This is a genomic window from Truepera radiovictrix DSM 17093, from assembly GCF_000092425.1.
Lineage (GTDB): Bacteria > Deinococcota > Deinococci > Deinococcales > Trueperaceae > Truepera > Truepera radiovictrix.
In genome coordinates, this window is sequence record NC_014221.1 from 681,065 (window position 1) to 904,002 (window position 222,938).

Below are 222,938 nucleotides of genomic sequence, written 5' to 3' on the forward strand. Positions count from 1 at the left end.
AGCTCGGCCCAGGTTTCGGGGGGGCCGTCGAAGCCGTACTCTTCCAGCAGGTCCGAGCGGTAGTACAGGAGCCCCGCGTCGGTAAAGGCGGGCATGCCCACCAAACGGCCATCGACGGTGTTGTTCTCGATGATCGCCGGGAAGTGCTCTTCGGCAGCCTCACGCGCGCCCTCGTACTCGTAGAGGTCGACGAGGTGCTCGGCGAGGTCGCCGGGCCAGATGACGTCGATCTCCAAAACGTCTGCCTCGCCCGACTGCGCCTGGAAGAACTGCAGGTACAAAGCGTAGCGGTCGGTCGCCGACTCGGGCCCCTGGATGATCTCGACGGTGACGTTGTACTCCTCGCCGCCGATGGTGTGCGGGTTGGCGTCCATGTAGCGCTGGGCTACCTCGTTGGCAAACTGCACCGACTGCGCGGTGTTCCCGGTCATCCAGCGGATGGTCGCGTTCTGTTGCGCGAAGGCGCTCGCGCTCAGGCTCGCGCACAGCCCCAAACCCACAACTGGCAGAAGTCGTTTCATCTCTCACCTTTCCCTAACGTGTCACAAACTTGTCAAAGCGACCGCTCGGACGAGCGTCTACCGCAACCATGGTTGAGCGTCCTTCTTCGTAGCGGGCCCGCCGTGTAGACCCTGCGCCTTGCCGTCGTTTGATACGGGATTCTAGCAACCCCACGCGTCTCATGCAAGCTATGCACCTCCCATTTGGGCGCTTCAGCACGGCACGTCAAACGTGTGACCGAAACGGTGCGTAAAGGGGACGGGTGAGGAGCGCCCCGGCGAGATGTGTCGCGTGAAGGTACAACGGTTTATGGCGAGCTACCCAGCACGGGCTCGACCCCGTCTCGCCGCCCGCCACGGGGTGGGCCGCACCGAAAAACCCCGCCCGGAGAAGCCGAGCGGGGTAAGGGTGAAGGGCGAGGTTGGGCCGTGGAGCGCTAGTCGGCGCTCTCGGCGACGTCCTCTGCGAGGGGCGCGTCTTCACCCGCGCCGAAGAGGCTGGGTTGAGGCGGCGGGGTGTAGGGGTAGCCCAGGTGGGCGTACGCGCGCTCGGTCGCGACGCGCCCGCGCGGCGTGCGGCTGAGGAGGCCGTTTTGGATCAAAAACGGCTCGTAGACCTCCTCGAGCGTGTTGCCGTCCTCGCCGACGGCGGTCGCTAGGGTGTTCAGACCCGTCGGGCCGCCCGCGAACTTGGTGATGAGCGTCTCCAGAATGACGCGGTCGCGGGCCTCGAGCCCCAGTTCGTCGATGCCGAGGTCGTTGAGAGCGCTCTGGGCGCGCGCCAAGCTCACCTGCTGTTCGCCGGCGACCTCGGCGAAGTCGCGCACGCGGCGCAGGAGGCGTTTGGCGATGCGCATGGTGCCGCGCGCGCGCCGGCCGATCTCTAGCGCCGCGTCGTGATCGATGCGAAAACCCAAGAGTTGGGCGTCGCGCGTGACGCCGGCGGCGAGCTCCGCGGCGGTGTAGTACTCGAGGTGCTCGATGATGCCGAAGCGGCTGCGCATGGGGCCGGTAATGAGTCCCGAGCGCGTCGTCGCGCCGATCAGGGTAAAGCGCGGCAGGTCGAGTCGGATGGTGCGCGCCGCGGGGCCCTGGCCGAGGATGATGTCGACCTTGAAGTCCTCCATCGCCGGGTAGAGGTGCTCCTCGGCGACGCGGCCCAAGCGGTGGATCTCGTCGATGAAAAGGACGTCGCCCTCGTCTAACGAGTTGGTCAAGATCGCGGCCAAGTCGCCCGGTTTTTCAATCGCGGGGCCGCTGGTGACCCGGATATTGACGCCGAGCTCGTAGGCGACGATGTGCGCCAGGGTCGTTTTGCCGAGCCCCGGCGGGCCGTAGAGGAGCACGTGGTCGAGAGCCTCGCCGCGGCTCTTGGCCGCCTCCAAATAGACCGCCAGCTTCTCTTTGAGTTTGGTCTGCCCGACGTAGTCCGCAAGAGCACGCGGGCGCAGGGCGCCGTCTAAGTCCACCCGGTTAGCGTAGCACGTAAGGGGTTACTGGAGCGGCTGCCGGCCGACACGTCAGCGAACGCTGCAAGATACAAAAAGGCCCTTCTGGACGCGCTTAATCGTGCGCGTAGGCTGCCGCTTTGGGGCGTTTGGGCGCCGCCGCGCTGGACGGGTGCGGGAGGTGTTCGCGCCCCTCGGCGACCTCGAAGGTGCCCTCGCGAAACCGCACAAAGGCTGCTCCGCGCCCCTCGGGGAGGGTGTAGCGTACGCCCGCCTCCTCGACCGCTTCGCTCGCGCCGAGGCAGGCCATGAGCGGCGTGCGCACCTCCTGCAAAAAGCGCCGCTGCACCCTCTCGGAAAGCCCACCCAAGTGCCGCCGGTAGAGGGCGGTCTTGCGCAGCGCCACCCCCTGCCAACGCGTACCGCGCCAGCGCAGCGCCACCCAGAGCGCCTGGATGGTGGTGCCGACGCAGAGCGCCCACCACACGCCGACGACGCCGAAGTCTAGGGTCAGGGCCAAGAGGTGCGCGAGCGGCACCACGATGAGGCAGCGGCCGATCACCGTACCGACCAGGCCGGGCCGCGTGTCGCCGGCACCGCGCAGCGTCCCGTTGGTGACCATGGCGACCGCTAGGAGGGGGAGAAACAGGGCGTTGATGCGCAGGTACGACGTCCCCGCCGCGATGACCGTCGGGTGCGCGCTCGGGTCGAAGAGGTGCAGGATCTGGGGCGCTAGGGCGAAGATGGGTACGGCGGCGAGCGACATCACCAAGACCCCTAAGACGATGGCGGTGTCCCCGCGTCGCCGGGCCTCCTCCGGATCCCAGCTGCCGAGCGCCTGACCGACGAGGCTGGTCGCTGCGACGCTGATGGCGAGCCCCGGCATAAAGGCGAGCGATTCGATCTGCAACCCGATCGCGAGCGCTGCTGCGCCGTAGGTGCCCGCCGCCGTCGAGGTGACGATGCCGAGCAGGAACACCTGCGCGCCGTTACGCGCGACCCCCTGAAGCCCCGAGGGCACGCCGATCGCCAGGATGTCGCGGAACATCCCCCAGTCGGGGCGGTAGCTGCCGGGCAGGATATGGACGGGGTTGCGGCCGGAGTAGAGGATCACGAGGCCGATGACGGAGGCGATAAAGCGGGCGATGAGCGTGCCGACCGCCGCTCCCGCGACGCCAAGGGCGGGCAGCGGCCCGGGGCCGAACATAAAGAGGTAGTTGAAGAGGATGTTAAGGACGTTCGCCCCCGCCGTGATGTATAGGGGCGTCACGGTGTCCCCCGCGCCCTGCATAAGGCTGTTGATCACCAGGTTGAGGGCCAAGAGGACGGTGCCGAGGAAGAGGATGCGGAGGTACGCCGCGCCCAAAGCCGCCGCCTGCGGGTCGCCGCCGCTGTTGAGGATGCGCAGCAGGGGTTCGGCGAGGAGCCAGCCGACGACGCTCAAAAGGAGCGCGAGCAAGACGGTGAGCGAGAGCGACTGCCGCGCGACGTGCGAGAGCGCCCGCGCGTCGCGCGCCCCGTACGCCTGCGCCGCCAGCGCGATCGAGCCCGCCGTGACCGACATGATGCCGATGAGCACGAGCATCCGCACGCTCGTCGCCATCCCGACGGCGGCGATCTCCAAAGGCCCCAGGCGGCCGACCATAAAGATATCGACGACGTTGACGAGGCTGATGAGCAGGTTCGACACGATGACGGGCAGCGAAAGGCGCCAGACCGTACCGAGGAGCGGGAGGCGCGCGCGGAGACGGGGCAGCATAGTCCGACTCTACTGCGAAGCGCCCCGGGGCGTTTGTATCCTGTTTGGACAAACTTGCGCGCCGCTAGGCTGACGGCGCCGCTAGCGCCCGCACCCCCTCGAGCAAGCCCTCTAGCTCCCGTAGCACCTCGCGGCTCACGTCCTGCAGCGGGGCCCTCGGGTAGCCCGCCGGGAGCCCCTGGAGCCGCAGCGCCGCTTTAAGACCTGCGACGCCGAAGCGCACCGTCACGGCGAGCGCCAGGGGGTCGAGTGCGAGCTGCAGCGCCCGCGCGCCCTCTAGGTCGCCCGCTTTAAAGCGCCGCAGGAGCGCCGCGTAGAGCGCCGGTGCGACGTTGGCGACGGCTAAAATGCCGCCCCAAGCTCCCAAGCTCAGGGCGGGCAAAAGCGTCGGGGCGTTGCCGGTGAGGACCGCGAACTCCGGGCCGACGCGGCGCAGGGTCTCGCCGAGGGCGACGAGGTTACCCGACGAGTCCTTGAGCCCGACGACGTTGCCGTGCCCCGCGAGCTCGCCCACGAGGTTAGGGGAGAGCGACAGGGTGGTGTTGGCGGGCACGTTGTAGAGCAGCACGGGGAGCGGGCTCTCGTCCGCTAGCGTCCGGTAGTGCGCCCGCAAGGCGACCTCGTTCATGGCACCTAGGTAGTAGTGCGGCGGCAGCACGAGGACCGCGTCCGCGCCGACCTCGGCCGCGACACAGTTGCGCTTTAACACGGTGCAGGTCGCCTCGCCGCCCGTACCGGCGAGCATGGGCTTGGTAGTGGGGATCGCCGCGCGCGCCGCCTCCAAAACCAGCCGCCGTTCCGCCTCGGTTAGATAGACGGCCTCGCCGTTGCTGCCCAGCACGAGAAAACCGTCTACAAGGGGCTCGAGCGCGGCGATCAGGCCTTGGAGCCCGTCGAGGTCGAGCTCGCCCGCGGCGGTAAAGGGGGTGGGGAGGGGGGGGAAGATGCCTTGGAGGGTCATGGTCGCAGTGTACGCCACCCCCTAACCCCACCCGCTAGGCCCCAGCCGCCTGGCGCCCGTCGTCCGCGCAGGGGGTATCGTTAGGGGAGCATGACCGACGCCAACACCGCTAGGCTCCTGATCTCCTGCCCCGACCGCCCCGGCATCGTCGCCGCCGTCTCGCAGTTTCTCTACGCGCACGGGGCGAACATCTTAGACGCGCAGCAGCACTCGACCGACCCCAAAGGCGGCGAGTTCTTTATGCGGATGGTTTTCCACCTAGAGGACCTCGACGTGACCCGAGCGCAGTTCGAGCGCGCGTTCGCGGAGGTCGTCGCGCGCCCTTTTGGGATGAGCTGGCGCGTCGCCTACGCGGACCAGCGCAAACGCATGGCGGTTTTGGTCTCCAAGACCGACCACTGCCTATTGGAGCTCCTCTGGCGGGTGCGGAGCGGCGAGTTCGACGTCGACATCCCGCTGGTGATCTCCAACCACGACCTGTTGCGGGAGACGACCGAGGCCTTCGGCATCCCCTTTTACCACCTGCCGGTGACGCCGGAGACCAAGGCGGAGCAGGAGGCGCAGCTCTTGGCGCTCCTCGAGGGCCGGGTGGATCTGGTCGTGCTGGCGCGCTACATGCAGATCCTCTCGCCGGAGGTCGTGAGCCGCTACAGGGGCCGCATCATCAACATTCACCACTCGTTTTTGCCGGCGTTCGTCGGCGCCAACCCCTACAAGCAGGCCTACGAGCGCGGCGTGAAGCTTATCGGTGCGACCGCTCACTACGTCACCGATGAGCTCGACGAAGGGCCCATCATCGCCCAGGACGTCGCCCGCGTCTCGCACCGCGAGAGCGTGGCTGACCTCGTGGGGGTCGGGCGCGAGCTCGAGCGCACCGTCTTGGCCCGCGCCGTGGCCGCGCACCTAGAGGACCGCGTGCTCATCTTCGGCAACAAAACGGTGGTGTTTTGAGTCCCAGACGTCAGGGGCCAAAAACCAGGGGGGTGCCGCTACTGTATTCTGACTACTGGCTACTGACTGCTGACCGCTACCCACCCGCTCCCCAGGAGGCTCTACCATGACCTACACCATCCGCATCGGTACGCAAACGCGCGAGCTGCCCGTGATCAGCGTCGGCGACGTTTCAGTCGCGCTCCTGAACCTCTTGGGGGACACCGCGCTCACCGAAGCGGCCGCCGAGGAGCTCGCCAAACGCGCTCCCGAGGTTGACGTGTTCGTCACCCCGGAGGTCAAGGCGGTCCCTTTAGCGCACGCGCTCTCGGTGCGCACGGGCGTGCCCTACATCGTCGCGCGCAAGACCCAAAAACCCTACATGGTCGACGCCGTGCAGAAGACGGTGCTGTCGATCACCACGGGCAAACCGCAGGACCTCTTCCTCGACGGCTCGGACGTCCCCAAACTTCGGGGCAAGCGGGTCGCGGTCGTCGACGACGTGGTTAGCACCGGCGGCACGCTGCGCGCGCTCTCGGAGCTTCTAGGCGACGTGGGCGCCCAGGTCGTCGCGACGCTCGCGGTGTTTACCGAGGGCGAGGAGCGCGACGACGTGATCTCGCTCGGGCACCTGCCGCTCTTTGACAACGTCGGGGAGCCCGAGGTCCTCTAGGTTTCTCATAAAATGTGCGTCTAGCACGCCGTTCGTGAGCTACCCGCAACCTGTGCGCGAGCCACGTTTGGGGGCTCACGGCGTGCTAGACTGTGAGCCTTATAGCGCGGCGTTCTCTCTTGGCCGAGTAGCAGCTCGAGCCCGTCCCCGCGTCGCTCTCCCCACAGACCGCCGCTTTCACCCGCGCGCCCCGAGGAGCCCGTGCCTGACGACGCCAAAGAACGCATCCGCGAACGCCTCGACCTCGCCGAGGTCGTCGGTGAGGTCGTGGCGCTGCAGAGCGCGGGGCGGGGGCGGCTCAAGGGGCTCTGCCCGTTTCACAGCGAGAAGACGCCGTCGTTTCACGTGCTGCAGGACCGCGGCTTCTACTACTGTTTCGGCTGCCAGGCCAAGGGTGACGTGTTCGATTTCGTCATGCGCACCCAAAACGTGGACTTTTACGAGGCGCTGCAGCTGCTCGGGCGGCGCGTCGGGATCGAGGTCACGCCCAGCACCCCGCAGGGGACCAAAAAGCGCGACCTCTATGAGATCAACAAGCTGGCCTTGGCCTTTTTCAAGGCGCACCTGCCGGGACCCGCGCGAGACTACCTCTTGGGGCGCAAGCTGACACCGGAGAGCCTCGAGGCCTTCGACCTCGGCTACGCCCCCGACAGCTGGGACGCGCTCCTCAAGCACGCGCTCAACAAGGGCTTTTCCGACGACGACCTCCTGCGCGCGGGGCTCATCGCCGAGTCCGATTCGGGGCGGCGCTACGACCGCTTCCGCCACCGCGTGATGTTCCCCATCAAAGACGCGCTCGGGCGCGTGGTGGGGTTTTCGGGGCGCGTCCTCGACGACGCGCTGCCCAAGTACCTGAACACCCCCGAGACCGAGGTGTTTAAAAAGGCCGAGCTGCTCTACGGGCTCGACGTCGCCAAGGGGGCGATCCGCGAGGCGGGCGAGTGCATCGTCGTCGAGGGCTACATGGACGTCATTGCGCTCCACCAGTGTGGCTTTAAAAACGCCGTGGCGGCTCTTGGTGCGACCCTCACCGCCGAACAGGCGGCGCAGCTCGCGCGCCAGGGGGTGGAGCGGCTGCTCCTCGCTTTCGACGCCGACGAGGCGGGGCAGCGGGCGGTCTTGAGCGGGCTCGAGCAGTCGGTGGGGCGCAACTTCTTGGTGCGGGCGGTGAGGGTGCCTTTCGGCAAAGACCCCGCCGACGCGGTTTTGGCGGGGCACGTCGGCGCCTTTCGCGAGGCGCTGCGGGGCGGGCTCTCCGAGGTCGCGTTTCGCTTCGAGCGCGTGTTGGCGAGGTTCGACGTGAGCACCCTGGAGGGCAAAAAGGGCGCGCTGCAGGAGCTTCTGCCCGCGCTCACCCCCCGCGACGTGTTCGACCCCGTGGCGAGCGAGATGCGGCGGCTGGTGATCGATCACCTAGGGATCGACGGCGCGCGCCTCGACGAGTGGGTGCGCGCGCGCACGCGGCGCAAGCTCGACACCACGCAGCTCAAGGGTATGCAGCGCGGCGAGGGGGCGTCGCAGCGGGCGATTATCGAGCTCGAGGTGATCGCGCTGCTGCTGCTCGAGCCGCACCGCTTGGCCGAGCGCCTCGAGGTCCTCGAGGCGGCTCTGCCCGAGGCGGGCGAGGACGCGCTGCTGCGCGAGTTCTGCGCGGTGTGCCGCGCCTGCGCTTTTGACGACCGCGCGATCTTGCGCCACTACCAGGCGCGGGAGGAGGGGCGCATCGTCTTCGAGCGCCTGCTCACCCAGGAGGCGCAGCAAGAGCGCCGCATCGACGTCGACGGGCACCTGCACAAGTCGCTCTCGCGCCTGCGCGAGCTCTATTTGAGCGACGAAAAGGAGGCGCAGCGCAAACGCCTGTTGGAGCGGATGCAGGAGGTCTCGGGCTACTTGACCGACCCGAACTTGCCGACCGACCAGCTGCAGCACTACTACGCCGAACTGAGGGAGATCAACGCCATGCTCGCCGCCCGCGACGCCGAGCGGCGGCTGCGCGTGCCGACGGGCTACGCCAACCGCAAGCGGCGCTAGGGCCCCGAGGCGCCGCTCGGGCTGCCGCGCGCTCAGCGTAGAAGGAGATGGCGGCGAGAGGCGGCAAGGTCTCCCGGTTAGGCGCGAGCCCGTGTGCAACCAGGCGTTCGGTGTGAGGTCGGAAGTGCCGCCCCTAGACGTCGGCTTGACGGGTATGGGGTTAGCGCTGGTGGACGCTGCCACCTAGGCGGCTTAGAGCGAGATCACCTGAACCGAGGGGCTTGTAGCGAGCGCGCCGTAGAGGTCGGGAAAGCAGCCGACTGCTACCCCCGCGACCACGCCCGTGGGGGTGGCGCTGCGCGGCGCGCCCACCGCGAGCCCCCGCTGCAGCGCGCACTGATCGCACATCATGAGCAAGATGCCCTGCTCCCTGGCGACGCGGCCCAAGCGTTCGCCGATGGGGTCGCCCTGGCGCAGCACAAAGGTGTTGTCGTCGAAGAAAAACATCCCGAGCACCTTGGCGCCGTGGTCGCCGCGCTCGAGCTGCGGCAAGATCATCCCACCCAGCTTGTATGTAGCGGCGTTCGGGGTGTTAAAGACGTAGGCGACGTTCATGGGTGCCTCCAACGGAGCCAGCGGGCCTCGAGCCTACCCGCGACGTAAAAGAGCAGCAGCACGAAAAGGCCGATGAGGAGCACCAGCGCGACGACCTGCGCGGTGTTGTAGGTGCTGAGTGCGAAGGTCATCAGGTAACCCAGGCCGCGGCTCGCCGCGACGAACTCGCCGACGACGGCGCCGGTAAAGGCGAACCCTAGCGCCACCTTGAGGTTGCTCATCACCCACGAGGCGACCGACGGCCCGTAGACCTCGCGCAGGAGCACCCCGCGCCCGCCACCCAAGGTGGTCACGCGTTCGACCAGGCGCCGGTCGACCTCGCGAAAGCCGTTGTAGACCGCGAAAAAGATGAGCACCGCGACCAGCACGAGCGACAGGGCGACCTTCGAGCCGACCCCGATACCGAACCAGATGATAAAGAGCGGCGCCAGGACAACGCGCGGGATAGCGTTTAAAAAGAGCATGACGGGCTCTAGCAGCTCGCGGAGGAAGGGGACGAGCGCGGCGGCAAACCCCAAAGCCGCCCCCACGACGAGCCCGAAGACGAGCCCCAAGAGCGCCGCGGAAAAGGTGGCTTGCAGGTGTGGCCAGATCGTGCCGCTCGCGAAGAGGGTGTAGAGCGTCTCGGCGACCGCGCTCGGGGTGGTGGCGTAGAGGTCGGCGAGCAGCCCAGCGCGCCCGACGAGCTCCCAGACGCCCAGGAGCGCGAGCCAGACGAGCGGGACGCGCAGGCGCGAGGCGCGCTTCACCGCGTGGCCCCCTCGAGCGGCGCCGTCGGGGAGGGGGCTGCGAAGGCACCCTCGAGGTCGCTCCACAGCCGCTTGAGGAGCGGCGCGAAACCCGGTAGCGTGCGCGTCACGATGGGGTCGCGCGGGCGCGGCAGGGGCACCTCGTAGCGCTCTTTGACGCGCGCGCGCGGGCCGTTTGAAAGCAGATAGATGGTGTCTGACAGGCTGATCGCCTCCTCTAGGTCGTGGGTGACCAGGAGCACGGTGAGGCGCTCGCGCTCCGTCCAGCGCAGCACGTCCTGGGTGATGCGGTGCCGGACGATGGCGTCGAGCGACGCGAAGGGTTCGTCCATCAGTAGCAGGCGCGGCCCCAGCGCCAGCACCTGGGCGAGCGCCACCCGCTTGCGCTGCCCCCCCGAGAGGCGGCGCGGAAAGCGGTCCTCGAAACCCGTGAGCCCGAGCCGGCCGAGCCAGGTGTGCGCGCGCGCCAGGGCCTCGGTTTTGGCGACCCCCCGGATGGTGAGGCCCAACGCGACGTTCTGCGCCGCCGTGCGCCACGGCAAGAGGGCGTCGTCCTGAAAGAGGAAGCCGACCTCCTCGCGCGGCACGCCGAGCGACACCGCGCCGCCCTCTGGCGCTTGCAGCCCCATGACCGCCCGCAGGATGCTGCTCTTACCCGAACCCGACGGCCCGACGAGCGAGACGAAGCGCCCCGCGGGGACCTCGAGGTTCACCCCCGCCAGCACCGGTTCGGCCCCGCCGTAGGCCAGCGTGAGGTCCCGAACCGCGAGCATCACGCGGCCCGGAGCCCGCTCGGCGCGTCCGCCCCTAGCGCGGCGGTGTCGAGGAGCGCGTCTAGGTCCACGGGCGCCGCCAGCACCCCGGCGCTCAGGTTGGCCTCCTGGACGCGCGCGCTCGAGGCGGGGTCGATGCTGACGGTTTCGGGGTAGAGCGACAGGCGGTAGCGCTCCAAGATGTCGGCGAGCCTTCCGGGGTCGCCGCCGGTGACCAGCTCCGGCGGCAGCGCCGCGATGAGGTCGCCGGGGGAGGCGGTGCGCAGCGCCCTGAGCCCGCGCTCTAGCGCCCGCGCCAGCCGCCGCATCTCGTCGAGGCGCTCGTCTCGCTCCGCGGCGCGCACCGCGACGCCCATGAACTCGTAGGTGCCGCCCAAAAAGCGCTCGGCGTCGGTTAAGTCCATCCCGTTAAAGAGCACCCGTCCGCCGGCCTCCTGCACGAGCGAGAGCGCGGGCTCCTGCACCATCCCGGCGTCTACCTGGCCCGCGTTGAGCGCTTCGTAGAGGTTGGTCCCGATGGTGGCGTACTCGAGGCTGCCCGTGTCCACCCCCGAGCGTTGGAGCAGGTAAAGGAGCAGCGCGTGGTCGGCGTTGCCGAGCCCCGAGATGCCGACGGTAGCGCCCGCGAGCCCCTCAAGGGAAGCGATGGGGCTCCCCGGTGCGGTCGCTAGGGCGAAGAGCGGCAGTTGACCGGTGGTGGCGAAGCGCCGGATCGCGGCGCCGCTCGCGGCCGCCTGCAGCGCCACGTCGAGGCTGGTGGCGGCGTAGTCGACCGCGCCGCCGACGAGCGCCTGCATGGCGGCGTTGCCGCCGCGCGCGTAGATGTACTCGACCTCGAGCCCTTCGTCCTCGAAAAAGCCTTCGGCGCGGGTGAACTCGTAGGGCACCACGCACAGCAGCTGGCTGCAAAAGGCCAACCGAACGCGCTGCGCGCGCGGGTTGCAGGCGACGAGGCTAGGGGCGAGTGTGACGCCCACGAAGGTCCCGAAAAGACCCTTGAGGACGCTTCGGCGCTCGACGCCGCCGAGCGTACTGGGGTCTCCCTTCCAGGCGCTAAGTAGGTCGGTTGGGGGGCTCCGGCGCGCCTTGTAGCGCGGCGGGCTCTTGATGGCGAGTTCGTCACAGCATCCCATGAGGTCTCCTCGATCGGCTTCCGGTATCAGTTGACAACTTTGGTCAACCATCGTCCACGTCCGAGTATCCGTGAGCGTCGCGGCGCTGTCAATGCGTCAGCTTGCAAAACGGGGTCAGCGCAAGTGTTCGGCGCTCATAGGTCGCCTCTCTACCCTGGCACACACTGCCCTCGGGGCACCTCCGGTCAGAATAAAGGTAGGCAGGAGCACAAAGCGCGTCGCAAGGTGAGACGCAGCTTGTGGGGGGCGCTGCGGGTTTGGGTCCGCGCCTCTACCGAAACGCTACCGAGCCACCAGAGGGGGTTACATGAACCGTGCATCGCTACCCGTCGCTTCGGTGCAGGACACGCTAAGCGTCTTGTCAGACATCGTCATCCCGACCGTCGCCAAGGGCCCGATCATCCGCCGCCCGAAGATCGTCGCGCTTACCGAGGCGCTCGACCTTGACACCAGAGCCGTGCGCCGGATGCAGCGGCTTAGGGACACCTACGGGCCGGGGCCTCTCATGCTGCGCGTCCCGGGCCAGCCCAGAGCGCTCATCTTGGACCCGGAACACGTCCACCGCGTGCTAGCGGGTTCGCCTGAGCCCTTCACCACGGCCAGCTTCGAAAAGCGCGCCGCGCTGTCGCACTTCGAGCCCAAGGGGGCGCTCATCACCCGCGGCCCCGCGCGCCCCGACCGCCGCCGCTTTAATGAGGAGGTCTTGGACCACGAGAGCCCCATGCACAGGCTCTCGGCGCAGCTTCTGGCGGTCGTCGCCGAGGAGGCCGACGAACTCCTCAAAACGGTCCGCCGGCGCCGCTACGCGCTCGAGTGGGACACCTTCTTCGCCGCCTGGTTCCGCCTCGTGCGGCGGGTCGTCTTCGGCGACGGTGCCAGGGACGACACGAAGCTCACCGACATGATCTTTAAGCTCCGCGCGGACGGCAACTGGGCCTTTTTAAAGCCCAAGAACAAGGGGCTGCGCAAGCGCTTTTTCAGGCGGATGCACCGCTACTTAGAGCGCGCCGAACCGGGGAGCTTGGCGCACGTCATGGCGCACACCTACGCCACCAAACAGACCGCCCCCGACCACCAGGTGCCGCAGTGGCTCTTCGCCTTTGACCCCGCCGGTATGACGACGTTTCGCTCGCTCGCGCTGCTGGCCTCGTTCCCCGAGCAGGCGGAGCGGGCGCGCCAGGAGGTTCGGGAGAGCCCACCCCTGCCGGTGCTCCCCTTTTTGCGGGCGACGGTGCTCGAGTCGCTGCGCCTGTGGCCCACGACGCCGATGGTGCTGCGCCAGAGCACCCGCGAGACGCAGTGGGAGGAGGGGGTCATGCCCGCCGAGACCGGCGTGCTGATCTACGCGCCCTTTTTCCACCGCGACGAGACGCGCCTGCCCTACGCGCACCGCTTCGCGCCGGAGGTGTGGCTCGAGCACGGTTTTTCGCAGCCGTGGCCGCTCATCCCCTTTTCGCAGGGGCCCGCCATCTGCCCGGGGCGACACCTCGTCTTGCTGCTCACCAGCAACATGCTCGCGCACCTCATCACGGGCCGCGAGGTGTGGCTACGCCCCCTCAACCGCCTCGGGGTGCCGGGGCCGCTGCCGGGGACGCTCAACAACTACGACCTGCGCTTCGAGCTGAGCCGGTAAGCAAAAGTCGGTAGCGAGGGGCCAGTAGCGATCACTCGTGGCTCGTTGCTCATGGCTCATTGCTCGGTAACCGGAAGCTCTTCACCACACACCATCCTGTAGACTGCGCTAGAAAGGGGTGCCGGATGAACATCACCGTCTTGACCAACGAGTACCCGCCGCACATCTACGGGGGGGCGGGGGTGCACGTCGAGTACCTGACCCGCGAACTCGCGCGCCTGGATGGGGGCGCGCACCGCCTCGAGGTCTTCTCGTTCGGTGACCAGCGCGTCGAAAAGGGCAACCTGCGGGTCGAGGGCGTCACCCCGGAGGTCGCGCTCAGCGCCCAGGACCCGCGCCACGCCAAGCTGCTTGACACCTTGCAGCGCGACCTGATGATGGCAAGCAAGGCGGGGCCGAGCGACATCGTGCACTGCCACACCTGGTACACGCACTTCGCGGGCTGTTTGGTGAAGCAGCTCCAGGGGGCCAAGCTCGTCTTGACCACGCACTCGTTGGAGCCGCACCGCCCCTGGAAGGTCGAGCAGCTGGGCTCCGCCTACTACGCGAGCAGCTGGCTCGAGCGCACCGCGTTCGAGAACGCCGACGGGGTCGTGGCCGTCTCCGAAGCGATGAAGCGCGACGTGCACGCGCTCTACGGCGTCCCCTTCGAGCGGATTCGCGTCATCCCCAACGGCATCGACCCGAGCGAGTACAGACCGACGCGCGACGACGCGGTGCTGCGCCGCTACGGGGTCGACCCCGCGCGCCCCTACGTGCTCTTCGTCGGGCGCATCACCCGGCAAAAGGGCATCTTGCACCTCGTAAGCGCGCTCAAGTACCTGCCGGAAGGGACGCAGGTGGTGCTCTGCGCGGGGGCGCCGGACACCCCGGAGATCGAACGCGAGATGGCCGGGCTGATCGAAAGGGCGCGCGCGGAGGGGGCCAACGTCGTCTGGGTGCGCGAGATGCTGCCGCGCGCGGAGCTCGTGGTGCTCTACAGCCAAGCGGCGGTGTTCGTCTGCCCGTCGGTGTACGAGCCCTTCGGCATCATCAACTTAGAGGCGATGGCCTGCGAGACGCCCGTGGTCGCCTCCGCCGTCGGCGGCATCCCGGAGATCGTAGTGCCCGGGGAGACGGGGCTGCTAGTGCCCTTTGAGGCGGGGGAGGACTTCGAACCGAAAGACCCCGAGGCGTTCGCCCGCGACCTGGCGGGGGCCCTGACCGAGCTGCTCTCTGACCCCGCGCGGCTGGGGGCGATGGGCAAAGCCTCGCGCCGGCGGGTCGAGGAGCGCTTCAGCTGGGCGGCGGTGGCGCAAGAGACCTTGGATTTTTACCGGTTGCTGCTTTAGGGTGAGTTGGTTTACAGGCATGACGAGCGCTTAGAGCCGCTTCCACATAAAACCAATAAGTTGCGGCTTTATAGCTCGCCGATACTAATACCTTGCCAACTCTTTTTTCGAACATCAGTTTACTGAGCATGAGTGTATAGAGGTTTAGTATGAAAGAAACGCTACTGTCAAACTCTTAAGTCACCTCTCGCAATGGCTTTAGCCTACATTGAGTGGAAGCACTTGTCTATCGTTGAAAGACAGATTAAAAAAGGGTTAAGATATTTGTGAAGACTCTGTGCTACTCTTTCCTTTGTTAGAAACTAGCCATATAAGAGGCTGTTAGCTACAGCTCTGGTTTATAGCATCCGGAGTTTGAGGCCTAGCCAGCTTGCTCCATCTTTCACTTTGGCTGATTGATTTCATGAACTTGGAGGACGCAATGCGTAGACATTTCAATATCAAAGCGCTCATACCGTTACTCATTCTGTCTTCTCTACTTCAAGCTTGTGTAACAAACCCTTTGGACGTTACAGAAGAAGCGCCTACACCCGAAAGTAAAGAAACGCTAGATGAGTAGTTTCTAAAAATTGCGGAAGCACTTCCTGAATTTGCAGGCTTCTATCTTGACGAAAACGGTAATTACATAGCCAATTTGGCTAAAAGCCAATCCTTCCGCACGGCGAGCATTTCTAACGTTCAAGAAGCGATAGAGAACGTTTTTGGGTCAAACTATTTGGATCAGGAGGTGTTAATCTCATCAAGCAAAGCCAAGTTGCCAGAGATTAAATTGCAAACGGTTCGATACACATTTGAAGAGCTACACGCATATTTCACCAACGCTCTCAAGATTGCAACTGAATACGGACTTTTGTTTTTAGACGTTGATGAGGTCAATAATACTGTAACCCTTGGTGTTGAGAGCGAAAATCATGCTTTGCGGGTCAAGGAAGCAATACAGCGGTTTAACATACCAGAAGATGCGATTATAGAAGTTGGGGGTATGGGGGGCTGCAAAACCCACGTGCTTTAGCCGTGGGATGTAGCAGCCCCCCAACTAGCTCTGCAAGAGCTAGCTCTTCTGGCTGTTCGCAGTCGAGGGTTTTTCTCTGACGTAGAGTTCGAGGTTTAGAGCGTCAAGAAGTTGCTGCCAGCTTTCAGGAACCTCTCCAACGTGTTCGTTTAGCATTCGGCCTAGATACTGCCGCTGCAATCCTAGACTTCGCGCCACCTCGGCTTGGCTTTTCCCAAGCTCGTCAATTCGCCTTTTAACAGCTTGTCTAATGGAGTCAGTCATGAAGACAGTATAGCAGCATCGTCACCACAACATGTTGACAGCCGTCACCATATTGTGTATACTTAAAGCATCTGAGCGGCATAGCCGCCAAGCACACGCCGCTCAGAAATTCCGTTAAGGGGAATCAAGATGAACGATAGCACGAACCTCCCAACCGAAGCCGAGCAAGCATCACTCCGCGACTGGCGCACCTGGCAAGCCGAGCACCACGCTCGCCGCGAAGCCAAAGGCTACAACGAGCCGGTATCCGATGAAGAAGCTCTCGACATCCTGGGGTTGCTCTAATGAGCAGCCCCATCAAACAGGCGGCCAATACCCTGCCGGGCTGCCATTGCACCCCACTTGAAGCCCTCCTCGAGAACTGCACTGAACAGCTTGTGCAGGAGTACAAGTTCCTCTCCGACAACGACCTTCGTATTGTCGAACTGGTGCGAGAGGCACTGAAACGGGGCGTAGAACTCGCCAACAGCCGGGTAGGGGACTTTCTCTGATGCCCCGCGCCTACCAGCACAAGACCACCTCGGTATTCCTCTTGAACTACCATCTCGTGTGGATACCGAAGTACCGCAAGAAGCTGCTGGTAGGGCGCGTCAGTGACAGGCTCAGCGAACTGCTTAACGACAAGTGCGAACGGATGGGGTGGGAGGTCATCGCCTTAGAGGTGATGCCCGACCACCTCCATCTCTTCATCGGCGCTGACCCCAGCACCTCGGTGGATTGCATCGTTCGTCATCTCAAGGGCTACACCTCCTTCAAGTTGCGGCAGGAGTTTCCACATCTGGCGCGGTTGCGTAGTCTGTGGACGCGCTCGTATTTCGTTTCGACCGCTGGTAACGTCAGCTCCCAGACGATTGAGCGGTATATTGCAGAGCAGAGGAAACGCTGATGCTGCTTCGCAAGGTCTACCGCTTCCAGATGCGCCCCACAAAGGCGCAGGAAGAACTGCTGTGCCAGATGGCTGGGGCGAAACGCTTCGTGTTCAATTGGGCGCTGGCTAGGCGTCGTGACTTCTATGAGGCGAACAAGGAGGGCATCAGTGCCAAGCAGCTTTCAAGCGAGCTAACCGACCTGAAAAAGCAACCTGAAACCGGGTGGCTTAAGGGCGTTGACTCGCAGCTCCTTCAACAGGCGCTCAAGGACGTTGACCGCAGCTTCAAGAACTTCTTTGAGAAACGCTCGCGCTTTCCTCGGTTCAAGTCGCGCAAGCGAGAGATGCCGAGCTTCCGCATTCCGCAACGGGTCAAGGTTGAAGATGGCAAGGTCTACGTTCCTAAAATCGGCTGGGTACGCATCCGCCAGTCTCAAGACATTGACTGCAAAACCAAGTCGGCCACCTTCAAGCGCGACGCCACCGGCAAGTGGTATGTGACGCTGACGGCCGAGTTTGAAATGCCGGACGTGCCACTACCGCCCGCCAAGCCTGAGAACGTCGTAGGCATAGACCTCGGGCTCAAAGACTTCGCTGTCCTTTCCAGTGGTGAACGGGAAGCGCCGCCCAAGCACTACCGCGCCGCCGAGAAGAAGCTGAAACGCGCACAAAGGGCGCTCTCTCGCAAGCAGAAGGGAAGCAAGAACCGTGATAGAGCCAGACAGCAGCTAGCTCGTATCCATCAGAAAGTCAGGAACAAACGTCAAGACTTTCTCCATAAGATGACCACCTCCCTAGTGAGGGGCTATGAGGGTATCTGTATCGAAGACCTATCGCTCAAAGGCATGGCGAGAACCAAGCTAGCCAAGAGCGTGTCTGATGCGGCCCTCGGAGAGTTCCGTAGGCAACTCGAGTACAAAACGGTGTGGCATCGAAAGCACCTGGCAGTCATAGACAGGTTTTTCCCAAGTTCCAAGCTGCACATGGAGTGCGGCGCTATCAACGACGCCCTGACACTCGCTGATAGGGTTTGGACGTGTGCCTGTGGTGCGGTGATAGACCGCGACCTGAATGCGGCGCACAACATCAAAGTAGAAGGACTTAAACAGCTTGTCGCGGCGGGGCACGCCGAGACGCTAAACGCTTGTGGAGCGCAGGTAAGACCGACCCTAATCAGTCGGCACAGCGCTGTGAAGCAAGAATCCCACGTGCTTTAGCCGTGGGAGTGTCAAGCTTGAAATAACTGAGCCCATTCGCTTGCTTGGAGCGACAACGCAACCATTGATACAACCTTATGCTACAAAGAATTTATGGTCTTATGTGCGACCGGTTCCTGGAGCTGTAAGAGTTGGGTATATCAAAAACAACAGCAACACGTGGTGTACCAAAGGGTTCAACGTTAGACGTAATGGAGAGTTAGGATTCCTTGTTAACAGCCATTGTACGCGTGATATCGGCTTTGTAGATCAAGTAAGGTTTTACCAAGATTGGGTTGGACCCGGAAAAGCAATTGGTGTGGAGACTCTTGACCCGGCTTTTTACATGGGTGGTGGCAGTTGTCCACCTTTTGCAACTTGTAGGTTTAGTGACGCTGCGTATGTAAGGTATGGTGACCCTGCTAACAGTGGGAGGAACACACTTCCAAGGATCACGACAGCGAACGGAAGAACGTACGATGATTCCAACTTACGTATGGTCACTGGTAAGACTTACGTCCCAGTTAATGGAGAGATTCTTGACAAAATTGGTGTTCAGACCGGTTGGACAAGAGGTACAGTTGTAAAAACCTGTGTTACGAGCCCTATGGGTGGTGTCGCCAGATGGCTAAAGTGCCAAGATTATGTGCAAGCTAATTCGGGTTTTACCAATGCCGATAATGGCGACAGTGGTTCTCCGGTATATTCCTTGAACTCAAATGGTACTGCTCAAGCTCGCGGCATTGTTTGGGGGCTTGGGGGGTCTAATAGATACATTTTTAGTAACATCCGTAATATTGAACGGGATCTTGGGATCCTTGCTTTTGGCTACTGATTGTGAAATGAGGAGCGGAGATGAATACAAAACTTAAAGTGCGCTTGTTAGTCGTGCCCCTCGCCTTGATAGCCATTGTGGTGAGCTGTACTCCCAACCAGCTCGGCAGCACATACACACTTAGACAATACACGCCTACAGGGCACGTTCCCAACCCGTGTGTGGCGTTCAGTATGAGTGCTCCCAGCAAAGTTGCAGTCGGAGCGGGCCTCACGGTTACCCTCACTGCTGAAAATATCTGTGATGAGGAGATCACCCTTCAACTAGGTGGCCTCGAGGCGGAAGCCCATGACGACCTTTTGGTAACGAACCAAAGCGGTGAGGTTATGTTCCAGTCATTGTATGAGGTTGTTCGTACCCTCGGCCTTACGCCAAAACCAATGGCGCCGGGTGAGCGCATCTCGTTTGAGGAAAGTTGGTCGGGGAGGGACAACTGGGGTAGAGTCGTACCGGAGGGGACTTACCTTCTTATCGGAATTCTTTATGCACCCGACGAGAGTGAGGCTCCTGTTTACAGGCCGGAGAATCAGAACTTTGAGGCGGTTCAATCTCTGAAAGTCGGCAACTAAGTCAATACTGTCTAAATACAGCGTTAGCTAGAAATTAAGGCATCACACGTAACCTATGAAGCTTTGGCAAACGGCATGATAGAAGCTCAAGGGTTTTCAGGCGTGTCTCAGTTCTTGTTTAACGCTGTACAAAAGGTGTTTAGTTGCGCTATCCATCTAACCATTGGGCAGCTCCCCGTAGCCTAGTGTTATAAAGGATAATGGCAAAAGCAAGATCGGAGCGTCTTCACTCGATTTGCGAGGGCGGACGATTCCGGTAGTAGCGTCTGTGGCGAAGAGTGCAGGCGGCGTGCTTAAGCAAGGTGCACGCCTTGGCGCTGAGACCGAGGGCATATTGGAGCAGCACCTTGTCCACAATCGTCTGGACTTCGTCGGTTCGCCCCTGCCACAGAAGCTCATCAAGTTCCTCTGTCAACCCCGTGCTAACCTCCGGGGTGGCGACGAGGACGCGCCTGGCTTCGCGGGGCTCGAGCTTGAGCATCCCGCCGCCCAAGGCGTGACCCTCGAGTTCGGCGCTGAGGCGTGTCAGCGAGCTCTGCCAGAGGGCCGCCAGGGCGGTCGCCGAAACGTTCGCCTGGGGGCGAAGCCGCACCACGTGCAGGGTGTTCGGTGCAGCCGCGCCGGCGGCGTTGGCGACGAGCTGCGGCCGCGCCCCGCTCATGTAGGTGAGAAAGGCGTCGGGCGCGCTGACGTGCGGGACGCGGTACCAAGGGGTGCGGGTGCGGCACTTGTAGGCTCGGGGCACCCCCTGCGCCGCGCCGGCCTCGAGGTAGGCCCGCAGCGCCGGCGCCAGGTCGCTTACCTCTACGTCGTCGCCGGTCACGTGCAGCACGTAGCCCGCGTGACCCCACCGGGCCGCCCCGTGCCAGTCGGCCTCGCCGAAGCGGAGCCCCGAGAGCGCCGCCCCGCGAAAGACGGCCCGCTGGAGGTGCGCGGCGGGGAGGCCGAGCGCGCGCGCCCGCTCCGGGGCGAGGTGGAAAAAGCCGTTCGCGCCGGTGACGTAACCGATGCCGACCTCGGCGAGCGCGCCCAACCTCGTGACTGCTGGGTGCTGTGCGAGTTCCCTATAGAGTTCGCGCGCCGCCGCCGGGACAAAGCGCGTGACGAGCTTTTCGCGCCCCTCCAAGAGCGGCGCTTCGGGCAGCCGTTCGGTGGGCTCGAGCGGCAAGGGGGTCGCTAGGTCGGCCACCCGCGCGACGTCGCGCCAGAAAAAGCCCTCGAAGGGCGCGCCTTTGTCCTCGGCCAAGAGCAGCAGCGTGTCCTGGCTCAGCTCGGGGAAGAGGCGCTCCTGAAAGGTCAGCAGGGTCACGCGCCGGTACGTGCGGCTGAGGTGCGCCAACACGGGCCGCGCGTAGCCCGCGTGGCCGAGTTCGGCGGGCAGCACCATCCCGAGACGCCCGCCCGGCCTTAGAAACGCCGCGCTGTGGACGACGAACGCCGCCCACGAGCTCGCGAGGTCGCTGAGCGCTACGCCGGCCTCGAGCGCCCTTAAGGCCGCCTTTTTCCGAGCTTCCCTGCCGAGGCGCTGGTAACGGATAAAGGGCGGGTTGCCGACCACGGCGTCGAGGGGCGGGAGGTCGGTGGGGGAGAGGTCGAAAAAGTCAGCGCGTAGGAGTTGGCGCGGGGCTACGGGGAGCGCGCCCGACACGCGCGCGTGCACCGCCCCGTCGAGTTCGGCGCCGTAGACCCCCCCCGCCCCGCCGCCGAGCGCCTCAAGCCGCGCCAGCGCCGCCGCCAGAAAGACCCCGCCGCCGAAGCTGGGGTCTAACACCCGGTCGCTACCGCGCCTTAGCGCCCAGCGCACCACGAAGTCCGCCACGGCGGCGCCCGTATAGAACGCGCCGAACGCTTTCGCCCGTTCGCCCGTCGGGGCGGTGAGCGGTGACGGGGGGGGAGGCACGACCCCGAGTCTATCAGCAGCGGGTAGCGTCTGGTCAACGGCGCTCCGAGGTGAAAGCCCTTAACGCACCCGCCGCAAGGGTACCGGTAGCGTGGGGCAGCGCCCCTTAGTCGGCGCTGATGGGCGTTTCGGCGCGCTCCCCCGTCTGCACCTGCCAGAGCCCCGCGTAGAGGCCGCCGCGCGCCAAAAGCGCCTCGTGCGTCCCCGCCTCGGCGAGCCTCCCGTCGCTCAGCACGAAGATGCAGTGCGCGTGGCGCACCGTCGAGAGGCGGTGGGCGATGAGGACCACCGTGCGGTCTTCGGCCAAGCGCGCGACCGAGCGCTGGATGGCGACCTCGGTCTCGTTGTCGACCGCCGAGGTGGCCTCGTCGAGGATCAAGATGGGGGGGTCTTTGAGCACCGCGCGCGCGATGGAGATGCGTTGGCGCTGCCCGCCGGAGAGCTTCTGCCCGCGTTCACCGACGATGGTGTCGTAGCCAAAGGGCAAGGCGGTGATAAAGTCGTGCGCTTCGGCGACCTTGGCGGCGCGGATGACCGCCTCGCGGCTCGCGTCGGGGTCGCCGTAGGCGATGTTGTCGTAGACGGTGCCGTGAAAGAGGAAGACGTCTTGGCTCACGTAGCCAATAGCCCGCCGCAGGTCGTGGCGTTTGAGCGTCCGCAGGTCGTGGCCGTCGAGCGTCACCCGCCCCGATTGCGGGTCGTAAAAGCGCAGCAAGAGTTTGATCAGCGTGCTCTTCCCGGCGCCCGTGGCGCCGACGATGGCGGTCGTTTGGCCCGCCCGGAGGGTGAGCGAGAGGCCGCGGAGCACCTCACCGCCGCCGCGGTAGGCAAAAGAGACGTTTTCTAGCCGCAGCTCGCCGCGCACCGCCCCTAGGGGTAGCGGGGAGAGGCCGTCTCGCATGGTGGGCTGGGTGTCAAGCAGGTTGAAGATGCGCTTTGACGAGGCCATCGCCCGCTGGTAGAGGTCGAAGGTCTGCCCGAGGGTGGTCAGCGGCCACAACAGGCGCTGCGTCATAAAGACCAGGACGCTGTAGGCGCCGACCGCCAGCGTCCCCGAGAGCGCCAGCGACCCGCCCAAGACGAGCGTGGCGATAAAGCCCGCGGCGATGGCCATGCGGATAAGGGGCACGAACGCCGCGCTGAGGCGGATGGCGCGGCGGTTGCTCGCCCGGTAGCGGTCGCTCTCGCGGCGGACGCGCTCGGCTTCGCGCGTTTCGGCGGTAAAGCTCTTGATGGTGGTGATACCGCTGAGGTTGTTCGCGAGCTGCGCGCTGAGGTCGCCGACCCGTTCGCGCACGTCGGCGTAGCGCGGGGCGATGCGGCGCTGGAAGCGAAACGACCCCCAGATAACGACCGGTACGGGTAAAAAGGCGAGCCAGGCGACGCTGGGGGCGAGGGCGAAGAAGATCGCCCCGACGATCACCACGGTCGTGGCGACCTGGATGAGGTCGTTGGCGCCGACGTCCAAAAAGCGCTCGAGCTGGTTGACGTCGTCGTTTAACACGGCCATCAGCCCGCCCGTCGTGCGGTCCTCGAAGTAGGCGAGCTCGAGCCCCTGCACGTGCGCGTAGGTGTCGAGCCGGAGCGCGTGCTGCACCTCCTGGGCGAGGTTGCGCCAGTAGAGCTGAAAGACGTACTCGCTCAACGACTCGAGCCCCCAGATGAGGATCGTCGCGCCGGCGAGCACCCAGAGCTGCGCCATCAAGTCGGTGACGCCGAGCTGCGCTAGCCAAGACGCCTCGCGCTGCACGACGATGTCGACCGCGACGCCAATGAGGAGCGGGGGGGCTAAGTCGAAGGCTTTGTTGAGAAACGAGAAGAGCGAGCCCAGCAGGATCTGCGAGCGGTAGGGCCGGGCGTAGCGCCAGAGGCGCGCGAGCGGGGACATGGGGCGACGGTAGCACCCGGGGCGCGGGAGCTGCACCCGAGCGCCTTACAAACGGCGCTCGGGGGTCCACGCGTGAGTAGTGGGCGGGCTACAGCGGCTGCAGAAGGTCGCGCACGTAGGCGCGCAGCTCGCTCGGGTCGAAGCTGTACTGGCCGCGCGTACCGCTCAGGGCGCCGCGCTCGCGCATCTCGCTCAAAGCCGCGGTGGTGGTCTCGCGCGCGGCGCCGATCATCGCCGCGAGGTGGTCGTGCGTGAGCGGCAGCGTCAGCTGCACGCGGCCCGCGGCGGTGGTGTGGCCGAAGCGGTGCCCGAGGCGCAACAGCGTGCGGGCGAGGCGCGCGCCGACCGGCAGGTCGGTGTCCTCCAGGGCGTCTTTAAGCTGCAGGAGCTGCGCCCCGGTCGCTTTGTGCAGCTCGCCGTGGAGCTTGGGCGCGTCCTCTTTCGGGATGACGAGCACGCGCACCTTGGGGGAGAGCGCTTCGGCGTTCTCGGCGTAGTGCGGCGCGGGGGTGAGGGCGCCGATAAAGTCGCCGGGGCCCGAGACGCCGATCACGCGCTCGCGCCCGCTCGGCAGGTCGATGCTCAGTTTAAACAGCCCCTCGGTCACGCGGTAGATCGTGCTCGCCTCGTCGCCCGCGTAGTAGAGCGCGTCCCCCTTCGCGAGATCGCGGCTCGCGTAGTCGTGCTGCGGGTTTGGTGGTGGCCCGACCCAGCTGGGGGGCAGAACACTGACGCTTGGGGTCATAGGTCATCTTACGCGCTCGAGCCGTTTTGGCGTGTTACGTGTGTGGGGCTCGTAGCCCGTAGCATGTGGCCCACAGAACCCCTACAGGCCACAAGCCACAGGCTACACACCCTCGAAAGCTACCCGTCCCCCCACGAGCGTCATCACCGGCCACCCCCGAAGCGTCTGGCCCGACCACGGGCTAAACTTGGCCTTGCTTCTAAACGTTGCGGGCGTCACCGGTCTGCTCGCCTCCAGGTCGAGCACCACGAGGTCGGCGGGCTCTCCGGGCTCGAGCGTCGGGGTGGGCCAACCCATGACCCGCGCGGGGCCGGCTTGGAAGAGCTCCAGAAGGCGCTCCAAGGAGAGCGCCCCCGACCCGACCAGCTCGGTGTAGAGGAGCGCGAAGGTGACCTCGAGGTTGCCGATGCCAAAGGGCGCCTCCAACAGGTCGCGCTCCTTTTCGGCGCGCGTGTGGGGCGCGTGGTCGGTGCCGATGTTGTCGACGACGCCGCGCCGCAGCGCCTCGCGCAAGTAGGCGACGTCCTCGTCGGTGCGCAGGGGCGGCGCGACCTTGTAGATGGGGTCGAAGCTCGCCAGCGCGGCGTCCGTGAGCGTCAGGTGGTGCGGCGTCACCTCGCAGGTGACGGGGGCGCCCTGGGCTTTAAACCACTCCACGACCTGCATCCCGCGCTTTGACGAGACGTGCGCGAGGTGGACCCGCGCGCCGGTGAGGAGGGCGATCTCGCAGTCGCGACCGATCATGGCCGCTTCGGCGGCGGCGGGGTTCCCCGGCAGCCCGAGCCGCTGCGACACGGCGCCCTCGTGCATCACCCCCCCTTGGCGCAAGCTGGGCTCTTCGGAGTGGGTCTGGATGACGAGGCCGAGGTCCTGGGCGTACTCGCAGGCGCGGCGCATGAGGTGCGCGTCCGCTACGGGGATCCCGTCGTCGGTGATCATCACCGCCCCCGCCGCTTTGAGCGCGGCGAAGTCGGTGAGCCCCTCCCCCTTAAGCCCGCGGCTCAAGGTGGCCGCGGGGCGGAGCCGAGCGAGCCCGAGGCGTTCGGCTTTAAGCGCGAGCGCCGCAACCAGGCCGGGGTCGTCGACGGGCGGGGTGGTGTTGGCCATCGAGACGACGGTGCCGAAACCGCCCGCCGCCGCCGCGGCGAGCCCCGAAGCGAGGTCCTCCTTCTCCTCCTGCCCGGGTTCGCGCAGGTGCGCGTGCAGGTCGATAAACGCAGGGGTGACGAGGTTGCCCTGGGCGTCGATGGTGTGATCGACCTCCCCGCCCAGGTCGACCCCTTCGATGCGGTCGCCCCTGAGGTAGAGGTCGTGCACGCCGTGGTCGCCTCTAGCGTCGTGCAGGTGAGCTTGCTTAATGAGCGTTCGCATCATCGCCTCCCGACCAGTAGGGTGTAGAGCACCGCCATGCGCACGCTCACCCCGTTTTTGACCTGCGCCTCGATGACGCTTTGGGGCCCGTCGGCGAGCGCGCCCGAGATCTCGACATCGCGGTTTAAGGGCCCCGGGTGCATGACGAGGGCGTCCGGGTGCGCGCCCGCCATCACCTCTTCCGTGAGGCAGTAGCGCGCCCGGTACTCGGCTAATGATGGCAGCAGCCCGCGGCCCATCCGCTCGCTCTGCAGCCGCAGCGCCATCACCGCGTGCGCCCCCTCGGCGGCCTCGCAGAGGTCGGTCGTGAGGCTCACGCGCCCCCCCGCGAGCTCCGGCGGGAGCAGCGTCCTGGGGCCGCAGAGCGTGACCTGGGCGCCCAACTTCGTCCACAGCTCGGCGTTCGAGCGCGCGACGCGCGAGTGCATGATGTCGCCGACGATGGCGAGCTTTTTGCCGGCAAAGCCGTCCGGGAAGCGTTGCCGAAAGGTGTAGGCGTCAAGCAGCGCCTGGGTGGGGTGGGCGCGGCGCCCGTCGCCCGCGTTGACGATCGCCGCGTCCGTCCAACGCGCGAGCTGGTGCGGCACCCCGGCGACCGCGTGGCGCACGACGTAGAGGTCGGCCTGCATGGCGTCGAGGGTCTTGAGGGTGTCTTTTAACGATTCGCCCTTGGCGAGGCTCGAGCCCCCCGCCGCGAAGCTCACGACGTCGGCGCTCTGCGCCCTGGCGGCGCGTTCAAACGAGAGCCGGGTGCGCGTCGAGGGCTCGAAGAAGAGCGTGCCGACGGTAAAGCCCTGTAGCGCCGGCACCTTTTTGATGGTGCGCTCTAAAACCTGCGCCATCACGTCGGCGGTGTTAAAGAGCGCCTCGATATTCTCGACCGTCCAGTCCTGGGTGTCGAGCAGGTGCTTGGGGGTCGTCACGCCCACTCCAGCAGCTCGACGGCCTCGGTGTTGTCGGTCTCGTGCAGCTTGACCTTGATGACCTCGCTCCGGCTCGTGGGCACGTTTTTGCCGACGAAGTCGGCCCGGATGGGGAGCTCGCGGTGCCCGCGGTCGACGAGCACGGCGTACTGGATCACCGCCGGGCGCCCGAGGTCGATGAGCGCGCCCAGAGCCGCCCGCGCGGTGCGCCCGGTGTAGAGCACGTCGTCGCACAGGACGACCCGGAGGCCCTGCACGTCAAACGGCACCTCGGTCTTGCGCACAACCGGTTGCAGCGCGATCTCCGAGAGGTCGTCGCGGTAGAGGGTGATGTCGAGTTTGCCCAGAGGGGGCGTTACGCCCTCGAAGCGCCCGATGAGCGCGGCCAAGCGTTCGGCGAGCGGCACGCCGCGCGTGTGGATGCCGACCAAGGCGAGGTTCTCGGCGCCCTTGTTGCGCTCGATGATCTCGTGGGCGATGCGGGTGAGCGCGCGCGCCATCTCGCCAGCGTTCATGAGGGTACTTTTGGCCTTGAGCGTCACCGCCGCACCGCCAGCGGGCCAAAAAAAAGCGCCGGACGGGCGGCGGGTGCGGTGCGCGGTACTGGTGTGCGAGGTACGGGTGTGAGCGTCATGTCCTTCCCTTTCCGGCCTCACGGGGCCGAGTTAAAGGTGCCTTACGATACCAGACCCGCGGGGGCTTGTCCAAACCGGTAGGGCTCTGGCGCTACTGACCGTGTACCCGACGCACGCCCACACGGGGCTGTAGGCGGCCTCGTCCGCACCGTCGGCGAGCTGGACGTGCGGGTGGGGTGGGCGCTGTCGGGGTAGCAGCAGTGCGGGTAGACGGGCGCGCCGACGTGTGGGCGCGCCACGACCCCTCCCGGCCGAGCGAAGCGCTATGGCTTCGCGTAAAACCCGCGTTAGGGGTAAACCGGGGGCCGCAGCCCCCGAAGTTCAGGCGTGCGCCGCGAGGTAACGCTCGACGAGGCGCATGTTGCGCTTGTTGACCTTCCAGAAAAAGTCGAAGAGGTCGCCGATCAGCGGAATGCTGCCGACGAAGGAGTTCAGAAAGGCGTTAAAGACCATGCGCGCGACCAGGCGCCGGGGTAGCCCCAAACGCGCCGCTTTGAAGATGATGTAGCACGACAGGGCGAAGCCGCTGACGTCGCCGATGATGGGGACGAGCCCCAAAAGGGGCTCTAAGCCGATCCGGTAGTTGATGACGGGCAAGCGGATCGCCTCGTCTAGAAGGTGCGCGAAGTGGCGCAGGTCGCGCAGCTCGCGGGTGTAGTCGATGCGCGCGCCCGCGCGGGCACCGGTGTAGGCGTAGCTTCCGTATTGGGCTGCTGTCATACGCTTTTACCCCCTCGTCCGTCCCACCCGGCATACGAGTAGAACCGCCCTGTTTTACCATCTCGCAGGTAGTTGGCGAGCGGTTCGCGAATGGGCGGGATGGGGATCAGCCGCTCAACCTCCTCGACCGGAAAAAAGCGCGCTTCGACGATGAAGCCGTCCGGGTCTCTGGGGTTTAAGAGGCCGTCGTAGGAGGCGACGAAAGCGAACGACAGCGCGCGGTCGTTACGCCTGACGTCCTCGACGTGCACCGAGTACGCGAGGTGTTCGACGCGCTTAATCACCAGGCCGGTCTCCTCTTTGACCTCCCGTGCGAGCGCGTCTAGCGTGCTTTCCCCCCGCTCGACCACCCCACCCGGAAGGGTGTAGCGGACGTTGCCGAACCCCTGCCAGTCGTTGCCCACCAACAGCACCCGACCCTTTGCATCGAGCAAGATCGCGGCGGCAACGACGAACTCACGCCGCGCCACCTGTAGGGGTGCCACTGGGGGCGTGGGCGGTCGCGGAGGCGCTCGCAAGGCGCCCCAGCTGCTCTTGCTGCTCGGCGCTGCTCAGCGCTTCGGTCAGCTCGTCGAGCTTACCCAGCAAGACGTCGCTCAGGTTGTGGGTGGTGTAACCGATGCGGTGGTCGGTGATGCGCGACTGGGGAAAGTTGTACGTGCGGATCTTTTCGCTCCGCTCCCCCGAACCGATCTGCACGAGCCGCGCCTCGCGCGCTTCGGCGGCGGCCCTTTCGCGTTCGCGCTCCAAAAGCCGCGCGCGAAGCACCGCAAGCGCTTTCTCCTTGTTTTTGATCTGCGACTTGCCGTCTTGGCAGGTGACGACGATCTCGTCGCTCGTACCGGGTTTGTAGGTGATCCTAACGGCCGAGTCGGTGGTGTTGACCGACTGCCCCCCCGGTCCCGAGGAGCGAAAGACGTCGACGCGGTAGTCGGCGGGGGAGAGCTGCACGTCGACGTCCTCGGCTTCGGGCAAGACCGCGACGGTCACCGTGCTCGTGTGGATGCGCCCTTGCGTCTCGGTCGCGGGCACGCGCTGCACCCGGTGCACCCCCGACTCGAACTTGAACTTGCTGTAGGCGCCGCGCCCGAGGATCTCGAAACTCACCTTGGAAAACCCGCCTACGCTGCTCGGGTGCGAGTCGAGCACCTCCGTTTTAAAGCCCTGCGCTTCGGCGTAGCGCCGATACATCTCGAACACCTCGGCGGCGAAGAGCGAGGCTTCGTCGCCGCCGGCAGCGGCGCGGATCTCGACGATGACGTTTTTGTCGTCGAAGGGGTCTTTGGGAAGGAGCAGCCGCTCGAGGCGCCGCTCGAGCGCCTCGAGCTGGGGCTCGAGCGCCGCGATCTCCTCGCGGGCCATCTCGGCGAGCTCGGGGTCGGCGAGCGCCTCGCGGGCGTTTTGCAACCCGTCTACGAGGTCTTTGTACTCCCTATAGGTGCGGACGATCGTCTGCAGTTCGCTGTAGCGCCCCATCGCCTCGCGGTAGCGCGCCTGGTCGGCGATGAGCTCGGGGTCGCCCAGGGAGGCCTCGAGCTCATCGAACTCGCGTCGTAGGTTTTCCAGCTTCTCGATCATTGCCTCAGTCTAACGCCAAAGCGCCCGCGGGAGCGGCGCGCTGGCTGCGTAGCGAGGCGTGTGCCGAGCGGGGTTTCGGGTACGCTCCCCAAGGCCCAGAGCCTAGGGCGCTGTCGGCGCGCCCAACGGGCGCCACGCCCCCCCCTGCCAACGCGCCGCGACGAGCGCGCCGCTCACCGCGACGCCGAGGCGCTGCGCGCTGGGTTGCAGCACCGCGCTCGAGCCCGCTACCGGCTCGAGCCCAAAGAGCACCTCGCGCAGCGCGGCGCGCAGGCGCGCCCGCTGGTCCTCGCCGCGGGCTGCGCCGCTTGTGAGACCGTAAGCGTAGGCCTGTTCAAACGCCCCGCCGAGCAGCTGCAAAGCGTCCCAGGCGTAGGCGCCCGCGAGGCTGCTCTCACCCCCGGAGAGCGCGCTCGCGCGCCGGTACCGCGCGCTCTGGGCGGCCGAGGGGTGCTCGGCGGCGAGGGCGAAGCCGAGGACAAAGGGGCTGACGACGGCGCGCGCCTCGAGCGCCGCGCCCTCTAGCCGCGCGCGCTGGAGGGCGCTCAGACCCTCTAGCGCGCGCGCCTCCAAGTAGACCGGGCCGGTGTAGCCGCGCGCTGCGAGGGCGGTGAGCGCCTCGCCCGCCCGCTCCCCCCAGACGACGACCGCGTCCGGCAGCCGGGTGATGGCGAGGAGCGCCTCGGGCGTCAGCGGGTCCCCGGACGCCACGGGATAGCGCTCGCTGCCGACGAGGCGTTCGCCGAGGCGCGCGCGCAGCACCGCCTCGGCGGTGTCGCCGGCGGGGGAGTAGGGCGCGAGGAGCGCGACGCGCGCCTGCGCCGCGAGGTGCCGGGCGAGCTCGGCGAGTTCGTACGCGCTCCCCGGCTCGAGGCTGAAAAACCCGCGCGTGGGCGCGCCCGCGCCCCTGGGGTGGCTTAACGCGAAGGTGGGCGGCGCGTCGGCGTCGAAAGCGGCCCGCACCGCGTCCGCGACCTCGGGGCTCGAGCAGCACACGAGCGCGTGCGCCCCCTCCGCGAGGAGCGCCGCGGCGTGTTCGGCGGCCCTCTGGGGATCGCTGCGGTCGTCGAGGACGCGCAGCTCGAGGCGGAGGCCGCGCGCGGCGAGGTCGCGTGCGGCGAGCTCGAGGGCTGCTGCTTGCGCGTTGCCGGTGTGTTCGTCCGCCCCGGAGAGGGAGAGCACCGCGCCGACACGTGGGGTTTCGGCGCGCGCCCACGTGAAGAGCGCGCAGAGGGCGTAGAGGAGGACAAGAGGCCGTTGCACCCCTTTACTATCGCCTCTCGCCTGAGAAAAAGGTGAACGCGGGGCGCGGCCGCGCCCCGTGCGACGGCGACCGGCGAGGTGCGGCGACGCGGGACCGACGCGTCCGCCGGCCGCCGCTCGACGGGGTCGCGTCACGGGGATCCGGGCGCTGCGCAAGGTGCGCTGCACGCCCTTGGTACACGCCTGGGCCGCAAAGGTGCCGCGTCTACGTCGTGCTACACTGTCGTCGTGAAGCTCATCCTCACTATCGTGCAGGACGCCGACGCCCCAAAGCTGCAAAACGCGCTTTTAGAGCACGGGTTGCGTTCGACCAAGCTCGCCTCGACGGGGGGGTTTTTGCGCGAGGGCAACACGACGTTTCTCCTCGGGGTCGAAGATCACCAGGTCGAACGCGCCAAGGCGATCATTCACGACGTCTGCCGCGAACGGAGCAAGATGTTGCGCCCGTTGCCCCACATGAGCGAGATGGGGCCGGTCATGCCCAACGAGCCGATCGAGGTCACCATCGGCGGGGCGACGGTGTTTATCCTCGACGTCGAAGAGTTCGCCAAGCTGTAAAGCGCGTCGCTGCGCAGGGGGTTGTGTACCTTTATACCACCTTGCCGAATGATTATGCGCCACCGCCCCGAGTAGACTAGAGCTGCTTTTTCGTAAGCGTCCCCTTGCACCGCAACCGAGCCGCGTCCGTCACGGGCGCTTTGTGGGGATTGGGAGCGCTGTAGCTGGACGCTAAACGCCAGGGGAGGTGAGGCGATCGGCGATCTGTAACCTGATGGCGTTTCTCGTGGCAGCGGGTTTTGGAGGGTAGCACATGACGGGACAGCAAGGAACGCAGCAGATCGAGCAGCTCCTTCACCACGACCTCACCCTAAAGCAGCTTATCGGGCTCGCCAACACGGTTAAAGAGACGCGCACACTCTCGCCGGTGCAGCGCACGAGGCTCCTACGCAACATCTCTCGCCGCATCTGGCAGCGCTCCGTCTGCGAGTACGACGGCTACTAGAAGCCCCCTGGGCTTTGTCGCGACAACCCCTCGGCGTCCGCCGAGGGGTTGTTAGCTGAGCGGGTCACGGGCTAAACGCGCGCGCTCAAAGGCTCCACGGCCGAGGCCCAAACCGCGAGAGGGTCTCGCGCCCCCGGCGTCAGCGGCGCTCGAGGCTGAGCGGGGGTTCAGGGTAAGCTGCGTCATGCGTTTTGTGACCTACGCTCTCGTCGCCTTCGCGCTCGGCGCCTGCTGCCCCGCACCCACAGCGCCGGGGGCGCCGCTCGCGCTGCGCGCCGAGGTCGTCGGCGCTGCGCCAGCCTCCGAGCAGCTCTACGTCCGCTCCCAGCAAGGCGGGCCGATCAGCAGCATTTCGGTCGCCGGAGCGTCGTTGCGCGCAGCCGACGGCGCGCCCCTCCCCTGGAGCGCCCTGCAAGCGGGTGGTGCCGAGGTCTACCTCACGGGTGGACCGGACGGCGCCGTGCGCGAGGTGCGCCTGCTCGGCCCGCTGCCCTGACGCCGCTCCCGCACGGCAAAAGCTGCCATCAGCGGGGTTGCAGCGCCCTTAGGTGAGCGCCTTGCCTCAGAGCACCCCTGCGCGCGCCTGTCAAAAGCCAGCTGCCATACGTCCATATGTGGCGTAACGCGCATATGTGGCGTAACGCGCAATGAGGGGTGAAGGGAGCCACTATGTTGGCGTATACTGGCCTAGACGTAGGCCAACATGAGCGGCGGGTACGGCCGGGCGTACCGCTCCCTCACCCAAGTTCAGCTTGTCAACGCCAACGGACTTGGGCATGGAGGCTCTGAGGAGGCTGGCATGACGATTCGGGTAAGCGGGAAGCGGGTGGGCCGCTTTGCGGCGGCGGTGCTGCTGTTGGGTGCGTTGGGGGCGTGCGACCGACCTTTGCGGGGACAGCGCGATGAGGTGCAGGGGGCGCTCGGGACGACGCGCGACGAACTCGTCGAGGCGCGTCAAGAGCTAGCCGCCTTAGAGCGCCGGCTCGCGGAGGCGCGGGCGGCGTCCGAGGGGGTGCGCGCGCAAGCCGAGGTCGTCGAGCGCGCGGGGGCGGCGCTCACCGATAACACCCAAGGGGCCGCCGCGCTGCGGGCCCGCACCGAGGCGTTGGAGCGCCGCGCCGCGGAGCTCGTCGAGGAGAACGCGCGGCTCACGACCGCGCTCGACGAGACGCGCGTGCGGCTCGCCGAGGTGCTCGATCAGGTGCAAATAGCCGAGCGCGAACGCGCGGAGCTGCTCGCAGAGCTCGAGAGCGCGCGCGCCGAGATCGCCGAACGCGAGGCGCAGGTGCGCGAGGCGGAGGCCGCGGGCGACACCCGCGTCGAGGCGGTGCTCGCCGAGCGCGACACGGCGCGCGCCGAGCTCGAGGCGCTGCGCGCCCGCGAGGCGCAGCTCGTCGAGCAGAGCGAGCGTTTGAGGACGCAGCTGGTCGCCTCCGAAGAGGCGATCACCGAAGCGGGCGAGGAGATCACCCGCCTTACCGACGAGCAGCGCCGCTTGACCCAAGAGCTGCAGAGCACCCGCAACGAGCTCGCCGCGCTCCCCACCCAGGAGGAGCTCAACGCGCTCCTCGAAGAGCGCGACACGCTGCTCAACGAGCTCGAGTCGGTGCGGGCGCAGCTCAACGAACGCCCCACCCAGGCGCAGCTGACCGCCGCGCGCGAGGAGGCCGAGGCGCTGCGGGCGCAGCTGCGCGACCGCCCGACGCCGGAGATCGTCGCCGCGCTCGAGGCGCAGGTCGCCGCGATTCAGTCCGAGCGCGACGCGCGCCCCACCCAGGCGACCTTGGAGGCCGCCGAAGCGCGCGTCGCCGAGCTCGAGGAGCGCCTCAACGCCCGCCCCACCCAGGCGCAGCTCAACGAGGCGCAGGCGCGCATCCGGGCGCTCGAGGCGCAGATCCAGGCGATCGAAGCCCAGGTCGGCCCGCAGCCGATCGTCAGGACGACCACCCAGCAGCTCGGCGGGGGCGGCGCGCAGCAGCCGGAGGCCCAGGAGGGTGAGGGGGCGCAGCCGGGTGCCGCGGGGGCGGACCAGGAAGAGGGCGCGGCGCCGGCTCAAGAGGCGGCGCAAGAACAGCAAGGACAACAAGAGGCGGCGCAAGAACAGCAAGGACAAGAAGAGGAGACCACCGGCGATAACGAGGGCAGCGGGGCGCAGTAGGTACCGCTACCCCTGCTTTGGGCCCCGCTCGGCGTCGTAAGGAGCGCGTATCGGTCCGTGGCCCCCCTTGCTATAGAGTGGGCTATGGACGCAAAAGAACTCTCAACGCTGCTGCAGAGCGCGAGCGGGGCGCTCTCCCGCCTCGCCGCCTCGCTGCCGGGTCAGCGCCCCGAGGTCGTGGTCGTGGAGCTCTCCGGGAGCTTCCCCGCCCGCAGGGCGAGGCGACCGCTCCCGAGGGCGCTCCCCGTCGCGCCGCGCGAGATGAGCCTGGAGGAGCTCACCGCGCAGCTTGAACGCCTCGCGCAGGCCCCGTGGCTCAAGGGGGTGCTCTTCCGCGTCGAGGGGCTCACCGTGGGCGGCGCGACGGCGGAGGCGCTGCGCGCGCTCGTCACTCGCCTGCGGCAGGCGGGCAAGCGCACGAGCTGCTACCTCACGCGCCTAGACCTGCTCAGCTACTTCGTCGCCAGCGCCGCCGACGAGGTCGTCTTGCCCGAGAGCGCCGAGCTGTCGGTCTTCGGGCTCGCCCTGGAGACCACCTTTATGCGCGACGCGCTCGCGCGTTACGGGATCGCCTTTGAAAAGCTCGCCCTGCGCGACTACAAAACGGCGGGCGACACGCTCGCGCGTCAGGAGATGAGCCCGGCGCAGCGCGAGCAGTACGGGCGGCTTTTGGAGAGCCTCGAGGCGACCCTGGTGGAGGCGATCGCCAGCTCGCGCGGCGTCGCCGCGGACACCGTCAGGGCGTGGTTCGACGAGGGCGTGACCTCAGCTTCGCGCGCGCTCGAGCTCGGCATGATCGACCGCGTCGCCTACGAAGACGAGCTCATTGGGCGGGGGCACAAACCGCTGCGCGAAGCCGCGCGCTTTTTCCCCGCGCCGCTCCCACCGCTGCGCTCGCGCAAGGTCGCCGTGATCACCCTAGAGGGCGCCATCGTCACGGGTCGCTCGCGCCGTTTGCCCTTGCCGCTGCCGCTCGTGGGGGGGAAGCAGGCGGGTGCAGAGACGCTGCTGCGGGCCTTTCGCGCCGCCGAGGCCGACGACGGGGTCGCCGCGGTGGTCTTCTACGTCAACTCGGGCGGCGGCTCGGCCTTGGCGAGCGACCTCATCTGGCGCGAGGTGGTGCGGCTGAGGCGCAAGAAACCGGTCGTCGCGGTGATGGGGGAGGTCGCCGCCTCGGGCGGGTTTTACGTGCTGACGCACGCTGATCACGTCATCGCGGGGGCGACCACGCTCACCGGTTCGATCGGCGTGCTCACCGGCAAGTTCGTGCTCGAGGAGTTCAACCGGCGCTACGGCTTTCACCCCGAAGCGATCCGGCGGGGCCGCTTCGCGCTCGCCATGAGCCCCGCGCACCCCTTTACCGACGACGAGCGGGCGCTGCAGGCGCGCGCCATCGCCGAGGTCTACGCGCGTTTTACGGAGCGCGTCGCCGCGGGGCGCAAGCTCCCCCTGGGGCGCGTCGAGGAGCTCGCTGGGGGCCGCGTGTGGACGGGGCGCGACGCGCAGGCGCGGGGGCTGGTCGACGAGCTCGGCGACGTGGCGTTGGGCGTCGCGCGGGCGCGCGAGATGGCCGGGCTGCGTGAGGACGCGCCCGTCTGGAACGTGCCGGCGCCCGCGAAGTTGGTGCTGCCACAGCCCGACAAGCCAGGGGCGTGGGAGAGCCTCTACCCCTGGCGCGAAGATCGCGCGCTGCTTTGGGCGCCGCTGCCGAGCGTGCGGCTTTAGGGGTGACCTGTGGCGCGCGGCGTGTGGGTCGTCGACCACAGGCCACGCGCCACAGGCCACAAGCCATGTCCTGCGAGGCGTCAGCCGATCACGCCGCGCTCTCTAGCCCACACCACGGCCTCGGCCCGCGAGCGCACCCCCAGCTTGTCGTACACCGCCGAGATGTAGTTGCGCACCGTCTGGGTGGCGAGCCCCAGCTCGGCGGCGATGGCCTCGTTGCTTTTGCCCCGCGCGAGCCGCTCCAAAACCTGCCGTTCGCGTTTGGAGAGGGTCACGAGCGCGCTGCGCTCGAGCTTGCGCGCGCGCACCTGGGAGAGGCGCTCTAGCACCTGCGAGCTAAACCAGGCCGTGTCCGACATCACCTCCTGGAGGGCGCGGTGCAGCTGCTCCTCGGTCTGTTTGCGTTCGGTGATGTCGTAAAACAGCTTGAGCTGCCCCCGTTCGTCGCCAAAGCGCAAGACCTCCCCCGAGATGAGGATGTCGCGAACCTCCCCCGTTTTGGTGCGGAGCCTCAGCTCGAGGTTGCGAAACGCCTCCGGGGGCGGTTCTTGTGCCCCCGCTTGGCAGCTCGCCCCGCGTTCGGAGGGTTGGGTCGCCCACAACCCCAGCTCGCGCGCGCTGCGGCCGAGAACCTCCTCGCGCGAAAACCCGGTGAGGGCCAAAAACGCGTCGTTGACGTCGACGAAGTGTCGCGTGGCGAGCGCGGTGATACACGCCGCGACGGGTCCCGCGTGAAACACCGTAAAAAAGCGCGCTTCGCTCTCGCGGAGCGCCTCGAGCGCCCGCTTTTGCACGTCGATGTCGCGGTTCATACCGACCCAGCCGGTGACCGCCCCGCTGTCGTCGAAGAGCGGCACGGCGCGCGCGCTCATCCAGCGCCACGCGCCGCTATGGTGGCGGACGCGAAACTCGGTGTCCGAAGGCACGAGCGTGCGCAGGTCGTTCTGCCACTGCGCGACGACGTCGTCGCGGTCGTCGGGGTGCACGGCGTCCAGCCAGCCCCACCCCTGCCGCTCGGCTTCGGTCTGACCGGTAAAGGCACACCACGAGGGCGACTCGCCCACGACGAGCCCCGCAGCGTCGGCGGTCCACACCGCTTGGGCGGAGGCTTCGACGAGGGCGCGGAACCGCCTTTCGCTCTGGGTCAGCGCCGGCTCGGTGGCGTGTGCCGGGTCGCGCACCACGGCGACGCACGTCGGCGCTGCGCCAAGCAGCACGGTGAGCTCGAGCTGCAACCAACGCGTCGCCCCCGCTCGGTGCCGAAACCGCGCCGCCGTACGGCACCCGAACGGCTTCCGACGGGCGCTAGCGGCGCGCGCGAGCCGCGCGAGGACGGCGGCGCTGTGCGCTCTATCCTTCGGGTGCATAAAGTCGGTGTAGGGGTGACCGCGCAGCTCCGCAGCGGTGTAGCCCAGGAGCGCGCAGAGGGCGCGGTCGACGTAGACGACGCGGCCCGTGCGCAGCGCGACCCGCGCCACGCCGGCGTCGGTGCGGGTGAGAGCGCAACCCGTGGCCGCCCCCGCGACGTCGTCAGCACCCCCCGGGTCGGCGTCTTCCCCTTTGCTGTCGGTACCCTCTACGTCGTCGGTGACCCCGGCATACTCCATTGACGCAGTCTACGCCAAGCGCCCGGGGCGCGCGGGGTCTGGCCCGAGCGCGACGGTTGGCGTGTCGGCGAGCGGGGGGCGCTCTAAGGCGCCTCCTCCCAGTAGGGGACGACGCCAAACTGGTCGTGCAGCTTCCGCCCCCACTCGCGGTCGGCGGTGTTGGGCCAGTTGCGTTTGTCGAAGCCCTCGGCGTTTTTGAGCACCTCGCGTTCGATCTCGAGCCGCAGCGCCTTGTTCTTGGCGTCGAGCGCGAGCGCCCGCCACGGGACGGCGAAGAGCTTGTCGCCGTAGCCCAAGATGCCGCCGTAGGAGAGCACCGCGTAGGCGATCGTGCCCGTCTCGAGGTCGATCATCAGATCCTCTAGGTGGCCTAAGTCCTCGCCGCGCGCGTTGGTGACCTTGTCGCCGATGAGCGTCTTCGCCGTGAGGTTGCGCCCCTCCGGGGTGGCCATGTGGGGGTTGCTGGGGTCGTGCCCCGTGGTGCCTTGTCCCGCCCCACTGGGCGCGGCGTCGCCTTCTCGGGTCATAGAAGCCTCCTTAGGGGCGCAGTGTAGTCCAGCGGCGCGCGCCAGACTGTGAGGCAGCTTGAGAAGGGCTTTTGTGCCCGCCGTGCGCCCGGGCGGGGGGTAGCGGGGGGTTTGGGCGTATTAGGATGGAGCGATGAGTTTGCACGACGTGGTGATCGTAAGCGCGGTGCGCACCCCCATCGGGCGCATCCGCGGGGCGCTCTCGGGCGTCCGCCCCGACGACCTCGCGGGGTTGGTGATCAAGGAGGCGGTCGCGCGCGCCGGCGTCGACCCCCGGGAGGTCGAGGAGGTGGTCTTCGGTTGCGCGAACGGCGCGGGCGAGGACAACCGCAACGTCGCGCGGATGGGGGCGCTGTTAGCGGACCTGCCCGAGAGCGTCGCGGGGGTGAGCGTCAACCGGCTCTGCGCGAGCGGGCTCTCGGCAGTCAACCAAGCCGCGCGCGCCATCCGCTGCGGCGAGGGGGAGGTCTACGTCGCGGGTGGGGTCGAGTCGATGACCCGCGCGCCCTACGCGCTCCCCAAAAACCCGGTCGGCTTCGGGCCGTCGGGCAACGTCACGGCCTGGGACACGACGCTCGGTTGGCGCTTTCCCAACCCCCGGCTCGAGGCGCGCTTTCCGCTAGAGGCGATGGGGGAGACCGCCGAAAACATCGTCGAGCGCAGCTACGCGGGGGAGCTCGCGGGGGGACCGATCACCCGCGAGGACCAGGACCGCTTCGCCCTGCAGAGCCAGGAGCGGGCGCTCGAGGCCATCCGGACGGGCCGCTTCGAAGGCGAGATCGTCCCCGTCCCCTTGCCGCAGCGCCGCGGCGAGCCCGCGTTTTTTGACACCGACGAGCACCCGCGCATCCGTAAAAGCGACGCGGGGTGGGTTTTGGACACCAGCCTCGAGCAGCTCGCGAGCCTCAAACCGGCCTTCCGGGCGGGCGGCAGCGTGACGGCGGGGAACTCGAGCGGCCTGAATGACGGCGCGGCGGCCTTGGTGCTGATGTCGGCGGCCAAAGCGGAGGCGCTGGGCGTCCGACCCCTCGCGCGCTGGGTGGCGTCGGCGGTCGCCGGCGTCGACCCCCGCGTGATGGGGCTCGGGCCAATTGGCGCGACCCGCAAGCTGCTGGGGCGCACGCAGCTGACCATTGGCGACATCGACCTCGCCGAACTCAACGAGGCCTTCGCGGCCCAGGCGATCGCCGTACTGCGCGCGCTCGGGCTCTCCGAAAGGGTGACCAACGTCAACGGCGGCGCCATCGCCCTCGGGCACCCCCTGGGCTGCTCCGGGGCGCGCCTCTTGACGACGCTCGTACACGAGATGGGGCGGCGCGCCCGCGAAGGGCAGAGGATGCGCTACGGCCTCGCGACGCTCTGCGTCGGCGTCGGGCAGGGGGAGGCGACGCTCATCGAGCGGCTTTAGAGCTTGACACCGCCCGGCGGCTGCGGTTAAGTAAGCGCCTGCCGCACAGCTCACCGCAGGCGGCGAAAGGGACCGATGAGACGCGGCGCCGCCGCTAAAGGCTTCTACTTCTGCTACTACGCCGCGATGGCCGCGCTCTTGCCCTCGCTGGTGCTGCTCTACGGCGAGCTCGGTTTTAGCGGCGAGCGCATCGGGACGCTCACCGCGCTCCTGCCGCTCATGCTGATGACGGGAACGTTTGGTATGGGCGTGCTCGCCGACCTCGTGGGCCGCCGCCGCGCCCTCCTCGTGGGGCTGCACCTGGGCGCCACCCTCGGCGTGCTCGGGCTCACCCAGAGTGCGGCGTACGGCCCGCTCGCCCTCTTTGTGGCGCTTTTCGCCCTCTGCTTCGGGCCGCTCGCCCCGCTTGTGGACAGCACCGTGCTCGCGGCGCTCGGCGAGCACAAGGAGCGCTACGGCCGCTACCGGGTGTGGGGGGTCGTCGGGTGGGGGCTCGCGGCGCCCTCGGTGGGGGCGCTCACCGAGCGTTACGGGCTCCCCGTCGCCTTCTGGGTCACCGCCGGGCTGCTGCTCGCCTGCCTCGTCATGGGCGCTCTGCTCCCCTTGGAGCGCTCCGAAGGGGGGCTCCGCCGCGCCCTGGCCGCCCGCGAGCTGCTGAGCGCGCGCTGGGGGGTATTTCTGGCGCTGGTGTTCGCCGGCGGGCTCGCGCTCGCGGTGTGCAGCAACTACGTCTACCTCTACCTCGCCGCTCTGGGGGCGAGCCGGACGGTGGTGGGGTTGTCGCTCAGCGTGGCGACCCTGTCGGAGCTGCCCTTTACGCTGCTGGGCGGCCTCCTGCTGAGGCGCTCTGCGGCGCCCGCGCTCCTCGTGGGGGCGCTCGCGCTCCTCGGGGTGCGCCTGCTGCTCTACCCCGTAGGGGGCGCGGTGCCGTGGGTGCTCACGGTGCAGCTCCTGCACGGGGCGACCTTTTCGGTCATCTGGATCGCCGGGGTGGCCTACGCCGACGCGCTCGCGCCGCCCAGGCTCAAGGTGACGGCGCAGGGGCTCTTTAGCGCCGTCATGATGGGCCTCGGGGGCGCAGCGGGGGGGCTCGTGGGCGGGGTGCTCTACGGCAGCGTGGGGCCGGCGGCGACCTTTACGCTCGTGGGTGCCGGGGCGCTCGCCCTCTCCGGTGTGCTCTTCTGGGTCGTGCAGCGCCAGGGGGTGGCGTCAGGGACGGTCCCGCGCGAGCGAGAGCGTCGCCAGGGCGAGCCCGCCGAGCAGGACGAGCGCCCCTAGCGCCGTCCCCGCGCCCGGCACCTCGCCGAAGGCGGCGTACCCGAGGAGGCTCGAGAGCACGGGGATGAGCAGCATGATGAGCGACACCACGGTCGGGGACACCCAGCGCATCGTCCAGGTGTAGATGGTGTGGCCGACGAGCTGCGGGACGAGCGCGATGAGCAGGATGTAGAGGTAGACGTCGCCGCCATGGCCGAGGTAGCCGACCCCCGCGAGGGGCGGAAAGGGCGCGAGCACGAGCGCCCCCGTGACGCAGCTCAGGGCGGCGAACTGCCCCGCCGAGAGGCCGCGCCGCTGCGCCTGCCGGCCGAGCAGAAAGTAGACCGAGACGGCCGCCGCCGAGGCTAAAGCGAGCGCGTTGCCCAGTAGCGGGTTCGCCCCCGCGCCGCCGTCTCCCTGGCTTAGACCGATGACCAGCGCGCCCCCTAGCGACACGAGCAGGGCGGCAAAGCGCAGCGGGCCTAGGCGCTCGCGCAGCCAGAGCCAGGACAGGAGCGCGATCCACACCGGGCTGCTGCTCGAAAGCGTCACCCCCGCCGCGATGGTGGTCTGCGAGAGCGCGGTGATAAAGCCCGCGAAGTGCAGCGCGAGCATGGCGCCGGCGAGGGCCGCGTAGCGCAGCGCCCCCCCTTGGGGCGGGGTCTTGCGGAGCGGCAGGAGCAGCGGGGAGAGCAAAAGGCCCGAGAGCGCGAGGCGGCCGGCGGCGATCAGCAGGCTCACGCCCGGAGCGGGGGCGCTGCTCGCCGCGAGGGCCAAACGGATGAGGATGGCTGCGGTCGACCCCGCCAGGATGCCGACCGCGAGGGTGAGGCCGATGCGCCACGGCGTGGGCGCGGTTAAGGGGGGCGCGAGGGTGGGGGAGCGAGACACCTCTAGACGCTACCAGTCAGCCCTATGCGGGGAGCCCTGCGGAGCTACGCGAGCCGGTAGGTCCGCCGCGCCAGCCCGTAGGTGAGCTCATGCGCCAGCTCCGCCGCCTCGCTTTCATCCAAAACGCCCCTCAGCGTCTCCCCGGCGAGCCAGTTGCAGACCGTGCGGCGCCACACGTCGTGGCGGGCGGGGATGGAGGCGAACGCGCGGGTGTCGTCGTTAAAGCCCGCTAGGTTGTACACCCCGGCGGTTTCCACCACGGCGTCCAAAAAGCGCTCGATCCCCTTGACCGAGTCGAAAAACCACCAGGGCGGCCCCAGGCGCAGGGCGGGGTAGTGCCCGGCCAAGGGCGCCAGTTCGCGGCTGTAGGTGCTCTCGTCGAGGGTAAAGACCACGAGGCGGAACGCGGGGTCGCTCCCGTGAGCGTTGAGTAGGGCGCGTAGGGAGCGCGTCCACTCGGTCTGCAGCGGGATGTCGGCGCCCCTGTCGGGGCCGAAGCGTGCAAACACGGCCCGGTTGTGGTTGCGCAGGCTGCCCACGTGGAGCTGCATCACGAGGCCGTCCTCGGCGCTCATGCGCGCCATCTCCAGGAGCATGTGGGCGGTGAAGCGCGCGGCGTCCTCGGCGCTGCTCTCCCCGGCGAGGGCGCGCTGGAAGATCGCGTCGGCCTCGCGGTCGCTTAAACGCTCGGTGTGCGGCGTTTCGGCGGCGTGGTCCGTGGCGGTGGCGCCCAGCGCCTTGAAGAAGGTGCGGCGGGCCTCGAGCGCCGCCACGAAGCGCCGGTAGTCGGTGACCTCGAGGCCGGAGACCTCGCCCAGTCTGTCCAGGTTCTCCCGCCACCCTTCGGCGTCTAGGTTCACCACGGCGTCCGGCCGGAAGGTCGGGCGGACGTTCGTCCACCCCTCCCTTTGCAGCGAGCGGTGCTCGGCGAGGGTGTCCGTGGCCGCGTCGGTGGTGCAGAGCACCTCGATGTGAAAGCGTTTAAAAAGGGCGCGTGGGCGGTACTCGGGCTCTGCAAGCTTCTCCGTAAGCTCGTCGTAGATGGCGTCGGCGGTGTCGGCATTGAGGGGCTTCGTGACGCCGAAAACGCGCACGAGCTCGTCTTTGAGCCAGAGCCCGGTCGGGGTGCCGCGAAAGAGGTAAAAGTGCGCGGCGAAGCGCCGCCAGATCTCGCGGTGGTCGGTCTCGACCGAGCTGCCATCACGGGTCGGCACGCCGAGCGACGCCAAGCTCACCCCTTGGCTGTAAAGCATGCGGGTGACGTAGTGGTCGGGGATGACGAAGAGCTCGGCGGGGGTGCCCAGCGTCGCGTCGGGGTCGGCCAGCAGGCGCGGGGGGACGTGGCCGTGGGGGCACACGAGCGGGAGCTCGGCGACGCCCTCGTAGAGGTGCCGGGCGAGCTCCCGCTGCCGGGGTTCGGCGGCAAAGAGGCGGTCGGGGTCGTGGGCCCAGGTGGACGGGTTGGTCGTCATCGGTCCTCCGGTTGGTTCTCGAGGTAGCGCACGACGGCCTCGACGAGCTCGGGCACGCTGCGCCGGACGTCCAGCACGAGGGCGTGGCGGGGCCTCTCCAGCGCCTCGAACTGGCTCTTTAGAAGCCCCGCTTTCATGTAGTGCCCAGTGCGCGCTTCAAGCCTCTCGCGGATCGTTTCGCGGTCGCCCTCCAAAAAGACGAAGCGCACCTCGGGGCGGCGCAGGAGGTCGCGGTAGCGCGCCCTTAGCGCCGAGCAAGCGAGCACGAGCGCCCCCCCCCGCGCACGGTGCGCGTCGATCAGCGCGGCGAGCGCGCGCAGCCAGGGTTCGCGGTCGGCGTCGGTGAGGGGCTCCCCGCGCGCCATCTTGGCGACGTTCTCCGGCGGGTGGACGTCGTCGGCGTCGATGAAGGCCCACCCCGTGCGCTCGGCGAGCGCGCGCCCCACGGTGGTCTTGCCCGCGCCGGAGACGCCCATGAGGATGACGATAGGGTGAGCGGGGTCGGGGGTCACGCGCTCGCCTGCCAGGGCCAGCGGACGCAGCCTTTGAGCTCGGGCAATACCACCAGGTCGGCGCGCCCCTTAAAGACCAAGGTGGTGAGCTCGCAAGCGGGCAATAGCGCCCTGGCCGCTAAAAGCGTCTGACCGGTCACGCTCACGTCGTCGACGAGCAGCACGCGCTTGCCCGCGACAGCGCCCCCGTCGAAGGGCGCTTTCAAGACGGGCGCGGGGTGCTGCGGGGTGTTGTCGGGCGCGCGGAAGTTGAGGTGGAGCGTGAGGAGCGGACAGCCGAGGCGGTAGGCCAGCAGAGCCGCCGGGACGAGCCCACCGGTGGCGACGCCGACGACGACGTCGGTGGGGGGGAGCTCGAGCCGCGCGAGGCGCGCGAGCAGCATAGGGAGCTCGAGCTGCGGCTTCTCAGTCCCTGCAGCGCCCATCACACGCTCCCCTCTAACCGGTAGAGCACCTCGCCCGCATTCTCCACAAGCAGCTTGCCCGCGTCCTCGCGGTCTCGCCAACCCTCGGGGTCGAGCCCACGAGGGTCTCGGTAGCCCAAGTTGATCCGCTCACAGACCTCCTCGGGGACAGACGTCGCCAGCGTCACCTGGATCCGGGGGCGCTCCACGCCGCCTTCGAAAGTTCCCGCCCCTTTGACGTGGGTCGAGTGCGCCAGCACCGTCCACGAGTGGTCTTTAAAGCGCTCCCACTGCCCCAAGAAGTAGTCGCGCACGTGGTAGCCGACCGCCTCGATGGCTTTGCCGTGGGTCACGCTGACCTCTGTAATGTGCGGCGCGTAGATGATGACCTCGCCGCCGTCTTTGATCACCGGTTCGGTCTTGTACATCGCCTTGGCGGCCGTCCAGAGGTCGTCGTACTTGGTCGAGGGCATCGACAGCACGCTCGTAAATGGCTTTGGCTTGTAGATGATGTTGAGCTTCGCCGACAGGTCGGCGGCCGCCTCCCACGCCGCCTCGAGGTCGCCGATAAAGAGCCCGTGCAGCGCCGAGCCCTTCATCACCAGCTTGAGGCAGCTTAGCGGTTTGCGCTCGGTGACGAAGCGCGCGCCGCGGTGCAGAACGCGCCGCACCGCCGTGTCCTTGACGCCGATGGTCGCGTAACTCGTCGCGAGCGCCCCGAGCCAGTGGGTCGCGTCGATGATCTCGCGCCCCGCGATGCCGGGGAAGAGGTACTTGGCGCCCCCCGAAAAGCCCGCGACCTCGTGGGGAAAGACCGGGCCGACGATCAAAAGCCGGTCGTACGCCCAGATCATGCGGTTAAGCGTAATGGGCGTCTCGCGCGCCACCAAACCGTCCGTGAGCGCGCGCATCTCGCCGGCGCCGATCACCCCGACCGTCTCCAGGGCGCCGGGCTGGTCCCAGCGGTGGTTGAAGACCTCGGACTTGGGGTAGCGCGCGCGCCGCTCCGCAGCGTCGGCGCCGACGAGTTTGGCGATGGCCGCTTCTGGCATCGGTTGGTGGGTGCCGAGCGCGATGAGGAGGTCGAGCCGTGACACGCGCGCGCCCAGCACCTCGTAGAGGAGCCGGAAGAGAAGCGGCACGGGGGCGGTGCGGGTGCCGTCGGGGATGATGACGAGCACGCGTTCGCCGTCCGTGGGTTCGTCCGCGAACGCCTCCATGAAGAGCGCCCGCACGCGCCCCTCCGTCAGGGTGTCGTGTTCGCTGCCCCAGCCGATGACCGCCACCGCTAGACCCCGCTAAAGGCCGAGAAGCCGCCGTCGACAGGGACGACGACGCCCGTGACGAAGCTCGAGGCGTCCGAAGCGAGCCACACGGCCGTCCCGACGAGCTCCTCGGGTTCGCCGAAGCGGCCCATGGGGGTGTGCGCGATGATCTGCTGGCCCCGCTCGGAGAGCGAACCGTCGTCGTCAAGGAGCAGGTCGCGGTTCTGTTCGCCGAGAAAAAAGCCCGGCGCGATGGCGTTGACGCGCAGCCCAGGTCCGCACTTCTGCGCGAACTCGACCGCCAGCCAGCGGGTGAAGTTGTCCAGGGCGGCCTTCGCGGCGGCGTAGCCGACCACGCGCGTCAGGGGGCGCCCCCCGGCCATCGACGAGATGTTGATAATCACCCCCTGCCCCGCCGCCGCCATCGCCTCGCCGAAGACCTGCGACGGCAGCAGCGCGCCGAACAGGTTGAGCGCCACGACCTCCTGCAGCGCCGCTTGGGAGAGCCCGAAAAAGCTCCGCTCGCCCGCGGCGGTGGCCTCCGGCAGGTTGCCGCCCGCGCCGTTGACCAAGATGTCGAGCCGCCCCCAAGCGTCGAGCACCCGCGCGCGCGCCGCCTCGAGCTGCCCCTTGTCGGTAACGTCGGCGGTGAGCGCGAGCGCCTCGCCACCCGCTTCGCGGAGGCGCGCGGCGACCGCCTCGGCCTTCTCCGTGCGCCGCCCCAGCACCCCGACCTTCGCGCCCGCTGCCGCGAGCCCTAATGCCAGCGCCCCGCCGAGCACCCCCGTGCCGCCCGTGACGACGGCGGTTTTGCCGCTTAAGTCAAACATCTTTCCCCCAGGTGTGCTTCGAGCGCGCGACGAGGTCGAGCACCAAGAGCGCGCCGAGGCCAGGCAGCGCCACCTGGAGCGACGCGAAAAGCCCCCCCCAAGCGTCGCTGCTAATGAGCGCCGCAGGTTGCTGAGCGAAGAAGACCACGACCCTGGCCGCTAGGTAGGCTAAGGGCGCGCTTAGGGCGAACTGGGGCCAGCGCCGCCGCAGCAGGAGCAGCACCCCGACGAAGACGAGCAGCTCGGCGCTCAGCTGCGCCGCCAGCGGGAGCGGCGGGTTGCCCGTCACGGCGTGGTTGACAAAGGGCGCGACGGCGCCCCCGACGAACGCGACGACGGGGGGGAAGAAGTGTGCCGCCAAGAGGGGCGCGTAAAAGATCGGCAACAAGCGCGCGCCGAGCGGAATACCCGGCGAGGGCAGGAGGTGAAAGAGCAAAGGCAGCGCGAAGGTGAAGGCGACCGTGAGGGCGGTGACGGAGATCAGCAGCGGCGGGCTGAGCGGGCGCCTTGACGCGCGGTTTACAGTACGGCTTTCAGTACGGTTCACGGTGCGACCTCCGCAAACGGGGTGAGGTGCTTCGCGAAGTGCGCCGCCAACCCCGCTTGGTACGCTTCGTCATGCGCCTCCAGCACCCTTAAGAGCGGCGCTCGGTAGCGGTCTAAAGCCGAGCCGAAGGTGACGTGCAGGACTTGGCGGGCGTCGTCGTCGTCCAAAAGCCTCGGCAGCTCGTCGTCGGTAAGGGTGTCCGCTTCGGACACCCGCGCGAGCGCCGCCGAGATGTGGTAGCTCTGTTTGTCCACCGCGAACCGCTCGCGCCCGAGCGTCAGGATCTCGCGGAAGAGCCCCGGGGCGACCTGCGCGGCGACGCGCAGCGCCTCGAGGTAGCTCGTGCCGGCCGTTTTGAGGTGGACCATCCCGCCGGTCGCCTCGGCAATAAGCGGATAGACGCTGAACTTGTCCGAACCCGAGTGCAAGGAGAGCTTGTACGGCCCCAAAGACCGGGCGAGCGCCGCGTGCCCCGCTAGGTCGGCCTTGAGCTCGCCCAAATCGCCGCGGTAGTCCACCCCTTTCTCGAAACGCCCGACGAAGCGCGGCGCGAGGCCGACCCAGCGCACGCCGAGGCGCCTCAGTTCAAGCGCCACGACCGCGTGTTCGGCGTGCGAGGTGGGGGTCGCGGTTTCGTCCACCGAGACCTCGAGCTCGAACGGCGCGCCCTTGCCCTCCAGGTGCCGGTAGAGCGTCGCGACGTGCAGCACCGCGCGCGCGTACTTGGCGCCGGCGCGCAGCACGGCTTCACGTGCTAACACGAGCTCACGGTCCCCGAGCTCGAGCCTGCGCCCCGCGTAGCGCTCGAAGTCGGCCCGGGTCGTCTCCAGCTCGCGCCACGGCAGCGCCGCGACCTTCGCCTCGAGGTCGCTTGCGGGGGCGCCATGCGCGCTGTCGTCCACGTGGTCGCTGGGGTCTACCGTGAAGAGGGTAAAGCCCGCCGCCGCGCAGCGCTCAAGGTCCGCCACCGTCTTCTGGTGGTCGGCGTCGGCGCCCAGCGCGCCCCGCCAGCCCGCTGCAAAGGCGCCCCAGGTGGCGTCGTCCAGGACCTCCTGCGGGGTGCGGCCCGTGCGGGTCATTTCGCGGATCGACTGCTGCGCGAACACGGGTGCGACCCCCGCCCCGTAACGCTGCGCGGCGCGCACGTGCCCCGGCGTCGCGACGCCCAAACGGTCGCCGAAACCCGCCGAGGTGACGAGCCCCAACGGGCGGGGCTGCAGGTCGGGGAGGAGCGCTCTAAGCGCCGCCGCGTTTTCGGCCCTCCGCTCGGCGCGCAGCAGCCGGTGGTCGCCTACGTGCTGCACCTCGCCGCGAAAGCGGGTGAGCGCGGGGTGCTCGGGCGGCGCCAGCACGGCGAGGCGCGCCCCCGCCAGCCAGAGGGCCGCTCCCTCGTGTAGCCGGAACGAGGGATGAGCGCGCGCTTCCGGGGGCACCGGTAAGGGTTCGGGGAGCTGGCTTGGCATGCGACCTCCTAGGCGTCTAGGGCGCGCTCTCGCGCACCACGAGTTCGGGTTTCACCGCTTCGGGCGCCGGCGCCTCCTCCGGCGGCGCGCCCAGCCGCTCCAGCAGCAGCCTCACGGCGCGGCGCCCGAGAGCCGGTTTGTCCACGCGCAGCGTCGTGAGGCTCGGGGTGACGAGGCTCGCTAGACGGATGTCGTCGCAGCCGACCACCGCCACGTCGTCCGGGACCCGCACCCCCAGCTCCCGGAGGGCTCGGAGCACCCCCACGGCTACGAGGTCGTTGTGGCAGAGGAGACCGTCCAGTTCGGGGTGCGCCCTGAGCAGCGCTCTCGCCCCCTCGTAGCCGCCCATCTCGTCGGGTACGCAGGAGACGATGCGCGAGGGCACGACCTCGTTGCCGGTGGTCTCGAGCGCCGTGGTGTAGCCCGCCACGCGGCGTTTGCGCGAGTGTGAGGTCTCGGGTCCGGCGACCATACCGACGTTTCGCCGCCCCCCCCCGAGCAGGTGATGGGTGGCGCGCATCGCGCCGTGGGTGTCGTCGACCTGCAGGCTGCCCGCGAGCGCCTCGGGGGCGCTGCGGTTGAGCACAAGGGCCGCGCGGTGGCCCTTGAGGAGCTCGAAGAGCGTCTCGTCGGGGAGGCGTGGGCTGCACACGAGCACGCCGTCGACGTGGTGGTCTTCTAGGAGCTGCAGCGTGCGCGCCTCGCGCTCGAGGTTCTCCACCGTGCTGCTGATGATGAGCGCGTAGCCGCGCTCCCACGCCTCGTCCTCGGCGCCCCGGACGATCTCCGAAAAAAAGGGGTTGTTGATGTCGGGCACCACCATCCCCAAGGTCTGGCTGGCCTGCAACGAGAGCGCCCGCGCGAGGCGGTTGGGCCGGTAACCGAGCCGCTCGATAGCCCGCTCGACGCGCGCGCGGGTCGCGGGGCTGATCTCACCCTTGTTGTTGACCACGCGAGAGACCGTCATGGCCGAAACCTCGGCCTCGCGGGCAACATCTGCGATCGTGACTCGAGACATCGTCTCCCTTACTCAAACTCAGGTTTGTAAACAAAACCCGTTAGCGCTAACGAAATCTCCGTAGTGTCTGCAGTATAGGTGGGGGCACCCCCCGTGTCAACGCTGAGGGCTGTACAAAGGGGTGGTGACGGATCTTGACGTGGGTGCCAAGGCTGTGCTACGTTTCGCTAACGCTTTTTTACATCGCGTCGTGTTAGCGGTAACGGTTTTGGCGACTCGGGTGAGCGTCGTTGCTGACGGCGGCGATCAACCTGTTTTCGCGTCAGGCAGCTCTAACGAGCTGCGGAAAGGAACGCTGATGCAACGTTGGGTGAGGTACATGGGAGGCCGCTTTCTGGCGCTGCTAGCGCTGACACTCGCCGCTGGTGCGGGGGCGCAGGAGATCACGCTGCGCGCCGCCGACAACCAGCCGGAAAACTACCCGACGGTCGTGGGGCTTCGGGCGATGGCCGACTACTTGGCCGAAAACAGCGATGGGCGCATCCAGATGGAGGTCTTCGCCGGTGGTCAACTCGGAGACGAGCGCTCCACCATCGAGCAGGCACAGCTCGGGGTGATCGACATCGTACGCACCTCGACGAGCCCGGTGGGCGAGTTCTACACGCCGATGGGCGTCTTTAGCCTGCCCTACCTCTTTCGCGACGAGGCGCACTTCGTGAGCGTCTTGGAGGGCGACGTCGGTCAGGAGCTGCTCGAGGGGCTTTCGGAGGCGGGCCTCGTCGGGCTGGCCTACTACGACTCGGGGAGCCGCAACTTCTATACCACCCAGACGCCCATCCGCAGCGTGGCCGACCTTCAGGGGCTGCGCATCCGCACGCAGGAGAGCCAAGTGGTCTTGGACATGATGGAGGCCCTTGGCGCCGACCCCGTGCCGCTGCCCTTCGCCGAGGTCTACAGCGCGCTGCAGACGGGCGTCATCGACGGGGCCGAAAACAACTTTCCCTCTTACGGCCCCGAGGGGGTGCGGCACTTCGAGGTGGCGCCCTACTACACCCTGGACGCGCACGCCCGGGTGCCCGAAGTCGTGATGATCAGCAGCAGCACCTGGGCGGGCCTCAGCCCCGAAGACCAAGCGTTGGTGCGCGAGGCGGCGCAAGCGAGCGTTCCCGTGCAGTTTGAAGCGTGGGCCGAGCTGGTCGAGAGGAGCCGGCGAGCCGTCGAGGAGGCAGGCAGCGAGATCATCGAGGTGGACATCGCCGAGTTTCAAGCGGCCGTCGCGCCCGTTTTAGAGCAGTACAGCGCGGTGTACGGCGACCTGATTCGGCGCATCCAGGACACCGAGTAGCGATGACCGGGCCCCTCGAGCAACCCCGTGTGGAGGGGACGCGCGCCTCGAGTCCCCGCGCCGAGTCGCGTCTGGGGCGGCTCGAGGGGGGCTTCTCGAGGTTCGTCGGCGCGACCACCGCCCTCTTGCTCCTAGGCATCGTGGTGGTCATCTCCTACCAGGTCGCCGCCCGCTACCTGCCGGGGATGCGCGTGCCGCGTTGGACGGAGGAGGTGAGCCTCATCCTGATGGTGTGGCTCGCGATGCTCGGCAGCGGCCTCGGCGTCCGCGCGGGCGAGCACCTCGCGATGGACATTGCCCTGCGGCAGCTCGGTGCGCGCGCGCAGCGCCTGGTCTCTAGACTCATCTACCTGCTGGTGGCGGGCTTCGGGGTCTACCTCGTCGTCTACGGCTACGAGCTCGCTAGCCGCACGATGGGGCAGACCTTTGCCGCTTCAAAGCTGCCGATCGGTTGGATGTACCTGGGCATCCCGCTCGGCGGCGTGTTGGTGGCACTCTACGCGCTGCGGGCGCTTTTCGTCCCACCGCCGGCGCTGGGGGAGGCCGCCGCCATCCCCAAACGCAACCGGCTCCTGCAGGGGACGCTGCTGGCGATGGCCCTGCTGCTGATTTTAGGTGGCGTCGCGGTGTTCGGCCCCTCGCTGTGGGGCCCCATCGGGGTGCTCCTCGGTTCGTTCGCCCTGCTGCTGGTCGCGGGGGTGCCCATCGCCGTGGGGGTGGGGATCGCCAGCTTGATCACCGCGCTCACCCTCGAGCTGCCGCCTCTTATCATCGCCCAGCGCATGGCCAACGGGGTCTCCTCGACGCCGCTTTTAGCCATCCCCTTTTTTATCCTGGCCGGGCAGATCATGGCCGAAGGGGGGATCGCCAAGCGCCTGGTGGACTTTGCGCGGGTGCTCGTCGGGCCGATCCCGGGCGGGTTGGCGATGGTCAACGTGGTCTCCTCGATGCTCTTCGGCGGGGCCTCGGGGTCGGCGGTCGCGGACGTGAGCGCGAACGGCACCATCCTCATCCCGATGATGAAGCGTCAGGGCTACGGCGGCGACTTCAGCACCGCCATCACGGTGGCGAGCTCCGTGCAGGGCATTATCATCCCGCCGAGCCACAACGCGGTCATCTACTCGCTCGCGGCGGGCGGGGTCTCCATCGGGGCGCTCTTTTTGGGCGGCTACATCCCCGGCATCATGATTGGCCTGTCGTTGATGGTGGCCTCCTACGTCCTCTCCAAGCGGCGCGGCTACCCCGCCCTGCCGCGCCCAAACCTGGGCGAAAGCCTGCGCATCACCCTCGCGGCCATCCCCAGCCTCGCGGTGGGGTTTATCATCGTCGGCGGCATCGCCTTTGGGTTTTTCACCGCCACCGAAGCGGCGGCGGTGGGGGCGGTCACGGCCTTTTTGGTTTCGACGCTCGTCTACCGCGAACTCTCCCTGACGGGTCTCTGGCACGCCACCCTGGGGTCGGTCCGGACGATCGCGGTGGTGATCTTTCTCATCGCCACGGCGAGCGCCTTTGCCTGGCTCATGGCCTATCTGCGGATTCCGGCGGCGCTCGCCTCGGGGCTCCTGGCGCTGACCGACAACCCCTACGCGCTGCTTTTGCTCATCAACCTGCTGCTGCTACTCCTCGGCGCGGTGATGGACATGGCGCCGCTCATCCTCATCCTTACCCCCGTCTTGCTGCCCATCGTCACCGCCGACCCCATCAACATGGACCCGGTGCACTTCGGCGTGATGCTGCTGATGAACCTGGGGCTCGGCCTCACCACGCCGCCCGTGGGTTCGGCGCTCTTCGTGGGCTGCGCCATCGGCCGGGTGCGGCTCGAGGAGGCGAGCCGCGCCATGCTCTACCTCTGGCCTGCGCTCTTTATCGTGCTGATGTTAGTCACCTACTTCCCCTGGTTCGTCCGGGTGCTGCCGCGGCTGTTGGGAGCCTGAAGGTGCACCGAGCGCTGCGCCACGGCTAGCGTAAGCTGGGGAGCATGACAGCGCGCGTTCGTTGGGGCATCATCGGGGTAGGGAACGTCACCGAGCGCAAGAGCGGGCCGGGCTTTCAGAGGGCGGCCCGCTCCGAGCTCGTCGCGGTGATGCGCCGCGACGCCGCCAGAGCCGCCGACTACGCGCGGCGCCACGGCGTGCCCAGATGGTACGCGGACGCGGGGGCGCTCATCCACGACCCCGAGGTCGACGCCGTCTATATCGCCACGCCGCCCGATTCGCACATGCGCTACACGCTCGAGGTCGCCGCGGCGGGCAAACCCGTCTATGTGGAGAAGCCCATGGCGCGCACCGCCGCCGAGTGCGAGGCGATGGTCGCCGCGTGCCGGGCGGCCGGTGTGCCGCTGTTCGTGGCCTACTACCGGCGGGCGATGCCACGGTTTGTAAAGGTCAAAGCGCTGTTGGAGGGGGGTGCTGTCGGGGAGCCGCGGGCGGTGGTGGTCCGGCTGCAGCAGAACTTCGCGCCGGAGCCCGGGGCCGCGTTGCCCTGGCGCGTCCGTCCAGAGGTCTCCGGGGGCGGGCTCTTCGTGGACCTGGGTTCGCACGTCCTCGACCTGCTCGACTGGCTTTTCGGCCCCATCGTGGAGGTCACGGGCGCGGCGGCCAACCAAGCCGGGCGCTACCCTGCCGAGGACCTCGTCACGGCCACCTTTCGCTTCGCGTCGGGGGTGCGGGGGGTGGGTCTTTGGTGTTTTAGCGCCGCCTTGTCCACCGACGAGGTCGAGGTCGTTGGTTCGGCGGGGAGCCTGCGCTTTGCGACCTTTAACGGCCAACCCCTAAAGCTCACGACGGCAGCGGGCACCGAGGAGATCCCCGCGCCCTACCCCGAGACCGTGCAGCTGCCCCTCATCCAAACCGTCGTCGACGCCCTGACGGGGCGCGGGATGTGCCCCAGCACGGGGGAGAGCGCCTTGCGCACGGCGAGGGTCATCGACGCGCTGCTCGAGGCGCACCGGCGTGGGTCGACGTAGGGCTCCCCTCGTCCATGGGCGCCGCGCAAGTCGCTCGCTACCGGTCTCACCCCAACGGGGTAGCGGGATGTCATCTCGGAACGTGCGTGCCGAGCGACCTCATTATCAGCGACCGCTTATCGATGTGAGAGCGTCTCTGACCAGATGGTACCTGCTACGGTTCGCAGTCGCGCCGGGCGCTCTGCCACCCTCTCGAGCTCTCGGCTGGCGTCACCCGACCCGCTGATGACCCGATTCAGCGACCCCCTCCGCTGGAGCTATCCGGCGAACTGCCGCGCGCAGCGCGCTTCGGCGTCGCGGCCATCGCTAGCCGCGTCAGCCGAGGTGCCCCACGACGCGAGGTCGTAACCGGTCCAGCGGCGCAGCCTGTCGGTGTCCTCGGCGAACGCCTCGGCGAGCCGCTGCCGCAGCTCCGCAGAGAGCGCGGGGAGCCCGATGGGGGGGCCGAAGAGCCAGGGGAGGTTGCGCTCGATCCAGTACACGCCGCGTTTGTTGCGCCGCACGAGCCAGCGTTTAAGCGGTCCGCGGCGCCGCACCGCTACCGGCGGCATCGTCCGCGAGGGGACGGCGAAGCGCGCGTCTTCGTAGGAGGGGTCGACGCCCAAAAACGCGAAGACCGACCGTAGCGTCTCCTGCGGTCGGCGCTGCAGCTCTTCGAGCACCACGACTTTGATCTGCGTGGGCGGGTAGAACTCGAGAAACCGCTCGAGCTGAAAGCTGTAGAGGCTGCAGAGCAGATAGGGGGTGTCGGTGAGGGCCGCCACCTCCTCGAGGCTGCGGTCTTCGGCGCCCAACGAGTACGAGTGCAGGTAGTGCGACACAAAGCGCTTGATGGGGTCGCGCACGCAGTAGATGAGTTTAGCTTCGGGTAAAAGCGCGTGCATGCGCTCGGGGACGCCTGGAAAGAGCGGGTGACGGGTGTAGTTGGGGGAGCTCTCGCCGCGCACGGTGGCCCCTTCGCTGCCCCCAAAGTGCGACGCGTACCAGTCCACGCCCCGGCGCCACTCCTGGTGCTCGACGAAAAAGTTGAGCTCTTTGCGCCGCGACATAAAGATCTCGGGGTGATACGAGAGGTACTCGTGAAGGCTCGTCGTCCCGCTTTTCATGGCGCCTAGGATGATTAGGTTGGGCAGCATAACACCTCGCTGATAACACCCCGCTGAACTGCGCAGTCCGTGATAGGTTTGACGCGTGTGGCGTGCGTGTGCCCCAGGGCGCCCTTGGCTGTCAAGCGAGCGACCCAGCATGTAGGGCGCGCCGCTAGCCTCATTATAGGGTGCGTAGGCAAGGTGCGCGCATTTGCCGGCCGTAACGGCAGGGCGCGTCACGCGTCGTTGCGGTAAGCTAGGGCGTCACCGATACCTGTTGCGGTCTCTGTAAGCCGCACGATCTCGAGGAGGACGCTATGCTGAGCCTAGCCACCTTCGTCCAGGAGCACGCCCGCACCACCCCTGAGCGCGTCGCACTGCGCCTCGGCGAGCGTACCTACAGCTACGGTCAACTCGACGCGATGGCCTCGGCGGTCGCGGGCTACCTCACGGCCCAGGGGCTAAAGCCCGGCGACAAGGTCGCTCTGAGCTGCCCCAACCTCCCCTTTTTCCCGGCGGTCTACTACGGCGTGCTGAAAGCCGGGATGGTGGTCGTGCCCCTTAACGTCCTTCTCAAACCCGCCGAGATCAGCTATCACCTCAAGGATTCGGACGCGAAAGCCTACTTCGTCTTCGAGGGCACCGCCGAGCTGCCGATGGCGAGAGCGGGTGCGGCGGCCTTCGCCGAGGTGCCCTCGTGCGAGCACCTCGTGGTGATGACCGCTGATCTTGCTGCCCCTAGTCCTATAGAGGGGGCGCTGACCTTCGGGGAGCTGCTGCAACGCTACGCGGGTCCCTTCGAGGGGGTGCCGCGCGAGGCGGACGACACGGCGGTGATCCTCTACACCTCGGGGACGACCGGCCAACCCAAGGGGGCCGAGCTCACCCACCTCAACATGGTGATGAACGCCGTGGTGGGGGCGCGGCTCGTCGAACGCCCGCAGCTCGCGCAAAAAGATCAGGTGTTTTTGGCCGTCTTGCCCCTCTTTCACGTTTTCGGTCAGACCTGCGCCATGAACGCGATGTTTTATAGCGGCGGGCAGATCGTGCTGATGCCGCGCTTTGACCCGGAGGCGGCGCTTAGGCTCATGCGCGCAACTGGCGTGACGACCTTTGCGGGCGTGCCGACGATGTACTGGGGGCTACTCAACGCGGTCAAAGCTGCGGGCGGCGACCCCGAGGTGAGCAGCCTGCAGATCTGCTTGAGCGGCGGTTCGGCGATGCCGGTCGAGCTTTTAAGGCGCTTCGAGGAGACCTTTCGGGTACCCATCTTGGAGGGCTACGGGCTCTCGGAAACGAGCCCCATTGCCTGCTTTAACCACGCCGACCGCCCGCGCAAGGTGGGCTCTATCGGGCAGGCGGTCTTCGGTGTCGAGCTCAAGGTCGTCGACGAGCGCGACCAGGAGCTGCCCCCGGGCGAACCCGGCGAACTCGTCGTGCGCGGTCACAACGTGATGAAAGGCTACTACGGCCGCCCCGAAGCGACGGCCGAGGCGATGCGCGGCGGCTGGTTTCACACGGGCGACGTCGCGACGCGCGACGAAGACGGCTACTTCACCATCGTCGACCGCCTCAAAGACATGATCATCCGGGGCGGTTTCAACGTCTACCCGCGCGAGGTCGAGGAGGTCCTCATGACCCACCCCGAGGTCTCTTTGGCGGCCGTCGTCGGGGTGCCCGACGAGCAGTACGGGGAGGAGGTCAAGGCGTTTGTGGTGCTGCAAGAGGGCTCGAGCCTCACCCCCGAGGGGTTGCGCGACTGGAGCAAGGAGCGCCTCGCGGCCTACAAATACCCGCGCCAGGTGGAGGTCGTTAAGAGCCTGCCGATGAACGCGACCGGCAAGATTTTGCGCCGGGAGCTGCGGGCCCAGAGCGCTCGCTAGCTGCACCGTAAGGCTGCGTGTGCGCGTGATCTGAGCGTTGCCAGTGCCGTGACCGTTCGGCTAGCGCCACGAGGCGCCGTGACCGCTCGGTTAACGCCGCTGGGCGCTGTGACCGCTCGGTTAGCGCCGCTCGCCGAGCGCAAAGCGCGCCGAAGGCACCGAAGAAACCGCTTAGCGGCCGTGCAGTCGGGTAGGCGACCTTGCGTGCCCGTGTGCCGCGACGTTGACAACCCCCTCACGCCGCCGTAAGCTCACCCTTAGCGCACGCGTTGGGGAAGTCCGGTGAGAGTCCGGCGCTGTCCCGCAACGGTAACGAGGTAGGCAGGCGTCAGCTGGTTTAGGAACGCTGTCAGATGGTGAGGGGGCGCGTTTCGCTAGCTGCGCTCTCGGCGTCTTCGCCAACGCCACAACCTCGAAGCCCGATCGCCGACCGTGACGCTTGACGCACCCCTTGCGAGGACGAGGACGGGCGATAGACGGCACCGGCGCCGGTGCTACGGATGATCGCGCCTCCCTCGCAAGCTGCCCGAGGAGGCGCTTGTGAGTGGTTCTGGTTTCTACAAACGTTGGGCAAGTCTGTTCGCGCTGCTAGCCGCGCTCGCGTCGGCGGCGTGGGCTTACCCCCTTAGCGTCACCGACGACCTAGGCGTCACCGTGACCCTCGAGCGGGAACCGGAGCGGGTGGTGGCGATGATGCCCAGCCACACCGAGACGCTCTGCGCCCTTGACGCCTGCGACACGCTCGTCGGCGTCGACGACGCTACCAAGTCGGCGCCGTGAACCGCTCGATGCTCCGCCGTCCGGCGCGGCGCGCGGCGGCCCCCTGGAGCTGGCGCTTTCACATCACGCCGCTGCTGTTGGCGGCGCTGCTGCTGCTAGCTGGGATGACGCTGGCGGTAGGGGTGGGGTCGGTCGCCCTCGGCCCCGCCGAGGTGCTGCGGGCGGTGTGGCACGGGTTGACGGGGGAGCTCTCGAGCACCGCCGACACCATCGTCTGGCAGGTGCGCCTCCCGCGGGTGCTCCTAGCGGCGCTGGTCGGCGCCGCGCTCGCGCTCGCGGGGGTGGCCTATCAGGGGGTCTTTCGCAACCCGCTCGCCGACCCCTATTTGCTCGGGGCGGCGAGCGGGGCGGGGTTTGGGGCGGCGGTCGCGCTCGTCTTCGGGGCGAGCGTACCCCTCTTGGCGCGCAGCTTGCCGCTCGTCGCCTTTGTCTTCGCCCTCATCTCGGTCGCCCTGACGGTGCTGCTCGCCCAGCAGCGGGGCCGGTTGCCGCTCGTATCGTTGATCCTCGCGGGGGTGGTGCTGGGCTCGAGCTTCTCTGCAGCGACCTCTTACCTGATGCTCTGGGAGCGCGACAACGCCGCGCGCGTGCTGAGCTGGCTTTTAGGGAGCTTTGCGCTCTCGAGCTGGGCACAGGTCGCGACGCTCACGCCGCTCGCGCTGCTCGCTGGGGGGGTGATGTGGGCTTCGGCCCAGGCGCTCAACGTCATGCAGCTCGGTGAGGAGAGCGCGCTGCAGCTCGGGTTGCCGCTCGAAGCCTTTAAAGCGACGCTGATCACGGTGGCGACGCTCGCGACCGCCGCGGCGGTCAGCGTCGCCGGTATTATCGGCTTCGTCGGCCTCATCGTGCCGCACGCCGTGCGCCTCGCCGTCGGCCCCGACCACCGCACCCTGATCCCACTCTCAGGGCTTGTGGGGGCGCTTTTCATGGTGCTCGCCGACCTCGCCGCGCGCACCGTCATCGCCCCCGCTGAACTGCCCATCGGCGTGGTCACGGCGCTCGTCGGGGGGCCGTTTTTCCTCTACCTCTTACGGCGGCAGCGGCGTTTGGGTTGAGCCCCGCGGCCACGAAGTCCCCCGGCGCGCCGAGGGGGTCGTAGTGGTGCGAGCGCAGCTCCTATAATGTGCAGAGAGGTCACCGACGATCCCCAAGCGCGCTGGCGGCCTCGAGCGCCGAGCTGAAGGGGCAGGGGTGTATGGACGAGTCCGATCTGCGGGAAGAGCGGCGGCGTTTCGCCGCCCTTCAGGCGCGCCTGCCTGCGCTCTACGAGCGGGTCTTCGAGAACCCGCGGGAGCCCCGCACGGTCGTGGTGGTCCCCAGCCTCAGCATGGACGCTAAGGTGCTCGCCAAGATTACCGGGGTGCAGCACTACGAGGAGCGCCTGCTCTGTCTGCTGATGCTGCTCAGGCTGCCGCGCACCCGCGTCGTGCTGGTCACGAGCCAGCCGGTGCACCCGTCGATCATCGACTACTACCTGCACCTCTTGCCGGGGGTGCCGGCGTCGCACGCCCGCGCGCGGCTCACGCTGCTTAGCGCCCACGACGCCTCGAGCGTGCCGCTCACCCAAAAGATCCTGGCGCGCCCCAGGCTCTTAGAGCGGCTCAAAGCGGCGATCCCCGACCCCGCGACGACGCACCTGACCTGCTTTAACGCCACGGGGCTCGAGCGGACGCTTGCGGTCAAGCTCGGCGTGCCGCTCTACGCCTGTGACCCCGAGCTCAACGCGTTGGGGAGCAAAAGTGGCAGCCGCAAGGTCTTTCGGGAGGCGGGGGTGGCGCTGCCCGACGGTTTTGAAGACCTGCGTGACGAAGGGGACGTCGTCAGCGCGCTCTACGCGCTTAAACGGCGCCACCCCACGCTGGAGCGCGCTGCAATCAAGCTCAACGAGGGCGCCTCGGGCGAAGGAAACGCCGTCTTCGCGTTTGGTGACTGCCCACCCAAGGGAAGCCGCGCGTGGATCCGGCGCGAACTCCCCAGAAAGCTCCGCTTTGAGGCGCCGGGGGAGCGCTACGAGCACTTTTTTGCCCAGTTTGCCGCCATGGGCGGGGTGGTCGAGAGCTGGATCGAGGGGGCGCAGAAGCGTTCCCCTTCGGTGCAGTGCCGGATCAACCCGGTCGGCCAGGTCCACCTCGTGTCGACGCACGATCAGGTCTTGGGGGGACCTTCGGGGCAGATCTACCTCGGCGCGAGCTTTCCCGCGGACGCGGCCTACCGCTGCGACATCCAGGCGGCGGGGCTGCGCATCGGCGAGGTGCTCCGGAGCCGCGGCGCGCTCGGCCGCTTCGGCGTCGACTTCGTGTCGGTTCAAGCGGGCGAAAGGTGGCGGCACCTCGCTATCGAGATCAATCTGCGCAAGGGGGGCACCACCCACCCCTTTATGATGCTGCAGTTTCTCACAGATGGCGTCTACGACGCTGCGACGGGGCTCTACCTGACCCCCACGGGGGAGCCGCGTTACTACTACACCTCAGACAACCTGCAGAGCCCGAGCTACCGCGGGTTCTCACCGGACGACCTGATCGACATCTCGGTGTACCACGGCCTTCACTTTCACGGCGCCGAGCAGCAGGGGGTGGTGTTTCACCTGATCGGCGCCCTGTCGGAGTTCGGCAAGCTCGGCGTGGTGTGCCTCGCCGACAGCCCACAGGGGGCGCAGCGGCGTTACGCCGAGACGGTGGCGGTCCTCGACCGGGAGACGCGCGCTCGGGCGCCGACCTCGTAGCGGCGGTGCGCCTCACAACCTCGCGCAAGGAGCCTGTTACAGTGGGTTGATGCTAGAGTTGTGGCTGATTCGGCACGGTGAAACCGACTGGAACCGTGAGGGGCGCATTCAGGGTCAGCAGCACAACCCACTAAGCGCCCTCGGGGAGCTCCAGGCGCGCCGTTTGGGGGGGCGCCTCATGGGGGAGCGCTTCGACATCGTCTACTGCTCCGACTTAAGGCGCGCCGTGCAGACGGCGGAGCTCGCCCTGCCCGGCGTCCCCTTGACGCTCGACGAGCGCCTGCGCGAGATCTCGCGCGGCACCCTCGAGGGGCACCTGGGTGCCGAGCTCGTCGGGGAGGCGAAGGACGTCTACGCGCAGATGCAGCGCGACCTGATCAACGTGCGCCCGCCGCAGGGGGAGAACTACCGCGACCTCAGCGTGCGGGCGGTGGCGTGGCTTGAGAGCCTGCCCGCGCGCGGCAAGGTCGCCGCCGTGACGCACGGCGGGGTGATCTACGCGCTGCTGCACCACATCGTCGGGGCCCACGAAGGCGCGACCTGGCGCTTTACCGCGTCGAACGCGGGGATCACCAGGCTGCATATCCACAACGGGCGCACGACGCTCGTCAGCGTCAACGACACCGCACACCTCGAGCCCCAAGCTGACCTGCGCGTCGCGAGGCAGCCGCTCGTCACGTGACGCACGCCTCGCGGCGCGGCCCGCCGGTGAGCGGTTGAAGCCGTCGGCAGGGTGCGCTAGGGTTAAGTCGCGCTTAAGGTGGGCGTGGTGTGATGCCGTGTCGTGGCCCGGGGTGGACCGATCTCTGCGACCGGGCGGCGACCGAGCCAAGACGCAATGAGGAGGCGGCGGGTGTGGTGAGTGGACGACAGGGGCAGCGTGGGGCGGCGTTTAGGCGCGTCGGGGTGGCGCCAAACCCCGAGGGTCTAGATGGCTAGCCTCGAGCTCTGGCTCGTGTGCCACGGCGAAACCCCCTGGAGCCGGGAGGGGCGCGCGCAGGGTCAGAGCGACCCACCGCTCTCCGAACTCGGGGTGCGCCAGGCCGAGCTGCTCGGCCGGCGCCTCGCGAGCACCCCGTTCGACGAGGTCTACGCCTCAGACCTAGCGCGGGCGCGCTACACCGCGCGGCTCGCGCTGCCGGCGGCGGAGATCAAACTCGACGCGCGGCTGCGCGAGATGCACTTCGGCGCGTGGGAGGGCAAGGTCTGGTCGTCGCTCGAGGAGGACGACCGGCGCGCGCTCGAGAGGTGGCGCCAAGACCCCTACCGCTGCCGCGCACCGGGGGGTGAATCGTACGAAGACGTGCTCAAGCGGGTTTCGGCGTGGCTCACCGAGCTCCCCCCGTCGGGGCGGGTGATCGCCTTTACCCACGGCGGTGCCGTGCGCTGCGCCCTCTACCGCTTTACCGGGTTGCCGCAGGGGGCGTCGTGGCGCTTTCAGATCGACACGGGCAGCGTGACGAGGCTGGTGATCGGCCCGGGCGGCACGGTCGTCAGCGCCGTCAACGACACCGCGCACCTGCGCTAGGAGCCGCGCCGCACCCCATCGCCGACCGTCACATCGTCTTGGTGACCTTGTTGAGGTGCCTGGGCGCGTCGGGGTCGAGCCCTTTGGCGCGGGTGAGGTAGAGCGCCAAGAGCTGCCCCGCGAGCACCAGCAGAAAGCTCTGGGTGACGGGGTGCAGCCCGCTCGGCAACCTTACGGCGGCGCTCGCGCGGTCGCAGAGCCCCGGGTCGCTACTTAGCGCGCTTAAGTCGGCGCCGACCTCCAAGAGCTTGCGCTCGGCCTCTAAGTTGGACTCGAGCGTCCCGTCGTCTAGCGCGAGCATCAGCACGGGGTCGGTGGGGTTCACGGCGGCGATGGGGCCGTGCTGAAACTCCGCCGACGAGTAGGCCTGCGCTTGCACGTAGGCCGTCTCTTTGAGCTTGAGGGCGGTCTCGAGCGCCGGGCCATACGAGAGCCCGCGCCCGAGCACGTAGGCGCTGCGGGCGTGCGTGAGGCGCAGCGCGAGGTGCTCGAGCCCTGCGGGCGCCCCCAACAGCCTCTGCATCTGCTCCGGCACCGCTTTTAGCGCGTTTAGAAGCGCCGCGTCCTCCCCCCAGTGCGCGACCAAGAGCGCCAGCAGCAGCATCTGGGAGGTGACGGTTTTGCTGGCCGCTACCGCCCGTTCGGTGCCCGCTCCCTGCAAGAGGGTGTGGTGCGCCGCACGCTCGAGCGCGCTGCTCGCACGGTTGGTGACGGCGACGGTGGTGGCGCCCGCTGCTTTCAGGGCGCGCAGCCCCTCAACGACGTCGCTGCTCTCACCCGACTGGCTGACGCCGATCCCCAAGACCTCCTGGAGGCGCAGGTTGCTCCGGTAGACGCTGAGCAGGCTCGGCGGCAAGCTGGCGACGGGCAGCCCCAGCGTCTGCCCCGCGAGGTAGGTGAAAAACGTCACCGCGTTGTCCGACGAACCGCGCGCGAGCGTGGCGATGAGCGCCGGGGGGCGCTCGCGCAGCGCCTGCGCGACCCTCTGCACCGCCGCCTGGGCAGGGCCGCCCTCGAGCAAGTTGGCCAACACCTCGGGTTGCTCATAGATTTCGCGTTCAAAGTGGCTCGTTGGGCGCTCGGTCATGGGTCACCTGCTCTTCGTGGCTCGCCGTGAGGTCTTAGCGCCCTTACACTAGCACTCGCGTCGCGGCGTCGGTTGAGATGCGTTACGGGGCGTCTGCTGGCGCAAGCTGCGGGAGCCGGGTTTTAGCGCGGGGCCGCGTTAGACTAGAGCGATGACACAGATGCAACCAACGGTCGTCATCGGGGGCGGCCTGGCGGGGCTCACGGCGGCGCGGGCGCTGCGCCGCGCGGGGGTGGGCGTGCGGGTGCTCGAGGCTGCCGGCGAGGTCGGCGGGCGGGTGCGTTCGCGCGTGCTGGACGGCTTTACCCTCGACCGCGGCTTTCAGGTGCTCTTTACCGCCTACCCGGCCGTGGGGCGCGAGCTCGACCTCGCGCGCCTCGACCTCGTGACGCTGCCGCCCGGGGCGGTGATCATGAGCCCGGGGGGGCGTGAGCGCGTCGGCGACCCCGTGCGCGACCCCAAAAGCCTCCCCACGACCCTGCGCGCGCGCACCTTCTCGCTCAAAGATAAGCTGCTCGTCGGCAAGCTCGCCGCCGAGTTAAGCGGCGTCCCCGCCGCGCACCTGCTGCTCGGCGACGACGAACCGACGGGGGACTTTCTGCGCCGCTTCGGCTTCTCCGAGCGGGCCATCGGGCGCTTTTTCGCCCCCTTTTTCGGGGGCATCTTTTTAAAGCGCGACCTCTCGACCTCGGCGCGGCTCTTTCGCTACTACTTCCGGATGCTGCTGAGTGGCCGGACGACCCTGCCGCGCGGCGGGATGGGCCGGGTGACGCAGGGGCTTGCCGAAGGTTTGGACGTGACCCTGGGCGCCCGCGTCGAGGCGCTCTCGGCGCGCGAGGACGGCGTCACGGTGAGGCTCGCGGACGGGACGCTAGAGGCGTCTCGGGTGATCGTCGCCACCGACCCCCCCGAGGTGGCGCGTCTAACGGGCGTCTCGGCGCCGAGTGCGCTCACGGGGGTCGGCAGCACCTACCTCTACTTCGCCGCCACGCGCCCTTTGGACGACGAACGGCGGCTGTTGCTCAACGCCGAGCCCGGCGTGATCAACAACGCGATCTGGGTGAGCAACGTCAACCCCCTCCTGGCCCCCGAGGGGCAGCACCTGCTCGTGGTGACCGTTTTGGGGGTGCCCGAGGACGACGCGGCGCTCGAGACCGCCGTGCGCGCCGAGCTGGGCGCGTGGTACGGCATGGCGGCGGCGGCGCTGCGGCTCTTGGCGGTCGAGCGCATCCCGTTTGCGCAGTTCGCTCAACCGCCCGGTTTCGCCGCGCACCTGCTGCCGCACCGCACCCCGCTCCCGAACGTCGTGATCGCCTCCGAGGCGACCAGCATGAGTTCGATCCAGGGGGCGATGGAGAGCGGCGAACAGGCCGCAGCGTGCCTGTTGGGCCGCGGCGGGCGGGCGCGGGGGGCTTAGAGGCTACCCCCGAGGTGACGCGTCGTTAGGGGCGCGCAGCGCCCCAAACTCCGGGTGCCGGTCGAGGTAGCGCGCCACGAACGGGCAGTAGGGCGCGACCGCGTACCCCTGGTCGCGGGCGTACTCGAGCGCCGCGCGGGTGAGCCTGCTGGCGACGCCGCGGCCCTCGAAGGGTCGGGGCACCCCCGTGTGGGTGATCGCCATCGTGCGGTTGTGCAGGGTGTACTCGAGCACCGCCAGAGCGCCCTCTAAGGGGATCTCGAAGCGGTTGGCGGCCTCGTTGTGGGTGACGGCTAGCGTCGAGGTGTCCATAAGGGGAGTGTACGGCCCCGCGCGGGCGGCAGACGTTAGCGGGCCACCAGGTTCCTCAGGGGCTCTCCGGCGAGAAAGCGCGCGACGTTGTCCCGGATGAGCGCCTCCGCCCCCTGCGGCCGACCCCCCGCGGCGTGCGGCGAGATGATGACGTTCTCCAGCGCCCACAAGGGCGAGCTCTCGGGGAGCGGTTCGGTCTCGAAGACGTCGAGGGCGGCGCCCCCCAGGCGCCTCTGCTGGAGCGCCGCGACGAGCGCCCCCTCGTCGAGGGTGTCGCCGCGCCCGACGTTGACGACCCAGGCGTGGCGCGGCAGGTGCGCGAGCAGCGCCGCCGAGAGGGCGTGGCGCGTCTCGGGGCTCGAGGGCAGGATCATCACCAAGGCGTCGGTCTCGGGGAGAAGCTCGGGGAGCGCGTCGGCGGCGAAGACGGGGAAGCCGGCGCGCTCCCCGGCACTGCGCGCGACGCCCCGCACCTCGGCGCCCAGCATGGTGAGGAGCGGCGCTAAGCGCTGGCCGATGCTGCCAAAACCCCAGATGAGGACCCTGGCGTCCTGAAGGGTTCGGAACGCCCCCTTGGGCCGGTCCGGTTGCAACCCGCCCAGGTGCCCCGGCCAACGCCGCTGGCGCTGCGCGTCGCGCATCTCGTGAAAGCGGCGCGCGGCGACCAACAGGAGCCCGAGGGTGTGCTCGGCGACCGTGTGGTCGTGCAGCCCGCTCCCCGAGGTGACGCGCACGTGCGCTGGGAACCCCGCTTTAAGGACGTCGTTGGGGCCCGCCGCGAGCGACTGGACCCACTGCAGCCGCGTCATCCGCGCCGCCGCGCCCCGCAGCATCTCGGCGCTGTTGCCCCAGGTGACGAGCACCTCGGCGTCTTCGTGCGCCGCCGGCAAGGGGGCGGCGACGTCGTAGGGAAGAGCGCTCACGCCCGGGAGGGTAAAGGCGTCCGGGCGCAGCTCGAGCGACGTGGGGTAGAGGAGTTTCATGGGGTGACTATAGCAATGAGCCAGTCATAAGCAATGAGCAACGAGCCACGAGGGTTTGACTCGTGGCTCATAACTCATGGCTCGTTGCTGTGCTACAGCACCTGCATCACGTACTCGTCGGTGGCGGCCTCGAGGCCTTTGGGGTTAGCGAGGTAGACGCCGCGGGTGCCCGAGAGCGCGCCCTCTTGGCGCAGCTCGCCCAAGATGCGGGTGATGGTCACGCGCGAGGAGCCCGTGAGTGAGGCGAGGTCCTCGTGGGTGAGCGCGAGGGGGAGCTTGACGCCCTCGCCGCTGTCCGAGGCCTGGCCGAAGCGCTCGGTCAGGCGCAGGAACGCGCGGGTGACGCGGGCGCCGACGGGCAGCTCGGCGTCGTCGAGCGCTTCGCGGGCGTGGCGCAGCTGCCGCGCGAGGCTGCGCAGGATGTACTCGCGGAGCCGCTTGTCGTTCATCGCCTGCTGCGGGTCTAGGGGGGTGAGCTGCGCGTCGTGGACGGCCTGGACCGTTTCGGCGTGGAGGCCGCCATCGAGCGCGGCGGTGCCGAGGACGTCGCCGGGGCCGTAGAGGTCGGCGATGCGCTCTTTGCCCATCGACGTCGGCACGATGGCTTTAAGCACGCCGCTACCGACGATGTAGAGCGAGCTCGCCTCGCGGCCCTCCTCGTAGAGGGTGTCGCCGGGCTCCAAAACGCGGGTCGGGAGGGCGAGCGTGCTGGGGATGGCAAAACCGGGGTGAGCTGTCAGGGCAGCGTCGGTCATAGAACACCTCATTCTTGTGTCTGTGAGCAGAGGGTGGGGAAAAACGGGTGGCGCCGGAGACGGGGCCGTGGGCGCGCTAAAGGGGGTGACCTACATCGTCATCAGTACGGCCATTTTACCTTATTTTTTAAGGTGGGTCAAGGCGTCCCAAAGGCGTCCAGGACGGCGCGGCGGTATGCTGCGCGTATGAGCACCCCCACAGGCCCAGAGACGCTGTTTCAAGCGCGCCGCGCCAAGCTCGCGGCGCTAGGCACCGTCGCGCTCGTACCGGGCGCCAACCTGCGCTACTTCACGGGGCTCGCCCTCCACCCCTCGGAGCGCCCGACGGTGGCGTTCGTTCGGGGGGCGGCGCTGCTGATCGTCGCCCCCGAGCTCGAGCGCCCTCAGCTCGAGGCGCACCCCGACTTGGGGGCGTCGGTGCTGACCTGGCGCGACGACGAGGGGCCCGAGGGGGCGTTTCGGCGCGCCTTGGGCGAGCTCGCTTTGGCGGGCGAGCTCGGCGTCGACGCGTCGGCGATGCGCGTGAGCGAGCTTCTGCTGCTCCAGCGCCTTCAGCCGGGGTTGGGGGTACGCGACTGCACGCGCGACCTGCTGCGATTGCGCGCGCGCAAAGACGAAGCGGAGCTTTTGGCGATGCGGCGCGCGGCGGCGCTCAGCGAAGCCGCGCTAGAGGCGCTTTTGGCGCAGCTCGAGCCGGGGCTGAGCGAGCGCGAGATCGCCGCGCGGCTTACAAACGCGCTCAGCGCGGCGCTCAGCGAGGGGCACGCGTTCGCGCCGCTCGTGCAGACGGGCCCCAACAGCGCCCTGCCCCACGGCGCGGTGAGTGACCGCCGGCTCCGCGCGGGGGAGCCCCTGCTCATCGACTTCGGCGGCACGTGCGGCGGCTACCCCGCCGACATCACCCGGACCTTCTGCCTCGGGGAGCCGCCGGCGGCGCTGAGGCGCCTCTACGAGGTCGTGAGCGCGGCCAACCGGGCGGCGGTGCGCGCGGTCGGCCCGGGTGTGCCGATGCAGGAGGTCGACCGCGCCGCGCGGCGCGTGATCGCCGAGGCGGGCTTTGGCGAGCGCTTTATCCACCGCACCGGCCACGGGCTCGGGCTCGAGGTGCACGAAAGCATTCCGCAGCTCGCCGAAGGGGTCTTGGATCCTTTAGAGCCGGGGATGGTGATGACGGTCGAACCCGGCGTCTACCTGCCCGGTTTCGGCGGGGTGCGCCTCGAAGACGAGGTGCTCGTCACCGAGACGGGGGCGGAGCTGCTGACGCACTCGCCGCACCGGTTGCAGCTCCCGTGACCGCGCTCCGAGAGGGCGCAACCGCGCTGCTTCGGGGCCCGTGCAAGCGGTGCGGCACCCACACGGCCAACGACACGAAACCTCAAAACACCATGACACCGTGAGGTGGGGCGCAAAGCCCCACCTCCACGGGTACAGACACGCCACGGGTACAGACAGCGGTCAGCCGAAATGCGCTCGCGCTCTTTAGTCCTCGCGTCCGAGACGCTGCAAGAGCTCCGCGCGGGCGGCCTCCAAAACGGCGTGCTCGGTGATCGCCGGGGTGTTGTCGATCTTGACCATGGCGAAGCTTAGCCCCTCGCCGCTGCCGTCCTCGAAGAACCAGATGCCACCGCCCATGAGCGTCGGGGCGCCCCCGACCTCGTTGCCGACGGTGTCGTCGTCGTCAAAAGCGACCATCGCTACCTCGCCGCTCTCGTATACGAAGACGATGTCGTAGAGGTCGCCCGAACCGTAGTTGACGATATCGATGAAACCGAGGCCGGTCGGCCCGCCGCAGGCGTCGATGCCCGCCGGGCAGTACGTCCAGGCGCCGCTGCCGCCGTCGACGAAGCTCTCGGCGAGCGCGGGGTCGGCCGGCGGGGGGGTGCGCCGCGACACGCTCACGAAGCCCTCATAGACTCTGCCGGTGTCCTCGCCGCGCGCCGCCCAGGCCCACTCGCCGTAGAAGGGGATGTCGCTGGGGGGTGGGGTGGCGTTGTCGGAGGGGCGCACCGTCACCGCGACCTCCTCGCGGGCCACCCCGTCGTCGTTACGCACCGTCACCGACGCGGTGTAGCTGCCGGGGGTGCGGTAGGTGTGACGGGCGGGGTTGTCGCTCGAGATGGTGCCGTCGCCGAAGTCCCACAAAAAGCTCACGCCCTCGGCGTCGGTAGTGGCCGTAAAAGTAACGGCCAAGGGCGCTTCGCCCTGGAGCGGGGTGGCGTCGACCGTCACTTCGGGGGGGGTGCTGCCCACCGCGCCTTCCGTGACCCGCACCGAAAAGCTCGCGCGCGCCTCGGCGAGCCCGTCGGAGACGACTACCGAAGCGGTGTACTCGCCCGGTTCGGTGTAGGTCACCGTCTGGCTGGCGTTGCCCTCGGCCGTGGTGCCGTCGCCGAAGTTCCAGCGGTAGGTCAAGGGGTCGCCGTCGGGGTCGGAGGCGGTGGCGTTAAAGGAGACCGTGAGCGGCGCTGGCCCCTGCGCGGTGCTCCCCGAGAGCGTCACCGTGGGGGGGCGGTTCGCCTCGCCCGGTGGCACGGGGGGTTCGACGGGGTCTGGCACGTTGATCTCGTCGGGGTTCGCTACGGCGATCTGAAGTCCTTGCTGCGCGACCCCACCCCGGCCGTCGGTCACGGTCACCGTGACGTCAAAGCGCCCTGTGCGCTCGAAGCGGTGGGTTTGGGTGTTTTCGGAGGTGGCAGCGAGCGTCGTGCCGTCGCCGAAGTTCCAGCTGTACTGGAGCGGGTCGCCGTCGGGGTCGATGGCGGTAGCGACGAAGGTCACTTCCAAAGGGGCCTGCCCGGCGATGCTCGAGGCGGTCAGCTCGACGACGGGGGGGGCGTTGTCGGGGTCGTCGGGCGCTTCGGCGACGGTGACCTGAACCGTGTCGCTGGCGCTCACCCCGCGGCGGGTGGCGGTCACCCGGACGTCGTAGGTACCGGCCTCGGTGAAGGTGTACGAGCGGCTGGCGCTGCCCTGCACGGTGCTGCCCGTACCGAAATCCCAAACGTAACCGACGGCGCCGTCGGCGTTGGGGACGGCCGCGCTAAAGTTGACCGTCAAGGGGGCCTGACCTTGGGTCGCGTCGGCGGTCAGCGCGACGCCAAACGGCTCCTCGGGGGGGGCGTCTCGTCCACAGGCTGCGAGCAGCACGAGCAAAAGCATGAACGTGAGGGATCTTTTCACAACAACGCTCCTTCGGGGGTGCGCCCCATGTCGTTCAGTCTGACCCAGCCCTCTGAGAGGTCGCTGTGAGGCCGCTAACAGCTTCTCGTGGGAGAGCGGCCGACCCAAAGCGCGTACGCCGACCCGTCAGCGGCGCCAAGGCCCGTGGTGCGGGCGCCCGGGGCGGTCGTGCCGCGTGAGGGCAGCCGGGGGCGCGTGGTAGCTTAGGGCATGCCCGACACGGCCCCGGTCACGGTCATCGACCACCCGCTTGTGCAGCACAAGCTCGCCATCTTGCGCGACAAAAACACCGACGTCCGCAGCTTTCGCGACCTCTGCCGCGAGATCAGCATGCTCATGGCCTTCGAGGCGATGCGGCACCTTCCCCTCGAAGAGGTCACCGTCGAGACCCCCGTCGCCCCCGCCAGGGTGCGCCGTTTGAGCGGCAAAAAACTCGCGTTGATCGCGATTTTGCGCGCGGGGCTGGTGATGGTCGACGGCATCTTGACGCTCGTACCGGCCGCGCGCGTCGGCCACATCGGCCTCTACCGCGACCCGCAGACCTTGGCACCGGTGCAGTACTACAACAAACTCCCCTCGGACGTCGCCGAGCGCGACGTGTTTCTGCTCGACCCGATGCTCGCGACCGGCGGCAGCGCGGTCGCCGCGGTGAGCATCCTTAAAGGGCTCGGCGCCAAGGCGATCCGGCTCCTCTGCATCTTGGGTGCCCCCGAAGGGATCGCGGCGGTGCACGAAGCCCACCCCGACGTCGAGATCATCCTGGCGGCGCAAGACGAGCGCCTCAACGAGCACGGCTACATCGTACCCGGCCTCGGCGACGCGGGCGACCGCATCTACGGGACGCGCTAGCTCGGTGCCGGTAGTGCGGAGCCCAGGAGTTCGGGCGCGGTCGCGAAGCGACCGCGCAAGACCGAAGGGGCGCCCGTAGCGCCACTTGCACCGCCTGAAGGCTATAGGGTACATCCCTACTTTACACACCGCGCGGGGAGCAGCGTAAACTAGAGGGGTGCGCGCCACGCTCCTGCTCTACCTGCCCGCCGTGCTGCTCACCTTTTTGCTCGCGCTGCTTTGCGTCGCGGCGCTGTCGCCGCTCGTGGCGCGCGCTGCTAGGCGCGTCGGGGCGGTGCAGCAAGGCGGCGGTCGGCGCGTCCACGAGGGGGCGGTCCCCAACATCGGCGGGCTGGCGATCTTCACCGGCTTTATGCTCGCCCTGATTGTCGGCGGGGCGCTCCAACCGGAGCTCATCGGCGCCCTTCGCCTCGAACTCTTGGCCATCATTTTGGGCGCCGCGCTGATGACGCTCTTGGGGCTTTTCGACGACCTCTGGGAGCTCTCGCCCGTACTGCGCCTCGCGGGGCAGTTTGTGGCGGCGGGGATCCTGGTCGCCAACGGCGTGACGATCGACTTTATCACCAACTACTTCGACCCCACCGCCTCCCCGTATCACTACCTCGGCGTACCGCTGTCGGTCGGTGTGACGCTGCTCTGGGTCGTGGGTTTTACCAACGCTTTCAACTTTATCGACGGGCTCGACGGGCTCTCGTCGGGGATCGCCGCGATTTCAAGCCTCGCCCTTTTGGCCGTCGCCGTGCAGCTCCCCGACCGCGGGGCGGCGGTGCTGCTCTTGGCGGCGCTCGCGGGCGCGGCGCTCGGCTTTTTGCGCCACAACTACAACCCCGCCAAGCTCATCATGGGCGACTCGGGGGCCTACTTGCTCGGTTTCGTGCTGGCCGCGGCGAGCGTCCTGGGGGCGCTGAAAGTCACCGCAGCGGTCACCGTCGCCGCGCCCGTGTTGATCCTCGGGCTGCCTGTACTCAACCTCACCCAGGTGACGCTGCGCCGCCTGTCGCGCGGGGTCAACCCGGCAACGGCGCGTAACGACCACCTGCACGACCTCATCCGGTTGCGGAGCGGGTCGAAGCGGCTGACGGTGTTGATCCTCTGGGGGGCGGCGCTCGTCTTGGCGACGGGGGGGTTGACCCTGTCCCAGACGCCGCCGCAGCTCATCTACCTGACGATCGCGGTGACCGTGCTGCTGATTGCCAGCGCCTGCTGGTTGCGGCTGCGCGAGCTCGGGCGCGCCGAGCCTGCGCGCGAGCCGTCGGCCCAGCCGTGAGGGGGTCGGCCAGGGTGTGCGTCGCTTTCGGGACGCGCCCCGAAGCGATCAAGATGGCGCCCGTGGTGCACGCGCTGCGCGCGGCGGCGGGGCTCGAGCCCGTGGTGCTCGTGTCGGGGCAGCACCGCGAGCAGCTCGACGCGGCGCTCCGGCTGTTTGGCATCACCCCCGAGCGCGACCTCGGGGTCATGCAACCGCAGCAGACCCTCCCCGAGCTGTTGGGGCGCACGGTGCCGGCGGCGGCGGCGGCGCTGCGCGCGCTCCGCCCCGACTTCGTCCTCGTCCACGGCGACACCCTGACGACCTTTGCGGTCGCGCTCGCCGCCTTTTACGAAGGGCTCCCGGTCGGGCACGTCGAGGCGGGGCTGCGCTCGTTTAACCTCCGCGAGCCCTTCCCCGAGGAGGCCAACCGCCGCCTGACCGACACCCTGAGCGCGCTCGAGCTCCCCCCCACGCCGCGCGCGCGCGACAACCTCTTGCGCGAGGGGAAGACGGACGCGACGATAGTGGTCACCGGCAACACCGAGGTCGACGCGGTGCTCTCGGTGCTCCCCCGAGCGGCGCTGCCCGCACACCTGCCGCCGGGCCCCAAGGTCGCCGTGACGATGCACCGCCGCGAGAACCTGCCGGTGATGCGCCCGCTTGCCGAGGTGCTCGCGCGCGTCGCCCGCGAGCACCCCCAGCTGACCTTCGTCTACCCCGTACACCTCAACCCGGCGGTGCGCGAGGCGGTGTGGCCGCCTTTGGCCGCGGTGCCCAACGTGCGGCTCGAGCCGCCCTACGACTACCCCGCGATGCTCGCCCTGATGAACGCCGCCGAACTGATCATCACCGATTCCGGCGGGGTGCAAGAGGGCGGCGTGACCCTGGGCGTCCCCGTGGTGGTGCTGCGCAACGTGACCGAGCGGCCCGAAGGGGTAGAGGTCGGCGCCATCACACTCGCCGGCAACGACCCCGAACGGGTGCTCGTAACGCTCCGGACGCTCCTGGGTGACGAGGCGGCGCGCTCGGCGATGCGCGGCCGCCCCAACCCCTACGGCGACGGTCGCGCGGGCGAGCGCGTCGCGCGGGCGGTGGCGTGGCGTCTGGGCCTGGGGCCGCGCCCCGAGGACTGGCGTCCGCCCGCCTAAATCCTGGCTGAGCCACGTGTGGGCTTCCGGGCTAGCCTTAGGGGCGCGGTGTACGTGCGGCGAGGAGGTGTTTGAGCGCGACGGCGAGGGCGATGAGAGCAGCGCTCAGCGCGAACGTGAGCGCGACCGGCGTAGGGGCGCCGCGCAGCGAGAGGTAGACGAGCGCGGGGTAGAGGGCCGCCGTGACGAAGACCGCGCGGTCCACGCCGCCGGGCCGCGCGCGCCAGAGAAGGGTGAGCAGCATGAGCACCCCAAAGCTGCAAAGCCCCCCCAGCGGGTAGAGCGGCAGGGCGGTCCCCAGCGTGGTGGCGAGCCCTTTGCCGCCGCGAAACCCCACCCAGACCGACCAGAGGTGCCCGACGACCGCCCCGACGCTCGCGGCAGCGGCGGGTACGGGGAGGGCGCCTGGGGGCGACCACGCGGCGCCGAGGGCGCTCGCGAGCGCCCCCTTGGCGAGGTCGAGCGCCAACACGACGGCGCCGAGACCCCACCCGAGGTGCCGCGCGGCGTTCATCGCCCCCATGTTGGTCGACCCCACCGCGAAGATGTCGGCCCCCCTAAGCCGCGCGAGCAGCGCCGCACTCGGCAGGCCGCCGAGGAGGTAGCCGGCGGCGAGCGCGAGGAGCGTAGCGCCGATCATCGCGCCGGTTTACGGTGCCGCCGCCTGCGGCGGCGGCGTGGGCTCTGGCCCCTGGGTGGCCAGGCCGCTGAGGCTTTTCAGCTCACCGACGTGAAAGGTGAGGTAGCGCAGCAGGAGCGTCCAGTGCGCGCGGCGCGGCTCGAGCGGGCGCGCTAACACCTCGCGGACGCTCTGGCGGTGTAGCGCGATAAGGTCATCCACCACGGGCGCCGCTACGCGAAAGCCGCTCGCGCACGCCGCGCAGCTGAGCCCACCGGCGGCGACGTCGAAGCGCCCCTCCCCGGAGCCCTCCAAGGGGCCGCCGCAGCGGGCGCAGCGCGCGAGCCGCGGGGCGAGCCCCCCCTGTGCCAGGAGCCGCCACCCCATCACGAGCGCGACCGCCTCCGGGTCGGGGTGGCGGGAGAGGCCGCGCAGCGCGCCCGCGAAGAGGTGATAGAGCTGCCCCTCGAGCTGCACCTCGACCGCGAGCTTGTCGGTGAGTTCGGCGAGCACGTGCGCGTAGGGGTAGATCGCGGGGTCGCTGAGGCGGGGCAGGGCGCCGTTAAGCTGCACCTGGGTAATGAGGGCAAGCTCGTCCGAGCCTCCATTGCGGCCGTACTGCTGCACCGTGACGTCGTGAAAGAGGCTCAGCTTACCCAGGTTGCCGCCGACGAGCTTGCCCTTGCGCGCGACCGCGCGCCACTTGCCCGTCTCGCTCAGCAAGGTGACCACCACGTCCCCGCTCGGCAGCTCCGAGCGGCGCAGCACGATCCCCTCGCGTACGGTGTAGCGCCCCTTGCCCACCCCTTTAGTCTACGTCCGGGCACCCCCTGGGGGTGTTTCGTGGGCTGTTGGCGCCTCACACCTCACGCCACGTCACGACCGGCTCATCTCACCCGCCGCCGAAGCCGGTAGATTAGGCGCTATGACACTGCGCGCGCGCCTCAGCCTCTTGGTCACGCTGGCGCTGCTGCTGGGCCTCTTTTTGTCGGGTACGCTCGCCTACGTGCTCTTCGTGCAGCAGCAGCAGGCGCAGCTCAGCGAGCTGCTCTTGCGCGACCTCGAGCGGGTGCAGCTCCTCGTGGGGCAGGGCTTCTCCGCCGTCGGCGCCCGCCTCGTCGAGGACCGCGGCGCGTTTACCCTGCAGTTCGTCGGCCCCGAGAACCAGGTCGTGCTGGGCGGGGGGGAGGCGCTCCCCGCGGCCGACTGGCCGGTAACGGTCGTGCGCGACGAGCGCATCTACCTCGCCGCTTCGACCCCCTGGATTCTGGGGGCGCAGGAAGCGGGTACCATCCGCCTCGCGCTCGACATCACCGACGCGGTGGCCTCGCGGCGCAACCTCCTGCGCAGCTTGTTGGTGAGCGGCGCGGTGATCGCCCTGGTCGCGACGGTGCTCAACCTCGCCCTGCTTAACCGCGCGCTCGCGCCGCTCGCGCGCCTCGCGGCGGCGGCGCGGCGCGTCGACCCCGCTTCACCCGCCCCCATCCCCTACCGCGGCCCTCACGACGAGGTCGCCAACGTGGCCCAAGCGCTTAACCGCGCGCTCCGCGGCATCCGCAAGCGGCAGCAGGCCGAGCGGGCGTCCTTGGCCGAAATCGCCCACGAGCTCGCGGCGCCGCTCACGCTCGTCGCGGGGCACCTCGAGTCGCTCGTCGCCGCGCACCCCCAAGACCCGCAGCTCGAGGCGGCGCGCGGCGCGGCCAAAGAGCTGCTCTACACCTCCAAAGACCTCCTGACGCTTTCGCGCGGCGAGCTCGAGCGGCCGCTCGACCTGCAGGTGCTCGACCTCAGCGCCGTGGTGCGGCGCATCGCGCGCGAGTACCCGGGGGTCGCGCTCGGCGCGCTCCCCGCCGCCGAGGTCGCGGGCAGCCCCGAAAGGCTCGCGCAGCTCACCCGCAACCTCGTGCGCAACGCCGTGCAGGCGGCCGGCGCCGAAGGGGTGACGCTGGAGCTCACCGCGGGCGCCGACGAGGTCGTGTTGACGGTCGCCGACCGCGGCCCCGGCGTCCCCCCCGAGGAGCTGCCGCACCTCTTCGAGCGCTTCTACACCCGCCGCAAACAGGGTGGGGTGGGGGTAGGGCTCAGCGTCGCCCAGCAGATCGTGCAGCAGCACGGCGGCCGCATCGCGGTGGCCTCGGAGGTGGGGGTGGGGACGACCTTTACGGTGTCGCTGCCGAGCTTGGGGGCGCAGCTCGAAGGGGGCGATGACCCCACCGAGGATGCGGTCGCGCCAGGCGAACTGGTGACCGACGGCTAGAACCGTCGCTCACCCCGCAGACGCCCCGCGCGGCGGCTGCTAGCGTCGCGTATGGCCTCTACCTCCAAAACGTCCGACGACTACGACGAGCGCTACACCGACCCCGAGCTGCGGCGGCGCCTCAAAGAGGAGCTTCGCGCCTCCGACAAAGGCGGCAAACCCGGCACCTGGTCGGCGCGCAAAAGCCAGCTGCTCGTTCACGAGTACGAAAAGCAGGGTGGCGGTTACAGGGGCGGCAAGGGTGCAGCGGCAAAGTCGCTCGAGCGCTGGACGGACGAGAACTGGACCACGCAAGACGGGGGCGCGACCGCGCGGCAAGAGGGCGGCCCGACCAAGCGCTACTTGCCGCAGCGCGCCTGGGAGCTTCTAAGCGAGGAGGAAAAGCGCGAGGCCGAACGCACGAAAGCGGCGGGCGACCGGCGGGGGGAGCAGTACGTTGCGAACACCCTGGCGGCCAAAGAGGCGAAGCGGAAAGCGGGGGCGGGCCCCTCGAAAAAAGCCCTTTACGAGGAGGCGCGGCGGCGCGGCGTGCGCGGCCGCAGCAAGATGAGTAAAGCCGAGCTCGAGCGCGCCCTAGCGGCTTAGCGCCGGTTTTCGCGCGACAGGAGGGGGACGCGCCGCTCGCGGAGCTGCCCGCACGCGCTCACCTCGAGCTCCCAGACCGCGAGCTCGGGGCGCAGCTCGTAGGCAAACGCCTCGAGCCGCTGCCAGAACTCGCCGTCCCAAGCGTCGCGGTGCGCGATGAGGTGATCCAAAAAGCGTTCGGGTGCCGACCCGCCGAGGGCGTAGGTCAGCACCTCTTTGAGGTCGGCGTCCGTCACGGCGCTACTGCGCGGCGCTCGGCTCCGCGTCCGCGAGGCTGGGCGTCGCCGCCCCCCCCCGGACGGCGGCGACGACGCGTTGGCGCAAGGCGTCGATGAGGTGGGGGTTGTCGAGGAGGTAGCTAGCGGCTTTTTCCTTGCCCTGACCGATGGTAACGCCGTCGTACTTGTAAAAGGAGCCGGACTTTTGGATGAGGTCTAAGTCGGTGGCGATGGTGATGAGGTCGCCGAGCTTGTCGATGCCTTTGCCGAAGAGGATCTCGACCTCGGCTTCTTTAAAGGGCGGGGCCACCTTGTTCTTGGTCACCTTGACCCGCACCTGGTTGCCGACCTTGTCGGCGCCCGACTTGACGTCGCCCTTGCGGCGGACCTCCAAACGGACCGAGGCGTAGAACTTGAGCGCCCGCCCCCCCGGGGTGGTCTCGGGGTTGCCGTACATGACGCCGATCTTTTCGCGGATCTGGTTGATGAAAATGGCGGTGGTGCGGCTTTTGGCGAGCGCGCCGGTGAGCTTGCGCAGGGCTTGGCTCATGAGCCGGGCTTGCAGACCGACGTGGGCGTCGCCCATCTCGCCCTCGATCTCGGCTCTGGGGACCAAAGCGGCGACCGAGTCGACCACCACCACGTCGACCGCGCCGGAGCGGACCAGGAGCTCGGTGATCTCTAGAGCTTGCTCGCCGGTGTCGGGTTGGGAGACGAGGAGTTCGTCGGTGTCGACGCCCAGGGCTTTAGCGTAGGTGGGGTCGAGCGCGTGCTCGGCGTCGACAAAGGCGGCGACGCCGCCGAGGCGCTGGGCTTCGGCGATGACGTGCAAGGAGAGGGTGGTTTTGCCGCCGGACTCGGGGCCGTAGATCTCGATGATGCGGCCTCTGGGGACGCCGCCGACGCCCAGGGCGAGGTCGACGGACATCGAGCCGGTGGGGATAACGCCCTGGTCGAGTAGCGAGCGGTCGTCGCCGAGGCGCATGATGGCGCCCTTGCCGAACTGCTTCTCGATCTGCGACAGCGTGCTCTCCAGGCTCCGCCGCCGTGCGGGGTCGAGGGCGGTGCGCTGAGGGTCGGGTTGCGGGTCTACTTGGGACATAAAGCCTCCTCGATACCGGCCAGTATACCTTAAATTTTGAGGCTCTGGGTCGGATGGCAGACATTCGCGCGTGGCGCCCCTAGGGCGCACTCGGTATGATGGGTGGTCATGAAGAGCGTGGGTGTAAAGAGCACGTTACGGGGCCCTAGGCGGGCGACGCGATGACCGCCGAACCCGCTCAGAGCGACCTCTACGCGGTCGTGGGGGCGCTCCACGACGCGGTATTGGTGTTTTCGGTGGAGGGCGCTCTGGTCTACGCCAACGGTGCGGCGCTCGCGCTGCACGGCGTCAGGGAGCTGAGCGCGCTCGGGGGGGACGCCGAGACCTACGCGCGGCGCTTTCCGGTCTACGTCGGCGGGGCGGAGCAGCCCGCCGCGGCGCACCCCGCGGTCCGCGCGGGGCGCGGCGAGCACCTCTCGGGGGAGACGCTGCAGCTAGGGCGCTCGGGCGAGGAGCCGCAGTGGGTGCTCGAGGCCCGCAGCCTGACCCTCTCCGAGGGGGGCTGCGCGCTCATTTTCAACGACATTACCGACGAGGCCGAGGCGGAAAAGCGCTTCGAGCGCACCTTCGCCGCCAACCCCGCGCCCGCCGTGATCAGCCGCTACCGCGACCTGCGCTTTATCAAGGTCAACCAGGGGTTTTTGGAGATGACGGGGTACCGTCACGACGAGGTCGTCGGCCGTTCGGTCTACGAGCTCGACCTCCTCGCGGGGGTTAAGGACCGCGAGGAGGCGCTTAGGCGCTTTCGCGAACAGAGGACGGTGCCGCAGATGGAGGCGCGGCTGCCGACCAAGGGGGGCGACAAGCTGGTGATCGTCGCGGGGCAACCCTTGGAGGTCATGGGCGAGCCCTGCATGCTCTTCTCGTTTATCGACCTCGAGCGTTGGGAAAAGGCGCAGCTCGAGCTGCGGCACTCCGAAGAGCGCTTCGCCAAAGCCTTCAAGCTCGCGCCGGTCGCGGCGACGCTCAGCGTCGAGGGCGTTTTGGTCGACGTCAACGCCGCTTTCGAGGAGCTCACCGAGTACCACGCCGCCGAGGTGCTCGGCAAACCCCTGCGCGCGCTGCGGCTCTGGGAGGACCCGCCCGAGGGGGCGGGCCGGCAGCTCGAGCGCAAGCTGCGCACGAAGTCGGGTGCGGTGCTCGACACGTTGGTCTTCGCCGAAGCGATCACCCTAGAGGGCAAACCGGGGCTGCTGAGCATGTTCCACGACATCACCCTGCGCAAACAGACCGAAGCGGAGCTTCTGGCCGCCATCGACGCGGTGATGCAAGACGCCACCTGGTTCGGCCGTTCGGTGGTCGAGCGGCTGTTGCGGGCGCGCCGCGGGGCGACGGCGGAGGCGCCCGGGGCGACGCTCGGCGACCTGACGGCGCGCGAGCGGCAGGTGCTCGAGCTCATCGCCGAGGGGCAGAAAAACGAGGAGATCGCGCTCGCCCTTGGGTTGTCCAAAAACACCGTGCGTAACTACGTCGCCAACCTCTACGCCAAGATCGGCGTGCAGGGCCGCGCGGAGGCGGTGATCTGGGCGCGCGAGCGCGGGGTGATCGGGACCACCAAAGCGCCCCTGATCGTGCTGCCCAACACGCTCTCGCGGTAGAGGCGTCCGCGCGGCGGGGGGCGTCTGACGCGCTTTTACTGCGCTTTTACTGTGATGTGCGCTGGCACCTGAGCGACGGGGTCAACGCCGAGGGGAGCGCGTGGCAACAAGGATGGGGTGGCAGAGAGGGATGAGCAGACCGCCCCCCAGGAATGAAGGCCAGGTCGTCTGACGACCACGCTCTCACGGCAACGGACGTCCGCCGCACGCCCTTCCCGAGACGACCCCCGTGGTGGCTCCCCTAGGGCTACCGCGCGGCGCCCACCACGCCCCCATACCCCGCCGCGGTGGCAGCCTACCTACGCCGAACCCGCACGCTCCCCCGTCAAGGTTTCGTCCACCGTGCGGGCGTCCACTTCGCGTCGCTGCGGGCGCTCTCGACCGTCTTCTCGATGAAGTGCACCCCGCGGGCGCCGTCGTAGACGGTCGGGAAGTCGAGCGCGCCGTTAGCGGGCGCCTGCCCGGTCTGGCGCGCGCGCATCGCCGCCGCCGCACCCCGGTAGACGTTGGCGAACGCCTCCACAAAGGCTTCGGGGTGCCCCGCTGGGAGGCGCGCGGCGCGCTGAGCCCCTTCCGAAAGGTAGGGGTTGCCGGGTCGGCGCACCTGCATGGGTTCGCCGTTCGGTTTGACAAACAGCGCCATCGGCGTCTCCTGGTGCCACTCGAGCCCCCCCTTCTCCCCGTAGACCCGCAACCGGAGCCCGTTCTCCTCCCCCGCCGAGATCTGCGAGGCGATCAACACCCCCTTGGCCCCCCCCTCGAAGCGCAGCAGGAGGTTGCCGTCGTCGTCTAGGCGCCGGCCGGGGACGAAGGTCGTGAGGTCGGCGCAGATATGGGTGAGTTCAAGCCCCGTGACGTAGTGCACGAGCTGCTCGGCGTGCGAACCGATGTCGCCGATCGCGCCCGCGACCCCGCTCCGAGCCGGGTCGGTGCGCCAGTCGGCCTGTTTGTTAGAAACCTCCGACGCGAGCCAACCCTGGTTGTACTCGACGATCACCTTGCGCACCGCCCCGAGCGCTCCAGACTGCACGAGGTGCCGCGCCTCTTTGACCATCGGGTAGCCCGAGTAGTTGTAGGTCACGGCGAAGACGACGCCGGTTCGCTCGACGACCTCGATGAGCCGATCTGCCTGCTCGCTCGTGTGCACCAACGGCTTGTCGCAGACCACGTGAAAGCCCGCTTCGGCAAAAGCGTGCGCGACCGGGAAGTGCATGTGGTTGGGGGTGACGATGGTGACGAAGTCGATGCGCTCGTCTTCGGGGAGCGCGAGCTCGCCCTCTAACATCGCCTCCCAGCTGCCGTAGGCGCGGCGCTCGGTGAGGCCCAGCTCGAGCCCCGAGGCCTTGGCTTTTTCCGGCGTCGAGGAGAGCGCGCCGGCGACGAAGTCGATCTGCCCGTCTAGAGCGGCCGCCATCCGGTGCACCGCCCCGATAAAGGCGTCCTTGCCGCCGCCGACCATCCCCATCTTGAGTTTTTTCACAACACGTCCTCCGTCTCTTGCGCGTCGCGCAGCTCAGCGTTGAAGCGGGTCGCGAGGACGCACCCGCTGCCCGGCAGCGCCTCCCACCCCCGGGGTGCGCGACGACGATCCTCCCAGTAAGGCGCGCGCACCCGTCTTACGCGTCGCGCCCGAAAGCCGCGTCGAAGGCGCCCGCCGCCGGGGCGAAGTCGAGCTTTTTCACAAACGCCGCCGACTCGGTCGCGCCGTGGACGCGGTCCATACGCGAGTCCTCCCACTCGACGCTCAAGGGGCCCGCGTAGCCCACGTCGTTAAGCGCCACGATCACGCCCTCGAAGTCGATGTCGCCGCGCCCGACGCTGCGAAAGTCCCAGTAGCGGCGCCGGTCGCCGAAGTCGGTGTGGCCGCCGAAGACGCCCACCTCACCGGTGCCGCGACCCCACCAGGCGTCTTTCATGTGGGCGTGAAAGATGCGCTCGCCGAAGGCGTAGATAAACCTGACGTAGTCTACCCCCTGGTAGCCCAGATGCGAGGGGTCGTAGTTGAAGCCGAAGCGCGGGTGCCGTCCGACCGCCTCCAAAGCCCGCTCGGCCGAGGCGAGGTCGAAGGCGATCTCGGTGGGGTGAACCTCGAGCCCGAAATTCACCCCGACCTCGTCGAAGACGTCCAAGATAGGGCCCCAGCGCTCGGCGAAGTCGTCGAAGCCGCGCTGCCAGTAGGCTTGGGTGGTCGGCGGAAAGGCGTAGAGCGCGCCCCAGATGGGCGAACCCGTAAAGCCGTTGACGACCCCGACGCCCAGCTTGGCGGCGGCGCGGGCGGTGGCTTTCATCTCCTCGGCGGCGCGCCGACGCACCCCCTCGGGGTCGCCGTCGCCCCAGACGTGCGGCGGCACGATGGCCCTGTGGCGCTCGTCGATGGGGTCGCAGACCGCTTGGCCGACGAGGTGGTTGCTGATGGCGTAGCACGTGAGGCCGTGCTCAGCCAAGAGGTCGTGGCGGCCCTGGCAGTACGCCTCGTCCTCGAGGGCCCGCTGCACGTCGAAGTGGTCGCCCCAACAGGCGAGCTCGAGGCCGTCGTAGCCCATCCGTGCAGCTAAGGGGGCGAGTTCGGCGAGCGGCAGGTCGGCCCATTGACCGGTAAAGAGCGTAACGGGTCGTGGCATAAAACCTCCTTAGTCCCCCAAAAGCAGCGCCGCGAGCGGTAACTGCGGGCATCACGTCGGAACGTGGGTGCGGGGCGGTGCCGTGCGCGTGATGCTACCCGCAAAGAGAGGGCGACCGTTTGGGGCCGCCCTCACCTTAACGCACGCGCTAAAACGGCGAGTCGGGGAAGTAGAACTGCTCGGCGTTCTCCTGGGTGACGAGCTCAGAGGTCAGCAGGTACTCGCCGACGATGGGGACGCCGCCGCCGACGTAATTGAGAGCGGTCACCTCCATCGCCGTGGCGATCATCGACGGGGGATAGGTGACGTTGACGGGGACGAGCTCGTCACCCTCCATCACGCGCTGGATGACCTCCTTTTTACCCGCGCCGCCCACGATAAACTTGATCTGCTCGGCGCGCCCGGCTTGCTCTACGGCGGCGAGCACCCCCTCTAACATGTCGTCGTCAGAGGCCCAGACGGCGTCGATGTCGGGGAAGCGGGTTAAAAAGTCCTGCATCACCTCGAAGGCGGTGTCGCGGTTCCAGTTGCCGTGCCGAGCGTCGAGGACGTTGATCCCCGAGCCCTCCAGGGCCGCGTTAAAGGCGTCGACGCGCTGGGTGTCGATGACCACCGGCAGGCCGCGCAGGATGACGATGTTGTCGCCCGGCTCCAGGTTCTCGACGAAGTACTCCCCGGCGACGCGCCCGAACGCCTCGTTGTCCCCCGCGACGTAGAGGTCTTGAATGCTGGGATCGGCGAGCCCGCGGTCGACGACCGTGATAAAGACCCCCTGCTCTTTCACTTGGGCGACCGGTTGGGTGAGCGGGTCGGACTCAAACGGGAGCACCACGAGCGCGTCGATCTGGTGGATGGCCAAAAGGTCCTGCAGGTCGTTGGCCTGTTCGCTGGGGTCGGCGGCGGTGTTGATGACGAAGGTGAGGTTGGGGTAGGTCTCCTGCAGGCGCCGAGCGGCCTGCTCGGCCCAGTAGTTGACGCCGCCCGTCCAACCGTGGGTGGCGGCGGGGATGGAGACGCCGATGGTGACGCGTTCCGGTTCGTCCTGCGCGCCCGCTAAAGGCAGTGCGAGGAGCAAACCGAGGAGGGCGAGGCGGCGCTTGTGCGTGGCGTGTTTCATAGCATACACCTTTCGTGCCTCGAGGCAGGGGTAGGGAGCGGATAAACGGCGTCCGGCGTGCTGAGACGTGGCGCACTTACCATTTACATGGTGCACCCCCGCAGAGCGCGCGGCGCTAACAGCTCGGGGCACCGGCGAGCGCTAGCGCTCATCGCCTCGGCTCCGCTGCAGCAGCACCGCCGCGATGATGATGAGGCCCTGCACGGCGCCGTTGAGGTACTCGCTGATAAAGCCGGTCAAGTTGAGGACGTTGCCGATGGTCGAGAGCATCACCGCACCGACCACCGTGCCCCAGACGTGCCCCGAGCCGCCGCGCAGCGCCGTGCCGCCGATGATCACCGCGGCGATCGCCTCGAGCTCCCACAGCACCCCCGTGCTCGCCGAGGCGGAGCCGAGGCGCGGCACGTAGATAATGGTCGCGACCGACACGCAGAGCCCTTGGAGCACGTAGGTCAACGTCTGCACGCGGTCGACGTCGATGGCCGAGTAGCGCGCGACCCGCTCGTTCGAGCCGATGGCGTAGCAGTAGCGCCCGAAGCGGGTGCGGTGCAAGAGGACGCTGCCCAAAACGGCCACGGCGGCAAACACCAACACGGGGTAGGGGACACCCAAGAGCGACCCCGTGTAGACCGGGCCGTACACCCCGCGCACGCCGAAGTCGAGTGACAGCGTGCCGCCGTCGGCCAGGTAGGTCACGAGCGAGCGAAAGATCCCCAGCGTTCCCAAGGTGACGATAAAGGCGGCGATCTTGCCCCGCGTGATAATCAGCCCGTTGAGGAGGCCCGCGAAAAGGCCCAAGAGCAGCGAGACCCCGATCCCCAAAAGCACCGTCACGACCCCCGCGCCAAAGGTCGCGACGGCGCTATTCATGGCGATGATCATGACCCCCGCGATAAAGGCCGCCATCGAACCGACCGAGAGGTCGAGCCCGCCGGAGATGATGACGAAGGTCGCGCCGACCGCGATGATCCCGATAAAAGCGCTTCGGGTAAGGACGTTAAAGAGGTTTGTGGGCGACAAGAACACGGGGTTGATGAGCGCCCCCGCGACAAAGAGCGCCACGAGACCGATAAGGGGTCCCAAGGCGCGGAGGTCGAAGCGGGGGGCGCGCGGCGCGGCGCGGAGGGGTGCACTCATGCGGCTCGTCCTTTCGGGGAGGGTCGGTCTCGCGGCGCCGCGTCGGGGGGTGCCGCGTCGGGGGCGCGCTTCAGGCCGGTGGCGTAGCGGACGATCTCGTTTTCGTTCACCGCTTCCCCAGCGAGGGTGCCCGTCACGACGCCCGAACGCATCACCACGACGCGGTGCGCGAGGCCGACGAGCTCGGGCAGCTCGGACGAGATGAGGATGCACGAGCGCCCCTCTTGCAGCAGCTGCTGGATGAAAAAGTAGATCTGCCGCTTTGTCCCGATGTCGATCCCCCGCGTCGGTTCGTCGAGGATCAAGATCTCCGGGTCGGTCTCCATGACCTTGGCCAACACGAGCTTCTGCTGGTTGCCGCCGGAGAGCGCGCCCGCTTTAACAAAGAGGCTCGGGGCGCGGATGTCAAAGGTGCGCACGGCCCTCGTAAGCGCCTCTTGCTCGCGTCTGGGGTCGAGCAAGGGGTGGGCGTAACGCTTAAGCGACAAGAGCGTCAGGTTGGGGCGCAGCGGCAGTTCGGTCAGGAGCCCCTTGCCCTTGCGGTCCTCGCTGACGTAAGCGACGCGCGCCGCGACGGCGTCGCGCAGGCTGCGGATGCGTAGCGGGCGGCCGTTGCGCGTCAGGGTGCCCGTCATCGGCCTCAGCCCCAAGATGCCCTCGAAGAGCTCCGTGCGCCCCGCCCCGACGAGGCCCGCAAAGCCGAGCACCTCGCCGCGCCGGAGCTCGAACGTCACCCCGCGCGCCCACCCCGGAACCGAGACGTCTTTGGCGGCGAAGACGACCTCGGCGCGCGCCGGCGGGCGCTTCGGGGGGTACATGTCGGACAGCTCGCGCCCGACCATGAGGCTGGCCATCTCGTCTTGGGTGAGCGCTGCGGCGGGGGCCGTGGTGACGAGCTTGCCGTCGCGCAACACCGAGACGCGGTCGGCGATCTCGGCGACCTCGGCGAGCTTATGCGTGATGTAGACGACCGTAACGCCCTGGGCTTTAAGGCGGCGGATCAGCCGGAAGAGCACCGCCGTCTCCTTGCCGGTCAGCACGTCGGTGGGTTCGTCCATCAGCAGCACGCGCACGTCGCGCGAGACCGCTTTGGCGATCTCGACCATCTGTTTTTGCGAGACGCTCAGCGCCCCGACGCGCGCGCGCGGGTCGACGGGGGTCTTTAGCTCGGCCAAGAGTTCAGCGGCCCGCGCGCGCATCTCGCGCCGCTGCAAAAAGGGCCCGCGGTGCTTTTCAACCCCTAAAAAGATGTTCGCCTCGACCGTGAGGTCGTCGGCGAGGTTGATCTCCTGGTGGATGAGCACCACGCCGCGCGCCTCGGCGTCGCGGGGGCGCCGAAACCGCACCTCGGCGCCGCCCAAACGGATCGTCCCCGCCGTTGGGCTGAGGTAACCCGACAAGAGCTTCATGAGGGTGCTTTTGCCCGCGCCGTTCTCGCCCACGACGGCGTGCACCTCCCCCGGCAGCAGCTCGAGCGAGACCCCGTCGAGGACGCGGACGCTGCCGAAGTCGCGGGTGAGGTGCTGGGCGCTGAGAGCGGGCGGGGGGCTCATCGGGCGCGCCTCCCGCGCCGCTCACCCCGCAGTAGGCACCACGAGTTAGGATGCCGTTGGCTGGGGCACCTTATCGGCGTCCGTAAGGGAGGGTACGGGGAAGACGCCACCATGGCTTACCGCCTCTTTCGCAAACGCCCCCTAGCAGCGCGCTGGCCACTTAGGGACAAAACGTGTAGGCTGTCATGACGCAAACCTATGATGTAACGCTACCTTACCGCGCGGGTGCGGGGGCGGTGTGCTTTGTTTGAGCGAACTGTGACATGCTCCCCAGACTAAAGTCAAGAGCTTCTCAGGCAACGTATGCGTTGACCGCTGCGTTGGCGCCTGATGGGAATGTCCTCCCCAAGATGACCCGTGCCGCCGCTACGTCTCGCTGCAACTCACACCCGCACTCGCACGAGTGCCAGCGTTCAGAGAGCAGCTTCTTGGCAACGCGCCCACAGTCGGGGCAGGTCTGCGAAGTGTATTTCGGGTCAACGGCAACCACTCGCTTCTCAGCTTCTTCCGCTTTAGAGGCGAGTATTGCCAGGAACGTTGACCATCCGGCGTCATATACCGACTTGGCTAGGCGAGTTCGCCCTAACCCTTTGACGTTCAGCGCTTCGTGTGCGATTGAGTCGTGCTTGCGCACGAGTTTGCGCGCCGTCTTGTGGTGGAAGTCTAGGCGCTGCCTCTTGACTTTGCGGTGCAGCTTGGCAACGCGCTCACGCTGTTTCGCGCGGCGATTGCCCCGATTGCCCCCCCGCTTCTTCCTCGCAAGGCTGCGCTGTGCCCTTCTCAGCTTCTTCTGCGCCTTGCGGAAGTAGCGGGGCGCGTCTACAAACTCACCATCTGAGGTGATGAGGAAGTGGTTTAGCCCAAGGTCTATACCGACTTCGGAGCCCGTAGGCCCCTGCGGCCTAGTCTCGACTTCGCAGACGATGACCGCGTACCACTCATCTACCTCGCGCTTGACCGTGAGTGTCTTAACCGCTCCCTCCAAAGGGCGGTGCAGCTTAACTCGGACGTTACCGATCTTGGGGAGGTACACATGACCGCCGATGGTGCCCTTGTACTGCGGATAGCAAAAGGAGTCGAAGCGACGCGCCGACTTAAAGCGCGGGTACCCGGGTTTTTCGCCTCGCTTAACCCGACGAAAGAACGCTGCAAACGCCTTGTCCAGGCGGCGCAAGGTGTCTTGCAGCACTTGGCTGTGAACGTCCTTGTACTCGGGGCGCCCTTCCTTGACCTCTGGCAGCGACACGGCCTGGGCGTGATAGCTGACCGTGACGCCACGCTTCCGGTAGGCGGTACGGCGCTCCTCAAGGGCGGCGTTGTAGAGTTCGCAGCACCGCGCCAACGTCCAATCCATGCGCTCGGCTTGCGCCTGAGTCGGATAGAGGCGGTATTTAAAGGCTTTGAGCATCTAGTCTACCTGCTTAGACTTCTGCGCCGCGATGTAGCGCCCGATGATATCAGCGGAGACGGACCCGGCAGAGCCGACGTAGAACGCGCTCGTCCACAAATGCCCACGGGCGCGGAGTTCGGGGTAGTCCATGAGCAGCCAGCGGGCCGACGCGCCTTTAAGGATCTTGGCGATGTCGGAAGGCGACCACTTCGGCGGGGCGGAAAGGAAGACATGGGCGTGGTCAGGCATGATTTCCAGACCGTGAATGACCCAATCGCGTTCTTTGCAGATGTGCTCGAAAAGCTCTTCAAGTCGCTGCGCCACCGGACCCTTGAGCACGCTACGGCGGTACTTCGGCACGAATACCAGGTGGTAATTAAGGTTGTGACGCGAGTGCCGCGTAGCACGCTCCAAAGTCATGTGTATATGTAGCGCGAACTAGCCAGCAGTGTCGTCGACTCGTTCGCTGCGCTCACCTGAGGGATCCTTGTATTCCCGGGTTAAGGGACCGGGATGCAAAAGCCCCTCGGACTATCCACCACTGTAAATCCCCCCTCGACCTGTCAAACCGAGGGGGGCGGGTTTAGGCCAGCGAAGGGGCGGTGAGCGTCACGGGTTGGCGCGAGCGCGCGCTCTCATAGGCGGCCAAGACCAGCCGCACCGCTTCAAGCCCGTCTTGGCCGGTGCAGACCACCTCGCGCTCGCCCCGAACGGCCGCCACGAAGTCCACCAGAGCCGCCGAGTGCGCGTCGAGGCCACCGAAGGTCGTGTGCGAGATGTCGGGTTCGTGCCACGCCGAACCCTGCGAGGCGCGGAAGCGGTGCGTCAGCACCCCCGTGCGGTTCGAGTACTCGAGCGCGCCCTCTGTGCCGTAGATCCAAAAGGCGTTCTCCCAACCGGTCGCCGTCCAGGCGTTTTCGACGCTGCCCAGCGCGCCCGAGGCGAAGGTGAGCGTCACCACCGAGGTGTCCTCGACCTCGATGGCAAAGCCGAGCGTGGCGGTGTTTGCGTAGAGCTCCCGCACGTCGCCGCCGAAGTAGCGCGCCAAGTCCATCATGTGGCAGCCGTTATCCAAGAGCGTCCCGCCCCCGGCGTTGGCGAGCTTGCCGAACGAGTCGCGCACGCTCTTGGCGCCCCCCCAGTCGTGCGCTTGGCGCAGCCGCATAAAGGTGAGGCGGCCGAGCGCGCCGGCTTCGATCAGCTCTTTGGCGCGGTGCGCCGCCGGGTCGCTGCGCAAGTGGTGGCCGATCTGCAGCACGACCCCCGCTTCGCGGCACACGCGGATCATCTCCTCGGCGTGGCCCAGCGAGAGCGAGATGGGTTTCTCGCAGAGCACGTGTTTGCCCGCGCGTGCGGCCGCGAGCGTGACGGGGTGGTGCAGGGCGTTGGGCAAGCAGACCGACACGGCCTCGATGTCGGGGTCGGCGAGGAGCTCCTCGTAGGTGCCGTAACCCCGCGGGATGTGCCACTCCTGCTGCCGCCGCGCGAGCGCCACGGGGTCGGCGTCGGCGATGGCGACGATGTTAGCGCCCGCGGCGGTGTAGCCCTGGTAGTGAAAGATCGAAACGCCCCCCGCGCCGATGATGCCGACTTTGAGGGGGGAGGCTGCAGGGGGGCGGTGGCTTTGGGTCATGGGGGCTCCTGGGAGGGGGGTGAAAGGTGAGCGATGAGTGATGAGCAACGAGCAATGAGCAACGAGCAATGAGTACTGAGTGATGCGTACTGACTACTGGCTACTGGCTACTGACTACTGACTACTGGCTACTGGCTACTGCTCTTGACCGGCTCGAGCGGTTCGGCGCGGTTGCCGAACTGCGTCTTCACGCGCCCCGTCGGGGCGGCCCAGTGCGCGGCGTTGACGAGAACGCGCTGCACCTCGCTCTGGTGGTAGATGGGGAAGGTTTCGTGACCGGGGCGGAAGTAAAACACCTTACCCTGGCCGCGGTAGAAGCACGCGCCGCTGCGGAAGACCTCGCCGCCCTGAAACCAGCTGATAAAGACCAGCTCGTCGGGCGCGGGGATGTCGAAGGGCTCGCCGTACATCTCGGCTTTGGGCACCACGAAGGTGTTGTCTAACCCCTGCGCAATGGGGTGGTGCGGCGCCACGACCCAGAGGCGTTCGCGCTCGCCGATCTCGCGCCACGACAGGTCGCACGAGGTGCCCATGAGGCGCTTGAAGGGTTTTGAAAAGTGCCCCGAGTGCAGCACCACGAGCCCCATCCCCTCCAGAACGCGCCGCTGCACCCGTTCGGCGACCTCGTCGCTGACCTCGTCGTGGGCGATATGCCCCCACCAAAAGAGCACGTCGGTGGTCTCCAAAACGTCCCCGCCGAGGCCGTGCTCCGCCTCGTCTAAGGTCGCGGTGCGCACCTTGAAACCCGCCCCCCGAAGAAACGCGGCGATGGCGCCGTGAATCCCCTCGGGGTAGATCTCGGCGACCTTGGGGTTTTTCCGCTCGTGCCTGTATTCGTTCCAGACGGTTACGCGCACGTCGTCTCCTTTGGGGCGTTGCCGCTAGGCGTCGTCGGTAAGGCGCGCAGGACGAGCCCCTGGTCAAAACTCTTGACCGACCGTTTGCAGATGGCGCGTCCTTTTCCCTCCCAACGCGCGACCGCTCCCTGCAGCACCCTCGATCGGCTACGCAGACCTTACCCCAACTTGGCGGCGGGCTCAAGGTGCCGCGGGCTCGAGGCGTGCTTTTGCAGTGCTCCCTCGTTAAGATTAAGGAAGGATGAACGTTTTAAGCACATCCGTGAGGGCGCGGGCGTTAAGGTGAGGTGTAGGGGTTCGCGCTGCCCAGCGTTTAACTCCGTAGCCGCACGGCGCACCTTCTCTAGGGGAGGCCACCGCTAAAAGGTCGCTGCCGTGCGGTTTTGTTTGGCCGCCGACCGCCGGCGCAGGGGCGGTTTCATCCCTTTTCAGCTTCCCTTAAGCCCGGTGGCGTAGGGTAGTGGGGGTGTGGATCCTACCGCGTGGGTTGCGCCGCTAGAACGCGCGTTGGTGGCACCCGCAGGTGGCGCAGCGCCTCGCCAAGGGCGACTAGGCCAGCTTCTGGAGGAGATGTGAAGAACGCTTTACGGACTGCTTTGGTGCTGCTCGCGCTCGTGACGCCGGTCGGGTTCGCGCAGCGGTTTTATTTGGGTGCTGTCGCTGGGACGCCGCTCTCGACGCAGATGGAGACCGTGACCGACAGCTTCGAGCTCGGCGCGCAGCTCGGCGTAAACGCCACGCCTTCGTTCGGCGTGCGCGCCGCGGTCGAGGGTAACCTCCCGCGCGGTGAGGTCCGTCTGGGTAGCCTCGCCGCCCTCTTCCGCTTCTACTTGCCGCTAAGCGCCAACGCGCTCTACCTCGGGGGCGGCGCCGACGCCTTTTTGAGCGGCGTACCGGGGTCGCTCGCCGAGCTGCGCACCGCGCCGCTCGGCGCGCACGCCGTAGCCGGTGCGGAGTTCCGCTTCGGTCGTTTTGGCGTCTTTGCCGAGGCGCTCCCCGGTTACGTTCTGGGGCGCGACCCCTCAAACCCGAGCGCCTACTACGTGCGCGCGCGCGGCGGGGTCAACCTGCACTTTTAGGCTCAGCTAGGGTCTGTCTGACTGATTAGAGCCAGAGGATAATGGAGGCGACAAGCACGCCCGCGAGGTAGTTCCGACCCCGCTTGTCATAGCGGGTTGCTACAGCACGAAAGTCTTTAAGTCGGTTGATGCAGCGCTCAATGACGTTGCGCCCCTTGTACGCCTTGGTATCAAAAGCAGGTGGACGCCCACCTTTGGAGCCCTTGGCGAGCCGGTGCTTTTTGGCGTCTTCTCGCTCAGGGCTGATACAGCGAATGTTCCGTCGCCTCAACCCTTGGCGCTGCTTCTTAAAGCTGTAAGCCCGGTCCAAGCGGAGCTGTGAGGGGCGCTTTCGGGGTCGCCCTCTACCTAAACGTGGTACGTGTATCTCGTCGAGCACCCGCTCCAACCAAGCGGCATCGTTGCGTTGCCCGGCGGTCACGACAAGGGACAGGGGGCGAACCTTCCCATCAGCACAGACATGAACTTTGCTGGTATGCCCGCCACGCGAGTGGCCTAACCACTCATCTGTCAAGCCCCCCTTTTTTCGCCCTCGGCGGGCCGCTTTCTCGCACCTGCAGCGCTCCGGTGGGCTTTGATGTGACTGCTGTCCAAGGCCGCTCCGTCCCAGTCAATATCGCCTGTGGCGTCGGCATGCGCTTGAAGGGCTTGTAGGATGCGCTGCCAGTCACCGCTACGTTCCCACCTCGTGAACCGGTCCCAGCAGGTTTGCCAGGCTCCGTAGCGCTCAGGAACATCTCGCCAAGGTGCTCCAGTCTTGAGCCGCCACAAAATGCCGTTGATAACTCGGCGATGGTCAACGTAGGCGTGGCCGCGTTGGGGATTCGCAGGTAAATGCGCTTTTAACGCTCGCCACTGTTTCTCGCTTAAGTCCGTCCGTGCCATGCCTTTACCCTAAAACATCAGTCAGCCCTTCTGTCAGACAGACCCTAGCAGACGTCGCCCGGTAGCGCAGCGCTTAGCGGGCGGCTAGACCGGTGGGCACAACGACATCAGCAACACGGGAGAGACGCTTTTGGGTGTCTCTCCCAACGTTTAGGGCGTAGCGACCTCGGCGCTAGCCTCCCTAAAAGGCTAGGTTGACGCCCAAAAGCAGCATCACGAACAAGATCACGGCGATGATTAGAAACAGCCCGAAGACGATGCGCGCGACCGCCGCAGCGCCCGCCGCCACCCCCGAAAACCCGAGGGCGCCGGCGATCACGGCGACGACGAGCGCGATGATCGCGATTTCAAGTAGGCCCATTGTTGTCCTCCCTTAAAGGCAGGGTAGGGGGTAACCAAGGGGACAAACTGTAAGGCGCAACGAAATGCGTATTACATTTCGCGCTTCGCCAAAGTGCGCGCGCCGCCGGTAGCGCGGCTCACTTGGGCTCGAGCCCCCTATGCGCGGGGCCGTTGATCACCCGCCCGTAGGCGTCGAAGCGCGAGCCGTGGCAGGGGCAGTCCCACGTCCGCTCCGCGCTGTTCCAGGCCACCACGCAGCCTAGGTGCGGGCAGATGGCGCTGCGCTCATGCAGCACCCCCGCTTCGTCGCGGTAGACCGCCCGCTTGGCCGGGCCGAAGCCGACCACCGCCCCCTCTCCCGGCCCGAGCGCCGCCGCGTCCCCCCTGGCGGGGGTCGCGAGGTCGAGAAACTGCGCCGCGACGTTGAGGTTCTCCTTGAGAAACGCGCCGCCCGCCTTGAGGGGTTTTCGCGCGGGGTCGTAAAGGGTCGCCCACGGGTTGTCCCGACCCAAGATGAGGTCGCGCAGCAGCACGCCCGCCAGCGAGCCGTGGGTCATCCCCATCCCCGAGTCGCCGGTCACCAGGTAGACGTTCTCCTCACCGGGGCTGCGCCCGATAAAGGCGAGGCCGTCTAGGGTCTCGTAAACCTGCCCCGACCAGCGGTAGCGGACCCGGCCGAGCTTGGGGAAGCGCTCGCGCGCCCACGCCTCGAGCCGCCCGTAGCGCGCCGGGGCGTCGTCCGCCTGACCGGTCTTGTGGTCCTCGCCGCCGACCAAGAGGAGCTCGGTGGCCTCGTCCAAGCTCTGGAGCCGCACGTAGTGGTAGGGGTCTTCGGTGTCCCAGTAGAGCGCCCGCTGGACGCTCCCGCGCGGCACCTCGGCGGCGATCACGAAGCTCAGGTAGGGCGCCTGTTTGGTGTGCGTGGCGACGCGGTCGTGAATGGGCGCGTTGGTCGCCACGACGACGGCCCCCGCCGTTACCGTGAGGCCGCTGTGGGTGCGGACTTTTGCCGGTGCGCCGCCCTCGACCGTTTGGACCGCCGTCTCGGTATAGAGCTCCCCGCCGCGCGCCCCAAAGGCGTGCGCGAGCCCCCTAAGGTAGCGCATCGGGTCGAACTGCGCTTGGTTGGGAAAGTGCAGGCAGGGCAGCGTGTCAAAGCCCTCCAGGGGCGCCTTGTCCACCCACGCCACCTCGCGCAGCCCCGCGCGGCGCGCCGCCTCTAGCTCCTCGCTAAGCACGCGCCGCGACGCGCCGGGGGGGACGAAGAGGTAGCCGCTCACGCGCTCGAAGTCGCAGGCGATCCCCTCCTCCTGGCTGATGCGCTCGATGAGGTCAATAGCGGCCGTGTGGCTCTGTGCGACCGCCCTGGCGCCAGCTTCGCCGTAGAGCCGGATGACCTCGCTGTAGCGGTCGTCGAAGGCGTTAGCGAGCTGCGCGGTGGTGCGCCCCGTGTTGCCGCCGCCGACCGGCCCCTGGTCGAGCACGGCGACCCGCCTCCCTTCGCGGGCGAGCAGGTAGGCCGTCGTCAGTCCGGCGAGACCCGCGCCGACGACGCAGACGTCGACGGTGAGGTCCCGCGTCAAAGGGGCGGTGAAGAAGGGGCGAACGGTCTCGTCCCAGCTCGGGCGGCTGGCGCCGGTGTGGGCGGTGTCGGGGTGGGTCATGGGGGCTCCTGGGAGGGGTAAGCAATGAGTAATGAGCAACGAGCAATGAGTACTGAGTACTGAGTGCTGACTATTGAACTACTGGCCGTGAGGCTGCACCCAGCATAGGACGCGCGTGCGCCCGCTAGGGTGCGCTTCGCTAAAGTCTCGAGGCTCGGGTGCGGCGTGAGGCCCTGGCGCGTGGCCACCCGCCCCCGTGCGCCAGGGCCTTGCCGCAAACCCGTGACGCAACCCCGTAAACTGTAAAGATGTCCAACCTCCACGCTCACACCCTCCACGCCCACCAGAGCCACACCGGTTGGGACAACAGCCTCCCGCCCGTCGCCGAGGTGAACCCCGGCGACACGCTGACCCTCGAGACCCTCGACGCCTCCGGGGGGCAGCTGCGCGCGGACTCGAGCGTCCGCGACGTGCTCACCCTCGACTTTGGCCGCGTCAATCCGGTCACCGGCCCCGTGCGCGTGCTGGGCGCTGAGCCGGGGGACGCGCTGGCGGTCAAGCTGCTCGAGTTTCGTCCGAGCGGTTGGGGGTGGACCGCCAACATCCCGGGTTTCGGCCTCCTGGCCGAGGACTTCCCCGACGCGCACCTGAAGACCTGGCGTTTCGAGGGGGAGACGGCCGCCTTCGCCGACGGCATCACGGTGCCCCTCAAAGCCTTCCCGGGGACCATCGGGGTCGCGCCCGCCGAGCCGGGGCAGCACAGCGTGGTGCCGCCGCGCGCGTGCGGCGGCAACCTCGACATTCGCGACCTGGCTGCCGGCACGACCCTCTACCTGCCCGTCCAGGTCGACGGGGCGCTCTTCTCGCTTGGCGACACCCACGCCGCCCAGGGCGACGGCGAGGTGTGCGGCACCGCCATCGAGTCGCCGATGGCCGTCACCGTGCGCTTCGACCTCGTCAAGGGCGCGAACCTAAGAGCGCCCCAGTTCGAGACGCCAGCGCCCGTGACGCGCCACCTCGACGACAAGGGATACTTCGTCACCACGGGCGTCGGTCCGGACCTCATGCAGGCGGCCAAGGACGCCGTGCGGGCGATGATCGACTACCTGGGCAAAACCTACGGCCTCAGCCCGGAGGACGCCTACCTCTTGTGCAGCGTCGCGTGCGACCTGCGCATCAGCGAGATCGTCGATCAGCCCAACTGGGTGGTGTCTTTTTACCTGCCGCGCAAGCTGTTCTCCTAGCCTGCGCCCTCCATGGGCGTAGCCTCGCGGCCGGTAAAGAGCAGTGGCCAGTAGTCAGTAGCAGCACTCAGTACTCAGCACTCGTTGCTCATTGCTCGTCACTCCCCCTCCCCCTGAAGGAGCCCTCATGATCGTCGTCGTCGGCAGCCTCAACATGGACCTCGTCGTTCGCGTTCCGCGCGCCCCGCGCCCCGGTGAGACGCTCCTGGGGTCGGGGTACGAGACGCACCCCGGCGGCAAGGGGGCGAACCAGGCGGTCGCGGCGGCCCGCTTCGGCGCCCCCGTGCGGATGGTCGGGCGCGTGGGGCGCGACGCTTACGGCGACCCGCTCGCGCACCGCCTCGCGGCCGAGGGCATCGACCTGGGTTTTTTGGAGCAGACGGACGACAAGACGGGGGTCGCTTTTATCACCGTGGACGAGGCGGGGCAGAACAGCATCATCGTGGCGCCGGGGGCGAACGCGGCGCTGCGGCCCGAGGACCTCACCGAAAGGGTGTTCGAGGGCGCCGAGGTTGTCCTCGTCCAGCTCGAGATCCCTCTAAAGACCGCCCTGCGCGCCGCTGCGCTAGGCCGTGCGGCGGGGGCGCGCGTCCTTCTGAACCTCGCGCCCGCGCAGGCGCTGAGCGCGGCGCAGCTCGGCGACGTCGACCTGCTCTTGGTCAACGAGCACGAAGCGGCGACGCTGCTCGGCGCGCCCGAGGTGCTCGGGGACTTGGGGGCGGCCCTAGCGGGGCTCCGGCGCTTTGTCCCGGCGGTCGTGCTGACGCTCGGGGGGCGCGGCGCAGCTTGGGCGGGGCCGGAAGGGAGCGGGCTCGAGCCCGCGCACAGGGTTCGCGTCGTCGACACCACGGCGGCGGGGGACGCCTTCGCGGGGGCGCTCGCCGCCGAGCTGGCGCGGGGGGCGACTTTGGAGGCGGCGGTGCGCTACGCGGGGGCGGCGGGGGCGCTCGCGGTGAGCCGTTCGGGGGCGCAGCCCTCGCTGCCGACGCGCGAGGAGGCCGAGCGGCTGCTGCGGGGCGCGGGCTGACCCGCTACGCTACGAGGCGTCGGGCAGCATGAGCCACAAAAGCGCGTAGACGACGCCCAACACGCCCCCCGTGGCGAGCACCAACACGGCCACCATAAGGCGCAGGTCGCGCGCGTCGGTCCCGACGTACTCGGCGATACCGCCGATCACCCCGCCGACTTTGCGGTCTCGCCTCGAGCGCCGCAGCGGTACGGTGGTGCCGGGCCGCCGCGCGCGGCGTTCGTCGTGCGGCAGGGCGTCGTAGGGGTTGCCAGGCCGAGGGGGGGTGGGGCGCTCGTTGGGGTCGTGGGCCGGTTGGGTCATAGCGTTCCTCTCTCAAGCTAGCGTGTGGCCTCCGCCGGTTCGGCGAGCAGCGTGAGCGGCAGCTGCGGCGCGAGCCGCGCGTCTTGCAGGGCGGCGTGCACCTGGGCTTCGAGCGCCCGCACGGCGACGCCGCGGTAGTGGTCGGGCAGCAGCGCGAGGTGCGCGAGCGCTTTGGCGTAGTTGCGGCGCCCCCCGCGCGCGTTGCCCATCGCCCGCGCCTTATGGAGCGCGGCGGCGAGCAAGATCGCGCCCGCGTACAGGCTCCGGTCGCGCCCCTGCGCCGCCCCCCACGGCCCCTCCCACGCCTCGTGCGCCTCCCAGTAGGCGCCCGCGTTGAAGTGCCGCGCCCCCGCCTCCCAACCGCTCACCGCTTCAGGCGTCCCGCCGGAAAAGCCGCCGGAAGCCCTCGTCGCGCCGCCTGTCCTCCTCGATGAGGCTGGCGTCGCCCGCCAAGGACTCGACGTGGTGGCGCAGCTCGTGGGTGAGCGTCTCCCACAGCTCCGCCTCCCAATCGAAGTCGGGGTCGTCTTCGGCGAGGCGCGCGAACGAGCCGTAGTAGAGCGCGACGTGCCGCCCGAGCCCCTCGCCCGCGCCCAGAAAGTCGTCCGGCCCTGGGTCGAGGTACTCGCCCAGGCGGTAGACCTCGTCAAAGCCCTCCTCGAGCCGCGCGTCGGGGAGCGCGTGCACCCCCTGGAGCCCCCGCAAAAACTCCTGCGGAATCTCGTCGACCATCTCCGCGAGCGTCCGCTGAAACGCCTCAAAGGTCATAGACCAGTCTACCGGAGCCGGTGGTAGGAGGTGGTAGCTGAAACGAGCTCAAGCGCCTCTAGAGAGGCTTAAAAAAGATCCTTCGGTAGCACGACAAAAAGCCTTGATGGTTTCTTCGTGCTGTCTTAAGAGGCGCTCGACATCGCTCGTAGAGCAGTTTCCCAAACGTACCCAAACCACTTTCGGTGGGTGTCCTAGCAGAAAGCTGCGCTGGTGAAAGTCCGCGTCTTTGGACACGATAGTAAAACCGTGCTGCTTGGCATACTCCCATACAGCCGTGTCGTCCGCGTCCTTAAGCCCTACATCTCGCACGTGTACGGCGTCTCGAAAGAGGTCTTCAAGGGAATGGATCAAGCGGTAAGAGAGATTTTGGTCGAGCAGCAGTTTCACGCCGCGGGAGGTACCGTGACAAGGCGCCGTTCACGCTCAGCCGCAAAAGCGATGCACGCTTTTAGATCCTCTTTGGTGAGGTCGGGGAAATCCTGTAGGATCTCCTCTTCCGTCATGTCGGAAGCGAGATAGTCGAGTACTTCGTAGACGGTGATGCGGAGCCCCCGAACGCAAGGCTTACCACCACGCTTGTTCGGATCTATGGTGATGTAGTCTCGGTAGTCCATGCTTACCAGCTTAGGGTCGTGCCCGATCGGTGTGCAAGCGAAGGACGTCTCGAGGCCCCTGCCGAACCCCTAGAGGGTAGTGAAAGACTCCCTTATGAGAAGCTTTTAACGGTCCTCCGCACCGAAGACGGTTACAGTATCGCCCCCAAAGCGGCCACATATGCCGTCTGCGTGAGCTTTTTGACATCTCCTGCCCAAGTGCCGCGGATGAGCGAAAAGTAATAATCCTGTGACAGTTCACCCCGTATCTTCATCCCAGCGAACGAGGTTCGCAGCAATGCCAGCGAGCAACCGGCCATCATCCATCCCGTATCCGGAAGCTCAAGAAGGGGTACAGCTATGCGCAACGCCAAAGGTCGCCAAGCCAACCAAGGTTTCACCCTTATCGAACTGCTGATCGTCATCGCCATTATCGGCATTCTCGCGGCGGTCCTCATTCCAAACCTCCTGCAGGCGCGCAACCGCGCGAACGATACCGCAGCCCAAGCCTACATCCGTAACTGCTACACGGCGGTCGAAAGCCAGCGCGACCCAGTGACGCAAGCGCTTCCAACCGCGGCGACCTGTGACGCGCTCGAGCCTGGAGTTCCCACGCCTGCTGCGGTCACGGGACCGGGAACGATTACGGCTGACGGCAACGGTGGGTTCAGCGTCGCGGCGACGAGCGTCACGAACACCAACTTCACCTTCGACGGCGCCACGATGACCTCGAACTAGGCTGGCAGTTGACGTCTGGAGAAGCCGAGCCCAGTCGCTCGGCTTTTTCCTTGCACTTTCTCTCGAGGTTTGGCTCTCGAGGTTTGGAGGTGACCGTGACGGTCTTCCGTACAGGCGGGTATAGCCTTATCGACGCGCTTATGGTGGTTTTTATCGTCGGTTTGCTGACCGCCATCCTCACGCCAAACCTACGGCGCGCTGTCGCGACTGCCAACGACGCGGCCACGAAAGCCTACATCCATCACGTCATCAAGGGCGTCGAGGCAGAGCGAGATATCGCCACGATGACCCTGCCCGCGGCAAAGACGTGCGCCGCGCTCGCCCACCTGCGCGCCGATCCTTTAAGCGTGGCGAGCTGCGTCTACGACCCGGACGTCGCTAACGAGACCTATACGATCAGCGCTACGAGCGTCACGGGCAAGCGCTTTTACTACAATGGCGCTGAGGTCGTGCAGCTCGAGCCGTAGCCCATAGGAGCGCTATGAAGACAACCCTGCGCGTCCTTTCCCTCGCCGCGCTCGTGCTCGGCACCTTTTGGGGCACCTACGCGCTCGCCAACGGTTTTCGGGCGCCAGACAGCGATCCCTGGTACTTCGTGCCGCAGGCGGCGGGCTTTTATCTGTTCGGCGCGACCGGTTGGGCCGTTTTGGGGGCGCTCGCGCGGTTGTTGCGGGGCTCGAGGCGTTAGGGGGTAAGAGCATGGTCTTTGCCCCCCCGCGCCCCACCCCCAAGGGTGAGCGCCACCCCGCACCGGGCGAACGCTAAAAAGCCCCACCGAGGTGCGGGGCTCCTTGGCTTTGCGCTCTGGGCCGGGTGCGCTAGGCGCCGCTCTCCTCGCGAGTGCGCTTTTCGCGCTCTTGGCGCATCTCCTCTTCCCAGGCGTCGACCCGTTTTTTCTGCTCCTCAAAGGTGTCGTCGAGCTCGAGCTCTTTTGGGGTGTCGCCGTCGGCGTCGTCGGGTCTGGCGTCGTCGGCTTCGGGGTTGTCCACGCGGGCTCCTCCTCGCGGGGGGTGTTTAGAGCTCCTCGCGATCGTCGTACGTCAGCTCGTCCTCGATAAGGTCGTCTTCGATGGCCTCGAGCTCGTCGTCGTCGAGGTCGTCGCTGTAGTCCTCGTCGTCGAGCTCGAGCTCGTCCTCGTCGACCTCCTCGTCGAAGTCGTCCTCGTCGACGTCTTCGTACTGGTCATCGTCGGGGTAGATGTCGTCCTCTAGGGGTTCGGCGTCGGAGAACAGGTAGCTAGAAGGGGGCTGCATGACGGGCTCTGCGTTGAAGCGCTGCGCTGTGTTCATACCGGCTCCTATCGCGGTGTGGTCTTGACCCTCTGCTATTGTGAGCTGAGGCGCAAAACGAGATTGTAGGGCGGAGCAACGAGCTGCTCCCGACGCTCATTGCTCAGTACTCATTGCTCATCGCTGTGCTGCCTACGTGTAGCGCACCTGCAGCACGATGTCTTGCGGGTAGTTGCCGAAGCGCCGCCCGAAGAGGTTGAGGCCGCCGACGTGGTGGGCGTTCTCTTTGACGCCGATGCGCACCGCTATAAAGCGCTCGCCGTGGAGCCTGAGGTCATCCAGGGTGATCTCGGAGAGCCGGACGCCGTCGACGAAAGCGCCCTCCCGGGTGACGCTAAAGACCTTGAGGAGCCCAAACTGCGAGTTGCGGTCCTCCCACCAGTCGGGGGTGAGGTGCCCGCGCTGCCCGCCGAAGTCGCCGGGGCTCGTCCAGGTGCCGAGCTCGCGCCCGTTAAGCCAGACCGTGATGTCCGAGGGCCAGGGGGTGCGGTGCAGGGGCGCTTCGCTGCACACCTCGAAGCTGACGCTGAGGCTCTCCAGGGTGGCGCCCGCGGGGACGCGGTTGGGAAAGCGGTACTCGGCGTAGCCTTGATGAAACCAGAGGAGCTGGGCGCGTAGGCGCTCGGGTTCGAAAAACGAGGTGGGGTCGTCGAAGAGTCCGATGATACCCTCCTCGCTCGCCAGGCCACAGCTCGGAACGGCGCGCAGATCGGTGTAGGCGCCGATCGGCATGCTGATCTCGATCATCTGGGCGCCCTGGCGCCGAGACTGCGGGAGCCGTATGTGCAGGGTATCGACGGCGCGCGCGCAGATCTTTTGAGAGCCGCGCACGGCGGGTTTGCGTTCGGTGAGGAGCAACCCGGCGGCCTCGAGGATGCCGATATGCAGCGTCGCCGTCGAGAGCGGCAGGCCGAGGGCGGCGGCGATCTCGCTCGTGTTGAGGAGCTGATCGCTCAAGAGCTCCAGGATGCGCAGGCGCGGTTCGGAAGCGAGCGCCCGCAGCACCTCGTTGGCGCGGGGGTTGCGCGCGTCGGCCTGAAGGATAAGGTCGCGGGACGTGGGGGACTCGGTCATCGGTACCTCGGTAGTGGCAAGGCGAGCTCGTGGGGGCGGTGCCCCGACGCTACCCCCCTGGGAATGACCCCAATGTACGACGCCCGTGGGCGGCCTAGCGAGGTCGTGACGACGCCCGCAGCGCGCTCAGAAAGTCGAGCGGGAGTCGTTTTTATCACAGAAAAACATGCATAAAAACATGTGATCGTTTCTGGATCATTAGAGGCGGTGTGTCGGCTAGTCGTGGCGAGCCTTAGCCTAGCAGAAAACCGTCTCTGAAGGGCTTTTGAGGGGGTGTATTTGGGGGTGGACGGGTGGGGGCGGTGGGTTTGACAAAGGCGCGCGCATGTACTACACTGCGGCTCAGTAAGCTACAGGTAAACATGAAGCTTTTGGGTGGGCTCGAGCGCTGCACCTCGCGCGCTGTAGTGGCGGACGTTTGAGGCGCTTCCGTGCGGGCCCACCGAGGACGCGAAGGAGACTCCGTTGGACGACACCCCAGCTGTTCCCCCCGAGCCCCACCGCGAGGCGCCTGCAGGGGTGGTTGACGCGGCGTATCCGCGGCCGCAGCTGCGGCGCGCGGCGTGGCGGTCGCTCGACGGCCCCTGGCGCCTTGCGTTCGGTGACGCGCGCACGCCGGAGGCGGTCGTGTGGACGCACGAGATCACCGTGCCCTTTCCGCCGGAGTCGGCGGCGTCGGGGATCGGTGACGGCGACTTTCATCCGGTCGTGTGGTACGAGCGCCCCTTCACGGTGCCGCCGACGTGGGCGGGGCGGCGGGTGCTGCTGCACTTCGGGGCGGTGGACTACGCGGCGACGGTGTGGGTCAACGGGCACCTGGTGGCCACCCACGAGGGGGGGCACACGCCCTTTTGGGCCGACATCACGGACGCCCTCAGGGGGGAGCCGGGGGCCGAGCAGCGCGTGACGGTGCGCGCCGAGGACGACCCCTGGGACCTGCACAAGCCGCGCGGCAAACAGGACTGGCTCAAAGAGCCGCACGCGATCTGGTACCCGCGCACCACCGGCATCTGGCAGAGCGTGTGGCTCGAGCCCGTAGGGGAGGCGCGCGTCAGCGGCTTGCGCGTCACCCCCGACGTGGCACACTTTAGCCTCCTCCTAGAGGTGAGCTGCGCGCTCCCGAGCGCCTCTGGCGCCGAACCTGGCATCGCGCCGGGGGGTGAGCTGACGCTCGAGTTCACCTTGCGGCGCGGTGAAGAGGTCTTGGCGCGCGACACCGCCGCCTTGAGCGCCCGCGGCGCGCACGCCACCGTGCGGCGCACCCTACACCTAGACGACCCCGGCATCGACGACGCGCGCGCGCACCTGCTGTGGAGCCCCGAGTCGCCGACGCTGCTGGAGCTTGACGTGGTGCTCCGGCGCGAGGGCGAGGTGCTCGACCGCGTGGCGAGCTACACGGCGCTGCGCTCGGTCGAGGTGCGCGGTGGGCACTTTTTCCTCAACGGGCGGCCCTACTTTTTGCGCCTGGCGCTCGACCAGGGCTACTGGGACGACACGCTCCTCGCGGCGCCCTCGCCGGAGGCGCTCCGCAAGGACGTCGAGCTGGCCAAGGCGATGGGGTTTAACGGGGTGCGCAAGCACCAGAAGCTCGAGGACCCGCGTTACCTCTTTTGGGCCGACCGCCTGGGGCTGCTCGTCTGGACGGAGCTGCCGAGCGCCTACGCTTTTTCGCCACAGACCGCCGCGCGCCTTACAAGGGAGTGGTTGGAGGCGATCGCGCGCGACTACAACCACCCGTGCGTGGTCGCTTGGGTGGCCTTTAACGAGTCCTGGGGCGTCCCCGATCTGCCGCTCGTGGCGGCGCAGCGGCACCTCGTAGCGGCGCTCTATCACCTCGCCAAGAGTCTGGACCCGCACCGGCCGGTCGTCGGCAACGACGGTTGGGAGCACGTGGTCACCGACCTGCTGACCATCCACGACTACAGCCGCGACCCGGAGACCTTGCGCGCGCGCTACGGCACGCGCGCGGCCGCGCAGGAGAGCAGTGTGCACGTCCGGCCAGCCGGGCGCGAGGTCGTGCTCACGGGGTTTGAGGAGGCGGTGAACGTGCGGGAGGCGCCGATCGTCCTCTCCGAGTTCGGCGGGGTGCGCTACGCGCCGCCGCAAGCGGGCCAGGGTTGGGGCTACGACCAGGTCGAGAGCGAGGAGGCGCTCTTGGCGCGCTACCGCGCCCTCATCGCCGCGGCGTCCGAGGCGGGGTTGGCGGGGTTTTGCTACACCCAGTTCGCCGACACCTTCCAGGAGCAGAACGGGCTGCTCTATAGCGACCGGCGGCCCAAGCTGCCGTTGGAGGCGCTTTACGAGGCGACCGCGCAGCGACGGCACTAACGAGCCGCCGACGCGCGACGGAGGGGGGAGCTATGGCCTAGCGCGTACGAAGGGGTAAACCGCACGGCAACGACCAGGCCCCGCCTGAAGCGGGGGTGCAGTGACGCTAGAGGAGGCGTGATGTGGTAAAGCGGAACACGGTGCAGGAAAACAGGGTGAAGCGGCAAGCGGCGCGACGGCGTAGGGTGCAGCGGCGGTTCGGCAGGCGCACCCAGGCGGCTGCGATGACGGCGCTGCTCCTCACGGGCGGCCTGTCGCTCGCGCAGGTGACCTGCAGCGAAGAGGCGAGCGGCGCGCAGATCACCTTTTGGAACGGCTTTAGCGGCCCCGACGGCGAGTTTATGACGCAGATGGTCAACGCCTTTAACCAGGAGAACGAGCAGGGCGTCAGCGTCAACATGACCATCCAACCCTTTACCGACTACTACAACACCGTCAACGCCGCCCTAGCCTCCAGGACGCTCCCCGACGTGCTGCAGGTCCACCTCGACCAGATCGCCACCCAAGCGGTGCGCGGCACCATCCGCCCGCTGGACGAGGCGCTTCTAGAGACGCTCGGCGTCCGCGCGGACGACTACCCGGAGGCCGTCTGGAACGGCACGCAGTATAACGGCGAGCGCTACGCCGTGCCTTTAGACATCCACCCACTCGTGATGTGGTACAACCGCGACGCCTGGGAGGCGGCTGGGCTCGAGGACCCCGCGGGGCGCGTGCTGGGGGCCGAGGAGTATAGAGCGGCGCTCGAAGCGCTGAGCGAGCAGGGCGAGGGCGCGGTGGCGTGGTCGGTGACGACGGGGTTTCCCATCACCTGGATGTTTGAAATCCTGCTCTACCAGTTTGGCGGCGATCGCTTTAACGAAGACGGCACCGAGGTGGCCTACAACAGCGAGGCGGGGGTGCAGGCTTTGACCTACCTGCGCGACGCGCAAGCGGCCTTTTCGCGGCCCAACCTGCCGGTCGACGCGGGCGTCACGGCCTTTAAGCAGGGTCAGTCCTACACCGAGTGGAACGGCACCTGGCAGCTCGCCAACCTCACGGGTGAAGGGTTCGCCCCCGGGTGGGGGGCGCCGATTCCCAACATCGGCGGCACGTACGCGGTCACGGCGGGCGCGCACACCTTGGCGCTCGGCAACACGGCGACCGAGGACCCCGCGAAGACGGCGGCGGCAAGCTGCTTTATCGGCTACTTGAGCACGAACTCGCTCGAGTGGGTCGCGGGCGCGGGGCACATCCCGGCGAGCCTCTCGGTGCGCGAGAGCGAGGCGTTTCAGGCGCTCGAGGCCCAGGCCTCGTACGCGGTGATGGCCGACGCGGCGGTGTTCCCGCCCACCATCCCCGGGATCACCGACGCCCTCGCCCCCCTGGCGCAAGCGGTCGAGGCGGTGATGGCGGGTCAGCAGACCGACATCCAGGCGGCGCTCAACGACGCGGCCGCGCAAGGCAACCAGATCCTGGAGCAAAACCGCCAGCGCTACGGCGGTCGCTAGGTGCGGGGGGGGCGAGGTGCCCCCCTCTAAGCCGCTCTAAGGAGGCGCGTATGACGACCCACACCGAGGGCCAAGCGGGGGCGCAGACCCTGGCCACCCGCCCCGCCAAAAAGCGCGGGCGGGTCTCGCTGACCCCCTACCTGTTCGTGCTGCCGCACCTTATCTTTTTCGCCGCGTTTTTGGGTTGGCCCCTGTTTTACGGCGTCTATATCAGCCTGTTCAACTTCGACTTCACCCTGCCCAGCTTCCGACCCTTCGTGGGGTTGCAGAACTACGCCAACCTGTTCGACCCCACCAGCTTGCAGTACCGCGACTTCTGGCGAGCGCTGCGCAACACGGGCACCTTCATGCTCTGGAGCGTGCCTCCCCTCGTCGTGGTAGCGCTCCTCCTCGCCGTGCTCCTCAACGGCGACTACCGCGGCCGCAACGTCTTTCGCGCCATCTACTTCGCGCCCTGGTCGCTCTCGGCGGTCGTCGCCTCACTGCTGGGGTGGTGGATGTTTCAAGACCAAGGCGGCATCATCAACGTGGCTTTGGGGGCGCTAGGGCTCGGCCCCGTGCCCTGGCTCGGGGCGCTCCCCTGGGCGTGGATCGCCATTACGGTCGCCACGGTCTGGTGGACGGTCGGGTTTAACACCATCATCTTCTTGGCGGCGCTGCAAAACATCCCCAGTTCGCTCTACGAGGCGGCCGCCATCGACGGCGCGTCGGAGGTGCAGCAGTTTTGGAGCGTCACCCTGCCCTTGCTGCGCTCGGTGACGGTGTTCGTCGTGACGATTACGCTGATCGCCTCGGCCAACCTCTTCGCGCAACCCTTCGTGATGACGCGGGGCGGTCCGGCGGGGGGTACGGAGTCGGTGATCATGCGCATCTACGCCGAGGGCTTCGGCGCCTACCGGATGGGGAGCGCCGCCGCCATGTCCATCTTCGTCGCCGTGGTGCTGCTGGTACTCACCGCTCTAAACTTTCGCATCTTCGGCCGCACGGAGGTGAGTTGAGGGGTGCTGCACTCCGTGAAAGGAACCCGATAATGCAAGTTGCGCGACGCGCGGGCCGCGGGCGGCTCGGGTCGGCGCTGCGCTACGCCGTCCTGGTCGTCTTCGCCCTCTTTTTCACCCTCCCGTTGTTGTGGATGCTGGTGACCGCTCTTAAACCTCCCGCCGAGTGGCTGCTGCCCAACTGGGTGCCGCAAAACCCGACCCTGGGCAACTTCACCGCCATCCTCAACAACCCGGCGCTCCCCGTGTTCCGCTGGTTTCTCAATAGCGCCCTCTTGGCCGCCGTCGCCACCGCCGCGACGGTCGCTCTAGACGCGATGGCCGCCTACGCCTACGCGCGGCTGCGCTTTCCGGGGCGCAATGTGCTCTTCGGCGTGTTGCTGAGCACCCTGGTCATGCCCGGCATCATCTTCCTGGTGCCCAACTACCTGACGGTTGCGGCCTTGGGCGGCCTGAACACCTATTGGGGGGTGGTGCTGCCGGGGCTCGCGGGGGTGTTCGGGGTGTTTTTCCTGCGCCAGTTTTTCCAGTCGCTCCCGCGCGAGATCGAGGAGGCGGCTCTCATCGATGGTGCGGGGCTCTGGACGACGTTTTTCCGCGTCGCGCTGCCGCTCTCGGGCCCCGCGCTCTCGACGCTCGCCATCATCACCTTTTTGGCCTCGTGGAACGACTTTTTGTGGCCGCTCCTCATCGTCGGCAACGACCCCCTAAAGCAGACGCTGCCCGTCGGGCTCGCGCGGTTGCAGGGGGCGTACACCTTCCAGTACGGCCAGCTCATGGCGGGGGCGGTCTTTACGGCGCTGCCCGTGCTCGTCTTGTACCTCCTGCTGCAGCGCTACATCATCCAGAGCGTCGCGGCGACGGGGCTCAAGGGATAGGGGGACACACGTGCTTTGGCGCACCGCTTTGGCAGTAGGACTCACGCTCGCGACAGGAGGACCCCTTGTGGCTGCGGAGGCCCCACCCCCCCGCTACACCAACCCCGTCGTCACGCCCGTCGCGGCCGACCCGAGTGTGATCCGCGCGGACGACGGCCGCTACTACCTCTACGCCACCCAAGACGATTGGGGCGACGGCGGGGGGTCGCGCTACGTGCCCATCTTTACGTCGCCAGACCTCGTAGAGTGGACGTACATCGGTGACGCCTTTTCGTGGCCGCCCGCCTGGAAGACGGGGGGCGGTTTCTACTGGGCGCCGCACATCACCAGGCGCGGTGACCTCTACGAGCTGTTCTACTCGGCGTCGCTCTGGGGGGACCCGAACCCGTGCATCGGGCTCGCTACCGCTCGGAGCCCCGAGGGCCCCTTCGAGGACCTCGGGCGGCCCGTCTTCTGCTCCGAGGACATCGGCGTGCGCAACTCGATCGACCCCTTTGTCTGGGACGAAGGGGGGAGGCGCACGCTCATCTGGGGGAGCTTTCACGGCATCTACGCCGTCGAGCTCGCTGAGGACGGCACCCGCGCGGTCGGCGAACCCGTGCGGCTGGCTGACACCCGTTTCGAGGCGCCGTGGGTCACGTACCGAGAGGGTTTTTACTACCTCTTCCTCTCGGCGGGGTCGTGCTGCGACGGCGAGTGGAGCACCTACACGGTCTACGTGGGGCGCTCCGAAAGCCTCTTGGGGCCGTATCTCGACGCGCAGGGGCGCGACCTCAACGCGGGCGGCGGCGACATCGTGCTGGCCGCTAACGACACGTGGGTCGGGCCGGGGCACAACGCCGTCGTCACCGACGACGCGGGGGCGGACTGGTTCGTCTACCACGCCATCCCGCGGGACGCCCCGCGGCTTCGTAACGGGGTCAACAACCGGCCGACGCTCATCGACCGGCTCGAGTGGCGTGACGGTTGGCCGCTCGTCGCGGGGCCGAGTGCGACCGAGCAGGAGGGCCCGGTCGTCAGCGCGCCCTAACCTACAGCTCGTTGTTGCGCGCCGCCGCGCGCTCGGAGAGCCGGGTCAACAGCGACGGCGCGAGCCTCGAAGGCACCTCGTGGGCGACCCTCGCCTCGTCGCCCCCCGGGGCGGGATCCGGCAGCAACCCGTTGGCGGTCGCCATCGCGGCGGCGACGAACCCCGGGAAGAGCGCCTCGGCGGCGACGGCGGCTCTGCCGTGAGGGGCGAGCACGAGCCGCGGGGCGCCGCGCCGGGTCGCCTCCACGATGCACCTGGCGGCCCTTTCGCCGCTCATCGAGACCAAGGGCAGCGAGTCGCTGAGCGCGAACCAGGTGAGCTCGAGCGCGTGCTGCCCCTTGACGCTCACGTTGCGGTACGACCCGGTGCGCGTGAGCCAGGGGCAGACCGTGGTCACCCGCACGCCTTCGCGCGCGAGCTCGGCCCGCAGCGCGTCCGAAAGCCCGACCAGGGCGAACTTGCTGGCGCTGTAAGGGGCGAGGTGCGGGACGGCGACCTTGCCGCCGATAGAGGCGATGTTGACGATGCGGCCACCCCGCCCCCTGAGGTGCGGCAGCGCGGCGAGCGTGGCGTAGAGCGGCCCCCAGAAGTGGGTGCGCATGGCGGCCTCGAAGTCGGCGGTGTCCATATGCGCGTAGGGGCCTACCTGGATGATGCCGGCGTTGTTGACGAGCACGTCGAGCCGGCCAAAGGCGCGCACGGTCTCCGCGACCGCCCGCTCGACCTGCGCGCGCTCACCGACGTCGGCGGGGAGCGTCAGCACGGCGGCCCCGTGGGCGCGCCGCAGCTCCGTAGCGGCGCGCTCCAAGGTCGCCTCCGAGCGGGCGAGGAGTGCCAGGCGCGCCCCCTCGCGCGCGAAGCGGCGGGCGAGCAGGAGCCCAAGCCCCCTCGAGCCCCCCGTGATGAGCACCACCTTGCCCCGAAAGCTCCCGCTGCGGCGGGCGCGGCGTAACGAGAGCGCGCCCGCAGCGAGGGAGAGCGCGCCGAGTACTGTCTTCACGTGTCACCTCCCCGAAAGCAGGCTAGCAGGCGGCGGCAGCGCGCACCTTGTCTTAGGCGGCTATGTCGGTCTTGGGCGGCTATGTCGGGCAGCTGGCTCAGGGCGGCCCCAAGAGCCCCCGCTGCCTTGTCCACGTTACCGCCCCTTAGCTTGGGGCTGCTGGACTTGCGAGGCGGGCAAGTAGTACATGCGTACCGCTCAGCCGTGCTGGCTTAACCCCACCCGTCACGAGCTCGCGCCGCTGGGGTCGGTGATGTGTAGTTCGGGCTACTGTCTGCGACGGACCTCATCCTTGGGGGCGGTGACGGCGCGCATTCTCGCGGGGGGCGGGCGGCGCGGGTGTACTAGGCGAAGTGGTACGCTGGCTTCTTTTACCCGCGACCCGGGCGTGCTACAACGGTGGAAACCTGCAAGCTTAAGAGCGCTGCAGGCCACTACCGTGGCGCGCCGAGCGCCACCTTTGGGGGGAACATGAGTCTAAACTCGCTCCAAGACCTCTTCGTCGAACAGCTTCAGGACCTCTACAGCGCCGAGGGGCAGTTTGCGCAGGCGCAGCCCAAGCTCGCCGAGGCCGCCTCGAGCAGCGAGCTCAAAGCGGGCATCATGCAGCACGTCGACGAGACGAAAAAGCAGCTCGAGCGCCTTGAAAAGGTGGCCGAACTCTGCGGTGTGGGGAGCCTCAAGGGCAAGACCTGCCAGGCGGCCAAGGGTCTCGTCGCGGAGGCGCAGGAGCTCCTGGAGGAGGAAGCCGACCCGAAGGTGCTCGACGCCGGCATCATCGCGGCGCTGCAGCGCGTCGAGCACTACGAGATGGCGGGTTACGGGACGGTCGTGGCCTACGCCAAGCAGCTCGGCCACGACGAAGCGTTTAAGCTCCTGCAAGAGACGCTCGAGGAGGAAAAAGCGACCGACGAGAAGCTCTCTCAGCTCGCCGAAACGGCGATCAACCAGCAGGCGGCTTAAGCGCCCCGAAAGAGCAACCGGTGGCACCGCGCTAGAGGTGCCACCCTTTTTTTCACGCCCTACTCGTCGCACGGCTTGCGACACATCACGCATGCGCTGCTGACATCGACCAACGCCGTTGCCGACGCATCGGAGCCGACGTCACAGGAGGCGTCAGTGAGGCGTCGAGGAGGTCAGGATGAACGCCACCCCACACCCGCTAGCAACGACCGAGCCGTGGTCCCTATGGGCCACCGACCAGGACGGTCGCCCTGGTCGCACCCCGGGACAGGCCGAGGGGGACGACCCGGAGGACGCGCCCGCGGGCGCGGAGCAACCTGCAGAGGAGACCGCGTCCCAGGCGACCCCCGACCAGGCCGAGGGGGAGGAAGAGGACGCGTAGCGCTTTTAAACCTCAGCGGCGCCGCCACCTAGCGTCGTCTCTGCACCCTAATACGCGAGCGCACGCCCTACCAGCCGACGCACGGCGCGCGGTTGTAGCGCGCCCGGCAGCCCCAGCGAAGACGCCAAAAAGGCGCTTGAGGAGAGAACATGTTTTACCACGACGGCAAGCTTCAGTACAGCGTGCGGGTGGATACGCCCAACCCCGTGTTCGCGCGGATGTTGCAGCAGGCAATAGGCGGCCAGGAGGGGGAGATCCGGGTCGCTATGCAGTACCTCTTTCAAGCGTGGAACGCGCGCGGCCCCAAAAAGTACCGCGACATGCTCCTTGAAACCGGTACCGAAGAGCTCGCCCACATCGAGATGCTGGCAACCGCGGTGGCTCTTAACCTCGAGGGTGCGCCCCCCGCGTTGCAAGAGCAGGCCGCCAAGGAGAACCCGCTCGTGGCGGCCGTTCTGGGCGGGATGGATCCGCGCCACTACCTCTCGGGGGGGTTGGGCGCTCTGCCGGCGGACGCCAACGGCGTGCCGTTTACCGGGGCTTGGGTCGTCTCGAGCGGCAACTTAGCGGCCGACATGTACGCTAACGTCATGGCCGAGGCGACCGGGCGAGCGCTGGCGACGCGGCTCTACGAGTTTACCGACGACCCCGGGATGAAGGACATGCTGGCGTTTCTGATCGCCCGCGACACCATGCACCAGCAGCAGTGGCTCGCGGTTTTAGAGGAGTTGGGTGGGCACACCGGCGCGCTGCCGATCCCCAACTCGTTCCCGCAGGCGCAGGAGAACGGCGAGGTGAACTACGCCTTTTTGTCCACCCACATAGACGGCCCGCAGACCGAGGGGCGCTGGACGCAAGGGGCGTCGCTCGACGGTAAGGGGCAGTTCAGCCAGCGCCGCGCCGAACCGCAGGGGGGGGAGCCGCAGCTCGCGCCGCCCGTGCCACAGGTGCACGCGCAGCTCGAGCAGGGGGCTGATAACCCCAAGAAGGGCGAGGTGCTGCGCTGATGGGACCCGCTCCCGATCACCCCGACGCCCCCACCCTAGCGGGTGACCACGGGGCAGGTGATCGCGACCGAAACCGCCGCGACCAGGGCGGAAAGGTGACGCTGCTCGTCGCCGGTGCCGCCCTCGTGGGGCTGGGCGTCGCGGTCGCGTTGGGTGCGCGCGCCCGCTCGCGGACCCCCAACGACCGGCGCATCCGTATCGAACAGCACGTCACCATCAACCGTTCGCCGGAGGAGCTCTACCGCGTGTGGCGCAACCTAGAGGGCTTGCCGCAGATCATGCGGCACCTCGAGTCGGTCAGCGAGCTGACCGAGGGGCGCTCGCGCTGGACCGCCAAAGCCCCCTTGGGTCAGAGCGTCTCGTGGGAGGCCGAGATCACCCAGGACCTTCCGGGGCAGATCATCGCGTGGCGCTCGCTAGCGGGCGCTGACGTCAAGAACGCGGGGTCGGTGAGCTTTACGGCGCTCCCCGGAGCTCGCGGCACCGACCTCAAGGTGGTGCTAGCCTACGAGCCGCCGGCTGGCAAGGTGGGCGCGGCGCTCGCCAAGCTCTTCGGCGAGGAGCCGGAGATGCAGCTCCGCGAGGACTTGAGGCGTTTTAAACAGCGCATGGAGACGGGTGAAGTCGCGACCACCGAGGGCCAACCCTCGGGCCGCGCCTAGGCGGGCATTGGAGAGGACGCCATGAAAGCACTCTGTTGGTACGGCCGCGGCGACGTGCGGGTCGAGCGGGTCCCCGACCCTGAGCTCCTCAACCCGCGCGACGCCATCGTCAAGGTGACCCGAACCGCCATCTGCGGCTCCGACCTGCACCTTTACGACGCCTACATCCCCACCATGCGCAAGGGCGACATCTTGGGCCACGAGTTTATGGGGGAGGTCGTCGAGGTCGGCTCTGGGGTCGACAACCTCGCCGTCGGCGACCGCGTCGTGGTGCCCTTTCCCATTGCGTGCGGGGGGTGCTACTTCTGTCAGAATGACCTCTGGTCGCTCTGCGACAACTCGAACCCCAACGCTCGCTTAGCTGAGGCGCTTTTCGGCCACGCGCCCGCCGGGATCTTCGGCTATTCGCACCTCATGGGGGGGTATGCGGGGGGACAAGCCGAGTACGTGCGGGTGCCGTTTGCCGACGTCGGCCCTTTCAAGGTGCCTGAAAGTGTAAGCGACGATCAAGTGCTCTTCTTGACCGACATCTTCCCGACCGGCTACCAAGCCGCCGAGGTCGCCGGTATCAGCGGCGGGGAGACGGTCGCCGTGTGGGGGTGCGGACCGGTCGGCCAGTTCGCCATCAGGAGCGCTCTGATGCTGGGCGCGGAGCGGGTGATCGCCATCGACCGCGTTCCCGAGCGCCTGGAGATGGCCAAGCAGGGGGGCGCCGAGGTGATCAACTACGAGGAGGTCAGCTCGCGCGACGCGCTCACCGCCCTCACCGGCGGGCGCGGCCCGGACGTGTGCATCGAAGCGGTCGGGATGGAGGCGCACGGCATGGGCGCTGCGGGCGTCTACGACCGCCTTAAGCAGGAGCTCAAGGTCGAGACGGGGCGCCCCCACGCGCTGCGCGAAGCGATCCTCGCGTGCCGCAAGGGTGGGGTCGTGTCGGTCGCCGGGGTGTTCGGCGGGTTTATCGACAAACTGCCGATGGGGGCGGCGTTTAACAAGGGGCTGACCTTCAAAATGGGGCAGACGCACGTCCACCGCTACTTGAAACCGCTGCTAGCGCGCATCGAAGAGGGCGCCATCGACCCCTCGTTCGTGATCACCCACCGCCTCGCGCTCGATGACGCCCCCGCGGGCTACAAGATGTTTCGCGACAAGCACGACGGCTGCGTCAAGGTGGTGCTGCAACCGTAGTTGTAACCGTAGGGGCGCCGCGACCCCTGCCAGGGCCAATAGCAGCCTCTGCCGCGTTTGCGCAGGGGCGCTTTGGTTTACCGTTGAGTTTGGGTGCTTCGCGGAAACGCTTCGGAGCAGGGCCACGATCAGGGCGGAGGGTGTCTTGCCAAGGCGGCGAAGGCGAGCCGATACGCGATGAGTAGAGACGTCGACAACGGGCAGGTGCAAGGGGGTGGGGTCAGCGACAGCGAGCGCTACCGCTTGGTGGTTGAGAACCTCAAGGACTACGCGGTTTTCACGATGGACCAAACGGGCCGGATCGACTCGTGGAACATCGGGGCGGAGCACCTGCTCGGCTACCGTGAGGAGGAGGCGCTCGGCGAGAGCGGCGCCATGATCTTTACCCCCGAAGACCGCGCCCTGGGGGTCCCCGAACGCGAAATCGCCACCGCCCGCGAGATGGGGCGCGCCGAGGACAACCGTTGGCACCTGCGCCGCGACGGCAGCCGCTTTTTCGCCAACGGTGTGCTCATCGCCCTCTCTCGAGAGGGCCCGGACGGAAAGGCGATCGTCGGGTTCGCCAAGATCATGCACGACGAGACCCGCCGCCTCGAGCAAGACGAGGCGCTGCGCCGCGCTAAGAACGAGCTCGAGCAGCGGGTGGCGGAGCGCACCGAGGCGCTGCGCCGCTCCGAGGCGCGTTTTTCCAAGGCGTTTCACGCGAGCCCCGCACCGACGGTGATCATCCGCCTCGCCGACGAGCGCTTTTTGGACGTCAACGCCAGCTTCTTAAGCGCTACGGGTTACGAACGCGATGAGGTCGTCGGGCGCACCCTCGCCGAGGTCGGTCTCTACGACGACGCGCCGGGGCGCGATTACGCCGCCGATCTCCTGCACCGCGGGAGTCCGGTGCCGCTGCACGAAACCGAGGTGCGGACGAAAGCGGGGGGGCGCCTGAGCGTCATGGCGGCAAACGAGCTGATCGAGCTCGAGGGGGAGATGTGTCGGCTCGACATCTTTATCGACATCAGCGCCCGCAAGCGCTCCGAAGAGGAGCTGATGGAGGCGATTCAGGAGGTCATGTCGGACACCGCCTGGTTTAGCCGCCAAGTCATGGAGAAGCTCGCGCAGCTGCGCTCGGGGAGCGTCGCGCTGAGCGGCACCGAGGCGCTCACCCCGCGTGAGCAGCAGGTCCTGGGGCGCATCGCCAAGGGTCTTAGCAACAGCGCCATCAGCCAAGAGCTCGGGCTCGCCCCGCAGACGGTGCGCAACTACGTCGCGAGCATCTACCAGAAGCTCGGCGTCCGCTCGCGCGCCGAGGCGGTGGTGTGGGCCAGGGAGCGCGGGCTCGGCTAGACCCGCGCCGATGGGTGCCGACACGGCTACCTCGCCCCTGTGGGGGTCGTGGGTTAAAAGCGTATGAAACAACTTTAATGAAGTAATGTTAAAGGCGGCCGAGCGAGGGGCTTTTTATAGTGAGGCCATCGGTCGCGCTCCCTCCCCCCCTACCCCTACCCCCTCCCGCGCGCGTACCAGGAAGAGGTCTTATGCTCTGCGCTCGCGTCTGGCTCGTTCTGCTCGTCTTGCTTACCGCGTGCGGCTCCGCGCCGCCGGTTCCGGCTGAACCCAAACCCCCTTCGGAGCCGCAGTTCGGCTCGAGCGGCGACGACACCGCCGTCGGCGTCGCGCTAGCGGGCGAAGGGGACGTCTACGTCGTCGGCAACAGCGAACGCTTCGACACCTGGCCGATCGACGACCGCGTCTTTCTGCGCCGCTACACGCGTGAGGGGAGGCTGCAGTGGGAGCTGTTGATGGAGCCCGAGGCGGGCACCGAGGGGTACGCCTTCTACCCCGACGCGCTCGCGGTCGCCGCCGACGGTGAGGGCAGCGCCTACGTCGCGTGGGCTGCCGCCTATCAGGGGCACCCCGTAAAACCCGACTTCGAACGCGTGTACCTGACCAAAGTCAGCCGGCGCGGGGAGCGGCTGTGGCAGCGCCGCACGGACCCCGTCACGGGGCTCGCCGTGGATGGGGCGGGGAACGTCTTCGTCGCTGCAGGCGGGGAGGGGCACCTCATCAAGCTGACGCCCTCCGGCGGCGTCGTGTGGGAGCGTTCGGGGTTCGCCGTACCGACCGGCGTGACCGTGACGACCGCCGGTGACGTCGCGGTCATCCGCGAGGATGGGGTGGTGGCGAAGTACACGAGCAACGGCGAACCGCTCTGGCAGAAGCGGGTCTTCAGCAGCGAAGGCGAGGGCCCTTATGGGCGCAAGATCGCCGCGGGAACCGCAGGGGGGCTCTACGTGGTGGGCAAGCACGTCTACCACGCCACGTCACGGCCGAGCTGCGAGGGGGCGACGCGCTACGAGGAGCGGGCCTATGTGCGCCTCTATCACCTCGGCCCCGACGGCGCGGCGCGTTGGACCCGAGACGTCACCGACAACCACTGGGTCGAAGACGGCTGCCTCGGGAGTTTCGGTTGGAACCCCGCGACGGCGCTCTCGGTCGCAGCGGACGCCGTGGGGAACGTCTTCGTCGCGAGCGGCGTCGCTAGAGCGACCGACAACCCCTTCCGTCCGACCATCACCGACGCGCTGCTCGTCAAGTACACGCCCGCGGGCGAACGCGCGTGGCAGCGGACCTTCGGCGCGGATCAGGACGACTACGCCACGGGGGTCGCCGCTCGCGGTGAGGGGGAGGTGTACGTCGTCGGCGTCACCACTGGGGATGAGGGCGGCTACCGCGACGCTTTTGTCCACCGCGTCGATGGCGCCGGCGACCGCGTCTGGGGTCGCTAGCGCCGCACCGACCCGGGGAGGACAAAAGAGCGAGGCGTCGCCTCGCTCATCGCCTCGCTGCGTCTGGCGGCTAACCCGTGGTTAGCCCCCTCACCGATCCCAACGCGGTCTTATGTGGGGGCCATGTGGGGTTCAGGGTGACGACGCGCCTAGCGGCGGCCCTACGAACGCTTGAGGTACCCGCGCGCCTCGAGCTCACCCAAGATCTGCGCGACGCTCTCCTCGACGCTCTTGCGGTCGGTCGGTAGGGTGATCTCGGGGTTTTCGGGCGGCTCGTAAGGGTCGTCGATACCGGTAAAGCCCCGAATCTGGCCCGCTCGAGCCTTTTTGTAGAGCCCCTTGGGGTCGCGCGCCTCGCACACCTCCAGGGGCGTACTGACGAACACCTCGATAAACTCGCCCTCCTCGACGATGCCACGAACCATCTCGCGGTCGCGCCGGTAGGGGGAGATAAACGCGGTCAGCACGATGATACCGGCGTCGACGAAGAGCTTGGCCACTTCGCCGATGCGGCGGATGTTCTCCTCGCGGTCCTCGGCGCTAAAGCCCAAGTTCTTGTTGAGCCCGTGCCGGACGTTGTCGCCGTCGAGCAAGTAGGTGTGGTAGCCGCGGCTGTGTAGCGCGCCCTCGAGGGCGTTGGCGACCGTCGACTTGCCCGCACCGGAGAGCCCGGTAAACCAGAGGATGCAGGGTTTTTGGTGCTTGAGCGCGGCGCGCCCCGCCTTGTCGACGCTCTGGACGTGCCAGGTGATGTTGGTCGCTCTGGGCGCCGGTGCTTGGGTTTGGCTCATCGGGGGTCCTTAAGCGGGCTGCTCGCGCAGGTCGCGAGCGCTCTGCGCTTCGGCTTGGGCGCGGTAAGCGCGGACGAGGATCTCGGCGACCTCCGGCCGGGAAAACTCGGGTGGGGGCAGCTGACCGCTCGCGAGCAGCGCGCGCACCTTTGTCCCGGAGAGGTGAACGCGCTCTTCGGGGGAGCTCGACGTCGTCTTGGGGGTCGCCATCTGCTGCGTGCGTTTGCAGAAAAAGGCGTGCTCGAACTTCATGGGGGTGATCTCGAGGCCCCCCTCGGGCAGCTCGTCGAAGATCCGCTGCGCGTCGTAGGTGCCGTAGTAGTCGCCGACGCCGGCGTGGTCGCGGCCGACGATCAGGTGGGTGCAGCCGTAGTTCTGGCGTGAAATGGCGTGCAAGATCGCCTCGCGCGGGCCGCCGTAGCGCATCGCGGCAGGGTAGACGCCCAGAAACACCTTCTCCTTGTTGTAGTACTTGTCGATGAGCACTTCGTAGCACTGCATCCGCACGCTCGCGGGGACATCGTCGGACTTCGTGGTACCGACCAAGGGATTGATAAAGAGGCCGTCGACGCTCTCCAAAGCCGTCTTGGTGATGTACTCGTGCGCGCGGTGGATGGGGTTGCGCGTCTGAAACGCGACCACCGTCTCCCACCCCCGTTCGGCGAAGGCGGCGCGCGTCTCGGCCGGGGTCCACTTGTAGTGGTCAAATTCCCCTTTGGGCAGCTCCGCGATGACCGAGATCGGGCCACCTAAGTAGACGTTACCCGCTTCCATCACCGCCGCGACGCCGGGGTGTTTGGGGTCGTCCGTGCGGTAGACCCGCCTCACCTCCTCGATCTGATCGGGGCGGTAGAGGTCGGTAAGCTCCATCACGGCGAGCACCTCGCCGCTAGGCCCCGCGAGCGCGAGTTCGCTGCCGACGCGAAGGTGCGCCGCCGCTTCCTCGCGCACCTGCAGGGTGATGGGGATGCTCCACACCGTACCGTCGGCGAGGCGCATGTCGCGGACGATGCTCGTGTAGTCCGCCTCGCTGACGAAGCCGCTTAGGGGGCTGTAGATGCCGGTCGCGAGGCACTCGAGGTCGGCGAGCGAGCGCTCCGAGAGCGTGACGCGCGGCAGGTCGCGGGCGCGCTCTCGGGCGTGTTCGCGCGCCTCACCGCGCACGAAGCGGTCGACCAGGGTGCCGCCGTGGGGGGGGATGAGGTGGGTGGAATCAGCCATAAGAACTCCTAACGTACGAGTATACAGGCCGCGCCCCAGGGAGCGCTCAGCGGGCGCACAACGCTCGCCGGCCGACCAGGGGCGCTTGCTGACAGCGCGCCCGCTTACAGGGCGCTCGGTTGCAGCGCGCTGCGTACGCGCTCGAAGAGCGCCTCATCCGCTGCGGCGATAAAGTAGGGGTTGCGCAGGTTCTCCTTGTTGTAACGCAGCCGCTCGCCGCGCGCGGCGCGCACAAAGCCGCCAGCCGCCTCGACGACGCACTGGGCGGCGGCCGTGTCCCACTCCATCGTCGGACCAAAGCGCGGGTAGAGGTGGGCCTGGCCGTCAGCGACCAAGCAGAGCTTTAACGACGAGCCGATCGACACGAGCGCGACCTCGAGATCTTCGCGCAAGGCGGCGACGAGGGCCTCGGTTTCGGCGCCCGCGTGCGAGCGGCTGGCGACGAGGTTGAGGGTGCCCCCCTGGAAACGCGCCGCCGTCAGGGGGTTCTGCTGCCCTGGTCCTTTAAACGCGCCGACGCCCGCCGCCGCCCAGTAGGTGAGCGCCAGCGCGGGGGCGTGCACGACGCCGAGAACCGGCGCGCCCCCCTCGATGAGCGCGATGTTGACGGTAAACTCGCCGTTACGCTTGATGAACTCTTTTGTACCGTCTAAGGGGTCGACGAGCCAGAAGCGTGGCCACTGGCGCCGCGCTGCAAACGGTACGGTTTTGGACTCCTCGGAGAGCACCGGCACCTCGGGGGTGAGCGCCTTAAGCCCCTCGACGATGAGGCGGTGCGAGGCGAGGTCGGCTTGGGTGAGGGGGGAGTCGTCGGCTTTGGTCGTCGTACCGAAGTCGGTGCGCTCGTAGACCTCCATGATGGCCACCCCGGCGCGTTCGGCGAGGGCGATGAGTTCGGCGGCGAGGTCTTTGGTGGCTTCGGGGTCGCTGGACATGGGTCTCCTTCGGTGGCCAGGTGGCCGCAGTGGACCGCCTGGGGTCCACGGGGTTTGGGTCAAGGTCGGTGCTCGGCGTGGGCGCGCTCGAGCACCCCCATGAGGTCGCGCGCCAAGAGGTCGCGGGAAAAGCGCGTTTCGGCGAGCTCAAAGGCGCGCTTGCCCGCCCGCTCGAGCCACGCCCCGTCCGCGAGCGCCCTCAAGAGGCGGGTCTTGGCCTCGTCGAGGTCGTTGGGGGGGAGCACGAGCCCCGCGCCGGTCTCCTGTAACATCTCGGCTTGCCACCCCCCGTAGTTGATCAGCATCGGCGTGCCCGAGGCGAGGCCGTCGAAGAACTTGTTGGCCGAGTTGTGCCACATCTCTTTGAGGTCGATGAAGAGCGAAGTGGCAAACGTGGCCGCCGAGAGGATGCCGGGTACCTCGGCTTTGGGCACCTTGGGGAGCATGTGGAAGTTATCGCCCAAGACGCCGAGCTCGCGGGCGCGCGCGCGCACCTTCTCCTCCTCACGCCCGCCGCCGACCACCAGAAAACGCACCTCGGGCGCTTCGGGGCGCACCTTGGCGGCGAGTTCGGCGAGGTACGAAACGCCGTTGATCTCGCCCATGGTACCGACGTAGACCACCAAGGGCCGGTCGCCCAGCCAAGCGTGCCGCGCCCGGAAGGCGGCGCCCGCTTCGGCGGGGACGTTGAAGAGCTCGATGTCGGCGCTGTTGGGGATGACGTGAACGCGCTCTTCCGGGTAGCCGGTGCGCACCACGCCCGCTTTCATCCCCGGCGAGAGGGCGACGACGCGCGCGGCGTTGCGGTAGGCGAAGCGCTCGAGCCACTGCGCCGAGGCGATAGACAGTCCGCCCCTAAGCGCCCCGATGGCGATCGGCAGCTCCGGCCAGAGGTCGCGGACCTCGAAGACCATCGGCACACCCTTGCGCCGCGCGGCGTACACGGCCGGCAGCGCGATGGTGAGCGGGGTGCTGGTGGCAAAGACGAGGTCGGCGTCTAGCTCGGCGGCTTTGCGCGCCGCACCGATGGCGAATTTGAAAAACGCGCGGATGCGCTCGGGAGCGCTCAAGCTGTTCGAGTAGGGGACGGGCAACCAGTGGACGCGGATGCCCGCCTCGTCGGTCGTGCGCCACCCCGTCTGGCCCGGCTGGGGGTTGCGGTCCGAGGTGATGAGGTCGACCTCGTGGCCCCACGCGACGAAGCGCCGCGCCATCTCATACGAGCGGATGCTCCCCGGTACGGCGGGGGTGTGAAAGTACTGGTGGATATAGGTGATTTTCATAGCGGTACCGTTTCCTGCTGCGCCGAGGGCGCGACGAGAGGTTCGGAAAAACGCGCCTCCAAGGCGTCGACGATGCGGCGCACGTCGTGCAGCTCGAAGACCCGAGCACGCCCCGTTTGCGCGAGGCGTGCGCGCCGTTCGGGGTGGGAGATGAGCTCGAGGAGGGCCTCGACGAGTGCGGAGACGTCTTCGGCGGGCACCAGTAGGCCCGCTCCTTCGGTGAGGAGCTCTTTGGTGCCGCCCACGTCGGTGGCGATCACCGGCAGCGCGTGCGACATCGCCTCCATCACGGCGACCGAGATCCCCTCGTGGAGGCTAGGGAGCACAAAGGCGTCGAAGGCGCCGCTCGCGTAGAGGCGCAACAGTTCGGCGTGGTCGACGTTGCCGAGAAAGGTGACGCGGTCGCTCAGCCCTAGCTCGCGGACCTGCGCCTCGAGCTCCTCGCGCAGCTCGCCCCCACCGGCTAGGGTGAGCGTTACGCACAGGTCCCGCCTTTTAAGTTCGGCGAGCGCTGCCAGCAAGTAGCGGTGCCCTTTACGCGGGATGAGCGTCGCCGTGCAGACCACGCGCAGGTGCGTGCCCTCGGGGAGTGGCGTCGGCTCTACCGCCGCAGCGTCTAAGGGGACGCCCATACGGATCACAACGCCTTTTTCGTCAAGCAGAGAGCCTGCCACGGGGCGCGCGCGTTCAAACCCGTCTTGCGAGATAAAGCGCGCGAAGTGGGCGCTCTCGAGCTTTGCCGGGAGGGCGTTCGGTTGCACGATGTCCCAGCGGTGCGCGGTAAAGCTCCAGGGGATGCCGCTCACCTCGCCGGCGATCATCGCGGCTGTAGCAGCGACCGACGCCCAGTAGCCGTGGATGTGTTCAGCTCCCCAAGCGCGCGCGACCCGTGCCAGCCAGAGCGCTCTGGGGAAGACGGCGAGGTTTTTCTCGACGACGTCGCGCTTTTGGCCCTCGAGGACGCGGCGCAGCACCCCGACTGCGCGGCCCGGTCGGCGGACGAACTGGGCGGCACCACCCCCGAACGAGGCCGCTGAGACGAGGGGCGCATAGAGCGTGTGCGGTACGAACGGGAGGGCGTCGCTGGGCGGGGTGGCGGCGTAGCGCGACATCGGCGCGAGCCGCACCTCGTGCCCGCGCCGCGTGAGCTCCTGCAGTTCGGGTACGGCGAAGACCTCGGTCGTGCCGTAGGGTAAGGAGGCGGTGACGTAGAGGAGTTTCACCGGTTCACCGTCTCGACACGCGCGCTATCTGTAGGAGGGTGTTCTGGCGCTTGTCGGTGGCGCAGAGCGGCGAGGCGATGCGGCGGGAGGAGCACCTCGAGGTAACGCGGCACCGTTGCCTGCTCAGAGAAGTCAGCTGCCCTGCCCTGTAACTTTTCTCGTGGGGGTGGGGCAGCGAGGGTTTTGGTCATTGCCTCTGCAAGCGCCGCAGCGTCACCCACGGGCACTAAGGGACCGTACTGGCCACCTGCGAGCACCTCAGAAGGTCCGCTTGGACAGTCCGTTGCAACGACCGGACAACCGCAGGCCATCGCTTGGATGAGGACTCCCGGAAGTCCTTCAAACCTCGAGGAGAGGACGAAAAGGTGTGCGCGTGCCATGTAAGCGAAAGGGTTGTCGACGAAGCCGGGGAGGTCGACATCCGCTGCAATCCCCAACTCCGTTACAAGCGCCTCCAACGCCCCTCGCTCCCCACCCTCACCAAGGATGACGAGGCGCACTGGGCGTTTGCGGCGCATCTCGGCGAACGCGCGGATGAGGGTAGGGAAGTCTTTCTGTGGAGCGAGGCGTCCTACACCCAAGATGACAGGGGGTTCTCCCTCGTTAAACCAAGGGTGCTCGAGTGGCGCGCGCGCTTTTTCCTGGAGCGTGTCGGTGACTACGGGATTGTAGATGGTGAAGACGCGCTCTGAAGGGAGCGGCACGAAGCGTTGGAGATCTTCGGCGACTCCTTGTGATACAGCAATGTGCGCGTCGGCCCAAGGGTAGGTACGGCGTACAGCTTCACGCAGGATCTTGCGCTTAAGCGAATGCACGGTTCCGGGAAAGAGCATATTCGATTCGCGGTTTATAACGCGCGTTGGTACGCCGGCAAGGCGCCGTGCAAGGAGTGCGACGACGCTTGCATGATTCAAGGTTGTGAGAAGCGCGTCGGGCCGTTGTCTGTGCAAGTAACGCACGAGCTTGGGTAAGCTGGCGAACACGCCTGGCGAAGTTAGGTCTATGATCCGGATGTCTGGCTTAACCTGATTAAGGTAGGGACCTCGAGCCGCTGCCAGAACAAGGTCAACGCGGGCTCCACATTCAAGGAAACCGTGGGCCAAGTTTACCATCATCCGTTCGGCACCGCCGCCGTCCAGGTTGGGCAGGTATAGCGTGATGTATGGAGGGTCGGTCGATGGTGAGAAGGACAAGCTAATCCCTCTTCTCTCTCAGGCGAGTGTCTGGCGTAATCTTCAATGAATCTGCGAGGATGCTGTTAGTGGTTGCGGCGGTTGCGTTGGCGTCGACGACGGTGCAAGTAGGGGTACAGCAACAACGAGCGCTTTACGAGTTGTCATAAGGGACAGCAAAACCCAAGTGATCTTGTTGTACTCCCAAGCGGCAGGTATGTTAGCCGTAATCAAGCTGGCCCACAAAACAAGATAAAACCATCGATCTGAAGTATTGGGTAAGAAAAAAGGTAGGACGGAAAGTAAAAAAAGTAAGACGAATAGCATTATACCAACTACTCCTAACTCTGCCATAATGGAAATGAAAGAATTATGGGCATTCATGGCAGAGCCTAGTTCTGAAGCGACTGCGGTCGAGAAACTACCAATTCCGTAACCCAACCAGGGTCGCTCAGCGATGATGCGAAGGCCTGCAGCCCAGATCGCACCCCGCGAGGTCATGTCACCTTCACTAATCTCAGCAGACGCTTCAGAAAGGCGTGTAAGGTTTTCAGGAGGGACGGTGTTTAGGACGCCGTAGATGCCGATGGGGATGAGGAAAAGCAGGAACGCTTTGCGCGTTAAGCTAAGAGAACGAAAGGAGAATAGGATGAGGCTCATGCCTACAAGCGCGTTGATAAACCCCCCTCTAGAGGCCGTGAGACCGATCGCTAGAAGCGAGGTTGGTAGGTAGAAAAAGTTGATCCAGGAAAGCCAAGCGTTTCTGTACATGCTCGCCAGATGCCAGGCGATAGGTATGCCAAGAGCCAGAGTAATAGCGATCCAGTTGGGGTTGTCGCCGCTTAAACCTGAGTAGCGGCCTGAATTAGCAAACGAAAGCCCCAAAATAAAAGAAGCCATGATGGAGGCGCATGAGACATAGGCACCCCAAACATAGGCCTGCAGCAGGGCCCGAAGTTGCTTGTTGTTGCGACAGAGTTGCCAGACGAGAAAAGTCACTAAAAGGAGTTGGGCGTAGGTTTGCGAGCGATTAAACGAGGCGGTAGGTGCGATACTCCAAAAGTACGAAAGAAAGGACCAAAGCGTGAAAGCGGCAGCGGTAAGAACTAGGAGCGAAGGGACCCGCAAACGCAGCCCTTGCTTCGAAAATAGCGATAAGAAGCCCATGGCGAACGCAACAAGGCCAAAAAGGCTCCCTATGGAACCGACGACTGGAACGGCGATCGAGCGTTCCCACGGCAGAGAGAAGACGAAAAGCCAGAGGGCGGAAAAAGCTAACGCGCCAAGCTTGATAGACATGTTCTCCTTTACTCTTCGTTTCTCATGACAGTTCAAGCTCAGACAAGCGTTATCTCGCTTGAAAGCTAAAACGACGCCTGAGATTGTAAGGCAGATAGCCACTTAGTGTCTGTATAATCCACATTCCGTCTCTTCCCAAAAAGAGCGTCGGAGACAACCATAACAACGCACAATATGTAGCCCCCACCGCTCCTGCTGCCGCTAGCAAGGTAATGAGCTCTGGAAGGACAAAGGGGCGTAAGATAGCTGCGAGGACCCAAGCTTCGGCGAGGACGATACCGCTTACCAGAAGGGCTGGCAGATGAATACGGGCGAGCTCGAGCCAGGTCATCTTGGTAAGCTGCAAAGAAAGCTGCGCCATTGAAAAAAAGTTAAAGGCGATGGCGATGCTGACACCTGTTGCAACCCCGGTGATACCTCCGTAGTGCCCAAACCAGGCACCCAAAACCACCATAACGGAAAAGATGAACTGCCGCAGTGCACGCCGAAACACGGCACCTGCCGCTCTGCTAAGAGCGTCTCCCATTTTGTAGGAGGTGCGAAAGAGCATCGTGGCGGCAAAAATGCGAAAGGGGGGGACAACGGCATCCCACTGCCTTCCGAAAAGAACTCGTATGATCTCGGGAGCCATGACGAACATAAAGGCGCTAAGCGGCAGCACGATGAGAGCGATAGCAACTACCCCTCTACGATAGACCGCGCCAAGGGTGTGCGGTCTGTCTTGGACTTTAGCCATAGAGGTGAAGAGTACGGTGTCGAGAACCTGTCCAAAATAGGTTGAAGGGAGCACCATAAGCTGAAAGGCACGACCGTAAAGACCAGTAGCGCTAGCGCCCATGGTTGCACCTACGATGAGGTTGTCAGAGGTGTTGGCGATGCGGTTAAAAACTTGTCCAAGCGTAAAGCCACCGCCGAAGCGGAGTAAACCTGAAAGAGCAGACCACTTGAGCTGAAAGCTTTTGGCGTGAGGCGTCGCGCGCAGAAAAAGCAAACTGGATACCGCTGATTGTGTAAGCGACGCCCATACAAGCGCCCAAGTACCAAAACCCAAAAAAGCTAGTGCAACACCTACGATGCCAAAGCCGACGATATAAGAGGTGACACCAAAACGCGCTTTGATGCGGAAGTTGAGGTTGCGATGGTTTAAAGAGCGTGCCACCAAGCCAACACCGTTGATGATGAAGAGGAAAGAGAGCCCACGCATCACCGAAGCAAGCATGTGCTGATCAATCTCGCGAAAGACGCTGGCGAAGGTCGGTGCCAGCAACCAAGCAACGCCTGTGAAAAGGGCGCTGAGCAAGAGCGTTAGGGTGTAGCCGGAGCGGATGTGGTCTTCAGTGAGGGTGCTGCGTTGGATTAAGGCGGGGCCGATGCCAATTTGCGAAAAGAGACCGGCAAAAACGGTAATGATGTTGGCGATGTTTAGCAAACCGAACTCTTCGGGTGTAATCAGCCTCGAGAGGATCCCCAGAACCAGAAACTGCAGCGCGGCTTGTGCCCCGGTGCCCGAAAACGACCAGAAAAAACCGACGAGGGTGCGGTGCGTTAGTCCCTTTTTGGGTGCCTGTTGGGGCCTTTTGACGACGGTGACGTTTGGAAACTTCGTAGGTTTGGGCACGACTACCTCGAGGGGAAGAGCTGAATTTGGATGCGCCAGACAGCCCGCGCGTGGGCGCTTCGGTGGCGCAGCGACGCAGCGCAAAAGCATACCATAGGTCTTTGGCTCTCCCCAGCGCGCAGCCTTGAGGCAACGGCTGCAGCGCAGCGGAAGTGCGGGGTAGCGGCCACGGCGCTTACGCTACCAGAGCAGCGCGCGCACGCTGCAGAAAGGGTCACAGCGCGCGACGTTAGAGCCGCCCTTAGTTGAGCTCGCGTTCGACGTGCAGGTTGGGCGGCGGTTCTTCGTCCCCCTCGAGGTAGAGGTAGTCGTCGATGGTCTCTAGCAGGTCGCGCAGCCGCGGGTCGTCGACCAGCGCGTCGCAGAGCTCTAACTGCTCCTCTTCGTCAAGTGCGGCGAGCGCTTCGATAAGCTCGCCTACCGAGAGTTTGGCCACGATGAGATCCCCTTCCATCGCTGACGCGTTCGGTTCACGCCGCGGACGTAGACTCAAGGGGCAGGTGAGAAGCCTTTACAACGACCACGCCGCAACTGCCGTAACGTAGAGATACCACATGTAGGGGCGTGGGCACGTAGGTGTCGGGGGCGCGTCCACGACTAAGACGCTGCCCGCAAGCGGCGTTGCCGAGGCGCAGCTCCTGGTGTGATCGCAAGATGGGTGTGTCATACTTGGCCCTTGGAGGTAGCATGCCAGGAGTTGCGATCATCGGGGCGCAGTGGGGTGACGAGGGTAAGGGTAAGGTGGTGGACGCGCTCGCCCACGACGCCGACTTCGTCGTGCGCTATTCGGGGGGGGCGAACGCCGGACACACGGTCGTCGTTGCGGGCGACGTGTTTAAGCTCCACCACCTGCCCTGCGGCGTGCTCCACGACCACCCCACCTCGGTGCTGGGGGGCGGGATGGTGATCGATCCTTGGGCTTTTCGCGAGGAGTTCGAGCGTTTTGCCGAGCGTCGCAACCCGGGGCAGGTGGTGATCTCCGAAGAGGCGCACCTCGTACTGCCCCATCACAAGAAAAACGACGAGGGGGGCGGTTTCGTCGGCACCACGGGGCGCGGTATCGGGCCCTGCTACTCGGACAAGGCGCGGCGCATCGGGGTGCGCTTTGGCGACCTGATCGACGAGCGCGTCTTGCGCGAGCGCCTAGAACGCCTCTTGAGCGCCAAACCGAACTCGACGGCGCGCGTCGGTTGGACGAGCGTGGACGCGGCCATGGAGGAGCTCGCCCCCGTGCGCGCGTTTGTCCTGCCCTTTATCGGCGACGCGGGACACCTGGTGCGCGAAGCGCTCGCCAACGGCAAACGGGTGCTCTTCGAAGGGGGCCAGGGCACCATGCTCGACCTCGCCTACGGCACCTACCCCTACGTCACGAGCAGCCATCCGACGGTTGGCGGTATCCTGGTGGGCGCTGGGGTCAGCCACCGGGCTTTAGATCAGGTCTACGGGGTCGTCAAGGCGTTTACCAGCCGCGTCGGACACGGCCCTTTCATGACCGAAGTAGAGGGGCCGATGGCGGCACGTCTGCGCGGTACTGGCGAGAACCAGTGGGACGAGTTCGGCACCACCACGGGGCGCGCACGCCGGGTCGGTTGGCTCGACCTCGTGCAGCTGCGGTACGCGTGTGAGATCAACGGCTTCGACGGCCTCATCGTCACCAAGCTCGACGTGCTCTCGGGGTTGGAGACGGTCAAGGTCTGCACCGCGTACGATGACGGCAAGCCGGTGTACGACGAACTGCCGGGTTGGGGTGAGCTCAAAGGGCTCGGGACGCGTGACGCTTTGCCCAAGGAGGTTTCGGCGTACCTCGAGCGCATCGAGCAGTTTACCGGGGTGCCCGTGGTGATGTTCTCGACCTCGCCGGGGCGGGAGGACACCTATGGCGAGGTGACGTGGGGATAGGCGAGCGAGGGGACCCTAAAGGCCCCCGTGTTCTTAGCTAGGGTGTCACCTAGAGCCTAGACGAATCGCACGGTTGGGTGCGGCAGCAAGCTTCGAGCTTGCTGCCGCACGTTATTTTCAAGTCTTAATCAAAGCGCCTCCCGTCTTGACCCTCCGGCTACCGGAGGCGTCATGCTAGCCCTGTGAGCGCTTATAGCAGAGGAGGTGTCGGTGTTTAAGATAGGCGACTTCGCTAAACTCACGCGCGTCTCGGTCAAAACCCTCCATCACTATGACGACATCGGGCTCTTTAAGCCCGCCTATGTGGACCCGGCGACGGGTTACCGCTTCTACTCGTTCGAGCAGCTCCCACGCCTTAACCGCATCTTGGTGCTTAAGGCGTTGGGGTTTAGCCTCGAGCAGGTCGCCAAACTTTTAGAGGAGGCGCTGAGCTCCGACGACCTTCAGGGCATGCTGCGCCTGCGGCAGGCGGCGTTGGAGCAGCAGGTCGAGGAAGCGAGGACGCGCCTGAGAGAGGTCTCTGCGCGCCTTTATCAAATTCAAAGGGAGGGAAAGATGCCCGAACATGAGGTCGTGCTGAAAACCGTTGCGCCCGTCTGGATCGCTTCGGCGCGGGAGACCGTGCTCGAGCCCGAGAGGATGCGCGAGCGGTGCCTAGCGCTCCTAGAGGAGGTCTTCGGGGCGGTCGAAGCGAACGCGCTCGCCGCTACACCGACCACGCTCGCCCTTTATCACGACGGCGCCGAAGGGGTAGACGTCGAGATGGCGGTGTTCCTCGAGCCGCAAAGAGGGCCCCAACAGTATGGCCGTGTGCGCGTCAGGGAGCTGCCCGCCGCGAGGATGGCGAGCGCCGTCTACAAGGGTAGCTTCAACGCCTTTGAGGTCATTGGACAGCTTCACGCCGATCTCGGCCGGTGGCTTGAAGCCAGAGGCTACCGGGTGTGCAGCCCTTCCCGCGAACTCTATCTGCAACCACCTGAGGACTACAGCCAAGACGGGGTGATGGAGCTTCAGTATCCTGTGACGAAGGGGTAACGCCTCCGGTGAAGAGGGGGCGCAAGGCGTTCGGATGGTCGTGTTCAGAGCAGGTCACCCGGCCTGCGCCGCCCGCCGTAACAAAGGGGCGGGGTACGGCGTCGCCATACCCCCAAGCGGCTTAGCGTTCGCTGAGCGGCACGAAGGTCTTGCCCCTGGGGCCTTCGTACTTGAGTTTGGGCCGCATCAGGCGGTTGTCGGCGTACTGCTCTAAGAGGTGCGCCATCCACCCCGGTACGCGCGCGACGGCGAAGATGGGGGTGTACATGTCGGCGGGGAAGCCGAGCATCCGGTAGACCGAGGCGCTAAAGAAGTCGACGTTGGGTTTGACCTGTTTGCCGCGGCGCTCCATCTCGCGGTCCATCACGCGCTCCATCTCCTGGCTCATCTCGAACCACTTGGCGTCACCCGACTCCGCGGCGAGCTTTTCGGCGACGCCCTCTAAGATGGCCGCGCGCGGATCCAACACGCGGTAGACGCGGTGCCCGAAACCGGGGATGCGCGCTTTTTCCTGGCTGAGCTTGTCGAGCACAAAGCGCTCGACGTCCTCGACGCCGTTGATCTGCTCGAGCATCTGCATGACAGCCGTGTTGGCGCCGCCGTGCAAGGGGCCCTTGAGCGACCCGATGGCGGCAGTGATCGCGCTATAGACGTCGGTCAGCGTCGAGGCGGTGGCGCGCGCGACGAACGTCGAGGCGTTCGAGCCGTGCTCGGCGTGGAGCACCAGAGCGACGTCCATGACCCGAACGGCGGCCTCGGTGGGTTCTTCGCCGGAGAGCATGTAGAGAAAGTTCGCGGCGACGCCAAGTTCTGGGTGGGGGTCGACGGGATCTTTGCCCTCGCGCAGCCGCTGCAGCGCGGCGGTGAGGGTGGCCGCCTGGGCGGTGAGTTTGAGGCCGATGCGGCGCACGTTGGCGAGGTCGACGCCGTCGCGGTCTTTGTCGGCTGCGGCGAGGGCGGAGACGGCCGTGCGCAGCGCGTGCATCGGGGAGGCGTCGGGTGGGAACAGGCGGAGGACTCCTAACACCTCCTCTGGAACGGCGAAGTGCGGTTTGAGCTCGTCTTGAAAGCTGTGGAGCTCCGCTTCGGTGGGTAGCTCGCCGTTCCACAGGAGATAGATGACCTCTTCAAAGGAGGCTTTGTCGGCGAGTTCGCGGATGTCGTAACCGCGGTAGATCAGCTCACCCTTGAGACCGTCGATGCTGCAGATCTTGCTGGTGTCGATGAGAACGCCGTCTAGGCCGCGGTGAATGGTTTGTTCCATAGTGCCTCCAGGGAGTTCATGCTTCTTATACTTTACCCGCTGCAGCGCCCACATACGAGGCGGAAACGGGTGACCCCAGTACACCCCGTAGCACCCCACGGCCCAAGACCCTGGGGCGCCTACGTGTAACGTGTAGGGGCTTAGTCTTGCAGGTGCGGTTCCCACCACGCCAGCCCGACGCAGGCGCCAGCGGCCGGTAAAAGTACCCCAAACAGGGTGCGGGCGAAGGGGGGGCTACCGCGCGAGAAGGCGATGGCCACTTTGAAGAGGCTGTTGGCCGCGGTTGCCAGGGCGAGCGCCCGGGTCGCGGTCACGCGGTCGACCTCGCCCCCGAGCCCCTGCGCCACGCTGAGGGTGATGGCGTCGAGCTGCGTCAGCCCGCCCAAGACACCTGCGGCGTAGAGACCTTCGGGTCCAAGCAGCTCCTGTGCGGCGCGCGCCGCGAGGGCCACAGCGGCGTAGAGCAGGGCGAAGGTGAGGGCGGGGCGGAGCCGAAAGGGGTTCTCGAGCGCCGGTAGCTGCGCCGTCTGCGAGCGGCCGCGCCGGTAGAGCAGCCCCGCGCCGAGCAGCGTGACAGCGGAGAGGCCGGCGAAGGGCGGCAGCACCGCTGTAACCAACGCGGGTTTGATGACGCTCAGGTAGACGAGCAGCCGCACGAGCGTCATGTTGGTCGCGAGCAGCACGCCGGTCGCGAGCAGCGTTGCGCCCGAGCCCCCGTCGCCTGGCTCCGCTTGCGCCTGCAGCTCGCGGCTGCGGCCGCTAAAAGAGAGCGTCACGGCGGTCGAGGAGGCGAGCCCGCCCACCACGCCGCTAAAGAGGAGGCCGCGCTGGGTGCCGAAAAGCTGCGTGGCGACGTAGCCGACGAACGACACACCGGAAATGAGCACCACCAAGAGCCAGATGGTGCGCGGGTTGAGCACCCCCCAAGGGCCGTAGGCGGCGTCGGGTACCAGCGGCAAGACGACCAACGAGACGGCCGCAAAGCGCACGACGGCGTAGAGGTCTTCGCTCGTCAAGCGGCCCGCGAGGGCGTGCAGCTCGGTGCGCAGCGACAGCACGCCGGTGGCGATCACCGCGCCCGCCAGCGCCGTGACGTAAAACCCCAGCCCCGCTGTGACGCCGAGCCCGAAGGTGACGAGCGCGGCGACTTCGGTGGTGCCGCCGACCTTGTCCCCCTGCGAGGTGCGCCAGTAGGAGAGCGCGAGCAGCGTCCCCAAAGCGAGGAGCCCCAAGGGGACGACGGCGGCCCCAACGAGCGGTTGCAAAAGCGCGCTGAGCGCGCCGAAAAGCGCGATCAGCGGGAAGGTGCGGATGCCCGCGAAGATCGAGCCCCTGTCCTGGCGTTTGCGCTCGCGCTCGAGCCCGACGAGTAGCCCCAGCAGGGTCGCGATCAGCAGCGACCAGATCGCATCGGCGTCGTTCACGCGAAAGGGGCGACCCCCTTAGCGCTGCTGAGGGGTGTCGCCACGCAGCACCCGTAAGAGCGCCTCGCCGTAGCGCTCGAGCTTGACCGGCCCAATCCCTTTGACCTCACCGAGCTCGGCGAGCGTCTGCGGGTTGTGCACGGCGAGCTGCTCGAGGGTCTCGTTGCGCAAGACGATGTACGCCGGGGTGCCCTCGGCAGCAGCCGTCTCGCGGCGCCAGGCCTCGAGGCGCTCTAGGCGCGCGCGCGCTTCGGGGGGGAGCGTCGCCGCGCGAGGTTCGGCCGTGAGCTCTGCGCTCGGCGCTTCGGTCGTCGGGTCGCTCTCGCCCCCCATCGTCGGTGGGGCGCTCGGCGGCGGGGGGCCGGGTGGGCCTGGGTGGGGGTGCTCGGCGCGGCCTGGGTGGGGGCGGCGTTCGGTGCGTCTGGCGTGGGTGCGCTCGGTGGTGGCACGACGACCGTGGTGCGCGTTCTCGGGAGCGCCCCGCGGTCGCGCAGGAGCAGGTAGCTGCCGACGGCGACGAGCAGCAAACCGAAGCCGGTCGAACCGAAAAGCCCCGAAGCGGTAAAGGTGCTGAAAAGCCCCAACGCCGCCAAGATGCCGGCGACGTAGAGCGGCCAACGGCTGGGGCGCGGTTCGACGCGGTCGATAACGAAAAAGCCGACGGCGAGGCTTAAGAGCTTGCCCGCTTGGGTCGGGAAGAGCATGCCGACCGCGACCCCCGCGAGGACAGCGCCGGCGACCAGAAAGCCGTAGTTTTTGCGGCTGGCGTACGCGGCGATAAAGGCGGCGGCGACGCTGCCCATCCAGAGCCAGTTCGCCTCCCCGGCTCGCGACAGCAGCGAAAGCACGCCGACCGCGATGAGCAGGTAGGCGATCAGGCGTCCTTTAGTCATCGTTAACCTCCTCTGAACCTGGTAACTGCGCCGGTGGGTTCTACACCGCAGCGTCGGCCCCTAAGCGCGCTGCGCCTCGCCGTGTAGCGCCCTTTGGGAGGGGGGCGCTGGGTGCCACGGGTACCCGACGCGGTTGGGGTGCCCTCGGTGGCGGGCGCCAGCGGCTCCTGGGGTGCGAGCTCGGGGAAAGCCATCGGGGTCGCGCGCCCCCGACGCGACGCTTGTCTACCCCGCGATGATAACGTATCGGCCTCTGCCGTGCCCGCGCTGATGAGCCGGCGACCGATGCCCTCGGCGGCCCGTTGGGCCCCTCGTACCCTCTGCCGACCGGTGCGGCGCGCGGGGGCCGGGTGCGAGTGTGTACTACACTGTATGAAGTGCAAGCTTCGCCGCGCGCGTCAGGTGCTACCCTGAGGGGACGACCACAGCGAGCCCACGTCCCGGCCTGCCGGAGAGACGCTCTCACGAGCGCTCCCAGTCCCCAAACGCCTCTGACCCGGGGCGTGGCTCGAGCCTGAAGCGACGTCACGGCAGTAGCCGAGGAGATGACATGATTCAAGAAGTGCAGCGCTTTAAACCCTTTAGCGCCAAACCGATCGCGCTCCTAAGCGAAGCGGGGGAGTGGCGGGGGCCTTTTGACCTCGACCTCACTGAGGAAAAACTCCTCACGATGTACCGCGACCTCGTGCGCGCGCGGCTTCTAGACGAACGCCTAGGCAAGCTGCAGCGCATGGGCAAGACGAGTTTCGTCGCGCCCGCCGCAGGTCACGAGGGGGCGCACATCGGCGTGGCGCACGCCCTTCGACCGGGGTTCGATTGGCTGTTTCCGTACTACCGCGACATGGGCATGGTGCTCGCCCTGGGCGTGCCGCCCAAAGAGCTCTTCGCGCAGTCGCTCGCGACCCGCGCCGACCCCAACAAGGGGCGGCAGATGCCCGCGCACCCCGGCTCGGCCGCCCTGAACGTCTTTACCGCCGCCTCGCCCATCGCCTCACACCTAGGGCCGGCAGTCGGCGCGGCGATCAGCATGAAGCTGCGGGGGACCGGCCAGGTCGCCGTGGCGAGCTTTGGCGACGGCGCTACCAGCGAGGGCGACTTTCACGCCGCTGTCAACTTCGCCGGCGTGCAGGGCGCTCCCATCGTCTTGGTGTGCGAAAACAACCGCTACGCCATCTCGGTGGACTTTCACAAGCAGACCGCCTCGGAGAACATCGCCGTCAAGGCGCACGCCTACGGGATGCCGGGGTACGTCGTCGACGGCATGGACACGCTCGCTTGCTACTACGTCATGCAGGAGGTCGTCGAGAGGGCGCGTTCCGGGCACGGTCCGGCGCTCGTCGAGATGGTCGTCTACCGCTACGGGGCGCACTCGTCGGCCGACGACGACGCGCGCTACCGCCCGCGCGAAGAGGTGCAGCGGTGGCGGCAGCGCGACCCGTTGAGGCGCTTTAAAGCGTTTTTGGAGCGCCGCGGCCTCCTCGATGACGCCAAGGAGGCGGCCCTTAGGGAGAGCGCCGAAGCGGAGCTCGCGGCCGCCCTCAAAGAGGCCGAAGCGGCGGGGCCGGTACCGACCGACTGGCTCTTCGACGACGTCTACGCCGAGCGGCCCGCCTTTTTGGAGGAGCAGCGCGCGCAGCTCGAAGGGGTGACGCGGGGCTGATGGCGCAGCTCAACCTGGTGCAGAGTGTAGCGCGGACGCTCGCGAGCGAGATGGCGCGCGACGAGCGCGTGGTCGTCTTAGGTGAGGACGTGGGTAAACGCGGCGGCGTCTTTCTGGCGACCGAGGGGCTGTTCGACCGCTTCGGCCCCGACCGCGTCATCGACTCCCCGCTCTCCGAAGCGGCGATTCTAGGGGCGGCCGTCGGGATGGCCGTCCACGGCTTGCGCCCTGTGGCCGAGATCCAGTTCGCCGACTACGTCTACCCCGGTTTCGACCAGCTCGTCTCGCAAGCGGCGAAGCTGCGCTACCGCTCGGGCGGGCAGTTTTATGCCCCGATGGTCGTCCGCATGCCGGCAGGCGGCGGCGTCAAGGGGGGGCACCACCACTCGCAAAACCCCGAGACGCACTTTGTCCACACCCCCGGCCTGAAGGTGGTCTACCCGTCGTCACCCAAAGACGCCAAAGGGCTTCTGACGACGGCGATTCGCGACGACGACCCGGTCGTGTTTATGGAGCCCAAACGCCTCTACCGCGCCTTTAAAGAGGAGGTGCCGGACGACGAGTACCTGGTGCCGCTCGGCAAGGCGCGCGTGCGCCGCGAGGGCGACGACCTGGTGCTCGTCTCCTACGGCGGTTCGGTCGCCGAAACCCTCAAGGCCGCCGACGCGCTCGCCGAGCAGGGGATCTCGGCGCAGGTGCTCGACCTGCGCTCCTTGCTGCCGTGGGACAAAGAGGCCGTTTTGGAGGTGGTTGCGCGCGTCGGCCGCGTCGTGCTGGTGAGCGAGGCGCCCAAGACGGCCGGGTTTATCAGCGAGGTCGCGGCGACCATCTCCGAGGAGGTGTTAGACGCCCTACTCGCACCCCCCGTGCGCGTAGCGGGCTTTGACACGCCCTACCCTTATGCGCAAGACCGCGCGTACCTGCCTGGGGTCAACCGCATCCTCAGGGCGGTGCAGGCGGTTCTGGACTACTAGCTCGTACGAGCTTGTGGCGCGCGGTGTGTGCAGGTACGGGCCGCGCGCTTTAAAAGACAGCGAAAAGCGAAACGCACACACGGTTTGACCGAGGAGTTTGCATGCCGAGAGAGTTGGTGCTGCCCGAGCTCGCCGAGTCGGTGGTCGAGGGCGAAATCGTCAAGTGGCTGGTCGCCGAAGGGGAGACGGTCGCGCAAGACCAACCGGTCGTCGAGGTGATGACCGACAAGGTGACCGTCGAGTTGCCGAGCCCGTTCGCGGGGACGCTCGAGAAACACCTCGTCGCGGAGGGGGCGGTGGTGGCCGTTCACGACCCCATCGCCCTATTCTCCGACGACGCGACCGGGACGCAGGAGGCGGGCGCGACCGCCGAGGAGGCGCCCAAGCTCGAGGTCGCCGAGGCGCCGACGGCTGACGCGCCCCCCGTGACCCCGACCGGGCGTGAGCCGAGCGTGCAGGCGCGCGAGGAGCGCTCCATCGTCGAACCGAGCAGCGGTGTGGGCGAAGACGACGGCGACGCCCTCAGCCTCTTTAAAGCCGACAAAGACGACCCCGGCGCCCCCGTCTATCAGGTGCGGCGGGGCGCGGCGCCCCAAGCGGCGAAGGCGACCGGCCCCTACGGCCGCCCGCTGGCGGTGCCCGCGGCGCGCAAGCTCGCCCGCGAGCTCGGGCTCGAGCTCACCGCGGTCGCGGGCAGCGGCCCGCACGGGCGCATCCGCGTCGAGGACGTGCGCCGCGCCGCCGAAGCGAGCGCCCCCGCCGCGGCGGAGCCGCCCTCGGCGCCCGCCCCGACCCCCAAAGCGCCCGCCTACAAGACCCCGGCTGGCTACGAGGGGCTCGAGGAGCGCGTCCCCGTGCGCGGGTTGCGGCGCGCCATCGCCAACCAGATGGTCGCCTCGCACCTGCAGACGGTCCGCACGCTGCACGTCGACGAGGTCGACGTCACCGAACTCGTCGCCCTGCGCGAGCGCCTCAAACCCTTAGCCGAGCGGCGCGGCGTCAAGCTCTCGTACCTGCCCTTCATCATGAAAGCGGCCGTGGCGGCGCTCAAGCGCTTTCCGGTGCTGAACGCCAGCTTCGACGAGGAGCGGGGCGAAATCGTCCTTAAGCGCTTTTACAACCTCGGGCTCGCGGTCGCGACCGACGTCGGCCTGGTGGTGCCGGTAGTCAAGGACGTCGACCGCAAGAGCGTGCTCGAGATCGCCGGCGAGGTGAGCGCGCTCGCGGCGAAGGCGCGCGAGGGCAAGCTCGCCCCCGAGGACGTGCGCGGCGGCACCTTTAGCATCACCAACATCGGCTCACTGGGCGGGCTCTTCAGCTTCCCCATCATCAACGTGCCCGAGGCGGCTATCTTGGGCGTGCATTCGATCAAAAAGCGCCCCGTGGTGCTGCCGGACGACACGATCGCCGCGCGGCAGATGCTCTACCTCTCGCTCTCGTTCGACCACCGCCTCGTCGACGGGGCGGAGGCGGCGCAGTTTACAAGCTACGTCATCGAGCTCCTGGGGTCGCCGGAGTCGCTGATGCTCGAGGGCTAGCGGGCGGGTCTTAAAGACCCGCCTCACGAAAGGCCGCCGCGACGATCTCCTGCGCCTCTTGTTGGATGCGCGCGAGGTGCTCTTGGCCCCGAAACGACTCGGCGTAGATCTTGTAGATGTCCTCGGTGCCCGACGGGCGGGCGGCGAACCATCCCGAGGAGGTGACGACCTTAAGGCCGCCGATGGGGGCGCCGTTGGCGGGGGCGCGCGTCAGCTTGGCGGTGATGGGGTCGCCCGCTAGCGTGTCGGCTGTGACCTGTTCGGGGGAGAGCGCGCTCAGCGCGGCTTTTTGCTCGGGCGTCGCGGGGGCGTCCATGCGCTCGTAAAGGGGTGCGCCGAAGCGCGCCTGAAGCTCACGGTAGTGTTCGCCGGGGTCACGACCCGTAATGGCCGTGATCTCGGCCGCCAAGAGGTCCATGATGAAGCCGTCTTTGTCGGTCGTCCAGACCGTCCCGTCGCGGCGCAAAAAGGACGCTCCCGCCGACTCCTCGCCGCCGAAACCGTAAGCGCCCCCCAAAAGCCCCTCGACAAACCACTTGAACCCCACTGGCACCTCGGCCAGCGTCCTGCCTAGGCTCTCGGCCACGCGGTCGATCATCGAGCTCGAGACGAGTGTCTTGCCGACCGCCGCGTCACGCCGCCACCCCGGGCGGTGCTGAAAGAGGTAGTTGACCGCTACCGCGAGGTAGTGGTTGGGGTTTAAAAGCCCGCTGCTTTTCGTAACGATGCCGTGGCGGTCGAAGTCGGGGTCGTTGCCGAAGGCGATGTCGAAGTCGTCTTTGAGCCCGATGAGGCTCGCCATGGCGTAGGGCGAGGAGCAGTCCATGCGGATCTTGCCGTCTTTGTCAAGCGTCATAAACGAAAACGCGGGGTCGACGCGGCGATTCACAAGGTGCACGTCGAGGCCGTAGTGTTCGGCGATGGGCTCCCAGTAGGCGAGGCCGGCGCCCCCCATCGGGTCGACCCCCAGTCTGAGCCCGGCCGCCGCGATGGCCTCCAGGTCGAGCACCTCCCCGAGATCCTCGACGTAGGGCTTGACAAAATCGTAGGGGCGGGTCGTGTCGGCGCGCAGCGCCCGCGCCAGCGGGAGCCGCTTGACCCCCCTGAGACCTCCCTCCAGGAGCGCGTTGGCGCGCGCCTCGACCCACTTGGTGACGTCCGTGTCGGCGGGGCCGCCCGAGGGTGGGTTGTACTTAAAGCCGCCGTCTTCGGGCGGGTTGTGCGACGGGGTGATGACCACGCCGTCGGCGAGCCCCGCATCTTTGCCCCGGTTAAAGGTCAGAATCGCGTGCGACACGGCGGGCGTCGGGGTGTAGCCGAGCCCCTCTTGGTAGCGCACCTCGACGCCGTTGGCGGCGAAGACCTCGAGCGCCGTGCCGAAAGCCGCCTCGGAAAGGGCGTGCGTGTCCATACCGATAAAGAGCGGCCCGGTGATGCCCGCCTGGGTGCGGTAGTCGCAGAGCGCTTGGGCGACTGCTAGGATGTGCGCCTCGTTAAAGCTGCCCGTGAGCGACGAACCGCGGTGCCCGGAGGTGCCGAAGGCGACCCGCTGCGACGCCTTGGTGGGGTCGGGCTGGGTGGTGTAGTAGGCCGCCATGAGGCGCGGGACGTTGGGTAACGACTCGGGGGGGGCGGGTTTGCCGGCGAGGTCGTGCATCAGGGCCTCCGGAAGGTAGGGTATGTAGGTGGGTATACCACACGTTGCCGCACAGCCGACACTGTGGCGCTTGACGCCTGAGCGTCTTTGTGACAGCGGGGCGAAGCTGCACCGCAGCGTTGCAACGTTGCGGTAACGTGCGCACGATATCGTTATGTGTTATGCAAAAGCTAACGGATGTCGCCTCCCTTTTGCAGGTACACGGGAGGCTTAATAAGGGCCCACGCGTGAACCCGCTACCGCTCCTTAAGGCGGCCAATCCGCCTGTCATCAACCTGCACTGCGGTATTTCCCGGCTGAAACGCGAGATGGTTTTAGCGCTCAAGGGAGCAGGTGTGCCCACCGTTTCAAGCTCCGAGCCTCTCCTCTCGAGGCTTCACCTCATCTTAGACGCACCGCTCGGTTGGGCTCTTTGGCGATCTTTGGAGCTCGAGGGGCAGAGCAAGGTCGTCGTCAGCGACAACCCTTGCCCTGAATACCGGCTCGACCTACTCGAATCAGAGCCGCTTGCGCTCCTGCACGACGTTTCAGTTACCGACATCGTGCTGATGTTGCGGGGTGAGAAGTGTGCCTCTGTTCGGCTGCCGTACACACCCCTTAGCACCACCGAACGCCTGACGTTAAAGCTCATCGCCATGGACTACAGCAACGACAGCATAGCCCGTTTACGGGGCGTAGAAACGCAGACCGTTAAGAATGTCGTTCGCAACCTCTACCAGAAGCTCTACCTCAAGACGCGGTTGCAGGCCGCCCACTACTATTTTGGCAACTGGCATCTGCTTAAAGGCTGGACGCCGCCACCACACGTCGCCCTGCCGGAAGAGATGAGTAGTTGACGGAGCACAGTACCAAGGTACAGGTACGAAGGGTGCTTGGACACCTCCCGGAGGTTTAAGTACCCTCAGTTAAGGCGCTAACCAATCTTGTGAACAGCTTGTGGCAGACGCACCGGAACGCACTGCGCGTCGACGCAGGAAGGGGTGGGATAGGTGATTCCGATCAGGTACGTGAGGCGTCTGCGTGCTCTCTTTGTCTTTGCCTTGATAGCTGGACCAATAGCTTGGGCACAGGACGCTATGAGCCTTCCGTGGCGGCTCGGGCCGGGGCCGGGTACGGTGGTAACGCTTCCTGAAGTGGAGACCGTACAAGGTGACGTGATCGCGACTGGCGTTCCCAGTCTCGTCTTTTTCACGATGCTGTCTAACAGTGTTGAATCGGCCTTTGAGCACGCTGCGCTCGCGACCGTCTGGCAAGAGCGCTACCCGGGAGTGCAGGTCATCTTGGTGGACACCCGCAGTGACGCCGAGGAGGTTCGCCGCTGGGTACAAGCTACCGGCGTCGAGGTCTCTGTGGTCGCTGACGCGGACGACGCCTTCGAGGAAGCGTTCGATACCAACCGCCTTCCGATCCTCTATTTGTTGGACGAGTCGGGCGTCATTCAGGACAAAATTGTGGGGGGGGATCTGGGGCGCCTTACCGAATTCAACCAAGTCTTAGCGTGGGCGGCGTCGAGAGCTTGGGAGAAGGTGGTCGCTCAGCGTTCTGATTGGCTCGTCGTAGGAAAAGCGCCGTACCGGGAGCTAGCCGACGTTCCTCTTGGCGGCGGTCATCCAACCGTTGTCTATCACACTGATCCCCTTTGTTCTCCGTGTCAGGAGGTGGCTGAAGGGCTCCAGCGCGAACTCAACGCTTTAACCAAAAGGTATCCAGAGGTATCCATCGTCATCTTGGAGGTGGGTGCGAAGGCGGGGGATGTAGAGGCGCTACACGAGCTGCTTGAAGGCTATGTCGAACTGTACGGGCGCGAAGCGGCACCTGCTCAGCTGCTGATGATGGTCGAGCGTGGTCGTCTCGCTGGAGCTGAAACGGTCCAGCTTCCTAGAGAGGGATGGGCACAGAACATCAAGTTGGTTACCTACGAGCCTGGAGACACCAACGATCCAGGTCGCTGGTGGGGTCAAACACCAGTCCCAGGCCTAATGGTCTTCGACGCTACGGGGGTCTACCGGGGTCCGGCACCGCTTTGGCTAGGGCCATTTCGTGCAGAAGCGCTCCGAGAAGCCATCACGACGCTGATAGCTGACCTCTAAAAGGAGGGGAGGCAAATGCGAAGAACTCTGGTGATTGTGGTGTGTTGCCTCAGTCTCTTGGTGATTGGTAGCAGTTCCTCTGCTCAGTGTTCGAGCACCTGTCAAAACCCACGACGAACCGGTTCGCCGCGGATTATAAGTGCAGGCTGCGACAACTTCTGTTTCTCCAGAACAAACGGATTATCCGTAAGTTATCAAGAGGTGCGGGAGACATCGTACAGCTGTAGCAATGGGGGAACCTGTGTGGTGCGGGAAACCTACACCGCTCCATGTGGCATCTGCTGACTTCAAGTCACGAGGGACGCGGTGGGCGCTAAGCGCCCACCGCGTCCCTCGGCTAGGGTCACCATGGCTCTCTTTCGTTATGTAAACGTCTTGTCCCTCCTGCTGATCGTCGCCCTTGTGACCGCTGTCTTGGCGCTCAGCGCTCGCTCGGACGCCGAGTGGCAGGCATTGGTGACGGGGGTGGGTGGCGAAGATGTCGTCACCTTTCGGTTGCGGCGGGACGCGGTGGACGCACCTTCCTGGACCCCTAGGCATCTAACTGATCTGAGCGCCCTTACGGGGGTGCGTGAGGTGTTTTGGCGGGGTGGCTACCACTACATCCAGGGCCCCGGTTCGGCTTACGTGCTGCCCGTGACGGTGGCTTCGCCGGGGTTCTTGAGTGCCCGGCAGGTCACCCTCGTTGCGGGACGCGACCTCTCGGCCGAGGATGCCGGACGCCCCCGCGCGGTGCTCAGTGAGCAGCACGCGCGCGAAATCTTCCCCGATTTGAGCCCCGCGGAGGTTCTTGGTCAGAGCATCCGTGTCGACAACGAGCAGCTCGAGATCGTCGGCGTTGCAGGTGATAGCGACGAGGTTGACGCTGCTTTCCGGACCGCAACTACCCCCCCCTCGAGTTATCCGGGTAGCTATGACCTTCAGACCGTCTACCTACGCCTCGATGATGAAACCAACATGGCAGCGGTCGTTGAGCAAGCCACCGCTTATTTGGCGGCTACGGAGGCGCTGGCGATGCTCGAGGCTATTCCCTACCGCGAGTTCGTGCGTCCTGGGGTCATCGATGAGCGCCTCGATTACGTGCGCGAGATTACCGTGCTCTTCGACTGGCTGGTGGCGTTTGCACTCCTTCTGGGGGTGATTAACCTGTTTAACCAGGCGCTGCTCTCGGCTGCAGCCAGGCGCCAGCGCTGGGCACTTCACCGTGTACTCGGCGCAACGAGGGGGCAGCTGGTCGCACGTGAACTCGTAATAGGTGCTGGGGCGGAATGGGGGGCAGTCATCTTCGGGGTTCTCTTGGGAGGGTTGCTCGGCTCGCTGTTTGGCGGGTTGCTGAGCCTTCGGGTCGTACTCACGGGGCTACTCATCGGCATACTCAGCTTCTTGCTGGGGAGCTTTCCCCTCGTTAAGGGCACCCTGTCGCTCCATCCGTACGGAGCGCTCAGACAGAGCAAGGGCGTGGCGCGTCATCCGCTGCTGACTCTGGCAGGGGCGCTGGGTCTTCTTGGAGGTTTAGCGCTGGTGGTCTTGGCGGGTGGGTTTCGCGATCTGGGGCAGCGGGCGGTCGGTGCTGAGGTGCAGGCGATAGGCGCCGACCTGGTGGCGTTCGTTCCCGATAGGCGGAGCATCCTGCCGGTTGCGCAGCTTACCGAAGAGGACGTTGCCGCCTTTAGGGAGGCCTTCCCCAGAGTACCGGTCACGAGGTTCGAGCGCTACCCGGCCTCGGTGCAGCGCGATACGGTCTCCTATGACGTTGAGGTGATCGCTGCCGACGACGTGTTCTTGGAAGTTAGCGGGACGCGCCTCGAGGCCGGAAGCTGGGAGGGCGCTGGTGTGGTCTTAGGAAGCGCGGTGGCGGCGGCGCTGTTCCCCGATGGGGGCGCCCTAGGGCAGAGGGTCACGTTGGGTGGTCAGCGGTTAGGAAGCGACCTCGAACTCGAGGTCGAGGCGGTCGCCGCGCTGCCCGCTACCGAAAGGTTCGAGTCCCCTGCGCTGCGTCCCGGCGCGGTGCTGCTGCCGCGCGCTCTGCTCAACACCTTTTCGCTAACCTCGGAGGTGTACGCGCGGGTCGGGGGGCTGACGGAGAGCGAGGTCGAGGCGCTGGGTGCCTTTTTGAGCGCGCGCTACCCGCAAACTGCTCCTACCGTAGCGTTTTACGCCGCCGACAGCGAGAGGTGGTATCTAGGGCGCCTCCAGGAGGTGGCGCGGCACTTCAACCTCGTCGCCGTGCTGATCTTTGTACTCGCGTCGGTCGGTATGGCGACGTTGGCGGTGGCGCGGGCCGAGGCTAGACGCTACGTGCGCGGCCTCGAGCGCGCTTTCGGCGCGACGCGCGCCGAGGTGTTTCGTCGTGAACTACAGAGCGTCGCCCGTCTTTCACTCCTGATCGGTACGCTTGGGGTGGGGGTGGGACTTTTCACCCTCTGGTGGTGGGCGTCTGGCGCAGGCTACGCCTTTGTTATCCCCGCGTTCTGGCTTTTTGCGGCGCTGGTGACAACGTCTGGGATCGGGGTTCTCGTTGGTACTGCTGTGGCGCACTGGAGCGCCTTCCGCTCACCTATGGCAGTGCTAAGGGGGGAAGGATGATCGAGCTGCGAGGCGTGACCAAGCGTTACGGGCAGGGGCAGGCGGCGGTGCAGGCGCTTACGGACGTGAGCCTCGTCGTTCCCGCCGGAAGCTACGTTGCCGTCACGGGACGGAGCGGCTCCGGTAAGTCGACGCTGCTAAGTATCGTCGGTTGCCTCGAACGACCTACCTCGGGGGAGTATCGGCTTCTGGGGCAGCCTATCACCCGCGCGCCGGACCGTGAGCTGTCACGGCTACGCGCCCAGAGCTTTGGCTTTGTCTTTCAAGCGTTTCACCTGCTCCCTGAAAAGAGCGTGCTAGACAACGTCACGCTGCCCCTGCGTTATGGCCGCCTGCCGAAAGCGGCGTGGCGCCGCCGTGCACGAGAGCTGCTGGGGCAAGTTGGGCTCGCTGAACGTATGGATAGTCGCCCCAGCCAGCTTTCAGGGGGTGAGCAGCAGCGCGTCGCTATCGCCAGGGCGCTGGCGAACGACCCTAAAGTTTTACTTGCCGATGAACCGACCGGCAATCTAGACAGTCACACTCGGGACGAGATTATCGCCTTGCTCGAAGCAGAGCATGCGCGGGGGAAAACGCTCTTGATCGTCACGCACGATGCGGAGCTAGCAGCTAGGGCGCAGGTGCGTTTAGCGCTGCGCGACGGGTGCGTCGTGTTCTAGGCGAGCACCAGCCGCAGCAGCGCGAGCGTCACCCCGTTGATGAGCCCGAACACCTGCTCGCGAAACCCCACCAAGAGGATGACGACGAGCAAAAAACCGTAGCGCTCGAGCCCCCACAGCGCGCGCTGCATCCCGCGCGGTAAAAGCGCCTGCAGCGCCTTCGAGCCGTCTAAGGGGGGGACCGGCAGGAGGTTAAAGGTCGCCAGCACGATGTTGATCTGCGCCATGAAAAAGAGCCCCGCGCGCAGCGGGTCGCGCGCGAGCGCCTGGGACAGGGTCCCTAGCGTGACGCCGAGCCCGGCGAGGGCGCCCAAAGCGGCGAGCGCGAGGAGGAGGTTGACGATGACACCGGCGAGCGAGACGACGAGCATCCCTACGCGGTAGTGGCGGAAGTTGCCGGGTTGGATGGGGACCGGTCTCGCCCAACCGAAACCGACGAGAAAGAGCATGGCGGTGCCCACGGGATCTAGGTGCCGGAGCGGGTTGAGGGTGATGCGGCCCAGGTTGCGGGCGGTTTTGTCGCCCATCTTGTCGGCGGTCCACGCGTGGGCGAGTTCGTGCAGCGCGAGGCTATAGAGGAGCGCGCCGGCGACCAGGGCGAAGGTCGCCGGCGCACTCTGCAGCAGCGAGAGCACTAGAGGCCGGGGATCAAACGGACGAGGCCAAGGATCACTTGCTGAAAAAAGGCCTGCAGCGCGCCCGTGACGTTGAGCGCGTTGAGCACGAAAAAGACGAGGATAAACCCGAGGATGCCGAACGAGGCGATCTGCTGGATAAAGCGGCGGACGTCCGGGTTGCCCCACGCGAGCGCGGCCTTGGCGCCGTCGAGGGGGAAGACGGGGAAGAGGTTGATCACCGCGTGCAAGATGGCGACCGACGAGGCGAGGATAAACGCGCGCGCCAAGATGGGGCTGCCGAGCGCGGCGAAAATGGCGGCGACGAGGGTCGCGACAAAGGCCACCAGGAGGTACGCGAGCGGCCCGCTATACCACACCAGCGCCTCTTGGCGGCCGCGGCCGCGGTAGTTGCGGCTGTTGGTCGGGATGGGGCGCGGCCAACCGAAGCCCAGGAGAAAGAGGAAAAGCACGCCGATGGGCTCGAGGTGCCGCTGGAAGTCGAAGCTCAAAAAGCCCGAGAAGCGCGGGTTGGCGTCCCCGTAGCGCGAGGCGACCCACGCCTGCGCGACGTTGTGGAAGACAAGGGCGAAGATCATGACGATGCTGACGATGATGAGGTCGGTGGTGTTGTAGCCGCCTTGTAGATAACGGATGAGCACCTTTTCTCCTGTAGGGCGCGCCTCGCGGCCTCGCGGCGAGACGGCGTTAGGGTCGTGGCGAAGGGGTTGTCGGTTTGAGGCCCGCGACGAGCCGTTGGGCGAGCCTCCGCTCGTCGTCGAGCGACCTCACCTCACCGGCGGCGCGGGCGCGCGCGACCGCGCGCAGCACTGCGCCCACGTGCGGGCCTGCTGGCAGCCCCAAGTTTAACACGTCCTCCCCGCTAAGCAGGGGCCGCTCGAGCTGCGCGGCGAGCTCGGGGCGGGCGGCTTTGAGGGCGAAGTGTTCCGCCTCGCTGCCGCGGTCGAGCGCCTCGCCGCGCAGCGCCGCCAGAAAGCGCCGGCGCGCGCTCACAAGGCGCTTGGGCCAGCCCATGCGGCGCTGGTGGGCGGCGAGTTCGCTTTCGCTCAGCGCGCCGAGCAGAACGATCAGGTAGCTCTCGGCGGGGACGGGGTGGCGTGAGCGCAGCGCGTCGAGCTCGCCGACCCACGGCGTGGTGCGCAGGCCGTAGAGCGCCCAGAGCGCCCCCGGCGCCTCACCTTGGGCCTTGCCCTGCATTGCGAGGTGCTCGAGGGCGGGGGCGACGCGGGGCTCGGCGAGGGTCAAAAGGAGCTCGTGCTTGAGGCGCTCCGGGCTCACCTGCTCATGGGCGCGCGCGCGCAGCGCCCGCGCCGCCTGCGCCGCCGTGAAGGCGTCGTAGGCGAAGCCGAGCCGCGCGGCCAGCCGTGAACCCCGCACGAGCCGCGTCGGGTCGTCGCAGAACGAGGCGGGGTGCAGCGTGCGTAGCCGCCGCGCCCGGAGGTCCTCGAGCGCCCCCGGGACGCTCAGCAGCAGCCGCGGCGCGGGCGCGAGGCGCAGTGCAAAGGTGTTGACCGAAAAGTCGCGGCGCTCAAGGTCGTCCGCTAGAGGGGCCGCCTCCACCGTCGGCAGGGCGCCGGGGTGGGCGTAGCGCTCGCGGCGGGCGGTGGCGAGGTCGAGCTCGAGCTCCTCTAGGCGCAGCGTGCAGGTCAAAAACGCCTCGTGGCAGCTCAGCACCCCCCCGAGGTCGCGCTGCAGCGCCCGCCCGAGCGGGGCGGCGTCGCCCCCCTCGACGAGCACGTCGAGGTCGCGCACCGCCGCAAGCTCGCCTAGAAGCGCGTCGCGCACGGTGCCCCCGACGAGGTAGAGCGCCCGCCCCCGAAAGCGCTCCGACAGAGCGTGCTGGGTCACCGCCGCCAACAGGCGGCGGGCGCGCTCGGGCAGGGCGGTGTAGAGCCGCTCTAGGATGCCTTCGGGGTCGGGGTGGGGCACGCCTCTTAGTCTACGGGGCCGCGTGCCGCTGCGGGCGCGGCCGGGTTGCAGCGTAGGATGGGGGGTGTTTCACGTCGCGCTCTTTGAACCCGAGATCGCCGGCAATGTCGGCAACATCGCCCGCACCTGCGCGGTGGTCGGCGCCCCCTTGCACCTCATCCGCCCCTACGGTTTTCGCCTCTCGGACGCGGCCGTGCGCCGCGCCGGGATGGACTACTGGGAGGCGGTGCAGCTCACCCAACACGCCTCGTTCGCGCAGTTTGAGGCGCACTTCGCGCGCGCCTTCGAGGCGGGGCGGGTGTTCGCCTTTACGACGAAGGCGACCGTGGGCTACAGCGAGGTGCGCTACCGCCCGGGAGACGTCCTCCTCTTCGGGCCGGAGTCGCGCGGTTTGCCGGAGGCGGTGCGCGCGCTCGCTTCGCCCGTGCGCATCCCCATGCAGGGGGGGGCGCGCTCGCTCAACCTCGCCGTCAGCGTCGGCGTGGGGCTCTACGAGGCGTGGCGGCAGCTCGGGTTCGCGCCGACGCCGCCACCGTAGGGTGAGGCGGCGGCGCGTCAGAGCGTGAAGTCGACGCCCCCCCCTAGCCCCTCGAGAAAGGCCACGAGGAGCCGGATGACGTTCTCGACGTCCTCGGGGTCGACCATCTCGACGGGCGAATGCATGTAGCGGTTGGGGACGCTCACGACGGCCGTCGGCACGCCGGCGCGGTTTTTGGCGATGTCGTCGGCGTCGGTGTGGGTGCGCGCGGGGGAGGTGCCGAGGGTGTAGGGGAGGCGCCGCGCCTCGGCCGTTGCGATGAGGCGCTCGAGCACCCCGCGGTGGACGAAGGAGCCGACCGACAGCTCGGCCCCCGAGCCGAAAGGCCGCTCGCCTTCGCGTTTGACGTCCACGGTGGGGACGTCGGTCGCGTGGGTGACGTCGATGGCGATGGCGACGTCGGGCGTCAGCGCGTGCGCGGCGATGTAGGCGCCCACCCCGCCGATCTCCTCCTGGACGGTCGCGACGGCGACGACCTCGGCGTTCGCCCCCGCTTCGGCGGCGCGGCGCGCCGCCTCGAGCGCGATGTAGGCGCCTAGACGGTTGTCGATGGCCTTACTTACCAAGCGGCCGTTGAGAAGCTCGATCACGGGCTGCTCGATCACCGCGAAGTCGCCCGCGCGCACGTGCGCCTTGGCCTCGTCGCCGCTTTTGGCGCCGATGTCGATCCACAACGATTCGATCTTCGAGACCTTGGTTCGCTCCTCGCTCTCCATCAGGTGGATCGGTTTTTTGCCGATGACGCCGAGGAGCTCGCCCCGGTAACCGACCACCCGCACGCGCTGCCCGACGAGCTGCTGCGCGTCCCAGCCGCCGACGCCCTTGAAGTACAAAAACCCCTCTTTGTCGATGTGCGTAATGATCAGACCGATCTCGTCGAGGTGCCCGGCCAGCATTACGCGGGGCACGCCCTCCTGGCGGGAGGGTCCAAACGACGCAAACGAGTTGCCGTAGGTGTCGCGCGTGAGCGTGGCGCCGTACGCTTCGGCTTGCCGCCGCCAGACGGCGGCGGGTTTTCCCTCAAAGGCGCTCGTACCGGGCGCTCGGAGGAGGTCATAAAGAAACGCGGCTTGGTGCATGGGGCGAACTGTACCACGCGCCTAGCGCTGGCGCTTTGTGCACGGCGTGCGCTAGTGGGGGTGCTGCGTGCGGCGTGGGCGCTGCCGGTGGGGGCGCCGTACTATGATGGGCGAACGATGGAGATACGAGATGCGCGCCCCGCCGATGTCCCCGCCATCGCCCGCGTCCACGTCGACAGCTGGCGCCGGACCTACCGCGACCTGTTGCCCCAAAGCTACCTCAATAGCCTCTCCGCCGACGCCCGCGAGGAGATGTGGGGCGAGGCGTTCGCGCCGGAGAGCACCACGTTTTTGGTCGTCGCCGAGGACTCGGGTAGGATCGTCGGCTTCGCTGCGGCGGGCCCCGCGCGCCACGAGACCTCCGAAGCCAGGGCCTACAGCGGCGAGCTCTACGCGGTGTACACGCTCGCCGACTACCAGCGGCGCGGTCTCGGGCGGCGCCTCGTCGTCGCGGCCGCCGAGGCGCTCCTCGCCAAGGGTTACACCGACATGATCACCTGGGTCATCGAGGACGACGCCGCCTGCCGCTTCTACGAACGCCTAGGGGGCGAGCGGGTCGGTAGCAAAACCGTCGAGCTCGCCAACATGTCGCTGCGGGCCGTGGCTTATGGCTGGCCCGACATGAGCGTGCTGCTTAAACCACAGGTGTGAAGAGCCGCGAGTGCCGAGCGGTGGGTAGACGCCTTTGACGCGTCGCTGGTTACACCCCCACGGGTCTTTGCTCGAGCCGCCGCGCGATGTCCGCCATCGCCGCCGCGGCGTGCAGGAGCCCGTTTTCGATAAACACGTCCGAGGTGCGGGTGCCGAAACCCGCCGAGCCGATGAAGTAGAGCCCCGGCACGTTGCTCTCAAAAGTCGCGGGGTCGAGCGCGACGGAAAAGTCTTCGGGGTTCGTCTCGACCCCTAGACCCTCTAAAAAGCGCCCCGGCGCCGCGTAGTAGCCCGTCAGCGCGAAGGTCACGTCGGTCGGGATGCGCAGCTCCTCGCCCGCTTTGAGCGCGACGACCTCAGTCGGGGTGATCGCTTGCACCACGGTGCGAAAGTGCGCGGTGATCGACCCCTCTTTAATGCGGTTTTCCAGGTTCGGCCGGATCCAGTACTTGAGCGAGTGGCGAAAGCCCTCGCCGCGGTGGACCATCGTCACCTTGGCGCCGGCGCGGAAAAGCTCTAGAGCAGCGTCGGCGGCGCTCGAGCCCGCCCCGATGATGGTCACGTTGCGGCCCCAGTGCGGGTGCGCCTCGTCGAAGTAGTGCGAGACGCTCGGCAGGTCCTCACCGGGGACGCCGAGCCGTTTGGGGTTGTCGTAGTAGCCGGTCGCCACCACCACGGTGCGGGCGCGCAGCCGCTCTTCCGGGCGGTGTTCGGGGGAGAGCGTCAACTCAAACCCCTCCGGCGCGCGCCGCACGGCCGTGACGGGGCTGTAGAGGCGCACGTGCAGGGCTTCGCGTTGGGCGACCTTGCGGTAGTAGTCCAGCGCCTCTTTGCGGGTCGGTTTGTCGGTCGCCGTTACAAACGGGTGCCCGCCGACCTCGAGGCGTTCGCTGGTGGTGAAAAAGGTCAAAAAGGTCGGCCAGCGGTAGATGGCGTCGACCACGGCGCCCTTGTCGATAAGCAGGTAGCGGAGTCCGGCGCGCTTGGCGCGGATCGCGGCCTCGATGCCGATGGGGCCTGCGCCGATAATGGCGACGTCTAACGGGGAGGCGGGGGGCGCGTCCAACATGACGCCACCTTAGCAAACGGCGCCCCGAACGCCTGCGGGAGGGGCTACACGCCGCTACCTGCGACCCGTGGCGTGGGCCGCTACCGGCGGCGGCTCGGGCAGAGGGGTGCGAGCGTGCAGACCTCGCAGGCCGGGGCGCGCGCGAAGCACACCCGCCGCCCGTGAAAGATCAGCGCGTTGTGCAGAAAGATCCAGCTCGCGGGCGGAAAGAGCGCCTCGAGGTCGCGCTGCACGCGGTCGGGATTGGTCGCCGCGCTCAGCCCCAAACGCCGCGCGAGCCGCCCGACGTGGGTGTCGACGGCGATCGCGGGGCGTCCGAAGGCGTTGGCCAGCACGACCGCGGCCGTTTTGCGCCCGACGCCGGGGAGCGAGAGAACCGCCCCAAAGTCCTCGGGGACCTCCCCACCGAAGCGCTCGACGAGCGCGCGCGCCGTGGCCACGCAGTTTCTGGCCTTGGCGCGGTAGAGGCCAATGCGCCGGATGTAGGGTTCGACCTCCTCCGGTTCGGCTAGGGCGAGGGCGTGCGCGTCGGGGTAGCGCTCGAAGAGCGCGGGGGTCGCGGCGTTGACGCTCCTGTCGGTCGCCTGCGCCGATAAGATGGTGGCGATGAGCAGTTCAAAGGGGTTGTGGTGGTCGAGTTCGGTCGTCGCGTCTGGGTAGCTCTCTTGCAGGGCTCTCAAAATGAGCGGGGCGCGCTCGGTGGGGGGCGCCGCGGCGTCGGTCATGGCGCCATCCTACCTTTGGGGGAGCCGGCGAGAGGGCGTTAGACTGAGCCGTGTCTAGCGCCGCACCCCCCGACCCCCCGACGCCCGGCCCCGTGCGCGACTGGGTGTGGGGGCGGCTTTTGGCGGCGCGGCAGGTCGCTTATCCGCTCCCCCCGCACGGGCACCACCCCAACTTCAAGGGGGCGGCGGAAGCGGCCGCGCGCCTGCTAGAACACCTTTTCCAGACGGCGCGGCTCCGCCCCGGGGACACCGTGCTCGCCTACCCCGACTACGTGCTGAGACCCTTGCGCCAGCGCCTCTTGGAGGCCGGGGTCAGCGTCGTGGTCCCCGCGCAGCACGGCCCCCACTACCGACGCCTCGAGAGCGGGGTGGTCGACGCGCGCGCGGCCTCGAGTATCGCCGGGGCGGAGCGTCAAGGGGAGCTCCTCACGGCGCTACCGGACCCCGCGCTGCTACGCCTGAGCTTGGTGGCCTGCGTCGCGGTGAGCGTGCGCGGCGAGGTGCTGAGCAAGGGTTACGGCTTTTCGCTGCCGCCTGAGACCCATCACCTGAGCGCAGCGACGATCGTGCACCCCCTGCAGGTGCTCGGCGCGCTCCAGGGAGACCGTCCGGGGGTAGCGCTCTACGCTACGCCGGAGGCGGTTCGCGAGGTGTAGCGAGGGGGCGTCGCGGCTCGCCCCCGAAGCGAAAAATCCGCCACCTCGCTCCCGAGCGCCCCCGTAGACTCTAAAGATGCCGCTCTACGCTTACAAGGCCAGGGACCGCTCCGGTCGCCTCGTGGAGGCGGTGATGGAGGCCCCCACGCAGCGCGACGTCGCGCTGGCGCTACGCGAAAAGGACCTCCTGCCCACCGAGATCGCCCCCCCGAAGACGGGGTTGCACGCCGACGTCAAGCTGCCGGCGTGGCTGAGCGTCGGGGGAAAACCCAACCTGCGCGACGTCACGGTGTTTAGCCGCCAGTTCGCGACGGTGATCAACGCGGGGTTGCCGGTCGTGCAGTCGCTGGCGATCTTGCAGCGCCAAGCCGAAAAGGACGCCCTCAAAGAGGCGCTCAAAAGGATCCGCGAGGAGGTCGAGACCGGCACGCCCCTCTCGGAGGCGCTCGCAAAGCACCCCAAGCTCTTCGGTCGGCTCTACGTCTACCTCGTACGGGCGGGGGAGGCGTCGGGCAACCTAGACAGCATCCTAGAGCGCATCGCGCTCTACCAGGAGAAGCAGGCGGCGCTGCGCGGCAAGTTGCGGAGCGCTCTAACCTACCCCACCGTGGTGCTCCTTATCGCCCTCGGCGTCACCTACTTTCTGCTGACGGGGATCGTGCCGCAGTTCGCGGGGATCTTGACGCAGCTCGGCGGTGAGCTGCCCCTCATGACGCGCGTGCTGATCGCCATCAGCGACTTTTTGCGGGGGCAGTGGTGGCTGCTGCTCCTGCTCGCTGTCGGCGGCGTGGTGGGGTTGGGGGCGTTTTACCGTACCGCTCGGGGGCGCCGCGCGATCGACGGCGCGCTCCTCAAAGCGCCGGTGCTGGGCAAGCTGGTGCAAAAAACCGCCATCGCGAGCTTTTCGAGCACCTTTGGGCTCCTTCTCAAGAGCGGCGTCAACATCCTCGAGGCGATCGACATCACCAAGGGCACAGCCGGCAACGCGATCGTCGAGGACGTGCTCGAGGAGGCCAAAGGGGCGGTGCAGCGCGGCGAGCAGATGAGCCTGACGCTGCTCGCGCGGCCCAAGGTCTTTCCGCCTCTGGTCGCTTCGATGGTCGCCATCGGCGAGGAGACGGGCGCGGTCGACGCGATGATGGAAAAAGTCGCGAGCTTTTACGAGCGCGAGGTCAACGAGGCCGTCGAGAGCCTCACGGCGGCGCTGGAGCCCCTGCTGATCGTCTTCTTGGGCGGCGTCGTCGGGTTTATCGTGGCGGGGATGTTCCTGCCGATGTTCGCGATTATCGGGCAGCTGGGTGGGTAGCGCGGCGATCGGCCAAAAGGCGTACGCCCAAAGCGCCCCCGGGATCTACGCCGAATGAGCACCCCGGTCCTCGGGCGGGTACGATGTGCCGCCCCCGCGCCGCTCGGTAAAGTGCCCCCTATGACCGCCGAGCTCAGCGGCCTCGCCCGCCGCCCTTCGCTCACCGACGTCACCGCGGCGGGAGGGCCCTCGCGCGATCCCCTCACGACGTGCCACGCTACGCGGGGGCCGAGGGCAGCGCGCGTTCCGCCCCCGCGGGCGCTCCGGCGGTCACGTCGCGGTCTAGGCTCGTCCTCTTGGAGGCTGACCCACCTCTAACCGTGTGTCAGCCGGCACCCTGCACCGCTTAGACCACCGGCCCCGCGAGCTCGCGGGGCCTTTTTGGGGCCCACGCTGGCCGCGTCTGACGGAGGGGCCGCCCCCTGACCCCAGCGATGGCGTCAGGTCGGCAGCGGGAGATAGACCGCGCCCGCGGCGGGTGCCGCCGTGGTGTAAGGCGCGCCGAAGAGCGGCCCCTGCCCCTCGTCGCACCCTAGTTCGCGCAGCAGGGCGCGCTGCAAGGGCGTCGCGATCCCCTTGGCGACGACGGCGATCCCGAGGTTGCGCCCCAAAGCCACGACGAGCTGAATCAGGTTGCGCGCGAGCTGACCGGCGGCGTAGGCGTCAGCGCCCTCCAGCGTGAGGTCGCGGACAAAGGAGCCGTCGAGCTGAACGCTGCGTAAGGGGAGCTGGCGCAGGAGGTTGAGGGGGATGCCCGGTACCCCCAAACCGGCGAGCGACAGCTGCACCCCGAGCCCGTGGAGGGCGCGCAGGGTGGCAAGGCCCGTGGGCGACTCGACGGTAGCGAGGTCGCCGATGCCGAGCTCGAGCTGTGCCGGCTCGAGCTGCGTGCGCCTGAGGTGGTGCGCGAGCTGCGGGACGATGCCAGCGTGCCGCAGGCCGCGCGAGGAGACGGTGAGGCTCAGGCGCTGCGTGCGGCCCTCGCGCTTGTGCTGCGCCGCTTGCTCGCAGGTGAGTGCGATGACCCGTTCGCCGAGCTGCCCGATGAGCCCCGCTTCTTCGGCGAGCGGCAAGAGGGCGTCGGCCCCTAGCGGGCCGCGTTCGGGGTGCGGCCACACGACCCGCGCCTCTAGCGCGGTGACCTCGAGGGTCGCGAGGTCGACGCGCGGCTCGAGCGCGAGGGTCAGGGCGCCCGAGGCGAGCGCCTCGCGCAGCTCCGCTCCCTGCGAGAGCCGCACCTTGAGGCGCCGGTTCATGTCCTCGGTAAAGAAGGCGTAGGTGTGCTTGCCCCCCTCTTTGGCGCGGTAGAGGGCGATGTCGGCGTGCTTTAAGAGGTCTTCGCTGCTAGCGGCGAGGCCGGGGTAGAGGGCGACGCCGAGGCTCGCTGCGACGCGCACGTCGACCTCGCCGAGCGCGAAGGGCTCGGCGAGGCACGTCAGGATCTTGCGCGCGACGCGCGACGCGGCCTGTTCGGTCCCGACCCCGGGGAGCAGCAGCACGAACTCGTCGCCGCCCCAGCGGGCGACGGTGTCGCCGGCGCGGAGGCACGCCTCCAAGCGGCGGCTCACCTCGCGCAGCAGCGCGTCGCCGGTGTCGTGGCCGAGGGTGTCGTTGACGTCTTTGAAGTCGTCGAGGTCGAGAAACATCACCGTGAGCGCGCCCGCGCCCCGCTGCGCGAGCGCGTGCTGCAGGCGGTCGTGTAGCAGAGCGCGGTTCGGCAGCCCCGTCAGCGGGTCGAAAAAGGCGAGGCGCTCGAGCGCGGCGCGCTCTTTGCGGAGCTCGGCCTCGAGCCGAAAGCGCTGCCAGAGCGCGGCGACCTGGTGAGCGAAGATGCGCCCCATCTCGATCGCCTCCTCGCCGAAAGCGTTCGGGTCGTCGAAGTTGTCGAGGTTAAAGTAGGCGATCGCGCGCCCCCCCATCTCGACGGGGATCGACATGCTGACCTTGATGCCGCCCGTGTCGCCCGCTTCGTAGAGGGGGGCGCGGCGTTCGGGGTCGATGGCGCTGTTGTCGAAGCCGTAGATGAGCTGCAACCCCGGCACCTCGGGGTCGCGGAAGAGCTCGTGCTCGTAGAGGTAGGAGCGGGCCAGCACCTCGCGGTCGAAGTTCACCGCCGCGACGAAGAAAAAGGCGTCGCCCTCGCCGCGCAGCAGCAAACTGCCCGCCTGCGCCCCCGGGATGACCTGCACCGCCCCCTCGAGCAGGCGCTGGTAAAACGCCTCGTCGAGGCCGTGCTGCAACGAGGCCCCGACGAGCGCGATGAGCGAGCCCCGAAAGGCGCTCTGGCGCTCGAGCTGCGCCCGGGTGCGGCGCTGCTCGGTGATGTCGGCGAGCGACACGACGGCGGCGTAAGGGCGGCCGTCGCCTCCCCGAAAGAGCGGCTCGGCGTTGGCGCAGAGCCAACGCTCGCCCTCTGGAGTACGCACGTGCAGCGCGACGTTGCGCTGCGCGCGGCCGGTGCGTAGCGCCGCTAGACCGGGCAGTTCGCCCCCCTCCTCACGGACGACGCACCACCCCGCCGGGAGCGGCGCCTGACCACTTAACTGCGCCGCCGAGAGCCCCAAAAGCCGTTCTGCGCTGCGGTTATGCGTGAGAACCCGGCCGTCTGCACCGTAGAGGAGCACCGCTTCGCTAAGCGCCTCTACCATGAGCCGGTACACGCCGATGTCGATATCGTCTAAGGGCGACCCCCCCCCGCCGAAGTGCCCTGGTGCCCTAGCCGCCATGGTCTTTACGATAACAAACGAGCCTTACACAAATCTGACACGCTCTCTGGCGCGCCCGCAGCTGCTTCTTGCTACAGTAGAGCAGACGTCTGTCAGCGCTAAGAGCCCCTTAGAACCCGCCGGGGGGGGTGCAGCTGCAGCGCGGCGCCGGCGATGCGGCCTCGTAGACGGTTGGCAGCCACAGGGCCAGCGCACACGTGATGTTGGGAGAGGAGAGGGATGAAAGGACTGAGAGACCGACCGACCACCAGAGCCCGCCTCGGCGCCCTTGCGCTCGCCGCGCTGCTGAGTGTGGCGAGCGCGCAGCCGCAGGGAGCGGCCCCTGCCGCCGCGGCAGGGGGGGCGGAGCTGCAGGAGGCGCTGGCACGCCTTGAAGCGCAGCTCGCCGAGCTGTTGGCCATCGACGTGGCGCCGGGGGTCGCCGTCCGCTTGCGGGTCCTGCAAGACGAGGTCGCCAACGTGCGCGCTGCGCTCCCCGAAGAGGCGGCCGACCTAGAGGCGTTGCAAGCGGAGCTCGAGGCGTTGCGCGAAGAGAACGCCGCGCTGCAAGAGGAGCTCGAGGCGGCGCGGCGCGAGCTCGAGGCGGCTGCCGGTGACGCGGCGCGCGAAGAGCAAGAGGCGCTAAGCGCCGAGAACGCCGAGTTGCGCGAGGAGCTCGAGGCGGCGCGAGCGGAGCGGCAAGCGCAGGAGCAACAGCTGCAAGACCTGCGCGAGGAGAACGCCGCGCTGCAAGAGGAGCTCGAGACCGCGCGGCGCGACGCCGAAGCGGCCACCGCCGCCCAGGCGGAGCTCGAGGCGGCGCAGCGCGAACGCGACGAGGCGCGCGCGCGGGTCGCGGAGCTCAGCGAACAGCTCGAGGCGCTGCGTTCGGAGAGCGCCGAGCTGCAGGCGCAGCTGCAGGCTGCAGAGGAGGTGCAGGCGCAGCTCGAAACGCTCCAAGCGCAGCGCCAGGAGCAGACCCAGGAGCTGCAGCGGTTGCGCGAGGAGAACGCGTCGCTGCGTGAAGCGCTCGAGGCGGCGCGGGGTGAGGCCGAGGAGCTGACGGCGGTGCGCGCCGAGCGTGAGGAGCTGCGCGAAGCGCTTGGAGCGCGCGAAGGCGAGCTGGAGGCGGCGCAGCGCGAACGCGAGGAGGCGCAGACCCTCGTGGCGCTCTTGCGCGAGGAGCTCGAAGCGGTGCGTGCGGAGCAGGCTGAGCTCGAGGCCTCGCTGGGGGCGGCCGAGAGCGACCGGGCGAGCCTGAGTGAGCAGCTGAGCGCCCTAGAGGGGGAGCGGGAGGACCTCGCGCAGGAGCTGACGGCTGCGCAGGAGGCCGCCGCGGCGGCGGAGGCGCGCGCCGAAGCGCTGCAGGCGGAGGTCGCGGCGCTACAGCGCCGCGTCGAAGAGGTGAGCGCGCAGCTCGAGGTGGTGAGCGGCGAGCGCGACGCCCTCGCCGAGCAGCTGGGCAGCGCCGAAGGTCTGCCGACCGAGCAGCTCCTGGCACCTACGGACGAGCAGCTCGAGGCGGCGCGGGCCCGCGCGGCGGCGCTGACCGACGAGCTGCGCGCCTTTTTGCGCGTCGCGCCCCCCGTGCGCGAACTCAGCGAAGCGCAGCGCGAGCGTTACAGCGCGCTGCGGCGCGACCTGCGGGCGGCGCAGAGCGCGGTCGCGCGCCTCATTGGGGCGCAGGACCTGCACGTCGTCCGCACGGGGGATTTTCTCTCGCGGCTCGCGCAGACCTACTACGGGCGCGGCAGCCGCTGGCCCGAGATCGTCGACGCCAACCCCTTTTTGGAGGACCCCGACCTGCTCTTCGAGGGGATGGTGCTGGTCATCCCGTAAGCGCGCCGCAAAGGAGCGCTTGTGGGGAGCGTCCGCCACGGCGGACGCTCCCCACGTTGTGCAACGCCCCCTTGTTCAACGTTTTGTAGCGCTTTAGCCCCGTTGGGCGAGAAACGCCTCGAGCTCGCCCCGGGTGGGTGGGTTGGCGCCAGCGCGGGTGCAGTTGAGGGCGGCGGCAGCGGCGGCAAAGCGCAGGGCGTCGCGCCACCTCGGCGCCTCGAGCGCCGCGAAGCCCCCGGTGGCGCCGAGCTCGATCAGCCGCACCATGAGCGCCCCCATAAAGGTGTCGCCCGCCCCGACGGTGTCGGCGACCTCGACGCGCGGGGTGGCGAGCGTGAGGGTCGGTTGCTCCCGCCGCAGCAGCCGGACACCCTCGGCGCCGCTCGTGACGATGACCGCTTCGGGCCCTCGGTCGAGCCAGCTTGCGGCGGCCGCCTCGATGGGCACGTCCGGGTAGAGCCAGCGCAGGTCCTGCGCGCTCACCTTGACGAGGTGGCTGAGCGACAGTGCGCGCTCCAGTTTGGGGGTGTAAGCGGCGCGGTCGGGGATGAGCGCCGGGCGCACGTTGGGGTCGAAGATCACCGCGCAGCGCCCCCTGTGCGCGGCGATGAGCTCATCGATCGCGCTCGCCCCGGGTTCGCGCAGGAGGCTAATCGAGCCGAACTCCAAAAAGGCGACCTCGGGGGGCAAGGTGGGGCGCGGCTGCGGGTCGTAACGGGTGTCGGCGGCCCCTTCGCCGATAAAGGTAAAGTCGACGTCGCCCCCCGATTCGGCGACGAAGGCGAGCGTCGAGGGCGCGTCGCTGCGCTCTACAAGGGAGGTGTCGACGCCGTTGGCCTCAAGGTGCGCCACGATCGCCTCGCCGAAGAGGTCGTACGAGACGCCGGCGGCGAGCGCCGCCTTCGCCCCGAGCCGCGCCGCGGCGACCGCGACGTTGAGCGGCGAGCCACCGACGAACCCCTGGAAGAGCAGCTCCCCTTGCGCTTTAAAGTCGATGAGCGCCTCGCCGAAGCAGACGATGTTCATAGCGCTCTTTGTACCACGCCCCCCACCTCGTGCCACGCCCCCCACCTCGCCTCCCTACCTGGCCGACTCCGGGAGCCGTGGCTGCTCGGGCGCGGTTGGGAGCTGGGGTGGACTAGGGGTGCTTGACAACATTTTTACAGCCCCCTTAGCCTTATATTAGGCATGCCTAAATCTCTGGGCCAGAAGATGGGAGTTGCCGTGAATCAACGCCGAAGTGCTCGCCTCATCCCCGCGATCGTCCCTATCGTCGCGCTGACGCTCGGGGCGGCTGCGTTCGCGCAACCGGCGCCTCAACCGACGATCGTGACGAGTTTTAGCATCCTAGAGGATTTTGCCCGCCAGATCGCCGGCGAGGGCGCCGACGTACGCGTGCTCGCCCCCGTCGGGGCCGAAGTCCACGAGTGGGAGCTCGTCCCGCAGAACTTTATCGACCTCGAGGAGGCGGACGTCTTGTTCTACAACGGCTACGACCTCGAGACGTGGCTGCCCCAAGCGGAGGCGACGCTCGCCGAGGGGGCGCTCGCCGTGGCGGTCGCCGAGGAGACGGGGTACGAGACCCTGCCCATTACCCTCGGCGAGTTTGAGGGGGCGCCGGACCCGCACCTCTGGATGGACCCGCGCGCCGCGGTGCGCTACGTCGAGGTGATGCGCGACGCGCTCGTCGCCGCTGACCCCGAAAGCGCCGCGACGTACGAGGCCAACGCGGCGGCCTACCTCGCCGAGTTAGAGGCGCTCTACGAGGAGCTGCGCGAGCAGCTCGGCGCCATCCCCGCGGCGAACCGGTTGCTTGTCACCAGTGAGGCGGCCCTTTTGTACTACGCCGCCGCCTTCGGCTTCGAGCACGAGGGCATCTGGGGGAGCAACGCCGAAACAGAGGGGACGCCCGAGCAGATCATCCGGGTCGTGACGCTCGTGCGTGAACGCGAGCCCGCTGCGCTCTTCTGGGAGAGCACCATCAGCGACCGCTACGTGCAGAGCGTCGCCGACGAGACGGGCACGCCGGTCGCGGGTCCGCTCTACGTCGACTCGCTCGGCGAAGCGGGCACGGGCGCCGAGAGCTACCTCGAGCTGCAGCGCGCCAACGCTGCCTTGCTCGTCGAGACGCTGCGCTAGCCGATGGCGGGCAGCTGCGTTCACGTCCGCGCCGCGCCGCCCCTTCAGGGGGTGGCTGCGGCGCCGCCCGCCGTGTCGTTGCGGGGGGTGTGCGCCCGCTACGACGGGCCCTTGGTGCTCGAGGACGTCACCTTCGAGCTCCCCAGGGGCGACTTCGTCGCAATCGTCGGGCCCAACGGGGCGGGCAAGTCGACCGTGTTCAAGCTGCTGAGCGGGGTGATGCGGCCCGTTCGGGGGGAGCTGCAGGTGCTCGGCTCGAGCGTCGCGGCCGAACGCCGCCGCGGCCACATCGCCTACGTCCCGCAGGAGGGGGCGATCGACCGCGACTTCCCTATCAGCGTCTTCGAGGTGGTCTTGGCGGGGCGTTACAACCGGATCCGCGCCCAAGGGGGGGTGCGCCGCTTCGCCCCCGCGAGCTGGGCGGGGCGGGCGCACCGCGAGGCGGCGGAGCGGGCGCTCGCGGCGGTCGGCATGCTCGAGCTGTGCCGCCGCCCCATCGGGGCGCTTTCGGGGGGGCAGAAGCAGCGGGTCTTTCTGGCGCGCGCGCTCGCTCAGGAGGCGCAGCTGCTGCTGCTCGACGAACCGCTCGCGGGCGTTGACAAGCGTTCCCAAGAGCTCATCCTCGAGGTCTTAGCAGGCGTGCGCGCCGCGGGGCGGACCGTGCTCATGGTGGTGCACGACCTCGGCGTCGCGAGCGCCCACGCCGACCGCGTGGTCCTGTTAAACCGTCGTCTTATCGCCGCCGGCCCCCCGCAAACTGTGCTGAGCGAGGCGAACCTGAGCGCCGCTTACGGCGGTGCGGGGTTGCGCGTCACGCTGCCCGACGGGGCTCGAGGCGTCGCGTGAGGGAGCTTTACGGGGCGCTCTACGGCGCCGCAGAAGGGGTCGCGGAGGCGCTCATCGCCGCGCTCGTGGTGCTCTTGAACCTTCTGCCGGCGCCGCTGGCCGAACCCTTTCAGTACGGCTTTATGCAGCGCGCGCTGCTCACCACACTGGTCGTCGGGGCGGTCTGCGGGGTGCTCTCGTGCTTTGTGGTGCTGCGCCGCTGGGCCCTTTTGGGCGACGCCATCTCGCACGCGGTCTTGCCGGGGGTAGCGGTCGCCTACTTGCTGGCTTGGCCCTACTTCGTCGGGGCCTTTGTAACCGGCGCGCTGACGGCGCTCGGCATCGGCTTTATCGAGCGCCACACCCGGATCAAAGAGGACACCGCCATGGGGCTCATGTTTACCGGCGCCTTCGCCCTCGGGGTGGTGATGATTAGCCGCATCGCCACCGCGACGCACCTCATGCACATCCTTTTCGGCAACGTTCTCGGGGTGCGCATGCCGGTGCTTCTGCTCACCCTGCTGGCGGGCGCCGCGACGCTGCTCGCCGTGTTTCTTTTCTACAAAGAGCTGTCGCTCTACATCTTCGACCCCACCCAAGCGAGCGCCGTGGGGATCAACACCGCCGCCGTCCACTACGGTCTGATGCTGCTCCTGACCCTGACGATCGTCGCGAGCCTCGAGACGGTCGGCGTCATCTTGGTCGTGGCGATGCTGATCACGCCGGGGGCGACCGCTTACCTGCTCAGCAACAACCTGCCGCGCATGATGCTCCTGGCCGCCGGGGTCGGTATGGTTTCGGGGGTCGTCGGCCTCTACCTGTCGTTTTACCTCAACGTCGCCTCGGGGGGGACGATCGTCCTCGTCGCGAGCGGCCTTTTTGTGCTGGCACTTATCTTCGCGCCACACGGCCTGGTGTCGCGCTGGCGGCGAGGGCGGCTGGGCGCGTCGCGTTACGGCGACGCCTAGCGCCGGCTAGCGCGCGTGCACCTCGCCGCCATAGAGCGAGATGATCTCGCCGCTTACGTAGCTGCTGTCAGCGGGGCTCGCCAAAAACAAAAAGGCGGGGGCGATCTCCTCGGGTTGCGCCGGTCTACCGAGGGGTACGGGGTCGGTATCTTTGCCGTAGCCCGCCATCTGCTCGGGTGTGCGCGTGGAGGCGTTGAGGGGGGTCCACACGGGTCCCGGTGCGACGCCGTTGACCCGGATACCGCGGCCGATAAGCTGCGCGGCGAGCGTTTTGGTGAACGTGTGGTTGGCCCCTTTCGTCTCGGCGTAGCCGAGCAAATCGGGGTTGCCCTTGAGACCCGCGACGGAGCCGCAGTTGATGATGCGCCCCCCGCGCCCGAGGTGTTTGAGGGCGGCGCGCGCCATGTAGTAGTAGGCGAAGACGTTCGTGCGAAAGAGCTCGTCGAGCTCCTCGTCGCTGAGCACCTCGAGCGACGAGCGCTGGTACATGCGCGCGGCGTTGTTGACCAGGATGTCGAGCCGGCCCAATTCGGCGACGGTGCGCTGCACCGCCTCGTCGCAAAACGCCGAGTCTTTAAGGTCGCCCGCCAGGAGCAAGCAGCGCCGCCCCTCCTGCTCGACGTGCTGCTTGACGTGCTCGGCGTCGCGCTGCTCTTCGGGTAGGTAGATGATAGCGACGTCCGCCCCCTCGCGGGCGAACAGGATGGCTACCGCCGCCCCGATGCCCGAATCACCGCCGGTAATGAGCGCCACCTCGCCCGCTAGGGTCTGTCTGACTGATTAGAGCCAGAGGATAATGGAGGCGACAAGCACGCCCGCGAGGTAGTTCCGACCCCGCTTGTCATAGCGGGTTGCTACAGCACGAAAGTCTTTAAGTCGGTTGATGCAGCGCTCAATGACGTTGCGCCCCTTGTACGCCTTGGTATCAAAAGCAGGTGGACGCCCACCTTTGGAGCCCTTGGCGAGCCGGTGCTTTTTGGCGTCTTCTCGCTCAGGGCTGATACAGCGAATGTTCCGTCGCCTCAACCCTTGGCGCTGCTTCTTAAAGCTGTAAGCCCGGTCCAAGCGGAGCTGTGAGGGGCGCTTTCGGGGTCGCCCTCTACCTAAACGTGGTACGTGTATCTCGTCGAGCACCCGCTCCAACCAAGCGGCATCGTTGCGTTGCCCGGCGGTCACGACAAGGGACAGGGGGCGAACCTTCCCATCAGCACAGACATGAACTTTGCTGGTATGCCCGCCACGCGAGTGGCCTAACCACTCATCTGTCAAGCCCCCCTTTTTTCGCCCTCGGCGGGCCGCTTTCTCGCACCTGCAGCGCTCCGGTGGGCTTTGATGTGACTGCTGTCCAAGGCCGCTCCGTCCCAGTCAATATCGCCTGTGGCGTCGGCATGCGCTTGAAGGGCTTGTAGGATGCGCTGCCAGTCACCGCTACGTTCCCACCTCGTGAACCGGTCCCAGCAGGTTTGCCAGGCTCCGTAGCGCTCAGGAACATCTCGCCAAGGTGCTCCAGTCTTGAGCCGCCACAAAATGCCGTTGATAACTCGGCGATGGTCAACGTAGGCGTGGCCGCGTTGGGGATTCGCAGGTAAATGCGCTTTTAACGCTCGCCACTGTTTCTCGCTTAAGTCCGTCCGTGCCATGCCTTTACCCTAAAACATCAGTCAGCCCTTCTGTCAGACAGACCCTAGCTTGCCGGTGCCCTTAAGGCGAGGGGCCTCGTGCCTGGGGCGGGGGTCCATCTCGGCGTCGAGCCCCGGTGGCGTCTGGCTCTGTGGGGGAAAGGGCGGTTTGGGAAGATCGTCCATCGGCCTCTCCTTTCCGCGTGCGTCGTTGGAAAGTTGGCGTTTTGGGGATCCTTGTCAGCACAACCCCCCGCGGGGGGTTGTGCCAGCCTAACACGCACCCGGGGGAGCGCTTGGGTAAGGCACCCTACGTTCTCCGGGAGCTCAGGCGGCGGTCAGTCGTCGCCCGACACCTTCGGGCGGGCCTCGCTCTGTCTCTGGTACTGCAGCTCGTAAAGCTTGCGGTAGTAGCCGCCCTGCTGCAACAGCTCGAAGTGGTTGCCCTGCTCTAAAAGCCGCCCTTTGCGCATCACCATGATGCGGTCGACGTTCTGGATGGTCGAGAGACGGTGCGCGATGATGATGCTCGTGCGGCCCTGCATGAGCTTCTCAAGGGCGTCTTGGATGAGCTCCTCGGTCTCGGTGTCGACGTTGGCGGTCGCTTCGTCTAAAACGAGCAGGATGTCGGGGTTTTGCACGAGCGCCCGGGCAAAGGCGATCAGCTGCTTTTGCCCCGTCGAGAAGCCCGCGCCGCGCTCTAACACGGGGGTGTCGTAGCCCTGCGGCAAGCGCTCGATAAAACCGTGCGCGTTGACGAAGCGCGCCGCCTCGACAACGCGCTCTAAGGGGATGCTGTCGTCGTTTAGGGTGATGTTGCTCCGCACCGTACCGCTAAAGAGGAAGGGGTCTTGCAAGACGATGCCGACGTGCCGCCGCAGGGTAACCTGATCGTAGTCGCGCACGTCTTTGCCGTCGAGGTAGATCGCCCCGCGCTGCACGTCGTAAAAGCGCGAGACAAGGCTGATGATGGTCGTTTTGCCCGCGCCGGTGTGCCCGACGAAAGCGACCGACTCGCCCGGGTGGATGGTGAACGAGAGGTCTTTAAGCACCCACTCCTCGTCCTGGTAGGCGAACCAGACGTTGTCAAAGCGCACCTCCCCCCGAAAACCCTCCTCGAAGCGCGCGGGGTGCGGTTTGTCGGTGACGCCCTCGGGGGTGTCGAGCAGGCCGAAGATGCGCTCTGAAGAGGCCATCGCCGCCTGCAGGATGTTAAAGCGGTCGCTCAGGTTCTGGATAGGCCTAAAAAAGTCGCCCGAGTACTGCAAAAAGGCGGCCAGCACCCCGATCGTCACCGCGCCGCCCGTGGCGCCGCCGAGGGTCTCGCCGGTCAAGAGCACGGCGCCGTAAAAGAGGATGAGCGCGACCGAGACCGCGCCTGCGACCTGCACGATGGGGAAAAAGAGGCTGAACCAGCGGACCTGTTCGACGTAGGCGTCGAGCAGCTCCAGGTTGATCTGGTCGAAACGCCGCTCGTTACGCGCCTCGCGGTTAAAGAGCTGCACCGTCTTCATCCCGGAGAGGTTTTCGGACAGGTAGGCGTTGGACTTCGAGGTCCTGAGCCGCACCGCCCGGAAGGCGTCGCGGATGCGTTTGCGGACGTAGTTGAGCGCGAGGTAAAGGGGTGGCATGACGGTGAGCGTGACGAGCGCGAGCCGCCAATCGATCACGAACATGTAGACCATCAACCCGATGAGCAGCCCCATGTCCGCGACGATCCCGACGACGCCGTCGACGACCGCCTGCTGAATCGCTTCGATGTCGCTCGTGACGCGGGTGATCAGGCGCCCGACCGGGGTGCGGTCGAAAAAGCCCATGTGCAGCCGCTGCACCTTGACGAAGATCGCGCGGCGGATGTCGAAGACCACGTACTGCCCGAGCCAGCTCACCAAGTAGGTGTAGCCGTAGCGGAGCCCGAAGTTGAGCAGCCGCAGGCCCATGTAGATCAGGACGATGAGCACCACGCCCTCGTAACGGGCGCTCTGGGACAGCGACGCGTAGGGTTCGGCGACCGGGTTGATGTAGCGGTCGATCGCGAGGGTGATGAGAAAGGGAAACACCGGTACGATGGCGCTGTAGATGAGGAGCAGGGCTACCGACCAGAGCGCCTGTTTGCGGTAGGGGCGCAAGTAGCCCAAGAGGCGTTTGGCGAGCCGCCAATCGAACTCCCCCTGAACCGCTTCGCCGTCCTCGTCGAAGTGGCCCTCGCGCCGCAGCGAGGCGACCTTGCGCCGCCGCTGGGCGCGCGCGCGGCGTTTGGCTTCGGCGACCGAGTAGGTGTCGTCGTCGTAGGAGTAAGAACCGTGCGTCATGGCGCCCTCACGCTGCCTCGAGCGACGCCTCGAGCTGCTGCCGCCGGTTCATCTCGGCGTACCAGCCCCCCCGCGCGACCAGCTCGTCGTGCGAGCCGCGCTCGATGATGCGGCCGTCCTCTAACACCAAGATCACGTCGGTGCCGGTCAGCGCCGAGATCCGGTGCCCCACGATGATGCTGGTCCGCCCCTGGGTGACCGCGTTGAGGTGGTGCAAGATGCGCGCCTCCGTTTGGGTGTCGACCGCCGAGAGGGCGTCGTCAAGGATGAGGATCTTGGGGTCGCGGATGATCGCCCGGGCCATCGCGGTGCGCTGCCGCTGCCCACCCGAGAGGGTCACGCCGCGCTCGCCGAGGGGGGTGTCGTAACCCTTGGGAAAGTCCGCGACGTCGCCGGCGAGCTGCACGAGCTCAGCGACCTCGTGCGCGCGCGCCCGCAGCCGCTCGGGGGTGTCTTCGGGGATCCCGTAGGCGATGTTTTCGGCGATCGTGTCGGAGAACAAAAAGGGCTCTTGCGGCACCAGCCCGAGGTGCTGCCGCAGCACCCCTAGGGGGTAGCGCTTGAGGTTGACGCCGTCTAAAAGGATCTCCCCCTCGGTGGGGTCGAGGAGGCGGGCGATAAGGCTGACCAGCAGCGTTTTGCCCGCTCCCGTATGGCCGGTGATGCCGACGCGCTGCCCCGCGCGAATCTTAAACGAGACGTTTTTCAGGGCGTAGGTGTCGCCGAAGCGGACGCTCACGTTGCGAAACTCGAGGCTGCCGCGCACCGCCCTCAGGCTCCAGTCGGTGTCTTTGTCGTCGGCGACGCTCGGGCGCTCGTTAAAGATCTCGCGCAGCCGCCCCCACGAGGTAAACCCGCGCTGCGCCATGCTGGCGATCCAACCGAGCGCTAAGATCGGCCACTGGATCCCCAAAAAGAGAAACAAAAAGTCGACGAAGCTCGCGATGTCCAAGGTGCCCGCGACGATCGACCGCCCGCCGAAAAGCAGCAGTACGGAGATGGTCAGGCCAAAGAGCAGCTCCATGAGGGGAAAGAGCGGGCCGTCGGCGCGGGTGAAAGCGAGGTTGCGGCGGATGAACTCGTCGTTGAGCGCCCCGAAGCGCGCCACCTCGCGCGCTTCGATGCCGAAGCCCTTGACGACGCGGATCCCGCTAAAGTTTTCCTGCGCCATCGCCGAGACCTCTGACAGCTGCTGCTGCACCCGTTCGTAACGCCGGTAGACGACGCGCAGCAGCACGAAAAAGCTCAGCGTGATAAGCGGCACGATGACGAGCGTGATGGCGGCGAGACCGGCGTCGAGGCGAAACATCCGCCAGAAGGTAAAAGCGAGGAGGAGCAGGGTGTTGATCCCCTGAAAGATGCCCACCCCGATAAACTGGCGCACCGCGTTGAGGTCGGCGGTCAGGCGCGCCATCAGGTCGCCGACCCGCGTCCGGTCGTAGTAGTCGGCGCTGAGGCGGGTAAAGTGGTGAAAGAGGTCGCGCCGGATGTCGAACTGGATCTCCCACGAGGCGTTGAGCATGAGTCGGCGAACGCTGACCATCGCTAGCGCGGCGACGAGCGCGACGCCCAAGACGCCGAAGATGTAGAGCCAGATCGAGCCGACGGGGGGCGCGCGCAGGTTGGCGAGCAGCGCCTCCCAGGTCGTGACCCCCCGAAAGAGACCCGCGACAAACGCCCAGGGCGTGCTCAGGGTGATCGTGCCCGCTTCAAAAGCGGCGACGGCGGCGCCGATGATGCGCGGCGTCTGCACGGTCGCGAGGCTAAAGACCACGAGCATCAGGGTGCCTATGAGAAAAGGTCCGGGGTAGCGGCGGATGTAACCGAAAAGCTCTCGGATGGTCCTCACGTCAGCGCCTCCTGAGGGTAAACCCCCCCAACCTATCACGCGCCCCGAAAGCCGCGGGGTCGTTCGCGACACCTGCGCACGCCCCCGCCCACCTCGCCCCAACCACCTCGCATCGGCGCGCGGGTCGATCAGCCGGTCGCCGGGTTCCGTGGACCCCGGCGCTGGCCAACCGCTCACGCAGCGTCCGGCAAGCCCCTTGCAAAACGGCGCAAAACGGTCCGCGTGGGAGCCGAGGGAGGTAGACCCTAGGGGAGCGCGCTGAAAAAGCGCATGATCGCCTCGCCCGTGCCCCGCGGCCACTGATGGGGGTAGTAGCGCCCGCTGCGCGTCGTGTCCTGGGTGTGCGGGCACCACACGAGCGGGTCGGGGGCGTCTGGGGGGCCGTAGCGTTGGCAGTTCAGGCTGCGCGGCGCTACCGGCACGGGCGCGCCCGTGAGCCCGTTTTGCGCGCGGTACTGCTCCTTCGCGGCCTCGCCGTAGGCGAAGGCGACGTGCTCGTCGTTGGGGTTGTGCAGGACCATCGCCGCGACCGACCCCTCGCACGCGCCGCCGAGTGGCCCACCACCCAAGCTGGCGACGGCACGCAACACGCCCGCGCGCTGGCACCCGAGCGCGTTGACAAACGACCCCCCGAGGGAGTGACCGACGGCGTAGATCCGCTCGGGGTCGAGGCAGTAGCGCTCGCTATGGGCCGCGACGAGGGCGTCGAAGAGCGCAAAGTCGCGGAGCGCCGAAGGCGCTTCGCCCGCCTCCCACCAACCGAAGGTGCCATCACCTTGCCGCAGGGCGCGCGGGTAGACGAAGATCGCGTGCTCCAAGGTCGCTGCGACGTGCGGCTCGAGGTCGTAGTAGCCGCGCACCTCCTCGGCGGGGCTCGTGCGGCCGTGAAAGGCCAGTACGAGCGCGTGCGGCGTGTTGGCGTCGTAGGTGTCGGGGACGACCGCGATAAAGCTGCGCGCCGCGCCGCCGACCTCGAGGTGGTCAAAGGGCGCGGGCGGCTTGCCGCAACCCGGCGTGCGGCCGGGGGGGCTCGGCGGCGCGGCGAGCGCCGCGCTTAGCAGGGCCGTGCTTAGTAGGGCGGCTCCCAAACGGGCCACCTTGGCGAGGAGGGGGCTTAAAGGCGTCACCCGCTCAGCTTACCGCTCGGCAGCGGCGCTCTAGGTGACGGCGCGGCTACGGCGTTTACCGACCGGGTGCGCCAAAGCCCGTACAATAAGCCATGTCCAAGTCGAGAAAACAGCGCAAGCTCGCGGCCCGCAGCGCCGCTGAGGCGCGCCGCCTGACCCCCGGCAAAGTCCTCCGGCTCCTTTTAAAGACGCTCGCCTTTGCGCTGCTCGTCTCTTTGCTCGTGACCCTGCTCGCCTCGCTCGGGATCCCGGTCTTCGAAAACTTCTGGATGCAGCTCGCGGTCATGCTTATCGTCTACCTGCTCGCCTACCCCTACCTCATGAGCGAGTTTCGGCCCAGGCGCAACCCGCCCACGGAGCGCTAGCGCGTGGCGCTCCGTGAGGGGGCGCCCGAAACCCCGCGCACCCGGGCGCGTCCAGGTCAAGAGGCGCCGAGCCCGCTCGCCGGCAGCCTCTACCAACAGATCAAGCTCGCGCGCATCTGGTTTCCACTGGCGATTATCGGGGTCGTGCTCGTGCATCAGCTGTTTATCGTCCCCCTGGGCGGGGCGCGGTGGCAGTTCTGGGCGCAGCTTCTCTTTTACAGCCTGTTGGGTCCCGCCGCGACCTTTCTCACCCTCGACTGGATCGCCGCCGAGGTGCGCCGCCGCGAACGGGCGCAGGCCGAGCTGCGCTCGCTCTACGACGAGTTGCGGCGCAGCCACGCGCTTTTAAGCGCGATTCAGCGCGTGACCGAGCAGTTTGCCGCAGCGACCGACCTCGACACGGTGCTCTCGGTCGCAGGGGAGGGGATCACGGCGGCGACCGGCGCGCGCGGGACGGCCATCTTGTTGGGTCGCCGCGGCTTTCGCGTGACGCATACCCACGGTCTGGAGCCGGAGGAGGCGCGCGACGCCGCGCTGCGTAACGACCTCCTGCTCCGGCGTGGGGAGCCTTTGGGGCCGGAAGCGCAGGGGCGTCCCGAGGCGGTGCTCTCGGCCGCGCTCTACTGGGGGGGGAAGCTCGAGGGGAGCCTGCACAGCTACTTCGACGCGCCGCCGACCCCCGAGCAGCGCGAAAGCTTCCGCATCCTCGCCTCGGAGTTCTCCGCGGTCGCCGAGGCAGCCCGGAGCCGCACCCGCGACCTCTTGACGCTCTTTGAAGCCGACCGCAGCATCCGCGCCGAGGGCAACCTCGAGCGCCTTTTGGAGACGCTCCTCACCCAAACGATGCGCCGCGCGGACGCCCGCGCCGGCGGGGTCTACCTCGCCGACGAGGACGGACTGCTGCAGCTACGCGCCTCACACGGCGCGCTCGCCCCCGCCCAGCCCGGCGCGCTGCGTCTCGGCGAGGGGTTCGTGGGGCGGGCGGCGGCGGAGGCGGAGCCGCGCGTCGCGCACCACTTGGGCGCCACGGAGCGCGTCGGCCCCGTGCTCGCGAGGGCGGGGAGCGCGCTCAGCCTCCCGTTGCGCACCGAGGAGGAGCTTCTGGGCTGCGTCGTGCTCGCGCACCCCGACCCCGAGCACTTCCACGAGGCCAACTTGCCCTTTTTAAACCTGCTCGCGGGGCAGGTCAGCCTGGCGGTGCGCAACGCCCGCGCCTACTTGCAGTCCGAAGAGCTGGCGATCGCCGAGGAGCGCGCCCGCATCGCCCGCGAGATCCACGACGGGGTCGCCCAATCCCTGGCTTTTAGCGCGCTCAAGCTCGACCTCGTCGGCCGCATGCTGGCGCAGCCCGGGGGGGCGGGGCTTGAGAAAGCCGCGGCGGAGCTCGAGGCCACCAAAAAGACGATCCGCGAAGCCATTCGCGAGGTGCGCCGCTCGATCTTCGCCCTGCGCCCGATTGACCTCGAGCGCCACGGCTTCGTCGAGACCATCCGCCGCTACGTCGACGACTACGCCCAGCAAAACGACATCCGCGTGCAGCTCACGGTCCAGGGCCTCCCCAAACTCACCGCCAAGTCCGAGGCGGTGCTCTTTCGCATCTTTCAGGAGGCGATGAACAACGTCGCCAAACACGCCCGCGCGCGGCACGTCGCGGTGACGGTCGGTAAGACCTGCGACGCGTGCGGGTTTATCGAGGTCACCGACGACGGCCAGGGCTTCGACCCGACCCTGGTCTCAGATCGGGTGACGAGCGCGGGCGGTCTCGGTCTCAAGCAGATGCGCGAACGGGTGCAGGCGCGCGGCGGCGCCTTCGAGCTCACCTCGAGCCCCGGCCAGGGGACGCGGGTGTACGCCTCGGTGCCGGAGTAGGGGAGCGGGCGGCCAGGGTCTCAGAGGGCCGGCCCTCGTTCGCGCCCCTTGGAAGCGCTAGGGAGCTCGTGGTCGGCGGCGTCGCGGCTGACCCCGGCTGACCCTGTGGTACGCCGTGTGGTACGCCGTCACTCAGCTGCTACGGGGATCGTCTCAGGGGGTCGTCTCAAAACGTGCAGGCAGAGCGACCCCTTGTGGATGTGAGAGTGTAGTACCCCAGCTGCGGGGCAGCGCTGCGACCGCCCCAAAGCAAGTAAAAAGAGCCTCAAGAGAGGCTCTGGGTCTAAATGGTTTGCGCTTCTCTACGCCTGGCTCAGCTGCTGGCCGAGGAGCTTTTTGGCCTGCTGGGCGATCTGGTTGTACTGCTGCTGCGTGTTCTGCAAAAACTGCGTGAGCTCCTCGCTGCCCTGCGCGTCCTGCATATACTGGCCGACCGTCTCGCTGCCCTGAAGGGCGTGATAGAGGACGCTGATCAGGTTGTAGTGCTCGTCTTTAACGCCTGTGGTTTGCGACATGTTGCTGACCTCCCCAGCAAGATCGTACGAAGCGCCTAGACGTGCGAAGTGTAGAAAAGGCTACAATCTGCTCCGCTGCTCCGGCAGGGGTCGGGGAGGGTCAAACGAGAGCGGCTCGAGCCGCTCTCGTCGCAGGGTCGCTCGGGTTACTTGCGGTTTCTGCGGTAGGACTCGCCGAAGCGCTTCTGGAACTTTTCGACGCGCCCTTCGGTGTCGATAAAGCGCTGCTGGCCGGTAAAGAAGGGGTGGTTACCCGACCACACGTCGACGCGCATCTCGGGTTTGGTCGAGTAGGTCTCCATCACGACCTCGCCGTCGCAAAACACCTTGCAGGGGACCATCTTGGGGTGAATGTCTTTTTTCATGTCGCTCCTTCCGCACGCTCTGCCGTGCGCCAAAAACTCCTGATTCTAGCATCCGCGTGGGCCCTATGCCAAGCTAGGCGCGCGGGCCGGTGCCGCCGGCGACGCGCCGCGCGATCCACTTCTCGGCCTCGACGAGGACGAACACGCCGACGCCCGCGGCGAGCGCCAGCAGCCACAGCTCGAGCCCGATGGCGGCGGTGCCGAAAAGGAGCTGCAGCGGGGGGAGGTAGGTCAGCGCGAGCTGCAGCAGCACGAGCAGCGCCACGCAGAGGAGCACCGCGCGGTTGCCGACAAAGCCCTGCGGCGGCAACGACGAGCGGAAGAGGAAGCGGCTGCTAAAGAGGTAGAACACCTGCCCGGCAGCGAGCACGTTGACCGCTAGGGTGCGCGCCGCGGCGAGCGGCAACGCTTCGCGGTAGGCGTCGAAAAGGAGCAGCGCGGGGGTGGTGATAATCACCGACACGAAGAGCACGCGCCAAACCCCGTAACGCGACAGGATGGGGCTGTTGGGGGCGCGCGGCGGGCGGCGCATCAGGTCGGGTTCGCTCGGTTCGAAGGCGAGGCTTACAGCGAGCGTGACCGACGTGACCATGTTGATCCACAAAATCTGCAGCGGCGTCACCGGCAGCTCGCGCAGCGCCAGCAGAAAGGGGACGATGATGACGAGCGCCTGCGCGCCGTTTGTAGGCAGCAAGAAGAGGATAGTCTTTTTGAGGTTGTCGTAGATCGTCCGCCCCTCTTCGACGGCGTGCTCGATGGTGGTGAAGTTGTCGTCGGCCAAGACCATCTCGGCGGCCTCTTTGGTCGCCTCGGAGCCCTTGATGCCCATCGCCACGCCCACGTCGGCGCGCTTGAGGGCGGGCGCGTCGTTGACGCCGTCGCCCGTCATGGCGACCACCTCGCCGCGCGCTTGCAGGGCGCGGACCAAGCGGATCTTGTGCTCGGGGCTCGAGCGCGCGAAGATGTCGCAGCCCTGCACCGCCGCTTCAAGCTCCGCGTCGCTGAGGCGCTCGAGCTCGCGCCCCGTCATCGCCGTTTTCCCGTCGCCGATACCGAGCTGCGCGCCGATGGCGCGGGCCGTCAGGGCGTGGTCGCCGGTAATCATCTTGACCCGAATGCCCGCCTCTTGGCAGGTTTTGACGGCCTGGATGACCTCGTCGCGCGGCGGGTCGATGATGCCCACGAAGCCGAGCAGCTCGAGCCCCTCTAGGTCGCTCTCCTCGAGGGCGTCGTGGTTGGGGGGGGCGGTGTGGCGGGCGAGCGCCAGCACCCGGTAGCCCTTGCTCGCCAGCGCGTCGATCTCGCCGTGCCAGCGCGCCTCGTCGATCGGCTGGCCGCTGGCGTCGCCCTGGCAGCGGCGCATCACCGCCTCGGGCGCCCCTTTCATGTAGACGACGCGCCCGCCGTCGGGGGTTTTGTGCAGCGTCGCCATAAACCGGTGCTCGGACTCGAAGGGGACGGCGTCGATGCGGGGGTGGGTGCGCTGCAGCTCCTGGCGGGAGAAACCGGCTTTAAGGCCCAAGGTCACGACCGCGCCCTCGGTGGGGTCGCCGGAGAGGTGCCAGCTCCCGTCCTCCTGGGTCACCTCGGCGTCGCTGCAGAGCGCCCCCGCGCGGGCGAGCTCGAGGAGCTCCGGGGGCGGCACGACCTCACCCGCGCCGGGTTGCACAAAAGCGCCTTCGGGACCGTAACCGCCGCCGGTCACCTCGAAACGCGCCTCCGGCAAGACGACCTCGCGCACCGTCATCTCGTTTTTGGTGAGCGTACCGGTTTTGTCCGAGCAGATGACCGTCACCGACCCGAGCGTCTCGACCGCCGGCAGCCGGCGGACGATGGCGTTGCGCCGCGCCATGCGCTGCACCCCCAGGGCGAGGGTGACGGTCATGATCGCCGGCAGCCCCTCGGGGACGGCCGCGACCGCGAGCGAGACGACGATCAAGACGAGTTCGTTGACGGTGTACTCGAGGGCGAAGTAGCCGAAGGCGAAAAGAAGCGCGCTAAAGGCGAGGATAATGAGCGCGAGCGCCTTGGCAAAGCGGCCGACCGCCCTTAATAGGGGCGTCGTGAGGGTCTGCGTCTCGGAGACGAGCGCGCCGATGCGCCCGATCTCGGTGTCGCCCCCCGTGGCGGTGACAACCCCCGTGACGCGCCCGCTGGTGATCACCGTGCTCGAGTAGAGCATGCTGCTGCGGTCGCCCAGGGCCGCGTCCTCGCTCACCGGGTCGGGGGCCTTTTCGGTCGGCACCGACTCGCCCGTTAGGGCCGCCTCCTCGACGCGGGCGTTGCGCGCGGCGATCACGCGCATGTCCGCCGGCACGCGGTCGCCCGACTCGAGCTGCACCACGTCGCCCGGTACGAGCGTCTCGGCGTCGACCGTGCGCCGCGTACCACCGCGCACGACGGCGGCCTCGAGCGAGAGCATCTTGCGGATCGAGGCCAGCGCCGCCTCCGCCCGCCCCTCCTGAATAAAGCCGATCACGGCGTTGATCAGCACGACCGCCAAGATGACGCCCGTCTCGATCCACTCGCCCAAAAAGGCCGTCAGCACCGCCGCGGCGAGCAGCACGTAGATCAGGACGTCGTTGAACTGGCGCAAAAAGCGCAGCAGGGGGCCCTCGCGCTTGCCCTCCGGCAGCCGGTTGGGGCCGTGCGCCTCCAAGCGCCGCTGCGCCTCCTCCTCGCTAAGGCCCTCCGGGGAGGTGCGCAGCGCGCGCAGCACCGCCGCGGCCTCTAGGCTGTGCCAAGCGCCGCTGTCTGCAACGCTGTCGGGGCCGCTGACGGTGTGCTCGCCGCCCGCTTCGCGGGCGTCCCCCTCGCGGGGAATGACTCGGACTTGTCTCATAATCCTCCCGACGCGGGCGTGACTCCCGCGCACTGTTCCAGAGTCTAGCGCTCGCGTAAGGGGGGGTGTGTCGGCTGCTCAGCTTTCGTGCCCGGTTGCGCCTAGGGTTAGATTGGGCTAGCGCTGCCCCGACGGGGCCGCTACCGGCATCGTGTCGGAACGCGCGTGTGGGGGACGCTCTTTTAGGCTTCGGGGTGCGTAAGCGGCCGGGTGATGCCCGCTCAAGGAGGCGACATGGCGCTTATCGGCGTGGTCGGTATGGGGGTTCTTTTGGGTCTCGGGTGGCTCTTGTCGCTGCACCGGACGCGCGTCCGGTGGCGCCCCGTGTTGGGCGCGCTGGCCATCCAGTTCGCCTTCGGCTTTGTCGTGCTGCGCTGGCCCCCGGGGCGCCAGGCGCTGCAGGCGCTCGCCTTTGGCGTGCAGAGCGTGATCGACTACGCCGCCGCGGGGATCGATTTTCTCTTCGGGGGCCTTACCGCGCCGGGGGCGCCCGTCAGCGAGGCCCTGGGGACGGTGTTCGCCTTCCAGGTGCTGCCGGTGATCGTCTTTTTCGCCTCGCTTTTGGCGGTGCTCTACCACCTGGGCGTGATGCCGTGGGTTGTGCGGATCCTAGGCGGCGGTCTCTCGCGGCTGCTCGGGACGAGCCGCGCGGAGTCGCTCTCGGCGAGCGCGAACATCTTCGTAGGGCAGACCGAGGCGCCGCTGACGGTCCGCCCGTACATCCCCACGATGACGCAGTCGGAGCTTTTTGCCGTGATGGTCGGCGGGCTCGCGTCGGTGGCGGGGTCGGTGCTGGCGGGGTACGCGCAGCTCGGGGTGCCGCTCGAGTACCTGATCGCGGCCTCCTTTATGGCCGCGCCCGCGGGGCTGCTGATGGCCAAGCTCGTCTTGCCGGAGACCGAGGCGCCGCAAGAGGCTGCAGCGGGCGCGGAGCAGCGGGGCGGGGTGCGTGTCGTCAAAGCGCCCGCCGAAGAGGTGCGCGCCGCCAACGTCATCGACGCGGCGGCGCGCGGCGCTTCCGAGGGGCTCGGTTTGGCGCTCAACGTGGGCGCCATGCTGCTGGCGTTTATCGGACTGATCGCGCTCGCCAACGGCCTTTTGGGGGGGGTGGGTGGCCTTTTGGGGGTTCCCCAGCTCTCTTTGGAGCTGCTCCTCGGGTACCTCTTCGCCCCCCTCGCCTTTGTCATCGGCGTGCCGTGGGCGGACGCGCCGCTCGCGGGTTCGCTCATCGGACAAAAGCTCGTCTTAAACGAGTTCGTCGCCTTCGTCGCCTTTCAGGACGTGTTGGGCGAAGGGGCCGCGTTGGGCGCGCGCACGGAGGCGATCATCACCTTTGCCTTAACGGGGTTTGCCAACTTCGGCTCGCTCGCCATCCTCTTGGGCGGCCTGGGCGGGCTCGCCCCCTCGAGGCGCGGCGACATCGCCCGCTTGGGGCTGCGCGCGGTGGCCGCCGCGACGCTCGCCAACCTTATGAGCGCGGCGATCGCGGGGCTGCTGCTATAGGGCCTGTGGCATGTGGCTCGTGGCGCGTGGTGAGGCCAGCGTCTACGAGCCACGGGCCACGGGCTTACTCGAGCCCCTGGTGCTCCCGCACCTGCCGCTTGAGGCGGCTCATGATCGCGCTCATCCCGCGCAGCCTGAGAGGCGAGATGACCTCGCCGAGCTTGAGCGCTTCGTAAAAGTTGTCGGGGGTCGCGAGGACCTCGTCCGGCGAGAGGCCGTTGAGCCCTTCGGAGAGCACCCCCGCGAAGCCGCGGGTGGTGGGCGCCTCGGGGGGGGCGTCGAAGTGGAAGACGACGCGCGCCTCGTCCGGGAACTCGGTGGCGATAAAGAAGGGCGTCTGGCACTCGTGGACGCGCTCCATGGCGTCGTGGTGGTCTCTAAAGTACTCGGGCAGCGGCGGGACCTTTTTGGAGTACTCGAGCAGCAGCTGTAGCCGGAGCTGCTTGGGGGCACTCTGAAAGCTCTCGACGATGGTCTGGAGTTTTGCGGGCACGCTCATCCCTTTACCCTACCCCCGGCGCCGTGGTAGCGGGGTGGCGTGCGCGTCAAAGGGCTCCGTCAAAGGGATGCGTCAAACGGATGCGTCGGCGGCCCTTTTCGTGAGCTGCTGCGTGATATCGTCAAAAGCGTATGCCGCTGCCCCCCACCCTCGCCATCCGCCCCCTGAGACGGGTCGACGCCCGCGTGAGCGTGCCCGGCTCCAAAAGCCTGACCAACCGCGCGCTTATCACCGCCGCCCTCGCCGAAGGTGACTCGACGCTCTCGGGCTGTCTGGTCGCCGAGGACTCCGAGGTGATGGTGCGCGCGCTGCGCGCCCTCGGCATCGCGGTCGCCATCTCGGGGACGACCATGACGGTCTCCGGCCAGGGGGGGCGGGTGCCCGCGGCGCGCGCCGAACTCGACCTCAAGCTGTCGGGGACGTCGATCCGCTTTCTCACGGCGCTCGTCGCGTTGGGGCGGGGGCGCTTCGTCTTAGACGGCAACGCCCGGATGCGCGAGCGGCCCATTCAGGACCTTTTGGACGCGCTCACGGCGCTCGGCGTGAAAGCGACCTCGCAGCTGCAGACCGGCTGCCCCCCCGTCGTCGTCGAGGCGGCGGGGTTGCCCGGCGGCGAAGCGGTGCTCGCGGGGGGCAGCTCGTCGCAGTACCTCTCGGCGCTCCTCATGGCCGCCCCTTACGCGCAGACCCCCGTCACCCTCACCGTCAGCGGTGAGCTGCCGTCTAAGCCCTTTGTCGACATGACCCTCAAGCTGATGGCCGACTTTGGCGTGGAGGTCGCGCGGGACGGCTACCGGCGCTTCGAGGTGCCTGTGGGGCGCTACGCGGCGCGCGCTTACGCCGTCGAGGGGGACGCCATGGCCGCCGGGTACCTGTGGGCGGCGGCGGCCCTGACGGGGGGGCGGGTCGAGGTCACGAACGTCGGCGCGAGCTCCGTGCAGGGCGACAAACGCCTCGCGGAGGTGCTCGCCGAGATGGGCTGCGCGGTGACCTGGAGCGAGACGAGCTGCACGGTCCGCGGGACCGGCCGGTTGCGGGGTGGCACCTTTGACCTCAACGACATGAGCGACCAGGCGCAGACCCTGGCCGTCGTGGCGCTTTTTGCGGACGCGCCGGTGACCATCACCAACATCTGGAACCTGCGCATCAAGGAGACCGACCGCTTAAGCGCGCTGCGCGCGGAGCTCTCCAAGCTGGGCGCGCGCGTCGAGGAGGGGGGGGACTGGATCACGGTGCACCCCCTTACGGCGCCCCCCGAGGGCGCGGTGGAGATCGCCACCTACGGCGACCACCGCATGGCGATGGCGTTCGCGCTCGCCGGGCTGCGTCTGCCGGGGGTGGTGATCCGCGACCCGGCGTGCGTGGGCAAAACCTTCCCCACGTTTTTCGAGGTGCTTGCCGCCCTGGAGCCCCGGTGACGCTCGAGGGCGCGCGCCTTATGATGGCCTGCATGGGTGAGCGAGAGGTGGGTGCGCAAAGACCCCTGACGGCGGGGGGCGAGGAGACGTTCGTCATCACCATCGACGGCCCCGCCGCGTCGGGCAAGTCGAGCGTCTCCCGCCTCGTGGCGCAGCGGCTCGGCATCCCGTACGTTTCAAGCGGCCTGCTCTACCGCGCCGCGACGTACCTCGCGCAAACGAGCGGCGAAGCGCTCGACGACGAGGGGGCGTTGCTGCAGCTCCTAGACCGCCACCGCGTGCAGCTCGTGACGGCGGTCGGGGCGCGTAACCGCATCGCGGTCGACGGGCGAACCCTAGACCACGAGCTGCACACCGACCGGGTCGACGCGGGCGTGTCGGTGGTCGCTCGGCACCCCGGCGTGCGCGCGTGGGTCGACGCGCGGCTGCGCGAGCTCACGGGGGCGTTTGTCGTCGAGGGGCGCGACATGGGGACGCAGGTCTTCCCGCACGCGGCGGCCAAGTTCTACTTAAGCGCCCCGCCGGAGGTGCGCGCCGCGCGCCGCGTCGGCGAGCGCGCCGGCGACCTCGAGGCGGTCACCGCGGCGCTGCGCCGCCGCGACCAGCTCGACGCGGTGCAGTCGCGCCCCGCCCCCGAAGCCGTGTACCTCGACACCCGCGACCTGACGCTCGACGAGGTCGTCGCGCGGATTCTGGGGGCGCTCCCCGAGCGCCGCCGTGCCTAGAGCGCGGCGCCGCTATCGCGAACGAGCCAACGTGAGGACGGGCCAACGTGACTTCCCCGGTAACCCCGATCTTGTGATCTCGCTATGAGCGGCTCCTTAAGCGCGCCCTGCGTGGAGACGGCCACCTTCGCCGTCCCCGCCGCCGCGCTGCGGCAGGTCGTGGTGACGAGCACGCGGCACAAGCCGCAAGCCCACCCGCTCGTGCGGGAGGCGGCGGCGGGCTTTCGCGCGCTCGGCGCCGAGGTGCTCGAGGACGCTCCCGGTGAGCTGCCGCTCGCGAAGCTGGCGGCGGAAGCCGACCTCGTCGTCGCCATCGGCGGCGACGGCACCCTGCTCTCGACGGCGCGTCGCCTCGTCGGGACGCACGTCCCGACCTTGGGGGTCAACCTGGGCAAGCTGGGGTTTCTCGCCGAGCATAGCGCCGATGACTTGCGCCGCTACCTAGCGGGGGACACGCCGACGCGTTGGCGCTTAAGCCCCAAGATGATGCTGCAGGTACACCTAGAGCCGCTCCATGGCGCCGCGCTAGCCCCCGCCTACGCGCTTAACGACGTGATCGTCTCCCAAGGGGTAATGACGCGGCTTGTGCATATCGATATGGACGTCGACGGGGAGCACGCCTCGCAGTACCGCGCCGACGGCCTGGTGATCTCGACGCCGGTCGGTTCGACCGCCTACTCCTTGTCGCTCGGCGGGCCGATTTTAGGGCAGGGGCTGCGCGCTTTCGTGGTGACGCCGAGCGCGCCGCACACGCTGACAAACCGCCCCATCGTGCTCGAGGGAACTGCGCGGGTCGGTTTTCGCGTCTCCGGCCCGGTCGACGAGTTGGCGCTCGTCGTCGACGGCCAGGAGCGCCTCGAGCTGCGTGCCGGCGACCGCTTTACGGTCTGTGCCGCCCCGACCGACTTCTGTTTGATCGCCTCGGGGAGGTCGTACTTCGACATCCTGCGCGCCAAGCTGGCGTGGGGGGCGGCGCCGCGCCTTAACGATGCCGCGGGGTGAGGGGGAGCGGGTCGGTGGCGCGCGCCGCCCCGCTACTTCTCGCCCCCCTTGGAAGGTTGAGGTAACCTAGACGCGGAGTTGGCATGGGGCAGCGTCATCTGAGCGCTTTACGTGAGTACCTGTTGCACCGTTATCCCGCGCAGCCAGCGGCGTACCGCCCGCCGCTGAGCGCCGAGGGGGCTCGAGCGTGGGCTGAGCGCCCGCACGCGGCGCACCTCCTGCCGGTGCTGCTCGGCTTCTGGCTGTCGTTGGCCGCGGCCTTTTTGCTGCCGCTGAGCGGCTTTTGCGACCGCCTGAGCGGCCCTCTGCTGGCGGTCGCTGGGTTTCACCTGCTGCTGCTCGTGGGCTGGCGACGCCCTTGGGCGGCGCGGTTACGGCGGCTCTCGCCTTACCTACACGCGGCGACGCTCGGTGGGTTGTGGTGCTACACCCTCTACTGGGTGTACCCCGACCCGCTCGCCCGCGAGGTCATGCTGCTCTCGTCGTTTGCGCTACCGGTGCTCTACGCGCCCCTTTACGTGCGCCTCCCCGCGCGGCGGGCGCTGCTGCGCTCGCTCGCCCTGCTCGGCGCCTTCGTGGCCCTTCACCTGCCGCACGCGCTAAGGGGTCTCAGCGGGCCCTTTCCGCTCGACGGGATTGTTTTCCCCTTCGTGGTGTTTGCCCCGCAAGCGGTGCTGCTGGCCGTGCTCACCACCGCACGCGCAGGGGGCGCAGAGGGCGACCGAGCGCGCGGCGCAGCTCGAGCGCCAAGCCTTTTTCGACGCGCTCACCGGTGTCGCCAACCGTTGGCGCGCCGAGGCGCTGCTCGCCTCCAGGTTGGCCGACCTGCGCTGCGGCGCCCCCCCTTTCGGGGTGCTTGTCGTCGACATCGACCACTTCAAGGGGGTCAACGACCGCTACGGCCACGGGGTCGGCGACGCGGTGTTGCGCGAGGTCGCCGCGCAGCTCAGCCGACACGTGCGCAGCGGTGACACCCTTGCCCGCTGGGGCGGTGAGGAGTTCGTCGTGCTCGCACCCGCTGCGGGTGAAGGCGAGCTTGCGCGGCTCGGGGAGCGGCTGCGGCAGGCGGTCGCCGCAGCGCCGCTCGCGGGGCACGCCGTGACGGTCTCCGTCGGGGGGGCGTGTGCCACCCGTAAGGACGTCGCGGCGACGCTCATAGCGCGCGCCGATAGGGCGCTCTACCGCGCCAAACGCGCGGGGCGCAACCGGACGGTCGTCGAGACCGGTAGCGAGTAGCCCCCGGTTGGCGACGCCACGCCAGACGGGTCCAGCACGCACCCTTTAGAGAGCTGCCGGTTGGTGATCGGCGTCGGCAAGCTGCTACGAGCCCGCCCCGCGTCGCTCTGCCGCTGACCGGCTCCTCTGGGGCGTGCAGCTGGGCGCCAGAACCCGCTCCTTTCGGCGACAGTCGGCGGCGGACCTCGCCGCGCGGGGTGGCGACCCTGAGGCCCTCATGAAGGTGAGTCAGCTCGCTGAGACGCGCCCCTCAAAGGCGCAGTGTAGGGGGAATGAAAAAGCTCCTCCCCGAATTTTTCCGCCGCGAAGACGAGCGGCCCGACGCGCTCTTCTACGCGCAGCCGCGGTTTGTCGCGCACCTCGACGAGGCGGCGTCGCGCGCGGCCTATCGCCTCTACGACGAGCTGCTTCCGGCGGGAGGCCACATCCTCGACCTCATGGCCGGTTACCTCTCGCACCTCCCGGACAAGTTCGCGCGCGTCACGGGGCTCGGCCTAAACCGCGAAGAACTGCTCCACAACCCCAGCCTCAGTGACTTCGTGATCGTAGACCTCAACCGGCCGGGATTTTTACCCTTTGCCAGCGAGTCGCTCGGCGGCGCTGTGTGCACCGTGAGCGTGCAGTACATGACGCGCCCCCTAGAGACCTTTAGCGAGGTCGCGCGGAGCCTGCGCCCGGGGGCCCCTTTTATCGTGACCTTCTCCAACCGCGCGTTCCCCACCAAAGCGGTGCTCGCGTGGCGCGCGACCGACGACGCCGCGCACGTCCGGCTCGTGCGCTCCTACTTTCAGAGCACGCCCCTTTTCGGGCCGACGTTCAGCCAACACTTCGAACCCGAAACGGGCGACCCGCTCTTCTCGGTCTGGGCCTACCGCCTGTAGCGGCCCCTCCCGCAGGAGCCGGGCGCGTTACACTGCGCACGTGCGCGTGACGCTGCTTTCCAACGGCCATGGCGAGGACACGGTCGGCGCAACCCTCGGCGAGGCGCTCCGCTCGCTCGCGCCCGAGCTGGCGCTGCAAGCGTTTCCGACCGTCGATGCGGGGGAGGCGTACGAGAGGCTCGGCGTACCCATTTTGGGGCCGCGCCGCGTGATGCCGAGCGGTGGGCTGACGGCGCACACCCTCGCGGCCCTCCTGGCCGACCTCCGCGCGGGGTTCTTGTCGATGACGGCGGCGCAGGTGCGCGCCCTGCGCCGTCTGGAGACGGACGCGCTGGTCGTCATCGGCGACCTCTACGCGCTCCTACTAAGCAGCGCCGTGCGCACCCGTTCGCGCTTCTACGTGCAGACGCTCGTCTCGAGCTACCACGCCGGCGGGCGCTCGCTAAACCGCTACTTTATGGAGCGCTTTAGCCTCCCCGAACGCGCGCTGATACGCCGTTTGGTGCGCCACACCTACGTTCGGGACGCGCCGACGGCGGCGCTTTTGGCGCGCTACGGGCTGCCGGCGAGCGCGCTCGGCAACCCCATGCTCGACCCGCTCACCGCGCCGCCCGAGGCCGACCTAGCGCTCGGCGTCCCCCTGACGCCGCCCGTTGTCGCCCTCTTGCCCGGCACGCGGCGCTACGCGCCGGCGGCTTTGGAGCGTATGTTGGGGGCCCTGGAACGTTGGCCCGAAGCCACCGGCCTCGTGGCTTGGGCCAACGGCGCGCTGCCGACCCTTCCGGGGTGGCGCCTCGAGCCGGTTGGCCCGGGGTGGCGCGTCGTGCGTTCGGCAACCTCCGCCCACCCCCCTCGCGTCTACCTCCTGCAGCACCGCTTTGCCGAGGTGTTGCGCGCGTCGCAGCTCGCGCTCGGCACCTCGGGTACCGCTCACGAGCAGGCGGCGGCGCTCGGGCTCCCCGTCGTCGCCTTTGCGCTGCCGCCCGACTACACCCCCGCGTTTTTGGCAAACCAAGCGCGCCTCCTGGGCGCGGCGCTGACGCTCGCCGCAGCGAATCCCGCCGCCCTTGCCGAGGCGCTGCAGCGGCTCTGGGGCGACCCCGAACGCTACCGGCGCGCCTCCGAGGCGGGGCGCGCGCGCATGGGCGCCCCCGGCGGGGGGGAGGCGATCGCCCGCGACATCCTGCGGCGGCTCGCCGCCACAGAGCCATCTCATTAAGGTTGCATTAAGCTTGCTGCGGCAGACTGCCCTTACGCGTGGAGGGGTTCCCTCCGGCGGCGGGTGGTAAGCTAGCGGCGTAGCGGATGCGCCCTTTGCTCGCGGCTTGACCTCACGACCTCAGCGATGGGTGAAAGGTGGAAGTGAAAAAGTTTGTCATCGCCCTTTTAAGCCTCTGTGCGAGCGTCTTTGCTCACGCCTCTCTCGGCCTTGCCGATCAGACGCAGCTGATGGTGACCGACCCCAGCGGCAACGTCTTGCTCGGTTACGGGGTGGTCGAGGCGGGGGAGCTGCGGCTCGAGTTAAGTAGCGCAGAGGCGACCGAGGTCGCGCTCGTCTTCGTCACCCCCTCGGCGACGCTGGTGACGCTGACGGGTGTGCTGCAACCCGACGGCAGCGTCCGCGTCATCAGCGACGCCGGTGAGCTCGCGCTCGAGGAGTGGCTGGCGTTTGAAAACCTCTCGCTCGCCGTCACCGTCGCCGCCGTCGAGGCGCCCCCCGAAGAGGTCGACGACGACGTGCTCGAGCGCGTCGGGGAGCCCGCGCCGAGCGGCCAACAGCTAGGTGGCAGCGCCGCTTCGCGACCTGCTGTACCCGTCACGCCCCCCACGGGCGCGCCGGTGCCGCCGGCGGGTGAGGCGGCCGCGGCGGGCGCTACCGGCGGGACGGCGGCGGGTGCCGAGGGTGATCGGGGCGACGATGCGGGCGGCGTGCAGGATGGGGCCCAGGACGAGCAAGGGCAGGACGACCAGGGAGGCGTGACCGCGCCGAGCGAACCCGACACGGGTGACGACGTGACCGAGCCCGGCGAGACCGAACCCAACCCGGGTGAACCCGGCACGGGTGGCGCCGAGGGTGAAGAGGGGGGCGAGACCGGTGGGGGCGTACCTACCCCTGAACCCGCACCTGCTCCCGAGCCGGCGCCGGAGCCGGCCCCCGAACCCGCGCCCGCCCCGGAGCCGCCTCCCGAACCCGAACCGGCGCCCGAACCCGCGCCGACCCCCGAACCCGCACCCGCCCCGGAGCCGCCACCTGAACCGGCGCCCGCCCCGGAGCCGCCTCCCGAGCCCGAACCGGCGCCGGCGCCCACACCAGAACCTACGCCCGAACCCCCACCGGGGGATGACGGGACGCCTCCGGACAACGGTGCCGGAGGCGGTGGTGGCGATGGGGGCAGCGAAGACGAGGCGGGGGGATCGCCTGGACCGGAGGACGGTTCGGGCGATAGCGCACCCGGAGAGGGTGAGACGGGGGGCGACGAGGGGGGCTCGGGCGACGAAAACGGCTCGAGCGCGCCGGAGACGGGACCGGAGGATGGCGACGAGCATGGGGGGTAGCCGCTCGCGCTTGGGTGTTTTGTCGCTCGTGCTCGCCCTCCTCGCCTGTCAGGGGGTGTTTTCTTGGGCCGCACGTGCTCCCGGGGCGCCACGTGAGCTCACCTTTTTTTTCTCGGCCGAAGCGTGGGGGGGGACGCCGTTTTCGGTCGAGGAGAAGCAGCTGGCGATGGGGCGGGCGTTGCTCAGGGGCGGTTTCGAGCGCCTCGAGCAGCCCGTCGCGCACCTCGCCGTAAGCCCCGAGACGCCGGAGGCGCGGGTGCGCAGCTTCGTCGCCATCTTCGAGGTCGATGCGAGCGTGCGCCCGCCGCGTATCCGCACGGGTTACGAGCTCGAGCTGCTCGTCCCCGACGCCCCCGAGCCGCTCGCGGTCGAGCTCGTCAACGGCGTCACGGGGGTGACCAACATCGTGCAGATCGCGCCCGACGGCGCGCTTTAGGGGGCGTCAGCCGAGCGATAAGGAGGGTGCAGGTTGAACGCAACGATTCTCGTGGTCGAGGATGACTTACGGCTCGCGAAGCTGTTGCAGCAGGAGCTGTCGCACGACGGGCACCGGGTCGAGGTGGTTCACAACGGCACCGACGCGCTCGTCCGCGCCGACGAGCGCGCGTTCGACCTCGTCGTGCTCGACCTCAACTTGCCCGACATGGACGGCGTCGAGGTGGCCGAGCGGCTGCGCAGCGGTGGCGAGTTTGGCGCCAGCATCCTGATGCTGACCGCGCGCGGCGACGTCAAAAGCCGCGTCGAGGGACTCTACGCGGGGGCGAGCGACTACATGACCAAACCCTTTAGCGTGCAGGAGCTGCTCGCGCGGGTGCACGTGCGCCTGCGCGAACGCGCGCGGCCCGCCGAGGTCATCCGCCACGGCGAGCTTGTCCTCGAGCCGGGTACCGGGCACTGCGCCGTCGCGGGGCAGCCGCTCGCGCTGACCTCGCTCGAGTTCCGGCTGCTCGAACTCTTTTTGACGCATAAGGGCCGCATCTTCTCGAAAGAGGACGTCGAGGACCGGCTCTACGGCGCCGACCGGCTGCCCGGGTCGAACACCATCGAGGTGTTCGTCTCCAACTTGCGCAAAAAGCTCGCGGCTGCCGGGATGAACGGCATGATCCAGACGGTGCGCGGAATGGGGTACGTCGTTCGGTAGCGTTCGCGCGGTTTAGGCGCCGTAGCTCGCGAGCGTCTCGCAGAGCACCTCGAGCGCGGCCTCACGCGCGATCTCGTAACCGACCTGGACGTTCGGGGTGAGGTCGCTCCGCACGCCGCGTTCGTCGACGACCGTCATCCCGCGGGTGTGTTCGCCGCGCAGCTCGATACGCACGTGGCGCGGTTCGGTCCGGATGAGGTGCGGGTGCGTCACGGCGAGCACGGCGCAGGGGTCGTGTAGCGGCCCCTCGGGGCGGGTGAAAAAGGCCTCCGCGTAGGCCCGCGCGTAAAAGGCGAGCAGGTCGGCGGTAAAGGTGGCGACGGGGTTGCCGAGCCCGCGGATGCGCGCGACATCGGCCTCGCGGATCATGAACTGATGGGTGAGGTTGAGGCCGCACATGATCAGCGTGGCGCCGCTTGAAAACACCACCTCGGCGGCTTCGGGGTCGGCCCAGATGTTGAATTCGGCGGCCATCGTGCGGTTGCCGAACCCCACCCCACCCCCCATGATGGCGATGCCGGCAAGCCGCTGGGCGAGGTCGGGCGCCTCGCGCAGCGCTAGCGCGACGTTGGTCAGCGGGCCGACGGCGACGAGCCAGAGCGGTGCGGTGGGGTCGCGGTGAGGTTGCGAGCCGTGCGCGCGCACCGTGTCGACGATAAAGCGCACGGCCTCCTCGCTGGCTGCTCGCCGCGTCAGCTCGGGCAGCTCGGGGCCGCCCAACCCCGACGCGCCGTGGATGTCGGGTGCGTGGCGCGCGCGCTCGACGAGCGGGCGCGCGGCCCCCGCGTGTACGGGCACGTCGAGCCCCGCGAGCTGCAGCGTCACGAGGGCGTTGCGCGTGGTGCGCTCTAGGGGCGCGTTGCCGCTGACGGTGGTCACGCCGAGGAGCTCGCTGTGCCTCGCGGCGAGCAAGATGGCAATAGCGTCGTCGTGGCCGGGGTCGCAGTCGAGCAGGATGCGAGGGCGCGTCATAGGGGCATTATAGGGGTATGCTCCCCCTCTACCTCGCCGCCTGTGGGCTCGCGTGCGGGCTCGAGCGCCTGCACGGCCGCCCCTTCGTCGCGTCGCTCATGGGTCACCTCGTCGCTCGAACCTTGGGGGGGCGCCGGCTCGCTGGCGCTGCCGAGGGCGAGACGCTTTACGAGGTCGCGTGGCTGCCGGCGGTGGGCTTTCGCGCTGCCGCCCAGACCTGGGGTGAGGTCGTACTGGTGACGCCGGAGGCCTACCGAGTGACCTCGGGGGAGCGGCGTGTGTCCCCCGACCTCCTGGCCCACGAACGCTGCCACGTCGCGCAGTTTCGCCGCCTGACGAGCTTCGGCTTCTGGGTCCGTTACGCCGCGGCGTGGGCCTGGGGGCTGCTGCGCTACCGCGACCCGTTTAGGGCCTACTGGGACCTCGCGCTCGAGCGCGAAGCGCGCGCCGCGGCGGCGCGCCCCGACGACGCGTGAGCGTGACGGCGGGCGAGCGCAGTGTACGCGAAGTTTCATTCCTCGACCGAACCGCCTCGCTAGCATGGCAAAGGGAGGCGAGCATGCAAGGAAAAGTTGCGTTTATTACGGGTGGCGGCTCCGGTATCGGGGCGGCTGCGGGGAAGCTGCTAGCCAAGCACGGGGCCAAGGTCGCGCTCGTCGGGCACACGGAGAGTGAGGTCAACGAGGTCGCTCAAGAGATCAGAGCCTCCGGCGGCGAAGCGTTAGCGCTGGTCGCCGACATCAGCGACGGCGAGGCCCTAAAGCGCGCCTACCGGGAGACCGTCGAGCGCTTCGGCGGCCTCGACGTGGTGTTCGCTAACGCCGGTATCAACGGCACCTGGGCGCCCCTCGACGAACTCTCCGAAGACGACTTTCGCCAGACGGTCGAGGTCAACCTGACCGGCACCTTTCTGACGCTCAAGTACGCCCTGCCCCACATGAAAGCGCGGGGTGGGTCGATGATCGTCACCTCGTCGGTCAACGGGACGCGCATCTTCTCGAACTCGGGGGCGACGGCATACTCGAGCACCAAAGCGGCGCAGGTCGCGATGACGAAGATGCTCGCGGTTGAGCTCGCGAAGTACCGCATCCGCGTCAACGCCATCTGCCCCGGAGCGATCGAGACGAGCATCGATGAGAACACCGAGCAGGTCAACACCGACAAAGCGCGGGTGCCGGTCGAGTTTCCCGAGGGCGAGATCCCCCTTACAGGCGGTGAGCCAGGTTCCTCGGAGCAGGTCGCCGAGCTCGTGCTCTTTTTGAGTTCGGAGGCGTCGAGCCACATCTCCGGCACCGAAATCTGGATCGACGGCGCGCAGTCGCTGCTGCAGGGGTAACGCTGATGCCGCGTTACGCGTGCCTCACCCCCAAAATAGCGCGTTCGCCCGCTATGTTGCGGCGACCGCACCGGTAAGCTACGGGGGGAGGAACGCATGAATACAAGCGGCAGCGAAATCGCCCAGAGCTTTATGGACGCGCTAAAGCGCGTTGAAAAGGAGCGGGAGGTGGCCCCGCTGGTCGCGCTCTTCGCCGAGGACGCGACCCTGGAGCGCATGACCCACAAGACCTACGAGGGCAAAGGGGACGTCGAGACCTTCTGGACGGAGTATCTCGAGCCCTTTGACGAGGTCTCCACGGAGTTTTACAACGTCACCGAGGACGACGAGACGGTGGTGCTCGAGTGGCGCTCGAAGGGCAAGCTAAAAGGTGGCAAGGACATCTCGTACCGGGGTGTGTCGTCCTTTGACGTCGAGGGGGGGAAGGTCAAGAGCTTCCGCACCTACTACGACTCGGCCGCGTTTTTGACCGAGGGGGCGAGCGCGTAGCGCCGACGCGCCCCGACGCACGAAGAGCCCTACACGCGTAGGGCTCTTCGTGCGTGCACCGCGCCACCCTCTCCAGGGCGCTGCAGCGCGCCGCGTAGCCTCGAGCAGGGCCGTTCTAGCCGCTGCGGGCGCGCCTAGACGCTAGCGCGGGTCGTAGAGCTGCTGCGCGCCCGCCTCGCGCAGGGTGGTGACCGCTTTCTCGACGTCGTTGGTCTCCAACATCAGGAGTTTGCCGCCGCGCTCGAGGCCCAGACGAAACGGTTCGGCGTCGTCACCGAGGCGGTCGAGGCGACCCGTACGGGCGCCCCGGCCGTCGCCGACGAGGCCGACCGGCGCGGGCTGCGAGCCACCGGAGCCGCCAAACGCCCCCGCCACGCCGCCGACGGGGGGGATGCCGAGGGTGCCGCTCGCGTCGCCACCGACGTCGCCGCCGCCGAGACCGCTACTCATCCCGACGCTCACCCCGCCTTCGAAGTCCTCGCTCGTTTCGGGCGCCGTGTCGGCTTCGCGCCCCTCGTTCACCTCGATGATGTCGTCGCCGAGGCCGGCGCTTTGCAGCGCGTTGATCGCGCGCTCGAGCGCCGCCGAGTCGTCGAAAAGAGCTGCTACCGTGGCCATGGTCCCTCCTTGGGTGCGGTCTGGGTGCAAAGAGCACCTCGCGCGTGGTGTTCGGCCGCGCGGCGAGGTGCTGTCAAAGTAAGGCGTAACGCCGTCAAGCTAGCAGGGGGCGACCCCCGAAGCTAGCTCGCGCGCTGCCGCGACTGCAGCTCGTTGTAGGACTGCTGGATGGCCTCGTGCTGCCGCGCGACGAGCTCTTTGAGGTGCGCCGGGAGGTCGCGTTTGAGCACGTCTTCGTAGTTGTCTAAAGCCGCGCGCTCACCGCGCTGGCTCTCGGCCAGGATGGCCTCGTCGTCTTTGCCGGTGATCGCGTCGCGCACGTTGATCCAGGCGCGGTGCAGCGCCGCCCCGGCGCTCCCGCGCTCTTTGGGGTCGCCGCCTAGCCGGAGCACCTCCTGCTCGAGCTCGCCGCGGAAGGTGGCGCGCTGCTGCCCGAGGTGGAGCAGGCGGGTTTTGAGCTCTTGGCTGGTCGCTTCGTCGGCGGCTTCGCGGTAGCCGTTTTCGCCGTCGATGCAGGTGCCGATCAGGTAGTTGAGCGCTTTAATGACTTCGCTGTTGTCCGCCATAAAAGACCTCCAAAGGAATTGAAACAACCTTTACCCTTGTACTACGCAGCGTACCGGAAGTTCGTACGCAGCGCTGCTAAGTAGGCCTCTACAACGGTGGGAGGCGGGCGGCACCCCGCTCCCGAGGGCTGCTGCGCGAGGGCAGTGCCCCTGCGAGCACTCAGCCTCACGAGAGGCGTCCCCCGGTGGGGATGCTGCGCGAGGGCAGTGCCCCTGTGAGCTAGGCCCGCGGCTAGAGCCGCCGACCGAGGGGTTAAGGCCGAGCCTCCGGCGCCTCGCCGAGCTGGCGGACGAGCGCCTCGAGGCGCGCCCGCGAGAGCTCGCCGACGTGCCGGTACACGAGGGTGCCGTCGGCTGCGAAGAAGAAGGTGTTGGGCAACCCCGCGGCGCGCCACTGCCGCCCGAGCTCGGCGCCCGGGTCGAGCAAGACGTTGGGCAGCGAGAGACCCTGCTCGGCCACAAAGCCCGCGACCTGCGCCCCCGACTCCCCCTGCGACACGAGCGCGAAGGTCACCTCGGGAAAACGTTCGGCGGTTTCGGCGAAAAGGGGCAGCTCGCGGCGGCAGGGCGGGCACCAGGTCGCCCACAGGTTGAGGACGAGGGGCTTCCCAGCGAACGCGCCGAGCGCCACGGGTTCCCCCGCCAGGTTGGTCAGGGTGAGCGGGGGGAGCGTCGTCTCGGTAGCGCTCGGCGCGGTGAGCGCCGCAGAGAGCCCCCAAGCTGCGAGCCCCGCCGCCGCGACGAGCGGCGCGGCGCGCTCCCGCACCCTCAGGGTGTAGAGCGCCGCCGCGGCGAGACCCCAGAGGGGGCTAAAGCCGCCCTGCCAGAGGTAGAGGACGCTCAGGGGTTCTTGCAGGTACGTACCACCATGCTCGAGCACGAAGCCGAGGCGCGCGCTGAGGAGGAGGATCCAGGCGCTCTGCCAGGCCCAGCTGGCCAGGCGCGGCCGCCGCCGCCCCCAGAGCTCGGCGAGGGCGACGAAGGTCGCTAGCCCGACCCCTGCGCTAAAGCGCGCGGCCGAGAGGACAAAGGGGCCGAGTTGCAGTTCGTAGATCGCGCCCTCCTACGGGCCGGCGTGGCGTAGGCGGTAGAGCCGCATGTGCTGCAGCTCGAGCCGTTCGACGACCGCTAGGGCGGCGCGCGCACTCGCCGCCTCCAGAGCGGCCTCGCTGAGCCGGTGTGCTAAAGGCGGCCCCTGCGCCTCGTCGCGGTAGGGCCACTCGAGCACGGCGACCTCGCGCGCGACGCGGGCCGCTTCGGCGAGCATCGCTTCTGGCGCGTCGCTCTCGTGCAGGACGTGCCCCAAAAAGGCGAGGTCGAAGCGCGCCGCCCCAAACGGCAGCGCCTCACCGGCGGCGCGCACGAAGGTGGCCGCCGGTACGTGCGCCGCGGCGAGCGCCAAAAAGTCGGGGTTGAGGTCGACGCCCGTCACGGACGCCCCCGCAGCGGCGAAGGCTTCGGCGAAGACCCCCGTGCCGGTCCCGATGTCGAGCACCGACGGCGCGCCGCTCGGAGCGCGTAGCGACCCGAGCAGGTGCGCGCACACGCGCGCGGGCTCGAGGAGCGCGAGGCGCTCGGGGCGGCGCAACCGGTCGGCGGCGCCGCGAAAGCGTTTTTCAGACATCTCGCCCTCTCTTTACACCGCAGACGAGCCCAGCCGGCTGGTAAGGGCACCCGACGAGCAGGCGCCCCCTCTAAAGCCCGTTGCCGGGGCCGCCCAGGGGTCCGCCTCAGCGCCGCGCCAAGCGGAGCGTGGCGAGGAGCTCTTTGGGGTCGACGGCCTCCCCGGGGTAGCCCTGGGCGCACTTTTCGAGGTAGGTCTCCAAGATGACGTCGCTCGCCGCGTCGAGCGCGCTGCGCACCCCCGAGAGCTGGGTGAGCACCTCGCGGCAGTCGCGCTCCTCCTCGATCATCCGCTGCAGCCCGCGCACCTGCCCCTCGATGCGCTTTAAGCGGTTGAGGAGTTTTGCCTGGGTGTCGGTTTTAGAGGGCTTGGGGGCCGCTGCCTCTGTCGTGGTGGGCATCATCAGTGGGGGAGCCGTTTCTGCAAAAGGCCGTAGACGTAGGTGCCCGCGACCGCGCTCAGCAGCACCACGATAAAGACCGTCTGACCGGCGCCGATAAGCGCGGCGATCGGTCCGGGGCATGCGCCGGTAAACGCCCAGCCGAGGCCGAAGGCAGTGCCGCCCAAGATGTAGCGGCGGTAGGTCGGGTCTTTGGGCGCGAGCGTGATCGGTTCGCCGCCGAAGGTGTGCACGTTAAAGCGCTTGATCAACCACACCGAGAGGGCGCCGACCAAGACGGCCGAACCGATGACGCCATACATGTGAAAGGACTGAAAGCGGAACATCTCCTGGATGCGGTACCAGCTGATGACCTCGGCTCTTACCAGCACGAAGCCGAAGAGCGTTCCGGCGAGCAGGTAGCTGAGGTAGCCCAGAAGCGGGGTGCTGGGTTGTTGCGTGCGTTTGGCGGGGCGCACCGCGATGCGCTCTGAGGTGTCCATCTAGCCTCCTAAAATGAGCGGGAGCAGGACGTGGGTGGAGATGAGGCCGCCGATAAAAAAGCCGATGACGGCCACGAGTGACGGCAGCTGCAGGTTCGACAGGCCGCTGATGGCGTGCCCCGAGGTGCAGCCGCCCGCGTAACGGGCGCCGAAGCCGACCAAAAAGCCGCCCCCGACCATGAGCACAAGGCCCGGCAGCGTGAGGAGGTTTGCCCAACTAAAGAGCCCTCGCGGCACGAGCGCGCCGTCCGTCTCGACGCCGAGCGCGGCGAGCTCGCGCTGCGTGCTCGCGGCGACCTGCAGCGGTTCGGGGTTGGCGAGCAGCACGCCCCCGACGAAGCCGCCCAAAAGCACGCCGAGGACGAAGACGAGGTTCCACGCCTCTTTGCGCCAGTCGTAGTTGAACAACCCGATCCGGCTGCTTCCCGGTAGCATGGCGCAGGCGTGGCGGAGGTTCGACGAGATGCCGAACGCCTTATTTCCTAACAGCAGCAGCAGGGGGACGGTCAGCCCGATGAGGGGCCCGGCGACGTACCAGGGCCACGGTTGTCTCAAGATCTCTAAAATACCCATACCGGGTATCAGTATAGGGGGGAGGGGAGGCGCTGTCAATGGGGGCGCCGACGCGTAGCGATTGCGGTGCAACGCCGCCAGTAGACCTTTCCGGAGGGTGTCGGCCGACGATGCCGCGATGTTTCGGAAGAGCGTCGCCGACCGGATGGACGAGGGTCACCGGCGCTCCAGCTTCCGCGGCATGCGCGTGTCGACGGCGCCCAAAGCAAAGGCTCGAGCTTTAGCTCGAGCCGCGTGACGCTTAAGGCGCTGCTCGCGTCGGCTACCAGTCCCGGGGGCGGCGCGTCCCGACGAGCGCGCTCAACACGGTGCTGACGAGAGTCAGCACGAGCGCTGCCAAAACCGCGCCGCCGAACCCGGTCGTCTCCAGAGGGGTGAGAGCAGCCACGATCAGGAGCGTGAGCGCGTTGACGACGAGCAAAAAGAGCCCCAGCGTGAGGATCGTCAGCGGCAGCGTAAGCACGATCATGATGGGGCGCACGACGGCGTTGACGAGCCCGAGCACGAGCGCCGCCAAGAGGACGGGGCCGAGGCCGGGTTCGGTGAAGAAGAGCCCTACGCCGAGTTCGGCGGTGATCCAGAGGGCGACGGCGTTGAGCAGCCAGCGAACGAGCACGTACATGGGCTAGAGCTTACCACCGCGCTTGCAGGGTGGCTGTAGGCACGTTCTGCGCCCGCGAGCACGGGGGACCTAATGCGGCTGTTTGACGTAAGCGGGGTAGGTGCCTCTCACCTCGAAGCCGAGCGATTGGAGGATTTCGATGAGCTTGGGGTCGCGTTGGGTGATGAGGGTCTGAATGCGCCCGAACGGGCTGCGGGCGGCGAGCTCCTGCATCGAGGAGAGCAGGAGCCGCCGCAGCATCTCCGAAGACTCGCGGTACTCCGCCGCGACACCCGCTGCTGTCAAGTAGTACTGGCCGTCGACCCCGTCTTGGTAGAGGCCGTAGCAGGCGTAACCGACGGGCTCCTGGTCGAGCGTCTCAAAGGCCAAAAACCACAAATTGGGGTGAAAGGGGCCGCGCCAACGCTTGAGCCACGCCCAAAAGGTTTCGGAAGGGGAGAAGCCCTCGGCGCGGCGGAAGGTCTCCTGAAAGAGGTCGTCGCGCTCCTCGCTCCAGGCCTCGAGCACCAAGGGCAGCCCTAGGGGCGGCAGCTCGGCGAGGTCGAACTCGAGGTCGAACGCTTGGCGCTTTTCAAACCCGAGCGCCTCGAGCGCGGGCGCGACGAGCGCGAGCTTTTCCGGCGAGAAGTTGTAGAGGGGGCAGTGCACCGCCTCGTGCTCAAAGCGCTCCAAAAGCTTGCCGACAAGCGTCCTTAGGTCCTCGGCGTCGCGCTTAAACCAGAGGTTGCTCAGGTAGAGGTTCTGGTCGTCCCCGTCTTGCTCCGGCGCGCGCACGTAGGCGCCCGCGAGCGGCACGTCGCCCTCGGAGAACAGGATAAAGCTGCGCTCGGCCTCGGCGCCGGGGTCGTGCACCGACCGCACCGCGCGCCTCGCGAAAGCGCGCGGGTCGCTGTGGCCCAAAAAATCGTAGGAGGAGGCGATAAACCACTCGAGCTCGTCGGGGGCGATGGAGCGAATCACAACGCGACAGTCTACCGCACTTTTTCAGCGCCCGTTCTCATCGACTTATGTCGCCCCGAGGTGCGTTGCGCGCCGCGGAGGGGTCTGCTAGCCTGATAACGTGCTTACATACGTGAACATAGCTGCTGTGACGGGCGTGAGCAGCTAACGCGCCCATGCACGGTGCCGACGCGTCGCCGCCGCTACGTGTGCTTAGCGGCAACGCGCTGCTCGGGGAGCTGCTGGAGACCTTTCTCACCCAACAAGGCCGAAACGGTTTACGGGTCACGGTGATCCTCGACGCCCCCTGGGGTTACGCTTACACCGCTTTCGAGGGTGCGCCGCAGGGTCGCTCAACGCTCATCGTCACGGACAACCCCTGCGGTGAAGCTTGGGAGGACCTCTGGGACCTCGCACCGACGGCCCTCATCGCCCAGCAGCTCTCCCCCGGAGCGTTGCTGCCGACGATAGACCAGACGGTGAGAGGTCAGCGGCTTAGACTCACCCCTTTCTACGAGACGCCCTTAACCAAGACCGAGCGCCGCGTGCTGCGGCTCTGCGCCACCCTGGGCGACCTAAGGGCGGTCGGCGACGCGGTGGGGGTCAGCTCGGGTACCCTTAAAAACCACCTCAGCAGCATCTACGGCAAGCTGGGGCTGCGCGGCCTGACGGACCTGCGCCCCTACTACTTCGGCGGCGTCACCCCGGCGGACCCACGCCCCTAACATCATGACCCCGGAACCATGACCGAAGTCATGCGCGGGGCATGACCGAGCGCACTTTCGCGGGCCAAAAGGGTGGCGCTACACTGCGCGTAGCCGGATGAGAGCAACCTGTAGCCATCGTGGGATAGCTGAGGGGGAAGTGGTGAAACGTACGATTTGGGTTTTGGCTGGACTCGTAGGCGTGTTGTTGCTCGTCGCTGGGTTCTCTCTAAGGGGGTTCTTGACTCCGGGCGCGCGGCTGAGCCCGGAAGAGGCGCGCTTCGTCGAGCAAGAGGTGAACCGACACACCGCCGCCTTGGTTGAGAAGTTCGCGTACTCGAGGGCGACCCCCCTCTTTCAAGGGGACAGCTTTCCCGAACTCCCCTTTCCGGTTCTACGCGGCGACGCACCCAATTGGTCTCGGGCTACCGTCGTCACGGTGGGGGGGACCACCGGGAGCAGCGCCCTGACGCTCCACACGCAGCTAGCGGGCAAAGACATCCAAAAGGTCCACGTCATATTCGGCCCGTTCATGCCGCAGGAGCTGGACGCCTTTCCGACCGACGTCGCGCTCCTAGATGGCACGGGGGGTGAAGACGGCCTCAACGTCAGCCGGGAACTCCACGACCTTCTCGGCATCACCGGCACGTCCGGCTACCTTGTGGGGGACGACCGGACGGTGCTCTTCGCCCAGGTCAACAAAGGGGACTTTAGGGCCTTGGGTAGCGCCGTCGAGAGCTTTTTGCAGCGCGGCCCCGAGGCCGTCACGCCGAGCACGCAACAGCTCCTCCCCATCGGGGAGCCCCTACCGCTGGCGGAGGTCCCGACCGAGCTCCAAGCTGACCTGAGCGAAGCGCTCTCCAAACCCGTTACGTTGGTCTTTCTCTCGGACAGAACCTGGTGCGATACCTGTAAGGATTGGCTAGATCACGCCGACGCCTTTATCGCGTCGTGGCGCGAGCGGGGGTACGGGGTCGTGCTCGTCGAAGGCGGCGGTGAACGGTTTTCGTTGGAGCGGCTTGCAAATGGCGTTTTGAAGCTTTCAGCCCCTCACCTTCCGGGCTCTCCTACCGAATCACGGGTGCTCTCGAGCTGGGGCATGACGGGAATTCCTGCAACCTATGTGCTTAAAGACGGCGCCTTGCAGGGTCAAGTCTCGTGGCTCGAGCTCGACATCAACGGCACCGCTTACAAAGACCTCCACTTCCGAGCGTTGGACGAGGTCGTCCAACGTTTGAGTGCTCGAGTAGCCTCACGATGAAGCGCCCCGCCCTTTTCAGCAACCTCCTCGTTACCCTCCTACTCGCTATCGTCTACGGACTCACGCTCTATCCTCTAGAGCTGCGCAGCGCCGTTGAGCGCGACCCCGACTACCCCCAGGGCGTTTGGGTCCTCTACCCCGAGGCGTTCGTCGCGCCGCACTCGGCACCCGCCGAGGCGAGAGCGGAGGCGATCCGTGCGCTGGAAGCGGGGCTCGCCGAGGGGAGCTTAGCTCTGGAGAGCGGGCTTTTCTATCTCGCTGGACGCCTGCCCACGGTCTACATCTCCAGTAGCCTTTTGGAGCTGGGGCTCGTGCGCCTCGTCGAGGGGGACGTGCCTGGTAGCGGGGCGCTCCTCGCGCAGCGCGGCGGCCCCTACGCGCTCGGCGAAGCGACGCCGGAGGGCGTCGTAACGGGTGTCGCTGAACTTCTCTGGAGCCAGCTCTACGTCACCGACGCAGCGATGCTGAGAAGCGTCGGCGCACTTGCCGAGCTGCCGGAGCCTGCGTTTCTCCGGTTCTACCTGCGCCCCCGAAGCGACGCCGAGCGCGCACGGGTGCTGGAGGCGGTGCAAGCGTACACCGGCACCACCTACACGGCCCAGCCCCTTTACGAGTTCCTAGCCCAAGACATCTTCGCGCTCGAGGCGAGGCAGGCGCGGTTGCAACGGCTCGCCGCCGCCCTTCTTTTAGCCTGCACCTTCCTGACGCTCTACGCCGGCGTCGCCGGGCGCTGGTTTAGGGAGCGTGAGGTCTACCGCACCGAACGCATTTTGGGGCGGCCACGCAGCTACTTTTTAAGACGCTGGCTCTCTGCGAGCCTCGGGCAGTGGGTCTGGGGCGCGCTGCTCTGCACCCTGTTCTTTCTGGTGTTAGCCGCCCTCCGCGGTCAAAACGTCGGTGAGGTCGCCGCCAGCCTCCTCCCCTGGGGGCTCAGCCTCGCGCTCTTCGGGACGCTCTCGGCGCTCCTCTTTGCGCTCGCCTCGAGCCGCTTCGCCCTCGCGCGCAGCACCTTGGACGTGCGGCAGACCTGGTTGAGCCACCTCGTCCCCGTCTGCACCGGTTTCGTGGTGGTGTTTGGGGTCACCTACCTTTTCAGCGACACCTTGGTGCAGTACGCCGAGAGCGAGCGTGCGGTGCGGGCGCTAGGCGCTGATCAGGTGTTGGCCGTCACAACACCTGCCGCGCAAACGACATTTAGAAGCGAGCACTGCGCGCCCTTGGAAGTCGCCGCTTGTGCGGCTTTTGGCACCTCCCGCATCTACTTGTGGGCATCCGACACGGGGCTTCCAGCGACCGTCATAGAGGATGACGACGCACTAGGAAGTATCTTCCGTTTTGAGCCGCAAAGCGCCGCTGCGCTCCGCATCGACCTCTTGGCGGGGCGCTTCCCGAACGCCGGTGCGAGGGAGGCAGCCATTACTGAAGCAGCTCTAAGTCTCGTCAGAGAATATGTGCCGGGTTTTGGTCTAGGCTCGGGGCTCGAGTTCGGCTACCGCGTCGTAGGTGTTGTGCGAACACCCCCAGAGACCGACCTAGGCGTTTTTGAGCCAATCTACCGCGCCGCCATCCTTATCCATCAAGACGCCCCTGACGTTCTCGATGAGTGGTTTCTTTCTCCTACCGGCGAGAGCGGTCTTGTTCTAGAGCTCTCCGGTCGCGACGACTTGGACGCCGTCAAAGCGAGGGTCCGGCAGCAGATTCGGGACACCGAGTTCTACAGCCCCGCCGCCTACGCGCAGACCTTCGCGGCGGGGCTTCGGGGCAGCCTGCTGCGGCTTGCGGGGCTTTTTGCCTTCGCGCTCCTTCTTACGGGGGTCGCCTACGGGCACTTCATCTCGGTCACGCTCGCTAAGCGCACCATGGAGTTGAGCATCTGGCGACTTTTGGGCATGAACCTGCGCACCCTCAGTCGGCGTTTGCAACGCGAGCTGCTGCCCCTCCCCTTCTTAAGCGGGCTCTTGGCGTGCGCTCTGGGCAGCCTCCTACTGCTCCTCAGCTACCGCGCCCCGGTCGCCCCCTACGCGCTCCTCTGCGGCCTCGCGACGACGGGCCTGCTCACCGGGCTCTACAGCTACTTGATCCACCGGAGCGTCCAGGCCATGAGGACACGAGAGGTGGACGCGCTCTACAGGGAGGCGCTCTAGATGCTGCAGCTTCAAGGGGTGGGGTACGCCTATCGCCTCAACGGTCGCCAGGTCAGGGTGCTGCAGGGCGTCACGCACACCTTTGAGCGGGGCAGCTTCTCGAGCCTCCGCGCCCCGTCGGGCTCGGGAAAGACGACGCTCCTCAACCTGCTGGGTCTGCTGGACACGCCCACGGAGGGCCGTTACCTGGTCGAAGGCCGGGACACGCGGCACCTCACGGACGCTCAGAAGAGCAGCCTGAGGGCCCGCACCTTCGGCTTTTTGTTCCAGAACTTCCGCCTCATCCCGACCCGTACGGTGTTAGAGAACGTCACCTTGGCGCTCGACATCAGCGCGCAGGGGCCCAAGCGGGCGCAGCGGGAGGCGGCTCTAAGGGCGCTCGAGCAGGTCGGCCTAGCGGGGCGCGCCGAGCACGTCCCTCCGGAGCTGTCGGGCGGCGAAGCGCAGCGGGTCGCGTTTGCTCGGGCGCTCGTCCGGCAACCCGAGGTGCTCCTGGCCGACGAACCGACCGGCAACTTAGACGCCGCCAACCGCGACCGGCTCCTCGACCTCATCTCGGCCTTTCACGCCCGCGGCGGTACGGTGGTGATGGTCACGCACGACGACGTCGCGGCGGCGCGCGCGACGCACCCCTTGCGGCTGGAGGCGCTCATGCCGGCGGCAGCCACCCCCCTCCCGGTGGCGCGCGCCGCCGCTAGAGGGTAGACACGCCTGAAGCTTTGTGGTATATCCAGCCAATGACTGGCACCGTCTATTTTGCGGGGTATCGGCTCGGCTAGACCGGGAGGACCTCGCTCTGCGCTGGCCGCGCCCGGACCCACCGGGCGCTTTTTTTGTCGCGGGGTGCCAAGGCAAAGGAGCCGAGATGAAAAGGGTTGAAAACCTCAACGTCGCGCAGCTTCGTCCGCTGCTGCCGCCCGCGCAGCTCAAGCGCGAGCTGCCCGCTTCCGAACGCGTCAACCGCACGGTGAGCGAGGCGCGCGAGGCGGTGCGCGCGGTGCTGCGCAAACGCGAGGCGCGCCTTTTGGCGATCGTCGGGCCCTGCTCGGTGCATGACGCGGCGGCCGCGCTCGAGTACGCGGAGCGCTTAAGCGCCCTTAAAGCGCGCCTCGAGGGGCACCTCCTGGTCATCATGCGGGTCTACGTCGACAAACCGCGCACCACGGTCGGGTGGCGGGGGTTTGTCAACGACCCCGACATGGACCGCTCGAACGACCTGGAGCGGGGGCTGCGCCGCACCCGTGAACTGTTTCTCAAGATCAACGAGCTCGGGCTGCCGGTCGCGACCGAGGTCCTAGACCCCTTTCTGCCGCAGTACCTCGACGACCTCATCGCTTGGGGGGCGATCGGCGCGCGCACGACCGAGTCGCAGACCCACCGCGCCATGGTGAGCGGGCTCTCCATGCCGGTCGGCTTTAAAAACAGCACCGAGGGCAACGTGCAGGTCGCCGTCGACGCGATCGCCGCCGCGAGCGGGCCGCACACCTTTTTGGGGATCGACGAGGCGGGGCGGGCGGCCGCCGTCTTTACGACAGGCAACCCCGACGGCCACGTCATCTTGCGCGGCGGGCGCGCGGGCACGAACTACGACGCGGCGAGCGTCGCCGAAGCGGGCGAGCGGCTGCGCGCCGCCGGTCTCGAGCCCGCGTTGATCGTCGACTGCAGCCACCACAACTCGGGCTACGACCACCGCCGCCAAGCCCTGGTGTGGCGCGAGGTGCTCGCGCAGCGCGTCGCGGGTAACCGCGACCTGGTCGGACTGATGCTCGAGAGCAACCTCAAGGGGGGCAAGCAGCGCATCCCCGAGAACTTAAGCGGGCTCGAATACGGCGTGTCGGTCACCGACCCCTGCGTGGGGTGGGAGACGACCGCGGCGCTTCTCGAAGAGGCGCACGACGCGCTCGCCCTAGCTGCCGAACCCGAGCTGAGCGCGCCGCGCTGACGGCCCGAGCCAGGGCGCGGCGAACGCGGTAGACTCGGCTGGTGAGACGTCTTTTCGCCACGCCCGCAGCCCCCGCTGGGCTGGCCTCTCGACTGCCAGGTGGGGGCGCGTGAGCCGCCCGCGCATCGTCGGCGGCACCGCGCGGGGGCGTCCCCTGGAGGTCCCCAAGTCGGGTACCCGCCCGAGCCCCGGTCGGCTGCGCGAAGCGCTCTTTAACATCCTCGCCTTTCGGGTGCGGGGGCGCTTTTTGGATCTTTACAGCGGCTCCGGGGCGGTCGGGCTCGAGGCCGCCTCGCGCGGTTTCGAGGCGGTCTGCGTCGAGCTGTCGCGGGGGGCGGCCGCGGTGATCCGCAAAAACGCGCGCGCCCTTGACCTCGACGTCCAGGTCGTCCAGGGCGACGCGCTCGCCTTCGCGCGGGCGCACCCCGGCGCGTTCGAGGTGGTCTTCGCCGCGCCTCCCTACCCGCTCGAGCTGCGCGAGGTCTTCGCGGCCATCCTCGAGGCTCGACCCTGCAAAGCGGGGGGGCTCTACGTCTTCCAGCACCCCGCCGAGTTGGGGCTCGTCGGTGAGCGGCGGGTGTACGGTTCAAACGCGCTGACCTTGATCGAAGCGCCCCCCGTCGCTGATGGGTAGGGGGCCGACGGGTAGGGGGCGCCGGCGGGCCCCGCTGGAGGCTCGGGGCGGGCGCGTCCGCGTCTTTCGCGCGCCGCAGCGACCCCTTAGGGTCCGCTTCTTTCTAGCGGTCGTCGCCTCGGCGGTGTTCGTCTCGGTGTTAACGGGCGCCATGGTCAACGTCATGCTCCCCGTGATCCGCGCCGAGTTCGGCGCTTCGGCGGCGCAGATCGGCTGGGTCGTCACCGGCTTTTCGCTCGCTTTCGCCGTCAGCGTCCCCCTGTATGGGCGCGTCTCCGACCTCTACGGGGTGCGGCGGGTGTTCGTCTTCGGCATCGTGGGGTTTGCCGCCGGGGGGCTTCTCTGCGCGCTCGCGCCGAGCCTGCCGCTGTTGGTCGCCGGGCGCATGCTGCAAGCAACTGGCGGCGCCGCGATCCCGGCGCTCGCGACCGTGGCGGTCGCCAAGGTGATCCCCCCCGGCGCGCGCGGTGGAGCGCTCGGGCTCGTGTCCTCGAGTATCGGCGCCGCCTCGGCGGTCGGCCCCATCGTCGGCGGGGTGCTCGGCCAGGCGTTCGGTTGGCGCGCGCTCTTCGTCGGCTCGCTGTCGCTCGCGCTGCTCCTCATCCCCTTTGCGCTGCGGGCGCTCCCGAGCGACCGTGCTCGGGGCGCGCAGCGCCTCGACCTCCTCGGCGGGGTGCTGTTCGGTCTCGGCGCGGGGCTTTTTCTCTTCGGCATCACGCAGGGGCAGACGGCGGGGTTCGCGACGTTCCCCGCGTGGGGGAGTTTTCTGGGGGCGGCACTCGCCTGGCTGGGGTTTTTTCGGCGGCTGCACCGCGCCGCCGCGCCCTTCGTCGCCCCGACGCTTTTTGCCAACCGCGCCTACGTTGCGGCGCTCGCCGTGGGGTTTGGCGCGATGTTCGCGAGCTTTTCGGCGCTCGTCTTCGTGCCCCTGCTGCTCGTCGAGGAGAACGGTTTGTCGCCGGCGGCCGCCGGGCTCGCGCTCACCCCCGGCGCGGCGGCGCTCGCCCTCCTGTCGCCGCTCAGCGGCCGGCTCTCGGACCGCGTCGGGGTGCGCCGGCCGATCGTCGCGGGGCTTGCGCTCATGGGCGCGTCGCTGCTGCTGCTGTCGGCAGTCGCCGGCGGCCCCCCGCTCTGGGTGGTGCTCGGGGTAATGGGGGTGTACGTCGGGTTTGCCTTCGTGCAGTCGCCGGTGAATAATGCGGCTGCCGGCGCGCTCGCCAAGCGCGACGTCGGGGCGGGCGTCGGGCTCTTCTCGGGGGTCTACTTTTTGGGCGCCGGTTCGGGACCCGCCGCGATGGGGGCGCTTTTGGCCGCGCGCCAAGAGGCCGCCGGGCTGGCCGTAAACCCCCTCTACCGCTTCGGCGCCGCGCCCTTTTCCGACACCTTTTTGGGGGTCGTGGTGGTGCTCGTGGGGGCGCTCGTGGCGAGCGCGTGGCTGCGGGAGCGGCCGACGGCGGGCGCTTAGGGTGGCGCGAGCGCGCGAGCTGCGGCGCTTTGTAGCGCCACGTGTAGCGCCTTGGCGCGGTGACCGAGTCGGCGACGTGGCCCGCGCCTCTACGCGCGCGCAGGGGTGACGGAGGGCCGGGAAAGGGCGCGTTCGCTGCGGGTTCCGGCCTCAACCCATACCCCTTACGTCGGCCGCTTCACGGCCTCTAGGGGCGCGCGTGCTAAAATGGAGCGTTTTTTAGGACGCGCCCAAGAGAGGTTTGCATGCTTGGTTTTTTCCAGAAAATGTTCGACAACAACGAGCGCGACGTCAGGCGCATCGAGCGCGAGGTCGTGGCAGCCGTCAACGCGCTCGAGCCCGCCATGGAGGAGGTTGAGGACCTAGCCGCCGAGTACGCCAAACTGCGCCAGCGTTATGAGGACGGCGAGAGCCTCAACGCGCTCATGCCCGAGGCGTTCGCGCTGACCCGCGAGTCGGCGATCCGTCAGCTCGGTTTAAGGCACTACAACGTGCAGCTGATTGGCGGCGCCGCGCTGCACTACGGCAAGATCGCGGAGATGAAAACGGGGGAGGGCAAGACGCTCGTCGCCACGCTCGCGCTCGTTTTAAACGCCATCCCCGGCAAGGGTGCGCACCTCGTCACCACCAACGACTACCTCGCGCGCACCGGCGCCGAGTGGATGGGGCCCGTTTACCGCGCCCTGGGGCTCTCCGTCGGGGTCATCCAGCACGACCTGCGCCCCGACGCGCGCCGCGCCGCCTACGCCTGCGACATCACCTACATGACCAACTCGGAGCTGGGCTTTGACTACCTGCGCGACAACATGGCCTTCCGCCCCGAGCAGCTCGTGCTGCGCGCCGACACCCCCCTTAACTACGCCATCATCGACGAGGTCGACTCGATCCTTATCGACGAGGCCCGCACGCCCTTGATCATCTCGGGGCCCGCCGAGCTCGCCACCGACAAGTACTACGTGATGGCCAAGATCGCCGCGCAGCTCGAGCGCGGCGAACCTGCTGAGGGGGAGGACAAACCGGCGACTGGCGACTTTACCGCCGACGAAAAGACCAAAGACATCCACCTGACCGAAGCGGGTATCGCCAAAGCCGAGAAGGCGCTAGGGGTCGACGACCTCTTTAGCTCTAAAAACATGGAGCTCGCGCATATGCTGCGTCAGGCGCTGCGCGCGCGCGTTCACTACCACCGCGACAAGCAGTACGTCAAAGACGAACGGGGCCAGATCGTCATCGTCGACGAGTTTACCGGACGCCTGATGCCGGGGCGGCGCTTCGGCGAGGGGTTGCACCAGGCGATCGAGGCCAAAGAGGGCGTCAAGATCGAGCGCGAAAACCAGACGCTCGCGACCATCACCTATCAGAACTTTTTCAAGCTCTACAACAAGATCGCCGGGATGACGGGGACCGCCAAAACCGAGGAGAAGGAGTTCCAGGAGATCTACGGCGCCGACGTGCTCACCATCCCGACCAACCGCCCGGTCATCCGCAAAGACTACGACGACATCGTCTACCGCACCGAAAAGGGCAAGTTCGAGGCGGTCGTGCGGGAGATCGAGGAGGTGCACAAAACCGGTCAGCCGATCCTCGTCGGGACGGTGACCATCGACGCCTCCGAAAAGCTCTCCGCGATGCTTAGGCGCCGCGGCATCAAGCACGAGGTGCTTAACGCCAAACACCACGCGCGCGAGGCCGAGATCGTCGCCCAAGCGGGTCGCAGCGGGGCGGTCACCATCTCGACCAACATGGCGGGGCGCGGTACCGACATCGTCTTGGGGGGCAACCCCGAGGCCATCGCGGGGCAGCTCGTCGAGCGCTACGGCGTCAGCCGCTACGACGAAAACGTCGAGCTCTGCATCAAGGCCGTGATGCTCGGCAAAGTCGACATCGCGCGCAAGCTCGTGCGCGAGATCGAGGGCTTGCCCGAGGACATCATCCCGACCCTGGAGCGTCTGCGCGACGAGGCCAAGGCCGACCGCGAACGCGTCGTCGAGCTCGGCGGGTTGCACATCATCGGCACCGAGCGCCACGAGTCGCGCCGCATCGACAACCAGCTGCGCGGCCGCTCCGGTCGCCAGGGGGACCCGGGGAGCAGCCGCTTTTACGTCTCGTTCGAAGACGACCTGATGCGGCTTTTCGCCAACGAGCGCGTCTTGGGCATGATGGACCGGCTCGGGATGGACGACACCCAACCCATCGAGGCGAAGATGGTTACAAGCGCCATCGAGCGGGCGCAGAAGCGGGTCGAGGACCGCAACTTCGGCATCCGCAAGCAGCTTTTAGAGTTCGACAACGTGATGAGCAAGCAGCGCGAGGTCATCTACAAGCAGCGCCGCGACATCTTGCTCGGCAACGACATTTCCGAAGACGTGCAGGACATGATCGCCGAGTACGTCGACGCGCAGGTGCAAAACTACCTCAACAAGGAGCTCGAGCCCGAGGAGCAGGACATCGGCGCCCTGCGCACGGCCATCGTCGAGGCGGTGCCGGCGCTCGAGACGTTCGACTTCGAGAGCCTGCGCGGCGAGGACCCCGACGAGGCCACCGACCGCTTGGTGCCCGCGCTCGAGGCCGCCTACAAAGCCCGCGAGGCCGAACTCGGCGCCCCCCTCATGCGCGAGCTCGAGCGCTACATCGTCTTGCAGGTCGTCGACAACCACTGGAAAGAGCAGCTCCACGCCATGGACGTGCTCCGCCAGGGCATCGGGCTGCGCGGCTACGGCCAGCGCAACCCGCTGCAGGAGTACGCCTTCGAGGCCTTTAACCTCTTCGAGGAGATGAAAAGCGGGATCCGCTTGCAGGTCGCCAAACTGCTCTTCCGGGTGCAGGTGCAGACCCAGGCGCCCTTGCAGCGCCCCGCGCCGGCGCCGCGCCCCGTGGCCTACGCCAAACCCGAGCCGCGCCCCGGCGCCGTAGCCAACACGCTCGGCGCGAGCAGCGTGAGCAGCACCTACGGCATGGGGGGCGGCGGGGCCGTGTCGACCTCGCTGAGTTTCGCCGGCGCGCGCAGCGCCCCGCGTCCTGCCCCCGCACCGCAGCCCAAGCAGCCGCAGGCTTCGGCCCCGGCGCAGACCCCGGCGAGCGCCGCGCAAGCGCCTCGCGCCGACGCCAAGGTCGGCCGCAACGACCCCTGCCCGTGCGGGAGCGGAAAGAAGTTCAAGCACTGCCACGGCCGCGAGGTCGGCGCCGTCTCGGGCGACTGAGCCTTCTAGCGACCCTTCCCCCTCGCCACCTCACGCGTAGAGATGCGTAAAGAAACGTAAGCGGGAGCGCCCCGTGGGGCGCTCCCGCTTTTGGTCGCGCGGTGACTTTGGGGCGCTAGCGGTTGCGCCCTCTAATGGGCGCGAGGACCCGGCGCCGCAGGAGCACGGCGAAGTCCGTGAGCAGCGCGGCGCAGGCGAGCAGGTGCAGGGCGACGACCACGGGGGGGACACCGGGAGCGAGGTTCATGGTGCTCACATCGTAGGGAGGTCTTCCTCGGCGCGGCGTGAAAAACTTGGTGCCCAAGCGAGATGTGAGCTAAACCCCTTGCCGTGCGCTGTGACGGACGCCCTTGCGGGGGCGCGGGGCGCACCCACGGGTATATGCTGGGCGACATGACCTTTTTCGAGCGGCTCGCCGCGCGCATTCAGGAGACCGATTCGCGCGTCTGTCTCGGCATCGACCCCCGCCCCGAAGCGCACCCCCTGACGCACCCCGACCGCTTCGCAGGCGACCCGGCGCAGGTCGCCAAGGCGGCCGTGTACTACTTCCAGGCGATCCTCGAGGCGACGGCCCCGTTGGTCGCCTGCGCAAAGCTGCAGGCGGCCTTTTTCGAGGTTTTGGGGATCCCGGGGCTCATTGCGATGGCGCAGCTTATCGCCGACCTCAAAGCCAGAGGGGTGCCGGTCATCGTCGACGCCAAACGCGGCGACATCGGTTCGACCGCCGAAGCGTACGCCCGCGCCTACCTGGGTGACGGCGTGTTCGGAGCGGACGCGCTCACCGTCAACCCGTACCTCGGGGGGGACGGCCTCGCGCCCTTCGCCGAGCAGGCGGCGCGCGCCGGGCGCGGGGTCTTCGTGCTCGTGCGCACCTCCAACCCGAGGGCGGCGGAGCTGCAGGACCTCGAGCTTCGGGGTGGCCAGCGGCTCTATGAGCGCGTCGCCGAGAGCGTCGCTGCGCTCGCCGAAGGGTGCCGCGGCGGCGCGCGCTACGCGCCGGTCGGGGCGGTGGTCGGTGGGACGGCGCCGGAGGCGCTCGCGGCGCTGCGGGCGCGCCTGCCGCACGTCTGGTTCTTGGTACCGGGGTACGGGGCACAGGGCGGCCGCCCCGAGGGGGTTGCCGGCGCTTTCGACGCCGAGGGGTTGGGCGCGGTGGTGTCCTCGAGCCGCGCGCTCACCTACTGCAGCGACGGCGCCGACTTCGCCGAGCGCGCGCGCGAGGCGGCCGCCGAGATGCGCCGCGCGATCAACCGGGCGCTCGGGGGCCGCTGACTACCCCCCCAAAAAGTCGATGATCTCCTTTGGGCTCATGTTGGTGCGCACCTGCGGGAGCAGCCGGAGCAGGGTGGGGATGCCGACGCTCGGCCCGATAAAGAGGGCGGTGTAGCGCTCCTTGCCGAACACCTCGTGGGCGCGGAAGGTGAGGTAGGCGGTCTCGTCGCCGGCGGGCACCTCGAAGATCTCTTGCGACAAGGGCGGCACCCCGCCGACGATCACCATGCGCGACTCGTTGGTCGCTAAAAACAGGCGCTCGGCGGTGTCGGCGGGGGCGTAGACGTAGTTGGTCAGGGTCGTCGCGCAGGTGCTCAGGCGCTCGAGGGCCGCGCCGATATTCCGGCGCAGGTCGATGGGTTCTTCGGGGGGGTGCAGCACGATCATCCGCGGGTAGATGCCGTGGTTGCGCAGGGTCGCCCAGAAGGCGATGCGCGAACCGTCGCGCAGGTCGGCGGCCAGGAGCGCGACGGGTTGCGGGGCGCGGCTCGCGCCCTCGATGAGCTCGAGGAGCGAGGCGAGGAGCGCTTCGTTGCTCGGCGCCGGTTCGTCGAAGGCGGGCGCCGCGAGCCCGTACCAGTCGGCGAGGCGCGCCGTCGCGACCCGCCACGCCTCGAGCGAAAACGCCTCGGCGGGCCAGGGGTGCGGCAGCAGCTCGCGGTCGGCGAGGTACGAAAAGGTGTCGTAGTCGGGGTCGTCGCGCGCTACGGGGAGGTCGATCACGCGCCTTAGAGGCGGGAGCGACGGCTCCAAAAGGTCGAGGGCGCGCTGCAGCAGCTTCGCGGCGCTGCGGCCGGTGGCCGGTTGGGGAAAGAGCTCCGCGGAGAAGGGGGCGCGCATCTCGGCTTCGCAGCGCTGCGCGAGCGCGAGGTTGGCGAGCAGCAGGCAGAGGAGCGCCAGAAGGCGCAGGGGGGGACGCATAGGCCTGAGTGTAGCCCAAACGCCCCCCGAAAAGGTCACGGGGCGATGTGAAAGCCGTGAACGCGTGAAGGCTAGGGGCGTTCGGCGGTCCCAGAGAGGGGCACCACGGCGCTAAAGGTCACCGTGTAGCTCGAGGCCGGGGCCGGGGCCGCCCGCCCCGACGCCGCGTAGACGCGGGCGATGAGGCTCTGCGGGGCGACGTTCGAGGGCACCGTGTAGGTGCTGCCCGCCGGGTTGTCGCTGGCGATCAGCTCGCGGTCTTCGGTGTAGACGTCAAAGCGCAGCTCTAAGGGCGCTTCGGTCGCGCTGACGGAGACCTGCGTCACGGGCAGTTCGCTCTGGAAGAAGTCCTCGTCGAGAGCGACCTCGAGCGCCCCCGTAGCGGTCGCGGTCGCGCCGGTCGGGGGGGTGGGGACGAGCCGCGGGGTCTCCAGGGCGTCGTTGGCCGGTTCGCCGGGGTCCTCGAAGGGGGCGACAAAGGCGCTCAGCAGAACGGAGCGCTCGTCCGCGCTCTCGAGCTCGAAGGTGAGCGTGCCCGCTGCGCTCGGCAGGGGCAGCGCCACGCACGGCCCGCTGCACCGCACCCCCGCGGTCTGCTGCGCCCTCAGGGCGGCGGTGGCAGTGTCGGGGGCGGGGGCGAAAAAGTCGGGGCCGGTGCTCTGCACGCTCGGGCGACCCTCCTGCAGCGCGCGGAGGCGCACCGCGCCGCCAGCAAGCGGCCCCTCGGGGCCGCGCGTCAGCACGAGGAGCTGGTCGTTGGCGGCGACCTGCGCCGCTGAGACGCTCACTTCAAGGCGTAGCGGCTCCCCTCGGGGGAGGGTGAGCGCGACCGGCTCCCCGACGCCCTCCCCGGCGCTGACGCGCACGACCCCGTCGTCGGGGGGGAGGATGACGATCTGACAACCTGCGAGCAGGGCGGCGAGCCCAGCCCAGACGAAGCGGTGACGAGCGCTCGGCATGGCGGTGTCCTTTCGGGGCGCGGCGGCCACGTGACGCTGATCCTAGCGCCCTAGTGTATCCGGCGCGGCCGCGCTTTTGCTACTCGAGCGCCAGCAAGTAGGGGTAGAGGTCGGGGGCGCCCGGGTGCAGCTCGAGCTCGAGCTTGGGGAAGCGCTCCGAGAGCGCCGCGTGAAACGCCTCAGCCCGTTCGCGCCCGACGACCGCGTTGTAAAAGAGCGCGCCGATCTCGACGTCGTCGGCGACCCCTTGCAACAGCGCCTCCAAGCACCCCTCCGGCGAGCTCTCGGCGACGGTGAGGCGGCCGTCGAGAAGGCCGATAAACTGCCCCTCGCTGACCTCGACGCCGTCGACCGTGGCGCTGCGGCTCGCCGTGGTGACCTCGAGGGTGCGGGCGTGCTCGGCGGCCGCCTGCATCTCGGGCAGGAGCTCCTCGACGCTCGCCGCGTCGTCGAAGAGCACCGCCGCCGCGAGCCCCTGACCGAGGGTGCGGGTCGGCAGCACGCGCACGTCTTTGTCGGGGACGAGCTCGCGCACCCGCTCGGCGGCCATGATGATGTTTTTGTTGTTGGGCATCACCACGACCTCGCGCGCGCCGACGCTGCGCACCGCGTCGGCGATGTCCTGCACGCTCGGGTTGTTCGTCTGCCCGCCGCCCACGACGCGCGCGCCGAGGCTGCGGAAGACCTTGGTCACCCCGTGCCCGGCGCTCACCGCAACGAGCGCGCTTTGGGGCGGTTCGGCGTCGGCGAGGTCGACGCCAGCTAGGATCTCCTGGTGCTGCTCGCTCATGTCCTCGACTTTTGAGCGCACCATCTTGCCGTAGCGCGCGACCGCCGCGAGCAGCTGTTCGGGCTCCTCGGTGTGGATGTGCCCCTTGACGTACCCCTCGGCGCCGACGACGAGGAGCGAGTCGCCGAAATCCTTGACGAGCTCCTGGATCTCCTTGGTGGGCACCGTCACGTCCGAGAGCAAAAACTCGGTGCAGAAGCCGAACTCCTGCTCCTCGAAGGCCTCTTGGGCGCGCGTGGTGATCTTCGGCGGCGGCGGCAGGTCGCGGCCTTCATACGAGGCGATAAGGCCCTCTAGCACGCGTAAAAAGCCCAGCCCGCCGGAGTCGACCACGCCCGCTTGCTTGAGCATGGGCAGCATGTCGGGCGTCTCTTTGAGCGCTTTCTCCCCGGCGCGCCACGCGTCGCGTAAGACGTCTAGGGGGCGGCCCGAAGCCGCCTCGCGCGCCCCTTCGGCCGCGCGCCGCACGACCGTGAGGATGGTGCCCTCGACGGGTTTCATGACAGCGGCGTAGGCGCTCTTGGTGGCGCTCTGGAGCGCTTCGACGCACGCCTGGGCGCTCAAGCTGGTGTGGCTGCGGATGGCTTCGGAAAACCCTTTAAGCACCTGGCTCAAGATGACGCCCGAGTTGCCGCGCGCGCCGAGGAGCGACCCGTAGGCGAGGGCGTGGGCAAGCGCGGCCATCGTCTTCGGGCGTTCGTCGCTGAGTTGGCGCCTGACCGACTGCATGGTGAGGTGCATGTTGGTGCCCGTGTCGCCGTCGGGGACCGGGTAGACGTTGAGGGCGTTGACCTCGTCGACGTAGACGCCGAGCCAGTCGGTGGCGTAGGCGAAGGCGGTGGCGAGGTCGGCGGCCTCGAGCCGCTCCGGCGAGGTCGCCTGCTTAGCGTCCAGCACGGCCGACCCCTACGACGTGCACCTTGACCCTGTCGACGGCGACGCCCGCAAACGCCGCCGCGGCGTAGAGCACGCGCTCCTTGACCGACTCGGCGACCGCCGGGATGTTGACCCCGTAGGCGACCGCGACGTGCAGCGTCACCGCGACCCCGGCGCCTTGACCCTTGGCGGCGCCTTTGGCGGCCTTCGCCGGCCGCGTCACCTCGACGCCCTCGTCGGCTTGCTGTTTGCCCAGGATCCGCCGCACCCCCTCGCGGAGGTTGGCGGGCGCCATCCCGATCACCCCCGGCACCTCGTGGGCGGCGAGGCCGATCAGCGTCGCGAGCGCCTCATCGGTGACGTAGAGCTGGTCGACGGCCTCGTCGGCTCGAGCGGCCGGTGGGCGTTGAGGGGGTTGAACGGGCTTGGCGTGCCCCTCCAACCGCGCTTTTTCTGCCATGCTACTCCTTAGGGGCAGGTTGGACCACATGGGTGACTCGGTGCCCTAGGCGGGCACGTGCGTCCCTGTCCCCGTGTCAGTTTGGGGGTATTCTACCGCAAACGGGGCGTTTTCGGCGCTTTGGGGGCGTCGCCGCGGGCCGCTAGCGCTCGAGCCCCTCCCACGCCTCGAGCTCGACGCGGCTTTCAGCGACCCGGAAGGTGCCGTGAGCGGCGACAAAATCCCCGACGCGGTAGAGCAGCCCCTCCAACCACACCCGGTCGTGGCTCAGCGCGGTGGCGCCGATCAGCTCCCAGTCGTGCGCGTCGAGCCCGTCGAGGCGAGCGACGGAGACCGGAAAGCGGCTCTTGAGCTTTTCGGTCACGGGTTTGATGAGTGAGCGCTTCTCCTTAAGCGACGTGACCCAGGGCGCCTCGAGGCGCGCCAAATAGACGCCGACGTAGATGGTCGCCACCCTCTAGCGCTGCCCCCTCGAGCCGAGCGTGCGCGCGTAGAGCCGTTCGGGGAGCGCCCGGTAGCGTTTGGCGCCGAGCGCCGCGGCGGCCGCCGCGTCGGCCTCCGGCACCTGCACCCAGAGGTCATAGACCCCCGCGTCGTAAGCGCTCTTGGTGACCGCCTCTAAAAGCGCCTCGCGGGAGGCGGTGTCCTCGGGGTCGGGGACCGCCAAGCGGTTGACGTAGACCGTCGGGCGCGCGCCGTTCCAGACGGCTTGCGCGAGCACGAAACCGGTCGCTTCGCCCGCGCGCACCGCCACGAAGGCGTGCCCCGTGCGGACGTAGAACAGCACGCTGCTGCGGCTTAAGAGCGGCTCGAGCCCGAAGGCTTCGGCGTAACGCCGGTCGAGCTCGGTGAGCGCCTCGTCCTCGGGGCTCAGGGGGCGCGCGAAGGTCAGGCTCGCCACGGCCCCGACTTTCCGCCCGTTTTGCTGAGCAGTTTCGTCTCGGCGACGACCATCCCCTTGCCGTGGGCTTTAAGCATGTCGTATAGGGTGAGCGCGGCGACGCTCGCGGCAACCAGCGCCTCCATCTCGACGCCGGTCTTGCCCGTGACGCGGCAGGTCGCGGTGAAGCGCACCCGCCCCGTCGCCTCGTCGAGCTCGCCGCGCACCGCGACCTTGCTCAGCGGCAGCGGGTGACAGAGCGGGATGAGCTCGCTCGTGCGTTTGGCAGCCATGATCCCCGCGAGCTCGGCGACGGCGATGGGGTCGCCCTTGGCGCTCGCCCCCGCTTTGAGCGCCGCCAAGACGGGCGCGGGCAAGAGCAGGCTCGAGCACGCGGTGGCCTCGCGCACCGTGTCCGCTTTTTCCGAGACGTCCACCATGACGGCGCTGCCGTCTTCAAAATGGGTCATGGTTGATTCTACTCCGCGTCCTCGGCGCGCGTCCCCCACGGTTCGTACCCCGCTTCGGCGAAGTAGAGCCCGTGCGGCGGCGCGTTCGGTCCGGCGCGGCGGCGGTCGCGCGCGGCGAGCAGAGCGGACACGTCCTCCGGAGCCAGCTTGCCCTCGCCGACCCACAGGAGCGTGCCGACCACGGCGCGCACCATGTTGCGCAAAAAACCGTCGGCGGCGATGTCTAAGGTAAGGTCGGGGCCAGCGGCCCCGAGGCGGCACCGGTAGACCGTGCGCACCGTCGTGCGCGACTCTTGGGTGGCGAGCGCGGCGAAGTCGCGCGTCCCCTCGAAACGGGGAGCGGCGCGCTGCATGGCCTCTAGGTCGAGCGCTCCCGGCACGAAGAGGACGCGGCGCCGCTCCAACGCCGACCCGGCGCGCGACGCCCGCAGGAGCCGCATCCGGTACAGGTAGCGGCGGTAGCAGCAGCTAAACTGCGCCTCGAAGCTCCGCGGCACCTCCTCGGCGTGCAGCACCCGCACGTCCGGCGGGAGGCGGGCGTTGAGCGCCGCCGGCACCTTGGCGACGGGGATGCGGTCGTCGGTGTCGTAGTGCGCGACCATCGCGAGCGCGTGCACGCCCGCGTCGGTGCGGCCCGCAGCGTGCGCTTTGGGTCTGGCGCCGGGGAGGGTGGCGAGCGCCGCCTCGAGCACCCCCTGCACCGTGCGCACGGGGTGCGCCGCGCCCGCTTGCACCTGCCAACCGAAAAAGTCGGTGCCGTCGAACTCGAGGGTCAGCTTAATCCGCCGCACGCACCACCTTGACGCGGGGCCACACCCAGCTCACCAGCGCGGGCACGAGCAGCAGACCGGCGTAGCCGATCACCAGGTAGCGCGCGAAGCCCCCCAGGGGGTCGCGCTTGAGCGCTTCGGGCAGCAGCAGGCTCGAGAGAAGAAGCGCAGCGAACACCAACGCGACGCCGAAAGCGGCGGCGACGAGGCGCTGCCAGAGCGCTCTGGGCGGCGCGTAGGGGGCCAAAAGGGGCGCGGTCAAAAAGGCGGCGAGCGCCCCCAAGATGAGGTCGGGCTCGAGCCCAGGGGGCGGCAGCAGCAGCATGAGCGCGAGCGGCGCGAGCACCCCGAGCGCCACGCGCGCCCCTTTAGGGACGCCCTGTAAGCGTCCCCAGAGGGGCTCCGCGGCGCGCACGAGCCCTAAAAAGAGCGCGCCGAGGGCGAGCCCGCCTAGCACGTCGGCGAGCACGTGCACCCCCAGATAGAGGCGCGAAAGCGAGACGAGGGCGACGAGGGCGAGCGCGAGCGCCCAGAACCAACGGCGGCGCAGCCACAGGGCGGCGTAGCCCCAGAAGGTCAGGCTGCTCTGCGCGTGCGCGCTCGGAAACCCGGGTCCGAGCGCCCCGGCGACCGCCTCGGGGGTGCGGCCGAGCGCGGGGTCGAGCTCAAAGGGCCGCGGCGTGCCCACGAGCCCCTTGAGGTGAAAGTTTACGAAAAAGGTGACCAGGACGAAGACCCCCAACCGCTGCCCGAGGCGCGCGTCGAGCGCCAAGTAGACGCTAAGTAGCAGCACGATGTACGCCCCTTCCGACCCAAGGTCGGTGACGAGCTGAAAAAAGCGGTCGAGGGCGGGGGAGGCGAAGCTCTGCAGAAAAAGAACCGTGTCCACGTCTGTACCCTTACCGTACCCTTCTCGCGACCCTCGGCGACACCCTGAAGTCACCCTGAAGTGCGGTGGCGGCGCGGGCGCTTCGCCGACGCTCACCGAAGCGCCCAAGGAGCGCTGGCGCGGGGGTGCCCCCGGTGCCCCGCTGATTGTAGCACCTGCTAAGCAGGCGCCCCGCACCGACCCGAACGCGTAACGCGGCGCGCAAGTGACGGCGTTACAAACAATGCTTTTACATGTCCTTCACATGTTGTCTTTAGCTTCGGCTCCCTAAAATCATCTCGGAACAACGCCCGAGTTTGCCGTCTCTCAAACGAATGGGGCGTTTTCACGTCATGCCGGAGGTTATCTGTGAACCGCTTTCCTTCGTCGCTGCTGCCTGTGTTGTGCGGTTTTCTCATCCTAGGGGGGGCGTCTGCGCAGCCGCAAGACGCCGAGGCGCCCCAGACGGACTACCGCGGGCTGGCGCTCACCACCCCCTTTCCAGCTACGAGCGTGAGCCTAGAGGAGACGACGACGCTTGAACTCACCGTGCGCAACTACGGTCTGCCGCCGCAGCTGCTCGACCTCACGGTGAGCGAGGCGCCCGAGGGGTGGACGGTGACCTTTTTGGGCAACGGGGTGCCCGTCAAGCAGGTGCAGGTCGGCCCCGACGAGAGCGTGGAGCTCAGTTTGCAGGTCGAACCCCCCGCCGAGGCGGAGCCGGGCGACTACACCCTGACGCTGCGCGCCGAAGGGGAGGGGGTGAGCGACGAGCTGCCGCTCACGCTCACCCTCGCGCAGCTTCTGCCGCCGCGCCTGAGTTTGACGAGCGAGCTGCCCGCGCTGCGGGGGGGGCCGACGACGTCGTTTACCTTTAACGTCCGCCTGCAAAACGAGAGCAGCACCGACGCCACCGCCACCTTGCAGGCGCAGACGCCCCCTGGGTTTAGCGTGGCGTTTCGCAGCGGCGGCAACGAGGTCACGAGCATCCCGGTCGCGGCGGGGGAGACGCAGTCGTTAAGCGTTGAGGTGTCGCCGCCGCCGAACGTCACCGCGGGCGACTACGAGGTGCTGGTGCAGGCGACCTCGGAGCGGGCGCAGGCCGAGCTGCCGCTGGGCTTAGAGATCACCGGGCGACCCGAACTGAACCTCACGAGCGTCGACGGGGTGCTCTCGGCGCGGGCCGCTATCGGTCAGAGCACGCCGCTGCAGCTTGTCGTGCTGAATACCGGCAGCGCCCCCGCCGAAGACGTGTCGTTTTCGGCGACCACGCCCGACGGGTGGACGGCGACCTTCGAACCCGAGACGCTGCCGCGCCTCGAGCCGGGCCAGCAGGAGCAGGTGCGGCTCAACCTCACCCCGGCGGAGAACGCGATCGCCGGCGACTACGTCCTGACGCTGCGGGCCTCGGGCGAAGGGCTCTCGGAGTCGGCGGACTTTCGCATCACCACCACCACCTCGACGCTCTGGGGTGGGGTCGCCGTGGCGGTCATCGCCGTCGCGCTCCTCGTGATGGGGGGCGCCGTGGCCCGCTTCGGGAGGCGGTAGGGGTGCGCGCGGAGGCGTCTATGGCCCCCGCGGCGCCTGCGGTGCGCGTCGCACCCGCGAGCGCCGCGGCGCCGGTGATCGAGGCCGAGGGGCTCAGCAAGCGTTACGGCACTTTCGTCGCCGTCGCGGGGCTTGACCTGCGCGTCGCGCCGGGGGAGGTCTACGGGCTTTTAGGCCCCAACGGTTCGGGGAAGACGACGACGATCCTCATGCTCTTGGGGCTCACCGAACCGAGCGGGGGGCGGGTGCGGGTGCTCGGCTTCGACCCCGCTCGCGAACCGCTCGAGGTCAAACGCCGGGTCGGCTACCTGCCGGACGCGGTAGGGTTTTACGACGACCTCTCCGCCCGCGAGAACCTGCGCTACAGCGCCCGCTTGATGGGGTTGCCGCGGGCCGAGCGCGAGGGGCGGATCGAGGCGGTGCTCACGCGTATGGGGCTCGCCGAGGTCGCCGACAAACGCGTCGGGGCCTTTTCGCGGGGGATGCGCCAGCGTCTGGGGCTCGCCGAGGTGCTCCTCAAAGCCCCGCAGGTGGCCGTGCTCGACGAGCCGACCGCCAGCTTGGACCCGAGCTCGGCGGACGAGTTTTTAGACCTCATCCGCTCGCTTAAAGCCGAAGGCATCACCGTGCTGCTCTCCTCGCACCTGCTGCACCAGGTGCAGGCGGTGTGCGACCGCGTCGGGCTCTTTCGCGCGGGGCGGCTCGAGCTCGAGGGCACCGTCGAGGCGCTGTCGCAGCGGGTGTTGGGGAGCGCTTATCACATCGAGGTCGAAGCCCACGGGGAAGCGGTCGAGGCGGCTCTCAGGGGCGTGCCGGGGGTGCTGGGGGTCGAGCGCCGCGGCGCGGGGCGCTACCGCGCCGCGGCGCGCACCGATCTGCGCCCGCAGCTCGCCGCGGCGGTCGCGGGGTGCGGGGGGGCGCTCTACGGGTTGCAGCTCGAGGCGCGTTCGCTCGACGAGGTCTACGCCCACCACTTCGGGCGCGCGGGGCGCGCCGCGCACCCCGAGGAGGTCGGTCGTGGCGTCGCTTAGCCGCTCCCGGCGCGGCAGCCCCTGGACGGGGCTCGGCGCGGTCGTCGGTAAAGAGCTCGCCGACCACTTCGCGAGCGTGCGGGTGCGGCTTCTAGAGGGGCTCGTGCTGCTCACCGCGCTCGGCACCGTCTACGCCGCTACCCAGGCGCTTCGCGGCGCCGACCCGAACACCTTCCCCTTTTTGCAGCTCTTTACCGCCGCCCAGGAGCCGCTGCCGTCGTTCGTGGCGTTTTTGGGCTTTCTGGTCCCCTTGATGGCCATCGCCCTCGGCTTCGACGCGGTCAACAGCGAGTTCGGCCGCCGCACCCTCAGCCGCCTGCTCTCACACCCCATCTACCGCGACGCGCTCCTTTTCGGCAAGTTCGTAGCGGGTCTTTTAACCCTCCTCATCACCCTGCTCGCGCTCTGGCTGCTGGTCGTCGGCATGGGGATCTTTTTCCTCGGCGCCCCGCCCAGCCTCGAGGAGATCGCGCGCAGCCTCCTTTTTCTCGTGGCGACGCTCGCCTACGCGGGGGTGTGGTTGGCGCTGGCGCTGCTCTTTTCGGTGCTCTTCCGGCAGAGCGCGACCTCGGCGATGGCCGCGCTCGCCGTGTGGCTGCTTTTCGCCGTGTTCTGGCCCCTGCTCGTTTCGCTCATCGTGCCCCTCGCGCAACCGCTACAAGCGCAAGACCCCTTGGGCGCCGCCCTCGCGCAAGCGCGGCTCGAGGACGCCCTGGCGCGCCTGTCGCCCAACACGCTTTTCAGCGAGAGCACGCTCGTGCTGCTCAACCCCGCGACCCGCACTCTCGGACCGGTGCTCTTTAGCCAGCTCCAGGGGGCGCTGGTCGGGGCGCCTTTGCCCCTGGGGCAGAGTCTGCTCCTCATCTGGCCGCAGCTGACGGGGCTCATAGCCGCCACCATCCTCCTCTTTACCCTCGCCTACGTGCTCTTTCAGCGGCAGGAGATCCGCGCGTAACGGGGGGCGCGCAGCGCGTGCCAGGTTACGCGTCGCTGCTCGGCGGTGCGGGTCGGGACAAGGCGTGGCGGACCTGCACAGTGACCGATAGGCTCGAGTCGCCCCCCCCGCGCCGCAGCCCGCGCACGGGCGGCAGGTCGTCGTAGTCGCGCCCGTGTCCGATCTTGACGTGCGCGGGCGACACCAAGCAGCCGTTCGTGGGGTCGAAGCCGACCCAACCGCTCCCCGGCAAAAAGGCTTCAACCCAGGCGTGCGACGCCTCCGCCCCGATAAGCCGCTCGTCGCCGCGAGGTTTTGAGTGGATGTAGCCCGAAACGTAGCGCGCGGGGATGCCGGAGCTGCGGCACAGCGCCAACATGGCGTGCGCGAAATCTTGACAGACGCCCGAAGCGTGCTGGGCGAAGTCAGCGAGCGGCGTGTTCACGTCCGTAGCGTCGGGGGCGTAGGTAAAGCGCCCGTGCAGGTAGCTAGTCATGGCGCTCACGTAGCCCACGAGGTCGCCCTCCGGGTCTAGAGGCAGCGCCCCGAAGACGCGGTGCCAGTTCTCGTTGAGGGGCACGCGCGCGGTCGGGGCTAAAAACTCGAAGAAGCGGTGGCGCAGCTCCGGCAGCGTCCGGGCGCTCACCGCCAGAGGGGCCGGCGTCTCGTAGGTGACGACCGTGGAACGTGCGGTGATCACCAGCTCCGTGTGGTCGTGGGGCAGGTGAAAGTGGTGGATGAGGTTGTCGAAGCGGTCGCGGTGGGTCCTGACGGTCACCTTGGGGGCGATGTCCAACTCGAACGCCAGGCGCGTCTGCCGGTGGTCGTCGGTGGGCTGCAGCCAGAGTTCGTTAAACGAATCCCAGGCGGGCTGGCTGTAGCGGTAGTGGGTGGTGTGGGTGACGTCCAGGACCATCGTGGCGCGAGTATAGCAGCCGCGCTTGGAGCGCAGCTTGGGCGCGCGAACAACCGACGAGGTGCTACATCCCGAACACCAGCGGCGCGAGCACGAGCATGGCGAGGAAGATCACTGTGATGCTGAGCAGGTTCATAAAGAGCCCCGCGCGGATCATGTCGCGGATGTCGAGGTCGTCGTAGGCGAAGACGATGGCGTTGGGTGGGGTCGCGACCGGCATCATGAAAGCCATGGAGGCGGCGACGGCGACCGGTACGACCAGCAGCAAAGGCGACTGCCCCAAACCGACCGCCACGGCCCCCATGATGGGCAAAAAGGTCGCGGCGGTCGCCGTGTTCGAGGTCAGCTCGGTCAAAAAGACGATGACCGCCGTGACGATCAGCACCACCCACCAGATGCTCACCCCCTGCAACCCGCTCACGCCGTCGCCGATGGCCTCGGCGAGCCCCGTGGAGCCAAAAGCGCCCGCGAGCGCGAGCCCGCCGCCAAAGAGCAAGAGCACCCCCCAGGGGATCTCCTGCGCTTCGCGCCAGGTGAGCGTAAAGCCTTCGCGGCGCGACACGGGGATAGCGAAAAGGAGCGTCGCGGCTATTAGCGCGACTGTCGTGTCGGAGAGCGTCAGGCCCGTCCAGGTGCTGAGGAGCGGGCGGAACATCCAGGCGAGCGCGGTTGCCACAAAGACGCCCAGCACGATCTTCTCGCCGCGGTTCATGGTGCCTAGTGCCCGGATGTCCTCGCGGATCTTGTCGCCCGCAGCGCCGAGCTCCAACCCCCGGACGGGGAAGGCCACGCGCGTGAGCCAGAGCCACCCCAAGGGCAGCATGACGAGCAGCAGGGGCACCCCGAGGGCCATCCAACGCGCGAAGGAGACCTCGAGCCCGTAGGTGCTCGCCAAAAAGCTCGCCATGAGCGTGTTGGGGGGCGTGCCGATAAGCGTCCCGACCCCGCCGATAGACGCGCCGTAGGCGATCGAAAGCATGAGCGCCACGCCGAAGTTGCGCACCTGGCTCCGGTCGGCGAGGTGCTGTTTGAGGTAGTCGATGAGCGAGATGCCGACCGCGAACATCATCACCGCCGTGGCGGTGTTGGAGATCCACATCGACAAAAACGCCGTCGCCGCGGTGAAGCCGGCTACGATGCCCGCGGGGCTCGTGCCGATGAGCCGCACGATGTTGAGCGCGATGCGCCGGTGCAGCCCCCAGCGCTGCATCGCCGCGGCGATGAAAAAGCCGCCCATAAAGAGGAAGATAATCGGGTTCGCGTAGTTCGCCGCCGTCTCCCCCTCGGGGGCGATGCCCAAAAGCGGCATAAAGGGGAGCGGCAGCAGGGCGGTCGCCGCGAGCGGGACGACCTCGGAGAGCCACCACAGGACCATCCAGGCGGTCAACCCGACGAGCCGCCACGCGGGTTCGGGGAGCCCCGCGGGTGCGGCGATCAGGAGCGGCAGCAGCGCCAGCAGCGGCCCCGCGATGAGCAGGGCGAGTTTGCCGCCGCCCGCACCCCGCGGCCGCTGCCCCTCGCGCTCGACCTCCTGCAACCGGTCGCCGCTGTCGATACGCCCCTCCCGCTGCGGGTACACCCCGACCTGCTCGCCCCGGACGTTGTTCCTGTCGTCCACCCTAGTGTCCTCCCGGCTGAGTTGTGACGGCGACTCTAGCACGGCGCCGCAACGAGCAGCGGCGTTGTTCGCGCGCGCGGTATACACCTCGCTGCGGGTGGGCGTACGCGCAGCTGGCGACGTGTACGCGCGGGGCTCCCATGCGGCGCGCGCCGCGGCGTAGGCTGGAGCATGGAACTCTACCTGGGCACCGGCGGCTACAGCAACGACGACTGGGTTGGGCTGTTCTACCCCGAAGGCACCAAGCCGGGCGACTATCTCGCTCACTACGCGGCGCACTTTAACGCGGTCGAACTCAACAGCTCGTTTTACAACATCCCCGGGACGAAAGCCTTCGCGGGGATGCTCAAAAAGAGCGAGGCGCGACTTCGCTTCGCCGTCAAACTCCACCAGAGCATGACGCACACCCGCGACGCCGACGCGGAGCTCTACGGACGCCTTTTCGAGTCGGTCGCGCCGCTCCGCGAGGCGGGGATGCTGGGGCCCTTTCTGGCGCAGTTCCCCTACTCGTTTCACCGGACGCCCGAAAACCGCCGCTACCTCAAGGGCCTCACCGACCGCTTTGCGGAAGCCGGCGAGGCGCTGGCGGTGGAGTTTCGCACCGCCGAGTGGCACGTGCCGGAGGTGTATGAAGCGTTCGCCAGAGCGGGGCTGATCGCGGTCAGCGTCGACTACCCGCAGCTCCCCAAGCTGCCCCCGCCGGAGCTGCTGGTGACCTCGAGCACCGCTTATATCCGGCTGCACGGGCGCAACGAGGACACATGGTACGGCGGCAAGAGCGCCGCCGAGCGCCACGACTACCGCTACACCCCGGACGAGCTGCGGCCGTGGGTGAGCGCTGTTGTGGCGCAAGCGGAGCGGCTCGAGCAGGTCTACGTGTTTTTCCAAAACACCACCAAGGGCCACGCGCTCAAAAACCTGGCGATGCTCAAAGAGCTCTTCGCCGAGCACGACGTCGACGCGCCCATCTCGCTCTAGGGGGCGAGGTGCGGGTCCGCGAACCAGTCTGCTGCAAGCTGCGCGTTCTAGCGTCCTTTCGGGGGGCGGTATCATGGCGCCATGACGCTTAAGGGTGAGGGAAAAGGGCCGCTACCACCGCTTCTAGCTCAGTACGTGGAGCTGCGCGAGCGCTACCCCGACTACCTGGTGCTCTTTCAGGTCGGCGACTTTTACGAGACCTTCGGCGAGGACGCCGAGCGGCTCGCGCGCGCGATCAACATCACCCTGACGCACAAGACGAGCAAGGACTTCGTCACGCCGATGGCGGGGATCCCGGTGCGGAGCGCCGACAGCTACCTCGAAAAGCTCCTGGCCCAAAACATCTGCGTGGCGATCGCCGACCAGCTCGAGAGCCCAGCCGATGCCGACGGCCTGGTGAGGCGCGACGTCACCCAGCTCATCACCCCCGGCACCGTCACCGATGACAAACTCCTGCGCCCCGACGCGACCTATCTGGCGGCGGTCGCGACCGGCGAGGGTTACGGTTTGGCGCTTCTAGACCTCTCGACCGGCGAGTTTCGCGGCACCCAGCTCTACAGCAAAGCGGCGCTCTTCGACGAGCTGCGCCGCTACCGCCCCGCCGAGCTCCTCTTGGCCCCCGAGCTGCACGCCCAGGAGAGCTTTCGCGAGGGGTGCTGCGAGCGCTTTTCGGTGATGGTGACGCGCGGGCGCTTCGACGAGAGCGAGGCGCAAGGGGCGCTCGCTGGGCACTTCGGCGCGCTCCCGACGGGGCTGGATACGGCGGCGCTCTTGCGGGCCGCCGGGGCGGTGCTCTCGTACGCGCGCCACACCCAGCGCGGGAAGCTACCCCAGGTCACGCGCTTCGTGCGCTACGACCCGAGCGCCTACATGCAGCTCGGCGAGACGGCGCTCGCCACCTTGGAGGTCTTTCGCACCGCGCACGCTGCGCTCGGCGAGGGGGGGCGTACGCTCCTCAGCATCCTCGACGCGACCCGCACGGCGCCGGGCCGGCGGCTGCTGCAGGCGTGGCTGCGCCACCCGCTGCTCGACCGCGAGCTCATCGAGGCGCGCTTAGGCGCCGTCGAGGCGTTTGTTCAGGACGGGGTGCTGCGCCGCGAGGTGCGCAAAGCGCTCTTTAAGATGCACGACCTCGAGCGCCTCGCCTCGAAGCTCGTCACGGAGCGCGCGAACGCCCGCGACCTCTGCGCCCTGGCGCGCTCGCTGGCGCTCGTCCCGGAGCTGAGGCGACTCCTCGGCGCTCGCGGCGAACGGGCGCTCGCGGCGCTCGGCGAGCGCCTGCGCGTCCCCGAGGGGGTGTGCGAGCGCGTCGGGGCGGCGTTGGTCGATGACCCGCCGCTCAAGATCACCGAGGGCGGCCTTATCCGCAGCGGCTTCGACCGCGAGCTCGACGGTCTGCGCGCGCGGGCCGAGGACGCGCGCGCGTGGATCGCCGCCCTGGAGGCCGAGGAGCGCGCCGCGACGGGGATCCCCACGCTCAAGATCGGCTTCAACGGGGTTTTCGGCTACTACCTCGAGGTCACCCGCCCCTATCTCGAGCGCGTGCCGCCGAGCTACCGCGCCGTGCAGACGTTAAAGGACCGGCAGCGCTACGTCCGCGACGACCTGCGCGAGCGCGAGCGGGAGATTCTGCGCTTCGAGGCGGCCGCCAAGGGCCGCGAGTACGAGGTCTTCGGCCTCCTGCGCGGCGAGCTCGCCGCCGCGGCCGACGCGGTGCGCGACCTCGGCGCGGCCTTGGCCGAGCTCGACGTCTACAGCGCGCTCGCCGAGGTGGCCGCCGAGGGCCGCTTCTGCCGCCCCACCTTCTCCGAGGGGGCGCTCGAGATCCGCGCGGGGCGGCACCCGGTGGTCGAGCGCTTTCACCCCTTTATCCCCAACGACCTCACCATGTCGCCGAGTGAGCGGCTGCTGATCCTCACCGGCCCTAATATGTCGGGCAAGTCGACCTATTTGCGGCAGAGCGCGCTTATTGCGCTGCTCGCGCAGATCGGTTCGTTCGTCCCGGCCGAGAGGGCCGTGCTGCCGCTCTTTGAGCGCATCTACACCCGCATCGGCGCGTCGGACGACATCGCGGGGGGGCGCAGCACCTTCATGGTCGAGATGAGCGAGCTTGCCACCATTTTGCAGAACGCCACCCCCAAGAGCCTCGTGCTTTTAGACGAGATCGGGCGCGGGACGAGCACCTTCGACGGCCTCGCGCTCGCCTGGGCGGCGGCGGAGTACCTCGAGGCGCGCACCGGCGCCTACGTCCTCTTCGCCACCCACTACTTCGAGCTGACCGCCCTCGAGGGGCGGCTCGCGAGCGCGCGCAACCTGCACGTCGCCGCCAAAGAGGAGGCAGGGGGGCTGACCTTCTACCACCAGGTCCTGCCGGGACCGGCGTCGAAAGCCTACGGGCTCGAGGTCGCCAAACTCGCGGGCGTCCCCGCGAAGGTTTTAGCGCGCGCCCGCGCCCTTTTAGAGGGGCTCGAGGCGACCCGCAACGACCAAGCCAAAGGGGTGGTCGACGCGCTGTTGGCGGTCGACGTCAGCCGCCTGTCGCCCCTTGAAGCGCTCCAGCTCCTTTACGAGCTGCAAGACCGCGCGCGCGGCCTGGCGCCGCAACCCACGTAATGGCGCCGATCCGCCGCCTGCCCCCCGAGGTGGTGCGCGAGATCGCCGCCGGCGAGGTCGTCACCGCGCCCGCGGACGTCCTCAAAGAGCTCCTGGAGAACGCCCTCGACGCCGGCGCCACGCGCCTCGAGGTGGCCCTGGATGGGGGCGGCACCGAGCGCGTCGCCGTGCGCGACAACGGCGCCGGCATCCCCGCAGCGGAGCTGCCGCGCGCGGTCGAAGCGCACAGCACCTCGAAGCTCTCGGGGGAGGACGCCGGGGCCGCTTTGCGCGCGCTCTGCACCCTGGGGTTTCGGGGGGAGGGGCTCTACGCCATCCGCCACGCCGCGCGGCTCTGCTTGACGAGCCGCCCCGCAGCGCAGCTCGGTGGCGCCTCGTTGGAGGCCTTTGGCGACGAGGTCGCGCTCCGCACCCACCCCGCCCCGCAGGGGACGCTCGCGGTGGTGACCGACCTCTTCGCGCGGCTTCCGGCGCGCCGCGCCGCGCTGGGGTCGGCGAGCGCCGAAAGCCGGCGCGCGCTCGCGCTCCTGTCGCGCTACCTCCTGCACCACCCGCACCTGCACGTCAGCCTCGAGCAAGACGGTGAGACCCGTTGGCGCTACGCCGGGGGCGGGTTTCGCGAGGCCGTCAAGTTCCTCTGGGGAGCGGTGACGGCCAACCGCCTGCTCGGCGTCGCCGCCGAAGGGGAGGGGTACGCGCTCGCGGGGCTCCTCTCGCGCCCCGAGCTCTCCCGCCCGCGGCGCGACCGCCTGCTGCTAGCCGTCAACGGGCGCCCGGTCGAGTGGGACGAGGAGCTCCTCAAAGCCGTCACCCACGCCTACCGCGAGCTGCTCCGCGCCGGGCACTTCCCCGTCGGCGTCCTCAACCTCACCGTGCCCCCCGAGCAGGTGCTGGTCAACACCGCGCCCGACAAGAGCCGCGTGCGCTTTTTGGCGCCCGAAGCGCTCGCCGCGTTTTTGCGCGAGGCCGTGCGGGCGACCCTAGGCGCCAACCCCTTGGCGCCGAGCCTGCCGGAGCTGCAGGCGCCGCCGGCGCTCTTCGCGGCGCCGCGCCACCGCTTCCCGGCGCTGCGCTACCTCGGGGTCTACCGCGAGCTCTACCTGCTCGCCGAGGGCGAGGGGCAGCTCTGGGTCGTCGACCAGCACGCGGCCCACGAGCGGGTGCTCTTCGAGGAGCTGGAGCGCCGCTACCGCCAAGAGCCCCCCGTCGAGCTCCCCGCCCCCGAGCTGCTGCCCCTCTCACCGGAGGAGGAGGCGACCTACGCGGCGCGCCGCGAGGCGCTCCGCGCCGCCGGGCTCGAGCTCGAGCCCTTCGGCGGCGGCCGCTACCGCGTGCGGCGCGTACCCGCCTTTTTGCTCGGCCACCCCGAGCTGCTCCCCGGCGTCGTCAGCGGCGCCCTCGGCCGCCGCGGGGCCGACGAGGCGTGGCGCGCGGTCCTCGCGCGGCTCGCCTGCTTGCCCGCGATCAAAGCGGGGCGCACCCTAAAGGACCCGCAGGCGCTGCTCGACGCGCTCGCGCGCTGCGAGACGCCCTGGGCTTGCCCCCACGGCCGCCCGACGGCGCTGGTTTTAAGCGAGCTCGAGCTCGCGCGCCGCTTCGGTCGGCGGGGGGTGCGGGCGGTGCCCGCGGCGCCCCCTGACACCCCCGAGGTGCCGCTGGCGCTGCAGCCAGAGTAGGGCCGGGCGATGCCAGGTTTTTCGCAGCTCGCACCCCGCCCCCATAGGATAGTAGAGGGGTGCCGCGACCCCGCTACCGCCTCGCCGCGCGAGAACCCCGATGAACGTCCTTGTGGTGACGGCCGACGACCCTCAGGCGCGAGCGCTCTGGGCGCGCTTTTACAAACGCCTGCTCGGCGATCTCGTCTTCCGGCACGCGAGCAGCGTCCCCGAAGCGCTCGCGCAGATGCGCGCCGAGCTCCCCGACGTCGTGGTGAGCGCTCGGGAGACCGGCGGCGTCGGGGCGCTCGAGGTGTTGCAGCGCGTGCGGGGGGAGACCAAACTCCGCGAGGTGCCCCTCATCCTGCTCGATGAGGCGCTCTTAGGCCGCCTGTCGCCCTCGCGCCTCGAGGCGATCCTCGCCGCCGACGCCCACCCCGCCGACGTGCTCGAGGCGGCCTTTACGCTGCTCATTACCAACGGCCGCTTTCGCGAGGCGGCGCGCGCCCCCCACGCGCCCAGCGACGCCGGCCACCCCTCACGCGGCTGCGCCTTAGCGCGGCGCCACTACGCCCCGCGCGGCCGCGAGGTCAAGGTGAGCGGCACGCTCGAGGTGATGTCGCTCTTTGACCTCGTCTTGTCGCTGACGCAAAAGCGCAACTCGGGGCGCCTCTACCTGCTGCTAGCGGGCGTCGAGGCACTTTTGGTCTTTCAGCAGGGGCGCTTCGTCCACGCCGAATACGAACAGGAGACGGGCGAAACGGCCCTGCTGCACATCTTTTTGGAGGCCGAGCGCCACCCCGAGGCGGAGTTTTTCTTCGAACCCTCTCCCCCGTTGCCGCAGGAGGGGATGACGCTCCACGCACCCGTGCAGGAGCTGCTCCTCAAGGTCGCCGTGGCCCTCGACCACCGGCGTAACGTCGCCGCTCCAGGGGTGCAAACGTAGCTCCCGTAAGCTAGATGGCGCTGCGATAGACTAAAGACGCTCCCTTGACGGGCAGCGTCAAGGGGCCTACTTGCAGCCTAGAGCGCGTGAGCAAAGCCGCTGTGCCTTCACGCCGCGCTCTTGGCGTCTCGCTGAAGGAGACGTTCTGTGGACGTGTTGCGTATCTTTAGCCGCGCTGCGATGGTCTGGTCGTCGCACAACGCACCCCGCTTGGGGGCGGCGCTGGCTTTTTACACCGTGCTGTCGCTTGCACCGCTCCTTTTCGTCGCGGTCGGGATGACGAGCGTCTTTCTGAGCCAAGCGGAGGTGCAAGCGGGGATCATCGCCCAAGTCAGCCGCGCGGTCGGCGAGGAAAACGCTGCGATCATCGCGGTGCTCGAGTTGCTCTTTCGCAACATCTTCGACGCCTACGCTCGGCCGACGACCGGGGTGCTCGCCTCGCTCGGCGGTTT

At 68.0% G+C, this 222,938-nt stretch carries 217 protein-coding genes (2 of these 217 running past the window's edge); 102 read left to right on the plus strand and 115 right to left on the minus strand.

The features are described from left to right. From TRAD_RS03115 to TRAD_RS03130, 4 genes are all read right to left on the minus strand, one after another. A protein-coding gene (locus tag TRAD_RS03115) for an ABC transporter substrate-binding protein (protein WP_013177130.1) crosses the window boundary here: on the minus strand, positions 1-521 show its beginning. It extends 820 nt beyond the left edge of the window; the window shows 521 of its 1,341 coding nt (coding positions 1-521); it begins with the start codon at positions 519-521; the stop codon falls past the left edge of the window. 416 nt (positions 522-937) lie between these two features. Beyond that, complete coding sequence (gene ruvB, locus TRAD_RS03120) at positions 938-1,969, minus strand: Holliday junction branch migration DNA helicase RuvB (protein ID WP_013177131.1); 1,032 nt, start codon at positions 1,967-1,969, stop codon at positions 938-940. Positions 1,970-2,063: 94 nt separating this feature from the next. Beyond that, positions 2,064-3,707, minus strand: a complete 1,644-nt coding sequence (locus TRAD_RS03125) for an MATE family efflux transporter (protein ID WP_013177132.1) — start codon at positions 3,705-3,707, stop codon at positions 2,064-2,066. Between the two features lie 64 nt (positions 3,708-3,771). After that, positions 3,772-4,668 (minus strand): dihydrodipicolinate synthase family protein, encoded by an 897-nt coding sequence (locus TRAD_RS03130; protein ID WP_041947114.1) that lies wholly within the window; start codon positions 4,666-4,668, stop codon positions 3,772-3,774. 90 nt (positions 4,669-4,758) lie between these two features. Between TRAD_RS03130 and purU the strand changes: the two genes are divergently transcribed. The 3 genes from purU to dnaG all read left to right on the plus strand — a co-directional run bounded on the left by purU (position 4,759) and on the right by dnaG (position 8,302). Next, the gene (gene purU, locus TRAD_RS03135) at positions 4,759-5,619 is read left to right on the plus strand and encodes a formyltetrahydrofolate deformylase (protein ID WP_013177134.1); all 861 of its coding nucleotides are present in this window, start codon (positions 4,759-4,761) and stop codon (positions 5,617-5,619) included. 106 nt (positions 5,620-5,725) lie between these two features. Beyond that, positions 5,726-6,271, plus strand: coding sequence for a phosphoribosyltransferase family protein (locus TRAD_RS03140; RefSeq protein ID WP_013177135.1), 546 nt, complete (start codon positions 5,726-5,728; stop codon positions 6,269-6,271). Positions 6,272-6,472: 201 nt separating this feature from the next. Continuing rightward, positions 6,473-8,302 (plus strand): DNA primase, encoded by a 1,830-nt coding sequence (gene dnaG, locus TRAD_RS03145; protein ID WP_013177136.1) that lies wholly within the window; start codon positions 6,473-6,475, stop codon positions 8,300-8,302. Positions 8,303-8,494: 192 nt separating this feature from the next. Here dnaG and TRAD_RS03150 read toward each other — a convergent pair whose 3' ends face one another. From TRAD_RS03150 to TRAD_RS03165, 4 genes are read right to left on the minus strand one after another with little or no spacing between them, the layout of a single operon-like run. Further along, the gene (locus TRAD_RS03150) at positions 8,495-8,857 is read right to left on the minus strand and encodes a SaoD/DsrE family protein (protein WP_013177137.1); all 363 of its coding nucleotides are present in this window, start codon (positions 8,855-8,857) and stop codon (positions 8,495-8,497) included. After that, entirely contained in the window at positions 8,854-9,606 is a 753-nt protein-coding gene (locus tag TRAD_RS03155) for an ABC transporter permease (protein WP_013177138.1), read from the minus strand. Before TRAD_RS03155 ends, TRAD_RS03150 begins: the two co-directional genes overlap by 4 nt. Further along, the gene (locus TRAD_RS03160; protein ID WP_013177139.1) at positions 9,603-10,379 is read right to left on the minus strand and encodes an ABC transporter ATP-binding protein; all 777 of its coding nucleotides are present in this window, start codon (positions 10,377-10,379) and stop codon (positions 9,603-9,605) included. The genes TRAD_RS03155 and TRAD_RS03160 overlap by 4 nt, the downstream gene beginning before the upstream one ends. Next, positions 10,379-11,512 carry an ABC transporter substrate-binding protein gene (locus TRAD_RS03165; RefSeq protein ID WP_013177140.1) on the minus strand — a complete coding sequence of 378 codons (1,134 nt, stop codon included), beginning with the start codon at positions 11,510-11,512 and terminating at the stop codon, positions 10,379-10,381. Before TRAD_RS03165 ends, TRAD_RS03160 begins: the two co-directional genes overlap by 1 nt. A 307-nt stretch (positions 11,513-11,819) precedes the next feature. On the opposite strand from TRAD_RS03165, the gene TRAD_RS03170 reads away from it, so the two are divergent. The 3 genes from TRAD_RS03170 to TRAD_RS15950 all read left to right on the plus strand — a co-directional run bounded on the left by TRAD_RS03170 (position 11,820) and on the right by TRAD_RS15950 (position 15,488). Then, on the plus strand, positions 11,820-13,145 hold the full coding sequence (locus TRAD_RS03170; RefSeq protein ID WP_013177141.1) for a cytochrome P450: 1,326 nt from the start codon (positions 11,820-11,822) through the stop codon (positions 13,143-13,145). Between the two features lie 125 nt (positions 13,146-13,270). Next, the gene (gene glgA, locus TRAD_RS03175) at positions 13,271-14,476 is read left to right on the plus strand and encodes a glycogen synthase (RefSeq protein ID WP_013177142.1); all 1,206 of its coding nucleotides are present in this window, start codon (positions 13,271-13,273) and stop codon (positions 14,474-14,476) included. Positions 14,477-15,110: 634 nt separating this feature from the next. Then, positions 15,111-15,488: a hypothetical protein gene (locus tag TRAD_RS15950; RefSeq protein ID WP_148221173.1), complete on the plus strand. Its 378-nt coding sequence runs from the start codon at positions 15,111-15,113 to the stop codon at positions 15,486-15,488. Positions 15,489-15,527: 39 nt separating this feature from the next. Here the strand turns inward: TRAD_RS15950 and TRAD_RS15955 are convergent, their stop codons facing one another. Beyond that, positions 15,528-15,752, minus strand: coding sequence for a helix-turn-helix domain-containing protein (locus TRAD_RS15955; RefSeq protein WP_148221172.1), 225 nt, complete (start codon positions 15,750-15,752; stop codon positions 15,528-15,530). Positions 15,753-15,881: 129 nt separating this feature from the next. Here TRAD_RS15955 and TRAD_RS16235 point away from each other — a divergent pair, with 129 nt between their 5' ends. The 5 genes from TRAD_RS16235 (at position 15,882) to TRAD_RS15960 (ending at position 19,220) form a co-directional block, all read left to right on the plus strand. Continuing rightward, positions 15,882-16,037 (plus strand): hypothetical protein, encoded by a 156-nt coding sequence (locus TRAD_RS16235; RefSeq protein ID WP_013177062.1) that lies wholly within the window; start codon positions 15,882-15,884, stop codon positions 16,035-16,037. Further along, the gene (locus tag TRAD_RS03180; protein WP_013177063.1) at positions 16,037-16,243 is read left to right on the plus strand and encodes a hypothetical protein; all 207 of its coding nucleotides are present in this window, start codon (positions 16,037-16,039) and stop codon (positions 16,241-16,243) included. Before TRAD_RS16235 ends, TRAD_RS03180 begins: the two co-directional genes overlap by 1 nt. Next, positions 16,243-16,638: an IS200/IS605 family transposase gene (gene tnpA / locus TRAD_RS03185; RefSeq protein WP_013177064.1), complete on the plus strand. Its 396-nt coding sequence runs from the start codon at positions 16,243-16,245 to the stop codon at positions 16,636-16,638. The genes TRAD_RS03180 and tnpA (TRAD_RS03185) overlap by 1 nt, the downstream gene beginning before the upstream one ends. Continuing rightward, on the plus strand, positions 16,638-17,837 hold the full coding sequence (locus tag TRAD_RS03190) for an RNA-guided endonuclease TnpB family protein (RefSeq protein WP_013177065.1): 1,200 nt from the start codon (positions 16,638-16,640) through the stop codon (positions 17,835-17,837). Before tnpA (TRAD_RS03185) ends, TRAD_RS03190 begins: the two co-directional genes overlap by 1 nt. Positions 17,838-18,671: 834 nt before the next feature. Continuing rightward, a complete protein-coding gene (locus tag TRAD_RS15960; protein ID WP_013177144.1) occupies positions 18,672-19,220 on the plus strand; it encodes a hypothetical protein in 549 nt (182 codons plus the stop codon). A 226-nt stretch (positions 19,221-19,446) separates the two neighbouring features. Here TRAD_RS15960 and TRAD_RS03195 read toward each other — a convergent pair whose 3' ends face one another. From TRAD_RS03195 to TRAD_RS03240, 10 genes are all read right to left on the minus strand, one after another. Beyond that, positions 19,447-21,120 (minus strand): N-6 DNA methylase, encoded by a 1,674-nt coding sequence (locus TRAD_RS03195; RefSeq protein ID WP_013177145.1) that lies wholly within the window; start codon positions 21,118-21,120, stop codon positions 19,447-19,449. Positions 21,121-21,226: 106 nt separating this feature from the next. Next, positions 21,227-23,008, minus strand: coding sequence for an ABC transporter ATP-binding protein (locus tag TRAD_RS03200; protein WP_041947115.1), 1,782 nt, complete (start codon positions 23,006-23,008; stop codon positions 21,227-21,229). An 88-nt stretch (positions 23,009-23,096) separates the two neighbouring features. After that, entirely contained in the window at positions 23,097-23,753 is a 657-nt protein-coding gene (locus tag TRAD_RS03205; protein WP_013177147.1) for a Crp/Fnr family transcriptional regulator, read from the minus strand. Positions 23,754-23,855: 102 nt separating this feature from the next. Then, the gene (locus TRAD_RS03210) at positions 23,856-25,124 is read right to left on the minus strand and encodes a dihydroorotase (RefSeq protein ID WP_013177148.1); all 1,269 of its coding nucleotides are present in this window, start codon (positions 25,122-25,124) and stop codon (positions 23,856-23,858) included. Further along, on the minus strand, positions 25,124-26,047 hold the full coding sequence (locus tag TRAD_RS03215) for an aspartate carbamoyltransferase catalytic subunit (RefSeq protein ID WP_013177149.1): 924 nt from the start codon (positions 26,045-26,047) through the stop codon (positions 25,124-25,126). Before TRAD_RS03215 ends, TRAD_RS03210 begins: the two co-directional genes overlap by 1 nt. Further along, the gene (gene pyrR / locus TRAD_RS03220) at positions 26,044-26,562 is read right to left on the minus strand and encodes a bifunctional pyr operon transcriptional regulator/uracil phosphoribosyltransferase PyrR (protein ID WP_041947116.1); all 519 of its coding nucleotides are present in this window, start codon (positions 26,560-26,562) and stop codon (positions 26,044-26,046) included. The genes TRAD_RS03215 and pyrR overlap by 4 nt, the downstream gene beginning before the upstream one ends. 441 nt (positions 26,563-27,003) lie before the next feature. Continuing rightward, positions 27,004-27,402 carry a DUF4112 domain-containing protein gene (locus TRAD_RS03225; RefSeq protein ID WP_013177151.1) on the minus strand — a complete coding sequence of 133 codons (399 nt, stop codon included), beginning with the start codon at positions 27,400-27,402 and terminating at the stop codon, positions 27,004-27,006. Further along, positions 27,399-27,872, minus strand: a complete 474-nt coding sequence (locus tag TRAD_RS03230; protein ID WP_013177152.1) for an NUDIX hydrolase — start codon at positions 27,870-27,872, stop codon at positions 27,399-27,401. The genes TRAD_RS03225 and TRAD_RS03230 overlap by 4 nt, the downstream gene beginning before the upstream one ends. Further along, positions 27,859-28,980, minus strand: a complete 1,122-nt coding sequence (gene prfA, locus TRAD_RS03235) for a peptide chain release factor 1 (protein WP_013177153.1) — start codon at positions 28,978-28,980, stop codon at positions 27,859-27,861. Before prfA ends, TRAD_RS03230 begins: the two co-directional genes overlap by 14 nt. 102 nt (positions 28,981-29,082) lie before the next feature. Continuing rightward, positions 29,083-30,243 (minus strand): ABC transporter substrate-binding protein, encoded by a 1,161-nt coding sequence (locus TRAD_RS03240; protein ID WP_013177154.1) that lies wholly within the window; start codon positions 30,241-30,243, stop codon positions 29,083-29,085. Positions 30,244-30,471: 228 nt separating this feature from the next. On the opposite strand from TRAD_RS03240, the gene TRAD_RS03245 reads away from it, so the two are divergent. The 5 genes from TRAD_RS03245 (at position 30,472) to TRAD_RS03265 (ending at position 35,129) form a co-directional block, all read left to right on the plus strand. Further along, the gene (locus tag TRAD_RS03245) at positions 30,472-30,801 is read left to right on the plus strand and encodes a cyclic-di-AMP receptor (protein ID WP_013177155.1); all 330 of its coding nucleotides are present in this window, start codon (positions 30,472-30,474) and stop codon (positions 30,799-30,801) included. Between the two features lie 253 nt (positions 30,802-31,054). Continuing rightward, positions 31,055-31,246, plus strand: a complete 192-nt coding sequence (locus TRAD_RS03250) for a hypothetical protein (RefSeq protein WP_013177156.1) — start codon at positions 31,055-31,057, stop codon at positions 31,244-31,246. 184 nt (positions 31,247-31,430) lie between these two features. Then, entirely contained in the window at positions 31,431-31,742 is a 312-nt protein-coding gene (locus TRAD_RS03255; RefSeq protein ID WP_013177157.1) for a hypothetical protein, read from the plus strand. A gap of 303 nt (positions 31,743-32,045) precedes the next feature. Next, positions 32,046-33,404, plus strand: a complete 1,359-nt coding sequence (locus tag TRAD_RS03260; protein WP_013177158.1) for a coiled-coil domain-containing protein — start codon at positions 32,046-32,048, stop codon at positions 33,402-33,404. Between the two features lie 84 nt (positions 33,405-33,488). Further along, positions 33,489-35,129 (plus strand): S49 family peptidase, encoded by a 1,641-nt coding sequence (locus TRAD_RS03265; protein ID WP_013177159.1) that lies wholly within the window; start codon positions 33,489-33,491, stop codon positions 35,127-35,129. Positions 35,130-35,209: 80 nt separating this feature from the next. On the opposite strand, the gene TRAD_RS15020 is transcribed toward TRAD_RS03265, so the two are convergent. Both TRAD_RS15020 and TRAD_RS03275 read right to left on the minus strand, forming a co-directional pair. Next, a complete protein-coding gene (locus TRAD_RS15020; protein WP_013177160.1) occupies positions 35,210-36,736 on the minus strand; it encodes a PAS domain S-box protein in 1,527 nt (508 codons plus the stop codon). Positions 36,737-36,819: 83 nt separating this feature from the next. Next, a complete protein-coding gene (locus TRAD_RS03275; RefSeq protein ID WP_013177161.1) occupies positions 36,820-37,263 on the minus strand; it encodes a PRC-barrel domain-containing protein in 444 nt (147 codons plus the stop codon). A gap of 133 nt (positions 37,264-37,396) precedes the next feature. On the opposite strand from TRAD_RS03275, the gene TRAD_RS03280 reads away from it, so the two are divergent. Both TRAD_RS03280 and TRAD_RS03285 read left to right on the plus strand, forming a co-directional pair. Beyond that, entirely contained in the window at positions 37,397-38,671 is a 1,275-nt protein-coding gene (locus TRAD_RS03280; protein ID WP_013177162.1) for a thiolase family protein, read from the plus strand. Positions 38,672-38,746: 75 nt separating this feature from the next. Beyond that, entirely contained in the window at positions 38,747-39,949 is a 1,203-nt protein-coding gene (locus TRAD_RS03285) for an MFS transporter (protein WP_013177163.1), read from the plus strand. Here TRAD_RS03285 and TRAD_RS03290 read toward each other — a convergent pair. From TRAD_RS03290 to TRAD_RS03330, 9 genes are read right to left on the minus strand one after another with little or no spacing between them, the layout of a single operon-like run. Continuing rightward, the gene (locus tag TRAD_RS03290) at positions 39,881-40,819 is read right to left on the minus strand and encodes a DMT family transporter (protein WP_013177164.1); all 939 of its coding nucleotides are present in this window, start codon (positions 40,817-40,819) and stop codon (positions 39,881-39,883) included. The two genes, TRAD_RS03285 and TRAD_RS03290, sit on opposite strands and share 69 nt — an antisense overlap. Before the next feature lie 44 nt (positions 40,820-40,863). Next, entirely contained in the window at positions 40,864-42,291 is a 1,428-nt protein-coding gene (uxaC, locus tag TRAD_RS03295; protein WP_013177165.1) for a glucuronate isomerase, read from the minus strand. Next, entirely contained in the window at positions 42,288-42,803 is a 516-nt protein-coding gene (locus tag TRAD_RS03300; RefSeq protein WP_013177166.1) for a gluconokinase, read from the minus strand. The genes uxaC and TRAD_RS03300 overlap by 4 nt, the downstream gene beginning before the upstream one ends. Further along, on the minus strand, positions 42,800-43,228 hold the full coding sequence (locus TRAD_RS03305) for a phosphoribosyltransferase (RefSeq protein WP_013177167.1): 429 nt from the start codon (positions 43,226-43,228) through the stop codon (positions 42,800-42,802). The genes TRAD_RS03300 and TRAD_RS03305 overlap by 4 nt, the downstream gene beginning before the upstream one ends. Further along, a complete protein-coding gene (locus tag TRAD_RS03310; protein WP_013177168.1) occupies positions 43,228-44,493 on the minus strand; it encodes a lactate racemase domain-containing protein in 1,266 nt (421 codons plus the stop codon). Before TRAD_RS03310 ends, TRAD_RS03305 begins: the two co-directional genes overlap by 1 nt. 2 nt (positions 44,494-44,495) lie before the next feature. Continuing rightward, positions 44,496-45,302: an SDR family oxidoreductase gene (locus TRAD_RS03315; protein ID WP_013177169.1), complete on the minus strand. Its 807-nt coding sequence runs from the start codon at positions 45,300-45,302 to the stop codon at positions 44,496-44,498. Next, positions 45,295-45,849 (minus strand): L-asparaginase family protein, encoded by a 555-nt coding sequence (locus TRAD_RS15025; protein WP_013177170.1) that lies wholly within the window; start codon positions 45,847-45,849, stop codon positions 45,295-45,297. Before TRAD_RS15025 ends, TRAD_RS03315 begins: the two co-directional genes overlap by 8 nt. Beyond that, on the minus strand, positions 45,846-47,312 hold the full coding sequence (locus TRAD_RS03325) for a tagaturonate epimerase family protein (protein ID WP_013177171.1): 1,467 nt from the start codon (positions 47,310-47,312) through the stop codon (positions 45,846-45,848). Before TRAD_RS03325 ends, TRAD_RS15025 begins: the two co-directional genes overlap by 4 nt. Before the next feature lie 16 nt (positions 47,313-47,328). Beyond that, positions 47,329-48,330 (minus strand): LacI family DNA-binding transcriptional regulator, encoded by a 1,002-nt coding sequence (locus TRAD_RS03330; protein ID WP_013177172.1) that lies wholly within the window; start codon positions 48,328-48,330, stop codon positions 47,329-47,331. Between the two features lie 298 nt (positions 48,331-48,628). Here TRAD_RS03330 and TRAD_RS03335 point away from each other — a divergent pair, with 298 nt between their 5' ends. The 3 genes from TRAD_RS03335 to TRAD_RS03345 are packed head-to-tail and all read left to right on the plus strand — an operon-like array spanning position 48,629 to position 52,580. Next, positions 48,629-49,615 carry a TRAP transporter substrate-binding protein gene (locus TRAD_RS03335; RefSeq protein WP_013177173.1) on the plus strand — a complete coding sequence of 329 codons (987 nt, stop codon included), beginning with the start codon at positions 48,629-48,631 and terminating at the stop codon, positions 49,613-49,615. Between the two features lie 2 nt (positions 49,616-49,617). Further along, complete coding sequence (locus tag TRAD_RS03340) at positions 49,618-51,549, plus strand: TRAP transporter large permease (RefSeq protein ID WP_013177174.1); 1,932 nt, start codon at positions 49,618-49,620, stop codon at positions 51,547-51,549. Between the two features lie 44 nt (positions 51,550-51,593). Further along, complete coding sequence (locus TRAD_RS03345) at positions 51,594-52,580, plus strand: Gfo/Idh/MocA family protein (RefSeq protein ID WP_013177175.1); 987 nt, start codon at positions 51,594-51,596, stop codon at positions 52,578-52,580. 257 nt (positions 52,581-52,837) lie between these two features. Here the strand turns inward: TRAD_RS03345 and TRAD_RS15030 are convergent, their stop codons facing one another. After that, the gene (locus tag TRAD_RS15030; RefSeq protein ID WP_013177176.1) at positions 52,838-53,716 is read right to left on the minus strand and encodes a sulfotransferase family protein; all 879 of its coding nucleotides are present in this window, start codon (positions 53,714-53,716) and stop codon (positions 52,838-52,840) included. A 269-nt stretch (positions 53,717-53,985) separates the two neighbouring features. Here TRAD_RS15030 and TRAD_RS03355 point away from each other — a divergent pair, with 269 nt between their 5' ends. From TRAD_RS03355 to TRAD_RS03380, 6 genes are all read left to right on the plus strand, one after another. Then, positions 53,986-55,551 (plus strand): long-chain-fatty-acid--CoA ligase, encoded by a 1,566-nt coding sequence (locus TRAD_RS03355; RefSeq protein ID WP_013177177.1) that lies wholly within the window; start codon positions 53,986-53,988, stop codon positions 55,549-55,551. 540 nt (positions 55,552-56,091) lie between these two features. Then, positions 56,092-56,331: a hypothetical protein gene (locus TRAD_RS03360; protein ID WP_013177178.1), complete on the plus strand. Its 240-nt coding sequence runs from the start codon at positions 56,092-56,094 to the stop codon at positions 56,329-56,331. Next, entirely contained in the window at positions 56,328-57,386 is a 1,059-nt protein-coding gene (locus tag TRAD_RS03365) for a FecCD family ABC transporter permease (RefSeq protein ID WP_221401645.1), read from the plus strand. The genes TRAD_RS03360 and TRAD_RS03365 overlap by 4 nt, the downstream gene beginning before the upstream one ends. Positions 57,387-57,526: 140 nt before the next feature. Beyond that, a complete protein-coding gene (locus TRAD_RS03370; RefSeq protein ID WP_013177180.1) occupies positions 57,527-59,053 on the plus strand; it encodes a peptide ligase PGM1-related protein in 1,527 nt (508 codons plus the stop codon). 49 nt (positions 59,054-59,102) lie between these two features. Further along, a complete protein-coding gene (locus TRAD_RS03375) occupies positions 59,103-59,735 on the plus strand; it encodes a histidine phosphatase family protein (protein WP_013177181.1) in 633 nt (210 codons plus the stop codon). Between the two features lie 249 nt (positions 59,736-59,984). After that, the gene (locus TRAD_RS03380) at positions 59,985-60,581 is read left to right on the plus strand and encodes a histidine phosphatase family protein (RefSeq protein ID WP_013177182.1); all 597 of its coding nucleotides are present in this window, start codon (positions 59,985-59,987) and stop codon (positions 60,579-60,581) included. 28 nt (positions 60,582-60,609) lie between these two features. Here the strand turns inward: TRAD_RS03380 and TRAD_RS03385 are convergent, their stop codons facing one another. After that, a complete protein-coding gene (locus tag TRAD_RS03385; RefSeq protein ID WP_013177183.1) occupies positions 60,610-61,668 on the minus strand; it encodes an SIS domain-containing protein in 1,059 nt (352 codons plus the stop codon). Between the two features lie 160 nt (positions 61,669-61,828). Between TRAD_RS03385 and TRAD_RS03390 the strand changes: the two genes are divergently transcribed. Beyond that, positions 61,829-63,085, plus strand: coding sequence for an NAD(P)/FAD-dependent oxidoreductase (locus TRAD_RS03390; RefSeq protein WP_041947522.1), 1,257 nt, complete (start codon positions 61,829-61,831; stop codon positions 63,083-63,085). Between the two features lie 3 nt (positions 63,086-63,088). Here the strand turns inward: TRAD_RS03390 and TRAD_RS03395 are convergent, their stop codons facing one another. The 3 genes from TRAD_RS03395 to TRAD_RS03405 all read right to left on the minus strand — a co-directional run bounded on the left by TRAD_RS03395 (position 63,089) and on the right by TRAD_RS03405 (position 65,135). After that, positions 63,089-63,397 (minus strand): GNAT family N-acetyltransferase, encoded by a 309-nt coding sequence (locus tag TRAD_RS03395; protein ID WP_013177185.1) that lies wholly within the window; start codon positions 63,395-63,397, stop codon positions 63,089-63,091. Between the two features lie 35 nt (positions 63,398-63,432). Then, the gene (locus tag TRAD_RS03400) at positions 63,433-64,380 is read right to left on the minus strand and encodes a phosphoglycerate dehydrogenase (RefSeq protein ID WP_013177186.1); all 948 of its coding nucleotides are present in this window, start codon (positions 64,378-64,380) and stop codon (positions 63,433-63,435) included. 92 nt (positions 64,381-64,472) lie between these two features. Further along, positions 64,473-65,135 carry a Crp/Fnr family transcriptional regulator gene (locus tag TRAD_RS03405; RefSeq protein ID WP_013177187.1) on the minus strand — a complete coding sequence of 221 codons (663 nt, stop codon included), beginning with the start codon at positions 65,133-65,135 and terminating at the stop codon, positions 64,473-64,475. A gap of 186 nt (positions 65,136-65,321) precedes the next feature. Between TRAD_RS03405 and TRAD_RS03410 the strand changes: the two genes are divergently transcribed. Further along, complete coding sequence (locus TRAD_RS03410; RefSeq protein WP_013177188.1) at positions 65,322-66,428, plus strand: M24 family metallopeptidase; 1,107 nt, start codon at positions 65,322-65,324, stop codon at positions 66,426-66,428. 186 nt (positions 66,429-66,614) lie between these two features. Here TRAD_RS03410 and TRAD_RS03415 read toward each other — a convergent pair whose 3' ends face one another. Then, positions 66,615-68,315 carry a PKD domain-containing protein gene (locus tag TRAD_RS03415; protein ID WP_013177189.1) on the minus strand — a complete coding sequence of 567 codons (1,701 nt, stop codon included), beginning with the start codon at positions 68,313-68,315 and terminating at the stop codon, positions 66,615-66,617. Positions 68,316-68,525: 210 nt separating this feature from the next. On the opposite strand from TRAD_RS03415, the gene upp reads away from it, so the two are divergent. The 3 genes from upp to wecB all read left to right on the plus strand — a co-directional run bounded on the left by upp (position 68,526) and on the right by wecB (position 71,561). Beyond that, a complete protein-coding gene (gene upp / locus TRAD_RS03420; RefSeq protein WP_013177190.1) occupies positions 68,526-69,164 on the plus strand; it encodes a uracil phosphoribosyltransferase in 639 nt (212 codons plus the stop codon). Positions 69,165-69,321: 157 nt separating this feature from the next. Then, positions 69,322-70,431, plus strand: coding sequence for an MraY family glycosyltransferase (locus tag TRAD_RS03425; protein ID WP_013177191.1), 1,110 nt, complete (start codon positions 69,322-69,324; stop codon positions 70,429-70,431). Positions 70,432-70,445: 14 nt separating this feature from the next. Next, positions 70,446-71,561 (plus strand): non-hydrolyzing UDP-N-acetylglucosamine 2-epimerase, encoded by a 1,116-nt coding sequence (wecB, locus tag TRAD_RS03430; protein WP_013177192.1) that lies wholly within the window; start codon positions 70,446-70,448, stop codon positions 71,559-71,561. Between the two features lie 37 nt (positions 71,562-71,598). On the opposite strand, the gene TRAD_RS15035 is transcribed toward wecB, so the two are convergent. Next, complete coding sequence (locus TRAD_RS15035) at positions 71,599-72,201, minus strand: glycerol-3-phosphate acyltransferase (RefSeq protein WP_013177193.1); 603 nt, start codon at positions 72,199-72,201, stop codon at positions 71,599-71,601. A gap of 9 nt (positions 72,202-72,210) precedes the next feature. Next, the gene (recO, locus tag TRAD_RS03440) at positions 72,211-72,984 is read right to left on the minus strand and encodes a DNA repair protein RecO (protein ID WP_013177194.1); all 774 of its coding nucleotides are present in this window, start codon (positions 72,982-72,984) and stop codon (positions 72,211-72,213) included. Positions 72,985-73,105: 121 nt separating this feature from the next. On the opposite strand from recO, the gene TRAD_RS03445 reads away from it, so the two are divergent. Together TRAD_RS03445 and TRAD_RS03450 are read left to right on the plus strand one after the other, a co-directional pair. Further along, on the plus strand, positions 73,106-74,437 hold the full coding sequence (locus TRAD_RS03445; RefSeq protein WP_013177195.1) for a sensor histidine kinase: 1,332 nt from the start codon (positions 73,106-73,108) through the stop codon (positions 74,435-74,437). 51 nt (positions 74,438-74,488) lie between these two features. Continuing rightward, positions 74,489-75,022, plus strand: a complete 534-nt coding sequence (locus tag TRAD_RS03450; protein WP_013177196.1) for a DUF5872 domain-containing protein — start codon at positions 74,489-74,491, stop codon at positions 75,020-75,022. Here TRAD_RS03450 and TRAD_RS03455 read toward each other — a convergent pair. Both TRAD_RS03455 and recA read right to left on the minus strand, forming a co-directional pair. Beyond that, positions 75,019-75,258 carry a hypothetical protein gene (locus TRAD_RS03455; RefSeq protein ID WP_013177197.1) on the minus strand — a complete coding sequence of 80 codons (240 nt, stop codon included), beginning with the start codon at positions 75,256-75,258 and terminating at the stop codon, positions 75,019-75,021. The genes TRAD_RS03450 and TRAD_RS03455 overlap by 4 nt on opposite strands. Positions 75,259-75,262: 4 nt before the next feature. Continuing rightward, the gene (gene recA, locus TRAD_RS03460) at positions 75,263-76,342 is read right to left on the minus strand and encodes a recombinase RecA (protein ID WP_013177198.1); all 1,080 of its coding nucleotides are present in this window, start codon (positions 76,340-76,342) and stop codon (positions 75,263-75,265) included. A gap of 161 nt (positions 76,343-76,503) precedes the next feature. Between recA and TRAD_RS03465 the strand changes: the two genes are divergently transcribed. After that, the gene (locus TRAD_RS03465; RefSeq protein ID WP_013177199.1) at positions 76,504-77,940 is read left to right on the plus strand and encodes a PAS domain S-box protein; all 1,437 of its coding nucleotides are present in this window, start codon (positions 76,504-76,506) and stop codon (positions 77,938-77,940) included. A gap of 325 nt (positions 77,941-78,265) precedes the next feature. Here the strand turns inward: TRAD_RS03465 and TRAD_RS03470 are convergent, their stop codons facing one another. The 9 genes from TRAD_RS03470 to TRAD_RS03510 form a co-directional block, all read right to left on the minus strand. Further along, a complete protein-coding gene (locus TRAD_RS03470) occupies positions 78,266-79,420 on the minus strand; it encodes a Gfo/Idh/MocA family protein (RefSeq protein WP_013177200.1) in 1,155 nt (384 codons plus the stop codon). Between the two features lie 136 nt (positions 79,421-79,556). Continuing rightward, entirely contained in the window at positions 79,557-80,561 is a 1,005-nt protein-coding gene (locus TRAD_RS03475; protein WP_013177201.1) for a sugar phosphate isomerase/epimerase family protein, read from the minus strand. A gap of 148 nt (positions 80,562-80,709) precedes the next feature. Beyond that, entirely contained in the window at positions 80,710-81,678 is a 969-nt protein-coding gene (locus TRAD_RS03480) for a substrate-binding domain-containing protein (RefSeq protein ID WP_013177202.1), read from the minus strand. Between the two features lie 141 nt (positions 81,679-81,819). Then, entirely contained in the window at positions 81,820-82,815 is a 996-nt protein-coding gene (locus TRAD_RS03485; RefSeq protein ID WP_013177203.1) for an ABC transporter permease, read from the minus strand. Beyond that, positions 82,812-84,368: a sugar ABC transporter ATP-binding protein gene (locus TRAD_RS03490; protein WP_013177204.1), complete on the minus strand. Its 1,557-nt coding sequence runs from the start codon at positions 84,366-84,368 to the stop codon at positions 82,812-82,814. The genes TRAD_RS03485 and TRAD_RS03490 overlap by 4 nt, the downstream gene beginning before the upstream one ends. Positions 84,369-84,660: 292 nt before the next feature. Continuing rightward, positions 84,661-85,776 carry an RNA-guided endonuclease InsQ/TnpB family protein gene (locus TRAD_RS03495; protein ID WP_013177205.1) on the minus strand — a complete coding sequence of 372 codons (1,116 nt, stop codon included), beginning with the start codon at positions 85,774-85,776 and terminating at the stop codon, positions 84,661-84,663. Further along, positions 85,777-86,178 carry an IS200/IS605 family transposase gene (gene tnpA / locus TRAD_RS03500; RefSeq protein WP_013177206.1) on the minus strand — a complete coding sequence of 134 codons (402 nt, stop codon included), beginning with the start codon at positions 86,176-86,178 and terminating at the stop codon, positions 85,777-85,779. Positions 86,179-86,341: 163 nt separating this feature from the next. Further along, entirely contained in the window at positions 86,342-87,391 is a 1,050-nt protein-coding gene (locus TRAD_RS03505) for a Gfo/Idh/MocA family protein (protein WP_013177207.1), read from the minus strand. A gap of 128 nt (positions 87,392-87,519) precedes the next feature. Continuing rightward, positions 87,520-88,248, minus strand: coding sequence for a ThuA domain-containing protein (locus tag TRAD_RS03510; RefSeq protein WP_013177208.1), 729 nt, complete (start codon positions 88,246-88,248; stop codon positions 87,520-87,522). Positions 88,249-88,820: 572 nt separating this feature from the next. On the opposite strand from TRAD_RS03510, the gene TRAD_RS03515 reads away from it, so the two are divergent. Further along, a complete protein-coding gene (locus tag TRAD_RS03515) occupies positions 88,821-89,327 on the plus strand; it encodes a hypothetical protein (protein ID WP_013177209.1) in 507 nt (168 codons plus the stop codon). Positions 89,328-89,352: 25 nt separating this feature from the next. Here TRAD_RS03515 and TRAD_RS15580 read toward each other — a convergent pair. The 3 genes from TRAD_RS15580 to TRAD_RS03525 form a co-directional block, all read right to left on the minus strand. Beyond that, positions 89,353-90,212, minus strand: a protein-coding gene (locus TRAD_RS15580; RefSeq protein ID WP_148221177.1) for an IS5 family transposase whose coding sequence is annotated in 2 segments (ribosomal slippage) — positions 89,353-89,858 and positions 89,858-90,212 — 861 coding nt in all. Because the reading frame shifts where the segments join, the coding sequence is not laid out codon by codon here. Between the two features lie 181 nt (positions 90,213-90,393). After that, positions 90,394-90,573, minus strand: a complete 180-nt coding sequence (locus TRAD_RS03520) for a DUF1328 family protein (protein WP_013177211.1) — start codon at positions 90,571-90,573, stop codon at positions 90,394-90,396. Positions 90,574-90,691: 118 nt separating this feature from the next. Further along, on the minus strand, positions 90,692-92,218 hold the full coding sequence (locus TRAD_RS03525) for an FAD-dependent oxidoreductase (protein ID WP_013177212.1): 1,527 nt from the start codon (positions 92,216-92,218) through the stop codon (positions 90,692-90,694). Between the two features lie 248 nt (positions 92,219-92,466). Here TRAD_RS03525 and TRAD_RS03530 point away from each other — a divergent pair, with 248 nt between their 5' ends. Next, on the plus strand, positions 92,467-93,402 hold the full coding sequence (locus TRAD_RS03530) for an acetamidase/formamidase family protein (protein ID WP_013177213.1): 936 nt from the start codon (positions 92,467-92,469) through the stop codon (positions 93,400-93,402). Between the two features lie 127 nt (positions 93,403-93,529). Then, a complete protein-coding gene (rbsK, locus tag TRAD_RS03535; protein ID WP_013177214.1) occupies positions 93,530-94,429 on the plus strand; it encodes a ribokinase in 900 nt (299 codons plus the stop codon). 9 nt (positions 94,430-94,438) lie between these two features. On the opposite strand, the gene TRAD_RS03540 is transcribed toward rbsK, so the two are convergent. The 5 genes from TRAD_RS03540 to TRAD_RS03555 are packed head-to-tail and all read right to left on the minus strand — an operon-like array spanning position 94,439 to position 96,117. Next, positions 94,439-94,732, minus strand: a complete 294-nt coding sequence (locus TRAD_RS03540) for a PspC domain-containing protein (RefSeq protein WP_013177215.1) — start codon at positions 94,730-94,732, stop codon at positions 94,439-94,441. 17 nt (positions 94,733-94,749) lie between these two features. Beyond that, positions 94,750-95,100: a DUF309 domain-containing protein gene (locus tag TRAD_RS03545; protein ID WP_013177216.1), complete on the minus strand. Its 351-nt coding sequence runs from the start codon at positions 95,098-95,100 to the stop codon at positions 94,750-94,752. Positions 95,101-95,104: 4 nt separating this feature from the next. Continuing rightward, on the minus strand, positions 95,105-95,500 hold the full coding sequence (locus TRAD_RS03550; RefSeq protein ID WP_013177217.1) for a metallopeptidase family protein: 396 nt from the start codon (positions 95,498-95,500) through the stop codon (positions 95,105-95,107). 48 nt (positions 95,501-95,548) lie between these two features. Beyond that, positions 95,549-95,890, minus strand: a complete 342-nt coding sequence (locus tag TRAD_RS16775; protein ID WP_013177218.1) for a DUF5615 family PIN-like protein — start codon at positions 95,888-95,890, stop codon at positions 95,549-95,551. Next, positions 95,887-96,117, minus strand: a complete 231-nt coding sequence (locus TRAD_RS03555; RefSeq protein ID WP_013177219.1) for a DUF433 domain-containing protein — start codon at positions 96,115-96,117, stop codon at positions 95,887-95,889. Before TRAD_RS03555 ends, TRAD_RS16775 begins: the two co-directional genes overlap by 4 nt. A 339-nt stretch (positions 96,118-96,456) precedes the next feature. On the opposite strand from TRAD_RS03555, the gene TRAD_RS16705 reads away from it, so the two are divergent. From TRAD_RS16705 to TRAD_RS03570, 3 genes are all read left to right on the plus strand, one after another. Further along, the gene (locus tag TRAD_RS16705) at positions 96,457-96,834 is read left to right on the plus strand and encodes a prepilin-type N-terminal cleavage/methylation domain-containing protein (RefSeq protein WP_013177220.1); all 378 of its coding nucleotides are present in this window, start codon (positions 96,457-96,459) and stop codon (positions 96,832-96,834) included. 95 nt (positions 96,835-96,929) lie between these two features. Further along, positions 96,930-97,301 (plus strand): pilin, type IV, encoded by a 372-nt coding sequence (locus tag TRAD_RS15040; protein ID WP_013177221.1) that lies wholly within the window; start codon positions 96,930-96,932, stop codon positions 97,299-97,301. 14 nt (positions 97,302-97,315) lie between these two features. Beyond that, positions 97,316-97,522, plus strand: coding sequence for a hypothetical protein (locus TRAD_RS03570; RefSeq protein WP_013177222.1), 207 nt, complete (start codon positions 97,316-97,318; stop codon positions 97,520-97,522). A 130-nt stretch (positions 97,523-97,652) separates the two neighbouring features. On the opposite strand, the gene TRAD_RS16240 is transcribed toward TRAD_RS03570, so the two are convergent. From TRAD_RS16240 to TRAD_RS03580, 3 genes are all read right to left on the minus strand, one after another. Further along, on the minus strand, positions 97,653-97,823 hold the full coding sequence (locus TRAD_RS16240) for a hypothetical protein (protein ID WP_013177223.1): 171 nt from the start codon (positions 97,821-97,823) through the stop codon (positions 97,653-97,655). A gap of 25 nt (positions 97,824-97,848) precedes the next feature. Further along, the gene (locus tag TRAD_RS16245) at positions 97,849-98,124 is read right to left on the minus strand and encodes a hypothetical protein (RefSeq protein WP_013177224.1); all 276 of its coding nucleotides are present in this window, start codon (positions 98,122-98,124) and stop codon (positions 97,849-97,851) included. A 132-nt stretch (positions 98,125-98,256) separates the two neighbouring features. Further along, a complete protein-coding gene (locus tag TRAD_RS03580) occupies positions 98,257-99,198 on the minus strand; it encodes an ArsR/SmtB family transcription factor (RefSeq protein WP_013177225.1) in 942 nt (313 codons plus the stop codon). 465 nt (positions 99,199-99,663) lie between these two features. On the opposite strand from TRAD_RS03580, the gene TRAD_RS03585 reads away from it, so the two are divergent. From TRAD_RS03585 to TRAD_RS03605, 5 genes are all read left to right on the plus strand, one after another. Next, positions 99,664-101,526: a glycoside hydrolase family 2 protein gene (locus TRAD_RS03585; protein WP_013177226.1), complete on the plus strand. Its 1,863-nt coding sequence runs from the start codon at positions 99,664-99,666 to the stop codon at positions 101,524-101,526. A gap of 224 nt (positions 101,527-101,750) precedes the next feature. After that, positions 101,751-103,013 (plus strand): ABC transporter substrate-binding protein, encoded by a 1,263-nt coding sequence (locus tag TRAD_RS03590; RefSeq protein ID WP_013177227.1) that lies wholly within the window; start codon positions 101,751-101,753, stop codon positions 103,011-103,013. A gap of 50 nt (positions 103,014-103,063) precedes the next feature. Beyond that, positions 103,064-104,011, plus strand: coding sequence for a carbohydrate ABC transporter permease (locus TRAD_RS03595; protein ID WP_013177228.1), 948 nt, complete (start codon positions 103,064-103,066; stop codon positions 104,009-104,011). A gap of 32 nt (positions 104,012-104,043) precedes the next feature. After that, the gene (locus TRAD_RS03600; RefSeq protein ID WP_013177229.1) at positions 104,044-104,889 is read left to right on the plus strand and encodes a carbohydrate ABC transporter permease; all 846 of its coding nucleotides are present in this window, start codon (positions 104,044-104,046) and stop codon (positions 104,887-104,889) included. A gap of 67 nt (positions 104,890-104,956) precedes the next feature. Then, positions 104,957-105,919 carry a family 43 glycosylhydrolase gene (locus tag TRAD_RS03605; RefSeq protein WP_185095195.1) on the plus strand — a complete coding sequence of 321 codons (963 nt, stop codon included), beginning with the start codon at positions 104,957-104,959 and terminating at the stop codon, positions 105,917-105,919. A 1-nt stretch (position 105,920) separates the two neighbouring features. Here the strand turns inward: TRAD_RS03605 and TRAD_RS03610 are convergent, their stop codons facing one another. Further along, the gene (locus tag TRAD_RS03610) at positions 105,921-106,919 is read right to left on the minus strand and encodes an SDR family oxidoreductase (RefSeq protein ID WP_013177231.1); all 999 of its coding nucleotides are present in this window, start codon (positions 106,917-106,919) and stop codon (positions 105,921-105,923) included. Positions 106,920-107,390: 471 nt separating this feature from the next. Here TRAD_RS03610 and TRAD_RS03615 point away from each other — a divergent pair, with 471 nt between their 5' ends. The 7 genes from TRAD_RS03615 to TRAD_RS03645 all read left to right on the plus strand — a co-directional run bounded on the left by TRAD_RS03615 (position 107,391) and on the right by TRAD_RS03645 (position 113,901). Next, the gene (locus TRAD_RS03615; RefSeq protein ID WP_013177232.1) at positions 107,391-107,882 is read left to right on the plus strand and encodes a YciE/YciF ferroxidase family protein; all 492 of its coding nucleotides are present in this window, start codon (positions 107,391-107,393) and stop codon (positions 107,880-107,882) included. 178 nt (positions 107,883-108,060) lie between these two features. After that, positions 108,061-108,264, plus strand: coding sequence for a hypothetical protein (locus tag TRAD_RS03620; protein WP_013177233.1), 204 nt, complete (start codon positions 108,061-108,063; stop codon positions 108,262-108,264). Positions 108,265-108,413: 149 nt separating this feature from the next. Beyond that, positions 108,414-109,271 (plus strand): manganese catalase, encoded by an 858-nt coding sequence (locus TRAD_RS03625; protein WP_013177234.1) that lies wholly within the window; start codon positions 108,414-108,416, stop codon positions 109,269-109,271. 95 nt (positions 109,272-109,366) lie between these two features. Then, positions 109,367-109,933 (plus strand): SRPBCC family protein, encoded by a 567-nt coding sequence (locus TRAD_RS03630; protein WP_221401647.1) that lies wholly within the window; start codon positions 109,367-109,369, stop codon positions 109,931-109,933. 21 nt (positions 109,934-109,954) lie between these two features. Further along, positions 109,955-111,121, plus strand: coding sequence for a zinc-dependent alcohol dehydrogenase (locus TRAD_RS03635; RefSeq protein ID WP_013177236.1), 1,167 nt, complete (start codon positions 109,955-109,957; stop codon positions 111,119-111,121). A gap of 177 nt (positions 111,122-111,298) precedes the next feature. After that, positions 111,299-112,459, plus strand: a complete 1,161-nt coding sequence (locus TRAD_RS15045) for a helix-turn-helix transcriptional regulator (RefSeq protein ID WP_013177237.1) — start codon at positions 111,299-111,301, stop codon at positions 112,457-112,459. A gap of 191 nt (positions 112,460-112,650) precedes the next feature. Continuing rightward, positions 112,651-113,901: an NHL repeat-containing protein gene (locus tag TRAD_RS03645; RefSeq protein WP_013177238.1), complete on the plus strand. Its 1,251-nt coding sequence runs from the start codon at positions 112,651-112,653 to the stop codon at positions 113,899-113,901. Between the two features lie 161 nt (positions 113,902-114,062). Here the strand turns inward: TRAD_RS03645 and cysC are convergent, their stop codons facing one another. From cysC to TRAD_RS03685, 9 genes are all read right to left on the minus strand, one after another. Further along, entirely contained in the window at positions 114,063-114,692 is a 630-nt protein-coding gene (gene cysC, locus TRAD_RS03650) for an adenylyl-sulfate kinase (protein ID WP_013177239.1), read from the minus strand. Positions 114,693-114,701: 9 nt separating this feature from the next. Continuing rightward, positions 114,702-115,913, minus strand: coding sequence for a sulfate adenylyltransferase (sat, locus tag TRAD_RS03655; protein ID WP_013177240.1), 1,212 nt, complete (start codon positions 115,911-115,913; stop codon positions 114,702-114,704). A gap of 104 nt (positions 115,914-116,017) precedes the next feature. After that, the gene (gene cysQ / locus TRAD_RS03660; RefSeq protein ID WP_013177241.1) at positions 116,018-116,848 is read right to left on the minus strand and encodes a 3'(2'),5'-bisphosphate nucleotidase CysQ; all 831 of its coding nucleotides are present in this window, start codon (positions 116,846-116,848) and stop codon (positions 116,018-116,020) included. 59 nt (positions 116,849-116,907) lie between these two features. Further along, positions 116,908-118,131, minus strand: coding sequence for a glycosyltransferase family 4 protein (locus TRAD_RS03665; RefSeq protein WP_013177242.1), 1,224 nt, complete (start codon positions 118,129-118,131; stop codon positions 116,908-116,910). After that, positions 118,128-119,354: a glycosyltransferase gene (locus TRAD_RS03670; protein ID WP_013177243.1), complete on the minus strand. Its 1,227-nt coding sequence runs from the start codon at positions 119,352-119,354 to the stop codon at positions 118,128-118,130. Before TRAD_RS03670 ends, TRAD_RS03665 begins: the two co-directional genes overlap by 4 nt. Beyond that, positions 119,351-120,469, minus strand: a complete 1,119-nt coding sequence (locus TRAD_RS16780; protein ID WP_148221295.1) for a glycosyltransferase — start codon at positions 120,467-120,469, stop codon at positions 119,351-119,353. Before TRAD_RS16780 ends, TRAD_RS03670 begins: the two co-directional genes overlap by 4 nt. 120 nt (positions 120,470-120,589) lie before the next feature. Next, entirely contained in the window at positions 120,590-121,825 is a 1,236-nt protein-coding gene (locus TRAD_RS15595; protein WP_013177245.1) for an O-antigen ligase family protein, read from the minus strand. Positions 121,826-121,874: 49 nt separating this feature from the next. Then, complete coding sequence (locus TRAD_RS03680; RefSeq protein ID WP_013177246.1) at positions 121,875-123,443, minus strand: lipopolysaccharide biosynthesis protein; 1,569 nt, start codon at positions 123,441-123,443, stop codon at positions 121,875-121,877. A 241-nt stretch (positions 123,444-123,684) separates the two neighbouring features. Then, positions 123,685-123,897: a hypothetical protein gene (locus TRAD_RS03685; RefSeq protein WP_013177247.1), complete on the minus strand. Its 213-nt coding sequence runs from the start codon at positions 123,895-123,897 to the stop codon at positions 123,685-123,687. Between the two features lie 233 nt (positions 123,898-124,130). Here TRAD_RS03685 and TRAD_RS03690 point away from each other — a divergent pair, with 233 nt between their 5' ends. Both TRAD_RS03690 and TRAD_RS03695 read left to right on the plus strand, forming a co-directional pair. After that, positions 124,131-125,342: an adenylosuccinate synthase gene (locus TRAD_RS03690; protein ID WP_013177248.1), complete on the plus strand. Its 1,212-nt coding sequence runs from the start codon at positions 124,131-124,133 to the stop codon at positions 125,340-125,342. Positions 125,343-125,552: 210 nt separating this feature from the next. Beyond that, complete coding sequence (locus TRAD_RS03695) at positions 125,553-126,377, plus strand: MerR family transcriptional regulator (protein WP_013177249.1); 825 nt, start codon at positions 125,553-125,555, stop codon at positions 126,375-126,377. 121 nt (positions 126,378-126,498) lie between these two features. Here TRAD_RS03695 and TRAD_RS03700 read toward each other — a convergent pair whose 3' ends face one another. From TRAD_RS03700 to TRAD_RS03715, 4 genes are all read right to left on the minus strand, one after another. Next, positions 126,499-127,641, minus strand: a complete 1,143-nt coding sequence (locus tag TRAD_RS03700) for a citrate/2-methylcitrate synthase (protein WP_013177250.1) — start codon at positions 127,639-127,641, stop codon at positions 126,499-126,501. A 140-nt stretch (positions 127,642-127,781) separates the two neighbouring features. Beyond that, complete coding sequence (locus TRAD_RS03705; protein ID WP_013177251.1) at positions 127,782-129,065, minus strand: MgtC/SapB family protein; 1,284 nt, start codon at positions 129,063-129,065, stop codon at positions 127,782-127,784. A gap of 18 nt (positions 129,066-129,083) precedes the next feature. Further along, positions 129,084-129,398 (minus strand): HRDC domain-containing protein, encoded by a 315-nt coding sequence (locus TRAD_RS03710; RefSeq protein ID WP_041947125.1) that lies wholly within the window; start codon positions 129,396-129,398, stop codon positions 129,084-129,086. Continuing rightward, positions 129,299-129,958 carry a 6TM ABC transporter family protein gene (locus TRAD_RS03715; protein WP_013177252.1) on the minus strand — a complete coding sequence of 220 codons (660 nt, stop codon included), beginning with the start codon at positions 129,956-129,958 and terminating at the stop codon, positions 129,299-129,301. Before TRAD_RS03715 ends, TRAD_RS03710 begins: the two co-directional genes overlap by 100 nt. 550 nt (positions 129,959-130,508) lie before the next feature. Here TRAD_RS03715 and TRAD_RS03720 point away from each other — a divergent pair. From TRAD_RS03720 to TRAD_RS03730, 3 genes are all read left to right on the plus strand, one after another. Next, positions 130,509-131,618 carry a thiamine pyrophosphate-dependent dehydrogenase E1 component subunit alpha gene (locus TRAD_RS03720; RefSeq protein ID WP_013177253.1) on the plus strand — a complete coding sequence of 370 codons (1,110 nt, stop codon included), beginning with the start codon at positions 130,509-130,511 and terminating at the stop codon, positions 131,616-131,618. Then, entirely contained in the window at positions 131,618-132,592 is a 975-nt protein-coding gene (locus TRAD_RS03725) for an alpha-ketoacid dehydrogenase subunit beta (protein ID WP_013177254.1), read from the plus strand. Before TRAD_RS03720 ends, TRAD_RS03725 begins: the two co-directional genes overlap by 1 nt. Before the next feature lie 101 nt (positions 132,593-132,693). Then, a complete protein-coding gene (locus TRAD_RS03730) occupies positions 132,694-134,130 on the plus strand; it encodes a dihydrolipoamide acetyltransferase family protein (protein WP_013177255.1) in 1,437 nt (478 codons plus the stop codon). Positions 134,131-134,140: 10 nt separating this feature from the next. On the opposite strand, the gene pgm is transcribed toward TRAD_RS03730, so the two are convergent. After that, positions 134,141-135,787, minus strand: coding sequence for a phosphoglucomutase (alpha-D-glucose-1,6-bisphosphate-dependent) (pgm, locus tag TRAD_RS03735; RefSeq protein WP_013177256.1), 1,647 nt, complete (start codon positions 135,785-135,787; stop codon positions 134,141-134,143). A 227-nt stretch (positions 135,788-136,014) separates the two neighbouring features. Here pgm and TRAD_RS15600 point away from each other — a divergent pair, with 227 nt between their 5' ends. The 4 genes from TRAD_RS15600 to TRAD_RS03755 all read left to right on the plus strand — a co-directional run bounded on the left by TRAD_RS15600 (position 136,015) and on the right by TRAD_RS03755 (position 141,122). Continuing rightward, complete coding sequence (locus TRAD_RS15600) at positions 136,015-136,623, plus strand: helix-turn-helix transcriptional regulator (RefSeq protein WP_185095196.1); 609 nt, start codon at positions 136,015-136,017, stop codon at positions 136,621-136,623. A 153-nt stretch (positions 136,624-136,776) separates the two neighbouring features. Then, positions 136,777-137,877, plus strand: coding sequence for a TlpA family protein disulfide reductase (locus TRAD_RS03745; protein WP_148221178.1), 1,101 nt, complete (start codon positions 136,777-136,779; stop codon positions 137,875-137,877). Positions 137,878-138,225: 348 nt separating this feature from the next. Continuing rightward, positions 138,226-140,463, plus strand: a complete 2,238-nt coding sequence (locus tag TRAD_RS03750) for an ABC transporter permease (protein WP_013177259.1) — start codon at positions 138,226-138,228, stop codon at positions 140,461-140,463. Continuing rightward, positions 140,460-141,122, plus strand: a complete 663-nt coding sequence (locus TRAD_RS03755; protein ID WP_013177260.1) for an ABC transporter ATP-binding protein — start codon at positions 140,460-140,462, stop codon at positions 141,120-141,122. The genes TRAD_RS03750 and TRAD_RS03755 overlap by 4 nt, the downstream gene beginning before the upstream one ends. Here the strand turns inward: TRAD_RS03755 and TRAD_RS03760 are convergent. From TRAD_RS03760 to TRAD_RS03770, 3 genes are read right to left on the minus strand one after another with little or no spacing between them, the layout of a single operon-like run. After that, positions 141,119-141,757: a site-2 protease family protein gene (locus tag TRAD_RS03760; protein ID WP_013177261.1), complete on the minus strand. Its 639-nt coding sequence runs from the start codon at positions 141,755-141,757 to the stop codon at positions 141,119-141,121. The two genes, TRAD_RS03755 and TRAD_RS03760, sit on opposite strands and share 4 nt — an antisense overlap. Further along, entirely contained in the window at positions 141,757-142,398 is a 642-nt protein-coding gene (locus TRAD_RS03765; RefSeq protein ID WP_013177262.1) for a site-2 protease family protein, read from the minus strand. Before TRAD_RS03765 ends, TRAD_RS03760 begins: the two co-directional genes overlap by 1 nt. A 46-nt stretch (positions 142,399-142,444) precedes the next feature. Beyond that, entirely contained in the window at positions 142,445-143,686 is a 1,242-nt protein-coding gene (locus tag TRAD_RS03770; RefSeq protein WP_013177263.1) for a tRNA nucleotidyltransferase/poly(A) polymerase family protein, read from the minus strand. Positions 143,687-143,750: 64 nt separating this feature from the next. On the opposite strand from TRAD_RS03770, the gene TRAD_RS03775 reads away from it, so the two are divergent. Then, the gene (locus TRAD_RS03775; RefSeq protein WP_013177264.1) at positions 143,751-144,224 is read left to right on the plus strand and encodes a tRNA (cytidine(34)-2'-O)-methyltransferase; all 474 of its coding nucleotides are present in this window, start codon (positions 143,751-143,753) and stop codon (positions 144,222-144,224) included. 17 nt (positions 144,225-144,241) lie between these two features. Here the strand turns inward: TRAD_RS03775 and TRAD_RS03780 are convergent, their stop codons facing one another. Continuing rightward, positions 144,242-145,303: a M42 family metallopeptidase gene (locus tag TRAD_RS03780; RefSeq protein ID WP_013177265.1), complete on the minus strand. Its 1,062-nt coding sequence runs from the start codon at positions 145,301-145,303 to the stop codon at positions 144,242-144,244. Between the two features lie 117 nt (positions 145,304-145,420). Here TRAD_RS03780 and TRAD_RS03785 point away from each other — a divergent pair, with 117 nt between their 5' ends. After that, entirely contained in the window at positions 145,421-145,954 is a 534-nt protein-coding gene (locus tag TRAD_RS03785) for a GNAT family N-acetyltransferase (RefSeq protein WP_013177266.1), read from the plus strand. Positions 145,955-146,003: 49 nt separating this feature from the next. On the opposite strand, the gene TRAD_RS03790 is transcribed toward TRAD_RS03785, so the two are convergent. Beyond that, positions 146,004-147,023 (minus strand): YpdA family putative bacillithiol disulfide reductase, encoded by a 1,020-nt coding sequence (locus tag TRAD_RS03790; RefSeq protein ID WP_013177267.1) that lies wholly within the window; start codon positions 147,021-147,023, stop codon positions 146,004-146,006. 80 nt (positions 147,024-147,103) lie between these two features. Continuing rightward, on the minus strand, positions 147,104-147,748 hold the full coding sequence (gene nth / locus TRAD_RS03795) for an endonuclease III (protein WP_013177268.1): 645 nt from the start codon (positions 147,746-147,748) through the stop codon (positions 147,104-147,106). A 50-nt stretch (positions 147,749-147,798) separates the two neighbouring features. On the opposite strand from nth, the gene TRAD_RS03800 reads away from it, so the two are divergent. Together TRAD_RS03800 and TRAD_RS03805 are read left to right on the plus strand one after the other, a co-directional pair. Beyond that, positions 147,799-148,404: a 5-formyltetrahydrofolate cyclo-ligase family protein gene (locus TRAD_RS03800; RefSeq protein ID WP_013177269.1), complete on the plus strand. Its 606-nt coding sequence runs from the start codon at positions 147,799-147,801 to the stop codon at positions 148,402-148,404. A 76-nt stretch (positions 148,405-148,480) separates the two neighbouring features. Next, positions 148,481-149,710 carry a type II secretion system F family protein gene (locus TRAD_RS03805; protein ID WP_013177270.1) on the plus strand — a complete coding sequence of 410 codons (1,230 nt, stop codon included), beginning with the start codon at positions 148,481-148,483 and terminating at the stop codon, positions 149,708-149,710. Positions 149,711-150,150: 440 nt separating this feature from the next. Here TRAD_RS03805 and TRAD_RS15050 read toward each other — a convergent pair whose 3' ends face one another. Further along, positions 150,151-152,436: a diguanylate cyclase domain-containing protein gene (locus TRAD_RS15050; protein ID WP_013177271.1), complete on the minus strand. Its 2,286-nt coding sequence runs from the start codon at positions 152,434-152,436 to the stop codon at positions 150,151-150,153. Positions 152,437-152,655: 219 nt separating this feature from the next. Here TRAD_RS15050 and TRAD_RS03815 point away from each other — a divergent pair, with 219 nt between their 5' ends. After that, positions 152,656-154,254 carry a LysM peptidoglycan-binding domain-containing protein gene (locus tag TRAD_RS03815; RefSeq protein WP_013177272.1) on the plus strand — a complete coding sequence of 533 codons (1,599 nt, stop codon included), beginning with the start codon at positions 152,656-152,658 and terminating at the stop codon, positions 154,252-154,254. A 93-nt stretch (positions 154,255-154,347) separates the two neighbouring features. Here TRAD_RS03815 and TRAD_RS03820 read toward each other — a convergent pair whose 3' ends face one another. After that, positions 154,348-155,280: a carbohydrate kinase family protein gene (locus tag TRAD_RS03820; protein WP_041947128.1), complete on the minus strand. Its 933-nt coding sequence runs from the start codon at positions 155,278-155,280 to the stop codon at positions 154,348-154,350. A gap of 162 nt (positions 155,281-155,442) precedes the next feature. On the opposite strand from TRAD_RS03820, the gene TRAD_RS03825 reads away from it, so the two are divergent. The 3 genes from TRAD_RS03825 to TRAD_RS03835 are packed head-to-tail and all read left to right on the plus strand — an operon-like array spanning position 155,443 to position 158,186. Then, entirely contained in the window at positions 155,443-156,393 is a 951-nt protein-coding gene (locus tag TRAD_RS03825) for a metal ABC transporter solute-binding protein, Zn/Mn family (RefSeq protein WP_221401648.1), read from the plus strand. 3 nt (positions 156,394-156,396) lie between these two features. Next, complete coding sequence (locus tag TRAD_RS03830; RefSeq protein ID WP_013177275.1) at positions 156,397-157,239, plus strand: metal ABC transporter ATP-binding protein; 843 nt, start codon at positions 156,397-156,399, stop codon at positions 157,237-157,239. Next, the gene (locus tag TRAD_RS03835) at positions 157,236-158,186 is read left to right on the plus strand and encodes a metal ABC transporter permease (protein WP_013177276.1); all 951 of its coding nucleotides are present in this window, start codon (positions 157,236-157,238) and stop codon (positions 158,184-158,186) included. The genes TRAD_RS03830 and TRAD_RS03835 overlap by 4 nt, the downstream gene beginning before the upstream one ends. A 6-nt stretch (positions 158,187-158,192) precedes the next feature. Here the strand turns inward: TRAD_RS03835 and TRAD_RS03840 are convergent, their stop codons facing one another. From TRAD_RS03840 to TRAD_RS03855, 6 genes are all read right to left on the minus strand, one after another. Beyond that, the gene (locus tag TRAD_RS03840; RefSeq protein WP_013177277.1) at positions 158,193-158,939 is read right to left on the minus strand and encodes an SDR family oxidoreductase; all 747 of its coding nucleotides are present in this window, start codon (positions 158,937-158,939) and stop codon (positions 158,193-158,195) included. A 27-nt stretch (positions 158,940-158,966) separates the two neighbouring features. Then, positions 158,967-159,826, minus strand: a protein-coding gene (locus TRAD_RS15605; RefSeq protein WP_148221177.1) for an IS5 family transposase whose coding sequence is annotated in 2 segments (ribosomal slippage) — positions 158,967-159,472 and positions 159,472-159,826 — 861 coding nt in all. Because the reading frame shifts where the segments join, the coding sequence is not laid out codon by codon here. A 33-nt stretch (positions 159,827-159,859) separates the two neighbouring features. Next, the gene (locus TRAD_RS16710; RefSeq protein WP_013177278.1) at positions 159,860-159,991 is read right to left on the minus strand and encodes a short chain dehydrogenase/reductase family oxidoreductase; all 132 of its coding nucleotides are present in this window, start codon (positions 159,989-159,991) and stop codon (positions 159,860-159,862) included. A gap of 152 nt (positions 159,992-160,143) precedes the next feature. Beyond that, complete coding sequence (locus TRAD_RS03845; RefSeq protein WP_013177279.1) at positions 160,144-162,117, minus strand: ABC transporter ATP-binding protein; 1,974 nt, start codon at positions 162,115-162,117, stop codon at positions 160,144-160,146. A 7-nt stretch (positions 162,118-162,124) separates the two neighbouring features. Continuing rightward, complete coding sequence (locus tag TRAD_RS03850) at positions 162,125-163,966, minus strand: ABC transporter ATP-binding protein (RefSeq protein WP_013177280.1); 1,842 nt, start codon at positions 163,964-163,966, stop codon at positions 162,125-162,127. A gap of 245 nt (positions 163,967-164,211) precedes the next feature. Further along, on the minus strand, positions 164,212-165,093 hold the full coding sequence (locus TRAD_RS03855) for a CE1 family esterase (protein WP_013177281.1): 882 nt from the start codon (positions 165,091-165,093) through the stop codon (positions 164,212-164,214). Between the two features lie 92 nt (positions 165,094-165,185). Here TRAD_RS03855 and TRAD_RS03860 point away from each other — a divergent pair, with 92 nt between their 5' ends. Both TRAD_RS03860 and TRAD_RS03865 read left to right on the plus strand, forming a co-directional pair. Beyond that, positions 165,186-165,458, plus strand: a complete 273-nt coding sequence (locus TRAD_RS03860) for a hypothetical protein (RefSeq protein ID WP_013177282.1) — start codon at positions 165,186-165,188, stop codon at positions 165,456-165,458. Between the two features lie 3 nt (positions 165,459-165,461). Continuing rightward, positions 165,462-167,327, plus strand: coding sequence for a GAF domain-containing sensor histidine kinase (locus TRAD_RS03865; RefSeq protein ID WP_013177283.1), 1,866 nt, complete (start codon positions 165,462-165,464; stop codon positions 167,325-167,327). Positions 167,328-167,629: 302 nt separating this feature from the next. Here TRAD_RS03865 and TRAD_RS03870 read toward each other — a convergent pair whose 3' ends face one another. The 3 genes from TRAD_RS03870 to TRAD_RS03880 all read right to left on the minus strand — a co-directional run bounded on the left by TRAD_RS03870 (position 167,630) and on the right by TRAD_RS03880 (position 171,049). Further along, complete coding sequence (locus TRAD_RS03870) at positions 167,630-167,842, minus strand: hypothetical protein (RefSeq protein WP_013177284.1); 213 nt, start codon at positions 167,840-167,842, stop codon at positions 167,630-167,632. 146 nt (positions 167,843-167,988) lie between these two features. Beyond that, complete coding sequence (gene rpmE, locus TRAD_RS03875; protein WP_013177285.1) at positions 167,989-168,207, minus strand: 50S ribosomal protein L31; 219 nt, start codon at positions 168,205-168,207, stop codon at positions 167,989-167,991. A 73-nt stretch (positions 168,208-168,280) separates the two neighbouring features. Then, positions 168,281-171,049, minus strand: a complete 2,769-nt coding sequence (locus TRAD_RS03880) for a cation-transporting P-type ATPase (protein WP_013177286.1) — start codon at positions 171,047-171,049, stop codon at positions 168,281-168,283. Positions 171,050-171,283: 234 nt separating this feature from the next. Between TRAD_RS03880 and TRAD_RS03885 the strand changes: the two genes are divergently transcribed. Next, on the plus strand, positions 171,284-172,552 hold the full coding sequence (locus TRAD_RS03885; RefSeq protein ID WP_013177287.1) for a NupC/NupG family nucleoside CNT transporter: 1,269 nt from the start codon (positions 171,284-171,286) through the stop codon (positions 172,550-172,552). Positions 172,553-172,616: 64 nt separating this feature from the next. Here the strand turns inward: TRAD_RS03885 and TRAD_RS03890 are convergent, their stop codons facing one another. Continuing rightward, the gene (locus TRAD_RS03890; protein ID WP_013177288.1) at positions 172,617-173,051 is read right to left on the minus strand and encodes a SufE family protein; all 435 of its coding nucleotides are present in this window, start codon (positions 173,049-173,051) and stop codon (positions 172,617-172,619) included. Between the two features lie 131 nt (positions 173,052-173,182). On the opposite strand from TRAD_RS03890, the gene aroA reads away from it, so the two are divergent. The 9 genes from aroA (at position 173,183) to TRAD_RS03940 (ending at position 182,010) form a co-directional block, all read left to right on the plus strand. Further along, a complete protein-coding gene (gene aroA / locus TRAD_RS03895; RefSeq protein ID WP_013177289.1) occupies positions 173,183-174,469 on the plus strand; it encodes a 3-phosphoshikimate 1-carboxyvinyltransferase in 1,287 nt (428 codons plus the stop codon). A gap of 32 nt (positions 174,470-174,501) precedes the next feature. Further along, positions 174,502-175,194, plus strand: coding sequence for a (d)CMP kinase (gene cmk, locus TRAD_RS03900; protein ID WP_049773173.1), 693 nt, complete (start codon positions 174,502-174,504; stop codon positions 175,192-175,194). 111 nt (positions 175,195-175,305) lie between these two features. Then, complete coding sequence (locus TRAD_RS03905; RefSeq protein WP_049772950.1) at positions 175,306-176,196, plus strand: NAD(+)/NADH kinase; 891 nt, start codon at positions 175,306-175,308, stop codon at positions 176,194-176,196. A gap of 657 nt (positions 176,197-176,853) precedes the next feature. Next, the gene (locus tag TRAD_RS03910) at positions 176,854-177,432 is read left to right on the plus strand and encodes a GGDEF domain-containing protein (RefSeq protein WP_013177292.1); all 579 of its coding nucleotides are present in this window, start codon (positions 176,854-176,856) and stop codon (positions 177,430-177,432) included. A 272-nt stretch (positions 177,433-177,704) separates the two neighbouring features. Further along, entirely contained in the window at positions 177,705-178,313 is a 609-nt protein-coding gene (locus tag TRAD_RS03915; RefSeq protein ID WP_013177293.1) for a class I SAM-dependent methyltransferase, read from the plus strand. A 40-nt stretch (positions 178,314-178,353) separates the two neighbouring features. Continuing rightward, positions 178,354-179,532: a lipid-A-disaccharide synthase-related protein gene (locus tag TRAD_RS03920; RefSeq protein WP_013177294.1), complete on the plus strand. Its 1,179-nt coding sequence runs from the start codon at positions 178,354-178,356 to the stop codon at positions 179,530-179,532. A 143-nt stretch (positions 179,533-179,675) separates the two neighbouring features. Continuing rightward, positions 179,676-180,869 carry a hypothetical protein gene (locus TRAD_RS16250; RefSeq protein ID WP_013177295.1) on the plus strand — a complete coding sequence of 398 codons (1,194 nt, stop codon included), beginning with the start codon at positions 179,676-179,678 and terminating at the stop codon, positions 180,867-180,869. Next, on the plus strand, positions 180,859-181,305 hold the full coding sequence (locus TRAD_RS03935) for a hypothetical protein (RefSeq protein WP_013177296.1): 447 nt from the start codon (positions 180,859-180,861) through the stop codon (positions 181,303-181,305). The genes TRAD_RS16250 and TRAD_RS03935 overlap by 11 nt, the downstream gene beginning before the upstream one ends. Before the next feature lie 33 nt (positions 181,306-181,338). Further along, complete coding sequence (locus TRAD_RS03940; protein ID WP_013177297.1) at positions 181,339-182,010, plus strand: response regulator transcription factor; 672 nt, start codon at positions 181,339-181,341, stop codon at positions 182,008-182,010. 12 nt (positions 182,011-182,022) lie between these two features. Here the strand turns inward: TRAD_RS03940 and TRAD_RS03945 are convergent, their stop codons facing one another. After that, a complete protein-coding gene (locus tag TRAD_RS03945) occupies positions 182,023-182,982 on the minus strand; it encodes a nucleoside hydrolase (RefSeq protein ID WP_013177298.1) in 960 nt (319 codons plus the stop codon). A gap of 17 nt (positions 182,983-182,999) precedes the next feature. Between TRAD_RS03945 and TRAD_RS03950 the strand changes: the two genes are divergently transcribed. The 3 genes from TRAD_RS03950 to TRAD_RS03960 all read left to right on the plus strand — a co-directional run bounded on the left by TRAD_RS03950 (position 183,000) and on the right by TRAD_RS03960 (position 184,807). Further along, entirely contained in the window at positions 183,000-183,458 is a 459-nt protein-coding gene (locus TRAD_RS03950) for a hypothetical protein (protein ID WP_013177299.1), read from the plus strand. An 83-nt stretch (positions 183,459-183,541) separates the two neighbouring features. Further along, entirely contained in the window at positions 183,542-184,318 is a 777-nt protein-coding gene (locus TRAD_RS03955) for an SDR family oxidoreductase (protein WP_013177300.1), read from the plus strand. Between the two features lie 96 nt (positions 184,319-184,414). Then, a complete protein-coding gene (locus TRAD_RS03960; RefSeq protein ID WP_013177301.1) occupies positions 184,415-184,807 on the plus strand; it encodes a nuclear transport factor 2 family protein in 393 nt (130 codons plus the stop codon). Positions 184,808-184,948: 141 nt separating this feature from the next. On the opposite strand, the gene TRAD_RS03965 is transcribed toward TRAD_RS03960, so the two are convergent. From TRAD_RS03965 to TRAD_RS04005, 9 genes are all read right to left on the minus strand, one after another. Further along, positions 184,949-185,425 carry a hypothetical protein gene (locus TRAD_RS03965; RefSeq protein ID WP_013177302.1) on the minus strand — a complete coding sequence of 159 codons (477 nt, stop codon included), beginning with the start codon at positions 185,423-185,425 and terminating at the stop codon, positions 184,949-184,951. 122 nt (positions 185,426-185,547) lie between these two features. Continuing rightward, positions 185,548-185,991 carry a ferritin-like domain-containing protein gene (locus TRAD_RS03970; protein WP_013177303.1) on the minus strand — a complete coding sequence of 148 codons (444 nt, stop codon included), beginning with the start codon at positions 185,989-185,991 and terminating at the stop codon, positions 185,548-185,550. A 253-nt stretch (positions 185,992-186,244) separates the two neighbouring features. Next, complete coding sequence (locus TRAD_RS03975) at positions 186,245-186,871, minus strand: TlpA family protein disulfide reductase (protein ID WP_049772953.1); 627 nt, start codon at positions 186,869-186,871, stop codon at positions 186,245-186,247. Positions 186,872-187,054: 183 nt separating this feature from the next. Then, positions 187,055-187,615, minus strand: coding sequence for a class I SAM-dependent methyltransferase (locus TRAD_RS03980; protein WP_013177305.1), 561 nt, complete (start codon positions 187,613-187,615; stop codon positions 187,055-187,057). A gap of 106 nt (positions 187,616-187,721) precedes the next feature. Beyond that, the gene (locus TRAD_RS03985; RefSeq protein WP_013177306.1) at positions 187,722-188,018 is read right to left on the minus strand and encodes a metal-sensitive transcriptional regulator; all 297 of its coding nucleotides are present in this window, start codon (positions 188,016-188,018) and stop codon (positions 187,722-187,724) included. After that, the gene (locus TRAD_RS03990; protein ID WP_013177307.1) at positions 188,018-188,497 is read right to left on the minus strand and encodes a DUF6691 family protein; all 480 of its coding nucleotides are present in this window, start codon (positions 188,495-188,497) and stop codon (positions 188,018-188,020) included. The genes TRAD_RS03985 and TRAD_RS03990 overlap by 1 nt, the downstream gene beginning before the upstream one ends. Next, positions 188,498-189,070, minus strand: coding sequence for a YeeE/YedE family protein (locus TRAD_RS03995; RefSeq protein WP_013177308.1), 573 nt, complete (start codon positions 189,068-189,070; stop codon positions 188,498-188,500). It lies immediately after the preceding gene. A 262-nt stretch (positions 189,071-189,332) separates the two neighbouring features. Continuing rightward, entirely contained in the window at positions 189,333-189,692 is a 360-nt protein-coding gene (locus TRAD_RS04000) for a phage holin family protein (RefSeq protein WP_013177309.1), read from the minus strand. A 69-nt stretch (positions 189,693-189,761) separates the two neighbouring features. After that, on the minus strand, positions 189,762-190,652 hold the full coding sequence (locus TRAD_RS04005; RefSeq protein WP_013177310.1) for a GNAT family N-acetyltransferase: 891 nt from the start codon (positions 190,650-190,652) through the stop codon (positions 189,762-189,764). A gap of 155 nt (positions 190,653-190,807) precedes the next feature. On the opposite strand from TRAD_RS04005, the gene TRAD_RS04010 reads away from it, so the two are divergent. From TRAD_RS04010 to secA, 8 genes are all read left to right on the plus strand, one after another. Beyond that, the gene (locus tag TRAD_RS04010; RefSeq protein ID WP_013177311.1) at positions 190,808-191,356 is read left to right on the plus strand and encodes a helix-turn-helix domain-containing protein; all 549 of its coding nucleotides are present in this window, start codon (positions 190,808-190,810) and stop codon (positions 191,354-191,356) included. A 220-nt stretch (positions 191,357-191,576) separates the two neighbouring features. After that, positions 191,577-192,596 carry a TlpA family protein disulfide reductase gene (locus tag TRAD_RS04015; RefSeq protein WP_148221179.1) on the plus strand — a complete coding sequence of 340 codons (1,020 nt, stop codon included), beginning with the start codon at positions 191,577-191,579 and terminating at the stop codon, positions 192,594-192,596. Then, positions 192,593-194,740 carry a hypothetical protein gene (locus TRAD_RS04020; RefSeq protein WP_013177313.1) on the plus strand — a complete coding sequence of 716 codons (2,148 nt, stop codon included), beginning with the start codon at positions 192,593-192,595 and terminating at the stop codon, positions 194,738-194,740. Before TRAD_RS04015 ends, TRAD_RS04020 begins: the two co-directional genes overlap by 4 nt. Next, the gene (locus TRAD_RS04025; protein ID WP_013177314.1) at positions 194,741-195,445 is read left to right on the plus strand and encodes an ABC transporter ATP-binding protein; all 705 of its coding nucleotides are present in this window, start codon (positions 194,741-194,743) and stop codon (positions 195,443-195,445) included. Positions 195,446-195,605: 160 nt separating this feature from the next. Continuing rightward, complete coding sequence (locus tag TRAD_RS04030) at positions 195,606-196,682, plus strand: 3-deoxy-7-phosphoheptulonate synthase (protein WP_013177315.1); 1,077 nt, start codon at positions 195,606-195,608, stop codon at positions 196,680-196,682. Positions 196,683-196,791: 109 nt separating this feature from the next. Continuing rightward, the gene (locus TRAD_RS04035) at positions 196,792-197,316 is read left to right on the plus strand and encodes an RsmD family RNA methyltransferase (RefSeq protein WP_013177316.1); all 525 of its coding nucleotides are present in this window, start codon (positions 196,792-196,794) and stop codon (positions 197,314-197,316) included. Between the two features lie 124 nt (positions 197,317-197,440). Continuing rightward, positions 197,441-198,781 carry an MFS transporter gene (locus tag TRAD_RS04040; protein WP_221401650.1) on the plus strand — a complete coding sequence of 447 codons (1,341 nt, stop codon included), beginning with the start codon at positions 197,441-197,443 and terminating at the stop codon, positions 198,779-198,781. A gap of 245 nt (positions 198,782-199,026) precedes the next feature. Continuing rightward, complete coding sequence (gene secA / locus TRAD_RS04045) at positions 199,027-201,981, plus strand: preprotein translocase subunit SecA (RefSeq protein WP_013177318.1); 2,955 nt, start codon at positions 199,027-199,029, stop codon at positions 201,979-201,981. A 115-nt stretch (positions 201,982-202,096) separates the two neighbouring features. On the opposite strand, the gene TRAD_RS16715 is transcribed toward secA, so the two are convergent. After that, complete coding sequence (locus TRAD_RS16715; RefSeq protein WP_013177319.1) at positions 202,097-202,228, minus strand: hypothetical protein; 132 nt, start codon at positions 202,226-202,228, stop codon at positions 202,097-202,099. Positions 202,229-202,374: 146 nt separating this feature from the next. On the opposite strand from TRAD_RS16715, the gene pyrF reads away from it, so the two are divergent. After that, positions 202,375-203,253 (plus strand): orotidine-5'-phosphate decarboxylase, encoded by an 879-nt coding sequence (gene pyrF, locus TRAD_RS04050; RefSeq protein WP_041947132.1) that lies wholly within the window; start codon positions 202,375-202,377, stop codon positions 203,251-203,253. Here pyrF and TRAD_RS04055 read toward each other — a convergent pair whose 3' ends face one another. The 9 genes from TRAD_RS04055 to TRAD_RS15060 all read right to left on the minus strand — a co-directional run bounded on the left by TRAD_RS04055 (position 203,254) and on the right by TRAD_RS15060 (position 210,268). After that, positions 203,254-204,174 carry a hypothetical protein gene (locus tag TRAD_RS04055; RefSeq protein WP_013177321.1) on the minus strand — a complete coding sequence of 307 codons (921 nt, stop codon included), beginning with the start codon at positions 204,172-204,174 and terminating at the stop codon, positions 203,254-203,256. It abuts the gene before it with no gap. Positions 204,175-204,245: 71 nt separating this feature from the next. Further along, complete coding sequence (locus TRAD_RS04060) at positions 204,246-205,133, minus strand: hypothetical protein (RefSeq protein ID WP_013177322.1); 888 nt, start codon at positions 205,131-205,133, stop codon at positions 204,246-204,248. A 79-nt stretch (positions 205,134-205,212) separates the two neighbouring features. After that, positions 205,213-206,820 (minus strand): DAK2 domain-containing protein, encoded by a 1,608-nt coding sequence (locus TRAD_RS04065; RefSeq protein WP_013177323.1) that lies wholly within the window; start codon positions 206,818-206,820, stop codon positions 205,213-205,215. Next, positions 206,807-207,259 (minus strand): Asp23/Gls24 family envelope stress response protein, encoded by a 453-nt coding sequence (locus tag TRAD_RS04070; RefSeq protein ID WP_013177324.1) that lies wholly within the window; start codon positions 207,257-207,259, stop codon positions 206,807-206,809. The genes TRAD_RS04065 and TRAD_RS04070 overlap by 14 nt, the downstream gene beginning before the upstream one ends. A gap of 142 nt (positions 207,260-207,401) precedes the next feature. After that, the gene (locus tag TRAD_RS04075) at positions 207,402-207,713 is read right to left on the minus strand and encodes a DUF503 domain-containing protein (protein ID WP_013177325.1); all 312 of its coding nucleotides are present in this window, start codon (positions 207,711-207,713) and stop codon (positions 207,402-207,404) included. A 3-nt stretch (positions 207,714-207,716) separates the two neighbouring features. After that, entirely contained in the window at positions 207,717-208,160 is a 444-nt protein-coding gene (locus TRAD_RS04080; RefSeq protein WP_013177326.1) for a DUF1999 family protein, read from the minus strand. Continuing rightward, a complete protein-coding gene (moaC, locus tag TRAD_RS04085; RefSeq protein ID WP_013177327.1) occupies positions 208,148-208,609 on the minus strand; it encodes a cyclic pyranopterin monophosphate synthase MoaC in 462 nt (153 codons plus the stop codon). Before moaC ends, TRAD_RS04080 begins: the two co-directional genes overlap by 13 nt. Positions 208,610-208,617: 8 nt before the next feature. Beyond that, positions 208,618-209,400 (minus strand): tRNA pseudouridine(38-40) synthase TruA, encoded by a 783-nt coding sequence (gene truA / locus TRAD_RS04090; protein ID WP_013177328.1) that lies wholly within the window; start codon positions 209,398-209,400, stop codon positions 208,618-208,620. Continuing rightward, positions 209,387-210,268 (minus strand): phosphatase PAP2 family protein, encoded by an 882-nt coding sequence (locus TRAD_RS15060; protein ID WP_013177329.1) that lies wholly within the window; start codon positions 210,266-210,268, stop codon positions 209,387-209,389. Before TRAD_RS15060 ends, truA begins: the two co-directional genes overlap by 14 nt. 348 nt (positions 210,269-210,616) lie before the next feature. On the opposite strand from TRAD_RS15060, the gene TRAD_RS04100 reads away from it, so the two are divergent. Genes TRAD_RS04100 through TRAD_RS04110 form a run of 3 tightly spaced genes read left to right on the plus strand, consistent with a single transcriptional unit; the run spans position 210,617 to position 213,781 of the window. After that, positions 210,617-211,795, plus strand: coding sequence for a COG1470 family protein (locus TRAD_RS04100; RefSeq protein ID WP_013177330.1), 1,179 nt, complete (start codon positions 210,617-210,619; stop codon positions 211,793-211,795). A gap of 20 nt (positions 211,796-211,815) precedes the next feature. Further along, positions 211,816-212,826: an ABC transporter ATP-binding protein gene (locus tag TRAD_RS04105; protein WP_013177331.1), complete on the plus strand. Its 1,011-nt coding sequence runs from the start codon at positions 211,816-211,818 to the stop codon at positions 212,824-212,826. Then, a complete protein-coding gene (locus TRAD_RS04110) occupies positions 212,813-213,781 on the plus strand; it encodes an ABC transporter permease (RefSeq protein WP_013177332.1) in 969 nt (322 codons plus the stop codon). The genes TRAD_RS04105 and TRAD_RS04110 overlap by 14 nt, the downstream gene beginning before the upstream one ends. Before the next feature lie 25 nt (positions 213,782-213,806). Here TRAD_RS04110 and TRAD_RS04115 read toward each other — a convergent pair whose 3' ends face one another. Then, positions 213,807-214,676: a transglutaminase family protein gene (locus tag TRAD_RS04115; protein ID WP_013177333.1), complete on the minus strand. Its 870-nt coding sequence runs from the start codon at positions 214,674-214,676 to the stop codon at positions 213,807-213,809. Positions 214,677-214,740: 64 nt separating this feature from the next. Beyond that, positions 214,741-216,294 carry an SLC13 family permease gene (locus TRAD_RS04120; RefSeq protein ID WP_013177334.1) on the minus strand — a complete coding sequence of 518 codons (1,554 nt, stop codon included), beginning with the start codon at positions 216,292-216,294 and terminating at the stop codon, positions 214,741-214,743. Positions 216,295-216,465: 171 nt separating this feature from the next. Between TRAD_RS04120 and TRAD_RS04125 the strand changes: the two genes are divergently transcribed. From TRAD_RS04125 to TRAD_RS04145, 5 genes are all read left to right on the plus strand, one after another. Then, positions 216,466-217,272, plus strand: coding sequence for a DUF72 domain-containing protein (locus TRAD_RS04125; RefSeq protein ID WP_013177335.1), 807 nt, complete (start codon positions 216,466-216,468; stop codon positions 217,270-217,272). Between the two features lie 81 nt (positions 217,273-217,353). Further along, positions 217,354-219,885, plus strand: coding sequence for a DNA mismatch repair protein MutS (gene mutS / locus TRAD_RS04130; RefSeq protein ID WP_013177336.1), 2,532 nt, complete (start codon positions 217,354-217,356; stop codon positions 219,883-219,885). After that, positions 219,885-221,561 (plus strand): DNA mismatch repair endonuclease MutL, encoded by a 1,677-nt coding sequence (gene mutL, locus TRAD_RS04135; protein WP_013177337.1) that lies wholly within the window; start codon positions 219,885-219,887, stop codon positions 221,559-221,561. The genes mutS and mutL overlap by 1 nt, the downstream gene beginning before the upstream one ends. 100 nt (positions 221,562-221,661) lie before the next feature. Beyond that, entirely contained in the window at positions 221,662-222,486 is an 825-nt protein-coding gene (locus TRAD_RS04140; RefSeq protein WP_013177338.1) for a DUF4388 domain-containing protein, read from the plus strand. Between the two features lie 147 nt (positions 222,487-222,633). Further along, on the plus strand, positions 222,634-222,938 hold the start of the coding sequence (locus TRAD_RS04145) for a YihY/virulence factor BrkB family protein (RefSeq protein ID WP_013177339.1). 559 nt of this gene lie beyond the right edge of the window; 305 of the gene's 864 nt are visible here — the first part of the coding sequence; it begins with the start codon at positions 222,634-222,636; the stop codon falls past the right edge of the window.

Coding starts and splice junctions, on each gene's coding strand:
- TRAD_RS03870 (WP_013177284.1), bottom strand. CDS start 167,842: ATGTCGCAAACCACAGGCGTTAAAGACGAGCACTACAACCTGATCAGC.
- TRAD_RS03520 (WP_013177211.1), bottom strand. CDS start 90,573: ATGGGCCTACTTGAAATCGCGATCATCGCGCTCGTCGTCGCCGTGATC.
- TRAD_RS03600 (WP_013177229.1), top strand. CDS start 104,044: ATGCAAGTTGCGCGACGCGCGGGCCGCGGGCGGCTCGGGTCGGCGCTG.
- TRAD_RS03720 (WP_013177253.1), top strand. CDS start 130,509: ATGATTCAAGAAGTGCAGCGCTTTAAACCCTTTAGCGCCAAACCGATC.
- uxaC (WP_013177165.1), bottom strand. CDS start 42,291: ATGACGACCAACCCGTCCACCTGGGCCCACGACCCCGACCGCCTCTTT.
- TRAD_RS04055 (WP_013177321.1), bottom strand. CDS start 204,174: ATGCGTCCCCCCCTGCGCCTTCTGGCGCTCCTCTGCCTGCTGCTCGCC.
- TRAD_RS03180 (WP_013177063.1), top strand. CDS start 16,037: ATGAGCAGCCCCATCAAACAGGCGGCCAATACCCTGCCGGGCTGCCAT.
- pyrF (WP_041947132.1), top strand. CDS start 202,375: ATGACCTTTTTCGAGCGGCTCGCCGCGCGCATTCAGGAGACCGATTCG.
- TRAD_RS03780 (WP_013177265.1), bottom strand. CDS start 145,303: ATGCACCAAGCCGCGTTTCTTTATGACCTCCTCCGAGCGCCCGGTACG.
- TRAD_RS15050 (WP_013177271.1), bottom strand. CDS start 152,436: ATGGCGGCTAGGGCACCAGGGCACTTCGGCGGGGGGGGGTCGCCCTTA.
- TRAD_RS16780 (WP_148221295.1), bottom strand. CDS start 120,469: ATGATGGTAAACTTGGCCCACGGTTTCCTTGAATGTGGAGCCCGCGTT.
- TRAD_RS03550 (WP_013177217.1), bottom strand. CDS start 95,500: ATGACCTTTGAGGCGTTTCAGCGGACGCTCGCGGAGATGGTCGACGAG.
- TRAD_RS03820 (WP_041947128.1), bottom strand. CDS start 155,280: ATGAACATCGTCTGCTTCGGCGAGGCGCTCATCGACTTTAAAGCGCAA.
- TRAD_RS16710 (WP_013177278.1), bottom strand. CDS start 159,991: ATGGACGATCTTCCCAAACCGCCCTTTCCCCCACAGAGCCAGACGCCA.
- TRAD_RS03305 (WP_013177167.1), bottom strand. CDS start 43,228: ATGGGCGCTGCAGGGACTGAGAAGCCGCAGCTCGAGCTCCCTATGCTG.
- TRAD_RS03210 (WP_013177148.1), bottom strand. CDS start 25,124: ATGCGAACGCTCATTAAGCAAGCTCACCTGCACGACGCTAGAGGCGAC.
- TRAD_RS03405 (WP_013177187.1), bottom strand. CDS start 65,135: ATGACCGACGCTGCCCTGACAGCTCACCCCGGTTTTGCCATCCCCAGC.
- TRAD_RS03250 (WP_013177156.1), top strand. CDS start 31,055: ATGACGGGACAGCAAGGAACGCAGCAGATCGAGCAGCTCCTTCACCAC.
- TRAD_RS03465 (WP_013177199.1), top strand. CDS start 76,504: ATGACCGCCGAACCCGCTCAGAGCGACCTCTACGCGGTCGTGGGGGCG.
- tnpA (WP_013177206.1), bottom strand. CDS start 86,178: ATGACTTTGGAGCGTGCTACGCGGCACTCGCGTCACAACCTTAATTAC.
- TRAD_RS03845 (WP_013177279.1), bottom strand. CDS start 162,117: ATGACGCACGGTTCTTACTCCTACGACGACGACACCTACTCGGTCGCC.
- TRAD_RS03400 (WP_013177186.1), bottom strand. CDS start 64,380: ATGAAACTCCTCTACCCCACGTCGCTCGAGCTGCGCCCGGACGCCTTT.
- TRAD_RS03190 (WP_013177065.1), top strand. CDS start 16,638: ATGCTGCTTCGCAAGGTCTACCGCTTCCAGATGCGCCCCACAAAGGCG.
- TRAD_RS03130 (WP_041947114.1), bottom strand. CDS start 4,668: ATGACCCTCCAAGGCATCTTCCCCCCCCTCCCCACCCCCTTTACCGCC.
- TRAD_RS03275 (WP_013177161.1), bottom strand. CDS start 37,263: ATGACCCGAGAAGGCGACGCCGCGCCCAGTGGGGCGGGACAAGGCACC.
- TRAD_RS03915 (WP_013177293.1), top strand. CDS start 177,705: ATGAAAAAGCTCCTCCCCGAATTTTTCCGCCGCGAAGACGAGCGGCCC.
- TRAD_RS03225 (WP_013177151.1), bottom strand. CDS start 27,402: ATGACAGCAGCCCAATACGGAAGCTACGCCTACACCGGTGCCCGCGCG.
- TRAD_RS03995 (WP_013177308.1), bottom strand. CDS start 189,070: ATGGGTATTTTAGAGATCTTGAGACAACCGTGGCCCTGGTACGTCGCC.
- TRAD_RS03750 (WP_013177259.1), top strand. CDS start 138,226: ATGGCTCTCTTTCGTTATGTAAACGTCTTGTCCCTCCTGCTGATCGTC.
- TRAD_RS03805 (WP_013177270.1), top strand. CDS start 148,481: ATGCCGCTCTACGCTTACAAGGCCAGGGACCGCTCCGGTCGCCTCGTG.
- TRAD_RS03950 (WP_013177299.1), top strand. CDS start 183,000: ATGCTCCCCCTCTACCTCGCCGCCTGTGGGCTCGCGTGCGGGCTCGAG.
- TRAD_RS03620 (WP_013177233.1), top strand. CDS start 108,061: ATGAACGCCACCCCACACCCGCTAGCAACGACCGAGCCGTGGTCCCTA.
- TRAD_RS16245 (WP_013177224.1), bottom strand. CDS start 98,124: ATGAACACAGCGCAGCGCTTCAACGCAGAGCCCGTCATGCAGCCCCCT.
- TRAD_RS03985 (WP_013177306.1), bottom strand. CDS start 188,018: ATGATGCCCACCACGACAGAGGCAGCGGCCCCCAAGCCCTCTAAAACC.
- TRAD_RS03490 (WP_013177204.1), bottom strand. CDS start 84,368: ATGAGCCCCCCGCCCGCTCTCAGCGCCCAGCACCTCACCCGCGACTTC.
- TRAD_RS03645 (WP_013177238.1), top strand. CDS start 112,651: ATGCTCTGCGCTCGCGTCTGGCTCGTTCTGCTCGTCTTGCTTACCGCG.
- TRAD_RS03165 (WP_013177140.1), bottom strand. CDS start 11,512: ATGGGATGCTGTGACGAACTCGCCATCAAGAGCCCGCCGCGCTACAAG.
- mutS (WP_013177336.1), top strand. CDS start 217,354: ATGACGCTTAAGGGTGAGGGAAAAGGGCCGCTACCACCGCTTCTAGCT.
- TRAD_RS04125 (WP_013177335.1), top strand. CDS start 216,466: ATGGAACTCTACCTGGGCACCGGCGGCTACAGCAACGACGACTGGGTT.
- TRAD_RS15020 (WP_013177160.1), bottom strand. CDS start 36,736: ATGGAGTATGCCGGGGTCACCGACGACGTAGAGGGTACCGACAGCAAA.
- TRAD_RS03580 (WP_013177225.1), bottom strand. CDS start 99,198: ATGACCGAGTCCCCCACGTCCCGCGACCTTATCCTTCAGGCCGACGCG.
- TRAD_RS03970 (WP_013177303.1), bottom strand. CDS start 185,991: ATGGCGGACAACAGCGAAGTCATTAAAGCGCTCAACTACCTGATCGGC.
- TRAD_RS03945 (WP_013177298.1), bottom strand. CDS start 182,982: ATGACGCGCCCTCGCATCCTGCTCGACTGCGACCCCGGCCACGACGAC.
- TRAD_RS04020 (WP_013177313.1), top strand. CDS start 192,593: ATGAAGCGCCCCGCCCTTTTCAGCAACCTCCTCGTTACCCTCCTACTC.
- TRAD_RS03785 (WP_013177266.1), top strand. CDS start 145,421: ATGGAGATACGAGATGCGCGCCCCGCCGATGTCCCCGCCATCGCCCGC.
- TRAD_RS16705 (WP_013177220.1), top strand. CDS start 96,457: ATGCGCAACGCCAAAGGTCGCCAAGCCAACCAAGGTTTCACCCTTATC.
- TRAD_RS03635 (WP_013177236.1), top strand. CDS start 109,955: ATGAAAGCACTCTGTTGGTACGGCCGCGGCGACGTGCGGGTCGAGCGG.
- TRAD_RS03825 (WP_221401648.1), top strand. CDS start 155,443: ATGCCTAAATCTCTGGGCCAGAAGATGGGAGTTGCCGTGAATCAACGC.
- TRAD_RS03480 (WP_013177202.1), bottom strand. CDS start 81,678: ATGAAACACGCCACGCACAAGCGCCGCCTCGCCCTCCTCGGTTTGCTC.
- TRAD_RS03495 (WP_013177205.1), bottom strand. CDS start 85,776: ATGCTCAAAGCCTTTAAATACCGCCTCTATCCGACTCAGGCGCAAGCC.
- pyrR (WP_041947116.1), bottom strand. CDS start 26,562: ATGAACGCTGGCGAGATGGCGCGCGCGCTCACCCGCATCGCCCACGAG.
- TRAD_RS03445 (WP_013177195.1), top strand. CDS start 73,106: ATGACACTGCGCGCGCGCCTCAGCCTCTTGGTCACGCTGGCGCTGCTG.
- TRAD_RS03990 (WP_013177307.1), bottom strand. CDS start 188,497: ATGGACACCTCAGAGCGCATCGCGGTGCGCCCCGCCAAACGCACGCAA.
- TRAD_RS03260 (WP_013177158.1), top strand. CDS start 32,046: ATGACGATTCGGGTAAGCGGGAAGCGGGTGGGCCGCTTTGCGGCGGCG.
- TRAD_RS04070 (WP_013177324.1), bottom strand. CDS start 207,259: ATGGCAGAAAAAGCGCGGTTGGAGGGGCACGCCAAGCCCGTTCAACCC.
- TRAD_RS03685 (WP_013177247.1), bottom strand. CDS start 123,897: ATGGAAGGGGATCTCATCGTGGCCAAACTCTCGGTAGGCGAGCTTATC.
- purU (WP_013177134.1), top strand. CDS start 4,759: ATGACCGACGCCAACACCGCTAGGCTCCTGATCTCCTGCCCCGACCGC.
- TRAD_RS03125 (WP_013177132.1), bottom strand. CDS start 3,707: ATGCTGCCCCGTCTCCGCGCGCGCCTCCCGCTCCTCGGTACGGTCTGG.
- recA (WP_013177198.1), bottom strand. CDS start 76,342: ATGTCCCAAGTAGACCCGCAACCCGACCCTCAGCGCACCGCCCTCGAC.
- TRAD_RS03570 (WP_013177222.1), top strand. CDS start 97,316: ATGAAGACAACCCTGCGCGTCCTTTCCCTCGCCGCGCTCGTGCTCGGC.
- TRAD_RS03395 (WP_013177185.1), bottom strand. CDS start 63,397: ATGGACACCTCGACGCTAGCCGTCACCCACAACGAGGCCGCCAACCGC.
- prfA (WP_013177153.1), bottom strand. CDS start 28,980: ATGATCGAGAAGCTGGAAAACCTACGACGCGAGTTCGATGAGCTCGAG.
- TRAD_RS03370 (WP_013177180.1), top strand. CDS start 57,527: ATGGACGAGTCCGATCTGCGGGAAGAGCGGCGGCGTTTCGCCGCCCTT.
- TRAD_RS03375 (WP_013177181.1), top strand. CDS start 59,103: ATGCTAGAGTTGTGGCTGATTCGGCACGGTGAAACCGACTGGAACCGT.
- upp (WP_013177190.1), top strand. CDS start 68,526: ATGCCCGACACGGCCCCGGTCACGGTCATCGACCACCCGCTTGTGCAG.
- TRAD_RS03140 (WP_013177135.1), top strand. CDS start 5,726: ATGACCTACACCATCCGCATCGGTACGCAAACGCGCGAGCTGCCCGTG.
- TRAD_RS03590 (WP_013177227.1), top strand. CDS start 101,751: ATGACGGCGCTGCTCCTCACGGGCGGCCTGTCGCTCGCGCAGGTGACC.
- TRAD_RS04030 (WP_013177315.1), top strand. CDS start 195,606: ATGAAAAGGGTTGAAAACCTCAACGTCGCGCAGCTTCGTCCGCTGCTG.
- TRAD_RS03890 (WP_013177288.1), bottom strand. CDS start 173,051: ATGAGCGTGCCCGCAAAACTCCAGACCATCGTCGAGAGCTTTCAGAGT.
- moaC (WP_013177327.1), bottom strand. CDS start 208,609: ATGACCCATTTTGAAGACGGCAGCGCCGTCATGGTGGACGTCTCGGAA.
- TRAD_RS03485 (WP_013177203.1), bottom strand. CDS start 82,815: ATGAGTGCACCCCTCCGCGCCGCGCCGCGCGCCCCCCGCTTCGACCTC.
- TRAD_RS16235 (WP_013177062.1), top strand. CDS start 15,882: ATGAACGATAGCACGAACCTCCCAACCGAAGCCGAGCAAGCATCACTC.
- TRAD_RS03885 (WP_013177287.1), top strand. CDS start 171,284: ATGGCGCTTATCGGCGTGGTCGGTATGGGGGTTCTTTTGGGTCTCGGG.
- TRAD_RS03980 (WP_013177305.1), bottom strand. CDS start 187,615: ATGTCTGAAAAACGCTTTCGCGGCGCCGCCGACCGGTTGCGCCGCCCC.
- glgA (WP_013177142.1), top strand. CDS start 13,271: ATGAACATCACCGTCTTGACCAACGAGTACCCGCCGCACATCTACGGG.
- TRAD_RS15955 (WP_148221172.1), bottom strand. CDS start 15,752: ATGACTGACTCCATTAGACAAGCTGTTAAAAGGCGAATTGACGAGCTT.
- TRAD_RS04105 (WP_013177331.1), top strand. CDS start 211,816: ATGGCCCCCGCGGCGCCTGCGGTGCGCGTCGCACCCGCGAGCGCCGCG.
- aroA (WP_013177289.1), top strand. CDS start 173,183: ATGCCGCTGCCCCCCACCCTCGCCATCCGCCCCCTGAGACGGGTCGAC.
- TRAD_RS03690 (WP_013177248.1), top strand. CDS start 124,131: ATGCCAGGAGTTGCGATCATCGGGGCGCAGTGGGGTGACGAGGGTAAG.
- TRAD_RS03555 (WP_013177219.1), bottom strand. CDS start 96,117: ATGGACTACCGAGACTACATCACCATAGATCCGAACAAGCGTGGTGGT.
- TRAD_RS03280 (WP_013177162.1), top strand. CDS start 37,397: ATGAGTTTGCACGACGTGGTGATCGTAAGCGCGGTGCGCACCCCCATC.
- TRAD_RS16715 (WP_013177319.1), bottom strand. CDS start 202,228: ATGAACCTCGCTCCCGGTGTCCCCCCCGTGGTCGTCGCCCTGCACCTG.
- pgm (WP_013177256.1), bottom strand. CDS start 135,787: ATGCACGACCTCGCCGGCAAACCCGCCCCCCCCGAGTCGTTACCCAAC.
- TRAD_RS03860 (WP_013177282.1), top strand. CDS start 165,186: ATGTCCAAGTCGAGAAAACAGCGCAAGCTCGCGGCCCGCAGCGCCGCT.
- TRAD_RS03595 (WP_013177228.1), top strand. CDS start 103,064: ATGACGACCCACACCGAGGGCCAAGCGGGGGCGCAGACCCTGGCCACC.
- TRAD_RS15960 (WP_013177144.1), top strand. CDS start 18,672: ATGAATACAAAACTTAAAGTGCGCTTGTTAGTCGTGCCCCTCGCCTTG.
- TRAD_RS03335 (WP_013177173.1), top strand. CDS start 48,629: ATGCAACGTTGGGTGAGGTACATGGGAGGCCGCTTTCTGGCGCTGCTA.
- TRAD_RS03625 (WP_013177234.1), top strand. CDS start 108,414: ATGTTTTACCACGACGGCAAGCTTCAGTACAGCGTGCGGGTGGATACG.
- rbsK (WP_013177214.1), top strand. CDS start 93,530: ATGATCGTCGTCGTCGGCAGCCTCAACATGGACCTCGTCGTTCGCGTT.
- TRAD_RS15595 (WP_013177245.1), bottom strand. CDS start 121,825: ATGTCTATCAAGCTTGGCGCGTTAGCTTTTTCCGCCCTCTGGCTTTTC.
- TRAD_RS03390 (WP_041947522.1), top strand. CDS start 61,829: ATGCAACCAACGGTCGTCATCGGGGGCGGCCTGGCGGGGCTCACGGCG.
- TRAD_RS03150 (WP_013177137.1), bottom strand. CDS start 8,857: ATGAACGTCGCCTACGTCTTTAACACCCCGAACGCCGCTACATACAAG.
- tnpA (WP_013177064.1), top strand. CDS start 16,243: ATGCCCCGCGCCTACCAGCACAAGACCACCTCGGTATTCCTCTTGAAC.
- TRAD_RS03665 (WP_013177242.1), bottom strand. CDS start 118,131: ATGAAAATCACCTATATCCACCAGTACTTTCACACCCCCGCCGTACCG.
- TRAD_RS03340 (WP_013177174.1), top strand. CDS start 49,618: ATGACCGGGCCCCTCGAGCAACCCCGTGTGGAGGGGACGCGCGCCTCG.
- TRAD_RS03380 (WP_013177182.1), top strand. CDS start 59,985: ATGGCTAGCCTCGAGCTCTGGCTCGTGTGCCACGGCGAAACCCCCTGG.
- TRAD_RS03755 (WP_013177260.1), top strand. CDS start 140,460: ATGATCGAGCTGCGAGGCGTGACCAAGCGTTACGGGCAGGGGCAGGCG.
- TRAD_RS03475 (WP_013177201.1), bottom strand. CDS start 80,561: ATGCCACGACCCGTTACGCTCTTTACCGGTCAATGGGCCGACCTGCCG.
- TRAD_RS03540 (WP_013177215.1), bottom strand. CDS start 94,732: ATGACCCAACCGGCCCACGACCCCAACGAGCGCCCCACCCCCCCTCGG.
- TRAD_RS03710 (WP_041947125.1), bottom strand. CDS start 129,398: ATGGGGGGCGAGAGCGACCCGACGACCGAAGCGCCGAGCGCAGAGCTC.
- mutL (WP_013177337.1), top strand. CDS start 219,885: ATGGCGCCGATCCGCCGCCTGCCCCCCGAGGTGGTGCGCGAGATCGCC.
- TRAD_RS15035 (WP_013177193.1), bottom strand. CDS start 72,201: ATGATCGGCGCTACGCTCCTCGCGCTCGCCGCCGGCTACCTCCTCGGC.
- TRAD_RS03830 (WP_013177275.1), top strand. CDS start 156,397: ATGGCGGGCAGCTGCGTTCACGTCCGCGCCGCGCCGCCCCTTCAGGGG.
- TRAD_RS03505 (WP_013177207.1), bottom strand. CDS start 87,391: ATGACCCAAAGCCACCGCCCCCCTGCAGCCTCCCCCCTCAAAGTCGGC.
- TRAD_RS03790 (WP_013177267.1), bottom strand. CDS start 147,023: ATGTTGGACGCGCCCCCCGCCTCCCCGTTAGACGTCGCCATTATCGGC.
- TRAD_RS03615 (WP_013177232.1), top strand. CDS start 107,391: ATGAGTCTAAACTCGCTCCAAGACCTCTTCGTCGAACAGCTTCAGGAC.
- TRAD_RS03385 (WP_013177183.1), bottom strand. CDS start 61,668: ATGACCGAGCGCCCAACGAGCCACTTTGAACGCGAAATCTATGAGCAA.
- TRAD_RS03345 (WP_013177175.1), top strand. CDS start 51,594: ATGACAGCGCGCGTTCGTTGGGGCATCATCGGGGTAGGGAACGTCACC.
- cysQ (WP_013177241.1), bottom strand. CDS start 116,848: ATGTCCAGCGACCCCGAAGCCACCAAAGACCTCGCCGCCGAACTCATC.
- TRAD_RS03960 (WP_013177301.1), top strand. CDS start 184,415: ATGAATACAAGCGGCAGCGAAATCGCCCAGAGCTTTATGGACGCGCTA.
- TRAD_RS04010 (WP_013177311.1), top strand. CDS start 190,808: ATGCACGGTGCCGACGCGTCGCCGCCGCTACGTGTGCTTAGCGGCAAC.
- TRAD_RS03730 (WP_013177255.1), top strand. CDS start 132,694: ATGCCGAGAGAGTTGGTGCTGCCCGAGCTCGCCGAGTCGGTGGTCGAG.
- TRAD_RS03330 (WP_013177172.1), bottom strand. CDS start 48,330: ATGTCTCGAGTCACGATCGCAGATGTTGCCCGCGAGGCCGAGGTTTCG.
- TRAD_RS03715 (WP_013177252.1), bottom strand. CDS start 129,958: ATGACTAAAGGACGCCTGATCGCCTACCTGCTCATCGCGGTCGGCGTG.
- cmk (WP_049773173.1), top strand. CDS start 174,502: ATGGGTGAGCGAGAGGTGGGTGCGCAAAGACCCCTGACGGCGGGGGGC.
- sat (WP_013177240.1), bottom strand. CDS start 115,913: ATGGCTGATTCCACCCACCTCATCCCCCCCCACGGCGGCACCCTGGTC.
- TRAD_RS03355 (WP_013177177.1), top strand. CDS start 53,986: ATGCTGAGCCTAGCCACCTTCGTCCAGGAGCACGCCCGCACCACCCCT.
- TRAD_RS03255 (WP_013177157.1), top strand. CDS start 31,431: ATGCGTTTTGTGACCTACGCTCTCGTCGCCTTCGCGCTCGGCGCCTGC.
- TRAD_RS04115 (WP_013177333.1), bottom strand. CDS start 214,676: ATGGTCCTGGACGTCACCCACACCACCCACTACCGCTACAGCCAGCCC.
- TRAD_RS03410 (WP_013177188.1), top strand. CDS start 65,322: ATGAGCACCCCCACAGGCCCAGAGACGCTGTTTCAAGCGCGCCGCGCC.
- TRAD_RS03170 (WP_013177141.1), top strand. CDS start 11,820: ATGAACCGTGCATCGCTACCCGTCGCTTCGGTGCAGGACACGCTAAGC.
- TRAD_RS03935 (WP_013177296.1), top strand. CDS start 180,859: ATGGGGGGTAGCCGCTCGCGCTTGGGTGTTTTGTCGCTCGTGCTCGCC.
- TRAD_RS03955 (WP_013177300.1), top strand. CDS start 183,542: ATGCAAGGAAAAGTTGCGTTTATTACGGGTGGCGGCTCCGGTATCGGG.
- TRAD_RS03450 (WP_013177196.1), top strand. CDS start 74,489: ATGGCCTCTACCTCCAAAACGTCCGACGACTACGACGAGCGCTACACC.
- TRAD_RS15045 (WP_013177237.1), top strand. CDS start 111,299: ATGAGTAGAGACGTCGACAACGGGCAGGTGCAAGGGGGTGGGGTCAGC.
- TRAD_RS03525 (WP_013177212.1), bottom strand. CDS start 92,218: ATGACCCACCCCGACACCGCCCACACCGGCGCCAGCCGCCCGAGCTGG.
- TRAD_RS03205 (WP_013177147.1), bottom strand. CDS start 23,753: ATGACCCCAAGCGTCAGTGTTCTGCCCCCCAGCTGGGTCGGGCCACCA.
- rpmE (WP_013177285.1), bottom strand. CDS start 168,207: ATGAAAAAAGACATTCACCCCAAGATGGTCCCCTGCAAGGTGTTTTGC.
- TRAD_RS04000 (WP_013177309.1), bottom strand. CDS start 189,692: ATGTACGTGCTCGTTCGCTGGCTGCTCAACGCCGTCGCCCTCTGGATC.
- TRAD_RS04025 (WP_013177314.1), top strand. CDS start 194,741: ATGCTGCAGCTTCAAGGGGTGGGGTACGCCTATCGCCTCAACGGTCGC.
- TRAD_RS03965 (WP_013177302.1), bottom strand. CDS start 185,425: ATGGCCACGGTAGCAGCTCTTTTCGACGACTCGGCGGCGCTCGAGCGC.
- TRAD_RS03325 (WP_013177171.1), bottom strand. CDS start 47,312: ATGCCAAGCCAGCTCCCCGAACCCTTACCGGTGCCCCCGGAAGCGCGC.
- TRAD_RS03815 (WP_013177272.1), top strand. CDS start 152,656: ATGAAAGGACTGAGAGACCGACCGACCACCAGAGCCCGCCTCGGCGCC.
- TRAD_RS04140 (WP_013177338.1), top strand. CDS start 221,662: ATGAACGTCCTTGTGGTGACGGCCGACGACCCTCAGGCGCGAGCGCTC.
- TRAD_RS03725 (WP_013177254.1), top strand. CDS start 131,618: ATGGCGCAGCTCAACCTGGTGCAGAGTGTAGCGCGGACGCTCGCGAGC.
- TRAD_RS03880 (WP_013177286.1), bottom strand. CDS start 171,049: ATGAGACAAGTCCGAGTCATTCCCCGCGAGGGGGACGCCCGCGAAGCG.
- TRAD_RS03530 (WP_013177213.1), top strand. CDS start 92,467: ATGTCCAACCTCCACGCTCACACCCTCCACGCCCACCAGAGCCACACC.
- TRAD_RS03315 (WP_013177169.1), bottom strand. CDS start 45,302: ATGTTTGACTTAAGCGGCAAAACCGCCGTCGTCACGGGCGGCACGGGG.
- cysC (WP_013177239.1), bottom strand. CDS start 114,692: ATGAGCCAAACCCAAGCACCGGCGCCCAGAGCGACCAACATCACCTGG.
- TRAD_RS03265 (WP_013177159.1), top strand. CDS start 33,489: ATGGACGCAAAAGAACTCTCAACGCTGCTGCAGAGCGCGAGCGGGGCG.
- secA (WP_013177318.1), top strand. CDS start 199,027: ATGCTTGGTTTTTTCCAGAAAATGTTCGACAACAACGAGCGCGACGTC.
- TRAD_RS03200 (WP_041947115.1), bottom strand. CDS start 23,008: ATGTCCCCGCTCGCGCGCCTCTGGCGCTACGCCCGGCCCTACCGCTCG.
- TRAD_RS04060 (WP_013177322.1), bottom strand. CDS start 205,133: ATGCCGAGCGCTCGTCACCGCTTCGTCTGGGCTGGGCTCGCCGCCCTG.
- TRAD_RS03285 (WP_013177163.1), top strand. CDS start 38,747: ATGAGACGCGGCGCCGCCGCTAAAGGCTTCTACTTCTGCTACTACGCC.
- TRAD_RS03160 (WP_013177139.1), bottom strand. CDS start 10,379: ATGCTCGCGGTTCGGGACCTCACGCTGGCCTACGGCGGGGCCGAACCG.
- nth (WP_013177268.1), bottom strand. CDS start 147,748: ATGACCGACGCCGCGGCGCCCCCCACCGAGCGCGCCCCGCTCATTTTG.
- TRAD_RS15030 (WP_013177176.1), bottom strand. CDS start 53,716: ATGCTGCCCAACCTAATCATCCTAGGCGCCATGAAAAGCGGGACGACG.
- TRAD_RS03700 (WP_013177250.1), bottom strand. CDS start 127,641: ATGGAACAAACCATTCACCGCGGCCTAGACGGCGTTCTCATCGACACC.